General features: G+C 60.0%; 217 protein-coding genes, 4 tRNA genes and 4 pseudogenes (2 of these 225 only partly in view). 126 read left to right on the top strand and 99 right to left on the bottom strand.

The features are described from left to right. Positions 1–1,954: the 5' portion of a MacB family efflux pump subunit gene (locus ABWL43_RS18680; RefSeq protein WP_404483531.1), read on the bottom strand. It extends 38 nt beyond the left edge of the window; 1,954 of the gene's 1,992 nt are visible here — the first part of the coding sequence; its start codon is at positions 1,952–1,954; the stop codon falls past the left edge of the window. Further along, positions 1,938–3,110 carry an efflux RND transporter periplasmic adaptor subunit gene (locus ABWL43_RS18675; RefSeq protein WP_262209225.1) on the bottom strand — a complete coding sequence of 391 codons (1,173 nt, stop codon included), beginning with the start codon at positions 3,108–3,110 and terminating at the stop codon, positions 1,938–1,940. Before ABWL43_RS18675 ends, ABWL43_RS18680 begins: the two co-directional genes overlap by 17 nt. A 256-nt stretch (positions 3,111–3,366) precedes the next feature. Between ABWL43_RS18675 and ABWL43_RS18670 the strand changes: the two genes are divergently transcribed. The 5 genes from ABWL43_RS18670 (at position 3,367) to ABWL43_RS18650 (ending at position 8,568) form a co-directional block, all read left to right on the top strand. Then, positions 3,367–3,849 (top strand): sigma-70 family RNA polymerase sigma factor, encoded by a 483-nt coding sequence (locus tag ABWL43_RS18670; RefSeq protein WP_145163719.1) that lies wholly within the window; start codon positions 3,367–3,369, stop codon positions 3,847–3,849. Positions 3,850–3,968: 119 nt separating this feature from the next. Beyond that, on the top strand, positions 3,969–5,306 hold the full coding sequence (locus tag ABWL43_RS18665; protein ID WP_106578884.1) for a lysine N(6)-hydroxylase/L-ornithine N(5)-oxygenase family protein: 1,338 nt from the start codon (positions 3,969–3,971) through the stop codon (positions 5,304–5,306). Positions 5,307–5,387: 81 nt separating this feature from the next. Continuing rightward, the gene (locus ABWL43_RS18660) at positions 5,388–6,608 is read left to right on the top strand and encodes a putative DNA modification/repair radical SAM protein (protein ID WP_106578883.1); all 1,221 of its coding nucleotides are present in this window, start codon (positions 5,388–5,390) and stop codon (positions 6,606–6,608) included. After that, complete coding sequence (locus ABWL43_RS18655; protein WP_145163721.1) at positions 6,605–7,438, top strand: TIGR03915 family putative DNA repair protein; 834 nt, start codon at positions 6,605–6,607, stop codon at positions 7,436–7,438. Before ABWL43_RS18660 ends, ABWL43_RS18655 begins: the two co-directional genes overlap by 4 nt. Before the next feature lie 236 nt (positions 7,439–7,674). Beyond that, entirely contained in the window at positions 7,675–8,568 is an 894-nt protein-coding gene (locus tag ABWL43_RS18650) for a GNAT family acetyltransferase (RefSeq protein ID WP_145163723.1), read from the top strand. Positions 8,569–8,705: 137 nt separating this feature from the next. On the opposite strand, the gene ABWL43_RS18645 is transcribed toward ABWL43_RS18650, so the two are convergent. The 5 genes from ABWL43_RS18645 to ABWL43_RS18625 form a co-directional block, all read right to left on the bottom strand. Next, positions 8,706–9,725, bottom strand: coding sequence for a branched-chain amino acid aminotransferase (locus tag ABWL43_RS18645; protein ID WP_404483528.1), 1,020 nt, complete (start codon positions 9,723–9,725; stop codon positions 8,706–8,708). A gap of 225 nt (positions 9,726–9,950) precedes the next feature. Next, positions 9,951–11,330 (bottom strand): dihydrolipoyl dehydrogenase, encoded by a 1,380-nt coding sequence (gene lpdA, locus ABWL43_RS18640; RefSeq protein ID WP_145163727.1) that lies wholly within the window; start codon positions 11,328–11,330, stop codon positions 9,951–9,953. A gap of 3 nt (positions 11,331–11,333) precedes the next feature. Next, on the bottom strand, positions 11,334–12,605 hold the full coding sequence (locus ABWL43_RS18635) for a dihydrolipoamide acetyltransferase family protein (RefSeq protein ID WP_262209233.1): 1,272 nt from the start codon (positions 12,603–12,605) through the stop codon (positions 11,334–11,336). Next, complete coding sequence (locus ABWL43_RS18630; RefSeq protein WP_016974130.1) at positions 12,606–13,664, bottom strand: alpha-ketoacid dehydrogenase subunit beta; 1,059 nt, start codon at positions 13,662–13,664, stop codon at positions 12,606–12,608. Positions 13,665–13,666: 2 nt separating this feature from the next. Then, positions 13,667–14,902 (bottom strand): 3-methyl-2-oxobutanoate dehydrogenase (2-methylpropanoyl-transferring) subunit alpha, encoded by a 1,236-nt coding sequence (locus tag ABWL43_RS18625; RefSeq protein ID WP_404483525.1) that lies wholly within the window; start codon positions 14,900–14,902, stop codon positions 13,667–13,669. 195 nt (positions 14,903–15,097) lie between these two features. Between ABWL43_RS18625 and bkdR the strand changes: the two genes are divergently transcribed. Then, a complete protein-coding gene (gene bkdR / locus ABWL43_RS18620) occupies positions 15,098–15,586 on the top strand; it encodes a Bkd operon transcriptional regulator BkdR (protein ID WP_078743488.1) in 489 nt (162 codons plus the stop codon). Positions 15,587–15,713: 127 nt separating this feature from the next. Here the strand turns inward: bkdR and ABWL43_RS18615 are convergent, their stop codons facing one another. Next, positions 15,714–16,577, bottom strand: coding sequence for an MBL fold metallo-hydrolase (locus ABWL43_RS18615; RefSeq protein ID WP_404483523.1), 864 nt, complete (start codon positions 16,575–16,577; stop codon positions 15,714–15,716). Between the two features lie 97 nt (positions 16,578–16,674). Here ABWL43_RS18615 and ABWL43_RS18610 point away from each other — a divergent pair, with 97 nt between their 5' ends. The 5 genes from ABWL43_RS18610 to ABWL43_RS18590 all read left to right on the top strand — a co-directional run bounded on the left by ABWL43_RS18610 (position 16,675) and on the right by ABWL43_RS18590 (position 22,215). Beyond that, the gene (locus ABWL43_RS18610; RefSeq protein ID WP_016974127.1) at positions 16,675–17,010 is read left to right on the top strand and encodes a helix-turn-helix transcriptional regulator; all 336 of its coding nucleotides are present in this window, start codon (positions 16,675–16,677) and stop codon (positions 17,008–17,010) included. Positions 17,011–17,060: 50 nt separating this feature from the next. Then, positions 17,061–18,305: an FAD-dependent oxidoreductase gene (locus ABWL43_RS18605; protein WP_404483521.1), complete on the top strand. Its 1,245-nt coding sequence runs from the start codon at positions 17,061–17,063 to the stop codon at positions 18,303–18,305. Continuing rightward, positions 18,306–19,112 carry a sulfite exporter TauE/SafE family protein gene (locus ABWL43_RS18600; protein ID WP_404483519.1) on the top strand — a complete coding sequence of 269 codons (807 nt, stop codon included), beginning with the start codon at positions 18,306–18,308 and terminating at the stop codon, positions 19,110–19,112. Between the two features lie 314 nt (positions 19,113–19,426). Continuing rightward, positions 19,427–21,073 carry an MFS transporter gene (locus tag ABWL43_RS18595; RefSeq protein WP_404483517.1) on the top strand — a complete coding sequence of 549 codons (1,647 nt, stop codon included), beginning with the start codon at positions 19,427–19,429 and terminating at the stop codon, positions 21,071–21,073. Continuing rightward, positions 21,070–22,215: an HlyD family secretion protein gene (locus tag ABWL43_RS18590; protein ID WP_242199297.1), complete on the top strand. Its 1,146-nt coding sequence runs from the start codon at positions 21,070–21,072 to the stop codon at positions 22,213–22,215. Before ABWL43_RS18595 ends, ABWL43_RS18590 begins: the two co-directional genes overlap by 4 nt. 66 nt (positions 22,216–22,281) lie before the next feature. On the opposite strand, the gene ABWL43_RS18585 is transcribed toward ABWL43_RS18590, so the two are convergent. From ABWL43_RS18585 to ABWL43_RS18540, 10 genes are all read right to left on the bottom strand, one after another. After that, positions 22,282–23,187: an aldose 1-epimerase gene (locus ABWL43_RS18585; protein WP_404483515.1), complete on the bottom strand. Its 906-nt coding sequence runs from the start codon at positions 23,185–23,187 to the stop codon at positions 22,282–22,284. A gap of 95 nt (positions 23,188–23,282) precedes the next feature. Further along, positions 23,283–24,563 carry a TRAP transporter large permease gene (locus ABWL43_RS18580; protein ID WP_145163744.1) on the bottom strand — a complete coding sequence of 427 codons (1,281 nt, stop codon included), beginning with the start codon at positions 24,561–24,563 and terminating at the stop codon, positions 23,283–23,285. Between the two features lies 1 nt (position 24,564). Then, a complete protein-coding gene (locus ABWL43_RS18575; protein WP_262206073.1) occupies positions 24,565–25,092 on the bottom strand; it encodes a TRAP transporter small permease in 528 nt (175 codons plus the stop codon). 66 nt (positions 25,093–25,158) lie between these two features. Continuing rightward, the gene (locus ABWL43_RS18570) at positions 25,159–26,121 is read right to left on the bottom strand and encodes a TRAP transporter substrate-binding protein (protein WP_242199301.1); all 963 of its coding nucleotides are present in this window, start codon (positions 26,119–26,121) and stop codon (positions 25,159–25,161) included. A gap of 51 nt (positions 26,122–26,172) precedes the next feature. Continuing rightward, positions 26,173–27,048, bottom strand: coding sequence for an SMP-30/gluconolactonase/LRE family protein (locus tag ABWL43_RS18565; protein ID WP_145163750.1), 876 nt, complete (start codon positions 27,046–27,048; stop codon positions 26,173–26,175). 26 nt (positions 27,049–27,074) lie between these two features. Beyond that, positions 27,075–27,899: an NAD(P)-dependent oxidoreductase gene (locus tag ABWL43_RS18560; protein WP_145163752.1), complete on the bottom strand. Its 825-nt coding sequence runs from the start codon at positions 27,897–27,899 to the stop codon at positions 27,075–27,077. A gap of 197 nt (positions 27,900–28,096) precedes the next feature. Beyond that, complete coding sequence (locus ABWL43_RS18555; RefSeq protein WP_404483512.1) at positions 28,097–29,359, bottom strand: OprD family porin; 1,263 nt, start codon at positions 29,357–29,359, stop codon at positions 28,097–28,099. 261 nt (positions 29,360–29,620) lie between these two features. Then, positions 29,621–30,478 (bottom strand): copper homeostasis membrane protein CopD, encoded by an 858-nt coding sequence (copD, locus tag ABWL43_RS18550; protein ID WP_404483510.1) that lies wholly within the window; start codon positions 30,476–30,478, stop codon positions 29,621–29,623. A gap of 3 nt (positions 30,479–30,481) precedes the next feature. Continuing rightward, on the bottom strand, positions 30,482–30,847 hold the full coding sequence (copC, locus tag ABWL43_RS18545) for a copper homeostasis periplasmic binding protein CopC (protein ID WP_404483508.1): 366 nt from the start codon (positions 30,845–30,847) through the stop codon (positions 30,482–30,484). An 18-nt stretch (positions 30,848–30,865) separates the two neighbouring features. Next, positions 30,866–31,309, bottom strand: coding sequence for a GNAT family N-acetyltransferase (locus tag ABWL43_RS18540; protein WP_404483506.1), 444 nt, complete (start codon positions 31,307–31,309; stop codon positions 30,866–30,868). 143 nt (positions 31,310–31,452) lie between these two features. On the opposite strand from ABWL43_RS18540, the gene ABWL43_RS18535 reads away from it, so the two are divergent. After that, a complete protein-coding gene (locus ABWL43_RS18535) occupies positions 31,453–32,073 on the top strand; it encodes a TetR/AcrR family transcriptional regulator (protein ID WP_145163765.1) in 621 nt (206 codons plus the stop codon). A 110-nt stretch (positions 32,074–32,183) separates the two neighbouring features. Here ABWL43_RS18535 and preA read toward each other — a convergent pair whose 3' ends face one another. From preA to hydA, 3 genes are all read right to left on the bottom strand, one after another. After that, the gene (gene preA / locus ABWL43_RS18530) at positions 32,184–33,458 is read right to left on the bottom strand and encodes an NAD-dependent dihydropyrimidine dehydrogenase subunit PreA (RefSeq protein WP_145163767.1); all 1,275 of its coding nucleotides are present in this window, start codon (positions 33,456–33,458) and stop codon (positions 32,184–32,186) included. Then, positions 33,458–34,825 (bottom strand): NAD(P)-dependent oxidoreductase, encoded by a 1,368-nt coding sequence (locus ABWL43_RS18525; RefSeq protein ID WP_242199307.1) that lies wholly within the window; start codon positions 34,823–34,825, stop codon positions 33,458–33,460. Before ABWL43_RS18525 ends, preA begins: the two co-directional genes overlap by 1 nt. 146 nt (positions 34,826–34,971) lie before the next feature. Then, complete coding sequence (gene hydA, locus ABWL43_RS18520; RefSeq protein ID WP_404483504.1) at positions 34,972–36,411, bottom strand: dihydropyrimidinase; 1,440 nt, start codon at positions 36,409–36,411, stop codon at positions 34,972–34,974. A 589-nt stretch (positions 36,412–37,000) separates the two neighbouring features. Here hydA and ABWL43_RS18515 point away from each other — a divergent pair. Further along, entirely contained in the window at positions 37,001–38,488 is a 1,488-nt protein-coding gene (locus ABWL43_RS18515) for an NCS1 family nucleobase:cation symporter-1 (protein WP_404483502.1), read from the top strand. 178 nt (positions 38,489–38,666) lie between these two features. Then, on the top strand, positions 38,667–39,950 hold the full coding sequence (locus ABWL43_RS18510; RefSeq protein ID WP_404483500.1) for a Zn-dependent hydrolase: 1,284 nt from the start codon (positions 38,667–38,669) through the stop codon (positions 39,948–39,950). Positions 39,951–40,074: 124 nt separating this feature from the next. On the opposite strand, the gene ABWL43_RS18505 is transcribed toward ABWL43_RS18510, so the two are convergent. The 6 genes from ABWL43_RS18505 to ABWL43_RS18480 form a co-directional block, all read right to left on the bottom strand. After that, positions 40,075–40,533: an REP-associated tyrosine transposase gene (locus ABWL43_RS18505; protein WP_404483498.1), complete on the bottom strand. Its 459-nt coding sequence runs from the start codon at positions 40,531–40,533 to the stop codon at positions 40,075–40,077. A 349-nt stretch (positions 40,534–40,882) separates the two neighbouring features. After that, complete coding sequence (locus tag ABWL43_RS18500) at positions 40,883–41,707, bottom strand: IS3 family transposase (protein ID WP_404488431.1); 825 nt, start codon at positions 41,705–41,707, stop codon at positions 40,883–40,885. An 8-nt stretch (positions 41,708–41,715) separates the two neighbouring features. Continuing rightward, the gene (locus ABWL43_RS18495; RefSeq protein ID WP_014717988.1) at positions 41,716–42,018 is read right to left on the bottom strand and encodes a transposase; all 303 of its coding nucleotides are present in this window, start codon (positions 42,016–42,018) and stop codon (positions 41,716–41,718) included. A gap of 175 nt (positions 42,019–42,193) precedes the next feature. After that, on the bottom strand, positions 42,194–43,624 hold the full coding sequence (locus ABWL43_RS18490) for an efflux transporter outer membrane subunit (protein WP_404483497.1): 1,431 nt from the start codon (positions 43,622–43,624) through the stop codon (positions 42,194–42,196). Continuing rightward, positions 43,608–44,774: an efflux RND transporter periplasmic adaptor subunit gene (locus tag ABWL43_RS18485; RefSeq protein WP_404483495.1), complete on the bottom strand. Its 1,167-nt coding sequence runs from the start codon at positions 44,772–44,774 to the stop codon at positions 43,608–43,610. Before ABWL43_RS18485 ends, ABWL43_RS18490 begins: the two co-directional genes overlap by 17 nt. Beyond that, the gene (locus tag ABWL43_RS18480) at positions 44,764–47,985 is read right to left on the bottom strand and encodes an efflux RND transporter permease subunit (protein WP_404483493.1); all 3,222 of its coding nucleotides are present in this window, start codon (positions 47,983–47,985) and stop codon (positions 44,764–44,766) included. Before ABWL43_RS18480 ends, ABWL43_RS18485 begins: the two co-directional genes overlap by 11 nt. 226 nt (positions 47,986–48,211) lie before the next feature. Here ABWL43_RS18480 and ABWL43_RS18475 point away from each other — a divergent pair, with 226 nt between their 5' ends. After that, positions 48,212–48,622, top strand: a complete 411-nt coding sequence (locus tag ABWL43_RS18475; protein ID WP_106578850.1) for a hypothetical protein — start codon at positions 48,212–48,214, stop codon at positions 48,620–48,622. Here ABWL43_RS18475 and ABWL43_RS18470 read toward each other — a convergent pair. After that, positions 48,619–48,780 (bottom strand): hypothetical protein, encoded by a 162-nt coding sequence (locus ABWL43_RS18470; protein ID WP_178119724.1) that lies wholly within the window; start codon positions 48,778–48,780, stop codon positions 48,619–48,621. The genes ABWL43_RS18475 and ABWL43_RS18470 overlap by 4 nt on opposite strands. 211 nt (positions 48,781–48,991) lie before the next feature. Between ABWL43_RS18470 and ABWL43_RS18465 the strand changes: the two genes are divergently transcribed. Next, on the top strand, positions 48,992–49,654 hold the full coding sequence (locus ABWL43_RS18465; protein ID WP_145163786.1) for a peptidase C39 family protein: 663 nt from the start codon (positions 48,992–48,994) through the stop codon (positions 49,652–49,654). Between the two features lie 121 nt (positions 49,655–49,775). Here ABWL43_RS18465 and pbpG read toward each other — a convergent pair whose 3' ends face one another. The 7 genes from pbpG to ABWL43_RS18430 all read right to left on the bottom strand — a co-directional run bounded on the left by pbpG (position 49,776) and on the right by ABWL43_RS18430 (position 54,234). After that, entirely contained in the window at positions 49,776–50,699 is a 924-nt protein-coding gene (gene pbpG, locus ABWL43_RS18460) for a D-alanyl-D-alanine endopeptidase (RefSeq protein WP_145163788.1), read from the bottom strand. 133 nt (positions 50,700–50,832) lie between these two features. After that, entirely contained in the window at positions 50,833–51,969 is a 1,137-nt protein-coding gene (locus ABWL43_RS18455; protein ID WP_256676501.1) for a tyrosine-type recombinase/integrase, read from the bottom strand. Continuing rightward, the gene (locus ABWL43_RS18450) at positions 51,870–52,214 is read right to left on the bottom strand and encodes a hypothetical protein (RefSeq protein WP_256676495.1); all 345 of its coding nucleotides are present in this window, start codon (positions 52,212–52,214) and stop codon (positions 51,870–51,872) included. Before ABWL43_RS18450 ends, ABWL43_RS18455 begins: the two co-directional genes overlap by 100 nt. Before the next feature lie 2 nt (positions 52,215–52,216). Next, entirely contained in the window at positions 52,217–52,438 is a 222-nt protein-coding gene (locus ABWL43_RS18445; RefSeq protein WP_404483490.1) for a hypothetical protein, read from the bottom strand. 36 nt (positions 52,439–52,474) lie between these two features. After that, the gene (locus ABWL43_RS18440) at positions 52,475–53,017 is read right to left on the bottom strand and encodes a hypothetical protein (RefSeq protein WP_404483488.1); all 543 of its coding nucleotides are present in this window, start codon (positions 53,015–53,017) and stop codon (positions 52,475–52,477) included. A 49-nt stretch (positions 53,018–53,066) separates the two neighbouring features. Further along, positions 53,067–53,936 (bottom strand): hypothetical protein, encoded by an 870-nt coding sequence (locus ABWL43_RS18435; RefSeq protein ID WP_404483486.1) that lies wholly within the window; start codon positions 53,934–53,936, stop codon positions 53,067–53,069. A gap of 49 nt (positions 53,937–53,985) precedes the next feature. Next, on the bottom strand, positions 53,986–54,234 hold the full coding sequence (locus ABWL43_RS18430) for a hypothetical protein (RefSeq protein WP_242199511.1): 249 nt from the start codon (positions 54,232–54,234) through the stop codon (positions 53,986–53,988). Between the two features lie 151 nt (positions 54,235–54,385). On the opposite strand from ABWL43_RS18430, the gene ABWL43_RS18425 reads away from it, so the two are divergent. Both ABWL43_RS18425 and ABWL43_RS18420 read left to right on the top strand, forming a co-directional pair. Continuing rightward, on the top strand, positions 54,386–54,700 hold the full coding sequence (locus ABWL43_RS18425) for a hypothetical protein (protein ID WP_242199513.1): 315 nt from the start codon (positions 54,386–54,388) through the stop codon (positions 54,698–54,700). A 125-nt stretch (positions 54,701–54,825) separates the two neighbouring features. Continuing rightward, entirely contained in the window at positions 54,826–55,023 is a 198-nt protein-coding gene (locus tag ABWL43_RS18420) for a hypothetical protein (protein ID WP_404483484.1), read from the top strand. 56 nt (positions 55,024–55,079) lie between these two features. Here ABWL43_RS18420 and ABWL43_RS18415 read toward each other — a convergent pair whose 3' ends face one another. Next, entirely contained in the window at positions 55,080–56,615 is a 1,536-nt protein-coding gene (locus ABWL43_RS18415; protein WP_404488450.1) for a DNA cytosine methyltransferase, read from the bottom strand. Positions 56,616–56,703: 88 nt separating this feature from the next. After that, positions 56,704–57,219 carry a DNA cytosine methyltransferase gene (locus ABWL43_RS18410; protein ID WP_404483482.1) on the bottom strand — a complete coding sequence of 172 codons (516 nt, stop codon included), beginning with the start codon at positions 57,217–57,219 and terminating at the stop codon, positions 56,704–56,706. 47 nt (positions 57,220–57,266) lie between these two features. Between ABWL43_RS18410 and ABWL43_RS18405 the strand changes: the two genes are divergently transcribed. Next, a complete protein-coding gene (locus tag ABWL43_RS18405) occupies positions 57,267–57,749 on the top strand; it encodes a hypothetical protein (protein ID WP_404483480.1) in 483 nt (160 codons plus the stop codon). A gap of 78 nt (positions 57,750–57,827) precedes the next feature. Here ABWL43_RS18405 and ABWL43_RS18400 read toward each other — a convergent pair whose 3' ends face one another. From ABWL43_RS18400 to ABWL43_RS18330, 15 genes and pseudogenes are all read right to left on the bottom strand, one after another. Further along, positions 57,828–58,430 carry a hypothetical protein gene (locus ABWL43_RS18400; RefSeq protein ID WP_404483478.1) on the bottom strand — a complete coding sequence of 201 codons (603 nt, stop codon included), beginning with the start codon at positions 58,428–58,430 and terminating at the stop codon, positions 57,828–57,830. Between the two features lie 93 nt (positions 58,431–58,523). Next, positions 58,524–58,874 carry a hypothetical protein gene (locus ABWL43_RS18395; RefSeq protein ID WP_404483476.1) on the bottom strand — a complete coding sequence of 117 codons (351 nt, stop codon included), beginning with the start codon at positions 58,872–58,874 and terminating at the stop codon, positions 58,524–58,526. 57 nt (positions 58,875–58,931) lie between these two features. Then, the gene (gene yejK / locus ABWL43_RS18390) at positions 58,932–59,939 is read right to left on the bottom strand and encodes a nucleoid-associated protein YejK (protein ID WP_404488448.1); all 1,008 of its coding nucleotides are present in this window, start codon (positions 59,937–59,939) and stop codon (positions 58,932–58,934) included. A gap of 60 nt (positions 59,940–59,999) precedes the next feature. Continuing rightward, complete coding sequence (locus ABWL43_RS18385) at positions 60,000–60,491, bottom strand: hypothetical protein (RefSeq protein ID WP_404483474.1); 492 nt, start codon at positions 60,489–60,491, stop codon at positions 60,000–60,002. After that, a complete protein-coding gene (locus ABWL43_RS18380; protein WP_404483472.1) occupies positions 60,479–60,949 on the bottom strand; it encodes a hypothetical protein in 471 nt (156 codons plus the stop codon). Before ABWL43_RS18380 ends, ABWL43_RS18385 begins: the two co-directional genes overlap by 13 nt. Continuing rightward, on the bottom strand, positions 60,946–61,191 hold the full coding sequence (locus tag ABWL43_RS18375; RefSeq protein WP_404483470.1) for a hypothetical protein: 246 nt from the start codon (positions 61,189–61,191) through the stop codon (positions 60,946–60,948). Before ABWL43_RS18375 ends, ABWL43_RS18380 begins: the two co-directional genes overlap by 4 nt. Before the next feature lie 7 nt (positions 61,192–61,198). Beyond that, entirely contained in the window at positions 61,199–61,762 is a 564-nt protein-coding gene (locus ABWL43_RS18370; RefSeq protein ID WP_145163819.1) for a siphovirus Gp157 family protein, read from the bottom strand. Next, positions 61,759–62,496 carry a hypothetical protein gene (locus ABWL43_RS18365; protein ID WP_404483468.1) on the bottom strand — a complete coding sequence of 246 codons (738 nt, stop codon included), beginning with the start codon at positions 62,494–62,496 and terminating at the stop codon, positions 61,759–61,761. Before ABWL43_RS18365 ends, ABWL43_RS18370 begins: the two co-directional genes overlap by 4 nt. A 153-nt stretch (positions 62,497–62,649) precedes the next feature. Then, positions 62,650–62,844 (bottom strand): hypothetical protein, encoded by a 195-nt coding sequence (locus tag ABWL43_RS18360; protein WP_145163822.1) that lies wholly within the window; start codon positions 62,842–62,844, stop codon positions 62,650–62,652. Next, on the bottom strand, positions 62,841–63,032 hold the full coding sequence (locus ABWL43_RS18355) for a hypothetical protein (RefSeq protein WP_145163824.1): 192 nt from the start codon (positions 63,030–63,032) through the stop codon (positions 62,841–62,843). The genes ABWL43_RS18360 and ABWL43_RS18355 overlap by 4 nt, the downstream gene beginning before the upstream one ends. Beyond that, positions 63,029–63,466: a hypothetical protein gene (locus ABWL43_RS18350; protein WP_369301065.1), complete on the bottom strand. Its 438-nt coding sequence runs from the start codon at positions 63,464–63,466 to the stop codon at positions 63,029–63,031. Before ABWL43_RS18350 ends, ABWL43_RS18355 begins: the two co-directional genes overlap by 4 nt. A 762-nt stretch (positions 63,467–64,228) precedes the next feature. After that, the gene (locus tag ABWL43_RS18345) at positions 64,229–64,465 is read right to left on the bottom strand and encodes a DUF1654 domain-containing protein (RefSeq protein ID WP_369301063.1); all 237 of its coding nucleotides are present in this window, start codon (positions 64,463–64,465) and stop codon (positions 64,229–64,231) included. 1,050 nt (positions 64,466–65,515) lie between these two features. Then, entirely contained in the window at positions 65,516–66,433 is a 918-nt protein-coding gene (locus ABWL43_RS18340; protein WP_056861762.1) for a hypothetical protein, read from the bottom strand. Positions 66,434–66,546: 113 nt separating this feature from the next. Continuing rightward, positions 66,547–66,764: pseudogene (locus tag ABWL43_RS18335) on the bottom strand (hypothetical protein). Then, positions 66,761–67,573 (bottom strand): helix-turn-helix transcriptional regulator, encoded by an 813-nt coding sequence (locus tag ABWL43_RS18330; RefSeq protein ID WP_404483465.1) that lies wholly within the window; start codon positions 67,571–67,573, stop codon positions 66,761–66,763. Before ABWL43_RS18330 ends, ABWL43_RS18335 begins: the two are co-directional and overlap by 4 nt. A gap of 115 nt (positions 67,574–67,688) precedes the next feature. On the opposite strand from ABWL43_RS18330, the gene ABWL43_RS18325 reads away from it, so the two are divergent. The 11 genes from ABWL43_RS18325 to ABWL43_RS18275 all read left to right on the top strand — a co-directional run bounded on the left by ABWL43_RS18325 (position 67,689) and on the right by ABWL43_RS18275 (position 74,076). Next, positions 67,689–67,886 (top strand): Cro/CI family transcriptional regulator, encoded by a 198-nt coding sequence (locus ABWL43_RS18325; protein ID WP_369301440.1) that lies wholly within the window; start codon positions 67,689–67,691, stop codon positions 67,884–67,886. 50 nt (positions 67,887–67,936) lie between these two features. Then, entirely contained in the window at positions 67,937–68,551 is a 615-nt protein-coding gene (locus ABWL43_RS18320; protein WP_369301059.1) for a hypothetical protein, read from the top strand. 69 nt (positions 68,552–68,620) lie between these two features. Beyond that, the gene (locus ABWL43_RS18315) at positions 68,621–69,481 is read left to right on the top strand and encodes a Bro-N domain-containing protein (RefSeq protein WP_404488446.1); all 861 of its coding nucleotides are present in this window, start codon (positions 68,621–68,623) and stop codon (positions 69,479–69,481) included. 1 nt (position 69,482) lies between these two features. After that, positions 69,483–70,070 (top strand): HNH endonuclease, encoded by a 588-nt coding sequence (locus ABWL43_RS18310; protein ID WP_404483463.1) that lies wholly within the window; start codon positions 69,483–69,485, stop codon positions 70,068–70,070. Next, positions 70,067–70,996 carry a helix-turn-helix domain-containing protein gene (locus ABWL43_RS18305; protein ID WP_404483461.1) on the top strand — a complete coding sequence of 310 codons (930 nt, stop codon included), beginning with the start codon at positions 70,067–70,069 and terminating at the stop codon, positions 70,994–70,996. Before ABWL43_RS18310 ends, ABWL43_RS18305 begins: the two co-directional genes overlap by 4 nt. Further along, positions 70,983–71,771 (top strand): hypothetical protein, encoded by a 789-nt coding sequence (locus tag ABWL43_RS18300; protein ID WP_145163849.1) that lies wholly within the window; start codon positions 70,983–70,985, stop codon positions 71,769–71,771. The genes ABWL43_RS18305 and ABWL43_RS18300 overlap by 14 nt, the downstream gene beginning before the upstream one ends. Beyond that, a complete protein-coding gene (locus ABWL43_RS18295) occupies positions 71,768–72,217 on the top strand; it encodes a hypothetical protein (RefSeq protein WP_404483459.1) in 450 nt (149 codons plus the stop codon). The genes ABWL43_RS18300 and ABWL43_RS18295 overlap by 4 nt, the downstream gene beginning before the upstream one ends. Continuing rightward, positions 72,214–72,381 carry a hypothetical protein gene (locus tag ABWL43_RS18290; RefSeq protein WP_404483457.1) on the top strand — a complete coding sequence of 56 codons (168 nt, stop codon included), beginning with the start codon at positions 72,214–72,216 and terminating at the stop codon, positions 72,379–72,381. Before ABWL43_RS18295 ends, ABWL43_RS18290 begins: the two co-directional genes overlap by 4 nt. Beyond that, on the top strand, positions 72,378–72,893 hold the full coding sequence (locus tag ABWL43_RS18285; protein ID WP_021491154.1) for a hypothetical protein: 516 nt from the start codon (positions 72,378–72,380) through the stop codon (positions 72,891–72,893). The genes ABWL43_RS18290 and ABWL43_RS18285 overlap by 4 nt, the downstream gene beginning before the upstream one ends. Next, complete coding sequence (locus ABWL43_RS18280; RefSeq protein WP_369301049.1) at positions 72,890–73,534, top strand: recombination protein NinG; 645 nt, start codon at positions 72,890–72,892, stop codon at positions 73,532–73,534. The genes ABWL43_RS18285 and ABWL43_RS18280 overlap by 4 nt, the downstream gene beginning before the upstream one ends. Then, positions 73,531–74,076 carry a hypothetical protein gene (locus ABWL43_RS18275; protein ID WP_145163857.1) on the top strand — a complete coding sequence of 182 codons (546 nt, stop codon included), beginning with the start codon at positions 73,531–73,533 and terminating at the stop codon, positions 74,074–74,076. The genes ABWL43_RS18280 and ABWL43_RS18275 overlap by 4 nt, the downstream gene beginning before the upstream one ends. Positions 74,077–74,143: 67 nt before the next feature. Here ABWL43_RS18275 and ABWL43_RS18270 read toward each other — a convergent pair whose 3' ends face one another. The 3 genes from ABWL43_RS18270 to ABWL43_RS18260 form a co-directional block, all read right to left on the bottom strand. Beyond that, positions 74,144–74,380, bottom strand: a complete 237-nt coding sequence (locus ABWL43_RS18270) for a hypothetical protein (RefSeq protein WP_369301047.1) — start codon at positions 74,378–74,380, stop codon at positions 74,144–74,146. 173 nt (positions 74,381–74,553) lie between these two features. Continuing rightward, on the bottom strand, positions 74,554–76,332 hold the full coding sequence (locus tag ABWL43_RS18265) for an EAL domain-containing protein (RefSeq protein WP_404483454.1): 1,779 nt from the start codon (positions 76,330–76,332) through the stop codon (positions 74,554–74,556). A gap of 1,164 nt (positions 76,333–77,496) precedes the next feature. Continuing rightward, positions 77,497–77,691, bottom strand: a complete 195-nt coding sequence (locus tag ABWL43_RS18260; RefSeq protein ID WP_178119726.1) for a carbon storage regulator — start codon at positions 77,689–77,691, stop codon at positions 77,497–77,499. Between the two features lie 180 nt (positions 77,692–77,871). Between ABWL43_RS18260 and ABWL43_RS18255 the strand changes: the two genes are divergently transcribed. Further along, complete coding sequence (locus ABWL43_RS18255) at positions 77,872–78,243, top strand: chemotaxis protein (RefSeq protein ID WP_404483451.1); 372 nt, start codon at positions 77,872–77,874, stop codon at positions 78,241–78,243. After that, entirely contained in the window at positions 78,243–78,560 is a 318-nt protein-coding gene (locus ABWL43_RS18250; protein ID WP_145163864.1) for a hypothetical protein, read from the top strand. Before ABWL43_RS18255 ends, ABWL43_RS18250 begins: the two co-directional genes overlap by 1 nt. Before the next feature lie 125 nt (positions 78,561–78,685). Here ABWL43_RS18250 and ABWL43_RS18245 read toward each other — a convergent pair whose 3' ends face one another. Then, positions 78,686–78,934 (bottom strand): hypothetical protein, encoded by a 249-nt coding sequence (locus ABWL43_RS18245; RefSeq protein WP_145163866.1) that lies wholly within the window; start codon positions 78,932–78,934, stop codon positions 78,686–78,688. A 710-nt stretch (positions 78,935–79,644) separates the two neighbouring features. On the opposite strand from ABWL43_RS18245, the gene ABWL43_RS18240 reads away from it, so the two are divergent. Genes ABWL43_RS18240 through ABWL43_RS18220 form a run of 5 tightly spaced genes read left to right on the top strand, consistent with a single transcriptional unit; the run spans position 79,645 to position 84,532 of the window. After that, on the top strand, positions 79,645–80,268 hold the full coding sequence (locus ABWL43_RS18240) for a putative metallopeptidase (protein WP_242201979.1): 624 nt from the start codon (positions 79,645–79,647) through the stop codon (positions 80,266–80,268). Between the two features lie 30 nt (positions 80,269–80,298). After that, complete coding sequence (locus tag ABWL43_RS18235; RefSeq protein WP_242201978.1) at positions 80,299–80,760, top strand: DUF2280 domain-containing protein; 462 nt, start codon at positions 80,299–80,301, stop codon at positions 80,758–80,760. Further along, positions 80,747–82,048 (top strand): terminase large subunit domain-containing protein, encoded by a 1,302-nt coding sequence (locus tag ABWL43_RS18230; protein ID WP_145163871.1) that lies wholly within the window; start codon positions 80,747–80,749, stop codon positions 82,046–82,048. The genes ABWL43_RS18235 and ABWL43_RS18230 overlap by 14 nt, the downstream gene beginning before the upstream one ends. Further along, the gene (locus ABWL43_RS18225) at positions 82,045–83,463 is read left to right on the top strand and encodes a DUF4055 domain-containing protein (protein ID WP_404483448.1); all 1,419 of its coding nucleotides are present in this window, start codon (positions 82,045–82,047) and stop codon (positions 83,461–83,463) included. Before ABWL43_RS18230 ends, ABWL43_RS18225 begins: the two co-directional genes overlap by 4 nt. Continuing rightward, on the top strand, positions 83,438–84,532 hold the full coding sequence (locus ABWL43_RS18220) for a minor capsid protein (RefSeq protein ID WP_145163875.1): 1,095 nt from the start codon (positions 83,438–83,440) through the stop codon (positions 84,530–84,532). The genes ABWL43_RS18225 and ABWL43_RS18220 overlap by 26 nt, the downstream gene beginning before the upstream one ends. On the opposite strand, the gene ABWL43_RS18215 is transcribed toward ABWL43_RS18220, so the two are convergent. Beyond that, the gene (locus ABWL43_RS18215) at positions 84,497–84,964 is read right to left on the bottom strand and encodes a hypothetical protein (RefSeq protein WP_242201983.1); all 468 of its coding nucleotides are present in this window, start codon (positions 84,962–84,964) and stop codon (positions 84,497–84,499) included. The two genes, ABWL43_RS18220 and ABWL43_RS18215, sit on opposite strands and share 36 nt — an antisense overlap. A 78-nt stretch (positions 84,965–85,042) precedes the next feature. Between ABWL43_RS18215 and ABWL43_RS18210 the strand changes: the two genes are divergently transcribed. The 23 genes and pseudogenes from ABWL43_RS18210 to ABWL43_RS18100 all read left to right on the top strand — a co-directional run bounded on the left by ABWL43_RS18210 (position 85,043) and on the right by ABWL43_RS18100 (position 105,134). Further along, positions 85,043–85,771, top strand: coding sequence for a hypothetical protein (locus tag ABWL43_RS18210; RefSeq protein ID WP_145163877.1), 729 nt, complete (start codon positions 85,043–85,045; stop codon positions 85,769–85,771). A 13-nt stretch (positions 85,772–85,784) separates the two neighbouring features. Next, positions 85,785–86,750, top strand: a complete 966-nt coding sequence (locus ABWL43_RS18205; protein ID WP_145163879.1) for a major capsid protein — start codon at positions 85,785–85,787, stop codon at positions 86,748–86,750. A 47-nt stretch (positions 86,751–86,797) separates the two neighbouring features. Continuing rightward, the gene (locus ABWL43_RS18200; protein ID WP_404483445.1) at positions 86,798–87,382 is read left to right on the top strand and encodes a hypothetical protein; all 585 of its coding nucleotides are present in this window, start codon (positions 86,798–86,800) and stop codon (positions 87,380–87,382) included. 59 nt (positions 87,383–87,441) lie between these two features. Then, positions 87,442–87,945: a DnaT-like ssDNA-binding protein gene (locus ABWL43_RS18195; protein WP_145163883.1), complete on the top strand. Its 504-nt coding sequence runs from the start codon at positions 87,442–87,444 to the stop codon at positions 87,943–87,945. A gap of 17 nt (positions 87,946–87,962) precedes the next feature. Next, positions 87,963–88,334, top strand: coding sequence for a hypothetical protein (locus tag ABWL43_RS18190; RefSeq protein ID WP_145163885.1), 372 nt, complete (start codon positions 87,963–87,965; stop codon positions 88,332–88,334). Further along, entirely contained in the window at positions 88,331–88,987 is a 657-nt protein-coding gene (locus ABWL43_RS18185; RefSeq protein WP_404483443.1) for a hypothetical protein, read from the top strand. Before ABWL43_RS18190 ends, ABWL43_RS18185 begins: the two co-directional genes overlap by 4 nt. Beyond that, on the top strand, positions 88,984–89,178 hold the full coding sequence (locus tag ABWL43_RS18180; protein WP_404483441.1) for a hypothetical protein: 195 nt from the start codon (positions 88,984–88,986) through the stop codon (positions 89,176–89,178). The genes ABWL43_RS18185 and ABWL43_RS18180 overlap by 4 nt, the downstream gene beginning before the upstream one ends. Continuing rightward, positions 89,178–89,594, top strand: a complete 417-nt coding sequence (locus ABWL43_RS18175; RefSeq protein ID WP_404483439.1) for a phage tail terminator-like protein — start codon at positions 89,178–89,180, stop codon at positions 89,592–89,594. Before ABWL43_RS18180 ends, ABWL43_RS18175 begins: the two co-directional genes overlap by 1 nt. A gap of 72 nt (positions 89,595–89,666) precedes the next feature. Continuing rightward, positions 89,667–90,323 carry a phage tail protein gene (locus tag ABWL43_RS18170; RefSeq protein ID WP_161547981.1) on the top strand — a complete coding sequence of 219 codons (657 nt, stop codon included), beginning with the start codon at positions 89,667–89,669 and terminating at the stop codon, positions 90,321–90,323. A gap of 3 nt (positions 90,324–90,326) precedes the next feature. After that, positions 90,327–90,707, top strand: coding sequence for a phage tail assembly chaperone (locus tag ABWL43_RS18165; protein WP_404483437.1), 381 nt, complete (start codon positions 90,327–90,329; stop codon positions 90,705–90,707). A gap of 47 nt (positions 90,708–90,754) precedes the next feature. Beyond that, complete coding sequence (locus tag ABWL43_RS18160) at positions 90,755–91,027, top strand: DUF1799 domain-containing protein (protein ID WP_367241995.1); 273 nt, start codon at positions 90,755–90,757, stop codon at positions 91,025–91,027. A 27-nt stretch (positions 91,028–91,054) separates the two neighbouring features. Beyond that, entirely contained in the window at positions 91,055–94,117 is a 3,063-nt protein-coding gene (locus ABWL43_RS18155) for a phage tail tape measure protein (protein ID WP_404483435.1), read from the top strand. Further along, on the top strand, positions 94,117–94,455 hold the full coding sequence (locus ABWL43_RS18150) for a phage tail protein (RefSeq protein ID WP_145163896.1): 339 nt from the start codon (positions 94,117–94,119) through the stop codon (positions 94,453–94,455). The genes ABWL43_RS18155 and ABWL43_RS18150 overlap by 1 nt, the downstream gene beginning before the upstream one ends. An 11-nt stretch (positions 94,456–94,466) precedes the next feature. Beyond that, positions 94,467–95,219 carry a phage minor tail protein L gene (locus tag ABWL43_RS18145; protein ID WP_145163898.1) on the top strand — a complete coding sequence of 251 codons (753 nt, stop codon included), beginning with the start codon at positions 94,467–94,469 and terminating at the stop codon, positions 95,217–95,219. 2 nt (positions 95,220–95,221) lie between these two features. Next, a complete protein-coding gene (locus tag ABWL43_RS18140; protein ID WP_404483432.1) occupies positions 95,222–95,989 on the top strand; it encodes a C40 family peptidase in 768 nt (255 codons plus the stop codon). A gap of 160 nt (positions 95,990–96,149) precedes the next feature. After that, positions 96,150–96,926 (top strand): annotated as a pseudogene (locus tag ABWL43_RS18135) (PAS domain-containing protein); the annotation flags it as partial. A 99-nt stretch (positions 96,927–97,025) separates the two neighbouring features. Continuing rightward, a complete protein-coding gene (locus tag ABWL43_RS18130) occupies positions 97,026–97,463 on the top strand; it encodes a methyl-accepting chemotaxis protein (protein ID WP_250212154.1) in 438 nt (145 codons plus the stop codon). Between the two features lie 229 nt (positions 97,464–97,692). Next, positions 97,693–98,304, top strand: a complete 612-nt coding sequence (locus ABWL43_RS18125) for a tail assembly protein (protein ID WP_145164116.1) — start codon at positions 97,693–97,695, stop codon at positions 98,302–98,304. Between the two features lie 59 nt (positions 98,305–98,363). After that, positions 98,364–102,059 carry a phage tail protein gene (locus ABWL43_RS18120; RefSeq protein WP_404483431.1) on the top strand — a complete coding sequence of 1,232 codons (3,696 nt, stop codon included), beginning with the start codon at positions 98,364–98,366 and terminating at the stop codon, positions 102,057–102,059. 332 nt (positions 102,060–102,391) lie between these two features. Then, complete coding sequence (locus ABWL43_RS18115) at positions 102,392–103,081, top strand: hypothetical protein (RefSeq protein ID WP_214247846.1); 690 nt, start codon at positions 102,392–102,394, stop codon at positions 103,079–103,081. Between the two features lie 180 nt (positions 103,082–103,261). After that, positions 103,262–104,020 carry a tail fiber domain-containing protein gene (locus ABWL43_RS18110; protein WP_370003278.1) on the top strand — a complete coding sequence of 253 codons (759 nt, stop codon included), beginning with the start codon at positions 103,262–103,264 and terminating at the stop codon, positions 104,018–104,020. A 68-nt stretch (positions 104,021–104,088) separates the two neighbouring features. Continuing rightward, positions 104,089–104,622, top strand: coding sequence for a glycoside hydrolase family 19 protein (locus ABWL43_RS18105; RefSeq protein WP_404483428.1), 534 nt, complete (start codon positions 104,089–104,091; stop codon positions 104,620–104,622). Next, a complete protein-coding gene (locus ABWL43_RS18100) occupies positions 104,619–105,134 on the top strand; it encodes a lysis system i-spanin subunit Rz (RefSeq protein ID WP_404483426.1) in 516 nt (171 codons plus the stop codon). The genes ABWL43_RS18105 and ABWL43_RS18100 overlap by 4 nt, the downstream gene beginning before the upstream one ends. A 33-nt stretch (positions 105,135–105,167) precedes the next feature. Here ABWL43_RS18100 and ABWL43_RS18095 read toward each other — a convergent pair whose 3' ends face one another. Further along, complete coding sequence (locus ABWL43_RS18095) at positions 105,168–106,793, bottom strand: methyl-accepting chemotaxis protein (protein ID WP_404483424.1); 1,626 nt, start codon at positions 106,791–106,793, stop codon at positions 105,168–105,170. A gap of 745 nt (positions 106,794–107,538) precedes the next feature. Here ABWL43_RS18095 and ABWL43_RS18090 point away from each other — a divergent pair. Then, entirely contained in the window at positions 107,539–108,078 is a 540-nt protein-coding gene (locus ABWL43_RS18090; RefSeq protein WP_404483422.1) for a hypothetical protein, read from the top strand. Positions 108,079–108,779: 701 nt separating this feature from the next. Further along, the gene (locus ABWL43_RS18085; protein WP_242198600.1) at positions 108,780–109,025 is read left to right on the top strand and encodes a hypothetical protein; all 246 of its coding nucleotides are present in this window, start codon (positions 108,780–108,782) and stop codon (positions 109,023–109,025) included. 481 nt (positions 109,026–109,506) lie between these two features. On the opposite strand, the pseudogene ABWL43_RS18080 reads toward ABWL43_RS18085, so the two are convergent. Beyond that, positions 109,507–109,812, bottom strand: a pseudogene (locus ABWL43_RS18080) (SOS response-associated peptidase family protein); the annotation flags it as partial. Between the two features lie 83 nt (positions 109,813–109,895). On the opposite strand from ABWL43_RS18080, the gene ABWL43_RS18075 reads away from it, so the two are divergent. From ABWL43_RS18075 to umuC, 3 genes are all read left to right on the top strand, one after another. Continuing rightward, positions 109,896–110,105: a hypothetical protein gene (locus ABWL43_RS18075; protein ID WP_242198598.1), complete on the top strand. Its 210-nt coding sequence runs from the start codon at positions 109,896–109,898 to the stop codon at positions 110,103–110,105. A gap of 95 nt (positions 110,106–110,200) precedes the next feature. Continuing rightward, on the top strand, positions 110,201–110,626 hold the full coding sequence (locus ABWL43_RS18070) for a LexA family protein (protein ID WP_369301025.1): 426 nt from the start codon (positions 110,201–110,203) through the stop codon (positions 110,624–110,626). Continuing rightward, positions 110,619–111,896: a translesion error-prone DNA polymerase V subunit UmuC gene (gene umuC, locus ABWL43_RS18065; RefSeq protein ID WP_404483419.1), complete on the top strand. Its 1,278-nt coding sequence runs from the start codon at positions 110,619–110,621 to the stop codon at positions 111,894–111,896. Before ABWL43_RS18070 ends, umuC begins: the two co-directional genes overlap by 8 nt. Before the next feature lie 25 nt (positions 111,897–111,921). Here umuC and ABWL43_RS18060 read toward each other — a convergent pair whose 3' ends face one another. Further along, complete coding sequence (locus ABWL43_RS18060) at positions 111,922–112,131, bottom strand: hypothetical protein (RefSeq protein ID WP_404483417.1); 210 nt, start codon at positions 112,129–112,131, stop codon at positions 111,922–111,924. A 1,150-nt stretch (positions 112,132–113,281) separates the two neighbouring features. Here ABWL43_RS18060 and ABWL43_RS18055 point away from each other — a divergent pair. Next, on the top strand, positions 113,282–113,788 hold the full coding sequence (locus ABWL43_RS18055) for a hypothetical protein (RefSeq protein WP_256680491.1): 507 nt from the start codon (positions 113,282–113,284) through the stop codon (positions 113,786–113,788). A gap of 1,040 nt (positions 113,789–114,828) precedes the next feature. Here ABWL43_RS18055 and folD read toward each other — a convergent pair. Continuing rightward, the gene (gene folD / locus ABWL43_RS18050; protein WP_106578848.1) at positions 114,829–115,683 is read right to left on the bottom strand and encodes a bifunctional methylenetetrahydrofolate dehydrogenase/methenyltetrahydrofolate cyclohydrolase FolD; all 855 of its coding nucleotides are present in this window, start codon (positions 115,681–115,683) and stop codon (positions 114,829–114,831) included. 275 nt (positions 115,684–115,958) lie between these two features. On the opposite strand from folD, the gene ABWL43_RS18045 reads away from it, so the two are divergent. The 10 genes from ABWL43_RS18045 (at position 115,959) to ABWL43_RS18000 (ending at position 125,552) form a co-directional block, all read left to right on the top strand. Beyond that, positions 115,959–116,035 (top strand) — tRNA-Arg (locus ABWL43_RS18045). Positions 116,036–116,067: 32 nt separating this feature from the next. Further along, positions 116,068–116,143 (top strand) — tRNA-His (locus ABWL43_RS18040). Between the two features lie 56 nt (positions 116,144–116,199). Beyond that, positions 116,200–116,284, top strand: a tRNA-Leu gene (locus ABWL43_RS18035). A 77-nt stretch (positions 116,285–116,361) separates the two neighbouring features. Beyond that, positions 116,362–116,437, top strand: a tRNA-His gene (locus ABWL43_RS18030). 567 nt (positions 116,438–117,004) lie between these two features. Continuing rightward, the gene (gene tig / locus ABWL43_RS18025; RefSeq protein ID WP_404483415.1) at positions 117,005–118,315 is read left to right on the top strand and encodes a trigger factor; all 1,311 of its coding nucleotides are present in this window, start codon (positions 117,005–117,007) and stop codon (positions 118,313–118,315) included. Positions 118,316–118,406: 91 nt separating this feature from the next. Then, on the top strand, positions 118,407–119,042 hold the full coding sequence (gene clpP, locus ABWL43_RS18020; protein WP_083357884.1) for an ATP-dependent Clp endopeptidase proteolytic subunit ClpP: 636 nt from the start codon (positions 118,407–118,409) through the stop codon (positions 119,040–119,042). Between the two features lie 112 nt (positions 119,043–119,154). After that, positions 119,155–120,438: an ATP-dependent Clp protease ATP-binding subunit ClpX gene (gene clpX / locus ABWL43_RS18015; RefSeq protein WP_017136464.1), complete on the top strand. Its 1,284-nt coding sequence runs from the start codon at positions 119,155–119,157 to the stop codon at positions 120,436–120,438. A 189-nt stretch (positions 120,439–120,627) separates the two neighbouring features. Beyond that, complete coding sequence (gene lon / locus ABWL43_RS18010; protein WP_119739770.1) at positions 120,628–123,024, top strand: endopeptidase La; 2,397 nt, start codon at positions 120,628–120,630, stop codon at positions 123,022–123,024. A gap of 148 nt (positions 123,025–123,172) precedes the next feature. Further along, positions 123,173–123,445, top strand: a complete 273-nt coding sequence (locus ABWL43_RS18005) for an HU family DNA-binding protein (RefSeq protein WP_003174819.1) — start codon at positions 123,173–123,175, stop codon at positions 123,443–123,445. Between the two features lie 232 nt (positions 123,446–123,677). Continuing rightward, positions 123,678–125,552 (top strand): SurA N-terminal domain-containing protein, encoded by a 1,875-nt coding sequence (locus ABWL43_RS18000; protein WP_145163929.1) that lies wholly within the window; start codon positions 123,678–123,680, stop codon positions 125,550–125,552. A 48-nt stretch (positions 125,553–125,600) separates the two neighbouring features. Here the strand turns inward: ABWL43_RS18000 and ABWL43_RS17995 are convergent, their stop codons facing one another. After that, positions 125,601–126,779, bottom strand: a complete 1,179-nt coding sequence (locus ABWL43_RS17995; protein WP_404483411.1) for an MFS transporter — start codon at positions 126,777–126,779, stop codon at positions 125,601–125,603. A 117-nt stretch (positions 126,780–126,896) separates the two neighbouring features. Between ABWL43_RS17995 and ABWL43_RS17990 the strand changes: the two genes are divergently transcribed. Both ABWL43_RS17990 and ABWL43_RS17985 read left to right on the top strand, forming a co-directional pair. Then, on the top strand, positions 126,897–127,796 hold the full coding sequence (locus ABWL43_RS17990) for a LysR family transcriptional regulator (protein WP_404483409.1): 900 nt from the start codon (positions 126,897–126,899) through the stop codon (positions 127,794–127,796). 89 nt (positions 127,797–127,885) lie between these two features. Next, positions 127,886–128,692 (top strand): DUF2242 domain-containing protein, encoded by an 807-nt coding sequence (locus ABWL43_RS17985; RefSeq protein ID WP_404483407.1) that lies wholly within the window; start codon positions 127,886–127,888, stop codon positions 128,690–128,692. A gap of 1 nt (position 128,693) precedes the next feature. On the opposite strand, the gene aceE is transcribed toward ABWL43_RS17985, so the two are convergent. Further along, entirely contained in the window at positions 128,694–131,354 is a 2,661-nt protein-coding gene (aceE, locus tag ABWL43_RS17980; RefSeq protein WP_404483405.1) for a pyruvate dehydrogenase (acetyl-transferring), homodimeric type, read from the bottom strand. A 145-nt stretch (positions 131,355–131,499) separates the two neighbouring features. Here aceE and ABWL43_RS17975 point away from each other — a divergent pair, with 145 nt between their 5' ends. Continuing rightward, the gene (locus tag ABWL43_RS17975; RefSeq protein ID WP_404483403.1) at positions 131,500–131,970 is read left to right on the top strand and encodes a MarR family winged helix-turn-helix transcriptional regulator; all 471 of its coding nucleotides are present in this window, start codon (positions 131,500–131,502) and stop codon (positions 131,968–131,970) included. Positions 131,971–132,036: 66 nt separating this feature from the next. Here the strand turns inward: ABWL43_RS17975 and ABWL43_RS17970 are convergent, their stop codons facing one another. The 3 genes from ABWL43_RS17970 to ABWL43_RS17960 all read right to left on the bottom strand — a co-directional run bounded on the left by ABWL43_RS17970 (position 132,037) and on the right by ABWL43_RS17960 (position 135,534). Then, entirely contained in the window at positions 132,037–133,038 is a 1,002-nt protein-coding gene (locus tag ABWL43_RS17970; protein WP_404483401.1) for a transketolase-like TK C-terminal-containing protein, read from the bottom strand. Positions 133,039–133,364: 326 nt separating this feature from the next. Then, positions 133,365–134,399, bottom strand: a complete 1,035-nt coding sequence (locus ABWL43_RS17965) for an AraC family transcriptional regulator (RefSeq protein WP_404483400.1) — start codon at positions 134,397–134,399, stop codon at positions 133,365–133,367. Positions 134,400–134,403: 4 nt separating this feature from the next. Next, positions 134,404–135,534: a carbon-nitrogen hydrolase family protein gene (locus tag ABWL43_RS17960; RefSeq protein ID WP_242199333.1), complete on the bottom strand. Its 1,131-nt coding sequence runs from the start codon at positions 135,532–135,534 to the stop codon at positions 134,404–134,406. 212 nt (positions 135,535–135,746) lie between these two features. On the opposite strand from ABWL43_RS17960, the gene ABWL43_RS17955 reads away from it, so the two are divergent. Together ABWL43_RS17955 and ABWL43_RS17950 are read left to right on the top strand one after the other, a co-directional pair. Beyond that, positions 135,747–137,786: an FAD-dependent oxidoreductase gene (locus ABWL43_RS17955; RefSeq protein ID WP_404483398.1), complete on the top strand. Its 2,040-nt coding sequence runs from the start codon at positions 135,747–135,749 to the stop codon at positions 137,784–137,786. 57 nt (positions 137,787–137,843) lie between these two features. Further along, positions 137,844–138,731: a 1-aminocyclopropane-1-carboxylate deaminase/D-cysteine desulfhydrase gene (locus ABWL43_RS17950; protein WP_404483396.1), complete on the top strand. Its 888-nt coding sequence runs from the start codon at positions 137,844–137,846 to the stop codon at positions 138,729–138,731. A 4-nt stretch (positions 138,732–138,735) separates the two neighbouring features. Here ABWL43_RS17950 and ABWL43_RS17945 read toward each other — a convergent pair whose 3' ends face one another. From ABWL43_RS17945 to ABWL43_RS17935, 3 genes are all read right to left on the bottom strand, one after another. Further along, on the bottom strand, positions 138,736–139,296 hold the full coding sequence (locus ABWL43_RS17945) for a cytochrome b (protein ID WP_242199336.1): 561 nt from the start codon (positions 139,294–139,296) through the stop codon (positions 138,736–138,738). A 113-nt stretch (positions 139,297–139,409) separates the two neighbouring features. Beyond that, positions 139,410–140,237: a phosphonoacetaldehyde hydrolase gene (gene phnX / locus ABWL43_RS17940; RefSeq protein ID WP_404483394.1), complete on the bottom strand. Its 828-nt coding sequence runs from the start codon at positions 140,235–140,237 to the stop codon at positions 139,410–139,412. Between the two features lie 28 nt (positions 140,238–140,265). Continuing rightward, entirely contained in the window at positions 140,266–141,375 is a 1,110-nt protein-coding gene (locus ABWL43_RS17935) for a 2-aminoethylphosphonate--pyruvate transaminase (RefSeq protein ID WP_404483392.1), read from the bottom strand. 112 nt (positions 141,376–141,487) lie between these two features. Between ABWL43_RS17935 and ABWL43_RS17930 the strand changes: the two genes are divergently transcribed. Both ABWL43_RS17930 and ABWL43_RS17925 read left to right on the top strand, forming a co-directional pair. After that, positions 141,488–142,345, top strand: a complete 858-nt coding sequence (locus ABWL43_RS17930) for a LysR substrate-binding domain-containing protein (protein WP_404483390.1) — start codon at positions 141,488–141,490, stop codon at positions 142,343–142,345. 99 nt (positions 142,346–142,444) lie between these two features. After that, complete coding sequence (locus ABWL43_RS17925) at positions 142,445–143,152, top strand: YebC/PmpR family DNA-binding transcriptional regulator (protein ID WP_090402660.1); 708 nt, start codon at positions 142,445–142,447, stop codon at positions 143,150–143,152. Between the two features lie 123 nt (positions 143,153–143,275). On the opposite strand, the gene ABWL43_RS17920 is transcribed toward ABWL43_RS17925, so the two are convergent. Further along, positions 143,276–144,580: a protein kinase gene (locus ABWL43_RS17920; RefSeq protein WP_404483388.1), complete on the bottom strand. Its 1,305-nt coding sequence runs from the start codon at positions 144,578–144,580 to the stop codon at positions 143,276–143,278. A gap of 40 nt (positions 144,581–144,620) precedes the next feature. Beyond that, on the bottom strand, positions 144,621–145,715 hold the full coding sequence (gene zapE, locus ABWL43_RS17915; protein ID WP_262207548.1) for a cell division protein ZapE: 1,095 nt from the start codon (positions 145,713–145,715) through the stop codon (positions 144,621–144,623). Between the two features lie 215 nt (positions 145,716–145,930). On the opposite strand from zapE, the gene ABWL43_RS17910 reads away from it, so the two are divergent. From ABWL43_RS17910 to ABWL43_RS17880, 7 genes are read left to right on the top strand one after another with little or no spacing between them, the layout of a single operon-like run. Further along, positions 145,931–146,431, top strand: coding sequence for a spore coat U domain-containing protein (locus ABWL43_RS17910; RefSeq protein WP_164487989.1), 501 nt, complete (start codon positions 145,931–145,933; stop codon positions 146,429–146,431). Continuing rightward, positions 146,425–146,979 (top strand): spore coat protein U domain-containing protein, encoded by a 555-nt coding sequence (locus tag ABWL43_RS17905; protein WP_404483386.1) that lies wholly within the window; start codon positions 146,425–146,427, stop codon positions 146,977–146,979. The genes ABWL43_RS17910 and ABWL43_RS17905 overlap by 7 nt, the downstream gene beginning before the upstream one ends. An 18-nt stretch (positions 146,980–146,997) precedes the next feature. Further along, on the top strand, positions 146,998–147,531 hold the full coding sequence (locus ABWL43_RS17900) for a spore coat U domain-containing protein (protein ID WP_404483384.1): 534 nt from the start codon (positions 146,998–147,000) through the stop codon (positions 147,529–147,531). A 5-nt stretch (positions 147,532–147,536) separates the two neighbouring features. Continuing rightward, positions 147,537–148,037, top strand: a complete 501-nt coding sequence (locus tag ABWL43_RS17895) for a spore coat U domain-containing protein (RefSeq protein ID WP_404483382.1) — start codon at positions 147,537–147,539, stop codon at positions 148,035–148,037. Between the two features lie 27 nt (positions 148,038–148,064). Further along, entirely contained in the window at positions 148,065–148,850 is a 786-nt protein-coding gene (locus tag ABWL43_RS17890) for a molecular chaperone (RefSeq protein ID WP_242199352.1), read from the top strand. Positions 148,851–148,891: 41 nt separating this feature from the next. Next, a complete protein-coding gene (locus ABWL43_RS17885; RefSeq protein WP_404483380.1) occupies positions 148,892–151,285 on the top strand; it encodes a fimbria/pilus outer membrane usher protein in 2,394 nt (797 codons plus the stop codon). Between the two features lie 16 nt (positions 151,286–151,301). After that, entirely contained in the window at positions 151,302–152,291 is a 990-nt protein-coding gene (locus tag ABWL43_RS17880) for a spore coat protein U domain-containing protein (protein WP_404483379.1), read from the top strand. Here the strand turns inward: ABWL43_RS17880 and ABWL43_RS17875 are convergent. Next, positions 152,288–153,025 carry an anti-sigma factor family protein gene (locus tag ABWL43_RS17875; protein ID WP_404483377.1) on the bottom strand — a complete coding sequence of 246 codons (738 nt, stop codon included), beginning with the start codon at positions 153,023–153,025 and terminating at the stop codon, positions 152,288–152,290. The two genes, ABWL43_RS17880 and ABWL43_RS17875, sit on opposite strands and share 4 nt — an antisense overlap. Next, complete coding sequence (locus ABWL43_RS17870; protein WP_106578821.1) at positions 153,022–153,528, bottom strand: sigma-70 family RNA polymerase sigma factor; 507 nt, start codon at positions 153,526–153,528, stop codon at positions 153,022–153,024. The genes ABWL43_RS17875 and ABWL43_RS17870 overlap by 4 nt, the downstream gene beginning before the upstream one ends. 168 nt (positions 153,529–153,696) lie before the next feature. On the opposite strand from ABWL43_RS17870, the gene ABWL43_RS17865 reads away from it, so the two are divergent. Together ABWL43_RS17865 and ABWL43_RS17860 are read left to right on the top strand one after the other, a co-directional pair. After that, positions 153,697–154,779, top strand: coding sequence for a catalase family peroxidase (locus ABWL43_RS17865; protein WP_404483375.1), 1,083 nt, complete (start codon positions 153,697–153,699; stop codon positions 154,777–154,779). Next, a complete protein-coding gene (locus ABWL43_RS17860; protein ID WP_106578819.1) occupies positions 154,776–155,315 on the top strand; it encodes a cytochrome b in 540 nt (179 codons plus the stop codon). The genes ABWL43_RS17865 and ABWL43_RS17860 overlap by 4 nt, the downstream gene beginning before the upstream one ends. A gap of 18 nt (positions 155,316–155,333) precedes the next feature. On the opposite strand, the gene ABWL43_RS17855 is transcribed toward ABWL43_RS17860, so the two are convergent. Together ABWL43_RS17855 and ABWL43_RS17850 are read right to left on the bottom strand one after the other, a co-directional pair. Next, entirely contained in the window at positions 155,334–156,485 is a 1,152-nt protein-coding gene (locus tag ABWL43_RS17855) for a M14-type cytosolic carboxypeptidase (protein ID WP_404483373.1), read from the bottom strand. Positions 156,486–156,951: 466 nt separating this feature from the next. Beyond that, the gene (locus tag ABWL43_RS17850; protein ID WP_145163974.1) at positions 156,952–157,302 is read right to left on the bottom strand and encodes a DUF6124 family protein; all 351 of its coding nucleotides are present in this window, start codon (positions 157,300–157,302) and stop codon (positions 156,952–156,954) included. Positions 157,303–157,432: 130 nt separating this feature from the next. Between ABWL43_RS17850 and ABWL43_RS17845 the strand changes: the two genes are divergently transcribed. Then, a complete protein-coding gene (locus ABWL43_RS17845; RefSeq protein WP_262207533.1) occupies positions 157,433–158,068 on the top strand; it encodes a LexA family transcriptional regulator in 636 nt (211 codons plus the stop codon). Here the strand turns inward: ABWL43_RS17845 and ABWL43_RS17840 are convergent. The 4 genes from ABWL43_RS17840 to ABWL43_RS17825 are packed head-to-tail and all read right to left on the bottom strand — an operon-like array spanning position 158,065 to position 163,589. Beyond that, positions 158,065–159,990 (bottom strand): acetyl/propionyl/methylcrotonyl-CoA carboxylase subunit alpha, encoded by a 1,926-nt coding sequence (locus ABWL43_RS17840; RefSeq protein WP_404483370.1) that lies wholly within the window; start codon positions 159,988–159,990, stop codon positions 158,065–158,067. The genes ABWL43_RS17845 and ABWL43_RS17840 overlap by 4 nt on opposite strands. Next, positions 159,987–160,793 carry a gamma-carboxygeranoyl-CoA hydratase gene (locus ABWL43_RS17835; protein WP_242199373.1) on the bottom strand — a complete coding sequence of 269 codons (807 nt, stop codon included), beginning with the start codon at positions 160,791–160,793 and terminating at the stop codon, positions 159,987–159,989. Before ABWL43_RS17835 ends, ABWL43_RS17840 begins: the two co-directional genes overlap by 4 nt. A gap of 14 nt (positions 160,794–160,807) precedes the next feature. After that, on the bottom strand, positions 160,808–162,415 hold the full coding sequence (locus ABWL43_RS17830) for a carboxyl transferase domain-containing protein (RefSeq protein WP_404483368.1): 1,608 nt from the start codon (positions 162,413–162,415) through the stop codon (positions 160,808–160,810). 10 nt (positions 162,416–162,425) lie between these two features. Continuing rightward, entirely contained in the window at positions 162,426–163,589 is a 1,164-nt protein-coding gene (locus ABWL43_RS17825; RefSeq protein WP_404483366.1) for an isovaleryl-CoA dehydrogenase, read from the bottom strand. A gap of 163 nt (positions 163,590–163,752) precedes the next feature. Here ABWL43_RS17825 and ABWL43_RS17820 point away from each other — a divergent pair, with 163 nt between their 5' ends. Further along, positions 163,753–165,390, top strand: a complete 1,638-nt coding sequence (locus ABWL43_RS17820) for an AMP-binding protein (protein WP_404483364.1) — start codon at positions 163,753–163,755, stop codon at positions 165,388–165,390. 663 nt (positions 165,391–166,053) lie between these two features. Here the strand turns inward: ABWL43_RS17820 and ABWL43_RS17815 are convergent. The 3 genes from ABWL43_RS17815 to ABWL43_RS17805 all read right to left on the bottom strand — a co-directional run bounded on the left by ABWL43_RS17815 (position 166,054) and on the right by ABWL43_RS17805 (position 168,594). Further along, entirely contained in the window at positions 166,054–166,953 is a 900-nt protein-coding gene (locus ABWL43_RS17815; RefSeq protein ID WP_369303199.1) for a hydroxymethylglutaryl-CoA lyase, read from the bottom strand. Positions 166,954–166,969: 16 nt separating this feature from the next. Beyond that, positions 166,970–167,362, bottom strand: a complete 393-nt coding sequence (locus ABWL43_RS17810) for a MerR family DNA-binding transcriptional regulator (RefSeq protein ID WP_106578810.1) — start codon at positions 167,360–167,362, stop codon at positions 166,970–166,972. A gap of 296 nt (positions 167,363–167,658) precedes the next feature. Then, on the bottom strand, positions 167,659–168,594 hold the full coding sequence (locus ABWL43_RS17805; protein WP_404483361.1) for a LysR family transcriptional regulator: 936 nt from the start codon (positions 168,592–168,594) through the stop codon (positions 167,659–167,661). 166 nt (positions 168,595–168,760) lie between these two features. Between ABWL43_RS17805 and ABWL43_RS17800 the strand changes: the two genes are divergently transcribed. Further along, the gene (locus ABWL43_RS17800; RefSeq protein ID WP_145163992.1) at positions 168,761–169,990 is read left to right on the top strand and encodes an acyl-CoA dehydrogenase; all 1,230 of its coding nucleotides are present in this window, start codon (positions 168,761–168,763) and stop codon (positions 169,988–169,990) included. Positions 169,991–170,143: 153 nt separating this feature from the next. On the opposite strand, the gene ABWL43_RS17795 is transcribed toward ABWL43_RS17800, so the two are convergent. Together ABWL43_RS17795 and xthA are read right to left on the bottom strand one after the other, a co-directional pair. Further along, positions 170,144–171,469: a substrate-binding domain-containing protein gene (locus tag ABWL43_RS17795; protein WP_404483359.1), complete on the bottom strand. Its 1,326-nt coding sequence runs from the start codon at positions 171,467–171,469 to the stop codon at positions 170,144–170,146. Positions 171,470–171,585: 116 nt separating this feature from the next. Beyond that, the gene (gene xthA, locus ABWL43_RS17790; RefSeq protein ID WP_106578806.1) at positions 171,586–172,398 is read right to left on the bottom strand and encodes an exodeoxyribonuclease III; all 813 of its coding nucleotides are present in this window, start codon (positions 172,396–172,398) and stop codon (positions 171,586–171,588) included. 168 nt (positions 172,399–172,566) lie between these two features. On the opposite strand from xthA, the gene ABWL43_RS17785 reads away from it, so the two are divergent. From ABWL43_RS17785 to ABWL43_RS17755, 7 genes are all read left to right on the top strand, one after another. Further along, positions 172,567–173,217 (top strand): N-acetyltransferase, encoded by a 651-nt coding sequence (locus ABWL43_RS17785; protein WP_145163998.1) that lies wholly within the window; start codon positions 172,567–172,569, stop codon positions 173,215–173,217. 64 nt (positions 173,218–173,281) lie between these two features. Next, positions 173,282–175,009 (top strand): autotransporter assembly complex family protein, encoded by a 1,728-nt coding sequence (locus ABWL43_RS17780; RefSeq protein ID WP_242199384.1) that lies wholly within the window; start codon positions 173,282–173,284, stop codon positions 175,007–175,009. Then, on the top strand, positions 175,009–178,695 hold the full coding sequence (locus ABWL43_RS17775) for a translocation/assembly module TamB domain-containing protein (protein WP_404483356.1): 3,687 nt from the start codon (positions 175,009–175,011) through the stop codon (positions 178,693–178,695). Before ABWL43_RS17780 ends, ABWL43_RS17775 begins: the two co-directional genes overlap by 1 nt. Before the next feature lie 236 nt (positions 178,696–178,931). Further along, positions 178,932–179,405 (top strand): MarR family winged helix-turn-helix transcriptional regulator, encoded by a 474-nt coding sequence (locus ABWL43_RS17770; RefSeq protein WP_145164004.1) that lies wholly within the window; start codon positions 178,932–178,934, stop codon positions 179,403–179,405. Next, the gene (locus ABWL43_RS17765; RefSeq protein WP_404483354.1) at positions 179,402–180,853 is read left to right on the top strand and encodes an efflux transporter outer membrane subunit; all 1,452 of its coding nucleotides are present in this window, start codon (positions 179,402–179,404) and stop codon (positions 180,851–180,853) included. Before ABWL43_RS17770 ends, ABWL43_RS17765 begins: the two co-directional genes overlap by 4 nt. 15 nt (positions 180,854–180,868) lie before the next feature. Continuing rightward, positions 180,869–182,128 carry an efflux RND transporter periplasmic adaptor subunit gene (locus ABWL43_RS17760; protein ID WP_404483352.1) on the top strand — a complete coding sequence of 420 codons (1,260 nt, stop codon included), beginning with the start codon at positions 180,869–180,871 and terminating at the stop codon, positions 182,126–182,128. After that, the gene (locus ABWL43_RS17755; RefSeq protein ID WP_145164010.1) at positions 182,128–183,657 is read left to right on the top strand and encodes a DHA2 family efflux MFS transporter permease subunit; all 1,530 of its coding nucleotides are present in this window, start codon (positions 182,128–182,130) and stop codon (positions 183,655–183,657) included. The genes ABWL43_RS17760 and ABWL43_RS17755 overlap by 1 nt, the downstream gene beginning before the upstream one ends. Before the next feature lie 133 nt (positions 183,658–183,790). On the opposite strand, the gene lpxH is transcribed toward ABWL43_RS17755, so the two are convergent. Beyond that, positions 183,791–184,540, bottom strand: a complete 750-nt coding sequence (lpxH, locus tag ABWL43_RS17750) for a UDP-2,3-diacylglucosamine diphosphatase (protein ID WP_369303195.1) — start codon at positions 184,538–184,540, stop codon at positions 183,791–183,793. Next, a complete protein-coding gene (locus ABWL43_RS17745) occupies positions 184,537–185,040 on the bottom strand; it encodes a peptidylprolyl isomerase (RefSeq protein ID WP_404483350.1) in 504 nt (167 codons plus the stop codon). Before ABWL43_RS17745 ends, lpxH begins: the two co-directional genes overlap by 4 nt. A 251-nt stretch (positions 185,041–185,291) precedes the next feature. Here ABWL43_RS17745 and ABWL43_RS17740 point away from each other — a divergent pair, with 251 nt between their 5' ends. The 4 genes from ABWL43_RS17740 to ABWL43_RS17725 all read left to right on the top strand — a co-directional run bounded on the left by ABWL43_RS17740 (position 185,292) and on the right by ABWL43_RS17725 (position 190,715). Further along, positions 185,292–186,992 (top strand): glutamine--tRNA ligase/YqeY domain fusion protein, encoded by a 1,701-nt coding sequence (locus tag ABWL43_RS17740; protein WP_404483348.1) that lies wholly within the window; start codon positions 185,292–185,294, stop codon positions 186,990–186,992. 15 nt (positions 186,993–187,007) lie between these two features. After that, positions 187,008–188,396, top strand: a complete 1,389-nt coding sequence (cysS, locus tag ABWL43_RS17735; RefSeq protein WP_145164016.1) for a cysteine--tRNA ligase — start codon at positions 187,008–187,010, stop codon at positions 188,394–188,396. Positions 188,397–188,880: 484 nt separating this feature from the next. Beyond that, positions 188,881–189,939 (top strand): hypothetical protein, encoded by a 1,059-nt coding sequence (locus tag ABWL43_RS17730; protein ID WP_404483346.1) that lies wholly within the window; start codon positions 188,881–188,883, stop codon positions 189,937–189,939. Positions 189,940–190,256: 317 nt separating this feature from the next. After that, entirely contained in the window at positions 190,257–190,715 is a 459-nt protein-coding gene (locus ABWL43_RS17725) for an HIT family protein (RefSeq protein WP_404483345.1), read from the top strand. 126 nt (positions 190,716–190,841) lie between these two features. On the opposite strand, the gene ABWL43_RS17720 is transcribed toward ABWL43_RS17725, so the two are convergent. The 7 genes from ABWL43_RS17720 to ABWL43_RS17690 form a co-directional block, all read right to left on the bottom strand. Next, positions 190,842–191,180 (bottom strand): Na+/H+ antiporter subunit G, encoded by a 339-nt coding sequence (locus ABWL43_RS17720; RefSeq protein ID WP_145164022.1) that lies wholly within the window; start codon positions 191,178–191,180, stop codon positions 190,842–190,844. Beyond that, complete coding sequence (locus tag ABWL43_RS17715) at positions 191,177–191,455, bottom strand: K+/H+ antiporter subunit F (protein ID WP_106578792.1); 279 nt, start codon at positions 191,453–191,455, stop codon at positions 191,177–191,179. Before ABWL43_RS17715 ends, ABWL43_RS17720 begins: the two co-directional genes overlap by 4 nt. Next, positions 191,452–191,940, bottom strand: a complete 489-nt coding sequence (locus ABWL43_RS17710) for a Na+/H+ antiporter subunit E (protein ID WP_262209150.1) — start codon at positions 191,938–191,940, stop codon at positions 191,452–191,454. The genes ABWL43_RS17715 and ABWL43_RS17710 overlap by 4 nt, the downstream gene beginning before the upstream one ends. After that, on the bottom strand, positions 191,937–193,619 hold the full coding sequence (locus tag ABWL43_RS17705) for a monovalent cation/H+ antiporter subunit D (RefSeq protein WP_404483342.1): 1,683 nt from the start codon (positions 193,617–193,619) through the stop codon (positions 191,937–191,939). The genes ABWL43_RS17710 and ABWL43_RS17705 overlap by 4 nt, the downstream gene beginning before the upstream one ends. Continuing rightward, a complete protein-coding gene (locus ABWL43_RS17700; RefSeq protein WP_007986256.1) occupies positions 193,616–193,960 on the bottom strand; it encodes a Na+/H+ antiporter subunit C in 345 nt (114 codons plus the stop codon). The genes ABWL43_RS17705 and ABWL43_RS17700 overlap by 4 nt, the downstream gene beginning before the upstream one ends. Further along, a complete protein-coding gene (locus tag ABWL43_RS17695; protein WP_145164028.1) occupies positions 193,960–196,884 on the bottom strand; it encodes a monovalent cation/H+ antiporter subunit A in 2,925 nt (974 codons plus the stop codon). Before ABWL43_RS17695 ends, ABWL43_RS17700 begins: the two co-directional genes overlap by 1 nt. A 211-nt stretch (positions 196,885–197,095) precedes the next feature. Then, a complete protein-coding gene (locus tag ABWL43_RS17690; RefSeq protein WP_179608732.1) occupies positions 197,096–198,025 on the bottom strand; it encodes a DMT family transporter in 930 nt (309 codons plus the stop codon). A 92-nt stretch (positions 198,026–198,117) separates the two neighbouring features. Between ABWL43_RS17690 and ABWL43_RS17685 the strand changes: the two genes are divergently transcribed. The 11 genes and pseudogenes from ABWL43_RS17685 (at position 198,118) to ABWL43_RS17635 (ending at position 209,079) form a co-directional block, all read left to right on the top strand. Next, positions 198,118–198,681: a helix-turn-helix domain-containing protein gene (locus ABWL43_RS17685; RefSeq protein ID WP_404483339.1), complete on the top strand. Its 564-nt coding sequence runs from the start codon at positions 198,118–198,120 to the stop codon at positions 198,679–198,681. Between the two features lie 155 nt (positions 198,682–198,836). After that, positions 198,837–200,033: an SfnB family sulfur acquisition oxidoreductase gene (locus ABWL43_RS17680; RefSeq protein ID WP_242199399.1), complete on the top strand. Its 1,197-nt coding sequence runs from the start codon at positions 198,837–198,839 to the stop codon at positions 200,031–200,033. A gap of 12 nt (positions 200,034–200,045) precedes the next feature. Next, positions 200,046–200,372: an acyl-CoA dehydrogenase gene (locus tag ABWL43_RS17675; protein ID WP_404483337.1), complete on the top strand. Its 327-nt coding sequence runs from the start codon at positions 200,046–200,048 to the stop codon at positions 200,370–200,372. After that, entirely contained in the window at positions 200,372–201,751 is a 1,380-nt protein-coding gene (locus ABWL43_RS17670; protein WP_145164036.1) for an LLM class flavin-dependent oxidoreductase, read from the top strand. The genes ABWL43_RS17675 and ABWL43_RS17670 overlap by 1 nt, the downstream gene beginning before the upstream one ends. A 183-nt stretch (positions 201,752–201,934) precedes the next feature. Next, positions 201,935–202,837 (top strand): AMP-binding protein, encoded by a 903-nt coding sequence (locus ABWL43_RS17665; protein ID WP_404483335.1) that lies wholly within the window; start codon positions 201,935–201,937, stop codon positions 202,835–202,837. Beyond that, a complete protein-coding gene (locus tag ABWL43_RS17660; protein WP_242199404.1) occupies positions 202,834–203,604 on the top strand; it encodes an ABC transporter ATP-binding protein in 771 nt (256 codons plus the stop codon). The genes ABWL43_RS17665 and ABWL43_RS17660 overlap by 4 nt, the downstream gene beginning before the upstream one ends. Then, positions 203,604–204,485, top strand: a complete 882-nt coding sequence (locus ABWL43_RS17655; RefSeq protein ID WP_145164041.1) for a branched-chain amino acid ABC transporter permease — start codon at positions 203,604–203,606, stop codon at positions 204,483–204,485. Before ABWL43_RS17660 ends, ABWL43_RS17655 begins: the two co-directional genes overlap by 1 nt. Before the next feature lie 4 nt (positions 204,486–204,489). Then, positions 204,490–205,539 (top strand): annotated as a pseudogene (locus ABWL43_RS17650) (branched-chain amino acid ABC transporter permease). A gap of 22 nt (positions 205,540–205,561) precedes the next feature. After that, positions 205,562–206,902 (top strand): ABC transporter substrate-binding protein, encoded by a 1,341-nt coding sequence (locus ABWL43_RS17645; RefSeq protein WP_404483333.1) that lies wholly within the window; start codon positions 205,562–205,564, stop codon positions 206,900–206,902. Between the two features lie 3 nt (positions 206,903–206,905). Next, positions 206,906–207,673, top strand: coding sequence for an ABC transporter ATP-binding protein (locus ABWL43_RS17640; protein ID WP_262209163.1), 768 nt, complete (start codon positions 206,906–206,908; stop codon positions 207,671–207,673). A gap of 11 nt (positions 207,674–207,684) precedes the next feature. Further along, positions 207,685–209,079 carry an FAD/NAD(P)-binding protein gene (locus ABWL43_RS17635; RefSeq protein WP_404483331.1) on the top strand — a complete coding sequence of 465 codons (1,395 nt, stop codon included), beginning with the start codon at positions 207,685–207,687 and terminating at the stop codon, positions 209,077–209,079. Between the two features lie 159 nt (positions 209,080–209,238). Here ABWL43_RS17635 and ABWL43_RS17630 read toward each other — a convergent pair whose 3' ends face one another. From ABWL43_RS17630 to ABWL43_RS17615, 4 genes are read right to left on the bottom strand one after another with little or no spacing between them, the layout of a single operon-like run. Next, entirely contained in the window at positions 209,239–210,495 is a 1,257-nt protein-coding gene (locus tag ABWL43_RS17630) for an efflux RND transporter periplasmic adaptor subunit (protein WP_404483329.1), read from the bottom strand. After that, positions 210,485–211,978, bottom strand: coding sequence for a TolC family protein (locus tag ABWL43_RS17625; protein WP_404483327.1), 1,494 nt, complete (start codon positions 211,976–211,978; stop codon positions 210,485–210,487). Before ABWL43_RS17625 ends, ABWL43_RS17630 begins: the two co-directional genes overlap by 11 nt. After that, positions 211,971–213,170, bottom strand: coding sequence for an ABC transporter permease (locus ABWL43_RS17620; RefSeq protein ID WP_145164055.1), 1,200 nt, complete (start codon positions 213,168–213,170; stop codon positions 211,971–211,973). Before ABWL43_RS17620 ends, ABWL43_RS17625 begins: the two co-directional genes overlap by 8 nt. Next, positions 213,167–213,874, bottom strand: a complete 708-nt coding sequence (locus tag ABWL43_RS17615; protein WP_262209178.1) for an ABC transporter ATP-binding protein — start codon at positions 213,872–213,874, stop codon at positions 213,167–213,169. The genes ABWL43_RS17620 and ABWL43_RS17615 overlap by 4 nt, the downstream gene beginning before the upstream one ends. 357 nt (positions 213,875–214,231) lie before the next feature. Here ABWL43_RS17615 and ABWL43_RS17610 point away from each other — a divergent pair, with 357 nt between their 5' ends. The 3 genes from ABWL43_RS17610 (at position 214,232) to ABWL43_RS17600 (ending at position 220,154) form a co-directional block, all read left to right on the top strand. Then, the gene (locus ABWL43_RS17610; RefSeq protein WP_145164059.1) at positions 214,232–214,984 is read left to right on the top strand and encodes a TetR/AcrR family transcriptional regulator; all 753 of its coding nucleotides are present in this window, start codon (positions 214,232–214,234) and stop codon (positions 214,982–214,984) included. A 295-nt stretch (positions 214,985–215,279) separates the two neighbouring features. Next, entirely contained in the window at positions 215,280–217,640 is a 2,361-nt protein-coding gene (locus tag ABWL43_RS17605) for a YncE family protein (protein ID WP_404483324.1), read from the top strand. 249 nt (positions 217,641–217,889) lie between these two features. Continuing rightward, positions 217,890–220,154, top strand: coding sequence for a hypothetical protein (locus tag ABWL43_RS17600; RefSeq protein ID WP_404483322.1), 2,265 nt, complete (start codon positions 217,890–217,892; stop codon positions 220,152–220,154). Positions 220,155–220,224: 70 nt separating this feature from the next. Here ABWL43_RS17600 and ABWL43_RS17595 read toward each other — a convergent pair whose 3' ends face one another. Further along, the gene (locus tag ABWL43_RS17595; protein WP_404488444.1) at positions 220,225–221,286 is read right to left on the bottom strand and encodes an FUSC family protein; all 1,062 of its coding nucleotides are present in this window, start codon (positions 221,284–221,286) and stop codon (positions 220,225–220,227) included. Between the two features lie 158 nt (positions 221,287–221,444). Beyond that, a complete protein-coding gene (locus ABWL43_RS17590) occupies positions 221,445–223,061 on the bottom strand; it encodes an NADP-dependent glyceraldehyde-3-phosphate dehydrogenase (RefSeq protein ID WP_404483320.1) in 1,617 nt (538 codons plus the stop codon). A 239-nt stretch (positions 223,062–223,300) separates the two neighbouring features. Between ABWL43_RS17590 and ABWL43_RS17585 the strand changes: the two genes are divergently transcribed. The 6 genes from ABWL43_RS17585 to ABWL43_RS17560 form a co-directional block, all read left to right on the top strand. Next, on the top strand, positions 223,301–223,459 hold the full coding sequence (locus ABWL43_RS17585) for a hypothetical protein (protein ID WP_404483318.1): 159 nt from the start codon (positions 223,301–223,303) through the stop codon (positions 223,457–223,459). A gap of 68 nt (positions 223,460–223,527) precedes the next feature. After that, on the top strand, positions 223,528–224,403 hold the full coding sequence (locus ABWL43_RS17580; protein ID WP_145164068.1) for a Dyp-type peroxidase: 876 nt from the start codon (positions 223,528–223,530) through the stop codon (positions 224,401–224,403). 951 nt (positions 224,404–225,354) lie between these two features. Beyond that, positions 225,355–225,516: a hypothetical protein gene (locus tag ABWL43_RS17575; protein WP_016969018.1), complete on the top strand. Its 162-nt coding sequence runs from the start codon at positions 225,355–225,357 to the stop codon at positions 225,514–225,516. 103 nt (positions 225,517–225,619) lie between these two features. Continuing rightward, a complete protein-coding gene (locus tag ABWL43_RS17570) occupies positions 225,620–226,504 on the top strand; it encodes an FHA domain-containing protein (RefSeq protein WP_404483315.1) in 885 nt (294 codons plus the stop codon). A 127-nt stretch (positions 226,505–226,631) separates the two neighbouring features. Continuing rightward, positions 226,632–226,988, top strand: coding sequence for a hypothetical protein (locus tag ABWL43_RS17565; protein WP_404483313.1), 357 nt, complete (start codon positions 226,632–226,634; stop codon positions 226,986–226,988). After that, a protein-coding gene (locus ABWL43_RS17560) for a tetratricopeptide repeat protein (RefSeq protein ID WP_404483311.1) crosses the window boundary here: on the top strand, positions 226,988–227,030 show its 5' portion. It continues 293 nt past the right edge of the window; 43 of the gene's 336 nt are visible here — the first part of the coding sequence; the start codon lies at positions 226,988–226,990; the stop codon falls past the right edge of the window. Before ABWL43_RS17565 ends, ABWL43_RS17560 begins: the two co-directional genes overlap by 1 nt.

The following is a 227,030-nucleotide window of genomic DNA, read 5'->3' as shown; positions in this document are numbered from 1 at the left end:
CAGCTTTACGGGCCGGCATAAAGCCGAATACGACACCGGTGACCAACGCACAGCCAAACGCGCCAAACACCGCCAACAAGGAAAATTGCACCGCCACCTCGGCCAGCACCAGCACGCCGCCGACCAGCAGCGCCAGGGCGATGCCGAACAGCCCGCCGACCACCGAGAGCATCACCGCCTCGGTGAGGAACTGGCGCAGGATGTCGCGCTGGCGCGCACCGGTGGCCATGCGGATACCAATTTCGCGCGTCCGCTCGCGCACGGTCATCAGCATGATGTTCATCACGCCGATACCGCCCACCAGCAGGGAAATCGCGGCAATCGAGCCGAGCATCAACGACAAGGTATTCTGCGTGCGCGCCTCGGCCTGGATCATTGCCGCGTTGTTGGTCAACTGGTAGTCGCGCTTGCCGTTGTGCAGCTTGAGCATCAACTGGTCGATGGCCAGTTCGGCCTCATGCACCTTGCGCGCATCGGCGGCGGCAATCGCCACGTATTCGGGGTTGTAGGTGCCGAACAGGCGCACGCTGGCGGCGGTGTAGGGAATGGCGACACGGTCATCGCTGTCTTTGTTGCCGGAACTGGAGCCTTTTTCAGCCAGCACACCGATGACCTGGAAAGGCACGTTCTCGATCAGGATGTATTGGCCGATCGGGGTGGCGACGTTCTTGAACAGTTTCTCGCGGATACGGTGGCCGATCACTGCGACGGTGGCCCCGGCGCGCTCGTCAGCCTCGGTGAAGTAGCTGCCCTCGACCACCGGCCAGTTGAAGATCTCCGGGAAGTTGACGTCGTTGCCGCCCACGTAGGCCAGGTAATCCAGATTGCCGAAGCGTACACCCGCGTCGCTGCCATTGACCGGCATGATGCGCTTGACCTGGGGCAGCGCCGCCAGGGCCGCGACATCGTTGAGGGTGACGATGCCCAGCGGCGTGCGCGGGTTGGGCGAGGAACCACTCAGGTAAATGATGTTGGAGCCGAACGCGCCCATCTGCGCCATGACCTGTCGCTTGCTGCCTTCGCCCACCGCCAGCATCACCACCACCGACGCCACGCCGATGATGATGCCCAGCAGTGTCAGCGCGGTGCGGAAGCGGTTGATCCACATCACCCGCCAGGCCGCTTGCACGGCGTCCACCAGTTCGGCTTTCCAGGCACCGTTGTGTTCGGCACCGTCGGCCAGGCGCTGGCGCAGGTCCACGGCGTGCAGCGCGCCGCTGTGGGCGGTGGCGGGCACGTGGGTATCGCGGGTTGCCGAGTCACTGATGATCAGGCCATCACGGATCTCGATGATGCGGTTGGCACGCGCCGCCACTTCGCGGTCGTGGGTAATCAGAATGACCACGTGGCCCTGGCCCGCCAGTTCATCCAGCAGCGCCATCACCTCGGCGCCGCTGTGGCTGTCGAGGGCGCCGGTGGGTTCGTCGGCGAGGATGATATGCCCGCCGTTCATCAGGGCGCGGGCAATGGACACGCGTTGTTGCTGGCCACCGGAGAGCTGGTGCGGGCGGTTGCCGGTGCGGTCGGCCAGGCCCAGGCGGGTCAGCAGCGCCTTGGCGCGGGCGTGCCGTTCGGCGGCGCTGATGCCGGCATAGATCGCCGGCATTTCGACGTTTTCCTGAGCCGAGCCCGACGGGATCAAGTGGTAGCCCTGGAACACGAAACCAAAGGCTTCGCGGCGCAGCCAGGCCAGTTCGTCGCTGTCCAGGTGCGCGACGTTTTCGCCGGCGAACAGATAGTCGCCCTCGGTGGGGCGATCAAGGCAGCCGAGAATGTTCATCAACGTGGATTTGCCGGAGCCCGACGCGCCGACGATGGCGACGAATTCCCCGGCATGGATCGACAGGTCGATCCCGCGCAACACGTCGACCTGCGGGCTGTCGCCGCCGCCGTAGGATTTGCGGATGTTCTTGAGTTCGATCAGCGGCGTGGTCAAGTCAACCCCCGTTGCCATCGACCGGGCCGATCAGCAGGTGATCGCCTTCGTTCAAGCCCTCAAGCACTTCGACCCGCAGGCGGTCGCTGATACCCAGGCGCACCGGGCGCTCCTCGATGTCGCCGTTTTTGGCCACCACCCGCGCGAACGGCCGGTCGGGGCCGTGGCTGCCCAGCAAGGCCGCCACGGGGGCGGTGAGTACGTCCTTGACCTGACTGGCAACGAAAAAGACCTGGGTGGTCATTTCGGCCATCAGTGCATTGTCGGCGTTGTCCACATCCAGCAGCACGGTGTAGAGCACCACGCGGCCACTGCCGCTTTTGCTGGCGCTGCTGGGGCTGCCACTGCCCTGGCTGGTTTCATTCAGCGGCTTGGGCGGTATCGGCAAGATCTGGCGCACGGTGCTGGTCCAGCGTCGGCTGCCACCGGCGAGGGTGGTGAAATAGGCGGTCATGCCCGGTTTGACGTGACCTATGTCGGCTTCGGAGACTTCGGCCCACACGGTCATCGGCGATAACTTGGCGATGCGCAGGATCAGCGGCGTCTGTTGCTGGGCGTTGAGGGTCTGGCCGACCCGTGCGTCCACCGCCACCACGGTGCCGCTCATGGGCGCGTAGATGCGGGTATAGCCCAATTCCGCCTCGTCGCTGCGCAGGCTGGCCTGGGCCTGGCGGATCTGTGCCTGGAACATCTCGACCCGGGCCTGGGTGGCGCTCAGTTCGGCCTTGGCGGTTTGCACGTCTTCCTCGCGGGTGGCGTTGCCGGCGGCCAGGCGCTGTTGACGCTGATATTTCTGGCGCGCGAGTTCGTGCTGGGCCTTCTGTTCCTGCAGCTGGGCCTTGAGGTTTTCGATGGAATAGCGACTGGCGTCGAGTTTGGCTTGTTGCGTGGAAGGGTCGATTTCCACCAGCAACTGGCCTTCCTTGACCTGATCCCCGGCCTCCACATGAATCTCGCGGATCTGCCCGGATGCCTGGGCGCCGACGTCGACATACCGGCGCGGTTGCAGCGTACCCAGCGCCGTGACGCTGTTTTCAATATTGCCGCGGGTGACGGTGACAGTGGACAGCGTATCGCGGCCGGGCGGCAGCACCTGCCAGGCGGCCACCGCAAGGAGGGGGATCAGGCACGCGACAGCGAGCAGGGCGCGTCGAGCGGGGCGAGGGCGTTTCATGCGTTGGTTCCAGCCAGGAAGTGAGGGCCGCAGTTGCGGGGGGCTGAGTGTTATACGAGAAAATTGCTCGCAGATTTAGGCGTTTACATACACGGAAACAGCTCTATGGAATAAAAAACTCGCGCATTGATGCAAGACTTCTTTAAAAGTAGATGAGAATTACTATAAATTGCACGCACTCAAACTGCCATCATCCATGGCCTGTCTTCTTTAGTACTCAAGGATTTGATGCCGTCGCCCCTGACGGCCGGGAGTCATGGTGGAAAACTACTATCGCGAGCTGGTGTGTTTCCTCAACGCCAAGCTGGGCAACCGTCAGGTGGCCGAGGATGTGGTGCATGACGCTTATGTCCGAGTACTGGAGCGCTCCAGTGACACGCCGATCGAACAACCGCGTGCGTTTTTGTACCGCACCGCGCTGAACCTGGTAATCGACGGTCATCGGCGTAACGCCTTGCGCCAGTCCGAACCCCTGGACGTGCTGGACACCGAAGAGCGTTTCGCCACCAGTTCGCCGCATGCCTGCCACGATCAGGACCAGCGCCTGGAAATGCTTGAGCGTGCCCTGGCCGAGCTGCCGGCCACGTGCCGCGACAGCTTCCTGCTGCGCAAACTTGACGGCCTGTCCCACCCGCAAATCGCCGAACGCCTGAGTATTTCCCGCAGCCTGGTGGAAAAACACATCGTCAACGCCATGAAGCATTGCCGGGTGCGCATGCGCGAGTGGGACGCGCACTGATCAATGATCAGTTAAATTTTATTTCACTGTCCTCGTTTCCTATCAACACATGACCTGTTGTGCAGGTCTTGAAGGTATTCCCGCCCCACCGCCAAGGGGCTTATCCAGAGGACACTGGAATGACACAGGCAATTGCTTCGCCCGCGGTTCACGACCTGATCGGTATCGGTTTCGGCCCTTCGAACCTGGCGTTGGCCATCGCCCTGCAGGAGCGCGAAAAAGCCCAGGGCAAACTGGACGTGCTGTTTCTCGACAAACAGGCCGATTACCGTTGGCACGGCAATACCCTGGTGACCCAGAGCGAACTGCAGATTTCGTTCCTCAAGGACCTGGTGACCTTGCGCAACCCCACCAGCCCCTATTCCTTCGTCAACTACCTCAAGGCCCACGACCGCCTGGTGGACTTCATCAACCTGGGCACTTTTTACCCGTGCCGCATGGAGTACAACGACTACCTGCGCTGGGTCGCGGGGCAGTTTCAGGCCCAGGCGCGCTACGGCGAGGAAGTGCTGGCCATCGAGCCGATCCTGCAACAGCAACACGTTGAAGCACTGCGCGTGATCTCCCGTGACGCGCTGGGCGAACAGCATGTGCGCACCACCCGTTCGGTGGTGGTCAGTGCCGGTGGCACGCCGCGTGTGCCTGAGGCGTTCAAGGCTCTCAAGGATGATGGCCGCGTGTTCCACCACTCCCAATACCTGGCACGCATGGCCCAGCAGCCGTGTGTTGAAGGCAAGGCGATGCGCATTGCGATCATCGGCGGTGGGCAAAGCGCGGCTGAAGCCTTTATCGACTTGAACGACAGTTTCCCGTCGGTGCAGGTCGACATGATCCTGCGCGGTTCGGCGCTCAAGCCCGCCGACGACAGCCCGTTCGTCAACGAAGTGTTCTCACCGGCGTTTACCGACCTGGTGTTCCAGCAGGTCGGCGCCGAGCGCGAACGCCTGGTGGCCGAGTACCAGAACACCAACTATTCGGTGGTTGACCTGGACCTGATCGAGCGCATCTACGGCATTTTCTATCGCCAGAAAGTCTCCGGTGTCGCCCGTCAGGCGTTCCGCACCATGACTGTGGTCGAGAAAGCCAGCGCCAGCCCGCTGGGCATCGAACTGTCCTTGCGCAACAACGCTAGCGGCGAAACCAGCGTCAGCCATTACGACGCGGTGATCCTGGCCACCGGTTACGAGCGCCAGATGCACCGCGAACTGCTCGCGCCGCTGGAAGCCTATATGGGCGACTTCGAGGTAGCGCGCGACTACCGCATCGTCACCGACGAGCGCTGCAAGGCCGGCATTTATATCCAGGGCTTCAGCCAGGCCAGCCATGGCTTGAGCGATACCTTGCTGTCGGTACTGCCGATTCGGGCGGATGAGATCGCGGCGTCGTTGTATGAAAACGATCGCCATCGGGGCAAAGCACGCTCGGTGCAGGACCTGCTTCTTGCAACTGCGAGCTGATCGAGCACAGTCCTACAGACGGCACTGGCGCCAAGGTTGAGCTACTGGTACTGTACAAAAAACCAGTATCGGTAGCTCTCCATGCAGTTGATCGAAAAACTCAGTATCCTCGCCGACGCCGCCAAGTACGATGCTTCCTGCGCCAGCAGTGGCGCGCCCAAGCGCAGTTCCGAGGGCAAGGCCGGGCTGGGTTCCACCGACGGTATGGGCATCTGCCACAGTTACACCCCGGACGGCCGTTGCGTGTCGTTGCTCAAGGTGTTGCTGACCAATTTCTGTCTTTACGACTGCCAATACTGCGTCAACCGCCGCTCCAGCGACGTGCCGCGTGCGCGTTTCAGCCCGGAGGAGGTGGTCACCCTGACCCTGGATTTCTACCGGCGCAATTGCGTCAGCGGGCTGTTTCTCAGTTCCGGCATCATTCGCTCGGCCGACTACACCATGGAGCAACTGGTCAGGGTCGCCAAGCTGTTGCGCGAAGAGCATGACTTTCGCGGCTATATCCACCTCAAGACCATTCCCGAAGCCGATCCTGCGCTGATCGCCGAGGCCGGGCGCTATGCCGATCGGCTCAGCGTGAACATCGAGTTGCCCACCGATGCCAGCCTGCAAACCCTGGCGCCGGAGAAGCAGATCGTTTCGATCAAACAGGCGATGCAAACCATCTACACCGGTGAACAAACCGTGCTTAACGAGCCGCGCGCGCCGCGTTTCGCGCCGGCCGGGCAGAGCACGCAGATGATCGTCGGCGCCGATGACACCGACGACAGCACCATCCTGCACGGCGCCGAGGCGCTGTACGGCAACTTCAAGTTGCGCCGCGTCTATTATTCAGCGTTCAGCCCCATCCCCAACAGCCCGAAAAGCGTGCCCCTGGCCGCGCCGCCGCTGATGCGCGAGCACCGTTTGTATCAGGCAGATTTTCTGTTGCGCAGTTACGGTTTCAGCGCCAACGAGCTGTTTGAAGGCCCCGGTCACCTGGCGCTGGACATCGACCCCAAGCTGGCCTGGGCGCTGGAGCATCGCGAGGTGTTTCCGCTGGACTTGAATCGCGCCGAACCCACGTTGATTGCGCGCATCCCCGGCATCGGCCTGCGCACTACTCAACGCCTGGTGGACCTGCGCCGCGAACGCAAGATCCGTTTCGAAGACCTGGCGCGCATGCGCTGCGTGCTGGCCAAGGCCAAGCCATTTTTCATCACCAGCGACTACCACCCACAACAGGCCGACACCACCAGCGTGTTGTTGCGCGAGCAACTGCGCGACCGCCCGCAGCCTCAGCAAATGGGGTTGTGGGGATGATCAGCCTGGAATGCGACAACCTGTTCAGCACCTGGCGCGAACAGGCGCGCTGGCTGCTCAGCCATCAGGTTGACCCCAGTCAGGTGAGCTGGGGCGAGGCCGAGGTGGCGGACCTGTTTGCCACTGACGAGCCGATTCCTGAGCAGCTTGGGCCGTTCCAGGCGCGAATTCCCAAGGCGCTGTTGGCGCTGTTGGAATCGGCCGCCTGCTATCACGGCGATCAGCGTTGGAGCTTGCTCTACGAAGTGCTGTGGCGTGTCAGCCATGGCGACCGTACCGCCATGCTGGCCGGGGACAAGCTGGGCAGTGAGTTGCAACGGCGGATCAAGCAGGTCAGTCGCGAAGCTCATCACCTGCACGCATTTGTGCGGTTTATCGCGCTGCCCCCGGAGGCCGGGCCGCAGTTACCGGAGTACGTGGCCTGGCATGAGCCGGCCCATGACATATTGAAATCAGCCAGTCAGCACTTCATCGGGCGCATGGGCCGCCATCGCTGGATGATCGCCACGCCGCTGGATGGGGTGTATTACGACGGTCAGCAGTTGATTCATCAACGTGAATGCCCTGAAGCCTGGCAGCAACTGGCGCAAAAGGTCGAAGACCCTCACAGCGCCATGTGGCTGACTTACTACAGCCATATCTTCAACCCGGCGCGCTTGAACCCCAAGGTGATGGAAGGGCATTTGCCCAGTCGATTCTGGAAGAACCTGCCGGAGGGCAAGTTGATTCCGGGGTTGATCAGCGAGGCGCGGACGGGCAAGCAGCGCGATGGGCAGGCAAAGCTGATTGGGACCAAGCCGGGCAAGCGTATCTCCAGCGGGCACGGTTAAAAAGGCGAGAGAGGGCTGGTTCCCGATAGCGGTGTGTCAGTCACCGAATGCATCGCCAGACACGCCCTTATCGGGAGCAAGCTCCCTCCCACTGTTGATTTCGTGGGCGCTGGCTTGCCGGCGATAGCCGTGTATCAGTGCCAACTGTACTAACAGATAGATCGCTATCGCAGGCAAGCCAGCTCCCACATTAGTATGGCGGTGCTAATGAAATCTGTTTTCAGCCAGGAGCAATCATGTCTACCGCCGTTCGTCTCGCCCAGGCAGCCGATGCCGAGGGGATCAGCCAGGTCATCCTGGCGGCCTTACACAGCAGCAATGCGCGGGATTACCCGGCGGATGTGATCGCTCGCGTGGCGAGCAATTTTACCCCTGACGCCGTGCTGGCCTTGCTCCAGCGTCGGGTTGTGCTGGTGGCGGTGCAGGGTCAGGTGATCGTCGCCACCGCGGCGCTGGATGCCAATGTGGTGCGCTCGGTATTCGTCAACCCGGCGTTGCAGGGGCAGGGTATTGGCCGGTTGCTGATGATTGAGATCGAACTGCGTGCGCGAGAGGCCGGGGTGACGGTCTTGAGCGTACCGTCTTCGCTGACCGCCGAGCCGTTCTACACCAAGATGGGTTTCCACACCGTGCGCGACGTCTACCACGGTAACGAGCGCACGCTGGTGATGGAGAAAGCACTGTTATCCCGCCACCCCATCGGGCCGTATCGCGACCGTCAGCACCGTGCGCAAGTGGTGGCTTTGTGGCAGCAGGCGTTCGGGTACGACACCGCGCACAACCTGCCGACGTTGGCGATTGATAAGAAGCTGGCGGTCAACGATGGGTTGTTTTTTGTGGCCACGGATAAAAAGGCTGTGATCGGCAGCATTCTCGCCGGTTACGACGGGCATCGTGGTTGGCTGTATTCGGTGGCGGTACACAGCGATTATCGCCGGCAGGGCCTGGGGGCTTCGTTGGTGCGGTATGCCGAACAGGCGCTGACTGCACTGGGGTGCATGAAGATCAATTTGCAGATTACGGGCGGCAATGATGCGGTGGTGGGGTTTTATGAGGCGCTGGGGTATGGGGTGGAGCCGAGGATCAGTATGGGCAAGAAGGTCGCCGTGAATATCCCGCCGCAATCCTGAAAACACCGTAACGCCAATGTGGGAGCGGGCTTGCCCGCGATGGCGGTGAGTCAGTCAACTTATTCAGTCACTGATAGACCGCCATCGCAGGCAAGCCAGTTCCCACATGGGTTTTGTGGTGTTGCTGGCTTTTGGGCTTAGACCTTGACGATCCAGCCTTCTGGCGCCTCGACGTCGCCGGTTTGCACGCCGGTCAGCTCTTTGTAGAGCTGCTGGGTGATCGGGCCGACTTCGGTTTCGCTGTGGAACACGTGCAGCTTGCCGTTGTACTGGATGCCGCCGATCGGCGAGATCACGGCGGCTGTGCCGCAGGCACCGGCTTCCTTGAACTGATCCAGTTTGTCGATGAACACTTCGCCCTCAACCACTTTCAGGCCCAGGCGCGACTGGGCCAGCTCGATCAGCGACAGGCGGGTGATGCCTGGCAGCACCGAAGGCGATTTCGGCGTGATGAACTGGTTGTCGTGGGTGATGCCGAAGAAGTTGGCCGAGCCGACTTCTTCGATCTTCGAGTGGGTCATCGGGTCCAGGTAGATCGCATCGGCGAAACCGGATTTTTTCGCTTCGGCACCCGGCATCAGGCTGGCAGCGTAGTTGCCACCTACTTTGGCGGCGCCGGTGCCTTGTGGCGCGGCGCGGTCGAAAGTGGAGATCTGGAAGTTGTGCGGCACCAGGCCGCCTTTGAAGTAGGCGCCGACCGGGATCGCGAAGACCGAGAAGATGAACTCCGGCGCGGTACGCACGCCGATGTTGTCACCGGTGCCGATCACGAACGGGCGCAGGTACAGCGCGCCGCCGCTGCCGTACGGCGGGATGAACCGTTCGTTGGCCTTGACCACTTGTTTGCACGCTTCGATGAAGTCTTCGGTCGACACGTGCGGCATCAGCAGGCGTGCACAGCTGCGCTGCATGCGCGCGGCGTTCTGGTCAGGGCGGAACAGGTTGATCGAACCGTCCTTGCAACGATAGGCCTTGAGGCCTTCAAAGCATTGCTGGCCATAGTGCAGGGCGGTGGAGCCCTCGCTGATGTGCAGCACGTTGTCGTCGGTCAGGCTGCCTTCTTGCCATTCGCCGTTTTTCCAGACCTGGAGAAACCGCTTGTCGGTCTTGATGTAGTCAAAACCCAGCTTGTCCCAATTGATGCTTTCGTTACCCATGACACCCTCTATCTCTGGTCAACCGCCTGGTCGAAGGCAGGCTTGTCGGTTTTTTTCTGGATGGGCGCAACAATACTGCATTATTGGCCGGTGTGGGAGCAGGTGGGTGGGCCGTTCAGCATGTGTGTGGGCTGATCCACCGTTATCGCAGGCAAGCCAGCTCCCACATTTGGAATGCATTCTCCTGTGGGAGCCGGGCTTGCCCGCGATAGCCTCACCGCGGATTTACAGGTGCAGCGCGTGGCCCAAGGCTCTTAAAGCCGCCTCTTGTACAGCTTCGCCGAGCGTCGGGTGGGCGTGGATGGTGCCGGCCACATCTTCCAGACGCGCGCCCATTTCCAGGCTCAGGCCGAAGGCGGTGGACAGCTCGGAGACGCCCACGCCTACCGCTTGCCAGCCCACAATCAGGTGGTTGTCACGCCGCGCGACCACACGCACAAAGCCGGTTTTCGACTCCAGCGTCATCGCCCGGCCATTAGCCGCAAACGGGAAGCTCGAAACGATGCAGTCCAGGCCCGCGGCCTTGGCTTCGTCCGGGGTCTTGCCGACCACCACCAGTTCCGGGTCGGTAAAGCACACGGCCGGGATCGCAGCCGGGTTGAACTCGCGGGATTTACCGCTGATCAGTTCGGCCACCATCTCGCCCTGAGCCATGGCGCGATGGGCCAGCATCGGCTCGCCGCTCAGGTCGCCGATCGCCCAGACATTGCGCATGCTGGTCTGGCAACGGCTGTCGATCCTGATTGCCGAACCGTTCATGTCCAGGTTCAGCGCTTCCAGGTTCCAGCCCTGGGTATTGGGTTTGCGACCCACAGCCACCAGCACCTGATCGGTCTCCAGCGACAAGGTGTCGCCATTTGGATCGCGCACTTGCAGGCACTGGTTCTCAAAACCGGTGACGCTGTGCTTGAGGTACAGCTTCACGCCCAGTTGCTTGAGGGATTCGGCCACCGGCAATGTCAGCTCGGCGTCATAGGCGGGCAGGATATGTTCCTGCGCCTCGACCACACTGACCTCGGCGCCAAGCTTGCGGTAGGCAATGCCCAGCTCCAGACCGATATAGCCGCCACCCACCACAATCAGGCGCTTGGGCACATGCGTGGGCGCCAGGGCTTCGGTGGAGGAGATGATCGGCCCGCCAATCGGCAGCATCGGCAGGTTGACGCTTTTCGAGCCGGTGGCCAGCAGCAGGTGTTCGCAGTGGATACGCTGGTCACCGACGTCGATGGTCTTGCCGTCGACCACCTTGGCCCAGCCGTGAATCACCTGCACTTTGTGCTTTTTCAGCAGCGCGGCGACGCCCGTGGTCAGGCGATCGACAATGCCGTCTTTCCATTCCACGCTCTTGCGGATATCCAGCGTCGGCACGTCGACTTCGATGCCCAACTGCGAACCCTGGCTGTGGTGCACGGTTTGCTGAAATTGCTCAGCCACGTGAATCAAGGCTTTGGACGGAATGCAGCCGATGTTCAGGCAAGTACCGCCCAACGCCTGGCCTTCGACCAGGATGGTCGGGATGCCCAACTGGCCAGCGCGAATCGCCGCCACGTAACCGCCAGGGCCGCCACCGATGATCAGCAGCGTGGTGTGTAATGTCTGGGACATGCCTTACTCCAAAAACAGGCTGGCGGGTTGTTCGAGCAGGCCGCGAATGGCCTGGATGAATTGCGCCGCGTCCATGCCGTCGACCACGCGGTGATCAAAGGAGCTGGAGAGGTTCATCATCTTGCGGATCACGATCTGGCCCTTGATCACCATCGGCCGCTCAACGATGCGGTTGACGCCGACGATGGCCACTTCCGGCAGGTTCAGCACCGGCGTGCTGACGATGCCGCCCAGCGCGCCCAGGCTGGTCAGGGTGATCGTCGAACCCGACAGCTCGTCACGACTGGCCTTGCCATTGCGTGCGGCGATGGCCAAACGCGCGATTTCCTCGGCGTTGCCCCACAGGCTGCGCGCTTCGGCGTGACGCACCACTGGCACCATCAGGCCGACGTCGCTCTGGGTGGCGACGCCCACATGCACCGCGCCAAGGCGGGTGATGACTTGGGCTTCGTCGTCATACCGCGCGTTGATCTGCGGAAAATCGCGCAACGCCACGACCATGGCGCGCACGATAAACGGCAGCAGGGTCAGCTTGCCGCGCGTGGCACCGTGCTTCTCGTTGAGGTGCACGCGCAACTCGTCGAGGGCGGTGACGTCGATTTCTTCCACATAGCTGAAATGCGCGGCGCGCCGGGTGGCGTCCTGCATGCGCTGGGCAATCTTGCGGCGCATGCCGATCACCGGGATTTGTTCTTCGTCGGTGCGTTCGGCGTAGGGGTTGGCAACGGCTTTATTTTGCGCCGGACGCTGGAGCAAGAAAGCCTCCAAATCTTCGTGCAGAATCCGGCCGGCCGGACCAGAGCCCTGCACCAGGCGTAGCTGGATGCCAGCATCCAAGGCATGTTTACGCACGGCAGGCGAGGCCAATGGGCGTTCGTCAGCTTCCCGGGCCACAGGTGCTTGAGCCGCAACCACGGGCGCAGGCTTGCTTGGCGCTGGCGCGGGTTTGGCTTCAGCAACCGGCGCAGGTGCGGGTGCAGGTGCAGCGTCAGCCGGTGCAGCCACCGCCGGTACATCCTTGGCGTTACCCGCGCCTTCCACTTCAATGCTGATCAAAATACTGCCCACGGCCATGACTTCACCCGGCTCGCCGCCGAGGGAAATCACTTTGCCGTGCACCGGCGAGGGAATGTCCACCATCGCCTTATCGGTCATCACATCCGCCAGCACCTGGTCTTCAACCACCAGGTCGCCGACTTTCACGTGCCATACCGACAGTTCAACTTCTGCGATGCCTTCGCCAATGTCCGGCATCTTGATAACGTGCGTGCCCATTCAGACCTCCATGACCCGTTTCAACGCCGCGCCCACGCGGGACGGCCCTGGGAAATACGCCCACTCCTGCGCGTGCGGGTAGGGGGTGTCCCAGCCGGTGACGCGTTCGATCGGCGCTTCCAGGTGATGGAAGCAATGCTCTTGCACCAGCGACACCAGCTCGGCACCAAAACCGCAGGTGCGGGTGGCTTCGTGCACCACCACGCAACGGCCGGTCTTTTTCACCGACTTGACGATGGTTTCCAAATCCAGCGGCCACAGGCTGCGCAGGTCGATAACTTCAGCATCGATGCCGGTTTCTTCGGCAGCCACTTGCGACACATACACGGTGGTGCCGTAGGTCAGCACGGTGACGGCCGAGCCAGGACGCACGATGGCGGCCACGTCCAGTGGCACGGTGTAGTACCCGTCCGGGACTTGCGCTTGCGGGTGTTTCGACCACGGCGTTACCGGGCGGTCGTGGTGGCCGTCGAACGGGCCGTTGTACAGGCGTTTGGGCTCGAGGAAGATCACCGGGTCGTCGTTTTCGATCGAGGCAATCAGCAGGCCTTTGGCGTCATACGGGTTGGACGGCATCACCGTGCGCAGGCCGCAGACCTGGGTGAACACCGCTTCGATGCTCTGGCTGTGGGTCTGGCCGCCGTAGATGCCGCCGCCGCAGGGCATGCGCATGGTCAGCGGCGCAGTGAACTGGCCGGCCGAGCGATAACGCAGGCGTGCAGCTTCGGAGATGATCTGGTCGGTCGCGGGGTAGACGTAGTCGGCGAACTGGATTTCTGCCACCGGGCGCAGCCCGTAGGCCCCCATGCCCACCGCCACACCTACGATGCCGCTTTCGGAGATCGGCGCGTCGAATACCCGCGAGCTGCCGTACTTGTTCTGCAAGCCTTCGGTGCAACGGAACACACCGCCGAAGTAACCGACGTCCTGGCCGAACACCACCACGTTATCGTCACGCTCAAGCATCACATCCATGGCCGAGCGCAAGGCCTGGATCATGGTCATGGTGGTGGTGGTCATGGCGGTTTCTACTTCGATACTGTTGTTGTGATCGTTCATGGTCAGATCCCCAACTCTTGACGCTGGCGCTTCAAGTGCTCCGGCATCTCTTTATAAACGTCTTCGAACATGGTCGCGGCGCTTGGAATCTGGCCACCGGCCAGGGTGCCGTACTGTTCGGCTTCTTTTTGCGCCTTGACCACTTCGGCCTCAAGTTCGGCACTGACCGCCGCGTGTTCCTCTTCGGACCACTGGCCAATCTTGATCAAGTGCTGTTTGAGGCGGGCAATCGGGTCGCCCAGCGGGAAGTGGCTCCAGTCGTCGGCGGGACGGTATTTGGACGGATCATCGGAAGTCGAGTGCGGGCCGGCGCGGTAGGTAACCCACTCGATCAGCGTTGGCCCGAGGTTGCGGCGCGCACGCTCGGCCGCCCAGGCGGAGGCGGCGTACACCGCGATAAAGTCGTTGCCGTCCACGCGCAGGGAGGCGATACCGCAACCGACGCCGCGTCCGGCGAAGGTGGTGGCTTCACCGCCGGCGATGGCCTGGAAGGTGGAGATGGCCCACTGGTTGTTGACCACGTTGAGAATCACTGGCGCACGGTAGACGTGGGCGAAGGTGAGGGCGGTGTGGAAGTCGGATTCGGCGGTGGCGCCGTCGCCGATCCAGGCCGAGGCAATTTTGGTGTCGCCCTTGATCGCCGAGGCCATGCCCCAGCCCACACCTTGTACGAATTGGGTGGCGAGGTTGCCGGAAATAGTGAAGAAACCGGCGTCCTTGACCGAGTACATGATGGGCAATTGGCGGCCCTTGAGCGGGTCGCGCTCGTTGGACAGCAGTTGGCAGATCAGGTCCACCAGCGGCACTTCGCGCGCCATCAGGATGCTTTGCTGGCGATAGGTGGGGAAGCACATGTCGTCGATGTTCAAGGCCAGGGCCTGAGCGCTGCCGATGGCTTCTTCGCCAAGGCTTTGCATGTAGAACGACATTTTTTTCTGGCGCTGGGCGACCACCATGCGGTTGTCGAAGATCCGCGTCTTGAGCATGGCGCGCATGCCTCTGCGCAGGATCTCGACGGGAATGCCTTCGGCCCACGGGCCAAGGGCCTGGCCCTGGTCGTCGAGTACGCGAATCAGGCCCTTGGCCAGGTCGGCGGTGTCGGCGGGTTCTACGTCGATGGCGGGTTTGCGCACCAGGCCGGCGTCGGTCAGACGCAGGTAGGTAAAGTCGGTCTTGCAGCCTGGGCGGCCCGAGGGTTCGGGCACGTGCAGACGCAGTGGTTCGTACTGCTGGGTCATGGCTTTCTACGCTCTATCTTGTGAATTTCTTGTAGTGGGCGCGCTAGCTGACAGTCCGTCTCCGGGTAGGAGAAATCTTGTCCTACAACAATCATAGGCGTGGCGTAGAAGAATATTTATCTCTGTTTCGTTGCGCTCGTGATCATTTGCGGATAAAAAAACTGCATAAACATAATAAACAGGTGATTTTGTCTCATGCGCAAACTGGACCGTACCGATATCGGCATTCTCAACGCCCTGCAGGAGAACGCGCGCATCACGAACGCCGACCTGGCCCGCTCGGTCAACCTGTCACCCACACCGTGTTTCAACCGGGTGAAGGCGATGGAGGAGCTGGGGTTGATCCGTGACCAGGTCACGCTGCTCGATGCCGATTTGCTTGGGCTGCACGTCAACGTGTTTATTCATGTGAGCCTGGAAAAGCAGAACGAGCTGGCGTTGCAGCAGTTCGAAGGCGCGATCTCGGACCGCCCGGAAGTGATGGAGTGTTACCTGATGGCCGGCGACCCGGACTACCTGATCCGCGTGCTGGTGCCGACGATCCAGTCGCTGGAGCGCTTCATGATGGACTTTCTGACCAAAGTGCCCGGCGTCGCCAACATTCGCTCCAGCTTTGCGCTTAAGCAAGTGCGCTACAAGACCGCGCTGCCTTTACCCGCCAATGGCATCAACCTCGGCACATGACCTCAGCCGCGCCGCTGTAAAAAAGTGGGAGCTGGCTTGCCTGCGATAGCGGTGGGTCAGCTGACAAATGGGTGTCAGCAATACCGCCATCGCAGGCAAGCCAGCTCCCACAGTGGGTTCGGTGTCCTTACAGTTGGTTGAGTGGGATCTTCAGATAAACCACCCCATTCTCTTCGGCCGGCGGCATATGCCCCGCCCGCACATTCACCTGGATCGCCGGCAGCAACAACGTCGGCATGCCCAGCCCGGCATCACGCTGGGTGCGCATCGCTACAAACGCCGCCTCATCCACGCCGTCATGCACATGAATATTCCCCGCGCGCTGCTCGGCCACCGTAGTCAGGCATTTCGCCTGCCGCCCCTCAGGCGGGTAGTCATGACAGACGTACAACTGGGTTTCAGGTGCAAATGCCAAGAGCTTGCGCATCGACGCATACAACTGCCGCGCATCGCCACCCGGGAAGTCGCAGCGCGCCGTACCCACGTCCGGCATGAACAGCGTGTCACCCACCAGAATCAAGCGGTCGTCGATCAGGTAGGCCATGTCCGCCGGGGTATGCCCGGGTACATGCAGCGCCTGGGCCTTCAGGTTGCCGATATGAAAGACCTCATCCGGCGCAAACAAATGGTCGAACTGCGAGCCATCGACGCGAAATTCCGGCTCCAGGTTGAACAAGTTCTTGAACACATCCTGGACCTTGCTGATCGACTGACCAATGGCGATCTTGCCGCCCAGCGTGCGGCGCAGGTACGGCGCGGCAGACAGGTGATCGGCATGCGCATGGGTTTCCAGCAGCCATTGCACCTGCAGGCCGTGCTCACGCACAAACGCGATGACTTTGTCGGCCTGGGCCGTGTCGGTACGCCCGGAGGCCGGGTCGTAATTGAGCACCGAGTCGACGATGGCACATGGGCCGCCGTCCGTCTCATGGATGACGTAGGTGAAGGTCGACGATGCCTCGTCCAGAAAAGCGTGAATCAACGCTGGCATGGCGGCTGTCCCTGTTGAGGAAGAAAAAAGTCGTTACAATCAGTTTACGTTTACACATAATGTTTTGAGCTTAAGTGACGTGAAGGACCCGAAGCAAATGGAATCTACTCTGAGTGAGGGCGAAGTCGCCCAGTTGCGCGCATCGGCGTCCAAGGCCTGCTCCTTGCTCAAGGCGTTGGCCAACGAGGACCGTTTGTTGATCCTGTGCCAGTTGACCCAGGGCGAGCGCAACGTGGGTGAACTGGAAGCGCTGACCGGCGTGCGCCAGCCCACGCTGTCTCAACAGTTGGGCATCCTGCGTGACGAAGGGTTGGTCGCCACCCGTCGGGAAGGCAAATACATTTTCTACGGGCTGGCCAGCCATGAAGTGATTCAAGTGATGAAAACCCTGTCCGGGCTGTACTGCGGCGCGGTCATGAAAAGCTGGGCGTGACGCCATCCGGCAGCGACCCTTGTGTGCATGTAAAAGAAAGGCGATTGACCATGAATGACCAACACTGTGGCCCTACCATCAGTGGCGATATCGTAGTCATCGGCGGCGGTTCAGCGGGCATCGGCCTGCTGGCCAGCCTGCTCAAACGTGACCCGCACCTGAACATCACCCTGATCGAACCGAGCGAATATCACTGCTACCAGCCGGCCTGGACCCTGGTCGGCGGCGGCGCCTACGACGTCAAAAAGACCCGGCGCCCACTCGCCGACGTACTGCCCAATGGCGTCACCTGGGTGCAGGCCGCGGTCACCGAACTGCTGCCCGAGGCGCAGACCCTGGTGCTCGACAGCGGCCAGCGCGTCACCTGGAACAACCTGATCGTGTGCCCCGGCCTGCGCCTGGCCTGGGAAAAGGTCGAAGGCCTGCAAGACACCTTGGGCCAAAACGGCGTGACCTCCAATTACAGCTACGAGCACGCCGCCTACACCTGGCAACTGGTGCAACAGCTCAAGGGCGGCAAGGCGATCTTTACCCAGCCGGCCATGCCGATCAAATGCGCGGGGGCGCCGCAAAAGGCGATGTACCTGTCCTGCGATCACTGGCTTAAACAAGGCCACCTGAAAAACATCGACGTCGAATTCGATCTCGCGGGCGCCGCGCTGTTTGGCGTCGCGACCTTTGTGCCGCCGTTGATGAAATACGTCGAAAAATACCACGCGCGCCTGGCGTTCAACTCCAACCTGGTCAAGGTTGATGGTCCGGCACGCAAGGCCTGGTTCGAGGTAAAAGACGCGGCGGGCACGGTCACGGTTGAAGAGAAATCCTTCGACCTGCTGCACGTGGTCCCGCCGCAAGTCTCCCCGGACTTTATCCGCCAAAGCCCGCTGGCTGACGCTGCCGGCTGGTGCGAAGTGAACCCCCACAGCCTGCAACACCTGCGTTACCCGCACGTCTTTGGCCTGGGCGATGTGTGCGGCACCACCAATGCCAAGACCGCCGCCGCTGTGCGCAAGCAGATCGTGGTGGTCGCTGAAAACCTGCTGGCCCTGCGCAAACAGGCGCCGCTGCCGCTCAAGTACGACGGCTATGGTTCCTGCCCACTGACGGTGGAGAAGGGCAAGGTGGTGCTGGCCGAGTTCGGCTACGGCGGCAAGCTGCTGCCGACCTTCCCACTGGACCCGACCCGGGCGCGCCGTTCGATGTGGTTTCTCAAGGCCACGCTGCTGCCGTGGTTCTACTGGAACGGCATGCTCAAGGGCCGCGAGTGGCTGACCCGTCTGAGCAAGGTGGATTAAATGCTGCTGGCAAGCGTGTTGGGCGTGTTGATGGGCCTGGTCATGGGCCTCACGGGCGCGGGCGGCGGCATCCTTGGGGTGCCGGCGCTGGTATTGGGGTTGGGCTTGACGATGACCCAGGCGGCGCCGGTGTCATTGCTCGCGGTGGGCGCGGCGGCGGCGGTCGGCGCAATCGACGGCTTGCGCCATGGTCTGGTGCGTTACCGCGCGGCCTTATTGATCGCGTTGCTCGGCGCAGTGTTTTCGCCCCTGGGTGTATTTTTCGCCCATCAACTGCCGGAGCCCGTGCTGATGGGGCTGTTCAGCGCATTGATGGTGCTGGTCGCCTGGCGCATGTTGCAGCGCGAAAAGGTCGAGGCCGGGCCAAGTGACCATGGCGCCGCGTCGTGGGGCCAGAAGAACTGCATGCTTGATCAGCAGACCGGGCGCTTGGCCTGGACGGCCAAGTGCAGCGCCACGTTGGCCGCCCTCGGCGCGGTGACCGGTGCCGTGTCGGGTTTGCTTGGCGTGGGTGGCGGCTTTCTGATCGTGCCGGCGTTCAAGCAACTGACGGATGTGCAAATGCGCGGCATCGTCGCCACCTCGTTGATGGTGATCAGCCTGATCTCGCTGATTGGCGTCGCGGGTGCGTTTCATGCCGGGGTGAGCATCGAGCCTGTGGGCTGGGTGTTTATCGGCGCGAGCATCGTGGGCATGCTGATTGGGCGGCGCCTGTGTTCGGTGATCAAGGCGCGCACCCTGCAAGTCGGCTTTGCCAGCCTGTGTGTGGTAGTGGCCGCCGGCATGCTGCTCAAGGCCGCGCTCTGACCTGAAGTTGAAACCGTCCAGAGACGCCACAATCCTGCGTGGCGAGCGGGCTTGCCCCGCGTTGGGCTGCGCAGCAGCCCCAGAAAGTCACCCCAGTTCTCAAAAAAATCGCGTCGTCAGCATCAAGGGCCGCTTCGCGCCCCTACGCGGGGCAAGCCCGCTCGCCACGACAAGCCTGCTTCCCACCGTTTTGAGCGTGCCCGTTCAAGCGTTCAATTGCTGCCCTGACATGGCAAGATGCACGTCTCTCAGGTTTACTACTCCCTGAGTAATGGATTCACCGACCTTGCACGTCGGCTTATCAAGGCCACCGAATGGACAAATACACCCCCCACGCCTGGCAGCCCCACGAGCGCCCGAGCCTGCCCGGCTCGCCGTCGACGCCGCTGCACTCCACGCCCAAGCGTTGGCTGTTTGCAATGGTCGGCGTGCTGGTGGCAATCACTGGTGGGCTGGGCAACGCGCTGGTGATCGCCAACCTGCAATACCTGCAAGGCGCCTTGGGCGCGACCACCGCGGAGATGGCCTGGCTGCCCGCCGCCTATGTGATGACCAACGTGTGCATGAACCTGCTGCTGGTGAAGTTTCGCCAGCAGTTCGGCCTGCGCGCGTTTACCGAGGTGTTTCTGGTGCTATATGCGCTGGTCACCTTCGGCCACTTGTTCGTCAACGACCTCAGCTCCGCCATCGCGGTGCGGGCGGCTCACGGTATGGTGGGCGCGGCGCTGAGTTCGCTGGGTTTGTACTACATGATCCAGGCGTTCCCTGCCAAGTGGCGCATGAAAGCCCTGGTGCTCGGCCTGGGCACCGCGCAGCTGGCACTGCCGCTGGCACGGTTGTTCTCTGAAGACCTGCTGCAAATTGCCGAGTGGCGCGGGCTGTACCTGTTCGAACTGGGCATGGCGCTGATCTGCCTGGGTTGCGTCTTCCTGCTCAAACTGCCGCCGGGCGATCGCTTCAAGACCTTTGAAAAACTCGACTTCCTCACCTTCGGCATCCTCGCCACCGGCGTGGCGCTGCTGTGCGCGGTGCTGTCGCTGGGGCGTATCGACTGGTGGCTGGAAGCCCCGTGGATCGGCGTGGCGTCGGCCTGTTCCCTGGTGCTGATCATGGCCGGCCTGGCCATCGAGCATAACCGCACCAATCCGTTGCTGATGACCCGTTGGCTCGGCAGTGGGGTGATGATTCGCCTGGCCCTGGCCGTGGTATTGATTCGCATGGTGTTGTCGGAGCAATCCACTGGCGCCGTGGGCTTCATGCAAATGTTGAACATGAGCTACCAGCAGATGCACACGCTGTACGTGGTGATGCTGGCCGGGGCGATTGCCGGGCTGGTGGTCAGTGCGCTGACGATCAACCCGGCGCACCTGTTGATGCCCCTGATCATCTCCCTGGCGCTGATGGCCACCGGCTCGGTGATGGACAGCTTCTCAAGCAACCTGACCCGTCCACAGAACCTGTATATCAGCCAGTTCCTGCTAGGCTTTGGCGGCACCTTCTTTCTGGGGCCGACCATGGTACTGGGCACGCGCAACGTGCTGACCAACCCGCGCAACCTGGTGAGTTTTTCGGTGATGTTCGGCATCTGCCAGAACCTTGGCGGCCTGATAGGCGCAGCGTTGCTGGGCACTTTCCAGATCGTGCGCGAGAAGTATCACTCCAGCATGATCGTCGAACACCTGACCTTACTGGACCCGCGTGTGGCTGCGCGGGTGCAGAGCGGCGGTTCGGCGTATGGCGGTGTCATCGCCGACCCGCAATTGCGCAACCTGATGGGCATTCGCAGCCTGGCCACGGCGGCCACGCGTGAGGCGAATGTGATGGCCTACAACGATGTGTTCATGTTGATTGCGATCATCGCGATTCTCACCATGCTCTGGATCTTCATCCGCAGTCTGTGGCTGATGAGCACCACCAAGGCAGCAGCCCCTCCCGTTCAACCCAGCGGCGTTACTTCATGACCGAAACAACCACGACCACCACCAACGCCATCGCCTCCACCCCGGAAGGCACCGCTCCACCGGGAGCAACCGCAACTGAGCCACGCTCACTGCGGGTGCGCATCATCTCATCGTTGGGCTTTGCCGCGATTGCCATCGTCGGCGTGCTGATCGTGCTGTATGCCTGGCAATTGCCGCCCTTCAGCAGCGCCGTAGAGAGCACTGAAAACGCACTGGTGCGCGGCCAGGTGACGATTATCGGCCCGCAACTGAGCGGCTATGTGTATGAAGTGCCGGTGCAGGACTTCCAGTTCGTCAAGGCCGGCGACCTGCTGGTGCGCCTGGATGATCGCATTTACAAGCAGCGCCTCGACCAGGCGCTGGCGCAACTGGCGGTGCAGAAAGCCTCGTTGGCCAACGTGGTGCAGCAACGCAACAGCGCCGAAGCCACCATCAAGCTGCGCCAGGCCGCGCTGGTCGACAGCCAGGCCCAGGCGCGTAAAAGCACCGCTGACTTGCGCCGTAACGAAGAGCTGATCAGCGATGGCTCGGTGTCCAAGCGTGAACTGGACGTGACGCGCGCCGCCAATGCCCAGACCATCGCCGCCGTGGCCCAGGCCCAGGCCAGCCTGGAAATCGCCCGGCAGGACCTGCAAACCGTGATCGTCAACCGCGGTTCACTGGAAGCCGCCGTGGCCAGCGCCGACGCCGCAGTGGAGCTGGCGCGCATCGACCTGTCCAACACCCGCATCCTCGCGCCGCGTGACGGCCAGCTCGGGCAGATCGGCGTGCGCCTGGGCGCCTTCGTCAACTCCGGTGCGCAGTTGATGGCATTGGTGCCGCCCCAGCTGTGGGTGATCGCCAACATGAAAGAAACCCAAATGGACAATGTGCAGGTGGGCCAGCCGGTAACCTTCACGGTGGACGCGCTGAACCACCGCAAATTTCATGGCACGGTGCAGCACATTTCCCCGGCGACCGGCTCGGAATTCAGCCTGTTGCAGGCGGACAACGCCACCGGCAACTTTGTGAAGATCGCCCAGCGCGTGCCGGTGCGGATCACCGTTGACCCGGGTCAGGCCGAGAGCGAGCGCCTGCGGCCGGGGTTATCGGTGGTGGTGAGTATCGACACGGCGGGGCGCCTGAAAAACACCCCGCCCTGACACAGCACAGGTCACCCTGTGGACGCGGGCGCGCTCGCAAAAGCGCAGTGCCAGAAAAGCGCGCGGTTACCGACCCACCGTTTTCGCGAGCAAGCCCGCGTCCCCATGGGCACTGTATGTGAGGGTGAAATCGAGTTGGGTCGACTGGCCTTGCTCCAATAACCTCAGCCCCGGCCTGCCGGGCAGGTGATGCGCATTCACCGGATGGCTCACCGGCTCAATGCAAAAGAATGCCAACCCCGGCGGGCAATACAGCAGGAAGTAATCCGCCCCGGTCGCCCGGCATTCCAGGGTATAGCCCAAGGCCGGCTGCTCGATCCGGCAATGCCCGTCCCACTGGCAGAACCCATTGTCCACCAGGCCTTCGGGCAGGGTGTTCAATGCGCTGAAATCCCAGTCCTGCGGCACCGGCGCCAATCCTGTGGGCAGCTTTGAGGCATCGCTCATCCACACCTGCCCAGCCTTGGCCTGCAACCGCGTGCCCGGCGTGCGCGGCAAGTAAGGGTGCAACCCCAAGCCATGCCACGCCGCCTGTTCGGCCAGATGCGTCACGCGCAACCCAATGCTCAGCTCACCGTCGCGCAAGGCAAAGCGCTGTTCGGCGCGATAAGCGAATGGTGTGTCGCACCGCAGCGCCAGCACCACTTCATCCGCCGCCTGACTGACCACGTGCCACGCCTGTTGCCAGGCCGAGCCGTGAATCGGCAACGGATCGGTCAGGCTGTTGGCTGTCAGCGCCAGCCAGCCGTCGGGGTTATCGAAACCGCCTTGGGCGATCCGGTTGGACCAGGGCGCCAACGGGTAGCACCCCAACTTGCCGGGTAAACCGGTATTTATCGCGTGCTCGTCACTGTGTCGCAACAACGGCTGCCCGGTGGCGCGCACCGTCCAATTTACGATGCTGCCACCCAGGGCCGGGGCCAGGGTGAGGTGGGTGAGTGGGTCGCTGAGCTCGATCAAGTCTGAGGGCATGGGGTGTCTCGCCGCATGAATGAACCAACACAGAGGTGATTTGTGGACGCTGGCAAGCCTGCGCCCACAGTTGAACCTCGGCCTCGGAGAAAGGGTTACAGCACCAGGCCCGGCAGCCACAGCGACAGCGCCGGGATGTAGGTGACGGCCATCAGCACCAGAAACAGCACGCCATAAAACGGCAGCAGGGCCTTCACGGTTTTCTCGATACTGACCTTGCCCACCGCCGCGCCGACAAACAGCACCGCGCCCACTGGCGGGGTAATCAGGCCGATGCCCAGGTTCACCAGCATGATCATGCCGAAGTGCACCGGGTCGACGCCGATGCCGAGAATCACCGGCAGCAGGATGGGCGTGAGGATGAGGATCAGCGGCGCCATGTCCATCACGGTGCCGAGCAACAGCAGCATCATGTTGATGCACATCAGGATCACGTAGCGGTTGTCCGACAGGGTCAGGAACATCGTGGTGATCTTCGCCGGGATCTGCATCAGGGTCATGATGTAGCCGAAGCTGGCGGCGAAGGCGATCAGGATCATCACGATGGAGATGGTGCGCACCGTGCGGTGCATCAGCTTGGGCAGCTCGCGCCATTTGTAGTCGCGGTAAATGAACATGGTCACGAAGAACGCCCACAGCACGGCAATCGCGGCGGACTCGGTGGCGGTGAAAATGCCCGAGAGGATGCCGCCAAGAATGATCACCATCGCCATCAGGCCCCACAGCGCGTCGGCGCAGATTTTCAGCGCCTGCTTCAGCGGGATGACTTCACCTTTGGGGTAGTCGCGTTTCTTCGCGAAGATCAGGCACAGCACCATCAGGCACGCGCTCATCAGCAGGCCCGGGACCACGCCGGCCATGAACAGCGAAGCGATCGACACCGTGCCGCCGGCTGCCAGGGAATAGAGCACCGAATTGTGGCTGGGCGGGGTCAGCAGCGCCTGCACCGAGCCGCTGATGGTCACCGCCGTGGCGAACTCCCTGGGGTAGCCGCGCCGTTCCATTTCCGGAATCAGCACCGAGCCGACCGAGGCGGTGTCTGCCACTGACGAGCCGGAAATGGCGCCGAAAAACGTCGAGGCCATAATGTTGACCAACGACAGGCCGCCGCGCACAAAGCCCACCAGCACGCCGGCAAACGCCACCAGCCGGCGCGACATGCCGCCTTCGGCCATGATCGCCCCGGCGAGCACGAAGAACGGAATCGCCATCAGCGAAAACTTGTTCACTCCGCCTGCCACCTGAATCATCAAGGCCTGGAACGGAATGTCGATCCACCACGCGCCGATCAGCGCCGACAGCCCCAGGGCATAAGCGACCGGCATGCCGATCAGGATCAACGCGATAAAGCTGCCCAACAGAATCAATGCGTCCATGTCAGGCAGCCCCTTCGCTTTCTTCAACCAGGTCAAAGCGCACCACGCGCCGGTGGCTCTGGTCGCCGAGCAGGAGTTTCTCCAGCACAAACACCAGGGTCAGCAAGCCGCCAATCGGGATCGGCATATAGGTGATGCCCACGCGCAGGGTAGGGATGGCGCTCATGAACTGGTTCCAGGTGGACAGGCACAGCTTGCTGCCCCAAATCGTCATGAACAGGCAAATGGTCGCCATCAACAGTTGCGAGAGGATGCCGACGAGTTGGCGTTGGCGCGGTGGCAGGCGGTCGGTGATCATGGCCACCGACATATGCGCCCCGGCGCGGTAGCTGGCGGCGGCGCCGATAAAGGTAAACACCAGCATCAGCAGGATGGCGCTGGGCTCTGGCCAGCTTGCGCCTGTGCCGAGAATGTAGCGGGCGAAAATGCCCCAGGGGATGATCAGCGCGACGCCTAATACCGAGAGGCCGGCGACCCAGATGCAGGTCATGTAGAGGCGGTCGTTGAAGCGCAGCAGTCGATTCTTCATGGCGTTCACCGTAACCGGGCACGTCAGTGCGGACCGCGCCGGGCCTAGCTAAGAGGAGGAGGGGGCTTACTCGACGGCGTCGATGCGCTCGATGATGTCGGCGTAAGCTGCGCCGTACTTCGCGCGAACGGGCGCGGTGGCCTCATAGAAGGGTTTTTTGTCGACAGTGATGAACTCGACGCCGGCGGCCTTGAGCTTGGTTTCGCTGCTGGCGGACTTGGCGTCCCACAGCACGCGCTCATCGGCCTGGGCAACCTTGGCGGCGTTTTTCACCATGTCCTGTTGCGCGGGGGTGAGTTTGTTCCAGGTGATTTTCGACATCACGATGGGTTCGGGCAGGATCAGGTGTTCGGTGAGGGTGTAGAACTTGGCGTTCTGGAAGTGGTTGTGCTCCAGCAGGGTTGGCGGGTTGTTTTCCGCGCCGTCAATCACGCCGGTCTGCAATGCGCTGAAGATCTCGCCGGTGTCCATGGCAATGCCGTTGGCGCCCATTTCATTGAAAGCGTCGATAAACAGCGGGTTGCCTTGCACGCGAATCTTCATGCCCTTGAGGTCTGCGATCGAACGTACCGGTTTCTTGGTGTAGATATTGCGCGTGCCGCCGTCCATCCAGGCCAAGGCTACCAGGCCGAATTCGGAGTCGGTGATCTTGGCGAGGATCTCGTCGCCGATCGGGCCATCGATGACCTTGCGCATGTGCGCCTGGTCGCGGAACACGAACGGCAGGTTGAACACGTTCACGTCCGGCACCACCGGGCCGACGATGCCGAGGCTGACCCGGGTCATCTGGATTGCGCCGACCTGGGCCTGTTCGACGACTTCTTTTTCAGAGCCCAGAACACCGCCTGGGAAGTACTTGAAGGTCAGTTCGCCGTTGCTTTGCTGGGTCAGGGCTTTGCCCATGTTCTCTTCAGCGACGACGGTGGGGTAGCCGGCGGGATGGATGTCGGCGAACTTGATTTCCAGCGCGTGGGCGGCGCTGCTGAGGGCAACGAGTGTGGCGGCGAGCAAGGTGCGTTTGAAGTCCATGGAATGTCACTCCTGTGTTGTTATTTTTGTATTCAAGGCACAGCAATGCAGCTAGAGGGTGAAGCGCGGTTCGGGCAGTCCTTGGACGCCGGGGTTGAGGGCGAATACGCCGCCGGACAGCGACTGTTCACTCTGGTCATCACGGATCGAGGTGACAAACAAGGTGTCCAGGCGGCTGCCGCCAAAGGCGCACATGGTGGGTTTTTTCACCGGCACGGTGAGGGAACGGTCCAGGCGACCGTCGGGGGTAAAGCGATGAATCAGCCCCGCGTCGTTGGCGCAGATCCAGTAGCAGCCGTCGGCGTCGACGGCCGCGCCGTCGGGGCGACCGAGAAACTGCTGCATGTCGACAAACACGCGACGATTGGAGGGCGTGCCGGTCTCGGTGTCGTAATCGAAGGCCCAGATCTGCTGCACCAGCGGGTGTGAGTCCGAGGCATACATTGTGCGGCCGTCCGGGCTGAATGCCAGGCCGTTGAGGGTGATAAAGCCGTCCAACTGGGCATGCGGCGCGGCACCGCAGGCGTAGCGGTAGAGTGTGCCCTGGGGCGCATTCAGGCCCATGTTCAACACCATGCTGCCGGCCCAGAAGCGACCCTGGCGGTCACAGCGGCCGTCGTTGAGGCGCATGTCGGGGCGCGGGTGCTCGACGCTCGCCAGCGCGGTGGTGTCCAGGCTACCGTCATTGTGTGGCGTGAGTTGGAAAAACCCGGTTTCCATGCCGGCGACCCAGTTGCCCGCCGTGGTGCGCGCAATGCAGGCGAGCATCTGCGGGGCTTTCCAGGCGGCACTGTGGCCGCTGGCAGCGCTCCAGCGTTGCAGGCCGCCGTTGGGGATGTCCACCCAGTACAGCGCGTTTTCCTCAGGCACCCACACCGGGCATTCGCCCACGGCATTGCGGGCGTCAACAATCAGTTCAGCAGTCATGGCAACTCAATCCCTTGGGTGTGCAGTCAGTCACCGAACGGCCCCGCCGCGCAGAAGGCGCCGCCCTGATAGACCTTGGCCGGGTCATCGGCGGCGACCGGTGGCTGGGTTTCGACTTGCGCGCGGAACACTTCGGAGCTGTCCTTGGGGGTGAAACCCAAGTGTGCGGCGTAGCGGTTGTCCCACCAGGTATCGAGGTTATCCGACATGCCGTAGACCACCGTGTGACCGACGTTCGGCGTGTACAGCGCGCGTTCGAGCAACTGAGTGAGGTCGTCGAAGCTCAGCCAGGTGTGCATCATCCGGCGGTTTTGCGGTTCGGGGAACGAGGAGCCGATGCGGATGCTCACGGTCTCGATGCCGTAGCGGTCGAAGTAGAAACTCGCCATGTCTTCGCCATAGGACTTGGACAAACCGTAGTAACTGTCCGGGCGGCGAGGCGAGCGGGCGTCGAGGGTTTCGCCTTGCTTGTAGAAGCCGATCACGTGGTTGGAGCTGGCGAAGATCACACGCTTCACACCGTGGCGGCGAGCGGCTTCGTAGATGTGGAACACGCCGCTGATATTGGCGCCGAGGACTTCTTCGAACGAGCGCTCCACTGAAACGCCCCCGAAGTGCAGGATGGCGTCGACGCCTTCCACAAGGTGGTGCACGGCTTGTTTATCGGCAAGGTCGCAGGGTTGTACTTCTTCGGATGCATCGGCCGCCGGCGCCATGTTGGCGATGTCCGACAGGCGCAGGACTTGGGCGTAAGGGCGCAGGCGTTCGCGCAAGACTTTGCCCAGGCCGCCGGCAGCACCGGTGAGCAACAGGCGGTTGAATGGAACAGGCGTGGTGGTAGAGGTGGTCATGAGGGTTCCATTGTTGTTGTAGGTTGTCGTATGACTTGCCGAAAGTATCGTTAGGTCGTCCCTGGCTTGTCAACGCCCTTGCTGACGAGTGCGATCAAACATGGGAGCTGGCTTGCCTGCGATAGCAGTCTGTCAGTTGACAGATGTTTTGCTGATACACCGCTATCGCAGGCAAGCCAGCTCCCACATTCATCGCCTTACAGCAGCGAAATCGGATAGCTGATAAAAATCCGATTCTCATCAAATTCATTGTTGCTGAAGTCCCGACGCAGGGTCGAGTTCCTCCACCGCACGTTCAAGTCCCTCAGCGCGCCGCTCTGCACGGTGTAGGCCAGTTCCGATTCGCGCCCCCATTCCTTGCCGTCGGTGATCGCCCCGGTGTGCACATTACTGCCGCTGATATAGCGGTTCATCATGGTCAGCCCCGGAATGCCGAGCACCACAAAGTTGAAGTCATGGCGCACCTGCCAGGATTTTTCCTTGGCGTTATCGTAGCTGGCGTTGTAACTGTCGTTGGCGAGCGTGCCGCCGCTGGTGCCGTTGACCCGCATCCACAGGCTGTCACCGGTGAGCTTTTGCAGGCCGACATAAAACGTGTTGCCGTTGTAGCGCGCCGAGAGCAGGGCGGACACGGTCTTGTTGTCGAGGTCGCCGGCCAGGGCGCTGCCGTCTTCCTTGCCGGTGAAATAACCGAGGTTGGCGCCCAGGGTCCAGTTGCCTACCGGCTGGCTGTGGGTCAGGTTGAAATACTGCTGCTGGTAGATATCCGTCAGCTCGGCATACCAGACGCCCACCTGGGTGCGCTTGTCGTTGAAGCTGTACTCGCCGCCGCCAAAGTTGAAACGGTCGGAGGTGAACGCGGCTTTACCGTTCATGAACATGTCTTCCATGCTTGCGTCATTACGGGGGCTGTTACCGCGAAACTGCCCGCCGTAGAGCGTCAAGCCGGCAATTTCATTGGACGTGACCTGACCGCCGCGAAAGGTCTGGGGCAGCGAGCGGCCGTCGTCCGAGCGCAGGATCGGCAGCACCGGCATCCATTCGCCGACTTTCAGTTCGGTCTTCGACAGTTTGGTTTTCAGGGCCACGCCCAGACGGCCGAAATTGTCAGCCGGCCGGCCGTCGCTGTGGATCGGCAGCAACTGAGTGCCCCCTGTGCCTTTGCCGCCATCGAGCTTTTGCGAATACAGGCCCAGCACGTCGAGCCCAAAGCCCACGGTGCCCTGGGTGAATCCGGATTTGGCATCGAGGATGAAGTTTTGCGTCCATTCCTCGGCCTTGGCTTGCGGGTAAGTGGGGTTGGTGAAGTTGCGGTTGAAGTAGGCGTTGCGCAGGTTCAGCGAGGCTTTGGCGTCTTCGAGAAAACCATCGGCATGTGCGCTGAGGGGCAGGGTGAACGCCAGGCTGCCGAGACCGATAAGGCCGATACGTGAGGAGGAATTGCGGGCGAATTGACTCACAGAGAAGCTCCATTTTTCTTTTGTTGTTTTTATTATTTGTTATACGTCGTCGTACAACATTTGGCGGGATATTTACGGGGTTTTTGTGGGGTGTCAAGCGGAAGTTGTACGATGACGTCGCGTGTGCCGATCAAAAGCGGGCACGGTCAATGTGGGCGCTGGCTTGCCTTCGATGCAAACGCCTCGGTGTATCAGGTACACCGAGTGGATGCCATCGCAGCCAAGCCAGCTCCCACAGGGATTGCATTTCAAAAGCGATGTTCAGTTGGCCATGACCATCGGCGGCAGTGTGCCCAGCAGCGAAACGGCGGCTACAGCTGAAACACCCAGTAACCATTCCAACATGACGCTGGCCTTCAAACTGCCTTGGCGTTCTTCGCAGCGTTCAATGCGCAACCTGTTCAGCAACGCCAGCGCCAACATGCCCAGCACCAGCAACACTTTGATCAACAGAATCAGCGCGAACCCGTTGAACAGCGGCGTGGGCCACAGTTGCCCGGTCAGTACGCGCACGTTGATCAAGCCCGTCACCAGCAACCCGGCGACCAGGCCGTAACCCACGCCGCTGAAGCGTTTGAGAATCGGCTCCAGCGCATAGCCCTGCGGCTGCCTGAAGATCAGCACCAGCACGAGCAGCCCACCGAGCCAGGCGCCGACGCACACCAGGTGCACCACCTGGTTGAGGATCAGCAATTGCCCGCTCAAGCCATTAAGCATGGCGCCATGGCCCACAGGTGCCAGCGTTGCCAACAGCAGCGCAGTCAATGGCAGGCGCAGGGCCGGCCAGGGTTTGATCAGCGCGATCACCAGTAGCAGGTTCAGCAACAGATGCCAGACCCACACCTGGCCGAAAAAGGTTTTGCCCAGCACCAACTGCACGGTGGCCGGTTGCAAGGCCGCGTCCCAGCTGCCGGCCATGCTGGCGGTGATCAGCAGCAGCCAGGCCACGCCAGAGCCCAGCCCCAGCCAGGCCAGCGCGCGGGTGATGCGCAGCAGTTGCCGGTCCAGCGCCGGCTGCGGTTCAGCGCCCAATAGCCAGGGCCTGAACGCACAGGCCCCGAACATCAACAGCACGACGATGAAATGCAGGAAGCGGCACAGCACCAGCAGGGTCGCCATGGGTTATTGGCCGACCTTGAAGCTGTAACTGCCTTCACTCTTGTGGGTGTCCACGGACACGGCGTGCCATTCCACTTTGTAGGTACCGGCGGCCAGCGGTGCCGCCGGCGTGACCACCAGGACTTTCTTGTCGGCGTCCGGGGTTTCCAGGCCTTTGATCGCGACTTCGGTGCCGTCCTTGCTCAGGGACACTTTGGTGAACGTCGCTTCGACGCCTTCGGTGAAGGTCAGGTGCAGGTCAGCGGGCGCGGCGACGGAGCTGTCAGCCGCCGGTGTCGAACTTTTGAGGTGGGCATGGGCAAAGGCCGCCGAGGCGCCCAGCAAGGAGGCGAGCAGGGCGACGGTGGTCAGGGTTTTCTTGATCAACATTGTTCAATACCTTCAGGTTTAGAGAGTCGGTAAGGCCATGTGCAGCAAGGGAAAGGGTTTGCCTTCGCCATCCAGCGGCGAGCGCGCGACCTGGATAAAACCATAGTGCAGGTAGAAGCCCACGGCCTGCGGGTTTTGTTCGTTTACATCCACCGTCAGCGTGTCGTGGCGCGCGCGGGCGTGGTCGAGCAATTGGCGGCCGATGCCCTGGCCACGGCGATCGGGGTCGATAAACAGCATTTCTACATTGTGCCCGCCGGTGCCGATAAAACCGGCGATGCCGTTCTGGTCTTCATAGACCCAAACGTCGAGGGCCGGCATCGGCAGGTAAGTGTCGCGTACCAGCGGCAGCAAACGCTGGATGTCATCCTCGGGGAGGAAGTCATGGGTGGCCCGCACCGAGCGTTCCCAAAGTGCTCCCAGCACAGGGTCGTCGGCGGCCACGCGAGGTCGGATAGTCATGGCAATGATCCTTCATGGGGATCGCGATCCTAACCAATCCGTTTTGCAGGGGAAAGGTTCGCGTAAGAAGTTTCATTATGCCTTGTCGCCGCGATCTAGAGCCGATGGTAGTCTTGAGGCCATGTTGTTGTCGGGGAGCCCTTATGGGCAATCACAAGATCGGAATTCGGCGGGTCAACGTCGAAAAAATCCTGCTGGCGGCGGAGAAAATCTTCGCTGAAAAAGGCTACGGCAGCACCGCCATGGCTGACATCGCTGAAGAAGTGCAACTGCCACGCTCCAACCTGCATTACTACTTCACCACCAAAAGCGAACTGTACAGCGCGGTGCTGTTCGACCTGCTGGAGGTGTGGAAGCAGGATGCCTTGAGCTTTGAAACCTTCGATGACCCGCGGGTGGTGCTCAGCAGCTACATCCGCGCCAAGATGCAGCGCTCGCGTACGCGGCCGTATGGCTCGAAAGTCTGGGCCAACGAAATTATCCACGGCGCGCCGACGCTCGGTGAGGCGCTGGACGAAAGCCTGTACGACTGGGCCAAGATGAAAGAAGCGAAAATTCGCCAGTGGGTGGAGGACAAACGCATCCTGCCGGTGGAGCCGTCGAGCCTGCTGTACATGATCTGGGCATCGACCCAGCACTATGCCGACTTTGATCACCAGGTGAAGATTCTGAATGATCACCAGCCGTTGTCGGACATGCAGTTCGAAAAGGCGATTCAGACGGTGACCGCGGTGATTTTGCGCGGCATTGGGTTGGAGCCTTAAGCCTTGTGTGAAGGCTGAAGGCCCTATCGCAGGCAAGCCAGCTCCCACACTTGAATGTGTTCACCGATCAAATGTGGGAGCTGGCTTGCCTGCGATAGCGGTCTACAGGACTACACAGCCTCCCGATACGGATTACGTGGGTCCTGCGTCCAATTCAAAAACGGCTTGCCCGTGTCCATCGGCACCATCTCGATGCAATCGGCCACCGGGCAGGTGATCTGGCACAGATTGCAGCCCACGCACTCATCATCGATCACCTCGTATTTATGCGTGCCATCCACTTGCTTCAAGCTCGCGATAGCCTGGTGCGACGTGTCCTCACAGGCAATGTGGCAACGCCCACAGCCAATGCAGGCCTCCTGGTCAATCTTGGCAATCACCTGATAATTGATATCCAGGTACTTCCAATCGGTGGTATTACCCACCGCGCGCCCGGAAAATTCCTGCAGGCTTTTGTAGCCTTGGCTGTCCATCCACCGCGACAGCCCGTCCTTCATCTCTTCCACAATCCGAAACCCATGCAACATGGCCGCCGTGCACACCTGCACCGCGCCGCAACCCAGCGCGACGAATTCCGCCGCGTCGCGCCAGTTGCCGATGCCGCCAATCCCGCAGATCGGCAGGCCTTGGGTCTGCGGGTCGCGGGCGATTTCCGCGACCATGTTCAACGCGATCGGCTTGACGGCCGAGCCGCAATACCCGCCATGGGTACTTTGGGTGCCGACCACCGGCAGGGCGACCATGCGCTCAAGGTCGACACTGGTGATGGAGTTGATGGTGTTGATCAGCGACACCGCGTCCGCACCGCCGCGATACGCCGCACGCGCCGCCACGCGGATGTCGGTGATATTTGGCGTGAGCTTGACGATCACCGGCAGCGAGCAATACGTCTTGCACCAGCGCGTCACCTGTTCCACGTACTCCGGCACCTGGCCGACCGCTGCGCCCATGCCCCGTTCGGGCATGCCGTGGGGGCAACCGAAGTTCAGCTCGATGCCGTCGCAGCCGGTGGCTTCCACCAGCGGCAGGATGTTTTTCCAGGATTCTTCAACACAGGGCACCATCAGCGACACAATCAGCGCGCGGTCCGGCCAGTCCTTTTTCACCTGGGTGATTTCGCGCAGGTTGATCTCCAGCGAGCGGTCGGTGATCAACTCGATATTGTTGATGCCCAATACTTCACGGTTGGCGCCGTAGTGCGCGGAATAGCGTGAGGACACGTTGACCGCCGCCGGGTCTTCACCGAGGGTTTTCCAGACCACGCCGCCCCAGCCGGCTTCAAAGGCGCGGACCACGTTGTAGGCCTTGTCGGTGGGCGGTGCGGAGGCCAGCCAGAACGGGTTGGGGGCTTTGATACCGGCGAACACAATCGAGAGATCGGCCATTACGCAGCCTCCACATTCAGCATGAGTTGGGCGTGCATGGCTTCAGCCGCCAGCTTGCCGTGTTGTACCGCCTGCACGGTGAGGTCCTGGCCCAGGCTGACGCAATCGCCGCCGGCGTACACCCCGGGAATGCTGGTGCGCAGGTGTTCGTCAACAAAGATGCGTTCGCCCACGCGGTGCAGTTGCTGGGCCAGCGGATCGTGCAATGCCTCATTGTCGAAGCCCTGACCGATGGCTTTGAAAATCGCATCGGCTGCCAGTTCGAAGGTCTCGCCGGTAGGGTGCAGGCGGCCGTTGTCCATGCGTGTGCGAGCGAAGCGCATGCCGCGCACGTGGCCTTGATCATCCAGCAACACTTCTTCGGGTTGGGCCCAGGTCAGCAGGCGCACCTGATTGGCCTTGGCGATGTCCTGCTCATGGTGGGTGGCGCCCATGTCCGCCAAGCCACGGCGGTACACCAGGTTCACATCGCGGGCGCCGAGGCGGGCCATTTGCACGGCCATGTCGATGGCGGTGTTGCCCGCGCCAAGCACGATGCAGCGGTCGGCCAGCGGCAGTTGGCTAAGGTCATCGGCCTGGCGCAGTTCGCGGATGTAGTCGGTGGCGGCAAGCAGGCCCGGAGCGTCCTCGTGTGGCAGGCCGAGCTGTTTGCTGGCGGCGAGGCCGAGGCCAAGAAACACGGAGTCGAATTGCTGGTGCAGTTCGCTCAAGGTCAGGTTGTCACCCAGGCGCTGGCCGTGGCGGATTTCGATGCCGCCAATCTCGAGCAGGAAATCCAGCTCCTTCTGGGCAAAGTCATCCACCAGTTTGTACTTGGCGATCCCGTATTCATTCAGGCCACCGGCCTTTTCCCGCGCTTCGAAAATCACCACATCATGGCCGTGCAGGGCGGCGCGATGGGCACAGGCCAACCCCGCAGGCCCGGCGCCGACCACGGCGATGCGCTTGCCGGTCGGGGCGGCGCGCTGGAAGGGGTGTTCGCTGAAGTGCGCGTTGTCGATGGCGTAGCGTTGCAATAGCCCGATCAGCACCGGCGCGCATTCTTCGGCGTTGTTACGCACGCAGGCTTGCTGGCACAGAATTTCGGTGGGGCAAACCCGTGCGCAGCTGCCGCCGAGGATGTTGGCCGAAAGAATCTTCTGCGCGGCGCCCTGGACGTTTTCAGTGTGGATATTGCGGATGAACGACGGGATGTCGATCTCGCTGGGGCATGCATTTACGCACGGCGCGTCGTAGCAATACAGGCAGCGCGAGGCTTCAAGTGCAGCCTGGCGGGCATTGAGGGGCGGCGCCAGGTCGGTGAAATGGCTGGCGAGTGTCGGCCCATCTTCATGGGGATGGGGGAGGTGGGTCAGGGTCTGGATCACGGTTTTGGCCTCACGGTTTTTTGCCTCTGGCGGGCATTGATTTTTTTGTCGCTTGGACTGGCCTCATCGCAGGCAAGCCAGCTCCCACAGTTGGGTTGTGTGAACCCGATCAAATGTGGGAGCGGGCTTGCCCGCGATTGGCAGTATCAGCGTTTCACAGCTACAGGCCTGGAATGCTCCGCCCGCTTGCTCAACTGCTCAAACACCGACGGATACGCCGGGCGTTCTACATACCGCCCGGCGCCGCGTTCGGCGCGCAGGTCGCCGTCGGTCCAGACCAGCTTGCCCTGGCTGATGGTGTGGCTCGGCACGCCGCGTACGGTCTTGCCTTCGAAGATGTTGAAATCGACTTTCTGATGGTGGGTCTTGGCCGAAATCGTCCGTGTGCCCTCGGGGTCCCACAGCACCAAGTCAGCATCGGCACCCACGCGAATCGCACCTTTGCGTGGGTAAAGATTGAAGATCTTCGCGGTGTTGGTGGAGGTCAGCGCAACAAACTCCTGCATCGACAGACGCCCGGTGTTGACGCCTTCGTGCCACAGCAACGCCATGCGGTCTTCGATACCGGCAGTGCCGTTGGGGATTTTGCTGAAATCGTCACGGCCGGCGGCTTTTTGCTCGGCGCAGAAGCAGCAATGGTCGGTGGCGGTGGTGTGCAGGTTGCCCGATTGCAGGCCGTGCCACAGCGCCTCTTGATGCCCGCGCGGGCGGAAGGGCGGGCTCATCACGTAGCCGGCGGCGGTTTGCCAGTCAGGGTGTTGGTAAACGCTGTCGTCGAGCAGCAGGTGGCCGGCGAGCACTTCGCCGTACACCGCCTGGCCCTTGCCACGGGCGTAGGTGATTTCATCCAGCGCCTCCTTGGTCGATACGTGCACCAGGTACAGCGGCGTGCCGATGGTTTCGGCGATACGAATCGCACGGCTGGCGGCCTCGCCTTCGACCTGGGACGGGCGCGACAGCGGGTGCGCTTCCGGCCCGGTGATGCCCTGGGCCATCAGCTTGCGTTGCAGGTGATACACCAGCTCACCGTTTTCTGCGTGCACCGTCGGCACTGCGCCGAGTTCCAGGCAGCGCTCAAAGCTGGCGACCAGGGTGTCATCGGCCGCCATGATCGCATTCTTGTAGGCCATGAAATGCTTGAAGCTGTTGATGCCGTGGTGGCTGACCAGCTCGGCCATTTCCTCGCGCACCTGCTCGCTCCACCAAGTGATCGCCACGTGAAAGCCGTAGTCGCAGGCAGACTTTTGCGCCCAGCCGCGCCACTGGTGGAAAGCTTCCATCAAGGATTGCTGCGGGTTGGGAATCACAAAGTCGATGATCGAGGTGGTGCCGCCCGCCAGACCTGCCGCGGTGCCACTGAAAAAGTCTTCACTGGCCACGGTGCCCATGAAGGGCAATTGCATGTGCGTATGCGGATCGATGCCGCCGGGCATCAAGTATTGGCCACTGCCATCGAGTATTTCAGTGCCGGCGGGAGTATCCAGATCCGTGCCAATAGCGCGAATTAGACCGCCTGCGCAAAACACATCGGCGCGGTAACTTTCATCATGGGTAATAACGGTGGCGCCACGGATCAACAGCGACATGTCGAGTTCCTCACAGGCTTGACCGGCTTGTGCCAGTTCTAAGTGTTGTAATGCTGCTTGCCGATGATCAATTAAATCCTGTCATCGGTGACAGGAATAGAAACTAGCCCGAGTTTTTCGAATGAGCAAGAAGATTTTTTATAAGCTTATATCGCGTTTAACTAATTGATTTATAAAGATAAAAATATAAATTCACCAAAATGTGGCGGCCGTTCACCATTTTGACGCACTTGACAGGTTCTTAATGTGAGCAAAATTTCTTATTGCAAATCAGACGCTTGAGACATGCCCCTTGACGGCAGTAGGAAATAAAAATAATTGTGTTGCACCAGATTGAGTCCTGACAGTTCGGCAACTTCGCATTATTTAGCCTGAGTGATGCGGCAAGTTCCGAAGGCGCAATCGGAAAGGTGATTAACATCAGCATGTTATATAAGCGGTGCGGGTTCACGGTGGCAGGTCGGCACGGTTATTGAGTGCAGTGGCGGCTGGCCGGGCCCGTGATGTCATGTTGTTTACGAGGTACTCCGGCCACCCTGCGCTCAGCGTTGGGTGAGCAACAATAATTCGAAAAAACCGTGGAGCGGCCATGCAACAGAACAGATCGCAAGTCATTGAACGCAACGGCCTGTACGAACTCGACGCCGGCGCCGACGTCCTCGACAGCCCCCGCTACAACCACGACATGGCACCGACCAAGGTGCACGAACGCACCTGGAACAAGTGGCACATCACCGCGCTGTGGGTCGGCATGTCGATCTGCGTGCCTACTTACACGCTCGGCGGGGTGCTCACCGCCTACTTTGGCTTGTCGGTGGGCGAGGCGCTGATGGCGATTTTGCTGGCCAATATCGTGGTGCTGATCCCGCTGACCCTTAACGCGTTTCCCGGCACCAAGTACGGCATTCCGTTTCCCGTCTTGTTGCGTTCGTCGTTTGGCATCCTGGGCTCCAACGTGCCGTGCCTGATTCGCGCGCTGGTGGCGTGTGGCTGGTTTGGTATCCAGACGATGTTCGGCGGGCTGGCGATTCACCTGTTTCTGGGCTCGATTTTCGAGGGCTGGAAATCCCTTGGCGGTACGGGTGAGGTCATCGGCTTCATGATTTTCTGGTGCCTGAACCTGTGGGTGGTGCTGCGCGGCGCCGAGTCGATCAAACGCCTCGAAACCCTGTCTGCGCCGTTGCTGGTGGCGGTGGGGATCGGCCTGCTGGTGTGGGCGATGCCGAATGTGTCACTCAGCGAGCTGATGGCGATTCCACCCAAGCGCCCCGAAGGCGCGAGCCTCACCGGTTACTTCATGGCGGGGCTCACGGCGATGGTGGGTTTCTGGGCGACGTTGTCGCTGAATATTCCTGACTTCAGCCGCTACGCCAAAAGTCAGAAGGACCAGATTCTCGGGCAGATTTTCGGCCTGCCGCTGACCATGTTCCTGTTCGCGGCCCTTGGCGTGATCATGACCGCCGCGTCGGTGAAACTGGTGGGCGTCAGCGTCTCCGACCCGGTGACCTTGATCGGGCACATCCAGAGCCCGGTGTGGGTGGCCATCGCGATGCTGCTGATCATCATCGCCACCTTGTCCACCAACACTGCGGCGAACATCGTCTCACCGACCAACGACTTCCAGAACATCGCGCCCAAGCTGATCAACCGCACCACTGCGGTGATCCTCACTGGCCTGGTGGGGCTTGCGTTGATGGGCCACGAACTGTTGAAAAAACTCGGGCTGATCGTCTCGGACGTGAGCCTGGAAACCGTGTATTCGAACTGGTTGCTGGGCTATTCAAGCCTGCTGGGGCCGATTGCCGGGATCATGGTGGTGGACTACTTCATCACCCGCAAACAGCAGCTCGACCTGGCCGGTTTGTACCGTGACGACGTGTACCCGGCGTGGAACTGGAGCGGTTTTATCGCCTTCGGCGTGCCGGTGGTGCTGACCTTGCTGTCGCTGGGCAGTGACGCGTTCAGCTGGTTCTACAGCTATGGCTGGTTTACCGGATCGGCGTTGGGCGGGTTGTTGTATTACGGGTTGAATGCCAAGCGCAGAGCCTTGCCGCTCGCAGTAAAAACACCCCTGTAAAAGGTTGAAATGCAATCCAAATGTGGGAGCGGGCTTGCCCGCGAATGCGGTCTTCCAGCCGACATTTGCAGCGACTGACACGACCCTTCGCGAGCAAGCCCGCTCCCACATTTCAGACCCCATTTCCAACCGTTGGAATCGCGTCAATTCATAAGAAATGTAGCCTGAGGAGACCCCCATGAACGCTGCCATCGACGTTCTGCAATCCACCCATCAGCACATCAACCGCGATCGCTTGTGGCAGTCGCTGATGGACCTGGCCAAATTCGGCGCCACACCCAAAGGCGGCGTGTGCCGACTGGCCCTCACCGACCTCGATCGCAAAGCCCGTGACCTGTTTGTGCAGTGGTGCGAGGAAGCCGGTTGCACCGTGACCATCGACGGCATCGGCAACATCTTCGCCCGTCGCCCGGGTCGCAATCCCGACTTGCCGCCAGTGATGACGGGCAGCCATATCGACACCCAGCCCACGGGTGGCAAGTTCGACGGTTGCTTCGGCGTGTTGGCGGGCGTGGAAGTGCTGCGCACCCTCAATGACCTCAAGATCGAAACCGAAGCACCGCTGGAAGTGGTGGTGTGGACCAACGAAGAAGGCTCACGCTTTCCGCCGTGCATGATGGGCTCTGGCGTGTTTGCCGAGAAATTTACCCTGGCCGACACCTTGGCCAAGGTGGATGTGGAGGGCGTGAGCGTGGGTGATGCGCTTAATGCAATTGGCTATGCGGGCACGCGGCCGATCAGTGGGCATAAGGTCGGGGCTTACTTCGAGGCGCATATTGAACAAGGGCCGATTCTTGAGGATGAAAAGAAAACCATCGGCGTGGTGTTGGGGGCTCTGGGGCAAAAGTGGTTCGACCTGAAACTGCGCGGTGTTGAGGCGCATGCAGGGCCAACGCCGATGCACTTGCGCAAAGATGCGTTAGTGGGCGCGGCGGCCGTGGTGGCGGCGGTGAATGCGGCGGCGCTGGGGCATCAGCCGCATGCGTGTGGCACTGTCGGTTGCCTGCAGGCGTATCCCGGCTCGCGCAACGTGATTCCGGGTGAGGTGCGCATGACCCTGGACTTCCGTCACCTGGAACCGGCACGCCTGGATTCGATGATTGCCCAGGTGCGCAAGGTGATTGACGAAACCTGTGCCAAGCATGGGCTGACGTTTGAGCTGGAACCCACCGCCGATTTCCCGCCGCTGTATTTCGATAAAGGCTGCGTGGACGCTGTGCGGGATGCGGCGAATGGGCTGGGGCTGTCGAACATGGACATTGTCAGCGGGGCAGGGCACGACGCGATCTTCGTCGCCGAACTCGGCCCGGCCGGGATGATCTTTGTGCCGTGCGAAGGCGGCATCAGCCACAACGAAATCGAGAACGCCGCACCGGATGACCTGGCGGCGGGGTGTGCGGTGTTGTTGAGGGCGATGGTGGCCGCTTCGGCGGCGATCGCCAGCGGCAAACTCGCTGCCTGACAGGCGGTTGAAAAATGTGGGAGGGGCTTGCCCCCGATGGCAGTGGGTCATTTAGCTGAGCTGGCTCTGATACACCGCGATCGAGGGCAAGCCCCCTCCCACATTTGAACGGGTTTGCTGGATGCTAGACCCAAATTGCGTCCCATAACGGGTAGTCGCCAATCCGTTGCACCAACCCGGCCCGCAGTGGATTGGCCACCACATACCTGGCCATCTTCACCACGTCATCCTCCCTGCGCAGCGCGCGGTCATGGAAACTTTCCTGCCAGAGCCTTCCCTTGCGCCCACTTGCGCCATTGACCGACCGCGTGCTCTTGGATTTCACATGCCGCATCAAATCTGCCAGCGAGCCTTTTTGCAGTTCGATAATCCAGTGGAAATGGTCCGGCATGATCACCCACGCCAGGGAGTTGGCGAGCCCTTGGTATTGGGCCAGCCGAAATTGCCAGACCACCAGGCGACCCAGGTGGAAGTTGCTAAAGATGGGAAGACGTTCGTGAGTGTTGGTGGTGATGAGGTAGATGCGGTTGGGTTCGCTGAAGCGTCCAATACGCAGGCGGTGTGAAGCGGGTAAGTCAGGCATCCCTTGGCCTCTCTCTGGGTGGGTGTTGAGAGGCTAGATCGGGTAATCCAGGAGTGATCGACAGGCTTTTGGCAGGATGTGTCTGGAGGGCCGCCATCGGGGGCAAGCCCCCTCCCACATTGGATCTGAGGTGTTCATACATTGTGTGTCTGGCGCAGACCCCCTGTGAGAGGGCAAGCCCCCTCCCAAATTGGATCTGAGGTGTTAATACATTGTGTATCTGACGCAGAACCCCTGTGGGAGGGGGCTTGCCCCCGATAGCGGTGTATCAGATACAAATAAGCCTTATGGCACACCGCCATCGGGGGCAAGCTGAACTGGTCAAGTAATCTTGGACACCGATTAAGGTTTACGCCGTCAATCGCTCTTGCGCGACCGGCGACCGGTAGTCGTTGTAGCTGTGAGGTCTGCTGATGTTGTAGCGCGAGACATAGCGCTGCACGTCTGCCCGGGCCTCATGCTCCAGTTTGTAGCCCTTTTCAGGCACCCACTCTGATTTCAAGCTACCAAAGAAACGCTCCATCGGGGCGTTGTCCCAACACTCGCCTTTACGGCTCATACTCTGCCTAAACCCCTGTTTCAGCAGCTCATTTCGGAATTTATGACTGGTGTACTGACAACCTTGGTCAGAATGAAACAACACATCCTGAGGATGGCCGCGTAGCTCCACCGCCATACGTAGCGCTTCGCAGGTCAGGTTGGCATCAGAAATCATCGAGAACGACCAGCCAACGATCCTACGAGCGTACAAATCCAGAACGACGGCGAAGTACAACCATCGCTTGCCGACCTTGATGTAAGTCACGTCGCCACACCACACCTGATTAACCGCCGTCACATCAAATTTCCGCTTGAGCACATGCGGTGCCACCAAGGCCTCTACACCCGGCGACTTGTATTTATGACGCCTGCGCTGACGACTGGCGATGCCTGCTTCGCGCATCAGACTGCGAACCATGTACCGACCGACACGATGCCCTCTAGCTTGCAGCTCTTTGGCCAAAGTACGTGCGCCCGCCGATTCTCTCGACGCCTTGTGATGCCTGACCAGCGCGGCTTTGAGTTTCTCTCGCTCAGGATTTTCTTTTCCTTGGCGCTGGCGCCAGGCGTAAAAGCTACTGCGGTTGACCCCGAACGCGCGGCAACACCTTCTAACGCCGTACTGCTCGTCCAGCTCCTCGATCAGCGTGAATGATCTTTGGCGTCCAAAAGCAGGAGAGCACTGGCCTTTTTTAGGATTTCAATGTCCAGGTCTTTCTCCCTGAGCAGAGCTTTGAGCCTCTGGATTTCTCGTTGATCAGCGGTAATCGCCTTGGCCCCCACCGGAGTAGAACCCAAGCGTTCTTTTTGCACTTGATCGACCCAGCGACGCAGGGCCGTAGGGCCAATATCCAGGCTGGCACAGACCTCGGTAACAGGCTGACCTTCATCCAGCACCATGCTGGCGGCCTTGAGCTTGAACTCACTCGAATAAGATTTACGCATAGCCAAACACCTCAGATTTGAGCGCCATCATAGCGCCCGATTGAAGTGTCCAAAATCATTAGGCCAGTTCAAGCCCCCTCCCACATTGGATCTGAGGTGTTCATACATTGTGTGTCTGGCGCAGAACCCCTGTGAGAGGGGCAAGCCCCCTCTCACATCTGGAACCGAGCTGAACCTACGAGCGATCTGCGGCGCCCGGTTGCCATCCACCGCCGAGCGCCGTCACCAGCCCCACACTCGCCTGCAACTGCCGCGTCTGCACCGCCTGCAACGTCCTCTGCGCCTGCAACGCCGCTGTCTGCGCCGTCACCACATCCAGGTAACTCACGGCTCCCGCCTGATAGCTGTTCATCGCCAGTGACTGCGTATGCTCTGCCGCATCCGCCGCCGCTTGTTCGTCCTGCGCTTCCTGCTGCAAATCCCTTAGCTGCGCTAGGTTGTCTTCCACCTCGCGCACGGCTTTGAGCACATGGCTGCGGTATTGCGCCGACGCCTCTTCAAACTCGGCTTTGGCCTCACGTTCATTGGCACTCAAGCGTCCGCCATCAAAGATCGGCAAGTTCACCAACGGCCCCAGCGCCCAATAGCGGTTACCGGCGGACAGCAGGTTGCCAACCCCCTGAGTTTGCCCGCCAATCAACCCGGTCAAGCTGAAGTCCGGGTACCACGCGGCCTTCGCCACGCCGATGTTGGCATTGGCAGCAAACACTCGGCGTTCCGCCGCCGCGATGTCTGGGCGCCGTTGCAACAGGTGGCTGGGCAGCTGCGATGGAATCCCTGGCAGCGCAATCAATTGCTGGCTGGGCGGCAAGCTGAAGGTACTGGCCGCCACACCCACCAATTCGCCAATCGCGTGTTCGGTCAGGTTGCGTTGCCCGCGCACTTCGTCCAGTTGCGCCTTGGCTTCGGCCAGTTGGTTTTGCGCACGGGTGAGGTCCAGCTCCGAGGCAATCTGGCCTTCGTAACGGCTGCGCGTGAGTTGCAACGCCTGGCTGAAATCGTCCAGTGAGCTGTTCAGAATCCGGCTCTGCGCATCCAGCCCGTTGAGCTGCACATACAGCGTCGCCAACTGGTGCTGCAGGCTCAGGCGCGCCACCGCCAAATCATCGCCGGATGCTTGCGCCTGGGCATCGCCAGCCGCGACCTGGTTGCGAATCTTGCCCCACAGGTCCAGGTCGTAGCTCAGCGAGAAACCCGCCGTATTGCTGTTGTACACCGACGGCTGCGTATCCCCGCGCAGTGGTCGTGTGTCCGATTGCCGCTGACGCAGCGGCTGCGCACTGGCGGTAATTTGCGGGAACAACCCGGCGTGCAACTGGCTGGCATACGCCTGGGACGCATCGAAATGCGCCAATGCCGCCGCCAGATCCGGGTTGGCCTTGAGCAGTTGCTGTTGCAGGTCAGTCAGGCGCGGGTCGTTGTAGAGCTTCCACCACTCGGGCGCCAGTTGGTCGGAAGGCTGCGCGCTGTGCCACGGGCCATCGCTGGTCTGTTCGCGATAGCTGGCCGGCAGGTCCACCGACGGCACCTTGTAGGTGGGCGCCATCGAGCAGCCCTGCAACAGCAGCAGCATCAACGCCGCCAGGGGTTTAAGCCTTGGGCGCATGCGCACCTCCGGCGTCGGCCAGTTGCACGGGGTCGCCTTCGCGCAGGGCATCGGGCGGGTTGTCGACCACGCGGTCGGCGGGTTTCAAACCTTGGTCGATCACCAGCCGTTCGCCGAGGTCGAGGCCGATGTGGATGCCTTGCAGGTGCACGTGATTTTGCGCGTCCAGCACCGCAACCTGGGTACCTTGGGCGCGGAAGATCAGTGCGCTGGCCGGGATGCTCACGCCGTGGGTATCCGCTGGAATGGGCAGCGTGGCTTCGGCGTAATCACCGGGCAGCAATTCGCCGTTGGGGTTGTCGGCGACGAACTGCGCAAGCAGGGTGCCGGAGCGGCGGTCGATGGCGGTGGAGTCGCCGATCAGGCGCGCCTTGAAGTGCTCGCCGGGGTGCTCGGGCACCGTCAGCTCGGCTTCTAACCCTGGATGGATCACGGCTGCATAGTTCTGCGGCACGGGCACGTAAAGTCTGAGTTGATGGGTATCGGCAATGTTGAACAGCTCCGGGTCGCTGTCGGTATCAGCCTTGATCAACTGGCCAATATCGGTATTGCGCGCGGTGATGGTGCCGGCGAACGGCGCGCGGATGGTCTTGTAGCTTTCCAGTGCCGACAGGCGTGCGTAGTCGGCGGCGGCCGCCTCGGCATTGGCTTTGGCGGCGGCAGCGTTGGAGGTTTTTTCATCGGCCTCCTGACGCGACACCGAATGGCTGGCCAACAGGTTCTGCCAGCGCGTGGCGGTGGTTTCGGCCAGGCGCGCGTTGGCTTGCTCCTGCACCAGCCGCGCGTGGGTCTGCGCCATTTGCTGGTCGAGGTCGGGGCTGTCGATTTCGGCGAGCACTTGCCCGGCTTTGACCTGGGTGCCGATGTCGGCTTTCCAGTCCTTCAAGTAGCCGCTGACGCGTGCATGGATCGGCGCCTTGCTCCAGGCCTCAAGGTGCGCGGGCAGGCGCAAGGTGTCGCCGGCCACGTTTTGTTTGGGCTGGAACACCATCACTTGCGGGATGGCGGCGGTTTCGGTCCAGGCACTCACCGATTGTTCGTGCATCGTGCGGGCGTGCAGGCCGTTGGCGACCAACAGGGCGGCCAGTGTCAGGCCGCCGACACCCATGAGCATCAGACGCTTGCGCGAGGGGTTGTGATCAGACGACATGTGAAGTTTCTCCAGCAGCAGCGCGAGTAGGGTGACGACCGTGGACCAGGCTGAAGACCACGGGTACAAACAACAGGGTGGCGACGGTGGCGAAGATCAAGCCGCCAATCACCGCCCGGCCAAGGGGCGAGTTCTGCTCTTCGGACAACGCCAGCGGCAACATGCCGATGATCATCGCCAGAGCCGTCATGCACACTGGCCGAAAGCGCGTGTAACCGGCCTCCATCGCGGCCTTCAACGCATCGCCATGTTCGGCCAGGCGTTCACGGCAGAAGCTCACCACCAGGATCGAGTTGGCGGTGGCCACGCCCATGCACAGGATGGCCCCGGTCAACGCCGGCACCGACAGCGAGGTGCCGCTGAGGAACAGCATCCACACGATGCCCGCCAGCGCGGCCGGCAAGGCGGTAATGATCACGAACGGGTCGGCCCACGACTGAAAGTTGACCACGATCAGCAAGTAGATCAGCACCACGGCGCCAAGCAGGCCGAAGCTCAAACCACTGAAGGCCTCGTGCAGCGCATCGATCTGCCCATGCAAGCTGATCACTGCGCCTTTGGGGCGCATGGAGGCAGTGTCATCCAGCACTTTTTGCACATCGCGCGCCACGCCGCCGAGGTCGCGGCCTTGCACGTTGGCATACAGGTCCAGGGTGGGTTCGATGTTGTAGTGGGTCACCACTGCCGGGCTTTGCACGCGTTCGATGGTGGCTACGCCGCCGAGAATTTGTGACTGGCCATCGGCCCCGGTGACCGGCAAGGCTTCCAGTGACGGCAGGCTGTCGAGGCGGTATTGCGGCGTTGCCGCCACGATGGAGTACGACACGCCGTTGGCCGGGTTGAGCCAGAAGGTCGGCGCGGTTTGCGAGCTGCCGGCGAGGGAGGCGACCATGCTGTTGGTCACGTCACGCTCGGTGATGCCCAGGCCATTGGCGCGCATGCGATCAACGTTAACTTGCAGCGATGGGTAGCCGGTGGACTGCTGGATGCGCAGGTCGGCGATGCCCGGAATGTGCGAAAGGCGACGTTCGAGTTCGAGCGCGTAGGTGCGGTTTTCTTCATCGCTGCGCCCGGAGATTTTCACGTCCAGCGGGGCCGGTGCGCCGAAGTTGAGGATTTGGCTGCTGATGTCCGCCGGCAGGAACGCGAAGTGGCTGCCGGGGAAGCTTTCCGGCAAGGCTTCACGCAGTTTTTTCACGTAGTCGGCGGTGGGCGCGTGGTCTTTTTTCAGCGTGACCTGGATGTCGCCATCCTGCGGGCCGATGGTGCCGCTGCTGCTGTAGGCCATGTCGATGCCGCTGAGCGGAATGCCGATGTTGTCGACGATGGTGTCGAGTTCTTCGGCGGGTATCACTTCGCGAATCCGCGCTTCAATCCGGTCGAAGGCGGCGGCGCTTTCTTCAATCCGCGTGCCCAGCGGCAAACGCACGTGAAGGGCGAGGGCGCCGGCGTCGGTGGCCGGGAAGAAGTCCTGGCCCAGGCTGGGCAGCAGCAGGAAAGAGGCAAGCACGCAGGCCAGGAAGCCGACGATAAAGCGCTTGCGGTTGCCCAACGCGAGAATCAGCAAGCCGTGGTAAGTGTCGCGAATATTCGAGAAGTGGCGCTCGAAGCCTTGCTGAAAATTGAGCACCGATTGCAGCACGGCGTTACGCGGTTTCTTGTGCTGATCGCCTTCGTGGTGGTTGATGAATGCATCTTCGGGGTGATGCCCAGCGCCTTGTTCCGGTGTGTGCGGCTTGAGCAGGAACATCGCCAGGGTCGGCACCAGGGTGCGCGAAAGGATGAACGAGCTGGCCATGGCGAAAATCACCGCCAGCGCCATCGGCCGGAACAGATAGCCGGCGATGCCTTGCAGCAGGAACATCGGCACGAACACGATGCAGATACACAGCAGCGAGACGAACGCCGGGCCGACGATTTGTGCGGCGCCGTCGAGGATCGCGGTCTTCACCGCCTTGCCTTGTTCCAGGTGCCAGTTGATGTTTTCGATGGTGACCGTGGCGTCGTCCACCAGAATCCCCACCGCCAGCGCCAGCCCGCCCAGGGTCATGACGTTGAGGGTTTGCCCGGTGACCGCCAGCAGCGCGATCGCCGACAGCACGGCCAAGGGAATCGACGCGGCGATGATCAGCGTCGAACGCCAGCTGCCGAGGAACAGCAGGATCATCGCACTGGTCAGCAGCGCGGCGATAATGCCTTCCTGAGCCACGCTGCCCACCGATTGCTTGACGAACACCGAGGCGTCGCCCAGCAGCGAGGTCTTCAGCGACGGCGGCAGGGTTTCGTTGATGCGCGGCAACATCTGGCGGATGCCGTCGATGATCGACAAGGTCGAGATGCTGCCGTTTTTCAACGCCGGCATCAGCACCGCGCGGTGGCCGTCGACGCGCACGATGTTGGTCTGCGGCGGCGAGCCGTCACGCACGTGAGCCACTTGGCCGATGGTGATCAGCGCGCCATCGACCGTCTTGATCGGCAGGTCGTTGAGTTCATCAATCGCCTTGGGGCTGTTGTTGAGCAGGATCGTGTATTCGTTGGGGCCGAGCTTGGCGGTGCCCACCGGGATGATCTGGTTCTGCAGCGCCAGGGCGTTGCCCACGTCCTGCGCCGACAAGCCTTTGGCCGCCAGGGCTTGCGGGTCGAGGTCGAGGGTGATCTGGCGCTGCTTGCCGCCCATTGGCGTGGGCATGGCCAGGCCGGGCAGGGCGCTCAGCGGCAGGCGAATGTTGTTCTGCACCAGGTCACGGATCTTGGCTTCCGAAAGGCTGGGGCTGGAGAACGCCATTTGCAGGATCGGCACCGTCGAGGCGCTGTAGTTGAGGATCAGCGGTGGCGTGATGCCCGGTGGCATCTGCTTGAGCACGGTTTGTGACACCGCGGTCACTTGCGCGTTGGCGGTGCGGATGTCCACCCCAGGCTGGAAGAAGATTTTGACGATGCCCATGCCGGGCAGCGATTGCGATTCGATGTGTTCGATGTCGTTGACGGTGGTGCTCAGGGAGCGTTCGTAGGTGTAGATCACCCGACCGGCCATGGCGTCCGGCGACAGGCCGTTGTACTGCCAGACCACCGCGACGACGGGGATGCCGATATCGGGGAAAACATCCGTAGGGGTTTTCAGGGCCGCCATCGGCCCGACGATACAGATGAATATGGCCAACACGATAAACGTGTACGGCTTTTGCAGTGCGGTCTTTACCAGCCCGAGCATGCGTGAACCTCCGAGGGAGCAGAATTGCAAACCCCGGCAGTCTTGCCCGACCCACCTAACACGCACCTTTCAGCCAGGTGAAGGAACATTTAGTTAACGGCTGAAGATCGTTTCATATGTATTCATTTGTTCTACAAAGGGCAGCTCTCCAAGCTTGTCTCCCATCGGACGCGACACATTTTGACGCCGTCCAACGTTTTTTTCTGATGTCCTTTGGAGCCCTGCCATGTCACTTAAACCATTGTTGTTGATCCCAGCCCTTGGTGCTGTTTTGTTGTTGTCGGCCTGCGCCGGCCCGATTCCCAAGGCTGACCCGAGTGAAGCCTGGATTGGTTTGAAAGAAGAGGCGCCGAATGACCTGATGGCCGAGCGTGTCGACGGCAAGCGCGTGGACGACGGGCGCTTTTTTGAGGTGACACCGGGTGACCATCGCCTGGATGTGACCTTATTCGAGGAGGAGGCAGGCGATGACAACCAGCAGGATTGCCAGGGCCGGGTCGAGTACAAGCATTTCCAGGCGGGTGAGCACTACACCCTGACTGAATCGAGCCTGGGCACCACCGTGCGTGCCGTCCTCAAGGACGGGCACGGCAAGGAAGTGGCAGCGACTCAAGACTTCAATTGCATGCCCGGCTAGGCGTGATGCACCGCGGCCTTGGGGTGTTTGGCCGGTGCAGCGGGTTTGACGTGGGGGTGATGATGCCGGCGAGTCACGCGCATGACCCCCCACAACATGGCGCTGGCTACCGCCAGCCAACCGCAGATCAACAGGAAAATCGTTGTTGCAAGGCTCATTCGGGCCTCCTTTCGCCCCGCAGGGGGCACACACAGTCTTCTCAATGGACAGTCTAGCTACCTGACGGTTGCCTGCTATTGACCAATGGTCGAGTCCATCCAACTTGTTTGCTCTATCCAGCGCATTTTACTGACGCCTCGGGCTATACCCGCCGTGCGGAGCATCCTATGATCAGGGCCCTTACCGGCAGTTGATCAAGAGAGTAAAAAATTGCGGTTACGGTCGAACGTTAAAACATCCTTGCTGCTGGCCTGCGCCCTGGGGCTCGCGGCCTGTTCCGGGCATCCGTCGAGGTTGGCGGGCCTGCCGGAGCGTGTCGAACTCAACGGCGTGCCGACCTTTCGCAGCGAGGCCTACCTGAGTGGCCCCTCGGCTTTAGCCAGCATGCTGTCGCAACAAGGCATTGTCATGACACCCGGCTTGCTGGATAAGCCCCTGCACTTGCCAGGCGGCGAGGCGGACCTGGAACGCAACATGCAGGTGCTGGCGCGTGAATACGGGCTGATGGTGTATCCGCTGGACAACCAGCTGACGGCCGTGCTGGCGCAGGTGGCGGCGGGTTACCCGGTGATGGCGCGGATCAACCCGAGCTTTTGGTCCGGCACACGTTATGTCGTGGTGGTGGGGTTCAATCAACAGAAGAGCACGGTGCTGTTGCGCTCGGGTATGGACCGGCGTTTGGTGATGAGCTTCAGCGACTTTGAGTCAGCGTGGAAGAGCGCAGGCAACTGGGCCATCCTGACTCAGCGTCCGAGCCAGCTGCCGGCGAATGTGGATGAGCAGCGCTGGCGGGCGGCGGCGAACGCGACCGCCCAAGCCGGCCAGGAGCAGGCGGCGGCGCAGGCGCTCAAGGTGTTGGCGCAAAGGAAGTAAAAATACGCTGAACCCCACGTGGGAGCGGGCTTGCTCGCGAAAGCCGAGTGTCAGTCGATACATTCATGACTGACCCACCGCCTTCGCGAGCAAGCCCGCTCCCACATTGGAACTGTGGTGCTTAGCGACGCACTTCTGCGGCGTTAGGACGGTTCTTCAGGTTCTTGTCGGCCTTGTAGCGCAGCGCTACGTCCGGCACCGAACCGCTCTTGCCAGTCTCGACCCAGTTGCGAATGCGCCCGGCATCGGCAAAGTGGGTGAATTTGCCAAACGCATCCAGAATCACCAGCGACACTGGGCGGTTACTCATGCTGGTGACCAGCACCAGGCAGTGGCCAGCCTGATTGGTGAAACCGGTCTTGGTCAACTTGATGTCCCAGTTGGCGCGGTTGATCAGGTGGTCAGTGTTGGAGAAACCCAGGGTGTAGTTGGGTTTGCGAAACGACACGGTCTTTTCCTTGGTGGTGCTCAACTGACTCAGCATCGGAAACTTGCGCGCATAGGCCAGCAGCTTGCTCAAGTCGCGCGCGGTGGAGACGTTGTGAATCGACAGCCCGGTGGGCTCGACATAGTGCGTGCTGGTCATGCCCAGGGCCTTGGCCTTGGCGTTCATTGCAGCAATAAAGGCTGGGTAGCCGCCTGGGTAGTGGTGGGCCAGGCTGGCGGCAGCGCGGTTTTCCGACGACATCAGGGCAATCAGCAGCATTTCCTTGCGCGGCATTTCGCTGCCGATTTTCACGCGCGAGAACACGCCTTTCATTTCTGGCGTGTCTTTGATGTTGATGTCGATGTATTCGTCCATGTTCTGCTTGGCTTCAAGCACGATCAGGCCGGTCATCAGTTTGCTGACGGAGGCGATGGGCACGACCACGTCGGGGTTGCTGGAATAGATGACTTTGTTGGTCTGTAGGTCAACCAGCATGGCGCTGCCGGAAGCGATCTGCAGTTTGGAGGTGTCGCGCGGGGCCAAGGTGGTTTCGGCTGCGTGCGCGAAGGTGCCTGTAAATGCAAAAAATAGGCTGACAATAGAGAGACGAATTTTCACGCGGGTGAACTCGCTAAAAAGTAAGGAAATACCGTTCAGGAACGGGTTATATGACAAATGCCGTTACATTTTAGGAGTATGGATCAGAAAGCGATAGAGAGCCTTTAAATAAAGGCTGTAAGCCGATGATTGGTTAGGGTTGTACCGATTTTGTACCAATCATTGCCTGCTCAAGCTTTCCGACTTCTGACCAGTCCGTGGTTGACGAAAGCCACTTTGCATAGGTCGTCAACAGCACTTGGATGCTGTGCCCAAGCTGTCCCGCGATGAAGGCAGAGTTCATTCCAGCCATCAAACACATAGTGGCATAGGTATGGCGGCAGTTGTACTGGGGCCGAGGCCGTATTTCCAGAGCAGCCAGTGCCTTGGCGAACTGCTCTCCGGTCTGGGAGGGTCGACCGATAAAATCCGAACTGCCCGAAGGCGGGAAAACATACGGCGACTCTGTTTTGATCCTCCTCCGCTGTAGCAAGCGGTCGTCGGCGATTTGCCTGGCCTGCCGCAAGGCATTCAGAGCACGACTGTTGAGCATTACCGTTCTAGCGTACTTCGTCTTGGTACGCTCTTCTACTTCCCCGTCCACAACGATGCGGCATACGTGCGCGGTGCGCGTATCCATGTCGACCTCGCCCCAGCGCAAAGCCGCTATCTCTCCTGTCCTCATCCCGCTGAAAAAAGCGAACTCAAAGTAGGCCGCGAATATCCGCGCGCCAGGCTTACTGAAGTTCGCATACATCCAGTCAATGATTGCAGTCGCCTCAACGCCAGAAAACGGGTCCACCTGCTTTTTTGCCTTCTTCGGCAGCTTGATCGGTGTCGCCGGGTTGCGGTCGATTAACTCATCTTGCACCGCGGCCTTGAGCAGCGAGGTGACCCGGGCTATGGATTCACGTTTAATCGATTGGGTTTCCCATACGGTTTCGCTGATGATCCTGCGCAGCACCATGGTGGTGATTGCCGTGATCGGGAGCTGACCGAGCCACGGCATCCAGTAGGTGTTGATCGTTGCACGATAGTTTCTGCGCGTGCCGGGCACGATCTCTAGGCTGTTGATCCAAGCCTGGGCGTACTCGCCGAACGTCATTGTCAGTGAAATTGGCATGTAACTAGAGTTCGGGAAAAGTTCAGCGTAGCGCTGATCATCCAGAACCCCATGCTTTGCCAGGCTTATTACTTGATCGCGTAGATCGGCTGCCGCTTTAATCCCTTTTGGTGTTTGTGGGTGTGCGAGAGTCTCGCAGCGTCGCTCGCCGCGCCAGGTGAACCGAATGCGAACGGACTGGCCAGCGAATTCAACTCCTGTGGGCAGGCCCATTGGCTTTCTAGCCATGCTTCATATCTCCTTAAGCTATAAAAAATCCGACCATCTATCTTGTTCCACACACCCTCAGGGATGACGCCGCGATCCCGCTTGCCTTCCAGGGCGCGCTTAGTGGTGCCAATGATTTCGGCCATACGCGCCTCGGGCACTTTGTCGAGCTGAAACGCCTCTGGTCTTTCTTGTGGCTCAGGCATAGCTACCTCCCGCCGGCCGCCGTGGGCCGAGCTGTCTTTATGATGTGGATGAAAATGCCGAAAGTGATCAGCAGCCAGATGCACGTGCCTGCAAAGGCACCGAGGATGTCTGCCGTCTCGCCATCCATGAGTAGGCAGGGGCCGATCCAAAAGAACCAGCAGGCCGTGGCTGACACGTAGAGCAGAACGCCCAGCATCAGCAGGGTGAGTGTTGTTGCGTACATGTGTTGTCCTTGCCGCGCTGGGCGGCAGAAGGTGGGTTAGGCGGTGGCTTTCTTGATTGCGGCCCGCGCGTCGAACAAGGCGTAGTAGAGGCGGTGGAAGATCGCGCAGCTCGGGTCTTCGTGGTCATCGCCGCCGTGTTCGAAGATTCCATCGATGGTGCCGCTGTAGTTGCTTGCGATCTGCTCGCAATCGCCGGCTATCTGGGTCAGCGCCGTCAGCGCTCTCAGTAGTTGTTCGCTGCTGGCGCGCTCCTCGCGGCCGATCTCCCAGAACTGCTGCGCCCAGTGATCTGCCGGCGGCGGGTTGGAGTTCTGTGCGCCCAGAGCCAGGGCCCCGACAATCGTGTCGCACAGATCGCGCTTGTAGGCGTTGTCGCCGTCGATGCTCAGGCCGTTGCGGCGCATTGCGTCCAAGGCGTTGTTCAAGTTCGACTCGGGCGAAGGCAGCACCAGGTCAAAGTCTTCCTTGCCAGGACGGCAGGCCACCACCAGCAGTTCGCAGTCGAGCGGCAGGTGCTGAGCCATATCTGAGATCGCTTCGATAGCGGCCTCACGGAATGCGTTCTTTTCTTCGGACATGCGAATACCTCGCCCGCCGCTCACCGGCAGGCATGTAGGGGGATTGGGGTTAGTCGCCGCAGAAGCAGTCGATGTCTTCGGCGAGATAGTCAAAATCGAAGTCGGTTTGCCTGGCGCGCTGCTCGGCTGACCAGCCCATCGTTTTGTAATCTGCTCGGTCTTGGCGGAATACCTGGCCGAAGCGTTCTTCGGTGCCCGACCACCAGATCACCCGGGACGGGTCTTCGATGATGGTCTTGATCAGCTTTCCCTCGTTCTTCTTCCAGCACAGGTCGCAGTTTCCGAAGTCTGAATCCATGCCCAGATCGAACGGCTGGGCATTCCAGAACTCCGCGACGTCCTCCTTCGTGATGCCTGTGGTGTAAGAGGGGCAAAGGTTGTCCCATCGTGTGCCGCCGCGGTCGTTGGCGGCCATCATGCGGTGATAGCGCTTAGGCTCGTCGTAGCGGATGCCAACAACGCAGTCCCACTCGTCGTAGCCCAGGGCACGCATGTGCTTCTCGCCGATTTTCACCTTCAGGTACGCCGTGCACATGTTGTTCGAGAAGTTCGGCAACACCGGCGGAAGGTTCTTGACGTCTTTTCGGTATGCCGCGTAGTACTCGAGCATCATCGTGAAGGGCTCACCATCGCGGCTGGCCGTCTCGAAATTAACTAGCTTGTACCACGGCGCATCGTCAGGCTGGCCGTACACTCGGCACCACTCCATCCAAACGATTTTGACGTTCCAGCGCCTTGCTATTTGGTCGATGAAAACCAGTGTTTCCTCGCGCTCCTTGCCGGTGTTCTGGAAGAAAAGGTGTACATCTGGCGGTAGCGCACCGCCGTGGGCCTCGAGGATCTTGTAGACCATGTGCCCGCTGGTTCGACCGCCGCTGATGCCGATCTGGGCAGGGCCCGTGATCAAATAAGGATTCATGGCCGCAGCCCCTTGTAGATGAAGACGTAGGCGAACCAGAGGGTGGCGATCATGGCGTCACCTCGTCAGGTTTGTATTTGGTGAGCCGCCATTTGGTGTTGTTGCTCTGGCCGTGGTCCGACTCGACCAAGCCTTCGCGCTTCATCAGCTCCAGTTCGCGGCGGACCTGCTTGGTGGTGAATGGCTCGATGTGGAACCGAAACCACCAGGTGCAGAACCAGCTATCGCGGGATCCGCCGGCGCCGCTCATGTACGTGGTGATGCGCTGGCGCAGGCTTGATTCACTTTCTTCAGGCATGACTTTGTCCTTGCCGCTATAGCGGCTGACTGTGAAGGGGAGGGGTTAATTAATGACCATTGGTCGGATGTGCGGAACCTTCGGCGCCACACGTATCTATCCACCGGCATTGGTGTAATCTTGAGCGACACACATCTAATGAGGCCGGACCATGCGTACCCGCGGTCAGATCTACTGGAATTGGGCCGATCCTGAATTGCATTGCCGCAATCACGATGAGCGACTTCCATCTGGCATCTTGCTGAACATCCAAGTCCGACTGTCAAAGACCAATCAGACCCAGTTATTCGTTGGTATTTACGGACAGACTGGAATGATGATTTTTGAAGATAGTTTTCTTGATCGCCCTGGGCAGACGATGTCCCAGGCTCTGGTCTGGGGCTTGGATTTTGCTCGCGAGAGAGTTTCGCAGTCCGTACCCAACCTTGCTTCTCCCCCAAAAGAGCGACGTCAAAGGTCGTTCTAGCTTCGAATTCAACCGCTCATCAACTGATGTGAATCTTTCGAGCGACTGACTTGTCACTCTTTTGGATCCAAAATGAATCAGATTCGTTATGAGTCCCACTTGGATGAGCCTCTGAGGAAAGCGGGATGGAAGACGTTCGATTCAAATACCACGAGTTGCTCGTAGAACTCGATGCTGCCATTAGCAAAATGATGATGTTGGTGTCGGCTGGGCAGATGACCGGGCCTGAGTGGCTGGAGTCTGCTCAGAAGCATCATTACGCCTATGAAGCGTGGAGACATTTCCTCAGGGCTGTTCCAGCAGCTTCGGACAGTCGCCATTAGTCAGCAGGTGCTCTCCTGAAATATGCAGGTTTCGCGAGAGGAGTACGGATGTACTCCTATGCTGCTTCGGATTGTCTCTCGGCGGCGCGCCATGGATCGTTGGCCAGTGCCAGCGCGGCCATCGGCGGCGGGCTGACGCTGTTGCCACACATGTGCACCTGCTGAGTTTTGGTGAACGGCTTACCATCGGCACCGTGGCTGATGATGTAGTCGGCGGGAAAGCCCTGTGCCTTGTACAGCTCGGACGGCTTCAGCATCCGCAGGCAGATGTCGACGATCACATAGGGCGTTCCCTTGACCATCACGGTGACTATGGCCAAGCGGTCCTTGGTGGTTATCGTCGGCGCCGGCGAGTCGCATGCGCTGATGTTCTCGGTACCGTAGTAGCTGATCAGGAAGGCGGCGACGCGAAGGGCACCGGCTTCGTGCTCAGGCGATAACGTGAGCGACACCAGCGAGCTCTTGCCACCGCCGCAGGCTGTAATGGTCGGCGCCGGTTCTTCCTGGCCCTGGCCAATGCTTCCGCCGAATGCCCGCTCCATGAATGCGCTGACCAACCCTTGGTGCTGGCCGCTGGCGGTGATGGTGTGCAGTGGATCATTTACGTCCCGTGCATCGCAGTTGCCGCGCATGTGCACCAGGTTTGCTGCAACCAATGCGTGGTGTTGACCGGTGGTCACCGTCGGCACTGGCCCGGCAAGATCGCTGGGAGCATGGCCCGTGGTGTTCGTGATCAAAGTCGCGCTGACCAACTGCTGCTGGCTGCCGGTGTTTGTCACCGTGGTCATCGGTTCTTCGGTGCTCTTGGCGACCGTGGTGTTGAAGCCGCCATTCATCTGGGCCATGAACACCGTGGATATGCCCATGGCGTGGGCTGCGCCGGCCGGGCGCTGATAGTTGCCACCGCTGGTGATGGTCGGCAGTGGCTCGTCCAGCGCCTTGCTCGCGTCATCGAAGCGGAACTTCACTAGGTGCGCCGCTGCGATCGCGCGGTGGTTCTGGGTCGTGACCGTACCGGTCGGCTGGTCGACGCTCACCGGCTTACCGGAATACTCGGGGCCGCCGGCCCCGATCATCAACGGGCTGATCAGCGTCAGCTCGCCGCGGTTTGCGCAGGTCACCGTCGGTAACGGGTCGAGCGGTTCGTTGATTCGGTCGCTGCCCTGGTGCGTTGCCGGTGCGATGATCGGGCTGACCACCGAGAAGGCGCCGCCCTTCGGGTAGGAAGTGACTGTGCGCAGCGGCTCATCGGCTGACTGCACTGCCTCGCCGGACCAGTTGGCAATCGGCACAATGAACGGCTCCGCGCTATCGATGACGAATTTCTTCATGCCCTTGGCAACGCGGCGCAGGGTGGCCGGGGCCAGGTCCTTCTTGCGACCGAAGATGCTTTTGCCCAGGTCGGTGAAGTCGATGCAGTCAGCGGCCGTTTTCCACTTTTGTTGGCCCCTGGCGGGGTTCTTTGCGTGAGTCGCTTCCGGCCACACAATCGGCTGGCCGTCGCACCGGGCGATCATGAACAGGCGTTCCCGGCTGGTCGGCGCGCCGAAGTCGCAGGCCTTGATGACCTTCCACTCAACGACATAGCCCATAGCTTCGAGTAGGGCCACGAAACGGCGCCACGTCTTGCCGCGCTGTTTCGGGTCAGGGATCAGGAACTGCTGGCCCACAGGGACCACCTCACCAGGTGCGGCAATCGCCGCCGAGCTTGACCACGCGGCCGGTCGCCTTGTCGCGCTTGGCGATCAACCGGCCCCATTGCAGGATCTGTTTTACGTTCTCCAGGCTGATGACCCTGGACCGCTTCATGCCTGCCCATTTGAGGCCGATCCACGACAGGTTGCGGATCTCGCGTTTGCGCGGCTGACCGCCGGCGGCCTGGCTGTGATGGGTGCAGTCCGGCGACATATGGAACCAGCCCACGGCCTTGCCGCCGCACTCGGTGTCCGGGTCACCCTCGAACACGTCGGTGGTAAAGTGCTTGGCGCCTGGGTGATTAATGGTGTGCATGCTGATCGCCTGCGGGCTGTGGTTCTTCGCCACGTTCACGGTGCGACCCAGGCCCATCTCCAAGCCGGTACCGGCGCCACCGCCACCGCAGAAGAAGTCGACAACGATCTCATCGTCCTGAGGGTTGAAGCCGAGTCCGTACTGGATTTTGAAATCGAAGGGGTGTTTCTTCTGTTGTGCGGACATAGGGGATCCTCGCCGGTATAGTTCCGGGATCTACAGGGGAGTGGGTTATGAGTTGGGAAGTCGTTTCTTGCTGGATCGAGAGTCACCCAGGACTGGCATCATGGGTGCAAGCATTCGGTTCTATTGCTGCATTAGGAATTGCAATTTGGGTGGCTTCATCACAGCGCCGAGCTCAAATGAGGGCGGATAGGGATAAATCAAAGCTTATGCTCAGCCTTGTTAAAACGCTGGCCGCTCGGTCGCGCCGCGCAGTGGAGTTCAGCAGTAAAGAAAGGATCAACCTTCTAGCAAGCCTTAACTTGATCAGAGGGCTAAGTCACAGTCTTGATAAAATTGACTTGCTCCTGCTGCCTTCGATTGAAGTAATCGGTCCCATATGCACTCTGCGAGACTCACTCAGGACCCTGGAGGCTGGCATGAGTGAGGCGGATAAGCAGCAGTATCTTGCTACATGGCTGACTTTGAACGAGGCTCCGCTATTGGTCGCTCTGGTAGTTTCTTCCTCAAAACAGATTGCGGAATTAAAATGATCCGGCGGCGCCCGTACTGATTGTCGGTGGAGATTTCGTTGAGGTTGGGTTATTACGGGTGACCGGCATGGAGCCGGATCAGGCGGTGAGGCGTTCGCCAATCACGGTGGTGGTGAACTGAATGGTGTACTCGGTGACAAGTTCGAACTCGCCGCCGCAGGTGTCGCAGGTCATGTTCTTGTCGCCGTAATCTTCAGACTCGATGTGGATGACCGTGGCGCAATGCGGGCATTTGCATTCGTCCTGGCTGCGATAATTCCACTCGTCATCGTCGGTCTCGGCGACTTTGGCCAGCGCTTCAGCCTTCGCCACTGCGTCTTCTTTGTCCTGACAAGGTTTGCAGGTGAAGCCGTCAGGATGGCCCCAGGGTGTTTCCGTAAGCTTCGAGCGGTGGGTACTGCACAGGCGGCAAACGTTGTGCTTATCGCACACTGAGTAGCTGTACTTCTCACCGGTTCCGTTGCACTTGGCACAACCAGAAACCCAATACCATGCGCCATCGATTCGCTCAGCGTACAGGCCGTTTTCCGGGGGCCGCAGGCTGACTTCAGGCAGGTCAGTAGTGGTGCGGTGAAATCTGTGATGATCCGCCCCATTCCACACGTTGAGGCTGCCGTTACGCTGGCGCTGGGTCCACTCACCCGGGATCTCCATGATCAGGATCTTGGTGTTTTTGTCCATGGATTACCTCCAGTCAGGCGCCTCCCTCCGGTGGCCGGTGGTGGCAATTTGGTTTGGGTTGGGGTATTACGGGTGGACCGGCATGGAGCCGGATCATTCGTGAAGATGTTCGCGCTTACCGGTGTACTGGTAGTGCAGATCCTGAACTGCGAGCTGCTGCTCAATGGTGAACAGCGGGTTGCAAGCGTTGCAGTGCCCGGCGATCTTGATTGCCTGGTAATCGATTGAGATCGACGGGTAATCTCGTCGGCATTGAGGGCAACTGATTCCGTCCGCATTGCAGCAGGACATCGCATCTTCCGCTTGGTCATGATTCTCAGCGCACACCGGGCAGACGTAGAGCATGTAAACGGCCGGCATGCAGCACTCGCGGGCCTCGTCCTCATCGTCATGGATCTCGCGGCACTCACCGCAGCGGTACAGCTCTTTGATCTCTAGTTTCAAGGCTGATACTCCAGTCAGGCGCCGCCCTCCGTCGAGAGCGCGGCGCTGCGGTTGGTGTCAGGCTGCCGCGCGCTTGAGCTGCTCGGTCAGTTGAGTGGGCAGCCCGCGCAGCGTCAGCGTGCCACCGGCTTCGTCAAACTTGATTTTGTCGCCCAGCAGGTGGGCCTCGAAGCTGATCGACATTCCCTCGGTCCGGCCGGTGAACCGCCTGAATTTGTTGAGCGTCTTTTTATCCGGTGGCAAGGTGTTGGAAAGCCCGTAGTCCTTCGCCTTGATGAAGTCGTAGAAGTTCTTCGGCCGGTCTTCGTCGATCAGGCCCGACAGCTCGTCGAGCGTGATCGGCTCCCCGATTTTGGCCTGGGCCATTGAATAGTTGACCAGGGTGGCCGTCTTCTCACGGGCTGCCTCATCGACCATGTCCTCGCTCTCAACAAAGTCGCTGAAAGCCTTCAGCAGAGTGCGCGTTTCGCCCGGACCGTCGACTCCTTCCTGGCAGCCGATGAAATCGCGAAAGTACTCGTTGAACTTGCGGCCCTGCTTGCCCTTGAGGTAGGAGATGTATTGCAGCGACCGCGGGTTGTTCTGCCATTCGCTGATATTGATCCGCGCGGCCAGGCGGATGTGGTCCAGGTCCAGGCGCTTAACTGTCATCAGGTGGAGTTCATCGGTCATGGTCACCGCTTCTGTTTCCTGCACCAGGGCGATGACTAGGTAATCGGTCATACCTTGCTGGTAATGGCAGAAGAGCGCGTGCCCACCGGTGGAAAGGTTCGATTCTTCCATCAGCTTGGTCAGGTGTTCGACCGCGGTGGTGCTGAACTCCAAAAAGGTGGGGCCGCCGGCCAGGTACTTGCTCAGCCAGCCGCTGAGGGGATACGCACCCGACTCGGCGTGAAAGAACCCCCAGGCCTTGCCGGCGGTGGCGTTGTAGTTTTCGTTGAACTGCTGCATCAGATCGTCGCGGGCCTGGCTTTCAACCTGCTCAGTTGAGGCCAGATGCAGCACCGCCGGGTTGCCGTCGGGCTTCTTGTCGATTTTGTGAATTGCACTGTGGCGTACGGGCATTTGATGAACCTCGGGTAGGCGCCGCCCTCCGGGAACCGGATGCAGCAAAGTGAAAGGGCATTAATCGTCGTCGTCGGCGTTCATTTGGAGCGATACAGCGAAGCCTGCCTGGCGTAATTTGCGCGCCACGTTCTCGGATATGTCGATTTTGTGGCGCTTAATTTCCAGCAACGGAGCAGACTTTATGGGGCCAAGCGAGTGGGCATGCGCTATGAGCCGTTGAATCGTGCGTGAGTGCTTTGTCTCCCCCAGCTCAGCGGTGAGGCGGTCCAGCCTGTCGCGCATGCCCTGCCTGAAGTAGTGCCGGATGATCTCCGACGGGCCGGACACTTTCGGCGGCGCCGGCGGGAGGCCTTTGGGATTTGCATTTAAAACCAGCAACTGCACGGCTTCGCTGATTTCCTCAAGCCCGTGCCAGCTCATCAGTTCGCTGAGCATGGCCCGTGCGCCGCACTGAACTGTTTGCCGCATTTCCTGTTCGCCCAGTTCCTGGCGCTTCTCCGCGAGCCTGGCCGTCCTTTCTTTCTGATCTGTGGGGGCTACGCGGCGCATGGCTCGACCTTCACCTGGTTCCAGGCGCCGACCGCTTCGAAAATCCGCGCGGCGTGCTCCTCGTCCAGCGACAGTGTGTCGGGGATAGCGATCCAGCCTGAAGCCACCATCTTGCATTGGTTGGCCTCGTCGCGCAGTTGCTTGTAGCAATGCTCGATCACGTCTTCCAGGTGGTCGGAGAGGTAGACGCCATCGGGCGCCACCTCCACCGACTTGCTGTACCGGTCGCCGCGGGCGTCGATGCAGAGGGCGCTGAGGTAGATCGTCCATCGGTGGGGGATACCGCAGACGGCCTGGCCAATCTTCCCCGGCGCGATGTTCTTCAGTGACTTGTAATTGATCATGCCCTGGCGGCCGCTGGGGTCGATGTTGACCACTGCGACGTGATTGGATGCCAGCAGCGAGCGGCACGATCGGGCTATGCGTGCATGCAGGTTATGCGGTTTGCGCTTGCTCATAGTGCCACCGCGAGTTTGCGCAGCGCCTTACGTTCTGCCGCTGTGATAGACGGCTTGAGGCGCTTGAGGATGGTTTCGGGATCGATCTTGGTGGAGCGGGGCGGTGGCAGTGGTTTGCGTGGCGGGCTTGGCAACTGCGCGACTGTCCCGCCAGCGGCCAAGAACTCCGCCGTGCGCTCCGATATTGAGTAGGCGTCCTTGCGGTGCTGCTCAAACAGGTTGAGGTGGTTGCTGACGTACATGGCGACCTCACTTGATTCGGATCGAACTGTCGCCGCGCTCCAAGTGAGCCCAGGTAGGTTCGGGTAGAAGTTCGTGTTCAGCGTCTTCACCGGCTGCCATGCGCTTGCGCACCGCTTCGTTATGTTCGCGGATCTCCTTGAGCTTGGCGGCAATGGCTTTTTTGTCCGGAGCAATGCTCGACTTCACAGTGGTCAGTTCGTCCGGCACTGCATCTTCGTTATCCACGATCACCCGTTCGCTGCCCATGGCCAGTGTGATGGTGAAGAGCGGACGCTTGATCGACTTGATGTTGGCGGCTTCCATGTTGCGCCGCAGATAGTCGCTGATCTGCGACACACTGTTGGACTTGATCCGCTTGAGTTCGGCCAGGCGCTCGATTTCGTTTTCGATGGCCGTCACGTCGCTTTCGATATTGCGGCGCAACATAACGATGTTGTCGGCCTTGTCGTTGAAGTCGCCCTGGACTTCGTCCATCGCGTGCTGCAAAGCCTCTTTAAGGCCTTCATCATCGGTGTCGGCCATGGCTTGGAGTTCGGCGAGTTTGCCGGTGAGTGCGTACAGTTGAGTCATGCTGCTGCCTCCTTGCCTTTCTCAAGGCTGGCTTTGCGTTCTTCGAATGCGCGAGTGATGCGGGCGATGAAGGCTGGTTCATTGCGGCGAGTAGCTTCGCGGATGTATTTCACGTTCAAGGTTTTCAGTTCGTACGTAGTGAGGGCCTTCCCGATGGTCTCAACTGCTGAGGCGAGCCAGTCCACGCGCTCCTGCTTCTGCCGAAGAATTTCAGCGTCCTTGTCGTCGGCATTTGCGATCGCTTCCTCTTCTTTGAGTTGAGTGACGTACGCGTCGTCATCGAACAGCCCGAGGAACACATCGGCGCTGAACCCAAGCATCGAAAGCGATTTCTTGATGGCGTCGGTGAGCGATTTTTTTGGCGCTTCGCCGTCAGTGATCATGCCGTAGGTAGTTTTGTACTGGTACCGAGTGCAGCCGTATTGCTCGATCTCGCCACGCTGGCTGTCCTGCATGAACCAGAGCGCGATTCTGACTGTGTGACCAATCTCGCGACCTATGCATGCGCGCTTGTCGCCTTCTCCGATGAAGATTTCATGACCCTCATCGAAGCGCTCTTCGACAATCCTCCAGCCCCAGCCGATGCCGACCGGACCAAACAGCTCGGTGGCCTTCATGGCCATCGCGGTACCGCTCAAGCTGGTGATGTCCTGGCCGTTGACCTTGGCTTTCTTGGTGAACCTGGTGTCGGTCTTATCGACCTTGTTCCAGATATGCATGTTCTGTTCGGACATGATTGGTCTCCGCGCCGCCGGAGAGGGGCGCTGTAAGTGTTTAGGAGGTGATCCGATCAGCGAGAGCGCTGAGCAACATCAGGAGGGTGAAGACTGCGAGGGCAGAGAAGGAGCCGCGCCAGATGAGCAGACGCCGGGTGCGCTGGCGGGTGGTCACGGCCGAACCCTCACCGCAATTCGACCGCCCTTCATGGTCGCCGCCAGGCGCTTCGGCAAGGTGGCCACAGCACGCTCACGCGGCTGGCCGATCACTTCATTGAAGGGGAGGCCGAAGCCCAGCATGATCAGCTTTGACTCAACGTCTTCAAGCTGCTCATCAATCAGCGATTTAACCGGTGCGGTGGTCATGCGGCCTCCTTGCGCTGCCTGGTGATCTTCAGCAGGCGCTGGCAGTAGTGGTTGAATTCTTCGACGGTGATCGCGTCGCCGGTAAGCATGTTGGTGATCATCCGTGCCACGACGGCTTGGGAGCCGGGCTCGCAGCTTGGGTGTTCAAGCGCCTCCAGCGCTTCGTCGATCAAGATGTGCGGGCTCATACATCGGCATCCACGTCGTCTTCGCGCTCTTCCCTTTCCGCAGCTACTGCGTCTTCGGCATACGGCCTCAGCAGCGCTACAGCGATCTTCTCGATTGCTTCAATTGGCCGTTGCTGGCCCAGCAGGTCCGCGGCGTGGGACCGTGCGTCGCTCTGGCTGCCAAGCATCGCCGACAGCAGCAGGCGGGCAAACGAATCACGCTGGTCCAAGCCGTCGATCTGGCGTTGGTTAAGGTGGCCTTGCAGGACCGTGCAGAACCGGTCGAACGTTACGACCTGCGGCTGGCCGAAGCGCCGTTTCCAGTTGATGTCGACGCCGCACACCAAGCGCTCCGCCGAATGCTCAAGCCAGTCAGCCACCTCGTTGCTCTCGCTGACCTCTGGAGGCAACTGAGCGTCGTAACGCTCCTGGCAAATATTCAATGCTGCGTTCATGGTCGCCTCCAAGGTGGCGGGTTGTTCACCTGTATTCGTCAACACTCATGCCTCCCGCTGGTTGCCGATGGGCGCGGGGGAGGAGTGCTGACGTAATAGAGGTGGGGAAGGGGGCCCAGGCCCGCTACTGGCGACGGCCTGGGTTTGTTGCGTCAGCGGTGTGGCTCGTTGTCCGCTGCTGATTGCAGGGCTGGCCGTTCATCTTCGTAGGTTGGCGGTGAGCTTCCTCCTCAGGGCGTCAATCAGCATCTATTCGCCTTGGATCACAGGTCCCTACAACAAGCACGCTGCAGCTCGTTTGCCCGGTTAGGTGGGCAGGGTGCATGAGGTCCGGCGTTCCCAGCCGAGGCTATTGGGATCGCTAATTCAAATCTTTTGGAGCTGGCCGTGACCCGCTACTGGCGTCGGTCACCGGCTTGAATCAAATGTTCTTCCAGCCGCGGGCCTTTCGGTTTGTTCTCCCGCTGGATAACTGTACTTGGCGCTTTACGCTGCACGCCCGGGTCAGTTGCCAACCCTCTGAACCGTTTAGGCCGGTTCATCGCTGCCTTTGAATCTGGGCCGGCGGTGATCCGGCGAGGGGTTTCGCTAAAGAGCGTTGGGCTGCAAGGCCCTGGCGAGTCGCTGTTGGGTGACTCGGTGAAGATAAATTAGCACTGCTGATAATTGAAGTAAACAGCACTGCTAATGTATTTTGCGCGAACATGAAAAAGCCCGCAGCAAGTGCGGGCTCTATTGAGGGCAGGCTCAGTCTTCTCCAGGTTACGTCCATAGCAGCTGAATTAATCCGTCATCCCGATGGGCGATGGTCACGTTATCGTTTTCCGCTATTTCGTCCAGCACGCGGTCCCAATCAGCCGGATCGTCATTTGTGGAGCGCTCCAAGAGCGCAGATTTGGATGCCTGCGCCTTGGTCGCATTGACCGCTCGCTGTACGCGCATGCCGAGCAATTCATAGGTCGACGGTTCTTTTGGTGCTTGAGATTTGTGCTTTGCCATAGATGACGCTCCGCTGTTTGGCTGTATGCATAAACAGTATTTCATGCCCGTAGGAAGGGCAAGCTTTAAGAGTACGGATGTACTCCTGTCGGTGCGAAGCATAAAAAAGCACGCACTTGGCAGGCTTGGATGCTTCGGCTAAAGGTCAGTTAGAAAACTTCACCTCTGTCGCGAGAGCTTCTTTCGCGGCCTGGTACGCGGATTTGGCTTGTTGGTCCGTAGTGCGATAGGCACTCATGGTGACCATGTAGGCCGACCACTTTGGGTATAGGTCCTTGCTCAGTTCGGCCTGTGTGGCCGGTACTTTGGCGGCCTTTAGGCGATTAACTGCTTCATCACCCTGTGCCCTAGCGTGCTTGAAGCATGCGCTAAGCGAGTTGTTGTATACGGCTATAGTTTGAGCGCTCGCATATCAAACCATAGCATTGCTAGTGGTCGTCTCCAGGTCGCACTGCCATGCAGGAAGATCCAGTTGCCTAGAGAAGTTGACGGCCTCAGGTGAATTTGGGTCATATTAGAAATCAATAGCCTTGAACACATGCGGCGCCTTGGCAGGACCTGCAGCGACCTATGCGACTGGAGTTCTCTGTTGCGATGCGGCGTAGCCAGCCAAGGCCATGGTCAAAGCAGCAAGCGGAGTGCAGTTTTTCAAACGCATTGAATCCCTCCCGTAATAGAGCCGACACTTTGCCAATCATGGCGTACGGCCACCATTGGTCGCCTTTAGCAGCATCACGCTATTGACGCCTGTAATCTGACGCATATCCGGAATGTCGATGGCGGGTTTCCTATGAGAGAGGAGCAGCGAAAATTAGCCCTCACAGCTTGGCGCGAGCTATGTGCGTTGGCTGCAAGTCGAATGGACGCAGAGTTTAAATATTTCGAATTGCTGAGGCGGGCTGACGCAATGGAGCGAGCGGACCTCATAACTAGCGATGAGTGGAGAAGGCTGGTGCAGCACGCGGGAGCATTGCTTTGCAGTACTGCGCAATGTATGGGCGGGCCAGGGTAGAGTAGATACAAGAAGCCCGGCGCTGGGCCGGGCTTGATTCAATCGGGGTGTTGAATTGGAAGCTTTAGCTGAGTGCCAGAGCGGCGATGGTCAAGCACTTCCAAAACTTGGTGCTCGGCCTTCAACTGATCGCCCACAAGGGTTTTAATTTCCTTTAGGCGAACCCTTAAGATATCTCCCTTGCCAAATCGCAGATCGCCACTCTCAATCATCGAAAGGAAACTTGGATCAACAATTGATGCGTAGAACGTGGACGCGCCATCGTGGAATCTCCATTTATTTTCGTCGCGAAAGGCGATGTTCACCAACTGAAGGCTGGCCACTCGCTCACTCTCATCAAGTCGCTCCTCTTCCTGCTCGGGAGCGATGAAGTTTTCGGCTTCCGTTTCTGATGCCGCTACGAAATCGCCATCAGGCTCGCGAACGGCGAAGTAATCAACTCCCGGCCGCTGGAGCGGTTTGTGCACTACGTCTTGGAAAGCCTTGCGTAGCTTCCAATTTCGGAACAGCGCTAAGACCTTTTCCTCGGTGTCGAAATGCTCCTGATCGCAGAAAACCCTGACAACGCCATCGCTAAGGATTTCAACTTTTGTGATATCTCGATTGCGAACCCACTTGATGAGCTGAAAAACACCCCTCGTTGTTAGGCTCGTAAAGCCGAGCAGGGCGATCAGATTCGCCGCTGCGGTAACCGGGCTACCGGCAAAAAGATCCTGGGCTTGCTGAATCAGACTCTGCGTTACGCCAAGATCAATTCCAAAACTGCCAGTTTTAAATGATCCTTTGACGCTGACGGAGAGCTTGGTTCGGCCATCGTTGAGCGTGGCGTTTGCCTCTTCGAAAAGCTCCCCGAGAGCCAGAAGGGCGGGCGCAAGATCACGCACCTCCATCTCGTGCGATTGAAGCGCGGGCCCGTCATAAACGACTTGTAGCGATGCTTTGCTCATGTCTTCCATTGTTGCTTCCGTGCGTGATTCTGTCTATTTAAGACTATGGCTGCCCGTCCGAAAGCGAGAGGCTACAGCATCCCTCCGCGCCAAACTATGCGCCTATTCAGGCTTGCTTCGATTTATCTGGCCGCCTTCACCTCGTCCGCATACCCGGCCAGCCGATCCTCGTCCGCAAAAAGCACCGTGCACATCTTCAGCACGGCTTGGGTACCCGCCTCATTGCCGGCAAGCGTCAGCCGCTCCACAATTCTCATTAGCTCTACGGCTGACCACTTGAGGTCGGAGGCGATGCTTGTAGGTCGTGCTTTAGGTCTTGGTTTGGCTTGGTGAGATTCACAGGTCTCCACCTCTCCAGATAACCTTGCCGATGATGCGGTGCTCATTCACTTCACTGCGGACAAGCACAATATCGGCGTAGTCATCACAGTCATCGTTATCGCTTCTGAGGATCCAGCCGCCGAGCGGTGTCTTCACGACTCGTTTAACGATCGAGCCTTTGTCCGCACTAGTGAGAACGAACACCTGACCATCGACAGGCTCGGTTTTAGAGGTATCAAGCAGCAGGACGTCATGGTCATTGATCGTTGGCCACATACTATCGCCGTCGGCATAAATCACGATCAAACTCTCTGGCTTCACACCTTTGGTTCGCAGCCAGTCGCGCTTGAACGCGAGAGTGGCTATTGACTCGACGTGCGGATTCTCATGTCCGATGCCGGCAGCCGCCTTGGCGCTGTACTGCGGTACGTGGACGTATTTTTCTTCCGCTGCTTCGATATCACTGCCGGCAGGAAAGGGGCTATTTGCGGCTAGATCCCTACCACTGTGCATGTGGACTGCCGTTTCGCCAGCGGCGCGCCTGATACCGTCTGCAAGTGATGGACTTATATCCCAAGGTTTGACGCCAAATACCTCTGCCAGCTTGATGAGGGCGTCCAAGTTGAGTGCGACCTTTCCATTAAGGTACTGGCTTACAGTGCTCTGCGGTGAGCTCCAGCCACACCTTGCGCCAACTTCAAATTGGTTGAGTGCCGGGCTTTCGCCTTTATCCTTCGACGCCTTAACCGCGTTGCGGTACGCGTCTTTTAGGCGAGCGGCATCATTTAGCTGCTCTTGGTTAAGAGGGGTTCGAATGGGCTTGGTCATGCGAGTGATTAAGTAGCAGCGCTGATATTTCTGCAAACAGCACTGCTAATCCTTTCCTTGTTTAGTTTAAAACAGCAGTGCTAATATGGTTGCAACTCAACCGGAGACTCAGATGATGAAGACTGTATCCCTCGGGGAATACCTGTCATCGCACGGAACCCAGAGCGATCTCGCCAAGGCTCTGGGTATCCAGCAAAGCGCCGTATCTCAGATGTATCACTCTAGTCGGGATATCTCGATCACGCTGATGGACGACGGGTCGATCCAGGCAAATGAGATACGCCCTATTCCCGCACGTAAGACAGCCGCCTGACGTCTCTGTCCGCCGCTCCATTGAAGCCAGGTTAGAAGAGGGCAGGCCTCATGAAAACGTCCAGTTCTAGACACACCGTACAAACCCGTGATCAGGTGCTGGTCGCCCACGCTGCAAACCAGATCGCACGCACCAGCCTGAGCCAGGACGACTTCGCCCAGGCGTTGAGTCGCGAGTTGCACCTGTCGATCCCGGAGCGCGCCCAGAAGAAAGACGTTCCTGACTTCAACTCTGCGGAACTGACCGCCGACGTAAATGAGTTTGTGAAGGCTACCGGTCGCTGGCTCAAGCGTGTTCAGCGCTGGCTGTCTGGCGATCAGGAAATGCCGTCGTGGCTGGAAGAGTCCTGGGTCAACGCCCTTGAACCCGAATTCCGCGACCACTGCGTAAACGAGCTTGCAAGCCGCCACGGCCTGACCGGCGCCCGCCAGATGACCAGCGACCAATGTGCGAACAAAAGCTTCGGTGCGCTGATCCGCGCGCTGGGCGATGTGATCGATACCGGCAGCGAAGTTTTTGATGACCAAGTGATGTGCGAACTGGACCTTCCGCACTTGCCAGCGTTCGCCAAGCAGTGCCGTCAGGTTGAAGCGAAGGCGGGGGAGTTGGGGCGTAGAGCTGAGCAACTGCTCGCGGCGGCTCGGCCACTGAAATCCATAGCCTGACTAGCAGGCACAAAAAAGCCAACGTTAGAGGTCGGCTTTTTCTACAGCGATAAACAATTGGAGCAAATCATGCACCAACACACTGAATCGATCAATACCCCCAATATTCCCGCGCCACGTTTTCCGCAATTTCAAAACGTGGCGCGGATTAAGCCTGTGACCCCTTTCGACTTCCACGGCTTCCCTGTCCGCGTAATTGACGACGGCCTCGGAGAGCCTTGGTTCATCGCCAAGGATATCGCCGAAACCCTCGGCTACTCCAACACGTCGAAAGCGATCAATGTTCACTGCAAAGCGGTTAGTACCTGCCATACCGAAATGGGAGGTCAGGTCCGCGCAGTGCAAATCATCCCTGAGCGCGATCTCTACCGTCTTGTGATGAAGTCCAAGCTTCCGGCTGCTGAGCAGTTCGAAGAGTGGGTGGTGGGCCAGGTGCTGCCGACCATTCGAAAGACCGGCTCTTACACCGCCCAAGAGACGAACAACTCCAAGGTCATTGGCGAACTCGCCATTCTGGAATGCTTCGACCGCCTGCTGAAGCCGGCCAACTCCAGCAAGATGCTGATGTTGGCCATGATCGCCGCCAACAACGGCCTGGACGCCAAGTTCCTTCCAGGCTACGCCGTTGACGCCGCCCCTGATGCCGCTGGCGGCTCTTCGATGCCCACCAAGGCAATTACCGCCCTGATCAAAGATCACGCCATCGCCAGCACCGCCCGCGCCTTCAACCTTGCACTGGAGGCCCACGGCTTCCTCAAGGTCCTGCGGCGCAAAAACTCCAAGCAGGAAATGATCGACTTCTGGTCCGTGACCGGGAAGGGCCTGGCCTACGGCAAGAACCTCACCAGCCCTCAATGCCCCCGCGAGACGCAGCCTCACTGGTACGTGGATCGCTTCATCGAATTGGCCGCAAAGGTCGGGAAGGCCTGACATGCAATACACCGTCACGATTAACCAGGTGAAGGCGCTGGAGTGGGGGCTGAATTCTCAGCAGGCCCTGCTGTTCGCCTTCGTCTACGGCTGCCCGAGCTGGACCAAGCCAATCAATACCTATGACGGGGTCTTCTTCGCGCTGAGCAAGGCCAAGATCACTGAGGAGTTGCCGCTGCTCACCCACAAGCCAGACACCGCTTACCGCATGCTGAAGGCCCTTGAAGAGGCCGGTTTGATTGAGCTTCGTCCTGAAGCATTCCGACTCACGGAAAAAGGCTGTGAGTGGAACCCGGACCGTATGGGTCACGTCACCGCGCACCAACCACGGGCCCTCCCGCCCCGGCGCAGGACGAAAAAGAAACCAATCCCTTCTGGCTTGCGTGCTCGGGTATTCGCCCGTGACGGTCACGCGTGCTTGCGCTGTGGCTGCTCGGTGCTGATGCGTTTGAGGGCTGATCACGTCGTACCTGAAAGCCAAGGTGGAGAGGCTTCTTTGGGCAACCTCCAGACCCTTTGCATGTCCTGCAATAGCTGGAAGGGCGTGCGGACGATTGATTTCCGCGCGTTCGCCGGAGGTGCAGCATGAGCATGGGCCTTATGGTCGCCGCGATGAAACTTCGCGTCGGTAATCCACTGCGCAAGCTGGTGCTGATCAAGTTGGCCGACAACGCCAGCGACGTTGGTGAGTGCTGGCCGTCCTACCAGCACATCGCCGATCAGTGCGAGATCAGCAAGCGCTCTGTCATGAACCACATCACCGCTCTGTGTGAGGCGGGACTGTTGCGCAAGGAGATCCGGAAGGGAGGCCCAAAAGGGAATTCGTCGAACGTTTACTTCCTGACCCTCGAAGGGGGTGGTGCACCTCCTGCACCAGGGGTAGTGCAGCAGATTCACCCGGGTAGTGCAGCAGGTTCACCCCCTAGTGAATCTCCTGCACCAGGGGGTAGTGCAGCAGCTGCACCCAGAATCAGTAACTCTCTTGAACCAGTCATGGAACCGGTCAATGAACCAATTGCACCCCCGGCTCCCGCCGAGGTTGTTCCGGCTCATTCCCGCGGCTTGATGCTGGTGGCTGATCGCACCGATGCCCCACGGGTTGAGATCCCCGCCGACATGCCGGGCCCCAAAGACCAGACCTGCAAAACCTTCAAGGTCTGGGCGAATTACGCCATGGCATACCGCAAGCGCTACAGCGCCTGGCCGGTGTGGAATGCCAAGGTCGGCGGCCAGCTCGGCCAACTGGTCGACCGCCTCGGCGCCGATGTCGCCCACCACGTTGCCGCCCACTTCCTGAAAACTAACGATGCGGCCGTCCTGCGCAAGTGCCACAGCCTCAACGAGCTGCTGGCCAACGCCGAGAGCTATCACACCCAGTGGGTGACCGGGCAGCGTATCAACGGGACAACCGCCCGCCAGATGGAACGGACAGAGGCGAACCACTCCGCAGCGGAGCAGGCCGCCCAGATGGTAATGGCCAAACGCCAAGCAGGTGACCGCAATGAATACCTTTGAAATGAATGACCAGCAGGTTGCCGGGCTGGCCGCCGCCATCTGCGCCACCGCCGAGGCCATGGGCCAGGAAATGAACCCGGGCACTGCCGCGATGATGGCTGAAGACCTCTGTGCGTATCCGGTGCCTGTCGTGAAAGGCGCACTGAAGGCTTGCCGCTTCGAGGTGAAGGGCAAGCTGGCGATGGCCGACATCCTGCAGCGCGTCCAGTCCTCCGACGGGCGCCCGGGCAAGGACGAGGCCTGGGCCATCGCCATGACCACCAACGACGAATTTGAAACCGTGGTGCTGACCGATGAGATCCAGCTGGCCCTGGCAGCCGCGAAACCCATCTTGGATGGCGGCGACAAAATCGGCGCGCGCATGGCGTTCATTGACGCCTACCAGAGGTTCGTGAGCCAGGCTCGCGAAGATGCGAAGCCGGTCAACTGGCACGTATCCGTGGGCTTCGACGCCAACCGGCGTGTGCAGGCTGTGACCAAGGCGATGGAGCTGAAGCGCATCCCGCGCGAACGCGCCCAGAAGTACCTGGCAGACCTGAGCGTTGAGCCGATCACCGAAGATGGCCGGGCCATTGCCGGATTGCTCACTGGCAACGTCACCCGGCCGGAGCCCGCCCTTCGCGCAAAGCTCGAGATCGTTAAGAGCTCGATGCTGGAAATGCGCAAAGCCAGCGCACAGCAGATGGACGAAATACGGATTGCAGCTGCCAACGAGTTGGCGGATCGCCGCGCGCTGCTGATCAAGCAGGCCCAGGAATTGGAGTCACGAGCATGACCATCGACAAGCAACAACTTCATAAACTGCTCTGGGCCGAAGCCGCGTCATTCCGGGCCGACTGCGCCGACTGGAAGCGCAACACCGAGGCGCTGGATGAGTTCCTGGGTGAGAAGACCGTGGAGGAGGTGGCGCTGGAGCTGGAGCTGCTGGCAGAGAACGAGTTGGCCCGCATGCGTATCAAGGAGTTGGATCTGCTGTTTGGTCGCTACCTCCTCGCCATGCGCTCGGCCCTCATCGAGGAAGAGCATGGCAAGGGCCCGGCCGCCGCAATGGCGTGGATCTACAACTCGCTGGCCGGCCCGGGCGAGCTACCTCCAGAGGGTGAGACCGACAGCCAGGCCTACTTCGACCGCGAGATCGTCGCAGTGGATAACGGAATGCAGGAGGTAATGGCGTTCCACGAAGGTCGACGCGCCGTCATGGGCAAGGGAGAGCCGTCATGAGCAACTTCCTTGCAGGGCTGTTCTTCGCCGCCGTGCCAGCGCTGGCGGTTTGCCTGGTAATAGCGTTCTTTTCTGGGCCTTTGGGTGTGGTGGTGGGACTTGGCGTATTTGGTTTTGGTCTGGATCTTTGCTTCCGCGGTAGTGGTAGGGAGGAGTGGCCATGACCAAGCCAGCCAAGCCGCGCCCTATGCCCGTATACCTGGTGTTGCGCCGTCTGGTCGATCCCGCTACTGGCAAGGAGGTGGCAGCGTTCGTGCCGTCCTCCGATGCCGACCGGTCAATCCTTCGCGAGCGGGATTTCCGTATCAACACGAAGATCCGCGCCGACCTCAAGCAGCCACGCAACCCACGGTTCAATGGCTTGGTCCATGGCCTGGGCCGGGTCCTTAGTCAGAACATCGACCGGTTCTCTGGCAAACAGTCCCACGATGCCATTAAGGCCTTGCAGCTGGAGTCGGGCGTGTACTGCGATGAGGAAGCATTCGATATCCCTGGCTTGGGCCAGCTCACTCGCAAGACGCCCCGCAGTCTTTCCTACGACTCAATGGGGGAGGAGACATTCCAAGATTTTTGGCGCCAGTGCTGCGCGTACCTGGTGCTGCATGACTGGCCGACGCTCACGGAAGAGCGCCTGACCGAAATGGCAGAGTTTGAAGCATTCAAGGAGGCGGCATGAAGCGTACCGAACTGAAGCGCACCACGCCGCTCAAGTCCGGCGGGATCCAGACCCGGGCGCGCCGCCAGAAGTGCTGCGCCGTATGCCGGGTCAAGTTCACCCCGGTTCGAGACTTCCAGGCGGTTTGTGGTGAAATTGCTTGTGCGCTGGCTCATGCGCCGGTCAATCAGGTCCGGGCACGAAAGGCGCTGGCCGACGTTGAGCGCAAGGACATCAAGGTCCGCAAGGAGAAGATGAAGAGTAGGGCGGACCACCTGCGCGAAGCCCAGGCCGCGGTGAACGAGTACGTGCGCCTGCGTGACGCGCACCTGCCATGCATCAGCTGCGACTCGACGCCCATTGACAACGATCTCATGACTGGCAGCCGCTGGGACGCTGGGCACTATAGATCCGTCGGCGCCTGCCCAGAGCTGCGCTTCGAGCCGTCGAACATCCACCGTCAGTGCGTGAAGTGCAACCGAAACCTTTCCGGCAACGCCGTGGAGTACCGCATCCGCCTTGTGCTGCGCATTGGTGCCGAGAAGGTCGTATGGATCGAAGGGCCTCATGAGGCGCGCAAGTACACCGTGGATGAGATCAAGGCCATCAAGGCCAAATACCGGGCAATGACCAGAGAGCTGAAAAAAGGGGAAGCCGCATGACCTATCGCAACGTCGTTTCAGCAGTAGTTCGAGCCCTCGCGGCTGAGACCATCACTTCCGCCGGCGGCTGCGACTTTGAGCCGAAGGTGCAGTGCGCTAAGCAGAAGGGGGAGATCGTCGGCAAGGAGGCTGCGTTTCTTCAGGACTGCTGGGTGTTCGGGCGGCTACACAAGGCGTTGAGCCCGGCGCACTGGCGGGCACTTGTGGCTAAGTACTCGACGCACCAGGAACGAAAGCATGGCGCCATTTTGGAACTGCTGAACTCGGTGAAGACGCCGGCGCCGAAACGGTTCCGTGAGTGCGCTGTACTTACCTGGGCCATCCCGCAGGTTTCCGGTGCCGAGGGTAAGCGCTCCGCCGCGGTGCTACCCGCTGCCTGGTACAACATTACTAATTGGGACAATGATGGTAAGCCGGAATCGACACGCTACCGCTGGCGTTCGTCTATCCGTAAAGCGTTAGACGACCAGGTGAATGCTGCGCTGACCGCTGCTCAAGACCTGCTCGATGCGGAAGGATTAATTGAAACTGTTGCTGCATAGGATGGGGCGCACTATTGAGATGGCGGGGAGTCGATGTTAGGACTGCCCGCCGCCATGGTCATGTTTTTTAGAGGTCTTTCTTCATCTCTTTATCTACGTGGCGATCGCCCTTGTGCCGCTCGTTTTCTAGATGCTTCGCTTCCTTATCAACATCATGCTCGGCGCGGTCAGCATCTTTGTCTGCATTACGTACATCCGTGCGCACGTCTGTGGCAATATCCCCCTCGGCGCTAGCGATGGCCGCTTGTGACATGATTCCCGCAGCTAGACACGCCACAACGAATACTCCCTTATATCCACGCATATCCTATCTCCGATTTCAGTCGTCCCTGATTGGGTCTAGTAAAACTAGACGGAGAATTGAAGGTTCTCAATGCTGGAGTCGAAGTTTTCTAAGCGCGTATAGAGGCGGGGCTCAGCGCGGAGGCTGAGAGATCAAATGCGCCTCGGCATAGCACAAAATTGGGTGCTCTCGCCTTATCGAGATTCAGGTCGAAAACCTCCCTTTTGCAACCACTCGGTCAATAGACCTGCGCTCAGAGGCTTAGTAATCAAGTACCCTTGGGCCTCGGTGCAGCCCCATTGGCTAATGAGGGACAGAATCTTTTCGGTTTCAACTCCCTCTGCTACTACCCGATATCCCAGTCCTTTAGCGAGCTCGATCAATGTCTTAACGAGTCGCCTGTCTTTTTCATTTGCATTGAGGTTGCTAATTAGTGATTGGTCAAGTTTCACCGTGTTAACTGGAAGCTGTCGTAGATATGACCAGTTGCTGTAACCAGTGCCAAAGTCGTCCACAGAGACCTCTATGCCCAATTTTCGTGCGCGCTCCAGTTGCGTTATTACCGTTACGGGGTCGGACATAAGCATGCTTTCAGTGAATTCCAGCTCTAAATCGTCTGGATCAAGGTCGCTCTCGCCTATAAGGTCTTCGATTCGATCTACGAAATTCGAATTTTCAAGGTCGCCAACAGTTACGTTCATGGCCACTCTCAATTTAATCCCTTGTTCCTTCCACTCTTTTGCTTGAGTGGCAACTGCATCAAGTACCCAGAAAGTCAGAGGTCGCATTAATGCAGTCTTTTCAGCCAAAGGAATAAATTCAGCTGGACCTATAGGGCCGAGTGTCGGGTGGGTCCAGCGGATTAACGCCTCAACACTTTCGCAGGAAAAATCCGACAGGTTTATTTTCGGATGGAAAACCAAATTTAATTGGCTGGCTGACCGGACGGCCTCAGATAATGAGCTTAGTAGCACAAACGCCCGTTTCTGTGCTGCATCTAACTTCGGTTGATACAGTGACCATCCCAGATTGTGAACTCTAGCGTCGTCAGCAGCTCCAACCACTAAGCGAAGCCAGTCTTTCTCCCCTGAGTCGATAAGAGGTAACACGCCAATGCCTGTCTGCATCTGTATGGGAATCCCTTTGCAATCAACCGGCCGTTCGAAATCTGATAGTATCTTCATACACAGAGTCTCTATAGGGTCTATCGCATGTAGAAGAAAGCCAAATCGTGTAGGGCTGATTTTATATAAGACGCAACCTTTTGGTAATATCGCTTGAAGGCGAGTCTTGACGTTGAGCATTAGTTCCTGTGAGAAACTGTACCCGAGAGCTTTTACAACGTCGTTTAGAAATTTAGGTGAGATAACGTCCACAGCATAAAGATAATGTTCTTGGTCAGTGGTGCTGACGAGTCTTATATCTTCTTCCAATCGGAGTCGATTAAATAGGCCAGTTGGCTGGTCAATGTAGGTGCGTGAGCGTAAGCCCGTCATTCGCATAATTACGAGTTGAGCGAAATAAACGAGCATTCCCATGTCTCGTTTGCTCATTGGTTCTCTACGAGATGTATCGATAATGCAGAGACTACCGAGAGAGAAGCCATCATCTGTAAGAAGAGGCGCGCCAGCGTAATACCTAATATAAGGTGGTCCATTTACCATAGGGTTATCTTTGAAGCGTTCGTCCATTCTAGCGTCTAAAACCTCTAAAGGGTTTTTGTCAAAAAGCGAGTGCGCGCAGAACGAAATACCGCGAGATGTTGAGTGTTCTGGGATTCCAATCCGAGCTCTAAACCATTGCTTATGCTCATCTACAATGGATATCAGTGCGATCGGTGCGTTGAAATATTCTGAAGTGATAGCGATTAACTTTTCGAAAACCTCATCACTCTCTTGGTCGCATGAGCAAAATTCTGCCACGCGCTTCAAGCGCACCTCTTCATAATCTGGGGTCGAATCGGCAGCATCCATGATCACCTCCGCTTGGAACACATATGTGTGTGAACATATCAGATGCTCATCACCAATTCGACTGCATTTATCTATGATGGTCATAGCTTTATTCGGTAGGATTGGTGCCGAAAGCGAGCTCATATGTTTAGGGTCGCCTAAAGCCGCTAACAATTCCCCTAAAATACTTGATGCTTAGCAACTGTAGCTATAAAAAATCTCCTTTTATCACAAAATGGAGTTGCGTCGAGTGAGAAAGTGAGAGATTATCCGCCCATACTGTCGATCTTACGCGTTTTGAGTTTGTGTAAAAAAAATGGCCGCGACGCTTCATTTTTCGCATCCATGGCTGGCTTTCTTTTCCGAGCGCTGCGCAAACGGGGCAGCTAAGGTGTCCTTATCGACCCGATCCCGAGCAAAGTGCGCACGTATCTAGATCTCTCCGGCCAATGCCAATGGAGAGGAGTGCTGCTTCGAACCTCTCGCCGTCCCTCATATTCGACAACCAAAGTTTTTGGAATATTTGGCGCTAGGCCTTCCGCATGATCTGCACACTGAGTTGGGCGTCGATTAAATATCGACCTCACTTTAATTTCATTGATTGTGACGTCCCTATTCGGGCACCCAGCATTCGCTGGATTTTTCCCGATAAGAGGCACAGAAAAGATCTGTACCCTCAATTCAGCCCAGTGAGCGGCTAGGTACCCGCGGTCAGGGCTCAGACTCAGATCGAGCAAATTGCGCGGGTGGTTATGAATGATGCGCAGTCTTCTCGCATTACTGCTCTCGTAACAGAAATTTCTGCGATGAAACTGCAAATACTTGGTGAGTCTGGAGAAGGATAGGAGGATAAGTTTTTTTGGAACGCCGCTTGACCGAGGTCGAGTAGCGCCTTTCAGGTTGATCAGTCGTCAACTTTGCTAAATTTGCTTAAAACGTAGTTCCGTAACTGACGGACGGTCATTGACTTTTCAATCGATATACAATTAGCGCCAGAACTATGGTTGACAAGTTTGATACCAATTAGTATGTATCCAATGCTCATAATTTTCCCTTTTTAGAGCTGTTTCTTTAGTGGGATTTCGATACTAGCTGTAATAACTGGCCCGCCATTATGCGGGCTTTTTCGTTTTCTGCCCCGCCACCCCTCGCTCTGAGCAGGGAGTGCAGCCTGCTAACCCCGTTTCAAGCAAGTTCTACTGCGCCGTTCGGACGCTTGGGTATTTCATCGTCGTGAATACCACTCACCGCTTTGATTGATATGCGTTCGGGTGCGCTGAGGGCTAAATACACCGTATCTTCAACGACCTTAGCCACGTTGATTTGGATTTCGTCGCCTATACGCAAGCGCTTATTGGGAGTTCTAGTAATGACTAACAAAAGGCGATCCTCTCTGCTCAATTACTCATTTCGACGTCAATATTCCCTATCCGAAGCAAAATTGATGTAGGAATTATCTGATTTTTTGTGTGGAAATATCTTTTTGTCTCCGCTTCTGAATGATGCGGAACATGCAATTATTGAATCCCAGAATGGGAATAAATGCGGTTTGGAGTGAAGATGGACCCTACTGACCTAGGCCCAGGCACAGCTACCTGGCTGTGCGGTAGTGCCACCGTGGTACTGGGCGGCCTGCTATGGCTGCGCCGGTTCCTTTCTAAGGATGCAACTGACCGAGCAATGGACAGCGCCGATATCGGCACACTGAAGCGACTAAACGAGTTGCTGAACCAGGAGCGCGCCGCTCGCAAAGAAGCCGAGGCCCGCGCCGATCAATTTGCGAAGGAGCGGAATGACCTGGCAGCTGCCGTTGGGCGCATGGAAGGTAAGATCGAAGCGCTCACCAGCCAGGTAGCTCAACTCACTGACCGCGTGACGCAGCAGAGCGATGAGATCACCCGCCTTCGCACCAAGCTGGGAGGAATCGCCTAATGGACAGATGCGCATTGGAATTTATCGCACGCCGCTGGTGGCGCCGGGCCGAAGTTTGGACCATTGCTGTAGTGCTGGTGGGTGGTGGGGCAGTACTGGGTTACCAAGCCGCATACTGGTCGCTCGCTGATAAGCAGAGCAGCCAAGTGACCGACATGCGAAAAGCCTACGACACCGCCATGACTGAGCGCGACAAGCGCCTAGAAGAGCTGAGCCGCCGAACCGGTACCGCCGCCGACCAAGCCACGAAGGCTGCGACGACTGCTGCCAAAGCTGCCGACAAAGCGGATGAAGTCCTAAACCGAGCACCCCAGTGATGGCGTACTGCGGGTGCGCTGCCTACTTAGTTAAGTAGATTAGGTTGCTGGCCTCCTGAGCAGGCTAGATGAACGCTCAGATCGTCATAAGCAAGAGTAAGTGAGTGCGACATCGCTCTATACGTTTATCGCTTGACGAGGTGCAGCGCGTGCTTCCCTCTTCGAGCAGGACTATGCATTGCTCCATCGAGGACGCTCAGCCGGCGAACTTGCGCTTGAAGAGCAATCATTGCACCTTTGAGGTGCTCAATTTGGTCTATGAAAGATGGATCTTGAGCAAGTGGAGTGCCTTTGATCATTGCGAGGGTACTTGCCAGCTGCCTGTAATTATTTGCGGCATGGGCAAGCTCTCGTTCAATTTCTTCTTTATTCACTAGCGCTCCAAATTTTTTATTTGCACCTAAATATAGGTCGGCACTGGCGCTCAGAAAGTTTAATTGGTGTGACGAGCGGCTAACGGTACGCCGTACCCAACGCGCCATATTTTTCGAATGCGCCCAAACGTGGCGCGAGGCTTTGCAACTGAGCAACCTCGTCCGACTGCTTCACAGTACGCCAGTGATCCCGGATATCAATACTGCGGTAAGCGCTATCGACAAGGCTATTGCCGATGCCACGGCAGCGTTGTCTACCAGCGTTCCTAAAGGCTTGATCATTGGATTGCTCCATGGTCACCATGCAGGCCTATGAGATGGTATCTCAATGAATACCATTGCCCACTAAAACGGCCTGATCGATTGTGACTTTGAGGTAGCCAGCGGTGAATCAACACCGATACTGCTCGCTATCGTCTGTTAATAAATGAGATTTGAGCTTCCACTCTCGCCCGAATGGCGCTGGATTTCCCTTGGAAGTGAATGGTTCCCTTTGGATAGATGTTGATTACCATGCCATCAGGAAATACAAACTGTAGGGCTCCGACCGCATTGACCGCAGACCGACTGGCATCAGGGTATGCATTTTCAATATGCTTAACGAGTCTTCGGGGGTCATGGCATGACATCACCATTTGCTGCTCCTTAGCTATGCGAGTCACATATTTGCAGGTATTAGCTACTTATTTCAAGTTTGGAAAGGTGTGATTTTGAGTTGGCCGAGACCCCCTCCCTCAGCGCTTCATCTGGCCGATCTGCCAGACTTCCTAATTCGCCTAACACCAGCGCCGGAGGTATGGGACTGGCTACAAGCCGAGATACTTGCCGACACCGGCAGCCTTTACAACCAAGACCATGCCCATTTGCTGGATGCAGGTATCCGTTTCATGTGGGCGTCGTCGAGCTTCGAGAAACAGGGACTCACAGTTCTTGGCCAGGCCGAACAGGTAGCGTTCCGCGCCGGCGGTTGGCAGAAAGCCCGGATGGAGCAACAGATGCGTGATTGGTTCGGCGACGTGCCGGCCTTCATCATCACCCTGGCGGCCGACTACTGCGCCCAGTGCAGCGACCTTGAGTTCTGCGCCCTGATCGAACACGAGCTGTATCACCTGGCTCATGCGACCGACAAGTACGCTCAACCAGCATTCACCCAAGACGGCGCACCGAAGATCAAGCTGCAGGGCCACGACGTTGAAGAGTTCGTCGGTGTCGTCCGCCGTTATGGTGCAAGCCCTGACGTTCAAGCGTTGGTGGACGCTGCAAACAGTCCTGCTGAGGTGGGGAAATTGAACATATCGAGGGCCTGCGGAACCTGTCTGCTCAAGTCGGCCTGATTTTAGACAGGTTAAGACGGATGATCGCCAATGGCAGCTCTTCGAAGTGAGGTGAAAGCCTTTATTGTTCAGGCTCTCGCGTGCTTTGACACACCTTCTCAGGTGGTTGAGGCGGTCTTAAAAGAATTCAACGTTGTTGTCACTCGTCAGCAGTGCGAATCACACGACCCAACAAAGGCAGCCGGTAAGGCGCTGGGCGAGAAGTGGGCAACGATGTTCCGAGAGAGCCGCAAGCGGTTCCGCGAAGAGACTGAAGACATCCCGATCGCCAATCGAGCCTTCCGACTGCGCGCCCTGAGCCGCATGGCTGAGAAAGCCGAAGGCATGAAGAACATGGCGCTCACTGCCCAGCTACTGGAGCAGGCTGCCAAAGAGTGCGGCGACATCTACGTCAACCGGGCACGGAAGGAAGAGGCCGGTGATGAACCGGTGATCCCGACCCGCATCCAGGTCGACGTGGTGGATGCGAGGAAGCCGAATGCCGAGCCTTAACGTTCCGCAGGCTCAGTTCCTCACGCTGCCTCACAAATTCCGTGCGTTCGTTGCCGGGTTCGGCTCAGGCAAGACCTGGGTGGGCTGTTCGGCACTGAGTAAGCACTTCATGGAGTGGCCCGGCGTCAACGCTGGCTACTTCGCACCGACTTACCCGCAGATCCGGGACATCTTCTATCCGACCATGGATGAGGTGGCCTACGACTGGGGGCTCAAGACCAAGATCAACCAGGCGAACCACGAGGTTCACATCTACAGCGGTCGGCAGTACCGCGGCACTGTGATTTGCCGGTCGATGGAGAAACCGCAGACGATTGTCGGTTTCAAGATTGGTCACGCCCTGGTGGATGAGCTGGACGTACTGACTGCCATCAAGGCTCAGCAGGCCTGGCGCAAGATCATTGCCCGTATGCGCTACAACCTTCCGGGGCTGAAGAACGGCGTGGACGTCACCACGACGCCGGAAGGCTTTAAGTTTGTCTTCCTGCAATTCGTGAAGCAGTTGCGCGACAAGCCGTCACTGAAAGAGATGTACGGCCTGGTGCAGGCCAGCACGTTCGACAACGAGCTGAACCTGCCGGATGACTACATCGCCTCTCTGATGGAGTCATATCCGCCCCAGTTGATCATGGCGTACCTCAAGGGCCAGTTCGTCAACCTTACGTCGGGAACGATTTACACGGCTTACGACCGCAAGCTCAACGGGTGCTTCGACACCGTGCAGCCCGGCGAGCCGCTGTTCATCGGTATGGACTTCAACGTCGGGAAGATGGCGGCGATCACCCACGTCAAGCGCGACCAGGGGTTGCCCAGGGCCGTGGATGAGCTTATCGACGGTTACGACACGCCCGACATGATCCGCCGGATCAAAGAGCGCTACTGGCAGCACGACGGCAACGACTTCAAGAAGACGTGCGAGATCAGGATTTACCCGGATGCCTCGGGTGATTCACGCAAGTCCCTGAACGCCAGCATCACCGACCTTGCCATGCTCAAGCAGGCCGGGTTCGCGGTCATCGCTCCAGCGGCAAACCCGCCCGTGAAGGACCGAATCAACGCAATGAACGCCGTCTTCTGCAATGCGCAGGGCGAGCGCCGCTACCTGGTCAACCCGTTCACCTGCCCAACTTATGCCGATGGCCTGGAGCAGCAGGTGTGGGGCGCGAACGGGGAGCCAGACAAAACCGCCGGCATCGATCACGCGAACGACGCCGGCGGCTACTTCATCCACCGCGAGTACCCGATCATCAAACCGGTCACCGCTATCAAAATGGGATACGCCCGATGAGCAACGACGTCTCCTTCAAACGGGCGGAATACACGGCAGTCCTGGACCGCTGGGCGACCGTTCGCGACGTCTGCGCGGGCCAGCACCGGGTAGTCGATCGGCTGCCGTACATAAACGCGCACGACAAGTCGCCGGAGAACGAAGACCGGAATCGGGCTTACCGCGAGCGGGCGGTGTTCAAGAACGCAACCGGGCACACCCGTAACGGGCTGCTGGGTCTGGCCTTCCATAAAGACCCGACACTCACGGTGCCGAAGAAACTGGAATACCTGCAGGACAACGCCAACGGCTCCGGAGTGAGCATTTATCAACACTCCCAGGGAACGCTTGAAAAGGTGCTTGAAGCTGGTCGCCACGGTCTGTACGTCGACTATCATCAGGACGACGGCATCGGCGGGCACTCGGTGATCCTGTCCTACTGCGCTGAAGACATCATCAACTGGCGCACAGGCATGGTGAACGGTCACAGCGTGCTGACGCTGGTGGTCCTGCGCGAGTCGCCGGAGATTCCTGACGGCTTCGGCTACAAGACGGCTGAGCAGTACCGGGAGCTGGCGCTTGAGGATGACGGCTTTGTTTGCCGCGTCTGGCGCCGGTCCGGTCCGAAAGGTGGCGGGCCGCTTGCGGTCATCGACGAGTTCAAGCCCGAAGGCGTAACCGGTCGCCTCAAGGAGATCCCATTCACCTTCGTCGGCGCGCAGAACAACGACCCAAGCATCGACGAGTCGCCGCTGTACGACATCGCCATGATCAACCTGGGCCATTACCGGAACAGTGCCGATTACGAAGACAGCGTCTTCTGGTGTGGTCAGGCTCAGCCGTGGATCAGCGGCCTTGATGAGCAGTGGCGCGACTGGATGGAGAAGAACGGCGTCTATGTCGGCTCCAGGGCGCCGATGATGCTGCCGGCGGGTGGTGCATTCGGCTACGCACAACCGGCGCCGAACACGCTGGTCAAGGAGGCAATGGCCGATAAGAACCAGATGATGATCGAACTCGGCGCACGGATGGTGGTGGCTTCACTTGCCACCAAGACAGCTACCGAGTCGCGCGGCGATCAGTCGGCATCCACATCGGTGCTCGCTGGCTGTGTGGCAAACGTCAGCGAGGCATACACGCGAGCCATCATGTGGTGCTGCGCTTACATGGGGATTGCCGACAAAAAGGTTGCCTACCAGGTCAATCAAGAGTTCGTAGAGCTGACGGCTGATCCGCAGATGATCGCTGCGTTGGTTTCGCTCTGGCAGCAACGCGGTTTCGCTAAGGCCGACTTGCGGACCTACCTGCGCAAACTTGGCCTGATTGCGCCAGAGCGTACAGACCTGCAGATCGACGGCGAATTGCAGGAGCAGGGCGACGGTCTAGGCCTGGACGATGAGGACAAACCAAATGGCGGCAAACCAAGCAATCCTTGACGCCACGATCCGGCACGCGGTCTTCCTCGAAAAGCTCAAGGCGGGGGAGGTGGGCAAGTTTGCACCCTTCCTCAAGGAGATTGACCGATGTATACGGGATCGGCTGATCCAGTCGGACCTGACTGAGTACAACGTCAAGCGCCTGGAAGCGCTGCTGAAAGAGGTGGATAGCCTGCTGCTGGGCATCTTCGACCGCTACAGCGCGCAACTGAACCTCGACCTGGTGGACATCGCCAACTACGAGGCCGAATTTGAGGCGACCAGCCTTGCCAGGTCGGCGCCGGTTGGCGTTTCGCTGGATGTGGTCGCGCCGACGGCCGCTGCAATTCGCACCGCAGTGCTGACGAACCCGCTCAGTGTACGTGGCACCGGCGGCGGGAAGCTGCTTAAGGCCTTCATCAAGGGCTGGACCAGTGCAGAGCGTGAGCGCGTCACCGGCACGATCCGGCAGGGCTTCTTCGAAGGGCAGACGAACTTCCAGATCATTCGCAACATTCGCGGCACCAAGGCGGCAGGGTACAAAGACGGCATCCTGGCCACCACCAACCGCAATGCCAGCACGGTCGTGCATACCGCGATTCAGCATGTGGCCTCCCAGGCGCGGATGGAGGTCGCAAAGGCCAACACGGATATCGTGCAAGAGATCCAGATGGTGGCCACGCTGGATAGCAAGACCAGCCAGTTGTGCCGCTCGATGGACAAACGCAAGTTTCCGGTGGATTCCGGCCCAAGACCGCCTTTCCACCCTAACTGCCGCACCACCTTCATTCTGTTGACCAAGCTCAGCGCGATGTTCGCCAAGGGCGCAACGCGTGCCTCGGTAGGTGCTGACGGCGGAAAGCAGGTCAGTGCTGACATCGATTACTACCACTGGCTCCAGCAGCAGCCAGCCTCGTTCCAGGACGAGGCAATCGGTCCTATGCGGGCCAAGCTGTTTCGCGAGGGTGGTCTAAGCGTTGAACGCTTCGCAGAGCTGCAGCTTGATCGCAACTTTGCGCCATTGACTCTCGCGCAGATGAAAACACTGGAACCACTAGCGTTCCAAAGGGCAGGCGTCGGCCCGAATTGATCCTAAGGCGTCTGATATCAAGCCCCACGCCTCTCTGTACTGCTCAAGATCGGGCAAGTGCTTCAGGTCCACCTTGCTCCAGCCCTCAGATCTAGGAAGGGCCTGGATCGTTGCTACTGGCAAAACATAGTAATGCGGTGGGATAGGCTGCTTTTTTCCGTCTGGAGATCCGCGATTGAGGAATACCGCGACCACAAATTCGCAATCGAAGTTTTTGATGGGGAATCCAGTCGCACCTGTTCTCCAACGGCTTTTTACCTGAACTCGAACGGAAGAGTTTTGCGCAGCGTCGGTAGCCACGATGTCGTATCCAGACATGTTGGTATAAGTCTTGTAAGCGGCGATTTTGTGAATCAGCAATTGCCCTAGCACGAGAAATTCAGCTCCTTCGCTTTCCAGCCTTGTGTCCATCCGCGCCATAACTTTCACCATTTTTATCGCCCCTGAAATAGGGACGCGATTTCATTTGCCTGCGAGGCAGGCTAATCCAAACCCAAGGGGTGCATCAACGTGGCAGAAGAAAACGAAATCGACCTGGAAAACCCGGCAATCAAGGCCGCTATCGCGACTGCCGTTGAAGCATCTGTGTCTGGTCTCAAAACCAAGAACTCGGAACTGCTGGGCAAGCTGAAGGAAACCTCCGGCAAGCTGACCCAGTTCGAAACACAGTTTGAAGGCATCGACATTGAAGCCGTCAAAGGACTGCTCAACCGTGCCGGGCAGGACGAAGAAACCAAGCTGCTGACCGAGGGCAAGGTGGACGAAGTCTTCAACCGCCGGACCGAGCGTCTGCGTGGTGACTACGACAAGCAGCTGAAGACCATCAGCGAGCGCGCCGAGAAGGCTGAATCGTTCGCTGCTAAGTTCCAGGGCAAGGTTCTGGGTGACTCGGTACGCGGTGCGGCACTGAAGGCCGGCGCTCTGCCAGAAGCAACCGACGACATCATCCTGCGCGCCAAAGGCGTGTTCACCCTTAACGAAGATGGCGATGCAGTCGCCGTTGATGAATCCGGCCAGGTCATCCTCGGTAAAGACGGCAAAACCCCTTTGACTCCGCTCGAATGGGCGGAATCTCTGCGCGAAAGCGCACCTCATCTGTGGCCAAGGGCTTCAGGGACATTTGCCCCGGGCGGGGGTGGCGGCAAGGCTGCATTCAAGCGCTCCGAAATGACCTCCGAGCAGAAGCGCGACTTCCAGCGCAAGCACGGCCAAACCGCATATCTCGCATTGCCCAAGTAAGGAGATTGACCCCATGGCTACAACCGTTAACAGCGACCTGATCATCTACAACGATGAGGCGCAAACCGCATACCTGGAGCGTGTCCAGGACAACCTGGATGTGTTCAACGCATCGTCCAACGGCGCGATGGTGCTGGACAACGAGCTGATCGAAGGCGACTTCCGCAAGCGCGCGCTCTACAAGCTGAGCGGCTCTCTGGAGCATCGCGACGTCAACTCCGACGGCAAGGTAACTGCCAAGAAGATCAGCGCCGGCGAAGCTGTCGGCGTCAAAGCTCCCTGGAAGTACGGCCCGTATCAGACCACCGAAGAGGCATTCAAGCGCCGCGGTCGTCCGGTCGAGGAGTTCTCCCAGATCGTCGGCGCCGACGTTGCTGATGCGACCTTGGAAGGCTTCATCCAGTACGCAACTGCTGGCCTCCGTGCCGCCATCGGCTCCAACGCTGACATGGTGGTTTCGGCCAACATCGAAACCGACGGCAAGAAGACGCTGACTCGCGGTATGCGAAAGTTCGGCGACAAGTTCGGCCGTATTGCTCTGTGGGTCATGCACTCCAGCGCCTACTTCGACATCGTCGACGAAGCCATCACCAACAAGATCTACGAAGAAGCTGGCGTTGTGATCTACGGCGGCCTGCCGGGCACTTTGGGCAAGCCTGTACTGGTGACCGACACCGCGCCGGCGGATGTGATCTTCGGCCTGCTGCCAAACGCCGTAACCATCACCGAGTCGCAGGCGCCGGGCTTCCGTTCCTACGAAGTGAACGACGAAGAAAACCTGAGCATCGGCTACCGCGCGGAAGGCACCGTGAATATCGATGTGCTGGGTTACAGCTGGAAAGCCACCACTGGCGGTTCCAACCCAACCCTGGCTGCAGTCGGTTCAGCTGCCAACTGGATTAAGCATGCGGGCAGCAACAAAGTCACCGCCGGCGTGATGATCACGCTGACCGCAACGCCTCCTGTTACTGGCGGTTAAGCCTCAAACTCAACGCGCGGTCAGCAATGGCCGCCTTGGAGAAACACATGGAACTGACTTACAGCAACCAGCTGAGCGGCTTCGACCCGGAGAAGCGTTACCGCAATCCGGAACACTTCGATAAGCCCGAGGCCGGTGTGACCAGTGTGCTGGTGATTGGCGATTGGCCTGGCGTGGTAGAAGCGTATCAAGCGGCCGGCATCGACGTGTCAGTGAGGGAAGCCAAACGGGTGCAGATTATTGGTGCGGGCAGCCAGTCCGAACTGGAAAAGGTGATCTTGTCTTTGCGTGCTGAGCATGGATCGATTCAGATACTTGTTGACGGCCTGGAGGCTGGCGAGATTAACCGCCCCGAATCCGGCGAGCTGGCGCTGCGCTTGTTTGAAGTGCTGAGCACCATCCATGCCTCGGTTGGTGAGCTGACGACTGAGCGTGACGGCCTGGCCTTGAATGTCGACGCACTTCGCGGAGAGGTTGAAGCGCTGAAGAAGTCTGCCCTCACGCCGCCGGCTGACGAGGCCGGTGAAATCGCGGCGCTGAAAGCAAAGCTCGATGAGGCCAAGGTCCAGTATCGGGCAAACGTCTCCAAAGAATCCCTGGAAAAGCTCGTCGCTGAGCTGCCCAAGGAGTAATACTGCTGGCTGTCGGTGTTCCGGCGGCCATTTTTCAAAACATGCCAGCGAGTTGACGTATGACACTCATCATCGAGGACGGTACCGGCAAGCCTGACGCCGAAAGCTACGCGAGCGCCGAGGACCTGGCCATGTATGCCGTGAAGTTCGGCACGGTCATCCCCGCAGGCGTTCCCGAGCAGGAAGCGTTGCTGCGCCGGGCCGCCTTGGCGATGGATGGCATGACCTGGAAGGGAAGCAAGACGAATAGCGAGCAGGGACTGTCCTGGCCGCGCCGGGAAGTGCTGCTGGATCACGAGATCAAGCCGAACAACTACCTGCCGGCGCGTATTCAGTACGGCCAAATGGCGCTGGCCGCCGAGATCCATCAGGACGATATTGACCCGGTGGAGAAGCGGAAAGGAGCGGTGACGCTGGAGCGTGTTGAAGGTGCGGTCACCCGCGAATACGCGACGATTTCCAACACCAGTGGCCGACTGTTGCCGGCGGCGCCTGATCGACCGAGCGCTACGCAGTTTGCCGACTACTTACAAAAGCGCGGGTTGTTCGCGATCCGCGCATAGCTGTAACGGAGACCACCATGGCCACCTTCTACGACGAAATGGCCGTGATGGCTCTGGATATGATCACAGAGTTCGGCCAGCCCGTGACCATCAGCAAGACGGAGCCGGGCGAGTACGACCCGGACATCGGCGGCGAAGCGCCTGGCGCAACTGTTGACCAAATCGCCCAAGGCATCCTGCTCGACTTCACCGGCCTAGAATTCCAGAACAACAGCCTCATCCGGCAAGGCGACAAGAAGCTCAAGATCGCTGCGCAGGGTTTGGCCTGGGTGCCAGGCCTACTCGACAAAGTGGTCGTCCAGGGGCGTACCTGGTCAATTATTCCTCCGCTGAAAGAGGTCAACCCAGCCGGGACGCCAATCCTGTATGAGCTGCAGGTGCGCTCGTGAGCCGGGCAGGCGCTGGCCAGTCAGGCAGCTTCGCCCTGAGCTTGGCCGAGTTCGCCGCCCAGGCCAGTGAAGCAATCGACGCGAGCCTGCGTGAAATCATCATCGAGATTGGCAGCAGCATCATCCGCATGTCGCCGGTGGGCAACCCTGAGATATGGGCCGCGAACGTCGCTCACCGGGAATCCAATGCCCGCGTTGCCGATGACTACGACTTCAAAGTCGCCGTCCGCAACACGCTCATCAACCTGAACGAGTCGAACTTCACGAAGGCAGGCAACCTCAAGCGCGGCGTGAAATATGCCAAGCCTCTAACGAAGGCCGAGCGCCACCAGAACTTCAACGTGAATGGCCTGGTCGCCGGTCAGGACTATGTCGGCGGCCGATTTCGGGCGAACTGGAATTTCTCTATTGGCTCTGTCGACAACAGCTTCCGCATTCACCCGGACCCGACAGGAGCTGAGGCGACTGCGCGGCTTGTGGCGGGCGCCATTGAGTTTAAGGCCGGCGAAACGGCTTTCATCGTAAACAACTTGCCCTACGCGATTCCGCTGGAGTTCGGCCATTCCACCCAGGCCCCCGGCGGCATGGTCCGGGTAACCGTGGCTCGCTTTCAGCAGATCGTGCTGGAGGCCATCAGGAACAACCAGGTATGAAGTTCGAAGACGTGCTGGTTCGCCCGGTGATGCGCTACACGCTTTGCGATTGCGGCGGAAGGCTGGTGCAAGTCGAAAACGCCCCGGTAATGCTGTCGCTTCCTGCGCGGTACCTGCACCAGTGTGCCCTCTGCGGTCGAGAGCAAAGCTTGCGTGGCGTATCGCCTTCGCTTGTCTACGAGGTGACCTGATGTCACACGCAATCATCGCCTCAATCTACGAGGCCAAGCTCATCGCCTGGAACGCTGCCAGGTCGGAGAAGCTGAAAATTGTTTTCGAGAACACGGCCTACACGCCGGCAGCAGGCGAGACCTACCTGCGAGCCTTCACTATCCCGGGCGACACCGTGAGCAACACGCTCGGCGGTGATCACCGGCTGTTCACCGGCGTGTTCCAAATGAGCATCATCGCACCGGCGGGCACGGGTAAGACCAAGACGAACCCTGTAGTGGCTGACCTGACCGATCTGTTCCCGCTATACGCTAGGGACACGAAGGGCCCGGTCACCGTGGTGACCATGTCCCCGGTCGACCCAGGCCCCGGCATCACCGGCGATTCCACCTACACCGTACCGGTCTCGTTCTTGTACCGAGCCGACACGAACTGATCCCGCCCATTGGGCAAAACCACGAACCCGCCATTGAGCGGGTTTTTTCATATCTGCTAAGAGGAAATACCCATGGGCTACAAGATTCCGGACGGCGGCACCTTCCAGCACGGTGCCACCTATGGCCCGGACATCCCGTTTACGGCGCTGAGCAACGCGGCTGAGGCCGTGGCCACTGTAACTGGCGGCACACTGTCCGCTGGCGACATCGTGATTGTTACTTCCGGCTGGACTCGCCTGGGCAACCGGGTTGTGCGCGTGAAGGCGGCCACTGCGACCGCCATCACCCTCGAAGGCATCGACACCACTGACCTACAGATTTACCCAGCCGGCTCCGGCATCGGCTCGCTGAAGAAGGTGCTGACCTGGGTACAGATTCCGCAAATCACCGATGTCGCTTTCGCCGGCGGCACCCAGAACTATCTGGACGTGGTGTTCCTGGAAGATAAGCAAGGCCGCCAGATGCCAACCGACAAAGCGGCGGCCAGTTTGGCGCTGACCATTGCGGATGACCCGGGCCAGGCGTTCAACGCCATCCTTCGCGCCGCTGATGCCAGCCAGACCATTCAGGCTGCGCGCCTGAACCTGCCGGGCAACGACACGCTGTTCTACGGCGCCTTCACCTCCTTCTCCAATCAGCCGACTGTATCCCGCAGCAACTTGCTGACCCGCACCGTGAACCTGGCGCTGCAGGGTGAACCGACCCGTTACCTGACAGCGGTGGCGTAACCCATGGCAAAGATCAGAATCGCCCAGAACCCGACGTTCAAGGCCTTCGTGTTGATCCCTATCGTTGGGGGCGAGCCCGAGAAGATCGAGTTCACCTTCAAGTATCGGGATCGTCCAGGGCTTGCCGCCTTGTTCGATGAATGGACCCTGAAGCGCGACGAGGCACAGGCCGCCCTCGGCGATAAGCCTACGCTTTCCGAAATCGTAGTCGCTGACACTGAGCAGCAAGCGCAGCAGATCAAGGACCTGGTGGTCGGCTGGGGCTTCGATGACAAGTTCGACGATAAGAGCATCCTGGCATTGGTGAAGTCCTGCCAGGGCGCTGCTGAGGCAGTTGTGAATGCCTACCAGAACGCATTCAGCCAGGCCCGCCTGGGAAACTGACAGACGCCGCCCGCGCACTCTACGCGCCGGCGGCACCTGCTGAACTGATGGGTCTGTTTGGGCTTTCCCCGGGTGACCTTGAAGAGGTGACCGAGGTATGGCCCTGCAACTGGCCGGCGTTCTTCCTGTTCAACCGGATGTCGACTCAGTGGCGGGCGGGCGCCGGCGGCGCGATCGGTCTCGACTACAACTGCATCTGCGACGTAGCCGGGTTCCTCGGCATCAAGAAAAAGAAACTCGCTGAAATCTTCCCTGACATTCAGGTGCTGGAAGGCGAAGCCCTGCGCGTCATGGCGGAGGAAAGGGAAAACAGCCCGTAACCACGGGCACTTATTCAAGGTGAGTCGATGAACATTGCAGAACTCGGCGTCAAGATCGACTCGGCCGATGCAGTCCAGGCGAAAACGGACCTGGATGAAATGGCGAAGGCCGGCGGCCGGGCCGAGCAGTCCGCCGTTTCGCTGATGAACGAAATGCAGGCGCTGGAGAAGTCGCTTTCCACCATCGCAAAGACTACGCAGGACCTGGCAAAGCAGCGTGACGCGCTCACCAAGTTGACCAAGACCGGCGCCTACGGCGAGGCCGAGGCGGCGAAGATCTCGGCGCAGCTCGATAAGCAGCAAATCGCCTTGGCCAAGTCTGCGATGGACGAACAGAAGGCCCTGAACAGCCTGCTGGGTGCCATTGACCCGGCCCGCGCCGCATTGGCAAAGCTGGATACCCAGGTCGAGCAACTGGGCAAGCACCTGGATGCGGGCCGTATCAACCAAGAGCAATACAACCAAGCCCTAAAGAAGATCGATGGCAAGTATGCCGAGATCGACAAGACAAGTTCGGCGTTTGCCGGCCTCGGACTGAACACCAAGGCCGCCCGGCAGAACGTGGTTCAGCTGGGAAACGCTCTGGCTGAAGGCAACATCCGCATTGCAGCGCACAACATTCTGGAGCTGGGGACCAATGCCGGTTCATCGGCAATTCGGATCGCAGCAATGGCCGCGCCTATTGGGCTGGCTGTCGCAGCAGTCGGCGCACTCGCTTATGGATTTGTTCAGGGTAGAGCCGAAACCGACAATTACAACAAGTCGCTGATCCTCACCGGCAACTACGCAGGCGTCAGTGCCGGACAGCTCGGCGATATGGCGCGCCAGGTCAGCGCTACTGTCGGATCTACGGGGCAAGCAGCCTCTGTCCTGGCCCTGCTGGCTGACAACGGAAAGATCGCAGGTGCGAGCTTTACCGAGATCACTCAGGCCGCCGTGTCGATGCAGGAAGCCACTGGCAAAGCTGTGAGTGAGACAGTAGGGGAGTTCTCCAAGCTGGCGGACGACCCTGTCAAGGCGTCCGCCGCGCTAAACGAGCAGTACCACTACCTGACTGCCTCGGTTTACTCGCAAATCGTGGCCCTGGAAAAGCAAGGCGATCACGCCGGCGCCGTGAAGCTCGCGACCGATGCCTACGCTGATGCGATCAATGAGCGCACTCCAAAGATTCTGGCAAACCTCAGTCTTTGGGAGAAGGCGTACAACGCCGTGGCGCGCGCCGCCGACGGGATCAAGAATATTGGTCGTCGCGACATCAACGCGGATATTGAAAGCGCGAAGGCGGACCTGCTTGAAGCGCATAACATGGACGGTTTGTTCCAAAACAAAAAGTCCAAAGACGCGCTGATTGAGTTTCGGCAAGATCGCCTGAATATGCTGGAAGATGAGAAGGCGGCCCAAGCCGATATCGCGAAGTGGGAGGGTGACCAAGCCAAGGCCCAAGGCGAAGCCGTATCATCGATGGCTAAAATCGATGCTTTGACTAAATCGTCATGGACGAATGAGCAGAAACGCGCCGACGCCCTCAAGGACTACAAGAAACAGCTCGACGATATCCGCAAGGTAGCGCCGAACGATCCTCGCCTGGCTCAGGCAACGGTCGACAAAAACATCGCCAATATCAACGACAAGTTCAAAGACCCGAAGGCCGCCGGTTCCCAGGTGGACTTAACCAGTTTCAACAACGCTAAGAACGACCTGTCGGCGATCACCGACACCTACAAAAATTACCAGAAGGAACTGGAAGCGGCTCAAAAGGCTGGCTTGCTGTCCGAAGAAGACTATCTGCTGCGGCGCCAGGCGCTTATCGGCAATCAGCTCGACCAGACAACGGCGGCCTACGAGGCCGAGATCGCCGCCCTTGAAGCCGCAAAGGGGAAGAAGACCACGTCGGCCGCGCAGACCATCCAGCTCGACCAGAAGATCGCTGACGCGCGAGCGGGAATGGTCAAGGCACAGAAGGACGCTGATAGCCAGCTTGAAGTGCTGGCGACCAACGAGACCGGGCGCCTGGCGAAGCAAGAGCGCGCGATCAGCACCTACGTGCAGGCACTGGGGCAGCAACAACGAGCCCTGGAGCTTGCCGGGCAGCGCGCCGTGATTGGCGTAGGCCAGGGTGACCGTCAGAACGCACTCAGCGGCGAACTGAACAACCAACAGGACCGATTTGCTCAGCAGTCGCTGGAGCTTGCCAACCAGAAGTCTGACCCGTCGCGGAACATGTCGGAGGAAGAGTTCAAGCGTAAGTCGCAAGCGCTCGCCGACGCGAATAAAGCTGCCACTGACCAGATTCGGCAGAACTACGCGGATGTGGAGGCTGCCCAGGGTGATTGGACCAAGGGCGCAACAGCGGCATGGGACAACTACCTGGATTCGGCAGCCAACATTGCCGGTCAGACCAAGAGCTTGTTCGGCAACGCCTTCAGCTCCATGGAGGACTCAATCGTCAACTTTGCCATGACCGGGAAGCTTTCCTTTGCCGACTTTACCAAGTCGATCTTGGCGGACATGGCTCGTATTGCTACCCGGCAGGCGAGTTCTGCTTTGTTGGGTAGCCTGGTAGGGGCGGCGGCGAGTTACTTCGGTGGTGGCGCGGCTGGCGGCGGCAATGGTCTCGCGGCAGGTTCCGTTGGCGCAGCGTCGTCGAACCTCGGCGCCTCGGCGGCTGGTTACTCCAACACCTACTTCCCACAAGCCAACGGCGGCGCCTGGTCGGGCGGCGTGCAGCTGTTTGCCGATGGCGGCGCCTTCACGAACTCCATCGTCAGCAAGCCCACAGCGTTCGGCATGGCCAATGGCAAGACCGGTGTCATGGGCGAGGCTGGGGAGGAGGCAATTATGCCCCTGACCCGGACGTCGAGCGGCAAGTTAGGGGTCATGGCCATGGGCGGCGGTGGGGCTGGCGGAACGCAGATCAATGTCGAGGTGCACATCGATGGCGATGGCAACGCATCATCCTCCGCCGACGCGCCTGGCTACGACCTGTTCGGCAAGGAGCTGGCGGCTTTTGTGGAGCAGAAGTACCAGCAGATGCGCAACAAGGACATGGGCCAGGGCGGCGTTATCAACAAAGCAATCAAGGGGCGCTGATGGCAATCGAACGATTTACATGGGCAACGGAGAAGGGCGCGGAAGGGGAGATTACCCAGCGCGTCCGGACCAAAAAGTTCGGCGATGGCTATGAGCAGTCGGTCGAGGATGGACTGAACAATCAGTCGGAATCCTGGCCGGTGACGTTTACCGGTATGGGTACGCGAATCCTGGAGATCAGGAAGTTCCTCGACAGGCATAAGGGGGCAAAAGGCTTTCTCTGGACGCCGCCCCTCGGCGAGCTTGGCCTCTACAAGTGCAACGGCTACAAGCCAGTGCACCGCGGCGGCCAGGTCTACGCCATCACCGCTACCTTCCAGCAAACCTTTCATCCCTGAGATAACCACCCATGGCACTGATCACGGACATCCAGAAACTGGAGCCCGGCGGCGAGATTCGCCTGTTCGAAATTGACGGTACCGAATACGGCGCCGATTACCTGCGCTTCCACGGTCATGCTATCCCGCACACGCCGGACGAACTATTGGCATACGAGGGATCAGAAGCCGATCTGCCGGCTAAGTCGATTTGGTGGCAGGGTGCCGAGTACGCGGCCTGGCCGGTGCAAATTGAAGGTATCGGTTCCAGCAGCGACGGAACAGCCACTCGCCCGACATTTGCCGCCGGCAACATCAATGGGCGTGTCACAGCGCTGTGCCTGGCGTTCGAGGACCTGCTGAAGTTCAAGCTCACTGTCCGCGAGACGTTGGCGCAGTATCTGGATGCAGCGAACTACCCGGAGGGCAATCCGACTGCAGACTCGACCCAGGAGGCGCTGGAGATCTGGTACATCGACCAGAAGACCAGCGAGGACGGCGAGGCGGTGGTCTGGGAGCTGTCGTCTCCTGGTGAGATCGACAACCATGGACTTCCCGGGCGCCAGATGACGACGTTCTGCCACTGGGCCATGACCAATGGTTACCGAGGGCCGGACTGCGGCTACACCGGCGCGGCCATGTTCGACGACGAAGACAACCCCACGGATGATCCGGCCAAGGATCAGTGCAAGGGCTGCCTGTCGTCCTGCAAGTTGCGATTCGGCGAGAACAACGAACTGTCCTTTGGCGGATTCCCCGCCGTGTCTCTCATTGCCCGGAGCTGACCATGCGCAAGCACATCATTGCGGCCATCCAGGCGCATGCGGCGACGGAGTATCCGCGAGAGTGCTGCGGCCTGCTGTTGGCCGTGGGCCGCGCGCAGAAGTACTTCCCGTGCCGGAACATAGCCAAGGAGCCGAACGAAGAGTTCCGGCTTGACCCCGAGGACTACGCCGCGGCGGAAGACTTGGGCGAGGTGACCGGCATCGTCCACTCGCACCCGGACGCCACCAGCAGGCCCTCACCGCATGACTTGGCCATGTGTGAGGCCACGGCTTTGCCATGGCACATCCTGTCTTGGCCCGAGGGTGACTTGCGCACGATTACGCCGGCGGGTAGCACGCCGCTGCTCAAGCGCCCGTTCGTGCACGGCGCTTGGGACTGTTGGCAGGTTTGCGCCGATTGGTATCAGCGGGAATGGGGGCTGAAGTTTGAAGCCTTCCAGCGCGTCGATGGCTGGTGGGAGAGTGCAGAGAACGTAAGCCTGTACGAGCAGCATTACGAGGCAGCCGGCTTTGTGCGAGTCGACCGGCCACAGCGCGGCGACCTAATCGTCATGCATGTCGGGCGGACTGTTCACCCGAACCACGCTGGGATTTACCTGGGCACAGACCCGGCACTGCCCGATGAAGAGTCGGGTACGTTCGGCATCGGTCCATTCCTACTACACCATCTTTACGGAAGGCCATCTGAGATCATTGTCTTTGGCGGATCTTGGTATGACCGAACCAGCTTGATTCTCCGGCACAAAGACGCCATGAGCCAATTGAAATAATTTTATTTAGCGCCAGAGTCGCTGAATTCTGCAGCCTCTGGATGTTGCAGCATCGTCGCTCAACTATACTGTGCACAGCAAAACTGTTTTCCCCTCGGATGTCCTCAATTTTCGCCAGAAGATGCCGATAGGACTGGTGTGATCACAGAGGCGATTTCCTATGTTCAACGCTAACCTTAAGAAACAGCTTCAATTTCAAAATAATGAGCTGTTGGAGCTGCGCCAGCTGCGCGATGGCCTTAACCGTGAAATGTTAACTTTGAGTATCGACTCAACGTTTAGAATTACGGCATGTAACGACAATTTTGGAAAAGCACTGGGCTATGCTCCGGATAGTCTTTTAGGTCGCGCAATGGCAGAGATTGTGCCGCAGTACGTATCCAAACTAGAGTGCTTTCATAACTTCCGATCCGCGGTTGCCGCAGGCAGATCGATCACCGACGATTATAGGTACCTTCATGCTGATGGCTCATTAGTCTGGATTCATGCACATTGGCAGCCAATCAAAGATGAGAGTGGCCAGTTGAGTCATGTTACTTGCTACGCTACTAACATTACTTCTCGAGTAGAAAAAGCTTCGGAAAATGCGTCATTTATTGAGGCGCTACTACGTTCTACAGCGGTGATCGAGTTCGATCTCTCTGGAAATGTACTGATGGCAAATGATCAGTTTTTACAAGCTATGGGCTACAGCCTAAAACAAGCAAAAGGGAGCCATCACCGAGTTTTCTGTAAACCAGAGCAAGTTTCATCCCAGGAATACAAGGATTTCTGGTCAGCGTTGAATAGAGGTGAGTTTATTGCCGGCCGATTCGAGCGCTTAGACAGCCGCGGCCAAACGGTGTGGCTGGAAGCAACCTACAACCCTGTTTACGACACCGAAGGTAAACTTTGTAAAGTAGTAAAGTTCGCGACTGTGGTGACGGATCAGGTGGCCCGTGAGCAAGAAGTCAGCGGGGCAGCCCAAACAGCGTTTGAGATATCCCAGCAAACTGATATCAGCGCACAGCGAGGAGCTGTTGTCGTAAACGACACTATGCACACAATGCGTAAAATCGCCGCTGACATGCAGGCAGCCTCTGGGGGAGTAGAAGCGCTGGGCAAACAGTCATTGTTGATCAGCTCGATTATTCAGACGATTAGCAGCATCGCTCAGCAAACCAATCTTCTGGCTTTAAACGCTGCGATTGAAGCCGCTCGCGCAGGTGAGCAGGGTCGAGGCTTTGCCGTTGTGGCCGACGAGGTTCGACAATTGGCTGGGCGAACCAGCACGGCGACAGAAGAAATCGCATCGGTAGTTTTACAGAATCAGAAGCTGGTAGATGAGACCGTCACTGAAATGGCGAATAGCAAATCACAAGCTGAACAGGGCCTTGAGCTCGCCACCCAGGCAGGTCAGGTCATTGTCGAAATTCAGGATGGTGCGAAGCGAGTGGTCGACGCGGTGGGCAGGTTTGCGACCCAGGTTGCTTAGCGAACGAGGTGGTCCGGTAAGGCTGCCATTTTGAGGGCTAGGTTCATTCGTTGGAGAGTAACTTTAAATCGGCCCAGAGGCGTAGCTTCTGAGACAACGCACTATTTGTTGGTGAGTTACTGGATCGCCAGTAAGAGACTGGCGGTACTTAAACTAGCGCGTATTGCAGCGCATCAAAATTGATCAAGGCTCGTTTCTGCGGGCCTTTTTATTGCCTGGAGAAAAGCAAATGGCGGCACTTGCCGTTAATTATCAGCCTATGACCACGATCCTGCTCTACGGACAGCTTCGTCAGTTTGGTAAGTCCTTTCGGATGGCCGTAAGGACGCCGGCAGAAGCAGTTAAGGCCCTGTGCGTGCAAATTCCAGGGTTCGAGCGATTCTTGTCCAACGCGAAGTCCCGTGGGATCGAGTTCGCCGTATTTCGCGGCAAGACAAACCTAGCTGAGAAGGAACTTGAGTTCTCGGGGGAGGGTGATATTCGCATTGCCCCGGTGATAACCGGCAGTAAGCGCGGAGGAGCGCTGCAAACCATTGTCGGCGCAGTACTGATCGTTGTCGGGCTGGTCATCACCGGCGGAACCTTTGGCGCGGGGGCACCGTTTGGCTCAGCCTTGATCATGATGGGCGGTTCGATGGTGCTGGGCGGCGTTATCCAAATGCTCAGCCCCCAGGCCGGCGGCCTCAAGACCAGTGCGGCGCCGGAGAATACTCCCGGCTACGCCTTCGGTAGCGCGAAGAACACCACGGCATCCGGCAACCCGGCAGCACTGTGTGCCGGCCGCCGACGCTGGGGCGGCGCGATCATCAGTGCCGAAATCTACGCGGAAGACCAAATGTAGCCCGCACCTGCTGAACAGCGCCGCCCCTTGAGGCGGTTTTTTATTGCCTGGAGGAAAGCATGGGCGCAGCAAAGAAGCTCGACATCTACGGCGCCAAGGGTGGTTCCGAGAAACCGAAAATACCAACCGAAGCGCCGGACAGTCTGCGCTCTGTTGCCATCGCGAAAATGCTGATCGCGGTGGGCGAGGGTGAGTTCGAAGGCATACCGACGGCGCGCGACATCTATCTCGACAACACCCCCCTGCAAGACCCTCAGGGAAACATCAATTTCCCGAATGTGAAGTGGGAGTGGCGAGCAGGAGCGGTAGACCAAACCTACATCCAGGGCATTCCATCTGTCGCGAACGAAACCACTATTGGCACCGAGTTGCGTAGCGGTACTCCATGGGTCCGTTCCATCAGCAACACACAGCTCTCGGCTGTGCGCGTGCGCTTTGCATGGCCAGCGCTTCAATCTGTGGATGCTGGCAGCAACATCAAGGGTTACGCGATCGGCTACAAGATCGAGTTGGCCACTGACGGCGGCGCCTACCAGGAAGTGCTGAGCGAGGGGGTTTCCGGAAAGACCACCAGCCTGTACGAGCGCAGCCGGCGAATCGATCTGCCGCGCGCAACGACTGGATGGTTGCTGAAGATCACCCGGCTGACGCCCAACCAGAACAACAACAAAATCTCCGACACGATGCAGATCGCCGGTTTCACCGAGGTGATCGACGCAAAGATTCGTTACCCAAATACGGCCCTACTTTTCATCGAGTTTTCGGCCGAGCTGTTCCGCAATATTCCAGCGGTAACGCTCGAGTGTGATGGCCGAAAATGGCAGGTGCCGAGTAACTATGATCCCCGATCGCGTAGCTACACAGGTGTCTGGGATGGGACGTTCAAGGAGGCCTGGACGGACAACCCTGTCTGGCACACCTACGGCATCACAACGAACGACCGTTTCGGCCTGGGCCGCCGCATCAAGCCGTGGATGGTCGACAAGTGGGAGCTGTACCGCATCTCGCAGTATTGCGACCATCTGGTGCCGGACGGGAAGGGTGGCCAGGAGCCGCGCTTTATCTGCAACTTGAACCTGCAGAGCAAGGCTGATGCCTGGTCGCTGCTGCGCGATATCTCGGCGATTTATCGGGGGATGACCTACTGGGCCCAGGGCCAGGTTTTCACCCTGTCGGATATGCCGCGAGCCACGGACTTCGACTTCGCTTATACCCGCGCAAACGTGCTCGATGGCAAGTTCACCTATTCCAGCGCGTCGGAGCGCACCCGCTATACCCGCGCGCTGGTCAGTTACGACAACCCGCTGAACAACTACGACACCGATGTCACAGCCGTGACTGACCAGAAGCTGCAGCGGCGCTATGGCGACAATCCGTTGGAGATCAGCGCGATTGGCTGCACTCGCGAATCCGAGGCCCAGCGCCGTGGTAAGTGGGCGCTGCTCACAAACTCCAAGGATCGGGCAGTCACCTTCAAGGTCGGCCTCGACGGGCGCATTCCGCTGCCTGGCTACGTGATCCCGATCGCGGACGAACTGCTGGCCGGTCGGCCGGTGGGCGGCCGCATCTCGGCTGTGAACGGAAAGGTCATCACCCTGGACCGCGACACCCAGGCCAAGCCTGGCGACCGGCTCATCCTAAACCTACCTGATGGCAAGTGTGAGGGGCGGACCGTGCAGTTGGTGAGCGGCCGGAAAGTCACGGTTACCGTGGCTTATTCCGTGACGCCCGAAGCTGAACTGGTATGGGCGCTGGATGCCGACGACTTGGCGATCCCGCTGTATCGGGTCGTGAGCGTGGCCCGGCCAGAGCCTGGCGTGTTCGAAATCTCGGCCGTGCAGTACGACCCGAGCAAGTTTGCGCACATCGACACCGGCGCGCGTCTGGAAGAGCGCCCGATCAGCGTTATCCCGATCACCGTGGTACCGGCGCCTGCCAGCGTCACCCTGACATCAAGCTACGCCGTGAATCAGGGCATCGCGATCAGCACCATGAACATCTCGTGGCCAGCCGTCACCGGCGCCGTCGCGTACGACGTGGAGTGGCGTAAGGACAGCGGCAACTGGATCAAGGTGCAGCGCACAGGTTCGACCAGCGTCGACGTCACCGGCATCTACTCGGGCGCCTACCTGGCTCGCGTGCGCTCGGTGAGCGCCTTTGAAATCTCCTCAGTCTGGAAGAGTTCGAACCTCACCAACCTCCAAGGCAAAACCGGCCTGCCGCCGGCGGTGTCGTTCCTGACCACCACCAGCCTGGTCTACGGCATCGGCATTCAGTGGGGATTCCCGCCGGGCGCCGAAGACACTCAGCGGTCTGAGCTTTGGTATAGCCAAGCGCCTGACCTGGGCACCGCGACCAAGCTGAGCGACTTCAGCTACCCGCAGGCCAAACATGAGATGCACAGCTTGCTGGCCGGTGCGAGCTTGTTCTTTTGGGCGCGCCTGGTGGACCGCACCGGCAACGTTGGGCCGTTCTGGCCGATCCCGGGCGCAGTGAATGGCCGTGCTAGCTCTGATCAGACCGAGTACGACAAGTACTTCGCCGAGAAGATCGGCAAGGGGGCGCTGTACCAGAGCCTGCGTGAGGAGATCGATCTGATCACTGGCGACGGCCCTGGCTCGGTCAATGACCGATTGGATAAGGCCAGGCAGGAGTTGGAAGAACTTATATCTGAAGTGGTCGACGCTCTGGAATACGTGCCGAGCAAAACCTACGTCAAGGGCGATATGGTTCGCGTGGGTCAGCAGCTATTCCAGGCGACAACCGCAGTCCCTGTCAATACGACGCCGCCGAACGCCAACTACTGGTTCAACTTGGGCACCATCGCCAAAACCAATGCAGCTATGGCCCTGGAGATCAGCAAGAACAAGGCAGCTATCGAGGACGTGGACGGGAAGGTCACGGCCACCGCCGAGCGCCTGGACGGGGTGTACGCGCTTGTGAAGTCCGACTCAGCAGGCTCAGAGGAGGGGAGCGCTGGCGACAGCACTTCCTCCGCGGGAGCATGGTCTTTGATGTCTGTGATCGCAGAGCGTGATCTTGCGCAATCTGTACGCACAGACATTGTTGAGGCCAATGTCGCGAATAACGCGGCGAGCATTCTGGATGTGTCTAGGGCAGCGGCTACGGCTACGACCGCAGTCGCAGAGCGAGTAACGACGCTAGGAGCAAAGGTCGACAGCAATGAAGCTGCGTTCAAATCCACAACAACCACGCTTGCCGCCACGGATCAGGCGCTTAGCGAGAGGATCGACACCGTGCAGGCTAGCTCGGGGCGAAATACAGCGGCCATTCAGGAGACGAATCAGGTTGTCGCCACCACCAATGGAAAAGTGTCGGCAATGGTCACTCTCAAGGCTCAGACAATAGTTGGCGGTAAGACGGTAACTTCCGGGTTTGCGTTTGGATCGGATGGAGAGCAGTCGGAGTTCCTCATATTCGCGCAGCGATTCGCGGTGGTCGATGAGGTAAGCGGTCAGTTGGTGCCGATGTTCGTGGTACAGAACAATCAGGTCGTCCTCAACCAAGCAATTATCAGCAAGGCTTTCATCCAGGAAATCATTCTGGGTATGACACTGAGGTCTGAAGCTGTCGACCCCAAGGGGCGGCCACTGTTGGAGATCAACGTCAAGGCCGGGACCTTCACGCTGCGTAGTGCTGGCGCTGGTGCGTCAACGGTGCTCAACAATGACGGCATCACGGTGTACGACCCTAATGATGTTGATCGAGTCACGGTAGGGAGGCTTATGCCATGAATAATGGCATGCGTGTAAAGGGGGGCGATGGACAGGTCCAGCTCGACGATAGCGCGTTCACTTGTCGAATTGTCTACGCCGAAACTGTAAGCCCTAATACCTGGGCTCCGGGCACTTCATATATCGACGTGCCCATTGCTGACATTACGCCCCAGAACTCTATTGCCTTCTGCGTCCCCCTTGGACCAATAAACTACAACAGTGATCGTCAGCTTGAGCCTGAAGTGATAAATGGCGCTGCTCGGGTATGGAGGCGCATGAAAGGATATACGACAACAGCAAGCTGGATTTCATTGACGGCAATGACCTTAGTGGTAGTGAGGTTCAAATAAATGGCAGATTCCTACGGATTAATGTTTAAGGGGTCAGTCGATAACAGGGTGATTATCGATTCTGAGCGAACAAGGCTTTCTGTTATATGCAAGGGGAGATACAACAATAACTCTGGACTATTTGCAATAACCTCGTTTCCATTCACCATCACGTCGATCTTGCCGCCCTTTGTTTTCATTCGGCCAGATCCTGTATCGGGCCAAATAGGCATGTCTCGCGCCGAAGTTCTCGGAAGCGCTGGCGCATGGACGGGGTTTCAGATTAGGGCTTACGACAACTCAAGTGTACGGCCCAATGGTCAATATTTCGCGGCTGGGTTTGGTGCTGAAATCCTGAGCGATTACGGAATAAGGCTTCGAGATGGTTCCAGAAAGATTATTTTCGACACAGGCACGCCCACAGCGCTTTTCTCAAACTCAAATTCTACTTGGACTTTCACGGGGAGCGGCTCAACGGCTCAGGGTCAGAGTATTAACTTCTTCTCATCTCCTTTTGTCCTTTCAGATAATGAATACGTGCTTATAAATACAATGAGCATGCCTGTAACTAGGTCGCTTCAACAACAAAGCGACCTTCAGTTTATTTGGGATTACCCGAATAAGCGCATGATTGCGGCCGTTATTTACATTCCAGGATACAACACGACCTCTTTAGGTATATCGACGATGACCGCCAAGATGGTGGTATAGGGAGAACTTATGGCTAGGCAAGAAATTATCCTCGGTACTCCGCCACAAGGTCTAGGTGGTGATCCACCTCGGACTGCGAGCACGAAGATCAACGCTATGTCGACGGAGCTTTATGCGGCCCTCGGCGGAACGGGTGGAACTCTCCCTTCCGCCTTACCAGTTGCTAAGGGTGGCACTGGCGTGACTGACGGCCGCGCTATATTCGCGGAGGTAGGCGTTCGGGAAGCATCAGGCCGGTACAACATCCAAGGTTTGTATATGGGCTGGAATGCTGGCGGGCTGGGGGAGGGGCACTTCATCGTAAACAAGGGTAATGGTGACGGTGGGTTCACTTGGCGATCTGTTAATGCAGATAACACAGCTGGTGGACCTTCTATGAGTTATTCATATGGAGGGACACTTAATGTCCCTACAAGTGTAGTAACCCCATATGCCAATGTCAGTATTTTAACAGTGTCGAACGAGGTTAATACACCAATCGCTGCTCGTGGATACCGTACGCGTACAGGTGTTGGTGGTGTATATGGTGCAACATCTTACAACTTCAACTGGACCGGCTCCAACGTTGACGTGTACATCGGCGCAACGTACGTGGGCACCATGACACTGTTCGGCTCTGACTACCGCTTCAAGAAATACATCAAGGACGCGCCGAAGACATCTTACCTGGACCGTGTCGACGCTTACCGGATCGTCACCTACCAGCGCAAAAATTTCGGCGATGTGTTCAAAGGTGACAACGTCGTTTACCAAGGGCTGATCGCGCACGAGGCGCAGGAAGTCAATCCGCTTGCCGTCACCGGCGAAAAAGATGGGATTGGCGACGACGGCCAACCCCGCGTTCAGCAACTCGAACCGATGGCGTTGATCACGGACTTGATGGGGGCTGTCAAAGAATTGCGCGCAGAACTCGCTGCGTTGAAGGCTGCACAGGCTTAAGCAGAGCCCCCCACAAAGAAGCCCACCGATACCGCCTTGAGCGGTTTTTTTTCGCCTGGAGAAAAGCTATGCCGATCACCGAGCAGCAGTTGCTGCAAATCCTCCCGAACGCCGGCCGCCAAACCGGCGTTTTCGTTCCTGTGCTGAACACGGCCATGGGCCGCTATGGCATCGTCGGCAAGCTGCGCCTGGCCGCGTTTATCGCCCAGGTCGGGCATGAATCGGGGCAACTGCGTTACGTGCGCGAGGTCTGGGGGCCCACGGCGCAGCAGGCAGGCTATGAAGGTCGCGCCGATCTGGGCAATACCGTAAAGGGGGACGGTTCGAAGTACCGTGGCCGCGGCCTGATCCAGATAACCGGCCGGGCCAACTATGCTGCGTGCGGTGAAGCGATGGGTCTGGATCTGATCTACGAGCCCGAACTGCTCGAGCTGCCCCAGCACGCGGCGATGTCTGCGGCCTGGTTCTGGTCCACCAAGGGGCTCAACACGTTGGCGGATCAGGGTGAGTTCACGAAGATCACCCGCCGCATTAACGGTGGGCTCAACGGCCTGGAAGATCGCCTGCAGTTGTGGGAGCGGGCTAAGAAGGTGCTGGCGTGACGCCGGTGCAGAAGCTGGCGAGCCTGGTGCTGCTGATCCTGGCGCTGATGGCCGGCGCCGCGGGCGTGACCTGGCAGGTGCAGGACTGGCGCATTGGAGAGAAGCTCGCCGAGCAGGCCGGCCTGCACAAGGATGATTTGGCAACGATCAGCAATGCCGCAGCGGCCCAGGCCCGCGCCGAACAGGACAAACGCTTGGCCATCGAGCAGGATCTCGCGGCCCAGGATCAACAACACACTCGAGAACTATCCGATGCTCAACGCAACCAGGCTCTTTTGCGCGACCGCCTTGCCACTGCTGATGTGCGGCTGTCGGTCCTCCTTGCCGATGATCCAGCCAGTGGCTGTAACGTGCCTACCGCCGCCGGCGCCGTCGGCGTGGTTCATGCAGCCCGTCGAGCCCAACTTGACCCAGCGCATGCGCAACGAATTATCGCCATCACCGACGATGGGGACAACGGACTGATCGCGCTGCGCGCGTGCCAGGCATATCTCAGGGCGATAGCCGATTAAATTAAATGGCAGGGCTGACGGTGGGTTTGGTATTTAAATTCTGAAACGACCGACCATCTGATTGAGTGATATTGCAAGTCTCGAAAGCTCGTTACTTGCTAGAAGAGTCTGATGGGTTCCTTCGCTACTTTGAACGCTGAGTTCTCTAATGCTTATGAGGGCTCTATCTACCTCTCTTGCTACATGAGCCTGCTCTTCCGATGCAGTCGCGATCTGCTGATTCCGATCATCGATCAGCTGAACAGCTGATGTGATAGCTTTGAGCGACTGGCCAGCCTCATCAGCCGTTTGCCTAGTGCTATGCGCCTCATGGGTGCTACTAATCATCGATTCTACAGCTTGCGCACTACCTGCCTGAATGCTTGAAATCATTTGTTCGATTTCCTGAGTTGCAGTTTGGGTTCGATGAGCAAGAGCTCTAACTTCATCCGCAACCACTGCGAATCCTCTTCCTTGTTCACCTGCTCTAGCAGCTTCAATAGCAGCGTTTAGCGCTAGGAGGTTGGTTTGCTCCGCGATTGCTCGAATTACACTTAAAACTGTACTTATTTCTTGCGTTTGTCCAGCTAGCAGTTGTACTTGTTCCGACGTGATCTCAATCCTGTCCGTTAAGCTGCGCATTGCTTTGAGTGTTTCACCAACTTTATTGTTTCCTGCCGCTGCAGCTTTGTTGGATTCACGAGCTGATTCTGATGTGGAAATAGCGTTGCGAGCAACCTCATCAACCGCGGCGCTCATCTCGGTCACCGCAGTTGCAGCCTGTTCGATTTCACTATTTTGCTGCTGAAGGGTAAAGCTTGCGCCTTCTGTTATCGAGCTCATCTCAACTGCGGCAGTGCTAAGCTGCGTGGCAGCCTCAGATATCTCGCTGATGGTATCACGCAAGGTTCCTTGCATTGTATTGAGCGCTCGCATTAACCTTGCGGACTCATCATTTCCGGTTACCTCAAGAACAAGCCTAAGGTCGCCTGCTGCTATCTCTTCTGCCATCTTTACAGAAGAGTTCATAGGGCGAACTATACTTCGAGTAAGTGCAATTGCAAGAAATATGGTAAGAACTAATGAAGCACCAATCACTGAGTCGACAATTGTAATGCTGTTTGAGTATACAGCCGTCGCTGTAGTCCCTGCTGTAGCTGCTCCTTTGACGTTGTGATCTCTCAATGCTGTAAGCTTAGCCTGGTAATCGTTGGCGCGATCACGCTGTTCAGTATTTGCAAATTGAACGGCTTTCTCATGCTGCGTGCCATCTAATTCGAGTATGGTTTTGAGCCCGTCTATATATTTCTCCATCGTCGTAGCGGCTTCATTAAATTTCGCTCGTTCGTCTTCATCGGATATTAAATTGTTTCGATAGTATTCGGTTTGCTTATTAAGTACATTCTGCGCGTCCTGGAGATGCTCTGAAGCTGTCGCTTTTTCTTCTAGGCTCGAAGTGGCTAGTAAGCGAATGCTCTCTAAACGGGCGCCCAAAAGTGCAATCTGTATATCGTCAGCAGTCTGTATGCTTGCGAGCCAATTATTTTCAATGTCCTGCTCTGTTCCTCTCAATTTTCCGAGCTGTACGTACGAAAAGGCTCCAAGTGCAATTACAAGCATAGTGATAAGGCCGAAGCAGAGAGCGGATCTGGGAGCGATATTAATGGAACGTAGATTCATGGTGACTCCATAGGGAAAAAACCAGCGACGCTGCCAGTATTATTTATCTATCGGCCTTAACCTCTGACAGATCAATCAAAAATTTCTATCGAATGACCCGTTATGTCTGCAGCTGAGCGTGCTTGGAGTCTATGGAGCTCTCAAAACGCCAATTTTACGGCAGATGGATTGCGAAAAGTGAATCGGGAAAATCTGCGAGGGCATCAAGTGACGCTGCGTGGAACCTTTCAGTGTAGTACAGGGGGCTATTTCAGAATATTGGTGAGTGCTTACGACACCTTCACCCACTAATACTAGTCAACCTTAGTCTCCGGTATCCAAGTTATATTGCATGGATTGGTAGTTGTGGAGATTATTCACTTCACCTGTCGACGAGTGTGCATATTCTGTCAGGGCCCATCAGTGCATGCGTCAATCGCGAGCAGCAGCGGTTGGCGCCCCTCAGCGTCGGCTTTGGCCCACACAGTCCACGCCACCGGTACTATCACCAGTCACGCTCCGGTGTTACAAGTCGGTGTTTATGGTGTGGCCATCAGCGAGTTAACCTGTGCTACCTTCTGGCGGACAAGCCGAAGCGGCGTGGGCTCTGTGCATCGCTGAGGCGTATCGCGTTAGTCGCTGCAATCATCTATGTCAAAGGTAGAGCTTTGATAGCTGAATGGAAAGTCGGCCTCAGGCAGGGTATACCCTACCCCCGCAGTAGCTCTTCGTAAGTCCATCGATCACGTAAAAAGGAAATTACGCCGTGTCACTTACTTTCGATTCCGAAACTCAACAAGCACTTGAGCAACTCCTGTTAACCGCTCAGAAGGACACCAGGCAGGGCCGTACGGTAGCCAGTTTTCTGTTCACCTTGTGGAACGCGGGAAGACATGTTCGCTCCGCCGTTACCGAGGTGTGGGGACTTGATCCAGAGATCGTCCGAGCATGTGCCCAGGTCTTTACGTGGCTGAACGATAACAAAGTCTTCCCCGAGGAATTTGGTTGCCCGAATACGAATGGCGACGCTGACCAGCGCATGGCGAGGTGGAATATGACCCTAAATCCAGATCTACCGCCGGCAGTGGCCGACACAACGACGGCCGATTTTGCACTCGGACTGTGGAATGATAAGTGGCTTATGAGTGACGAAGCCGTGCGCTGCAGCTACTGCCTTGCCACACAATTGCCCAGCAATGCTCAAATTCCGATGGTCCATTCCGATGGCTGTGAAATTGGCAACATGCAATATCCGTTGCGGGATTTGGCAAACATTCTGAGGGCTGTGTCGGAGGATTCTCCATGAGTGGCATTCTCCCAGTCAGGCGTTAACAATAATCCACTTATAAAAAGGGGCTGCACGCATTGACTTGACGGGGACGTTTTATTGGTACAGGCAGCCAGGCAGCCCTAGACTGCGTTACCAGTTTCGCATAACCGCTTCAACGTGCAGTCCATCTACAAAGGCAACAATAATTATGTACGCGCCCCTCACTCATCCACTAGCCATCGATAACGCCCAGCAATTTTTCAACGACCTCATGACCCTGGCAGACCCCGAGTACATCTTATTTAGAGTGCGTCACCACGTAGAGGCGTTCCGGATCCAGTCCTTGACTGAGCGGGCGCCGCCCAGTCTGTATAACCAGTTGATTGGTTTTTTGGACGGTTTGATCGCCGGCGAGGTCTTATCCCCAGAGCACGGGCGGGAATTCCATTACCGTCTTATTAAAGGGTTCGAATCCGCATGGATGAATACATAAAGGTTCAGTGTCCTGTTTCTAGCCCACTGTCGCCCGACTTGTGTGCTGATTTCGCTTTAGGCCTGTTGAATGAGCGATGGATCATGAGCGAGGAAGCGGTACGCTGCCGTTTATGCCTGGCCACGCAATGGCCGAGTAATGCTCATGACCCGGTGCGACACTGCGCAGGCTGCGAGCTGATTCAAGCTCAGTACCCGTTGCGCGAATTGGCCACAATATTAGCCGAAGTGCAGGGAGTTGCGAGATGAACGTCAGCCAGCAGTTGGACGCGATAAGCCTACCGGCTGGGCTTCGCACCAAGATGCAAAACCACCTGTCACGCCAGGCGCGTGCTGAGGATTTGCAAGCCCTGAAGCTGGCCCTGGCGCGCGCTAAAGGTTTTGTCGAAGGGGTAGATGCAGCCCATGCGCTGACCCCGGCGACCATCGAGGCGCTGTTTATTGCGGTCGAGGACGCAGCTGCCGCGCGGTACCGGGAACTGACCGCTTGATCGAGGAGGCTTCACCCGACACGCTAAAGCTCTTGTCAGTGAACACGTGATGCGTGAGGTGGTGGTTGGCAGCATTGCCGGCAAAGATAGTAAGGGACGCTTTCGATTCGTCTGGGCGATACCTCGGCGCGGCTTGTACCGATGCGCTCTGTACGAGAACCATTGCGTACCTGATCAAGCCCCACTGCAGTGGTCCGTTGCGCCAGTCATGGGGCTTTAAGGCGTCAAGTGTAAAACTGGCGTCGGCGGAAGCTTTAGTGCCAGCTGTAGCACGCCCACCGCGTCCGGCCCATCCTCGTTAATCCATTCCCCATGGTGCTAGAGGATCATGTTGCCGGTTGCTTTCCCATCCGTTCGGCGATCCATTCAGGGTGCCTGTGGCGTGGCCGAACTGGGCCGCCAGCGCTGTCCCTGATCAGACGGAAAGCGCCGGGGGCGTGGTGGTAGCGTCTTTACAGTCGCCATCGCGACAAGCGCAGCCGCTGTCGATGGGTGCGATTGCCCGGTGCGGACAGATCGCACGAAAGAACCGTCCATGGGCTACTTTCTCGACGCGCGCATTGATCGGTGCGGCCCTGACCTTGGCCCAGTGTGGCCGCCGACCCCAGCGCACCATGTCGGCGTGCAGCAGATCACCCTGTAGGTGGAGCAGGGCGACTTGGGTTGTGGGGGCTACGTTGTAACGCTCCACTGGCAATTCACCGACAGAGTTAGCCAGAGCGTTAGGCATGCTCAACGCTGCCACGAAGTCGTGAATTCCCCGGTACTGGGTAAGTCTTCCGCACATGATGCTCTCCGCTTGTCGGACCTGCTGAACAGTTGGGCGCTGGCCAATCTCTACACTGTAGACACTGGCCTCGAGTATTCGTCATGACGATCCACAGCGAGCAAATCAACGCAATGCAGGCGTGGTTCGCCTTGCGCAATGAACCCGACTTCATATCGGCGACAGCTGAAGATCGTTACGAGAGGCGCCTGTCCCTGGCTGACGATATGAAAGAGCGCGGCGTAATCGACAGCGGTGAGTGGCGGGAACTCACAGAAGAGGCTGTCGCCGCTTACGCAGATGAGTTTGTCTGACGGGCCGCTTGTCAGATATCTCTTACGCCAAATTGACCGCAAGCCATCTGCGTTATTAACTGTACATTCGTACAGTGTATGTAAAAGGCTGCATCATGAGCTTCGCAATTTTAGGTCCTATCGCCGAGGGCGGCACGAAGCTGCCCTTTTGCTCTTTTCGGGTACCAGCTGGCTTTCCATCGCCGGCGGCCGACCATATTGAGCAGAACATCTCATTGGATGAGGTCTTAAATATCAGGGCGCCGCACGTCTATCTGATCGCCATCACTGGCGAGAGCATGCAGGGCGCGGGAATTTTTGAGGGTGACCTGGCGGTTGTGGACCGGTCTATTGAGCCGGCACACGGGCATGTAGTGGTGGCGCTGCTGAATAATGACCCCATCTGCAAACGTCTGTGTAAGCGCGGGAGAGAGGTGATCCTTCTGTCGGAGAACCCGAAATACCCGGCGCGGTACATTCTGGAGGGCGACGAGCTGTCGATTTGGGGCGTGATCACCAGCACCGTACGCAGCCATGTTTGAACAGACACCTGTCTTTGCGCTGATTGACTGCAACAGCTTTTATGCAAGCTGCGAGCGTGTGTTCCGCCCTGACTTGGCAAAGGTGCCAATCGTGGTGCTAAGCAACAACGACGGCTGTGTCATCGCCCGAAGCTACGACGCGAAGCCTTTCATCAAGATGGGCGAGCCGTATTTCCAGATCAAGCACAAGCTCAAGCAGCACGGCATTGTCTCGTTTTCATCAAATTATGCCCTGTACGGGGACATGAGTGAGCGGGTCATGACGCTGATCGAGAGCATGGTGCCCGCCGTCGAGATCTACAGCATTGATGAGGCCTTCGCCGACCTGAGCGGTATTGCCAGCCTGGATGTCCTCGGACGCCAGATCCGCGCACGGGTCTTTCAGTGTACCGGAATCCCGGTGGGCGTCGGAATCGCCCACACAAAGACCCTGGCCAAGCTGGCCAACCACACAGCGAAGCGCCTGCAGGCCCAGACCGGCGGTGTAGTGAATATCACTGACCCGGTAAAGCGTGACTGGGTATTGCGCAACACCGACGTCTCAGAGGTGTGGGGTGTCGGCCGGAAGATGAAGCTTCACCTGGACACGATGGGCATCAAGACAGCGATGGATCTGGCCAAGGCCGACCCCTGGACGCTTCGCAAAAAATTCAGCGTGGTCATCGAGAAGACCGCCCGCGAACTGGCCGGCACCTCATGCCTGGAACTGGACGAGCCCGACCCACCCAAGCAGGAAATCTGTTGTAGCCGGATGTTCGGAAAGCGCCTTACCGAGTTGCCGCCGATCAAGGAGGCGGTGGCCACCTACATGATGCGCGCCTCTGAAAAGCTGCGAGCTCAAAACTCGCTGTGCAAAAAGGTCCGTGTCTGCATCCGCACAGGCATGTTCAACCCCGAAGAAGCCAAGTATGCCAATGGGGTAGTGGTGGATATGCCGTATCCAACTGACGACGTGCGCCTGCTGACAAAGGCTGCAGTTGACGCCCTTGACCGGATTTTTCGACCTGGCTTCAAGTACAGTAAAGCCGAGGTGATGTTGCTCAACCTTTGCCAGCCAGGTGAATACACGGACGATCTATTCGCGGTGTCTCAGCCAGTCGAGGCCACCAGAGTGATGACCGTGCTGGACCAGATCAATGACAGGTGGGGAAGGGGGACGCTGCGATCGGCCAGTGTACCGACAAACCCCGACTGGGGGATGCGCCGGGACATGATGAGCCAGAGCTACACTACGAAGCTCGATCAGCTGTGGTCAGTTGCTTGCAAGTAGTGAAGCGCTCAGCGTCAGATCAACTTCACTCGGGCGACATAAGGACCGCCAGGGTCAGCTTGATGAACTTCTCGTTGTCATCAATGGTGTCCAGAGCTCCGCGCACGTTCTCGGCTACCTCGGCGGAGCCACGCTGCTCGATCCAGTTCGATATCTCAATGATGGAAGCCTCAAGGGCCAGCTGGTTTTCGTAGAGCTTGGACAGAAGAGAGGGGAGCAGGTCTGAGTTGGGCATGTCTGGTTCTCCTAAGAAGGAATAAGAGTACCAGTCAGAAGGTATTTGAGAAGTGAGGCCGAAGCATCTAATTAAAGGTGCGCAGGAATCAGCGAAGAGAAATAATGTTCTTAGCTAGTGACAGGATACCCTGTACACCGCTCGTGCTGGCCGCCATTACCGATACCATTGCTGCCCATACTGTCTCAAAAAAACATGCAACATAAGTGATGACATTGCTTTTTGTACGACGTTGAGATTTATTATTCATAAGTGCCCCCTTTTTTGTTGATTTAAAGCTCTGTTCTGATTTTTTTTGCACTAAAACGCTGATGAAACGCAAAAAACTAAGAAACAGTAGGGGGAACAGCAAGGCACTGAGATTCGAACTCAGAAACACACTAGCTAAAAACACTAATCTATAAAATCATCTCATAAAAAAAACGGCCTGTCAAGTTTTTGTTGACCTGGGTGGTCTGGAGTGCTAGCTGGGTTTTTTATGGGGCAATTTGCTTAGAAAAGCAGTTCCTAAACTAAAAAAGTACCCCACGTGGAATGCGCCTTCAAGCCTTATCAATTGCTTCGAGAAAAGGAACTATGCTGGCCCTCAAGGCGTCAGCCCGTCTTTATATGCGTAGCGGTCTTGAAAACTGGCGAACGTTAATAGCGTTCCCAGGGTTCGAATCCCTAGTTTCCCGCCAAGATTTACACAAAAGCCTCGCGAAAGCGGGGCTTTTGCGTTTCTGGGGGTTGATGGCGTAAGACGGTTTCTCATGGGGGCCGAAACCTTGACTATTCGAAGGGCTTGGCTTCCTCACCAATCCTTCGGTAAATCCATTTGGTGACCGCCCCTATAATGGCGTCAATTGGTTCGGGGCGCTTGCCCTTGGCCCACAATGGCAGCCATCCCCATCGGCGCTGCGATTTACACGGGCCACCACCAGGCGCATGCGCAGCGTGGCCCCACACTAATTTAACCGATTAAATTTGTAGCCTTTCTGGCGAGCTTTTACTCGTCATGTTTTTGTTTTTTTACTATTATCGTTTATCTGCGTACTCAAGGAAGAGGGGCTGAGCGCCTTGAGGCTGGTAGAAAATTTCACTCGATCATTGAGTGAGTTAATACTTTTACCCAGAACCTAACGACTCAGCCAACCGTAATGGACTATTGGTGGAACCGATGGATAAAATGTGTGGCATCGTTGTAGTGGTAGGACTGGCCCTCTCGGGATGCGCTACGAAAACGCCAGAAAAACCTGACGTGGCTCCACCTCCTGCCGTCGTCCAGGAAGCCCCCCCTGAAGTCGCACACACCACTCCAGAAAACTGGACAGTCCGCTACGAGGCTGCGCCTGCGAACGCCCGTGCTGATTCACATGTCCCTGCCGCTCCGGAATCCGCGCAGGCAGAATCAGAAACAGACCTGAACCAAAATCGCGCTGAGCAATGCCGTAAAGAGCTGGATGTCTTAAAGGTCTACAACAAAGTGTCTTACAACAAATACGAGGCGGAATACCAGGCCATTGCTGCCAAGACGGCCAAGTACATGGAAATCAAAGACTCATTAGGTCCCGATTTAAACCACATGGTCATGCCCGCTTATCAATTTCAAATTCGCGAGTTCTGCTTCCGGGTTAAGACCCGTCTCTCGGAGCTCGTGCTTCGCCAAGCCAAGTAATGATTCCGCGTGAGGGTGAGTCTTTTGCCAGTGAGGGAAATACTGAAAAAGACGTCCATCTCTGGTGCAATACTCGCCTCACGCGAATCAATGAACATTAAAAGGCCACGGCCTGCGGGCAGTTGCATAGCGGTCTTGAAAGCCGTCGGACGTTGATAGCATCTCCAGGGTTCGACTCCCCGGTCTACCGTTAAGATTCAAACGAAAGCCCTGCATTAGCGGGGCTTTTGCGTTTCTGCGGTTTGGTTCAGCCATCACGCTAACCTTTGGTAAGCGTTTGGCCAACACACATTCGATGTGGTTGCGTAAGACGTAGATTTTCACGGCTTAGAGCCGACCTCCTCGAACGCAGGTAGATACTGCTCGCAGATCATCTTTTGCAGCTCACCGAGGTAGAGCTGCAGGCTTTTTATGGGCGCTGCCCACCGTAACAATGGCTGGAACCACATCTTCCAACAGTGAAGGGAGTAGGTTTGAGTTTGGCATTTGCGTTTCTCTGGTGGAGTGAACAGCTTAGCAACCGGTGTTATTTGGGAGGGTCGTGTTCGGTCGGCAGGACGCCGGGGTGGGGATGGATCTCGTACCAATTCTTGTACCACTGACTGCGTTCCGCTATCGAATGGTGGGTATCCCAAAGTGGCCAAACCCCTTAATTTGCTGGGTTTGGCCACTTTGGAAAACTTACGAATACACGAAATTAATATTAGGAGTATGGATCAGAAAGCGATAGAGAGCCTTTAAAGAAAGGCTGTAAGCCGGTGATTGGTCAGGGTTGTACCGATTTTTAGAAAAACCTGGTCATCGCGCCAGGTTTTTTTCAAGGCGGCTTAGGCCGACGGTTTTACCCGCGTGCGCCGGGTGAAGTTGCCCACATAGTCAGGGCAGGGTGCTTACAGGCAAATGGCCCACTTTCAGTGTTGTAAACGAGGCAGGCCAGGCGGGTAGCGTTGCCACCGGCAGGTACGACGCATCGTCGTCGGTTAATTGCGCCCAATAAAAAAGCCCCGCTGTCAGGCGGGGCTTTTCATGGCAGTCACTTATCAGTCGTGCAGTGTTTCTGCCGCGTACAAGGTGTTTTCCAGCAGGCATGCTCGAGTCATCGGGCCAACCCCGCCTGGCACTGGTGTAATCCAGCCGGCGCGGGGCAGGGCGGTTTCGTACACCACGTCGCCGACGAGCTTGCCGTCTTCCTGGCGGTTGATGCCCACGTCGATGACGATGGCGCCTTCTTTGATCCACTCACCTTTGACCAGGCCGGGTTTGCCGGCAGCCACCACTACCAGGTCGGCGCGGCCGACATGGCCAGCGAGGTCTTTGGTGAAACGGTGAGTGACGGTCACGGTGCAGCCAGCCAGCAGCAACTCCATGGCCATCGGGCGACCGACAATGTTGGACGCGCCGACGACGACGGCATCGAGGCCGTACAGATCGACGCCGGTGCTTTCCAGCAGGGTCATGATGCCTTTCGGGGTGCACGGGCGCAGCAGCGGGATACGCTGGGCCAGGCGGCCGACGTTATACGGGTGGAAACCGTCGACGTCTTTGTCGGGACGGATGCGCTCCAGCAGTTTGGAAGCATCCAGGTGCTCGGGCAGTGGCAGCTGCAGCAGGATGCCGTCGATGCCCGGGTCGTCATTGAGGCTGTCGATCAGGTCGGTCAGGGCCTGCTGGGTGGTGTCTTCCGGCAGGTCGTAGGCCTTGGAAATAAAGCCGACCTCTTCACAGTCTTTACGCTTGTGCGAGACATAAACCTGAGAGGCAGGATCGCTGCCGACCAGGATCACCGCGAGGCCAGGCGTGCGCAGGCCTTGCTGGCTACGCTCGGTGACTCGTTTGGCGATCTGCTGGCGCAGGCTGGCGGCGATTGATTTGCCGTCGATAAGTTGTGCAGTCATTACGCGTGATTAACCATCGAGAGGGGGAAGAAAAGTGCGCGCATTCTCGCATGCCAAGACGTGAGGGCAAAGGCGCTTGGTCTGCAAATTGCCCTAACCCCTTAAATAAAATGAATTTTTTTCAAAAAAGATTTGACGGGTTTCCGAGGCGTCTATACTATTCGTCGCACTTGTCGGGCACAGCCTAGCACTGGTTAAGAAGGTCGAGCACAATTGTTGTCGTGCAAGGCTGGAAGCACTTAGTTTGTAATCCTCCAAGAATACAGATTAATCAGGCGCCCGTAGCTCAGCTGGATAGAGCATCCGCCTTCTAAGCGGATGGTCGCAGGTTCGAGTCCTGCCGGGTGCGCCATTAGGCAGCTTTGGCACAAGTAGCGCTATATGGTGGGCGTAGCTCAGTTGGTAGAGCACGGGATTGTGACTCCCGTTGTCGAGGGTTCGATCCCCTTCGTCCACCCCATATTTTAAAAGGCGCCAGATTAATCATCTGGCGCCTTTGCTTTAAGAGCTTCAAGCGCGGATGTGGTGGAATTGGTAGACACACTGGATTTAGGTTCCAGCGCCGCGAGGCGTAAGAGTTCGAGTCTCTTCATCCGCACCAATTAAAGCTTTGCACCGCCATCAGGGGATGCGAGGTTCGACAAAGAAGATGTTTGGGTTCTTTGTTAATGCAATATGGTGGGCGTAGCTCAGTTGGTAGAGCACGGGATTGTGACTCCCGTTGTCGAGGGTTCGATCCCCTTCGTCCACCCCATATTCAGAAAAAGCGCCAGATCAATGATCTGGCGCTTTTTTTTGCGCCGAAAATTTCCGATCTGTCGTGTGCGGTGTCTTGACGCCAAGAAAAAGCAAGCATTCTCAATGCCTTGGCGTTAGAATCGTTGCCGGTTTTGAGCGTGTAGAACTGATTCTCGGCTATATCAGGGTCAGTGCAGCTATTTAATAGCGAATAACGGCGCAGTACCTGAAAAGGGCTGTGCCGTTTTTGTTTAAGTGTCTTGAGTTTCCAGGGTGGGGCGTTTCGTCGTATTTGTGTGTCTCGATGCTGCTGCCGCGCCCTTCGGCCTTGCACGCAAGGTCGGTCGCCAAGGGGGCGCATCTACGCTCTTCTATATATAGAAGGCTGATGCAGAGCCCTGGCGTGATGAGCTGTATTTGCTAACGGGATAAAGTGCATGCGTGCACTTGAACCTATAAATGGCCTGCTGTTTTTCTACCCGTTTTCAGTAGGGTGACTTCTTGAGTTTGACCCACTAGAATGCATGCCCTTGATTCTGGGGTCGGAAACGGCCGGCTAACGTCTGTGCAACGAGGAATATCCATGCAAGTTTCTGTTGAAAATACTACTGCTATCGAGCGCCGCCTGAGCATCACCGTGCCGGCAGAGCGTATTGAGACTGCGGTCAACAAGCGTCTGCAGCAGACTGCCCAAAAGGCCAAGATCGCTGGTTTCCGTCCAGGCAAAGTGCCAATGAGCGAAATCAAGCGTCGTTTTGGCGCCGATGCGCGTCAGGAAGCTGTAGGTGACGTGATCCAGGCTTCGTTCTACGAAGCTGTTGTCGAGCACAAGCTGAACCCGGCTGGCTCGCCTTCGATCGAACCTAAATCCCTGGAAGCCGGCAAAGACCTGGAATACGTTGCCGTATTCGAAGTGTTCCCGGAGTTCACTGTTGCCGGTTTCGAAGACATCGCCGTAGAGCGCCTGAGCGCTGAAGTGGCCGATGCCGACCTGGACAACATGCTGGAAATCCTGCGCAAGCAGAACACCCGTTTCGAAGCGGTCGATCGCGCTGCTCAGAACGAAGACCAGTTGAACATCGATTTCGTTGGCAAGGTTGACGGCGAAGTATTCGCTGGCGGCTCCGCCAAGGGCACTCAGCTGGTGCTGGGTTCCAACCGCATGATCCCTGGCTTCGAAGACGGCCTGGTTGGCGCCAAAGCTGGCGAAGAGCGCGTTCTGAGCCTGACGTTCCCTGCTGACTACCAGAACCTGGACCTGGCCGGCAAAGCCGCCGAGTTCACCGTGACCGTCAACAGTGTTTCCGAGCCTAAGCTGCCAGAGCTGAACGAAGAGTTCTTCGCTCAATTCGGTATCAAGGAAACCGGTATCGACGGCTTCCGCACCGAAGTTCGCAAGAACATGGAGCGCGAACTGCGTCAGGCCATCAAGTCCAAGGTCAAGAACCAGGTCATGGACGGTCTGCTGGCCGCCAACCCGATCGAAGTGCCTAAGGCTCTGCTGTCCAACGAAGTGGATCGCCTGCGCGTTCAAGCGGTTCAGCAGTTCGGTGGCAACATCAAGCCTGACCAACTGCCGGCCGAGCTGTTCGAAGAGCAAGCCAAGCGCCGCGTTGTGCTGGGTCTGGTCGTGGCTGAAGTGGTCAAGCAATTCGACCTCAAGCCTGACGAAGATCGCGTTCGCGAAATGATCCAGGAAATGGCTTCCGCCTACCAGGAGCCAGAGCAGGTCGTGGCTTGGTACTACAAGAACGACCAGCAGCTGAACGAAGTACGTTCGGTTGTGCTGGAAGAACAAGTTGTGGATACTGTTCTGCAGAAGGCTAAGGTGACCGACAAAGCGGTCTCTTACGAAGAAGCAGTCAAACCGGCGGAAGCAGCACAAGCCGACTGATTGTCCAACTCGTTCGAAATACAACCATAAGCCAGCCTCGCGCTGGCTTATGCGTTTTCAAGACATGACTATTTGGGAGTAACTGCAGAGCATGTTCCGTAATTCCTATATTCAGCAGAACTCTGATATCCAGGCCGCAGGCGGCCTGGTCCCGATGGTTGTCGAGCAATCTGCTCGTGGCGAACGCGCCTATGACATCTACTCGCGCCTGCTCAAGGAACGAGTGATCTTTCTGGTCGGCCCTGTAGAGGACTACATGGCCAACCTGATCTGCGCGCAACTGCTGTTCCTTGAAGCGGAAAACCCGGACAAGGACATCCATCTTTACATCAACTCCCCGGGCGGTTCGGTGACGGCGGGTATGTCGATCTACGACACCATGCAGTTCATCAAGCCAAACGTGTCGACGACCTGCATCGGTCAGGCCTGCAGCATGGGCGCGTTCCTGCTCACCGCGGGTGCCGAGGGCAAGCGTTACTGCTTGCCTAACTCGCGCGTGATGATTCACCAGCCGCTGGGCGGCTTCCAGGGCCAGGCGTCGGACATCGAAATTCACGCCAAGGAAATCCTGTTTATTCGTGAGCGCCTCAACACGTTGATGGCCAAGCACAGCGGGCACACCCTGGAAGAAATCGAGCGTGACACCAATCGCGACAACTTCATGAGCGCGGAAGCTGCACGCGCCTATGGGTTGATCGACGCAGTGATCGAAAAGCGCCCCGCTTAATATAAGCACCTCAAAATAGGGCTGGTCGGCATGTCCGACCACCGGCGGGCTTGAAAAAGCCCGCATAAGCCTTCATCTTGTGTTGCAAGCCTATCGGATTTGGATCGAACGAATGACTGACACCCGCAACGGCGAGGACAACGGCAAGCTGCTCTATTGCTCCTTCTGCGGCAAAAGCCAGCATGAAGTACGCAAATTGATTGCCGGCCCCTCGGTGTTTATCTGCGACGAGTGCGTCGACCTGTGCAATGACATCATCCGCGAGGAGGTGCAGGAAGCTCAGGCCGAAAGCAGCGCGCATAAATTGCCTTCGCCTAAAGAAATCAGCGGCATCCTTGATCAGTATGTGATTGGTCAAGAGCGTGCAAAGAAGGTTCTGGCCGTAGCGGTGTACAACCACTACAAGCGCTTGAACCAGCGTGACAAGAAAGGTGACGAAGTCGAACTCGGCAAGAGCAACATCTTGCTGATCGGCCCTACAGGCTCGGGTAAAACCTTGCTTGCAGAAACCCTCGCTCGCCTGTTGAACGTTCCGTTCACCATCGCCGACGCCACCACCCTCACCGAGGCTGGCTACGTGGGTGAGGACGTCGAGAACATCATTCAGAAACTGCTACAGAAGTGCGACTACGACGTAGAGAAGGCCCAGATGGGTATTGTCTACATCGACGAAATCGACAAGATTTCGCGCAAGTCCGACAACCCGTCGATCACCCGCGATGTATCTGGTGAAGGCGTGCAGCAGGCCCTGTTGAAACTGATCGAAGGCACGGTTGCTTCCGTTCCGCCTCAAGGTGGTCGCAAGCACCCGCAACAGGAATTCCTTCAGGTTGATACGCGCAACATCCTGTTCATCTGTGGCGGTGCGTTTTCCGGTCTGGAAAAGGTTATTCAGCAACGTTCCACGCGTGGCGGCATCGGTTTCGGTGCGGAAGTGCGCAGCAAGGAAGAAGGCAAGAAGGTGGGCGAGTCCCTGCGTGAAGTCGAGCCTGACGATCTGGTCAAGTTCGGTCTGATCCCGGAATTCGTTGGCCGTCTGCCGGTCCTGGCCACGTTGGACGAGCTGGATGAGGCTGCTTTGATTCAGATCCTCACCGAGCCGAAAAACGCCCTGACCAAGCAATACGCCAAGCTGTTCGAAATGGAAGGTGTAGACCTCGAGTTTCGTACCGACGCACTCAAATCAGTGGCCAAGCGGGCACTGGAGCGCAAGACCGGTGCACGTGGTTTACGCTCGATTCTCGAAGGCGTTTTGCTCGACACCATGTACGAAATCCCCTCGCAGTCCGAGGTGAGTAAAGTGGTGATCGACGAAAGCGTTATCGAAGGCAAATCCAAGCCACTGTATATCTACGAAAACAGTGAGCCGGCTGCCAAGGCTGCGCCAGACGCTTAAGCGTTTTGCAGTTGCAGTACAAGCAAGGGGCCTTTCGGGGCCCCTTCTTTTTTGGGGCTGTTTTTTGCAGCAGTTTTTTTAATTCGCGTTTATTCATGCGTTTAACTGCTGGCATTGAGCTTGTTTTTTTTGCATGCAGCCCCCATCTTGTTTTCAAGCTTACTTTTCAACTGTCATAGAGGCGAAATCATGAAGACAACCATCGAATTGCCTCTCCTGCCGTTGCGTGATGTCGTCGTCTATCCGCACATGGTTATCCCGCTGTTCGTGGGGCGCGAGAAGTCTATCGAAGCCCTCGAGGCCGCGATGACGGGCGACAAGCAGATCCTGCTGTTGGCCCAGAAAAATCCTGCTGATGATGATCCAGGCGAAGACGCCCTGTATCGCGTCGGTACCGTTGCTACCGTCCTGCAATTGCTCAAGCTGCCCGATGGCACCGTCAAGGTGCTGGTGGAAGGTGAGCAACGTGGCGCGGTCGAGCGTTTCATGGAGGTGGACGGCCACCTGCGCGCCGAAGTGGCGCTGATCGACGAAGTCGAAGCCCCTGAGCGTGAATCTGAAGTGTTTGTGCGCAGCCTGCTCTCGCAGTTCGAGCAGTATGTGCAGTTGGGCAAAAAAGTCCCGGCTGAAGTCCTGTCCTCTCTCAACAGCATTGATGAGCCAAGCCGCCTGGTCGATACCATGGCCGCGCACATGGCGCTGAAAATCGAGCAGAAGCAAGACATCCTCGAAATTATCGACTTGCCGGCTCGTGTCGAGCACGTACTGGCGCTGCTGGATGGCGAGATCGACCTGCTGCAGGTTGAAAAACGCATCCGCGGTCGCGTGAAAAAACAGATGGAGCGCAGCCAGCGCGAGTACTACCTGAATGAGCAGATGAAGGCCATTCAGAAAGAACTCGGTGACAGCGAGGACGGCCACAATGAAATCGAAGAGCTGAAAAAGCGCATCGATGCTGCCGGCCTGCCAAAAGACGCGCTGACCAAGGCCACTGCTGAGCTGAACAAGCTCAAGCAAATGTCGCCAATGTCCGCCGAAGCCACCGTGGTGCGTTCCTACATCGACTGGCTGGTACAGGTGCCGTGGAAGGCTCAGACCAAAGTGCGTCTGGACTTGGCGCGCGCTGAAGACATCCTCGACGCCGACCACTACGGCCTCGAAGAGGTCAAAGAACGCATCCTCGAATACCTCGCCGTGCAAAAGCGCGTGAAGAAAATTCGTGGTCCGGTGTTGTGCCTGGTGGGGCCTCCGGGGGTCGGTAAAACGTCCCTGGCTGAGTCCATCGCCAACGCTACCAACCGCAAATTCGTGCGCATGGCCCTCGGTGGTGTGCGTGATGAAGCGGAAATTCGTGGCCATCGCCGTACTTACATCGGTTCGATGCCAGGAAGATTGATTCAAAAGATGACAAAGGTGGGCGTGCGCAACCCGCTGTTCCTGCTCGATGAAATCGACAAAATGGGCAGCGACATGCGCGGCGATCCAGCCTCTGCATTGCTCGAAGTGCTCGACCCCGAGCAGAACCACAATTTCAACGACCATTACTTGGAAGTCGACTACGACCTGTCCGATGTAATGTTCCTGTGCACCTCCAACTCCATGAATATTCCGCCAGCGCTGCTGGACCGGATGGAGGTGATTCGTCTGCCGGGTTACACCGAAGACGAGAAGATCAATATCGCCGTCAAATACCTCGCGCCTAAACAGATTTCAGCCAACGGCTTGAAAAAAGGCGAGATCGAGTTTGAGGTCGAAGCGATTCGCGACATCGTGCGTTATTACACGCGCGAGGCGGGTGTACGGGGCCTTGAGCGCCAGATTGCGAAGATTTGCCGCAAGGCGGTCAAAGAACACGCGCTGGAAAAACGCTTCTCTGTGAAGGTTGTCGCCGACTCCCTTGAACACTTCCTGGGTGTGAAGAAATTCCGTTACGGCCTGGCCGAGCAGCAAGACCAGGTAGGGCAGGTGACCGGCCTGGCGTGGACTCAGGTGGGTGGCGAATTGCTGACCATCGAAGCCGCTGTGATTCCGGGCAAAGGCCAGTTGATCAAGACCGGTTCGCTGGGTGATGTGATGGTCGAATCCATCACTGCCGCACAGACCGTGGTGCGCAGCCGCGCCAAGAGCCTGGGGATTCCCCTGGACTTCCACGAGAAGCACGACACCCACATCCATATGCCGGAAGGGGCGACGCCCAAAGACGGTCCTAGCGCTGGCGTAGGCATGTGCACGGCACTGGTATCGGCGTTGACCGGCATACCTGTGCGAGCCGATGTGGCAATGACAGGGGAAATTACCCTGCGTGGTCAGGTATTGGCCATTGGTGGTCTGAAAGAGAAATTGCTCGCTGCACACCGCGGTGGTATCAAGACGGTGATCATTCCTGAAGAGAATGTTCGCGACTTGAAGGAAATTCCGGACAACATCAAGCAGGATCTTCAGATTAAACCGGTTAAATGGATTGACGAGGTCCTGCAAATTGCGCTGCAATACGCGCCGGAGCCCTTGCCGGATGTGGCTCCGGAGATAGTCTCGAAGGATGAAAAACGCGAGTCTGATTCCAAGGAAAGAATTAGCACGCATTAATGCGATTAAGCCGGGTGGCTTCCTTGACAGCTTTTTAGAGCCCTTGTTATAAAGCGGCTCTTAAGTGTCTGTAGGCCATTCAGCACTGGTTTTTGCTTTCACCAAAAAACTTAGAATCATACTCAATAGATATATAAGGGGACTTAGAGTGAACAAGTCGGAACTGATTGATGCTATCGCCGCATCCGCTGATATCCCGAAAGCTGCTGCTGGCCGTGCGCTGGACGCAGTAATCGAATCCGTCACTGGCGCTCTGAAGGCCGGCGACTCTGTAGTACTGGTAGGCTTCGGTACTTTTTCTGTGACCGACCGCCCAGCTCGCACTGGCCGTAACCCACAGACTGGCAAAGCACTGCAAATCGCTGCTGCCAAGAAACCAGGTTTCAAAGCCGGTAAAGCCCTGAAAGAAGCCGTTAACTAAGCTTCGCTCAAGCCTTACCTACCCGGGTCAGACGCAGGTCTGGCCTGGCAGCGGAGCGGCAGCTGACCCAAGTATCCATCGGGTCGCCAGGGCTTGGGGTGTTGGTTCAAACCCCCGTCCGCTCCGCCAGTTACGAGAAGGCGCATCCTCGGATGCGCCTTTCTTCTATCCGGACTCTACCCACGCTCCACGGTTGCCTAATTTTTGAAGATCAACCGTTTCTGGGGGACGCATGCTGCAAAATATCAGGGACAATTCACAAGGCTGGATTGCCAAGACCATTATCGGGATCATCGTCGCATTGATGGCGTTCACCGGTATCGAGGCCATTTTCCAGGCTTCGACCAACAACAAGCAGGACGTGGCCAAGGTCAACGGTGAAGAGATCACCCAAACCGAATTGAGCCAGGCCGTCGACATGCAACGTCGCCAGCTGATGCAACAGCTGGGCAAGGATTTCGATGCTTCCCTGCTGGACGAAAAACTGCTGCGCGATGCGGCCCTCAAGGGTCTGATCGATCGCAAACTGCTGCTGCAAGGTGCTGCCGATTCCAAGTTCGGCTTCTCTGAAGCGGCGCTTGACCAAGTGATCCTGCAGACGCCGGAATTCCAGGTGGACGGCCAGTTCAACGCCGAACGCTTTGACCAGGTGATCCGTCAACTGGGCTACAGCCGTCTGCAATTCCGTCAGATGCTGACCCAGGAAATGCTGATCGGCCAGGTTCGCGCAGGTCTCGCCGGCAGCGGCTTTGTCACCGACGCCGAAGTGCTGGCATTCGCCCGTCTGGAAAAACAGACCCGCGACTTCGCCACCGTCAACATCAAGGCCGATCCTACGGCGGTGAAGCTCACCGACGATGAGGTCAAGGCTTACTACGACCAGCACGCCAAAGAGTTCATGACCCCGGACCAGGTGGTTATCGACTACCTGGAATTGAAGAAGTCTTCGTTCTTCGACCAGGTCACTGTCAAGGACGATGAGCTGCAGGCTGCCTATCAGAAAGAAACCGCCAACCTCGCTGAACAGCGTCGTGCCGCGCACATCCTGATTGAAGTCAACGACAAGACAACCGACGCGCAAGCCAAGGCCAAGATCGAAGAAATCCAGGCACGCCTGGCCAAGGGTGAGAAGTTCGACGCCCTGGCCAAGGAGTTCTCCCAGGACCCAGGTTCGGCCGCCAATGGCGGTGACCTCGGCTTCGCGGGCCCTGGCGTCTACGATCCGGACTTCGAAACTGCCCTGTACGCCTTGAACAAGGACCAGGTGTCAGCGCCGGTACGCACCACCTTCGGTTGGCACCTGATCAAGCTGTTGGGCGTTGAAGCACCGCAAGTGCCATCGTTCGCCAGCCTGAAAGACAAGCTGACGCGCGAGCTCAAAACTCAGCAGGTTGAGCAGCGTTTTGTCGAGGCTACCAAGCAATTGGAAGATGCGGCATTCGAGGCCTCCGACCTGGCTCAGCCGGCGTCTGACCTGAAGCTGACCGTGCACACCTCGGCGCCGTTTGGCCGTGAAGGTGGCGAAGGTGTTGCCGCCAACCGTGCGGTGGTCACTGCTGCATTCAGCCCGGAAGTGCTGGATGAAGGTGCCAACAGCACCGCCATTGAGCTGGACCCGGAAACCATCATTGTGCTGCGGGCCAAAGAGCATCTGAAGCCTACGCAATTGCCACTGGAAAGCGTCTCTGCCGCTATCCGTGCGCAGATGACCAAGGAGCGCGCCAGCGCGGCTGCCAAGGCTCATGCTGACGAGTTGATCGCCAGCCTGCGTGATGGCAAAACTGCGCTGAACCAGCCGATCGACGGCCAGGCCTGGAAAGTCACTGAAGCGGCTACCCGTAGCCAGGAAGCGATCGACCCGGCCGTGCTGCAAGCCCTGTTCCGCATGCCCAAGCCTGCAAGCAAGGACAAGCCGACCTTCACTACCGTGACCCTGGCGGACGGTAGCCTGGTGATCGTGCGCTTGAACGGCGTCAACGAAGCCGCTGCGCCTACGGACGAAGAAAAGGCGCAATACCGCCGCTTCCTCGCTTCCCGTATTGGCCAGCAAGACTTTGCTGCCTACCGCAAGCAGTTGGAAACCAAGGCTGACATCAAGAAATTCTGATGTCGGTTTGAAGTAAAAAGCCCCCGCTCTGAAAGGACCGGGGGCTTTTTATTGGCTGCTCTTCAGACTGGCGATCACAGCCAATAGCATCAGCAGCACAACCGCCCACGCGAAGGTGCCGACGCCCCAGCCTTGAAGTAATACGCCACCGACCAACCCACCGCCGGCAATCCCAAGGTTCCATACAGTGACCAGCATCGACTGCGCTGCATCCGCCGATGCACCGGCCGCCTTGGCCAGTGCGGTTTGCAGCAACGCTGGCAGGCCGCCGAACGCCAGGCCCCATAACGCCACGGCACCGTAGACAACCACTGGCGACTCGATCCAGAACGCCAGCGCCAGGGCGATCAAGCCAAACAGCGTACAGCTGGCCACGAGCAACACCCGCAACCATCGATCAATCAGTACGCCCGCCAGCCAAATGCTCAGCAGCGCGGCAAGGCCAAATACCAGCAGCACACGATCAATCTCGGCGGCGATTCCGGCGGGCCCCAGCAGGGGCGCCACGTAGGTATAGAGCATGTTGTGGGCCAGCACGTAGGTAAAGGTCACCCACAGCACCGGACGGATGCCTGGCAAATTCAGGACCTGGCGCAGCCCCAGACGTTTTCCCGCAGGTTCGCCTGCAAAATCCGGCAGCTGCCAGCGCGCCCAAATCAGCAGCAACAGCGTCAGCCCGGTCATGATTGCGAAACTCAAACGCCAGCCAACGGTGGTGCCCAGGAACGTGCCCGCCGGCACACCCAGAGACAATGCGAGGGGAGCGCCGAGCATCGCCACGGCAATCGCCCGCCCTTGCAGGTGCGGCGCAACCATGCGGCTGGCATATCCCGCCAGCAGCGCCCAGAGCAGCCCGGCGAAAACACCGGCGAAGAAACGTGCCACCAGGGTCACCCCGTAATGGCTGGAAAACGCTGTCACGCTGTTGACCAAGGCAAAGCCTCCGATCGCAATCAGCAGCAATGGCCGTCGACGCCAGCCTCGGGTCAGCAGCGTGAGAGGAATGGCTGCGAGCAATGAGCCGAGGGCATACAGGGTGACCAACTGGCCCACCAGTGCCGGCGAGACGCCCAGGCCGTCGCTCATCTGCGGCAGGAGCCCGGCGGGCATTGCCTCGGTGAGGATGGTGATAAACCCGGCCGAAGCCAACGCCAGCAAGCCACCCAGTGGCAGGGCCTGACGTTGGTTGGCGGGGGCCGAATCGGTTATTGCAGGGCTGTTGCTCATCGCACGCTATCCATGAAAAAAGGCCAGGAAGCAGGGTAGGGGGCTGTGAGCTGCGGAAAAACAGGCTAAGGTTCCGAACTTATCGGACACCTACGTCCGCAATTGGTAGGTAAGCCCATGGACAGCTTGAGCAGTCTTTCGGTATTCGTGCACGTCGCGGAAACCCGCAGCTTCACCGCCGCGGGCCGCGTGCTTGGCGTGTCTTCCTCGGCGGTGGGCAAAAGCATCGCACGCACCGAGGAGCGCCTGGGTGTGCGCCTGTTTCACCGCAGTACGCGCAGCATCACCTTGACCAGCGAGGGGGCGTTGTTTCTCGAGCGTTCGCGACGGATTCTCGCCGAAGTCGAGGCCGCGGAGCAGGAACTGACCGAGGCCACCCTCACGCCGCGCGGCAAGTTGCGGATCAGCGTGCCGCAGGTGCGTGGGCTGTTGATGCCGGTGCTCAGCGATTTCATGCGTGCGTACCCGGACATCGAACTGGATGTGGATTTTTCAGACCGCATGGTGGATGTGATCGAAGAAGGCTTCGATGCGGTGATTCGTACAGGCCGGCCGGAAGATTCGCGCTTGATGGCGCGTCATCTGGGGCACTACCGTCTGGTGCTGGTGGGGACGCCAGCCTATTTCGAGCAACATGGCACCCCGCAGCAGCCCCGGGACTTGAGCGGCCACGCTTGCCTGCGCCACAAATTCTGCGCCACCGGCAAATTGGAGCCATGGCCATTACGTCCTGTGCCAGGCGCTGCAGAACCTGTTTTGCGCACACCGTTGGTCAGCACGACCATTGAATCGCTCAACCATGTGGTGCACGAAGGCTTGGGCATCGCTTGCCTGCCGGATTACATGGTCAGGGAGGCGGTGCAGCAAGGGCATTTGCAGCGGGTGCTGGATGACTTTCTCGAGCACCGCGGCAGCTTCTGGATGTTATGGCCAGCAAGTCGCCATGCTTCAGCCAAACTGCGTGTGTTTATCGACCATATGGGCGCCGGGCTTTTTCCTGCAGGCACCGTCCTGTAGGCCTGTGACGTTTTACCGACAGGAATGCGCGCGCCAGGACCCCGTTCTGTTGCACAATACCGCCCGGACTGTTTTCCTCAGGATTTTCGATGTCGACATCATTTCACTTGCGTAGCCTCGGGTTGGCGCTGGTGCTGGCGGGCGCCGCGGGCTGCTCGTCACCCAAGACCGCTATTTATGAACATGAGAATTTCGACGACTCCGGTACATTCTCCCGTGATTACCCGGTCAGCGATGTGGCGGCCTGCGAAGCGGCGCGTCGTGCCCTGCTGAGCCAGGGCTACATCATCACCAGCAGCGATCCGAAGCTGGTCGTGGGTAACAAGAGCTTTCAGCAGACCGGCGAGACGCACCTGCAGATCAGCTTCAACGTGGTGTGTGCCGATGACGGCAAAGGCAATAACCACTCGACGATGTTTGCCAACGCCTTGCAGGATCGCTATGCGCTGAAGAAGGTCAACAACTCCGCAAGCCTCGGTGTGGGTGTGTTGGGCTCGGTGTCGATGCCGATCGGCTCCACCGATGACTCGATGGTCAAGGTGGCAAGCGAGACGGTCTCGGCGCCCAAGTTCTACGACCGTTATTTCGCGCTGGTGGATGTATTCCTGCCGCAGGAAGTGAAGAAGGCCGAGCATATTCCCGAGAAGCCCAAGGCTGACCTCGGTGTGCCGGAACCCAAGGCGGCGCCGGTAGCCGAGAAGGTCGAGGCACCGAAGGAAGAACCGGCAGCGCCAGCTGCTTCGCAAACGGTGACGCCGCCTGCCGAGACGGCACCGATTGCACCCAAGGAAGAGCCAGCCTCAACCCCGGCAAGCGAGCCGGCGCCGGCGCCGACCAATCCGAGCCTGCCGGCGCCAACAGAGGCGATTCCGCCGCTGCCCACGCCCGCGCAGTAACTCAGACTGCTACGGGATCCGCCTTGTCGACGTTGATCCCGTAGCGGCTGATGGCCTGAGTGATGGTGTCCCGGCCGATCACGCCGTCATCGGCCAGTGCCTTCAAGGCCGCCAGCACGATAAAGTGCCGGTCGACTTCGAAAAACTCACGCAAGGTTTCGCGGGTGTCCGATTGCCCGAACCCATCGGTGCCCAGCGCTACAAAGCGACGGCCGTGGACGAAGGGGCGAACCTGATCGGCGAATAATTTCATGTAGTCCGTGGCCACTACCACCGGCCCGGTTTGCCCGGCGAGGCATTCCTCAACGTAACTCGCGTGTGGCTCGCTTTCCGGGTGCAACAGGTTCCAGCGCTGCGCCGCGTGCCCGTCACGGCGCAGCTCGGTCAGGCTGGTGACGCTCCACACGTTGCTGTGCACGGCGAAGTCCTTTTCGAGCAAGTCGGCCGCGGCGATCACTTCACGCAAAATTGACCCGCTGCCCATCAATTGCACCTGCGCTTGCGGGTGGCTGCTCAGTGGATACATGCCCTTGAGAATCCCGTGCTCCACGCCATCGGGCATGGCCGGGTGTGGGTAGTTCTCGTTGAGCAGGGTGATGTAGTAGTAAATGTCCTCTTGCTCGACGTACATGCGCCGCATACCTTCGCGAATGATCACCGCCAGCTCGTAGGCAAACGTCGGGTCATACGACACGCAGCACGGGATCACCGACGACAGGATATGGCTGTGGCCGTCGTCATGCTGCAAGCCTTCGCCCATCAACGTGGTGCGCCCCGCCGTGGCCCCCAGCAGGAACCCGCGCGCCCGCGCATCGCCCGCCGCCCAGGCCAGGTCGCCGACGCGCTGGAAGCCGAACATCGAATAGAAAATGTAGAACGGCACGGTCATCAGGCCGTGGTTGCTGTAGGACGTACTGGCCGCGATCCACGAGGAAATGGCGCCGGATTCGTTCAGGCCTTCCTGCATGATCTGTCCGTCCTTGCTCTCCTTGTAGTAGCTCAGTTGCCCGGCATCCTGTGGGGTGTAAAGCTGACCCACCGCTGAATGGATGCCGATCTGACGGAACAGGCTTTCCATGCCGAAGGTGCGCGATTCATCCGGCACGATTGGCACGATCAGCTTGCCCAGGTGCGGGTCCTTGAGCAGCGTGCCAAGGATGCGCACAAAGGCCATGGTGGTGGAAATGGCGCGCTCGCCCGTGTCTTTGAGTTGGGTCGCAAATGCGCTCAGTTCGGGGATTTGCAATGACTCGATGGCACTGTGGCGCGCGGGCACATAGCCGCCCAAGGCCTGGCGACGCGCGGCGAAGTAGCGGGCTTCTTCGCTGTCGGCAGCGGGCTTGAGGTAGGGGATGTCGTCAAGCTGGTCATCCGCCACTTCCAGGCCGAAGCGGTCGCGGAAGGCTTTTACCGCCTCGGCGCCCATTTTCTTCAGCTGGTGGTTGATGTTCTGGCCTTCGCCGGCTTCACCCATGCCGAAGCCCTTGACGGTTTTGGCCAGGATCACCGTCGGTTGACCCTGGTGGCGTACGGCAGCCGCATACGCGTTGTAGACCTTGTCCGGGTCGTGGCCACCGCGTGAGAGTTTCCAGATTTCGTCGTCGGACATGTCCGCAACCAGTGCCAGCAACTCGGGGTATTTACCGAAGAAATGCTCGCGCACATAGGCACCGTTCTGCGATTTGTAATTCTGATAATCGCCGTCCACGCATTCCATCATGCGCTGGCGCAGCAGGCCGCTCTGATCCTTTTCCAGCAGCGCGTCCCAGCCACCGCCCCAGATTACCTTGATCACATTCCAACCGGCGGCGCGGTACAGGCTTTCGAATTCCTGAATCACTTTGGCATTGCCGCGCACCGGGCCATCCAGGCGTTGCAGGTTGCAGTTGACCACGAAGATCAGGTTGTCGAGTTTCTCGCGGCCGGCGAGGGAGATGGCGGCGAGGGATTCCGGCTGGTCCATTTCGCCATCACCGAGGAAGGCCCAGACCTTGCGGCCCTGGTGTTGCTTGAGGTTGCGAAATTCCAGGTAACGCATGAATCGCGCCTGGTAGGCCGCAGTGATCGGCCCGAGCCCCATGGACACGGTGGGGAATTGCCAGAAGTCCGGCATCAAGCGCGGGTGGGGGTAGGACGATAAACCTTCGCCACCGGCCTCGCGGCGGAAGTTATCCAACTGCGCTTCGCTGATGCGCCCCTCCAGATATGCGCGGCCATAGATGCCAGGAGAGGAGTGGCCCTGGATGTACACCAAATCGCCATCGAACGTGTCGGTACGCCCACGGAAGAAGTGGTCAAAGCCTACGTCGTACAGCACAGCAGCTGACGCATAAGTCGCGATATGCCCACCCACACCGGAATGTTTGCCGGCGCGCAAGACCATGGCCATGGCGTTCCAGCGGATAAACGCGTTGGTGCGACGCTCGATGGCCAGGTTGCCGGGGTAGGGCAACTGGCGGTCGACGGGAATGGTGTTGACGTAGGGGGTGGTCACCCGCCCGTAGAAGTCACCATGGCGCGCTACGTCGAAATCCAGCAACTGATCTATCAGGTAATGGGCGCGCGGGCGGCCTTCGGTGGAGAGCACCGATTCGATGGACTCCAGCCACTCGCGGGTTTCCTGTGGATCGTCGTCCAGTCTTATAGCGTTATTGGGGGTCATGTGAAACTCCAGGGTAGGCGGATTTGAAGCAGCGAGCTCCTTGTAGGAGTGGCGCCAATGTAGTTGCAATTGCAACGACATGCCTGAATCTAGCGCGGGATGAGCTACTATTGCAACCTTCTTGAAATTCCCCGGATGGTGTTGCATGTCGTCGAATGAGCCTGATGTATGGTTCCGTTTTGTCAGGGCCCACAGGACGGTCATCCGTGAAATCGAGCGTCGGCTGGCTGAGGCGGGCCTGCCGCCGTACGCCTGGTATGACGCGCTGTGGGGCCTGGAAAGCGGCCCCGAGGGCACTCGCCGTATGCACGAACTGGCCGATGTGCTGGCGATCGAGCGCTACAACCTGACGCGCCTGGTGGACCGTCTGGAAAAGGACGGCCTGGTGGTGCGTTCGCGTTCAGACGGCGACGGCCGAGCGGCGTTTGCCTCGATCACCGACGCGGGTCGGGTGTTGCGCAAAAAAATGTGGACGATCTACGAAAGCACCGTCGACGAGTTGTTCCTGTCGCAAATCGAGCCGGAGCAGCGCCAGTTGTTTGCCGATACGCTGGAGCGTACGGCGGAGTTGGCAGTGGAGGCGGGTGTGCAAACCCGTAACCGACGCAAGATCTGAGACGCGGTGCAGATCCAATGTGGGAGCGGGCTTGCCCGCTCCCACATTTTTTATCGCGTTTCCCATTCATTTAAGTGGATAGCGTTTCATCGCTATTTCCACCTGTTGTGCGTCAATACGCCCTTCATCCGCCAACGCCCTCAACGCACACACCACGATCCAGAAACGACTCGGCGCAGCGGCCTGCACCGAGCCTGCGCCCAACGCCACAAAACGCGCGTCAACATACGGCGCCAACTGATCGACAATCGGCTGCGGATAACCGGTGACGGCGATGACCGGCGTTGTATCCCCGGCCAGGCAATCACGCAAATGGCAGCTCTGCTGGGGCGCCATGGGGTGCAGCCGATTCCAGCGCGCAGCGGCCGCAGCCTCGCGGGCCAGTCGCGTGTAGCTGGGGCAGCTCCACAGCTGCGCCGTGATGCTCCAGTCCTGTTCAAGCAACTGTGCAGCATGAGCGACTTCCACCAGCGCCCGACCTGCGCCGAGCAATCGCACATCCCCTTGGCGACGTCGGATCGGGTACATGCCCTTGAGCGCATCCTCACGGTCTTGCGCATCCAACGTCACGGCGGTCTCTTGATCATGCAGCGCCAGGTAATAAAAGCCCGGCTTGCCGTCCACATACAGCGCGCGTAACCCCGCCAGCACAATCGCGCGGGCTTCCTCACCCGAGGCCGGATCATACGGTGTGCAACGCGGGTGGTTTGCCAGCCACAGCGGCAGGGAGGGTTGCGCGCCCTTGGGCCAGGGCGAAGGCTGGTTCTCGATGTCGTTGCACAGGATGCCGTGCTGCGCGGTCTCACCCGACAACGCACACAGCTGCGCCGACGACGCCGCACTGTGCAGGTACAGCAGTGGTTTTTCGCCGGTATTACGCGCGAACCAGCTGGGCCAGCTACCCACACGCCGGCTGCGTGACTGGCCGCGAATCACCCAGGCGTGCCGGCTGAATTCCAGGGTATTGGCCATGGTCATCACCGTGTACAGCGGCGAACTGCGCGATGGTTCGGCGGCGTTCAGTGCGTCAATACACAGCTGCGCGGCGTTAGCGGTAGAGGCGGGCATGGGTTGAAGCTCCAGGCAACAGAGGTTCGTACCCTAATGGAAATCTGGTTGCATTTGCAATGATTGCAATCGCACGTCAAATGTCGAGCGCTAAATCAACCCAGCGCTGCTACGTTTAATCAGGATGTGCAGGAACGTCATGGCGCAGACATTTTTTCGTCATCACGGCACTTTAGGCTGGCTGTGCGGGTCATTTATTGGCAGCCGCTTTAAACCCACAAGGAGTCCACCATGGACGATTACCAAGAAGAACTGCTGGAGTACCACGCGTTTGAATTGGATCCGCTGGATCCGGTCGATGACGCCACCGAGCTGTAATACCGACTTCAGGCGGAATGCCGCTGACTGCGGCGAAATTCCCCTGGAGTCTGGTTGTTCCACCGCCTGAACGCCCGTTGAAAGGCTTGGGCCGAAGCAAAACCGAGCAAGTAGGCGATTTCGCCGAACGCCAGTTCCGTGTCACGAATGTAGGTCATGGCCAGATCGCGACGGGTGTCGTTGAGAATCGCGCGAAACTGTGTGCCTTCTTCGGCCAGTTTGCGGCGCAGGGTCCAGGTGGGCAGCTTCAAGCGTGCCGCCACTTCTTCCAGGTCGGGTTCCCGGCCGCCATTGAGCATCGGCCCCAGCAAACGGGTAATGCGCTCGCGCAGGCTGCGGGTGCGCGTCAACTGCTCCAGCTCTGCTTCACACAACTTCAACAACAACTGCCAGGTACTCGGGCAATGCTGCGGGTTGCGCATCGCCAGGGTTTGCTGGCTCAGGCGCAGTTGATTGGCGTCGGCGCCAAATTGCACCGGGCCGTCACCCAGCATGGCGTACTGGTCACAATACGGGGGCGCTTCAAATTCGATGTCGATGCGCTGCGCCTGCACCGGTTGTTGGGCCAGGCTGGACAATTGCTGCAGCCAGCCGGCGATGATCGAATCCACCACAAAGCGGTTGTAGGCGTTGTAGGGGCTGATGGAATAGAACCTCAGCCACGCCCCTTCGGCATCTTCGTGAAAACTCGACTGCCCGCGATAGTTGGAGCCGTACAGCGCCTCGAACCGGGTCAATGTGCGCGCGGCTTCACGCACGTTGGGCGCTTGCGCGGCGGTGACGCCTGCCAGGCCCGCCTGACTCAGGCGGCTGAGCTGGCCCATGCGCAAGCCCAGGCCCGGGTCGCCGGTCAGTTGGATGGCCGCATGGCCCAGGCGCATGTAACGCGGGATCGACAGACGCGCACCGGCTTCGGCGAGGCGCGCGGCGTCCAGGCCGTATTGCAGCAGCAGCGGTTGCGGGTCCAGGCCGTGGCTTTGAATGGCGTCCGCCAGGGTGTGCACGAAGCCCACCGACAGATCCCCGAGGCGCACCGGCTTCAAGGCGCTACAACCAGATGTTCAGCAGACGTGCGCCACGGGCGCCGCTGTCGGCGTTGACTCGCCCGTTGCTGCTGAGAAAGCTGTGCCCGGCAGTGCCCAAGTCCCAGAACTGTCCACGCAAGAACACGCTCATGCCGGCGCTTGCCTGGCTGATCGGCTGTTGGCTGATCAGGGTCAAACGGTGCCAGGCTTCGCCTTCGCTGAGTTCCTCGGGCTTGAGGCTGATTTCGGGTGGTGTCGACACACTTTTAAACCCGCGCCATGGGCGATCCCATGTGTCGCGGCCAGTCACAAATGCCGGCACGGCGACCAACTGCGCGCCTTGCTCGTTGAGTTTGCGGTAGTTGTCCGGGTACCAGCTGTCGCTGCCGATCAGGATGCCCAGGCGCCCGGCCGGGGTGTCGACCACGTTGACGATATTTTCATCGCCCGGTTGGATAAAACCGCGCTCATCGTAGATGGGGTAGAACTGGCGCTGTGGCTGGCCCACTGGCAAACCGTCGGCACCGAACACCAGGCTGGCGTTGTACAGCGGACCATGGCCGACATGCAGTTGGCCTTGTTCGACACTCGGGTTGGGCAGGGTGATGGAGCCGGCCACCAGCGTGACGCCAAACTCTTTGGCCAGGCCGCCGAACAACAGCTGATAGTCGCGCGCCATGGCGGAGGCTTTCATACGCAGGTAGGCGTCATCCATGCGGTTATCGCCGGTGGCGCTGATCCATGCGCGCGCAAACTGCAGAGGGTTGCTGGCCGACAGCCAGTTCATCGCGTCTTTTAAATGGACCGCCTGGTACAACTCGTTTTTTTCGCCGCTGAGCATCAGCCAGGTGCCGATATGTTCGGGCAGGACCACGATGGTCTTTTGATTGATCAGCCCCTGATCACGGGCCTTTTGCAGGTACGCCGCGAGCTTCAGGTGCAGGCGTTCCAGGCTCTGGTAATCGGCGGGGAACAACTCCGGCTGAATGCCCAGCAAGTTGCCACGATCGGCAGGCTCGCCTTCATTGACGGCCAGGGAAATGCGCAGGTCCGACAGGTAATGCGCCACAGGGCGCTCCTGGGTCCAGACCAGATACGCGGCGACGGCGGCAACCAGGGCCATGACGAGGGTGAACGCTAGAAGTTTACGCATGGGGCAACAGACAACAGACCGTGTGCAGGGTTCGCCGACTAGGGTAGGGCTCAGGCACCTGCTTGCCAAGGGGCGCTGTGCATTTGGATCAATAACTTGTCAGTTTCAGTCATTGAGCGGCAGTCCATCGCCTCTTAGTCTGTGGGGCATAAACCGATGGCAGGCCATTCGAGCCTGCCACGTCCCGTGATGATCCGTTGTGGAGCTGTACCATGACCGCTGCTGCCTACCCGCACCTGCTGGCCCCGTTGGACCTGGGTTTTACCACCTTGCGCAATCGCACCCTGATGGGCTCGATGCACACAGGCCTTGAAGAAAAGCCAGGTGGTTTCGAGCGCATGGCCGCCTACTTTGCCGAGCGCGCCCGTGGCGGTGTCGGCCTGATGGTCACTGGCGGGATTGGCCCGAACGACGAGGGCGGCGTGTATGCCGGTGCGGCCAAGCTGACCACTGACGAGGAGGCCCAGAAGCACAAAATCGTGACCCAGGCCGTGCACGAAGCGGGCGGCAAGATCTGCATGCAGATCCTTCACGCCGGGCGGTATGCCTACAGCCCCAAGCAAGTCGCACCGAGCGCGATCCAGGCGCCGATCAACCCGTTCAAGCCCAGGGAACTGGACGAAGAAGGCATCGAAAAGCAGATCCAGGATTTCGTCACCTGCTCGCTGCTGGCCCAGGTCGCCGAATACGACGGTGTGGAAATCATGGGGTCCGAAGGCTACTTCATTAACCAGTTCCTGGCCGCCCACACCAACCACCGCACCGACCGTTGGGGTGGCAGCTACGAAAACCGCATGCGCCTGGCGGTGGACATCGTTCGCCGCGTGCGTGAAGCCGTGGGCCCGAACTTCATTATTATCTTCCGCCTGTCGATGCTCGACCTGGTCGAAGGCGGCAGCAGCTGGGAAGAAATCGTGCAGCTGGCCAAGGCCATCGAGCAGGCGGGTGCGACCCTTATCAACACCGGTATCGGCTGGCACGAAGCGCGTATCCCGACCATCGCCACCAAAGTGCCGCGTGGCGCGTTCAGCAAAGTCACCGCCAAGCTGCGCGGTGCGGTGCAGATTCCGCTGATCACCACCAACCGTATCAATACGCCGGACATTGCCGAGCAGATCCTCGCCGAAGGTGATGCCGACATGGTCTCGATGGCGCGGCCATTTTTGGCTGACCCGGAGTTCGTCAACAAGGCGGCGGCCGGCCGCGCCGATGAAATCAACACCTGCATCGGCTGCAACCAGGCCTGCCTGGACCACACCTTTGGCGGCAAGCTGACCACCTGCCTGGTCAACCCGCGCGCCTGCTACGAAACCGAGCTCAACTACCTGCCGGTCAAGCAGATCAAGAAAATCGCCGTGGTCGGCGCCGGTCCTGCAGGCCTGGCAGCGGCTACCGTGGCGGCGGAGCGCGGCCATCAAGTGACCTTGTTCGATTCCGCCAGCGAAATCGGCGGCCAGTTCAATATTGCCAAGCGCGTGCCGGGCAAAGAGGAGTTCTTTGAAACCCTGCGCTACTTCAAGCGCAAATTGCAGACCACCCACGTCGAGGTGTGCCTCAACACCCGTGTGGATGTCGCGCAACTGGCGGCGGGCGGGTATGACGAGATCATCCTCGCCACCGGCATTGCGCCGCGCACCCCGGCCATCCCGGGTATCGACAACGCCAAGGTGCTGAGTTACCTGGACGTGATTCTTGAGCGCAAGCCGGTGGGCAAGCGCGTGGCGGTGATCGGCGCTGGCGGGATCGGCTTTGACGTCTCTGAATTTCTGGTGCACGCCGGCGTGTCCACCAGCCTGGACCGCGAAGCGTTCTGGAAGGAGTGGGGCATCGACACGCAGCTGCAAGCCCGTGGCGGCGTGGCCGGCATCAAGCCGGCGCCGCATGCGCCGGCGCGTGAAGTGTTCCTGCTGCAACGCAAAACCTCCAAGGTCGGCGACGGCCTGGGCAAGACTACCGGCTGGATCCACCGCACAGGCCTGAAGAACAAGCGGGTGCAGATGCTCAACAGCGTCGAATACCTGAGCATCGATGACCAGGGTCTGCATATCCGCATCGGCGCCGAAGGCGAGCCGCAGCTGCTGGCGGTGGACAACATCGTCATCTGCGCCGGGCAAGACCCGCTGCGCGAGCTGCAGGACGGCCTGGTCGCCGCAGGCCAGAACGTGCACCTGATCGGCGGCGCCGACGTGGCGGCCGAGCTGGATGCCAAGCGCGCCATCAATCAGGGCTCGCGCCTCGCTGCCGAGCTGTAAGACGAAAAAAGGGGCGGTGTTAGACTACCGCCCCTTTTTCTATTCAGATGCCTCCCGATGGGCCCTTTCGACTGGCTTCCCCACGCGCCCCTTGAACTGTTGCAGCTGGACTGGCTGAACGGCGTCGAGGTAGCCGTGCTGCGCCTGGACCGCATCGACCCGCTGATCAGCGGCAACAAATGGTTCAAGCTCACCCAGCACCTGGCCGATGCCCAGGCGGCCGGAGCCCGCGGAGTCATCAGCCTCGGCGGCGCGCACTCCAACCACCTGCACGCACTGGCGGCGGCCGGCAAACGCTTCGGTTTCCCGACCGTAGGCCTGTTGCGCGGCCATCCTCAAGACACACCCACTGTGCTCGACCTGAAAGCCTTCGGCATGCAGCTGCATTGGCTCGGTTACGGCGGCTATCGCGCGCGGCACGCGGCGGATTTCTGGTTGCCGTGGCACGCACAATACCCGCAACTTTACCCCGTGCCGGAAGGCGGCGGTGGAATCGCCGGTGCCTTGGGCTGCGCGGTATTGGTCGATCAAGTGCGCGCGCAATTGAACACCCTGGGCTGGGCCGACTACGACGCGTGGTGGTTGGCGGCGGGTACCGGTACGACGCTGGCCGGGTTGACGTTGGCCGAGGCGGGCGCGCGCACGGTCTATGGCGCAATGGCGGTGCCGGACGACCACGGCGTCGCTCAAAACGTGCAGGCTATCGTGCAGCAAGGGTATGAATTAGTGGACGCAAGCCGAGGCGGTTTCGCCAAGGTCGATCCGTTGTTGCTTGAATTCATGCACGCCACGGAACAGGCCAGTGGTGTGCCGCTGGAGCCGCTTTACACCGCCAAGGCCTTGTTGGCGCTCAAGCAGCAGATCGAGGCCGGGCGTTTTCCTCCCGGCACTCGTCTGATCTTCGTGCATACCGGCGGCCTGCAAGGCCGACGAGGGTTTGCGTAGAGGCTTAGCCGCCGGTTTTGACTCGACCGGGCATCATCCGCAGCGCCGTGTTGTCGCGCAGGATGTAGTGGTGAATGATCCCCGCCAATGCATGCAGCCCGATCAGCCAGTAGCCGACCTTGCCGAACAGCACATGCCAGTGCTCAATCTCTTTGGCCAGAGCCTTGTTTTCAGCGATCAACGGCGGCAGCTCAATGCCATAGAACATCACCGAATGCCCCTCGGCACTGACAATCAGCCAGCCGGCGATCGGCATGCCGATCATCAACGCATACAGCGCAACGTGCATCAGCGTGGCCAACAGGCTTTGCCATTGCGGGGGGGCCGGCACGATTTTCGGCGCAACGCCCAGGCTGCGCGCGAACAGGCGCAGCCACACCAGCACGAACACGGTGAGGCCAAACATAAAGTGCATTTCGACGATCAACGTACGCGCGCCACTGCCTTTGGGAAACTGGCCGCGTAACTCTATGCAGGCGTAAACCACCGCCAGTAGCACCACCATCAACCAGTGCAGCGCAATCGACATGGTGCTGTAGCGTGTATCGGAGTTTTTCCACGGCATCGCTGTGTTCCTCACTCATCAGGGCAAACCTCCGTTCTTGGTGACGGAGTCCTTTAACTGTATGCCGGTTTTGAGCGCTTTGCCTGGCGTAAATGCCGTTGTTTTGACCTCAATCAGTGGCTTTGCGGCATTTCACCGCGCGCCAGGCGCTGATTGATATCGGTGATCACTGCAGGCAGGTCGTTGATAGTGTCGATCAGGTAGTGCGGGCGCGAGCCTTCAAAGAGTTTCTCGATGCGTTTGCGCTCGCTGTTCAGGGTGGCGGCGTCCAGGTTTCGAAATTGCTCATATGTCAGGCCCAGGGCGTTGCCGGAGCAGGTCAGCGCCACTGTCCACATGCCGGCGCGGCGGCCTTCGAGGATGCCCGGCACGGTGTCATCGACCTTTACGCAAGCCGCCACATCATCGATGCCCAGCGCGATCACGTTGGCCAGTGCCTGGGCCGGCCATGGGCGGCCGTTGGGCACTTCGTCGGTGGCGACCACGTGATCGGCGAAGTAGCCATTGGTGGCGGCCAGGGCGACGACTTTGTCCATGACTTGCTTGGGGTAGCCGGAGCAGGAACCGATCTTGATGCCTTGCACACGCAGCCGCGCAATGGTGTCGAGGGCGCCGGGAATCAGCGCCGAGTGTTCGGCTATCTTCTCGATCTGCAATGGCATGAAGCGCTGGTAGATGGCGGTCACGTCATCATCCGTCGGCGTACGGCCGAACGCCTTGCGGTAACGCTCGGCCACCTGCGGCTGGTCGCAAAGGGTGCGGATATGGTCCCACTTGCCCATGCCCATCGGGCCACGGGCCTCTTCGATGGAGACTTGCACATCGAATTCGGCGAAGGCTTCGACAAAGATCTGGGTGGGGGCGAACGAGCCGAAGTCGACCACGGTGCCGGCCCAGTCGAGGACAACGGCCTGGAGGGTGTTGGGGTTTTGATAGTTCATGGTTCAAATCCTGTGGGTAATGGGGCAATCAGACGTCCAGCACTTCCATTTCTTGCAGCACCTGCGCGATCGCCTTGACCGCTGCGCGCATGCCGGCCGCATCGACGTGGCCGATACAGCCCACGCGGAAGGTTTCCACTTGGGTCAGTTTGCCGGGGTAAAGGATGAAACCCTTGGCCTTGACCCGTTCGTAGAAGTCCTTGAACTGGTAACGCGGGTCTTTTGGCGCATGAAAGGTGACGATGATCGGCGCCTGGATCGCTGCCGGCAGGAAGCTGCGCAGGCCCACTTCGGCCATGCCGTCCAGCAGCGCCTGACAGTTGCGTGCGTAGCGTTGGTGACGCGCCGGCAGGCCACCCTCTTCGTGGTATTGCAGCAGCGCTTCGTGCAGGGCGGCGACCACGTGCGTTGGCGGGGTGAAGCGCCATTGCCCGGTCTTGGCCATGTAGCGGTGCTGGTCGAACAGGTCCATCGCCAGGGAGTGGCAGTTGCCTTGGGCGGCGGCCAGCGACTGTTTGTCGGCAAACACGAAACCCATGCCCGGCACACCTTCCAGGCATTTGCCCGAGGCGGCGATCAGCGCGTCGAACGGCACTTCGCGAGCGTCAATTGGCAACGCACCGAAGGAACTCATGGCGTCGATGATCAAGCGCTTGCCGTGGCTTTTCACCACCTCGGCGATCTGCCGCAGCGGGTTGAGAATGCCGGTGCTGGTCTCGCAGTGGATCAGCGCCACGTGGGTAATGGCCGGGTCGGCGAGCAGCAGACGGCTCACATCGGCTGCAGTGGTCGGTTCATCCTCAGCGGTTTCAAAGGTGCTGAAATCGCGGCCGAGCACTTCGCAGATCTTCGCCAGGCGCTTGCCGTAGGCGCCGTTGATCAACACCAGCACCTTGCCATTGCGCGGCACCAGGGTGCCGATGGCGGCTTCGACGGCAAAGGTGCCGCTGCCTTGCAGGGGCACGCAGTGATGACTGTCGGCAGCGTTGAGAATCGCCAGCAACTGCTCGCAGACGCTGGCGGTGAGTTGGTTGAATCGCTGGTCCCATGAACCCCAATCCACCAGCATGGCCTGACGCGTACGCACGGACGTGGTCAGCGGGCCGGGTGTGAGCAGAATGGGCGTGGCGGTGGTCATCTCAAGTCCTCGCAAGTCTCGGGGGTTGAATCTACGGCGCCTAAATTGCAGTTTGGCTTGTTATCAATCAAATTGTTTGTTGTTATGCGAGCTATCAGTGAGGCCGATAGCTATGAACTTGTTCCAACTGCGTGCATTCGATGCCGTAGCCCGCGAGGGCAGTTTCACCCGGGCCGCGGCGCGGCTGTTCATCAGCCAGCCGGCGGTGACCGGGCACATCAAGGCTCTGGAGGAGCACTATCAGATCCCGTTGTTACGGCGTACGGCGCGGCGGGTGGAGTTGACCGAGGAGGGCACGCGCCTGGCGGCGATCACCCGCGCGATCTTCGGCCTGGTGGACGAGGCCCAGACCCTGCTGGAAGCCAACCGTCAGTTGCTCACCGGGCGCCTGGAGGTGGCGGCCGACGGCCCGCATCTGGTGATGCCGATGATCGCCAGGTTACGTGCGCGCTACCCGGGCATCACCGTCAACCTGCGCTTGGGCAATGCTCAGGAAACCCTGGCGGCGCTGTTGTCCGAACATGCGGATGTGGCGGTGCTCACCGAGGTGGAACCGCGCAATGGCCTGCACCTGCAAGCCCTGAACGAATCGCGCATCTGCGCCTTGGTGCCGGCAGGGCATCCGTGGCTGGCCGACCCGGCGGGCATTCGCCTGGAGCAATTGCACGAAGTGATCATGGTGCTTCGCGAGCCCGGCTCGATTACCCGGCGCACCTTCGACAGCGCGTGCGCCGGCGCCGCTGTGCAGCCCAAAGTCTTGCTCGAACTGGACAGCCGTGAGGCGGTGACCGAAGCCGTCGCCGCTGAACTGGGCGTGGGGGTCGTGTCGTCAATGGAGGTCAGCCGCGATCCGCGCGTGCATGCCATTCCTTTGCAGGGCGACGGGCTGGTCAACCGGCACATGCTCGGTTGCATGCAGCGACGCCGCTCACTGCGCCTGATCCAGGCGTTTTTCGAGTTGGCGTGTTGACGGTTTTTTGCTGGAACGAATTTTTTTTGCCCTATAAACTCTGCCCCCAAAGCGCCGGCCAGTAGACGTCTCGGCGCGATGGACAGAAGAGAGTGAGTCATGGGCGCACAGTGGAAAGTCAAACATAAAGAAGCGGCATCCAATGCCAAGGGCAAGATCTTCGGCAAGCTGGTGAAAGAAATCACCATCGCCGCCCGCAACGGAGCCGACACCGCGACCAACGCCCACCTGCGTCTGGTGGTTGAGCAAGCCAAAAAGGCTTCGATGCCCAAGGAAACCTTGGAGCGTGCGATCAAGAAAGGCGCCGGCCTGCTGGGTGAAACCGTGCAGTACCACCGTGTGACCTACGAAGGGTTCGCCCCGCACCAGGTGCCGCTGATCGTCGAGTGCGTGACCGATAACATCAACCGCACCGTGGCGGAAATCCGCGTGGCGTTCCGCAAAGGTCAGTTGGGTGCTTCGGGCTCTGTGGCCTGGGACTTCAACCACGTCGGCCTGATCGAAGCGTCGCCGGACACGCCGGACGCTGATCCGGAAATGGCGGCTATCGAAGCCGGCGCCCAGGACTTTGAAGACGGCGAAGAAGAGGGCACGACCCTGTTCATCACCGAAACCACCGACCTGGATGCCGTGCAGAAAGCCCTGCCAGAGCAGGGTTTCACGGTGTTGTCGGCCAAGCTGGGCTACATCTCGAAGAACCCGGTGAGTGGTTTGACCGATGAGCAGATGGCCGAAGTCGAAGCCTTCCTGGAAGGCCTGGACAACCATGACGACGTGCAGGATATGTTCGTCGGCCTGGCTGGCTGATTTATAGCTGAATAGAACGCGGTAAAAAATGTGGGAGCGGGCTTGCTCGCGAATGCGTAGTGTCAGTCACTGATTGGGTGACTGACACACTGCATTCGCGAGCAAGCCCGCTCCCACATTTGATCAGTGGCGTGGCAGAGATTGCAGCAAGGTCTCGATCTCTTCAAAGCTCGGCCGCGCCAACACATCAGGCTGGCAGCAGCGTTTTTGCAGCGCGACCAACGCCTGGTCGTTGAACGGCGTGTCAACCCGCTCCAGCAACTCCCCCAGCAGTACCCCAAACGCGCGCACTTCAATACGCTGCAACGCCTGGGTTTCCAAGGTGTCCGCCGTGGCATGGAACGACGCCGCGCCAAAGTCCCCGAGCAAGCAATCACCCTCGGTATTCCACAGAATGTTGTGGCCATACAGGTCGCCATGGGTAATGCCGTGCCGGTGCAAATGGGCCGCCACCGACGCTATGCCGCGCGCCATGCGCAAGGCCACTTCGGGGCTGAAGCGCGTGTCGGGCGCGTAGATATCGCGCGTGCAGGACGCCAGGCTCGGCAGCGCAGCAAGGTTGCGATAGCTCGGGTCGATCAGGTCCATCACCAGCGCGGCCTGGTCATCGGGATGGCCCACCACGCGGCCTTCCACCTTGATCAGGTTGGGGTGCAGCCCGGCGGCGATGCAGGCCTGCATTTCGTGCAGCGGAGAGCCGTCGCTGGTGATCGTGCCTTTGTACAGTTTGACTGCGACAGACAACCCCCGCGGTCGCCACGCCGCCTTGCGAATGATCCCCGAGGCGCCCTCGCCCAGTACTTCGCCCAGTTCGAGTTCCGACCACGGGATGTTCGGAGTCGCGTCATCGCCCGCCACAGCCACGGCCATTTCCACCGGGTTACCGGCATAGGCCAGCCAGGTCAGGCTCGGCATCGTCAGCAGCCACTGCGGCAGTTGCGTCAGGCGGTTGGCGGCGATGCGGATCAATTCCAGGTTGTGGCAGTTGGCCAGGCTTTGCGGCAGGTGCGCCAGTTGGTTGCCGGCCAGCATCAGTTTCTGCAGCAACGGCCGCTCGCCCAATTCGCTGGGCAATTGGCTGATGCAGTTATCGGTGAGGATCAGCCAGCGCAACTGCGGCGGCAGGGCGGCGGCGGGCACGTGGCTGATCTGGTTGGCCTTGAAGCCGATCATGCTCAGCTGTGCGCACTGGCCCAGGCACGCCGGCAGCTCGGTGAAGGCGTTGTCCGAGCAGAACAGCACGCGCAGGTGCGACAAGCGATGCAGGTCGTCGGGCAGGCTGCTCAGGGCGTTGCCCGTGAGGTTGAGGATTTCCAGGGAGTCGGCCAGTTCGAAGATTTCCCGCGGGAATTCGGTCAGCCCGCAGGACAGGTCCAGGCGCGTGATGCCAGCCAGTTGGCCGGTCTTGAGTTGGGCGAGGGTATTCATGAACGGCGCAGTCACTCGGCAAGAGGGCGTAAAAAGGCGCTCATGATACCGGGTGAGGCGCCGGTTGCGGGCAGACGGTTTGCAATTGGTTCAGGCGGCTCGCGGTGCGAGCGAGGTCGATGGCCTGCCCTTCAAGGGCATGCGCCAAGGGGTGTTGGCCGATCAGCGTCAGGCGTTTGTCCTGGTCGTACAGCACGTCCACCAAGTTGATGAACCGCTGTTGCACGGCAATCGGGCAGTCTGCCAACTGGGGCAGCCCGTCGACGATCCAGTGGTCGAAGTCCTCGCAGAGCAGCAAGTAATCCATCACGGCGGTGAGTTGTTCGCACAGGTCGTTGAAGGTGAACGCGAGGGTTGGCGCCTGATGGTGGCGACATATCAGCTGGCGGTTGCCGACCGTCAGGCGTTGCGCGGGGCAATCGGTGGTGGGCAGCCCGAGCATTTCACGCTGGGCGGGCGTGCCCGGCCAAACATACTGGCCGGCGCTGAAGTGCTGCTCGGCATGCGCTTGGGGCAAGCTGCGAAAATCCTGGGGTGAGCTGACCTCCAGCACGTCCATCCGCGCGGCAATCAGGTCGATCACCGGTTTGAAGCGTTCGTGGTACAACGGGTTGGGCAGCAGCCCCTCGGGTGCATAGTTTGAGGTCACCAGCACCAGCACGCCGCGTTCGAACAAGGCTTTGAACAACCGGCTGATAAGCATGGCATCGCCGATATCGTGAACATGGAATTCGTCGAAACACAGCACCCGGCATCCCGCCAGCAGCTCATCGAGGGTCACGCCCAGGGCGTCGTCGTGCTCACGGTGCGCAAACATGCCCCGATGCAGGCGGGCAAAAAACGCATGGAAGTGCACGCGCTGCTTGTCGGCAATCGGCAGCGCCTGGAAGAACCCATCAAGCAGCCAGCTCTTGCCGCGCCCCACCGGGCCGTGCAGGTACAGGCTGCGCGTTGCACGGTTGGCGAGCAGGTGCTGGGTCTCGCGGGCGAGGGCGGCAATCGCCCGGTTTTGGCCTGCGCTCAGGGTATAGCCCTGTTGCCTGGCTTTGTTCTCAAAGAACACCGGGATAGGCGAGGGGGCCAGGACGGCGGTTTTTTTGCCCAGCAAACGCTGAATCAGGGGAAGCACAGCCAATGCAAGTCACTCTGTCGTGCGGTGGTCGCTCACTTTAGGGCGCCCGAGGCGATTTGACCAATAGAGAAGCGCGCCGCCAGCTATCTCGAAAAAGCATGGCGTGGGGGTAATCCTGGGCAAACTGGCGGTTTCTCCTTAAATGGCTAACCTCATACACAGTTGTTACCCCTGTATAAGGAATTGGGGCTGTGAAGGGACGAGCAGTATTGGCAGTGATGGGCGCCATACTCTGTAACACGGTTTACGCTGCGCAACTTCAGGTAGAAGTGCGCATCGACGTGCAACGGGGCTGCCAGCTGGTGGGCATCACCCGCGATGCGGGTATCGAGCAGCTGGGCGTGTTGGACTTTGGCAGCGGCCCGCGTCTGGATGACCCGGCCGGCCCGTTGAGTGCGGCCTTGATCAGCCAGCGCCAGCCGCGCTTGGAATGCAACCCGGACACACCCTATCAAATGCGCGTTGACGGTGGCCTGCATGGCGGCGTCGGCGAAGTGCGCTACCTCAGCGCCGCGACCCCCTCGAGCAAACCTATTCCCTATCGCCTTTACGCCGACGCCGCGCGACGTATTGCCTTGCCCGTGAATGAACCGCTCAGTGGCCGCGTGCCGGACTCGGGCAGCGTCGACTTGCCCTTATATGGCCGCATCGAACCGCTCAAGGACATCCCCGCCGTCGGCCGCTACACCGACCTGCTCAAGGTCACGGTCACATGGTAAGCCGGGGCTGGGCCCTCGTGGCCATGGGCGGCCTGTTGCTGCTGGCGGAGGACGCCCAGGCGGCCGTGGCCGGGCAGATTCATGCGCGGCTGGTGATAACCGCCAGTTGTGAGGTGAGCAAGGGCGCCGCAAGCGCGCCCGTGAGCGCGCCCGTGAGCCCTGTGGGCGGCACGGCAATGCTCGACTTTGGCAGCCAGGGTCCGACTTGGAGCAACCCACTGGGCGCAGCCGTTTCCGATGGCGACAAGGCGCCGCTGTCGGTGTCCTGCAACCCGTCGGTGGTCAGCAGTTTCACCGTGACTATCGACGGCGGCGCGCATGGCGATGGCACCACGCGACGCTTGAGCAACGGGCGTCAGACCATTCCGTATCGGCTGTCGGCTGATCCGCTGGGCCACAGCACTTACAGCGTTGGCCAACAACGCAATTTCGTCGTGACCAAGGGCACGCAAGTACCGATCCCGGTATTCGGCTCGGTGGTGGCGAATACCAGGGCCCTACCGGCCGGCATCTACACAGACACCCTGACGGTGACTCTGGATTGGTAAATCATGAGGATGAACATCATGCATGCACTTGTATCAAAAGCAGTTTTTCCATTGATGGCACTGGTGTGGGTGTCGGGTGCGCAGGCGGCCACGGTCGCCGGCACCGTCACCGCAACGCTGGTGCTGACCAGCAGTTGCCAGGTCAATGGCGCGGCGGCCACCGGCGGGATGAGCTTCGGTAACTTGAACTTCGGTACGGCCAACAGCCTGTTCACTGAAGCCGACGGCCAGGTGCTGGGCGGCGGCGGTGGCGCGTTGTCGATTCTGTGTTCGGCGGGCACTTCACCGACGCTGACCGTGTCTGCCGGCGCCAACGACGGCAAGTCCGTGGGCGGTGGCCGCGCGCTGTACGACGGTGTGGCCAATTACGTGCCGTATGACCTGTTCACCGACAGTGGTCACTCCAATTTGCTCGCCATCGGTGGGGTGATCAACCTGGCACCCAGCACGGGCGTGGCCCAGGCCGTGAATATTTACGGTAAGGCCAACGGCAAGGCCGGGCTGCCGGCCGGGACTTACACCGACACGGTCAACGTGACGCTGACGTTCTAAGCGCCATGAGCCGGGCAGGGTGGGCGGCGTGTGTGGTGTGCATCGGCTGGGGCATGCCGGTATCGCTGCTGGCGGTGACCAGTCAGTCGTTCCAGGTCAGCGCGACCATCACCCCTGGATGCCTGGTGGTGGGTGGCGGCACGAACTACGGCAGCCTGGCCTTCGGCACTTATTCGGCCCTGGCGACCAGCACCGCGTCTGTCGCACTCACGGCGGGCGTGACCCTGCAATGTACACCGGGCGTCGCGCTGAGCATGAGTGTCGATGGCGGTTTGCACAACAACAGCGGTCGGCGGATGCAGCTCAATAGCGGCACTGCCCAAGTGGCTTATCAACTGTTTCGGGACGCGGCGTTCAGCCAGAGCCTGGGCATCAGCCAAAGCGTGAGCGTGGCCTACACCAACGCAGCCAGCATCACCTTGCCGATTTATGGGCGAGTGCAGTTACCGGGTAATACGCCTGGGGGGACGTACAGCGACACGTTGCAGGTGCAGCTGTCGTGGTAAGGCGATTGGCAATGAGGAGTAAGACTTATGGATGCAGCTTCCCGGCACTTTTGGGCAGCAGGTTTGAGCGCGTTGTTGGCGTTGACGGCAGGGCAGGCGCAGGCGGCAAGCTCCGTGCTGATCTGGCCGATTGACCCGGTGCTGGAGGCCGACCAACAGGCCAGCGCCCTGTGGCTGGAAAACCGCGGCACGGAGACCGCCAACCTGCAAATCCGCGTGTTTGCCTGGACCCAGAGCGGTTTTGACGAGCAGTACCAGAACCAGCGCGACGTGATCGGCAGCCCGCCGGTGGCGAAGATCGAGCCGGGGCAGAAACAGCTGGTGCGCCTGACCCGGACCAAAGAGGTGCCGCCGGGCCGGGAACTGGCCTACCGGATCATCATCGATGAAATCCCCCCGGCCACGCCGCCTGCGGCCCCGGCTGATGGCAAGACGGCCGCGGCGATTCGCTTCCAGATGCGCTATTCGGTGCCGCTGTTCGCCTATGGTCCGGGCCTTTGGAGCAAGGTTGATGGCACACGCGAGCGCGACCCCAAAAGCGCCGGCAAGCCGGACCTGAGCTGGAAAAAGGTCACGGTGGGCGGGCGCAACTACGTCGAAATGCGCAACCAGGGCGCCGTGCACGCGCGCTTGACCGACGCCACGTTCAAACAGGGCGGCCAGCCGCGGCCGCTGGTGGAAGGCCTGATGGGCTATGTGCTGCCGGGCGCAACCATGCGCTGGCCGGTGCCGGAGGGGCTGCCGGCTGATCAGCCGCTGCAGGTGCGAGTCAATGGTGCGACGCAATTGGAGAACCTTGCACCCGGGCGATAAATCAGTGCGGTAGGGCATGGAGCAGCCCTTGGTGTTAACGGATGGAGATGTCCATTGATGGACGCAAAGCCTTGGTGAGCCATGAACGGGCGAGAGGTTTATGGCGATCGGTGTGGGTGGTGAGTGGCCTGTCTGGCCTGGTGTTTGCGGCGCCGAGTGTGGCCGCGCCATTGCCGCCCCCTCCCAGCAGTATGGAGGCTGTTGCCGATGCGCAGTTGTTTCTGGAACTGGTGGTCAACCAGAGGGATACCGGGCGCGTGGTCGCCGTCAATCAGCGTGCCGGGCAGTTGTTTTTGCCGGCGTCGGTGTTGCAGGACATCGGTATGAAGCTGCCGGGTGAGGTGCCCGCCGAGGTTGCGCTGGAAAACCTGCCAGGCATGCACACCGATTACGACAGCCAGGGCCAGCGCCTGATGCTCAGCGTGCCGCCGGCCTGGTTGCCGGAGCAATTTATCGGCAGTCGCGACAATTACCCGCGCACCCAGGCGCTGACCAGCTTTGGCGCGCTGCTCAACTATGATGCCTACCTCAACGACACCGATGACGCCGGCACCTACCTCGGCATCTTCAACGAAGTCAGGTTGTTCGACACCTGGGGCACCTTGTCCAACACCGGCCAGTACCGCACCACCCTTGGCCGGGAGACAGCCGGCAGCAGCCTGTACAACGGCTATCGGCGTTATGACACCACGTGGCGGTTTTCCGACGACGAGCGCCTGCTGACCTATGAGGCCGGCGACGTGATCAGTGGCGCCTTGCCGTGGAGCACCTCGGTGCGTCTTGGCGGGGTACAGGTGTCGCGCGATTTTGGCGTGCGTCCGGATTTGGTCACCTACCCGCTGCCACAGTTTGCCGGTGAGGCCGCCGTGCCGTCGTCGGTGGACCTGTTTATCAACGGCTACAAAACCAGCAGCGCCGACCTGCAGCCTGGGCCGTACACCCTGACCAACGTGCCGTTCATCAACGGCGCGGGTGAGGCGGTGGTGGTGACCACCGACGCCCTGGGCCGGCAGGTCTCGACCACGGTGCCGTTCTACGTCACGAGTACGCTGTTGCAAAAGGGCTTGTCGGACTTTTCGGTGGCGGCGGGGAACCTGCGCCGCGACTACACCGTGCGCGATTTTGGCTACGGCGCTGGCGTGGCGAGCGGTACCTTTCGGTACGGGCTGTCGGATGCGTTTACCCTGGAAAGCCACGCCGAAGCCGCGGGTGACCTGGCCCTGGGCGGTGTCGGCGGCAACCTGCGCATGGGCAACTTCGGCGTGCTCAATACCGCCGTCAGCCAAAGCCAGTTCGACGGGCGCACAGGCCAGCAACTGAGCCTGGGCTACCAATACAGCAATCAGCGTTACAGCGTGTCTTATCAACGGGTAGAGCGCCGCGATGAATACGCCGACCTGAGCCTGGTCGACACGCCCTATGCCAGCCTCAGCAAGCGCAGCCAGCAAGCGACCTTGAGCCTGAACCTAAACGACTTCGGCAGCCTGGGCGTGGGCTATTTCGATGTGCAGGCGGCGGATGATTCTCGTACCCGCCTGGTGAACATGACCTGGAGCAAAGCGCTGTGGCGCAACAGCAGTTTTTACCTGTCGGCCAACCACGAAGTCGGTGATAGCAGCTGGGCAGTGCAGGCCCAAGTGGTGGTGCCCTTCGACATCTACGGCAGCCTCAGCGTGGGCAGCGAACGCAGCAAAACCGGAGAAAGCCAGCAACGCGTCAACTACAGCCGGGCAGTGCCGGCCGAGGGCGGCGTGGGCTTTAACCTGGGTTACGCCAGCGGTGACGGGCCGGCTTATCGACAGGCTGACCTGACCTGGCGCCTGCAGTCGGTGCAATTGCAGGCCGGCGTGTATGGCAACCGCGACGCGCAAACCCGTTGGGCGGATGCCAGTGGCTCGCTGGTGTGGATGGACCACCACGTGTTCGCCGCCAACCGTGTCGACGATGCGTTTGTGGTGGTGAGCACCGGTGGCGTCGGCGGCGTACCGGTGCGCTACGAGAACCAAGTGGTGGGTGAAACCGACCGCAACGGGCACTTGCTGGTGCCGTGGACCAGCGCCTACTACCGGGCCAAATACGAGATCGACCCGCTGAACCTGCCGGCCAACATGCAAGTGCCCAACGTCGAGCAACGTGTGGCCGTGCGCCGGGGCAGTGGCTACTTGCTGGAGTTTCCGGTGCGCCAGGTGCTCGCGGCGAGCATCACCCTGGTCGACGCCCAGCATCAGGAATTGCCCCTGGGCAGCCAGGTGCGGCACGAGCAAAGCGGCGCGCTGGCGGTGGTGGGGTGGGACGGCCTGGTCTACCTGGAAAACCTGGCGGCGCACAACACCTTGCAGGTCACCGTCGGCGATGGCCAGGCCTGCCAGGCGACGTTCGAACTGGATACCACGCAGGAGCAGGTACCGCTGATTGGGCCACTGGTGTGCCAATGACATAAGGAGTGTGCGTGTGCGGGTCAAGGATTGGCTGTTGCGGTTACTGCTGTTGGCAAGCCTGGGAGTGTCGGTGCAGGTGCAGGCGGTGTGCACGGTGGGCGCCACCGTGCCGGCCAGTTTCGGCACCACGGTGAGTTCAATGACCGTGCGCACCACCTCCCAGCCGAGTTCGACCACCAACGCTGGCTTGAGCTGCACGTCAGCGCTGCTGTCAGTCTTGACCTCGAGTGACCATTTCTATGCGACCGTCACCGGCTCCGCGCAAGGCGGCCTGGTCGGGCCGACCGGGGATGTCATCAGCTATACGATCTACGCCAACAACACCACCGCGTTCCCAATGACGCGCGGCACCGCGTTCGATTTTGGCGGCAGTGGCGGCATTGCCGCCTCCCTTGGCCTGGTGTTCGGGCCGGGCACCAAAGTTGTGCCGCTGTATTTCGCCACCACCATCGGCAGTAACGTGGCTGCAGGTGTGTACAGCGAAACCCTGAATATCGCCTGGAACTGGAACTACTGTTCGGGCATTGGCATTGGTGGGATTTGCGCGGGCCGCGAGATCAACAACGGCACCACCACGCTGAATGTGAGCATGACCGTGGTCAATGACTGCCAGATCACTACGCCCGCCATCGCCTTTGGCAGCGCGCCGGTGGTCAGTGCATTTTCCACCGTCAACGGGCAGGCCAGCGTGGCCTGCACCAAGGGCAGCGCCTACACCGTGGGCCTCAGTGACGGGCAGAACCCGGTGAGTGTGGGTGGCCGCCGGCAGATGGTGTCCGCCGGTAACTTCCTTGCTTACGACATCTTCAAGAGTGCCAGCACGACCCGCTGGGGCAGCGTGGGCACGGCACGTCGGGCCAGTTCAACGGCCGAGGTCAACCCTGGCAACGGCCTGGGCACGGGCAGCCAGGTGTTCAACTACAACGCCAAGGTCTATACCGACCAGACCACGCCGCCGAGCGGCATCTATCTGGACAACGTGGTGCTGGACGTGGGCTTTTAGAACTTCATCATCTGCGTGGTTGGCTGGTCCACCGGGCTGACCATCGCGTAGTTGTAGCCGCTGCCGGACCAGTACTCGGCCTGCAAGCCATCGGCGCTGCGGCTGCCGCGGGGCAGAAAGCCGTTTTCCGGGCCGGGCGGGCGGATGTAGAAGCTGATGCGCCGGCCTTGCGGGTCTTCGTACAGCACCATGGCGGCAGCGCCCTGCTCAGTGGTGAGCAAGCGCCCGCTGACAGGCTTGAAACCTGCCTGGCTCAAGTCCGGCAGGCGGTGCGCCTGGTTGAAGTAGCGATCCAGCCAGGCCTGCATCGAGCCGCCGTCCTGGGCGTTGTAGTCGGCGGGCATGATGCCGTCCTGGGCAAACAGGCGGAACGCCTGCATGGCGTCGGCCATCGGCAACAGGGCAGGCTGGGTCGCTTCGCGGGCGTGCCAGCCGCCAACACCGCCCAGGCTGACGGCGATCAACAGCACGGCAGCCGTGGCGAAGTGGCGGCGCGATTGGTGTTTGATGCGTTGGCGAATCAGCGCCGGGTCCAGCTCGGGGTTGGCCGGTTGTTGCAAGGCCCCGCTCAATGACGCGCGCAGTGCTTGCGCATCCTGTTGCCAGGCATGCACCTGGGCGGCGACGTCGGGGTGGGCCGCCAAGTAGGTTTCAAGCACGCGGCGATCGCTCTCCAGCAGTTGGTGATCGACGTAGGCATGCAAATCGCGTTCGCTGGGGGGCAGGCTGATCATTTGAGTATCCGCAGGGAAGGGCTGGCAATTTCGCCATCGCTGAGTTGGCGCAGGGCCTGGCGCGCCCGGGACAAGCGCGACATGACGGTGCCGACGGGCACCTCGAGGATGACGGCAACCTCCTTGTAGCTTAACCCTTCGACCGACACCCAGAGCAACAGGGCGCGCTGTTCGGTGTTGAGTTGGTCGAAAGCCTGCAAGGCCGATTGGGCCATCACCGTGCGCTCCACCGAAGGTTGCGCGTCGTCACGGCCGGTAAAGAAGTCGAGCATGCGCGCGTAACGCCGGCTGCGGCGGTGGGCGTCGAGGAATTGCCGGTAAAGAATCGAGAACAGCCACGCGCGCAGGTCGCCTTCGATGCGTTTATCGGCCCAGCGGGTGATTGCGCGTTCCAGGGTCGACTGCACCAGGTCGTCGGCGCTGCTGGTGTTACGGGTCAGGGACACGGCAAAGCGCCGCATCCTGGGGATCAGTTCACGCAACTGTTCGTCGAGTTCGTGCATGGGAATCTGGCTGGTCGCTACGCTGGGACTAGGGAGACGTCTGACGTTGAAGGTTATTCCCAAGCCTGAAAAATAAACACAGGGCGTGGGAATAGAGCGGATCGGCGTTCGTCTTAATGCTCCGACCTTATGTTTCACCGCTTAGGCCTCTGGCCCTGGAGTCACTTCATGGTAGATCACTCATCACCGCCCCGTCCTGCGTTGAGTACCGCGAGCCTGATCGCACGGCTCGCCGGTATCGGTGCCGTGGTTGCCGTTGTTGCCGGGGCGTTTGCCTACGTCAACGGCACCCTCGACCCACAGCGCCTGCGCCCCAAAACCCTGGTTAATGCCCTGGAAACCAATAACGGCCTGCACCCTGGCTTTCGCCGCAACCATGCCAAGGGCGTGTGCGTGGCGGGTTACTTCGAGAGCAGCCCCGAGGCGCGGGCGTATTCGAGTGCCCAAGTGTTCAGCGAAGCGAAAACGCCGGTGATTGGTCGATTTGCCTTGCCCAGCGGCAACCCTTACGCGCCGGACAGCAGTGTGCCGATCCGCAGCTTTGCCTTGCAGTTCAGCCAAGCCAACGGCCAGCAATGGCGCACGGGGATGAACAGCATGCCGGTGTTCCCGGTGGGCACGCCTGAAGCCTTTTACCAGATGCTCAAGGCGGGCGCGCCAGACCCGGCCACCGGCAAGCCGAACCCGGCGGGCATGCCGGCGTTTTTTGCCGCGCACCCGGAGACCGCGCCGTTCCTGGCGTGGGTCAAGACGGCCAAGCCGTCGGCCAGCTATGCGACAGAGACCTACAACGGCATCAATGCGTTTTATCTGGTCAGCGCTGACGGCAAGCGCCAGGCAGTGCGTTGGGGCGTCGTGCCGCAGAGCCAGGATGCAGCGGGCGATACCGCGCCTTCAGGCAGCGACTTTCTTGAAAAAGACCTGGTGCAGCGCCTAGCATTGGGCCCGCTGCGTTGGCAGTTGAACATGACCCTGGCCAACCCCGGCGACCCGCTGGACGATGCGAGCAAAACCTGGACCGGCGAACACAAGGTGCTCAACGCCGGCACCCTGGTACTGCAGAGCAGCCAGCCGCAAGCGGACGGCGATTGCCGTGATATCAACTTTGATCCGCTGATTTTGCCCAGTGGTATCCAGGCCTCCGACGACCCGCTGCTGGCGGCGCGTTCGGCAGCCTACGCCAGCTCGTACGTGCGTCGTGCCGGTGAAGTCAGCCCGCTGCACAGCGCCCCTCAGGAGTCGAAGCCATGAATGTTCAACCACGCTATTTCGCGCCGCTGGCGCGTGTGCTGCATTGGCTGATGGCGCTGATGGTCATCGCTATGTTGTTTATCGGTGCGGGCATGGCGGCGTCGGTGTCGGAGCGCCATGAGTGGCTGATTCACCTGCATAAGCCGCTGGGAATTGCGATTCTGGCGCTGGTGATCGTGCGGCTGGTGGTGCGTTTTTCCACTCGGCAACCGCCGCTGCCGGATGATTTGCCGCTGTGGCAAAGGTTGGCAGCCAAGGCCTCTCATGTGCTGTTGTACGCGTTGATGCTGGTGTTGCCGCTGCTGGGCTGGGCGATGATTTCGGCGGCCGGTGACCCGGTGATGCTCAGCAGTTCAGTGCAGTTGCCGGCGCTGGTGGGTGCGAATGCGCCGTTGTTTGCGGTGTTGCGCAAGGCCCATGGGTATCTGGCGTATCTGCTGTTTCTGACGGTGCTGTTGCACCTGGCGGCGGCGCTGTTTCACGGCTTGATTCGCCGTGACGGCGTGCTGCAAAGCATGACCGGCACCAAGGACTGATGCCGGGGGCGGGGCGGCTTAGCGCAGTGCCGTGACGATATCGGCAACCGTGCTCAATACGTCCTTGCCCAGCTGTTTGGAGCGCTCACCTGACCAACCGGTTTTCGGGTTGGGCGCATCGTCGTTGTCCTTGAAGGGCATCTCCAGGGTCAGCGACAGACAGTCGAATTTCTCTCCGACGGCATTGCAGGCCAGCGTCATGTTGGCCTCGCCCGGCAGGTCGCGGGTGTAACCGTGGGTGGTCTGGAAATCGCGAGTCAATGCGCTCAAGTGGCTGCGAAAGTGTTTTTCCAGCGCTTCGATGCGCGGCGTGTAGCCTGGGTTGCCTTCGCAGCCGGCGGTGAACACGTAGGGGATTTCTTCGTCACCGTGGATATCGAGAAACAGGTCGACGCCGTATTTTTCCATCTGCTGCTGGGCGAACAGCACTTCAGGGCTGATTTCCTGGCTGGCGCTCTGCCAGGCACGATTGAGGTCCTGGCCCATGGCATTGGTGCGCAAGTGGCCGTGGAAGGCGCCGTCGGGGTTCATGTTGGGGATCAGGTACAGGTCAGCGACGGACAGCAGTTTTTTCAGCTCGGCGTCACCGTCCTGTTGCAGGCGTTCGATGACGCCTTCCATGAACCATTCGGCCATGTGCTCGCCGGGGTGTTGCTGGGCGATGATCCAGACCTTGCGCTGGCCCTCGCCACCCTTGCCACGGCGCAGCAGTTGGATATCACGGCCTTCAGCACTTTTGCCGGTGGCGAGTAACTGGGTACCGGCGCGGTTCAAGGCCTGCTCGATCAAGGCGTCGTGACGCTCGCGGCTGTAGGGTTCGAAGTAGGCGATCCAGGCCTGTTTTTCGCGGGTTTCCAGGCTGATGTGCAATGTTTCGCCATCAAAGCGCGTGGGGACGCGAAACCAGTTGATATGGTCGTAGGACGCCACGGCGTTGTAGCCGCTCCAGGCATTTTTGTAAGAGGACTGACTCGCATTACTCAGGCGAAAGGTGTGGGTGTGGCCCACGTGCATGCCTTCGGCCTTGAAGTGGAACCACTGGAAGTGTGCGCTGCGGGTGTCGGGTTTGATCGCCAGCAATAACTGATAGGCATCACTCGCATCCAGAACCTGGATGTTGCCACTGTCGAAGTCGGTGCTGATCTTGATGGAGGTCAAGGCCACGGTCATAGTCTGATTGCCTGAATATGAGTGTTGTGGCGGATATCTTACACAGGAGTCAGGCAAAATCTTGATGCAATATTTTTGCACGGGGGAGGGGGGCATCATCCCTGACGCAGCAGCAGCTTAGAGTCTATGAGATTGATTCTCAAGCGCTATTTCGGAAAGATCGGGCCTGGAGCGCTCGTTCGGCTTTCTTTTGAAGATGGTCTTTTGCTACCATGCGCGCCATCAAGCAACACACAGTCTTCATTAGCCTGAAGCCATGCCAGGGAAACTGGCAAAAAAAAGACCCGGCCAAAGAGCCGGGTCAAAAACCGTGATTAGCCTGATGAGGAGATATTCCAAGAGTCCGACCTAAGGTCTCTTGGTCTATCGACTGATCTCGCGATCAGCTGAGCCCAATAATAATCATTATCATTTGCAAGTCAAATGTTTTTATCCGTGGGATAGAAATATTTTTGCTTCGTGTCTGTTATGCGTTTGCCTGAGCCGCTGGCGACTGCAACGTCCGCTCCACCATCACCTTCGCCATATCAATCAAATACACCACTGAAAATGCCAGGTCCCGTTGGTTGCCCTGCCGGCTGCTTGCCAGTTCGTAGGCCGCCGCTGCCGCGCTGCGTAACAGCTCCGAAGCATGCACCAGGGCATCCTCGTGGCTGACGTTGGGCTTGATGTCGAAGAAGCTCTCGTCCGGGAGCGGTGCCGACACATCCTCTTTCAAGTAATGATCCAATGCGCGCTGGGCCGCGCCGCTGGTGCGCAGCCCCGACAGTTGTTCGGTTTCAGCGGTGCCGGGCAGATGATACGGGCGGGTCGTCATGAGGGTGGCTACTCTGAGTGAATGTCGAAAACCTGCGCCTGATAGTAATACGAATCGTATTTATGTCATTTGATGGATTACTACAAACTGTTTATTGTCGTGGCATCTGCACAACGTATTGTCACGCCCCATGGATAACTGGATAGCGTTGGTCAAAGCCAACATGAAAGACCGCAAGGTCACGCAGGATGAACTGGCTGAACGCCTGGGCATGTCCCAGGGCGGCGTGGGCCATTGGCTCAACAAGCGCCGCGTGCCAAGCCTGGCGGACATGAATCGGGTGCTCGCCGAGTTAGGGTTGGAGTATCTGGAGGTTGCGCTGGAAATTCGGCAGAAAGCCGATCAGGCCCCGCCCCTGGAAAAACACTACAACCCGTATTTTCGCTACCCGGTCAGCGACTGGAAGGGCGTCTGCGAAATACGTGAAGAGCGCCCGGCCTACGGCGCCGCACGTTTTGAACTGACCGATTACCACGCCCGTGGCGAAGCCTACTGGCTGCCCGTGACGGGAGACGCGATGACTGCCCCCAGTGGTTTGAGCATTGGCGCTGGCATGTTGATTCTGGTGGACCCGGCCATTGACGCCGAACCCGGCAAACTGGTGGTCGCCCAATGGGCCGACAGCCCCCAGGCAACCTTTCGCCAGTTAATGGAAGAAAGCGGCCAGCGTTACCTGGTGCCGCTCAATCCCACCTACCCCAAGCAGCTGTTCACCGACGACTGCCGAATCCTCGGCGTCGTCGTGCAGGCCACGGCGAAGTTTTAGTCCGCTGTTTCAAGCGCCACCAGGGCACTGCCTTCGGCAACCATTTCACCCTCCTGGCAAAACAGTGCCTTGACCACGCCAGCGTGCGGCGCGCGAATGCTGTGCTCCATCTTCATCGCCTCCAGTACCACCAATTGTGTACCGGCTTCGACGGCCTGGCCGACGTCCACCAACACCCGCACGATGCTGCCGTTCATCGGCGCCGTGAGCCCACCCTGATGAGATTGGCTGGCCTCGACCGCTGCAATCGGGTCGAACAGGCTCACTGCATGCATCTCGCCCTCCCAGCGCAGGTACACGCAGCCTTCGCCGCGCACCGCCAGATGGGCACGGCGCACGCCGTTGTGCTCGAGCCACAACTGCTCGCCGCGTAACTGCGCAGCGCCTCCACCCAACGTCACCCGACGATCCTGCGCGCCGCTGCTCAAATGCAGCGAAACCTCGGCAGGCAGCCCCGGGCGAAACCCCCGCGTATCCGCCCACGGCCCATCACCTGCCGGCAGACTCTGCATAAGCGCTGAGCCTGCGGCCTGCCAGAACTCGTCGCTGAACTCGCCCGGCACCGGCAACAACTCAGCCTGATAGCGCGGAATAAACCCGGTATCCAATTCAGCCGCCGCAAACGCCGGATGGCCGATGATGCGCCGCAAAAAGGCCAGGTTGGTCTTGAGCCCACCCACCGCGAACTCATCGAGCATGCTCAACAAGCGCAGGCGCGCCTGTTCACGGTCTTCGCCCCAGGCAATCAGCTTGCCCAGCATCGGGTCGTAGAACGGCGAAACGCTGTCGCCTTGTTGTACCCCGCTGTCCACGCGACGGCCCGGGCCGGGTGCAGACTCGCGGTACAGCGCGAGGTGCCCGGTGGCCGGCAGAAAATCATTGGCCGGGTCTTCGGCATACAAGCGCACTTCAATCGCGTGCCCGATCAAGGGCACCTGGTCCTGGGTGATCGGCAGCGGCTCACCCTGGGCGACACGGATCTGCCAGGCCACCAGGTCGAGGCCGGTGATCGCCTCGGTCACCGGATGTTCCACCTGCAGCCGCGTGTTCATTTCCATGAAGAAAAACTCGCCACGCGCGTCGAGCAAAAACTCCACCGTGCCCGCGCCCACATAGCCGATGGCCTGGGCCGCGCGCACGGCGGCTTCGCCCATGGCTTTGCGCTGTGCAACGCTCAGGCCCGGCGCCGGCGCTTCTTCCACGACCTTTTGATGGCGACGCTGAATCGAGCAGTCGCGCTCATTGAGGTACAAACAGTGGCCGTGCTGGTCGGCAAAGACCTGGATTTCCACATGACGCGGCTTGATCAGGTATTTCTCAACCAGCATCTGCCCGTTGCCAAACGACGACAGTGCCTCACGCTGGGCGGAAGCCAGGGCCTCGGCCAGTTGGCTGACGTCCTCGACCACCTTCATGCCCTTGCCGCCACCGCCCGCGGTGGCCTTGAGCAGCACCGGGTAGCCGATGCGCTCGCAGGCCGCGCGGAAGGTGTCCAGGTCCTGAGCTTCGCCGTGGTAACCCGGCACCAGCGGCACGCCGGCTTTTTCCATCAGCGCCTTGGCGGCCGACTTGCTGCCCATTGCGTCAATGGCCGAGGCGGGCGGGCCGAGGAAGATCAACCCGGCGGCTTCAATCGCTCGAGCAAAACCGGCGTTTTCCGATAGAAACCCATACCCGGGATGGATCGCCTGGGCGCCGCTGGCTTGGGCGGCGGCAATCAGCTTGTCGATTTGCAAGTAGCTGTCGGTGGCCTTGCTGCCACCCAGGTCGACACGGATGTCTGCCTCGCGGCTGTGGCGCGCATCACGGTCGATGGCGCTGTGTACCGCCACGGTGGTCAGGCCCATGGCCTTGGCGGTGCGCATCACTCGGCAGGCAATTTCGCCGCGGTTGGCCACCAGCACAGTCGTCAGTGGGCTCATGAACGCGGCTCCTGTGCTTGCCAGCTGGGCGGACGTTTTTGCAGGAAGGCGCGCAAGCCTTCCTGGCCCTCGGCGCTGACGCGAATCCGTGCGATGGCGTTTTCGCAATAGCGGCGCAACGCCGGGGTGAGGGCGCCGTTGCCCACTTCGCGCAACAAGTCCTTGCTGGCGCGCATCGCCGCAGGGCTGTTGAGCAGCAGGTTGGCGATCCAGTGTTCGACGTGCTGATCCAGCTCACCGGCGGGGTAACTTTCTGCCAGCAGGCCAATGTCGCGTGCCCGCTGGCCGCCAAAACGCTCAGCGGTCAGGGCATAACGCCGCGCCGCACGTTCGCCGATGGCCTGCACCACGAACGGACTGATCACCGCCGGAGCCAGGCCGATGCGCGCCTCCGACAGGCAGAACTGCGCGTCATCGGCGCCGATCGCCATGTCGCAGCAACTGATCAAACCCAGCGCGCCGCCATAGGCCGCGCCCTGCACAACGGCCAGGGTCGGGATTTTCAGCTTGGCCAGGTTGTACATCAACTCCGCCAGCTCGCGGGCGTCATCCAGGTTGGTGTGGTAGTCCAGCTCGGCCGATTGCTGCATCCACGCCAGGTCGGCACCGGCACTGAAGTGCTTGCCGCGCCCGCGCAGCACTAGAAAGCGCAGCGACGAATCGCCCTGCACCTGGTCGAGCGCGATGATCAGTTCGCGGATCATTTCGGCGTTGAACGCGTTGTTCTTGGCTTCGCGGCTGAGCCACAGCGTGGCAAAACCACGGCGGTCGGTGATCAGTTCGAGGGTGTTGAAATCGCTCATGGGTACAGCTCCATTTACATGCGGAACACGCCGAAGCGGCTCGGCTCGATGGGGGCGTTCAGCGAAGCGGACAAGGCCAGGGCCAGCACGTCGCGGGTCTGCAGCGGGTCGATGACGCCGTCATCCCACAAGCGCGCGCTGGAGTAATAGGGGTGGCCCTGGGTTTCATACTGGTCGAGGATCGGCTGCTTGATCGCGGCTTCCTCTTCGGCGCTGAAGCTTGCGCCAGCGCGCTCGGCTTGTTCACGCTTGACCTGCACCAGCACGCCGGCCGCTTGTTCGGCACCCATCACGCCGATGCGTGCATTGGGCCACATCCACAAAAAGCGCGGGTCGTAAGCCCGGCCGCACATGCCGTAGTTACCGGCACCAAAGCTGCCGCCGATGATCACCGTGAATTTCGGCACCTTGGCACAGGCCACCGCGGTCACCAGCTTGGCGCCGTGCTTGGCGATGCCGCCGGCTTCGTACTTCTGGCCGACCATGAAGCCAGTAATGTTCTGCAAAAACAGCAGCGGAATCCCGCGCTGACAGGCCAGTTCGATAAAGTGCGCGCCTTTTTGCGCGGCTTCGGCGAACAGAATCCCGTTATTGGCCAAAATCGCCATCGGGTAGCCGTGCAAGTGCGCAAAACCACACACCAGCGTGGTGCCAAACAGTGCCTTGAACTCATCGAACACCGAGCCGTCGACCAGCCGCGCGATCACTTCGCGCACATCGAACGGCTGCTTGGCATCGGCCGGGATCACGCCGTAAAGCTCTTCGCTGCTGTACAGCGGCGCCACCGGCGGGCGTTGCTGCAACTGCCCCTGTTTGCGCCAGTTGAGGTTGGCCACGCTGCGCCGCGCCAGGGCCAGCGCGTGTTCATCGCTGTCGGCATAGTGGTCGGCCACACCGGAGATCTTGCAGTGCACGTCGGCGCCGCCCAAGTCTTCAGCGCTGACCACTTCGCCGGTCGCCGCTTTCACCAGCGGCGGGCCGGCGAGGAAGATGGTCGCCTGCTGACGCACCATGATCGCTTCGTCGGCCATGGCCGGCACGTAGGCACCGCCCGCCGTGCACGAGCCCATCACCACCGCAATCTGCGGGATGCCCTGGGCGCTCATATTCGCTTGGTTGAAGAAGATCCGCCCGAAGTGCTCGCGATCCGGGAAGACTTCATCCTGACGCGGCAGGTTGGCGCCACCGGAGTCCACCAGGTAGATGCACGGCAGGCGGTTCTGCTCGGCGATGGTCTGCGCGCGCAGGTGTTTTTTTACCGTGAGCGGGTAGTAGGAGCCGCCTTTTACCGTGGCGTCGTTGGCGACAATCATGCATTCGACGCCTTCCACGCGGCCGATCCCGGCAATCACCCCAGCCGCCGGCACGTCTTCGCCGTACACCTGATGGGCCGCCAGTTGGCTCAGTTCAAGGAACGGCGAGCCCGGGTCGAGCAAACGATTGATCCGCTCACGGGGCAGCAGTTTGCCGCGCGACGTATGCCGCTCCTGAGCCTTGGCGCCACCGCCTTGCTGCACGTGGGCGAGCAGAGTGTGCAGGGCGTCGACCTGTAGGCGCATGGCTGCGCTGTTGTCGGCAAATTCTGCCGAGCGCGGGTTGAGTTGGGTGTGCAAGGTGGCCATGGGCGCTCCTTCAGCGGGTTTCGTTGAAGAGTTCGCGGCCGATCAGCATCCGGCGAATCTCACTGGTGCCGGCGCCGATTTCGTACAGCTTGGCGTCACGCAGCAGGCGCCCGGCGGGGAATTCGTTGATGTAACCGTTACCGCCCAGAATCTGAATGGCGTCCAGGGCCATGTGTGTGGCGCGCTCGGAGCTGAACAGGATGACCCCGGCGGCGTCCTTGCGCGTGGTCTCACCGCGCTCGCACGCCTGCGCCACCGCGTAGAGGTAGGCGCGGCTGGCATTGAGCTGGGTGTACATGTCGGCGACCTTGCCTTGGATCAGCTGGAATTCGCCGATGCTCTGGCCAAACTGCTTGCGGTCGTGGATGTACGGCACGATCAGGTCCATGCACGCTTGCATGATGCCGATCGGGCCGCCCGCCAGCACCACGCGCTCGTAGTCCAGGCCGCTCATCAGCACTTTCACGCCGCCATTGAGTGCGCCGAGGATGTTTTCTTCGGGCACTTGCACGTCATCGAAAAACAGCTCGCAGGTGTTTGAGCCGCGCATGCCGAGCTTGTCGAACTTGTTGCTGCGGCTGAAGCCTTTCCAGTCGCGCTCGACGATAAACGCGGTGATGCCGTGAGGGCCTTTTTCCACGTCGGTCTTGGCGTAGATCACGAAGGTGTTGGCATCGGGGCCGTTTGTGATCCAGGTCTTGCTGCCGTTGAGCACATAGTGGTCGCCGCGTTTTTCGGCGCGCAGTTTCATCGAGACCACGTCGGAGCCGGCATTCGGCTCGCTCATGGCGAGGGCGCCGATATGCTCGCCGCTGATCAGCTTCGGCAGGTATTTGAGCTTCTGTTCGTGGCTGCCGTTACGGTTGATCTGGTTGACGCACAGGTTTGAGTGAGCGCCATAGGACAAGCCGACTGACGCCGAACCTCGGCTGATTTCTTCAAGGGCCACCACGTGGGCCAGGTAGCCCAGGCCGGCGCCGCCGTACTCTTCCGGCACCGTAATGCCGAGCAGGCCCATGTCACCGAACTTGCGCCACATATGGGCGGGGAACAGGTTGTCACTGTCGATTTGAGCCGCGCGGGGCGCGATTTCCTTGGCCACGAAGGACTGCACCTGGTCGCGCAGCATGTCGATGGTTTCGCCGAGGGCGAAGTTCAGGGACGGGTAACTCATGGACAGGCACCTTAATGTGAGCTTTGTTGTTGTGTGGTTGAGCGTCGGGGAGGGCGCTCACCTTTACGTTAACGTAAGCTTGCGTTGCGAGGCTGTCAATCGTAGTTTACGTTTACGTCAAGCAGCCGCCGTCCACCTTACAAAAAAGACAAAAGGGGTCGTTATGGATCAACCGAATCAGAGCTACAGCCGTGGCTCTCAGGACAAGACCTTGCTGGCCATGACCATTGGCCAGGCCTTCGATAACACGGTCTCGCGCTATCCCGAGGGTGAAGCGTTGGTGGTGCGCCATCAGCAACGCCGCTACACCTGGCGGCAACTGGCTCACACGGTTGATTTGCACGCCCGTGCGTTCCTGGCCCTGGGCATGCAAGCCGGCGACCGCCTGGGCATCTGGGCGCCCAATTGTGCAGAGTGGTGCATCACCCAGATTGCCAGTGCCAAGCTTGGTGTGATCCTGGTCAACATCAACCCGGCCTACCGCAGCAGTGAGCTGGAGTACGTGCTCAAGCAGTCCGGTTGCCAATGGCTGGTGTGCGCCGGGTCATTCAAAAGCTCCGATTACCACGCCATGCTGCAAGCACTGAGCCCCAACCTGAGCGCGATGATCAGCCTCGACCCCAACCCACCCCAGGGCTTTTTGCCCTGGTCGCAGCTGGCGGCCCTGGGGGCTGGCGTCCCGCCCGAACAGCTGCACAGGCGCCAGGCCAGCCTGCACTTCGACCAGGCCGTGAACATTCAATACACCTCCGGCACCACCGGGTTTCCCAAGGGCGCCACCCTCAGTCATCACAACATTCTCAATAACGGTTACATGGTTGGCAAAAGCCTGGGCCTCACGGCGCAGGACCGGCTGGTGATTCCGGTGCCGTTGTATCACTGCTTTGGCATGGTCATGGGCAACCTTGGCTGCATCACTCACGGCACCACGATGATCTACCCGAATGACGGCTTTGATCCGCTGCTGACCCTCAGCGCCGTCGCCGAAGAGCGCGCCACCGGCCTCTACGGCGTGCCGACCATGTTCATCGCCATCCTCGATCACCCTCGCCGCGGCGAATTCGAGCTGACAAGCTTGCGCACCGGGATCATGGCCGGTGCCACATGCCCTATCGAGGTGATGCGCCGCGTCATCAGCGAGCTGCACATGGGTGAAGTGCAGATTGCCTACGGCATGACCGAAACCAGCCCGGTGTCACTGCAAACCGGTGCCAACGATGACCTGGAGCGCCGCGTCACCACCGTGGGCCGTACCCAGCCGCAGCTGGAAAACAAGATTATCGACACTGCTGGCAATACCGTCGCGCGCGGTGAAATCGGCGAGCTGTGCACGCGCGGCTACAGCGTCATGCTCGGCTACTGGAACAACCCCGACGGCACCCGTGACGCCATCGATGACGCGGGCTGGATGCACACCGGCGACCTGGCGACCATGGACGAACACGGTTACGTGTGTATCGCCGGGCGCAACAAGGACATGATCATTCGCGGTGGCGAAAACGTGTACCCGCGCGAGCTCGAAGAGTTTTTCTTCACCCACCCGGCGGTGGCAGATGTGCAAGTTATTGGCATACCGGATGAGCGTTACGGTGAAGAGATCGTCGCCTGGGTCAAGTTCCATCCGGGCCATATGGCCAACGAACTGGAGCTGCAAACCTGGTGCAAGGGCCGCATCGCGCACTTCAAGACGCCCAAGCATTTCAAATTCGTGGAAGAGTTTCCGATGACGGTGACGGGCAAGATCCAGAAATTTCGCATGCGCGAAATCTCGATCGAGGAGCTGAAAACCCAGTCCAACTAACAACCCAAACCCATGTGGGAGCGGGCTTGCTCGCGCATGCGCAGGGTCAGCCAGCTCATCTGTCACTGACGCACCGCCTTCGCGAACACGCTTTTTGATCGATGCCAGACGAGCGTTTGTCGAATCCCGGAAAGCACAAAGGGGACCCGAAGGTCCCCTTTAATTTGTCGTTGCGTGCTCTTTTTTATTATTGAGGGGCGGCCTGTTGTTGTTTTTGGCAGCCGTTACCCTTTACCGCTGTTTTGGGCGACCCCCATTCGGGGTCAAGAGCAAACGTATTTTTTTGAGCGCTGATCTGCTTCTTCGTTACCGATCCAACCAGTGGCAGCTACCTGAGGTAGTTTTATTTTTCTCTAACCGGTTGCGGGTTTCGGCATGCCGTACCCTGCGAAGCACATCTTCTCCAAAAAAATCTGTTAGCTGCGTCTCTGCCGTGTTGTTTTTGTTATGTCAGAGTCGTTTCGTCTTATTTTTATTAGGTTTGGCGCTTTTTATTCTTGTTATGCAATAGAGATAGCAGAAGCCGTGCCAACTTTTAAAAAGCCTTTAAAATCAGCAGGTTGAATTTTTTATAAGAAATCGCCTGCAGCGAATGCGACAAAATATGTTCCCGTGTTACTCGATATGTAGCGGTGCGGTAACACATTGTCACAGCCGCTCTACTCAACTGGCGTTACGCGCCTTGGCAACCCGCGACCCGGTGGGCCGGCCGAGCACGCTGCTGATTTGCTGGCCCGCGAGAATCAATGCCTGCAGGTCGATGCCCGTGTCGATACCCAGACCGTTGAGCAGGTACACCACGTCTTCAGTCGCCACGTTACCGCTGGCGCCCTTGGCGTAGGGGCAGCCGCCGAGGCCCGCGATGGAGCTGTCGAACACCGTGATCCCTTCCAGCACACTGGCGTAGATATTCGCAATCGCCTGCCCGTAGGTGTCATGAAAATGCCCGGCCAACTTGTCCCGTGGCACCTGCGCGCCGACCACTTCAAACAGCCGCCGCGTAGCGCCCGCCGTGCCAGTGCCGATGGTGTCGCCCAGGGAAACTTCATAGCAGCCCATGGCGTACAACTCGCGCGCGACCGCCGCGACCTGTTCCGGCGCGATGTCACCTTCGTAAGGGCAACCCAACACACACGACACATACCCGCGCACGCTGACGCCATGCTGCTTGGCCGCCGCCATGATGGGCGCAAAGCGCTCCAGGCTTTCGCTGATGGAGCAATTGATGTTGCGCTGGGAAAACGCCTCGGACGCGGCCGCAAACACGGCGACTTCCTTTACGCCCGCGGCCACGGCATCTTCAAAACCGCGCAGGTTCGGCGCGAGTGCGCCGTAGGTCACGCCGGGTTTGCGTTGTATTTGCGCAAACACTTGCGCCGACCCGGCCATCTGCGGCACCCACTTGGGCGAGACAAAGCTGCCCACTTCGATATAGCTCAAGCCCGCGTCGGTCAGGGCATCCACCAGTTGGACCTTGTCGGCCACGCTGATGGGCTGGGCTTCGTTCTGCAGGCCGTCGCGCGGGCCGACTTCCACCAGGCGTACGTGTGAGGGGAGGGGCATGATGGCTACCTTATCGTTATTGGCCAACCTGGCTCATGGTCTGCGCCAGGGCCTGGGTGCAGCGCTCTTCGGCGGTGTCCAGTTCCAGCTTCATCTGTTCGATATCCAGCAGTTGTTGCTCAAGCTGCTCACGGCGTTCGGCGATTTTGGCGAGCATGCTGTTGAGTTGGATGTGGTTGCCGCTGCTGGGGTCGTAGAGTTCGATCAGCTCGCGGCACTCGGCCAGGGAGAAACCGATGCGCTTGCCGCGCAGGATCAGTTTGAGGCTGACCTTGTCGCGCGCCGAGTAGATGCGCTCCTGGCCCCGGCGTTCCGGGGCCAGCAGGCCTTGTTCTTCATAGAAGCGAATGGCGCGGGTAGTGATGTCGAGCTCGCGGGCGAGGTCGGAGATGCTGTAAGTCGTGCTCATGGGGGCGCTCAAGAAGGTCTTGACGCTAAGCTAATGTCAGGTTGACGTGAACGTCAAGCTGCCTCTCCAACCTTATGAGCGGGCGTGTTGTGGCGAGCAGGCTTGCCCTGCGTTGGGTGTGACGCGCCTGCAATAAACATTGACTCAATTTTTCAGGGAAAACGCGGCGCCTGGGTTTGGGGCTGCTACGCAGCCCAACGCAGGGCAAGCCTGCTCGCCACACAGGGCCTGCTTGCCACACTGGGACTGCTTGTCACACAGGGCCTGCTCACCACAAAAGGTCTGCTTGCCACAGGTCAGGCTTGCTTGCCATCGAGCTTTTTCTCATGCGCCGTCACCTGTTGGCACAACTCGATCATTTGCTCGCGCATCCAGCGGTTGGCCGGGTCCTGGTCGGTGCTTTCGTGCCAGTACAAGTGGGTTTCAACAGGCGGCACATCGTTGACCGGCAGGTTGAACCAGTGCAATTCATGGCGCCGGGCAAAGCGCTCGGGCACGGTCATCACCATGTCGGTCTGCTGCAACACTTGCGAGGCCATCAGGTAATGCTGGGAGCGCAGGGCGATCTTGCGCTGGATGCCCATCTTGCCCAGGGCCAGGTCCACATGGCCCAGGCCGTTGCGGCGGCTGGAGATATGGATATGCGTCAGCGACAGGTAGTCATCCAGCGTGAATTTGTCCTTGCCCGCCATCGGATGGCCCTTGCGCATGGCGCACACGTAGCGGTCTTCCATCAGCTTGACGTGGCGCACTTGCGGGTCGGTGTTGAGCGGCGCATCCACGGCAAAATCCAGGCGTCCGGCGGCGAGCTCCTTGGTGGTTTCGCGACGTTTGGACAGGAAACTCTCGATCGCCACCGTCGGCGCCAGGCGGCGCAGGCGCTGGAACAACAGCGGCAGAATCACCGCTTCGGTGAGGTCGGTCATGCTGATGCGGTAGGTTTTGGCCGCCTGCTGCGGGTTGAAAATCCGGCTTTCCTGCACCGACACCCGCAGCAACGACAACGCATTGCGCACCGGGCCGATGATGTTCTGCGCCATCGGCGTGGGCACCATGCCCTGGGCCGTGCGCACGAACAGCGGGTCATTGAAGGTTTCGCGCAAGCGCGCCAGCGCGTTGGACACCGCCGGCTGGGTGATGCCGACGATCTGCCCGGCACGGGTCAAGTTGGCTTCGGTGTAGATCGCATCGAAGACAATAAAGAGGTTGAGGTCGACCTTGCTCAGATTCATTTCGTTGCGCTCTTATTGTTAGGTGGCGATTTGTCAGGTGCTCAGGCGCCGATCATATATCGGTGATGAATGTTAATACACGCCGAGAATAGGCTAGGTAAATTATCAGCGCTGTTCTAGCATCGATTGCATGACCTAAACAACCTCTCAGAGAAGGGAGCTGCTCATGGATTTCGCCTATTCGCCCAAGGTTCAGGAACTGCGTGAACGCGTCACTGCATTCATGGACGCTTACGTTTACCCGGCCGAGCCGGTGTTCGAACGCCAGGTCAGCGAAGGCGACCGCTGGCAGCCCACCGCCATCATGGAAGAGTTGAAAGCCAAGGCAAAAGCCGAAGGCCTGTGGAACCTGTTCCTGCCCGAATCCGAACTGGGCGCCGGCCTGACCAACCTCGAATACGCACCACTGGCCGAGATCATGGGCCGCTCGCTGCTGGGCCCGGAGCCGTTCAACTGCTCAGCCCCCGACACCGGCAACATGGAAGTGCTGGTGCGCTACGCCAACGCAGAGCAAAAACAACGCTGGCTCGAGCCGTTGCTGCGCGGCGAGATTCGCTCGGCCTTTGCCATGACCGAACCGGACGTGGCGTCCTCAGACGCCACCAACATGGCCGCCCGTGCCGAGCGCCAGGGCGACGAGTGGGTGATCAACGGCAAAAAATGGTGGACCTCCGGCGCCTGCGATCCGCGCTGCAAGATCTTGATCTTCATGGGCCTGAGCAACCCGGATGCACCGCGTCATCAGCAGCACTCGATGATCCTGGTGCCGGTGGATGCCCCCGGTGTAAAAATCGTGCGCCCATTGCCGGTCTTCGGCTACGACGACGCCCCGCACGGCCACGCCGAAGTGCTGTTCGACAACGTGCGCGTGCCGTACGAAAACGTACTGCTCGGCGAAGGTCGCGGCTTCGAAATTGCCCAGGGCCGCCTTGGCCCAGGCCGTATCCACCATTGCATGCGCTCCATCGGCATGGCCGAGCGCGCGCTGGAACTGATGTGCAAACGCTCCGTCAGCCGCACCGCGTTCGGTAAACCATTGGCCCGCCTGGGCGGCAATATCGACAAGATCGCCGACTCACGGATGGAAATCGACATGGCCCGCCTGCTGACCTTGAAAGCGGCGTACATGATGGACACCGTGGGCAACAAAGTTGCGAAAAGCGAAATCGCGCAGATCAAGGTGGTGGCGCCGAACGTGGCGTTGAAAGTGATCGACCGCGCCATCCAGATTCACGGCGGCGCCGGGGTTTCCAACGACTTCCCGCTGGCCTACATGTACGCCATGCAACGCACCTTGCGCCTGGCCGACGGCCCGGATGAAGTGCACCGTGCGGCGATCGGCAAGTTCGAGATCGGCAAGTACGTGCCCAAAGAGCTGATGCGCAGCGGGCAGTAAATGTAGCCAGCGGGCTTGCCCCGCGTTGGGCTGCGCAGCAGCCCTGAAACCATGCGACCGGTTCTGCCTGGAAGAGTGCGTGTGATTATGCGGCTGCTGCGCGGCCCAACGTGGGGCAAGTCCGCTCGCCACAGCGGGCTTGCTCGCCAGGCGTCAGTGCACCCAAACCTCCACTCGCCGGTTTTTGATCCGCCCCTCGTCCGCCGTGTTCGCCGCCACCGGCATCTGCGCGCCGAAGCCGAGAATATCGCGCAGCACCACACCGTTCTTCACCAGTTCCCGGCGCACCGCCATTGCCCGCAACTTCGACAGTAGCGCGGCGCGCTGTGGGTCATTCTTGGCGTCGCCAAACCCTACGAGCGTCACCTGCTTGTGGAGTTTGTCGTGGCTTTTCAGGTACGCCACCACCCGCTGCAAATCCTGGCGCGCCTTGTTGTCGAGGCTGGCGCTGCCCTCTTCGAAGCGAAAGTTCACGCTCAGTCGCTGGGCCTCACGCGCGATGGCTTGATAGTCCGCAGGCATCGACGGGCGCGGCTCCACGCTGATCGCCTGCACCTGCTGCGCGATAAAACCGTTGGCTGCGACAATCGCCTGGCCTTTGCTGCTCTGGGTAAAGTCCACGAGCGCCTTGGCCCACGGGTTGCGGCTCGAGGGCGGCAGGTAAAAGAACAGTCGGCGTGACAGCGGGTAGTCCTCGGTGGCAATCAGGCTGTTCAACGGCAACATCGGTTGTGAGTCGCCATCGACGATTGCCACGGCCTTGGCCTGGCGCACATACGGCAGGCCGATAAAGCCGATGCCCTGAGGGTCCTGGCTTACGGCGTCGGACAGTTGCTCACTGGATTCGAAGCGCTTGGCAGGTGCCAGGGGTTTACCGCGCAGGCGTAGCACCAGTTCCTTAAAGGTGTCGTAGGTGCCGGACTGATCATCCCGGGCATACAAATGAATCGGCCCGCCGATGCCGCCCAGTGCCTCCCACGTGTCGACTTCGCCGTTGAAAATCTGCGCCAGTTGCTCGGTGTTCAGGGTATTCAACGGGTTTTGCGGGTTGAGGATAATCGCCAGGCCATCAATGGCGATCACTTGCTCAGCCTCGGGGCTTTTCAGGTCGCCCAAGGGTTCAAGGTCCACCAGTTCGCTGTCCTTGATCGGGCGCGACGACGCGGCGAGGTCGGCGCTGAGGTTTTTCAACGCGGCGAACCCGGTACTGGAACCGTGGGCCGCCACCTCGATGGTGACCGTCCTGCCTTGGCGGGTCTTGCCGATCACGCGCTGTTCATTGGCGCCTTCGCCCGGTTCACTGTGCACCGCCTGCAAGCCCTGGTATTGCATCATGCCCATGACCAGCGCGGGCCCGAGCGCGGCGCCAATGGTGTTGGAACCCTGGATGCGCAACGCGGGGCCTTGGTCGGGAACGGGCAGGGCAGCCGCAACTGCATAGAGGGGCAGGATCAACAGGAGCAGAACGCGCAGCATCATGCCGGCACCTTCTTAAGCCAAAGGGAGTGCCGGGAGATTAAGTCAGTAAGGTTTCAACGGTGTGACGGGCACACGACCAACCCAAAGGTGGGAGCTGGCTCCCACATTGAGTCGCGTCAGCTCAATTCCAGCCAGATCGGCGCGTGGTCCGACGGCTTTTCCAGCGCCCGGAGCTCGTAGTCCACGCCGGCATCCTTGACCCGCGGCACCAGGCCGTTGGACGCCATGATCACGTCAATGCGCAGGCCACGCTTGGGCTCATCTTCGAACCCACGGCTGCGGTAATCAAACCAACTGAAGCGGTCGGCCACGTCCGGGTTGAGGTGGCGGAAGCTGTCCACCAGGCCCCAGTTTTTCAGGCGGGCCATCCACTCGCGTTCTTCCGGCAAGAAGCTGCACTTGCCGGTTTTCAGCCAGCGTTTGGCGTTGTCGGCGCCGATACCGATGTCGCAGTCTTGCGGGGAGATGTTGATGTCGCCCATCACCACCAAGGCCTGGTCATTGCTGAACTGGCTTTCCAGCAGGTGCTGCAAATCTTCGTAGAAGCGTTTTTTGGCCGGAAACTTGGTCGGGTGGTCGCGGCTTTCGCCCTGGGGGAAGTAGCCGTTCATGATGGTCACGGGGTTGCCGTTCTCATCGGCGAAGGTGCCCCAGATGAAGCGGCGCTGGGCGTCTTCTTCATCGCTGGCAAAACCTTTGTGCACGCTCAGCGCTTCTTTGCGCGAGAGCAGGGCCACGCCGTAATGGCCTTTTTGGCCGTGGTAATAAACGTGGTAGCCCAAGGCCTGCACTTCGGCCAGCGGGAACTGGTCATCATGAACCTTCGTTTCCTGCAGGCCGATCACGTCGGGTTGATGCTTTTCAATCAGCGCCGCCAGCTGATGAGGGCGGGCGCGCAGCCCGTTGATATTGAAGGAGACGATTTTCATGGTCGGCAGTCCAGTCTGGCAAAAGGGCGATGCTAGCCGACAAGTCCGACGGGGGCCAGCGTGGCGGTCGAGCAGATGCCCTGCTAATGTCTGGGAACGACTGGTGCTGCGTAGGTTCGTACCCATAAGAACGCCATCTTCTGAATGGCGCCCAGGGAGATTGACTGTATGCCTGACACTTCGACGGCCCTTGCCGAGATCCGCCTGCTCAACAGCGGCTATTCGCGCGAAGCGCGCTCCATGCTCTACCAGGCTTATCGGCATGAGCCGACGTTCGCCTACATCTTCGAAGCTGAACGCCCAGGCTATGAACAGCGGGTACGCGCCACGGTGCGTGAGCTGGTCAAGCAGCATTTCTTTCAGAAACTGCCCGCCATCGGCCTGTTCGTCAACGACCGGCTGATCGGCATCGCCCTGATTGCGCCACCGCAACGGCGCCTGGGCATTACCGAAAGCTGGGCGTGGCAATTGCGCATGTGGTTGAGCACTGGCGTGCGCGGCACTCGCCGTTACCTGGAATACCATCACGCGGTGCTGGCGTGCCTGCCGACCGAGTCGGTGCACGTACTGCCGTTGTTGGGCATCCACCCGCAATTTCAGGGCAAGCACTATGGCGAGCAGTTGCTTGAGGCCGTGCACAACTGGTGCGCCGACGACCCGCATTCCTCAGGCGTAGTGCTCGATACCGGCAACTCACGCTACCTGGATTTTTATAAGCGCCAGGGCTATGAGGAAATCGGCGAAGTGGCGATAGGGCCTATCCTGGAGCACGTGTTTTTCCACCCCAATCCGCAGTCGTTACATGTTGCAACGGCTTAATGCAGAATTATTCAGATAATTCCGGGTTCAAAGTCTCTCCCCAGCTCGTGTAGCATCCGCGCCTATGAAGTTTCCAGGAAGATTTACCAGCGGCTTGATTCTGCTGTTCACAAGCTGCGGCGCCTTGGCGCAAAGCGAATTGGACGTGCGGATCAAGCCTACAAACGACGCGTTGAAAGCCAACATCGAAGGCTATATCGGCGGGGTAGGCGATCGTGATGAAGAAGCCCTGCTGCGGTTCAGCCGCGGCGCCGAAGAGCAGGCCCGCAAGGCGGCCCAGGCGCTGGGCTACTATCAGCCGCAAATCGTCAGTGATGTAAAAGGCGGCAAGAATCCACGCCTGATCCTCACCATCGACCCCGGCGAGCCGGTGCATTTGCGCAACGTGACCATTCGGGTTGACGGCCAGGCCGCGAGCCTCAAGGCTTTTCGCGTGCCCGACAGCAGCGACCTCACATCCGGCGCCGTGCTCAACCACGGCCACTACGAAGACGCCAAGCGTCTGATCCAGAACCAGGCCTCGCGCTACGGCTTTTTCAGCGGGCGCTTTACCAGCCAGAAACTCTCGGTTGACCCCAAAGCCGGCGTCGCCGATATCGAACTCATTTACGACAGCGGCCCGCGCTACAGCATGGGCAAGGTCAGCTTCGCCGGCGACACGCCGTTTGATGAAGACCTGCTGCAACGCATGGTGCCGTTCAAAAGCGGCGACCCTTACGACTCCGAGCTGATCGCCGAACTCAACCAGAACCTGCAGGCGAGTGGCTTTTTCGAAGCCGTGCGCGTAGACGCAAGCCCCGCAGCCTCGGCCAACGATGTGATCCCGGTGGCGGTGCAACTGGACACCCGCAAGCCGCGCACCATGGGCCTGGGCCTGGGTTACTCGACCGACGTCGGCCCGCGCGGCAAAGCCAACTGGACGCGTCACTGGGTCAACCCACAAGGTCACAGCTATGGCTGGGAAGCCGAGCTGTCGGCGCCGCGCCAGAACGTCGGCCTGTGGTACGACATCCCGCTGGACCCACCGCTCACCGACAAACTGCGTTTTGCCGGCGGCTACCAGAATGAAGAAATCGCCAATACCGACACCCTGAGTAAATTGCTCACCCTCGGCCCTGAATGGCACAGCAAATTGCCCAGCGGCTGGACGCGGGTCATCTCGCTCAAATACCAGCGCGAAGAATACCGCCTGGGCAATGACTCGGGCCTGAGTAACCTGGTGATGCCGGGGATCAATTATTCCTACCTGCGCAGCGACAACCGCATCGATCCGCACAATGGCTATCGCCTGATGTTCGACGCCAAGGTCGCCAAGGAAGGCCTGGGTTCCGACACCAACCTGCTTTACGGCACCGCCACGATCAAGGGCTTGACCACCTTGTGGGACAACCACCGTTTCCTCGGCCGTGCGCAGTTTGGCGGCAGTGCCACCAATGGCTACAAATCGGTGCCGCCATCGCTGCGCTTTTTTGCCGGTGGTGACCAGAGCGTGCGTGGCTACGAGTACCAGACGTTGTCACCCGAAAACGATCGCGGTGACCGCATCGGCGGTCGCTACATGGTGGCGCTGAGTGCCGAATATCAATATTCCATCGCCGAAAAATGGCGGATCGCGACCTTTGTCGACCAAGGCAACTCCTTCAACAGCCTGGACATGCCGAGCCTGAAAACCGGTGTGGGCGTGGGCGTGCGCTGGGTGTCGCCGGTGGGCCCGATCCGCCTCGACCTGGCCCATGCCCTGGAAGATCCGGGCGGCATTCGTTTGCACTTTTCCATGGGGCCTGAGCTGTGATGCGCGGTTTGAAAATAGCGGGGCTGGCCATCGTGGCAGTCTTCGCCGTGGTGTTACTGGCACTGTGGGCGGTACTCGGCAGCCAAGCGGGCAGCCGCTGGGCCTTGCGCCAGGTGCCCGGATTGACGGTTGAGAATTTCCAGGGGCATTTGGGTGGCCAGTGGCGTGTCGACCACCTGCTGTGGCAGCAAGACACCAGCCGGGTCGAGCTGAATGCGGCGAAGTTCGACTGGTCGCCGGCCTGCCTGCTGCGCATGACCCTGTGCATCAACCAGCTGGACGTGGAACAGATCAGCCTGCAATTCCCACCCAGTACCGATGACAGCAGCAGCGGGCCGATCCAGCTGCCGGAGTTGAAACTGCCGGTGGCGATCCAGTTGGGCGACGTTCGCGTCGGTAGCCTGCTGTTCAATGGCAGCGAAGAGCTCAAGGGCTTGCAGCTCGCGGCGCACTGGACCGCCGCGGGCCTGCAGATCGACTCGGTGCACCTGCAACGCGACGACCTGGTGCTGGACCTGGCCGGTCTGCTGCAACCGACCGGCAACTGGCCGCTGAGCGCCACGGGCAACCTGAGCCTGCCGTACGCGCCCGGCGGCGCGCCGTGGAAGGTTGCCCTCAAGGTTGACGGAGACTTGCTCAAGACCCTCAAGCTCGACGCCGACAGCAGTGGCTACCTGCCCGCCAAACTCAGCGGAGAGCTGCAACCGCTGGTGGAAAACTTGCCCGCGCAATTGCACATCAGCGCCGACGGCTTCAAACCCAGCGCCGACTTGCCCGACACCCTGCAACTCAATCAGCTGGACCTCACCGCCAAGGGTGACCTGAGCAGCGGTTATCAACTGCTGGGCAAGGCCGTGCTGCCTGCGGAAAAAGGCCCGGTAGACCTGCTGCTGCAGGGCAAGGTTGACGCCAAGGGCGCGCAGATCGCCGGCCTGGATTTGAATGCCGGCGACCAGCAAAGCCTCAAGCTCAGCGCCAATCTGGACTGGCAACAAGGCTTCAGCGCCGACGCCAAGATCGATTGGCTGGATTTTCCCTGGCACCGCCTCTATCCATTGATTGATGAGCCGCAGTTCGCGCTGCATACGCTCAACGGCGAGATTTCCTACAAAGACGGCAATTACCTCGGCAACCTCAAGGCCGACCTCGACGGCCCGGCCGGCAAATTCAATGTGGTCACGCCGTTCAGTGGCGACCTCAAGCAACTCTTCCTGCCCGAACTGAAATTGACGGCCGGCCAAGGCAAGGCTGAAGGCCACCTGAGCCTGCAGTTTGCCGACGGCATTGCCTGGGACACCGCGCTGGACCTGTCGGCGCTGAACCCGGCATACTGGGTCGCGGAGTTACCCGGCACGTTGGCTGGGCCGCTGCGCAGCAAGGGCGAGTTCAAACAGGAACAACTCAAGCTCAACGCCGACCTCGACCTCAAGGGCCGCTTGCGCGGTCAGACTGCCGTGCTGGCGGCCAAGGCAGACGGCGCAGGCGAGCAATGGACCCTGGCCAACCTGGACATCCGCCTGGGTGATAACCGCATCAATGGCAGCGGCAGCCTGCAGCAACGTGTGGCCGGGCAGATCGACATCAAGCTGACGCGCCTGGCCCAGTTGTGGCCGCAACTGCGTGGGCAGATCAACGGGCGCGTCGATGTGGCCGGTACGTTGAAGGCGCCGCAAGGCAAACTCGACCTTAAAGGCCAGCAACTGGCGTTCGCCGACAATCAACTGCAAAACCTCACCCTCAACGCCACACTCGACAACGCCCAGCGCGCGAAGATCGACCTCAAGGGCAGTGGCATTCAGGCCGGCGACACCCAGGTCGGCACCCTGACCGCCAGCGCTCAAGGGGATATCAAAAGCCAGAAAGTCCAGCTGGACCTGGCCGGGCCGCTGGTCAAGCTGGGCCTGGCGCTCGATGGCAACCTCGACAAAGGTAACTGGCGCGGGCGCCTGGCCAGCGGTGACGTTCAAGCCGGTGGCCAGGACTGGAAGCTGCAAGCCCCGGCCAGGATCGAACGCCTGGCGGACGGCAAGCTGACCTTTGCGGCGCATTGCTGGGTGTCTGGCCCTTCCAGCCTGTGCGGTGAAGATCAGCGCCTGATGCCTGAGCCGAAGTTGCGTTACCACCTCAAGCAATTCCCTATCGACAGCCTGGCTGCCTTTATGCCCAAGGACTTCGCCTGGCAAGGCAAGCTCAACGCCGACGTGCAGCTCGACCTGCCCGCCAGCGGGCCTAAAGGCGTGATCGCGGTGGATGCCAGCGGTGGCACGCTGCGCGTCAAGGACAAGGCTCAGTGGGTGGATTTCCCCTACGACACCCTGAAGCTGGAAACCACCCTCAACCCTAAACGCATTGACACTCAGCTGACCTTCCGTGGCGGCAAGCTCGGCGAGTTGCTGGTGCAGGCGCAGATCAACCCGCTGCCGAAGAACAAGCCGATCACCGGTAATTTCAGCCTCAACGGCCTGGACCTCGCCGTGGCCCGACCGTTTGTGCCGATGGTGGACAAACTCACCGGCAAGCTCAACGGCAACGGGCGTATCTCCGGTGGTTTGCTGGCACCGCAGGTCAACGGCAACGTGAATCTGGTGGGCGGTGAAGTCTCCGGGCCGGAGTTGCCGATCAGCCTTGAAGGCTTGAACGTGCAGGCCTTGATTGCCGGCGAAAGCGTGCAGTTGAATGGCGCGTGGCACAGCGGCAAGGCCGGGCAGGGCAGCCTCAAGGGGCAGATCGACTGGGGCCAGGCTCTGGTGGTGGACCTCAGCCTGCAAGGCGCGCAATTGCCGGTCACGGTTGAGCCTTACGCCAAGCTGGAAGTGGCGCCGGACCTGAAAATCAGCCTGAAAAACGACAAACTGGCGATTGCCGGCAAGGTGCACATCCCGCGTGGCGACATCACCGTGCGTGAATTGCCGCCGTCCACCGTCAAGGTCTCCGATGACACCGTGATCGTCGGCAGCCAGACCGAGGAGGGCAAGGCGCCGATGGCGATGGCCATGGACATCGACGTGGTGGTGGGCGAAGACCAGCTCAACTTCGCGGGCTTCGGGCTCACCGCCAAAGTGCAGGGCCATGTGCACATCGGCGACAACATGGACACCCGTGGCGAGCTGTGGCTCAACGATGGCCGCTACCGTGCCTACGGGCAGCGGCTGGACGTGCGCCGCGCGCGGCTGTTGTTTGCAGGGCCACTGGACCAACCGTTCCTGGATGTCGAAGCGGTGCGCGTCGTTACCGAACCGTCCAGAACGGTGACGGCCGGTATTCGCTTGAGCGGCAGCGCCGAACAACCGACCACGCAGATCTTCTCCGAGCCGACCATGCCTCAGGAGGATGCACTCTCGTATCTGGTACTGGGGCGTTCGCGCAACAACACCGGCGAAGACAACAACATGCTGGCCGAAGCCGCCTTGGGGCTGGGGTTGATGGGCAGCGCCGGGGTCACCTCGGATATCGCCAACAAGCTGGGTATCCAGGACTTCGACCTCGACACCCAGGGCACCGGCAATAACACCGCCGTGGTGGCCAGCGGCAAGATCACCGAAAAACTCAGCCTGCGGTATGGGGTTGGGGTGTTCGAACCGGCCAGTACGATTGCCCTGCGCTACCTGCTGAGCAAAAAGGTGTACCTGGAAGTGGCCAGTGGCGTGGCCAGTTCACTGGATATCTTCTACAAGCGCGATTTCTAAACCCTCACGCACAAACACTGTGGGAGCTGGTTTGCCGGCGATGACGGTCCATCAGTCGATGATTCATTGACTGACAGACCGTCATCGCAGGTACGCCAGCTCCCACGTTCGTTTGTGGTGCAGCCCACCTGTCGGTCAATTAGCAAGCAAGCTAATAATTCCATTTGACATTCGCTGCCTAAGCAGTAACATCTTGTCATACATTCACTGCCTAGGCAGTAATAAGGTGACTTTCGATGACCCACTTCACCCCTGACAGCTTTCGCAACTGCCACCTCGGCCTGTTGCTGGGCCGCGCCGCGCTGCTCAAGGACCGCATTATCGACACGCATATGGAACCGCATGGCGTCACCGCCGCGCAGTTCAAAGTGTTGATCATCATTGCCCAGTACGAGGTCGACACGCCCGCCGAGCTGTGTCGCAACCTGTCGCTGGACAGCGGTTCCATGACCCGCATGCTCGACCGCCTGGAGCAAAAGGGCCTGCTGGCGCGCAAGCGTTCCGAGCAGGACCGGCGCCAGGTGCAGCTGGTGCTGACCGAAGACGGCCAGCGCCTGGCAGACATGCTGCCGCACATCGGCGCGCAGGCGATGAATGAGCTGGCCGGCGCCCTGCAGCCCGGCGAGTTGCAAACCCTGGAAAAAATCCTCACGAAAATTCTGATAGCTGCCGGTGACGCCATCGTCATCCAGCGGGTAGGTAATCAATGAACACACGCGCACTTAGCCTGGTGCTGGTGGCGATGAGCATGGCCGGTTGTGCCAACTTCAGCGGCCTCGACACCCAGGGCCAACGCCTCGACGCCAACACGTTGCAAACCGGCAAGTCCCTCAGTGGCGTGACCTTGTCGAGCGCCGCCTGGCCGACGGCCGATTGGTGGAAGAGCCTCGGCGACCCGCAGCTGGACGGCTTGATCCATGAAGCCCTGCAAAACAGCCCTGACATGCAAGTCGCCAGCGCCCGTGCCCACCAGGCGCAAGCCGCTGCCTACGCCGCCGATGCCGCCCGCATGCCGACCCTGGATGCCAGCGCCGGCGTGAGCCGTTCGCGCCTGGCCAAGGATCAGGACCCGCTGGGGCAGGGCGATGCCTACGCCACCGTGCGTAACATCGGCGCCAGCTTCAACTACAACTTTGACCTGTGGGGTGGCCAGCGCGCCGCCTGGGAAGCTGCGTTGGGCCAGGCGCGTGCCGCCGAAGTCGATCAGCAGGCCGCGCGCCTGACCCTGGCCGCCAACGTGGCCAAGGCCTACAGCGACCTGGGCCAGGCGCATATCGTGCGTGACCTGGCCGCCGACGACCTCAAGCGCACCCGCCAGATGCTCGACCTGAGCAAGCGCCGCCTGAGTTCCGGCATCGACAGCCAGTACCAGTACCAGCAGACCGAAAGCCTGGAAGCCAGCTCTGAGTCGCAATTGATCGATGCAGAAAAACAGCTGCAAAGCGCCAAGATCGCCCTGGCCGTATTGCTCGGTAAAGGCCCCGACCGTGGCAGCGAGCTGACCCGCCCGAACGTGCTCAAACCCAGCGCCGTTGCCGTGCCTTCTGTGCTGCAGGCCGAGTTGCTGGGCCGTCGCCCGGACTTGATCGCCGCACGTTGGCGCGTCGAGGCAGCAAGCAAGAATGTCGCCGCGAGCAAGACCCGTTTCTACCCCAACCTCAACCTGAGCGCGAGCGCCGGGGCCGAGTCGTTGTTGGGCGACGCGATGTTTGGCTCGGCCAGCCGTTTCTTCAGCATTGCGCCGACCGTCTCGTTGCCGATCTTCGACGGCGGCCGCCTGCGCGCCGACCTAGATGCCCGCGACGCCGATTACGACCTGGCGGTGGCCCAGTACAACAAAACCCTGGTGCAAGCCTTGGGCGATATTGGCAACACCCTTTCGCAATTGCGCGATACCGGTCGGCAGATCCAGGCCCAGCAACACGCCGCGGACATTGCCCAGCAGTCTTACGACACCGGGGTTCAGCGCTATAGCTCGGGGATCGGGAATTACCTGGATGTACTCAGCATCGAGCAGCAATTGCTGCAGGCCCAGCGTCAGTTGGCGGCCTTGAATGCTGCGCAGATCGATCTGTCGATTCAATTGATGCAAGCCCTGGGTGGCGGGTACAACGCCGATAACGTGGCCGTAACCACCCCAGCTACACGCACGGAATAATTTGAGGTATTTGTCATGGCCACTGCCGAAAGCAACAACGCAACAGAGCAACCTAAAGAGCAGCAGAAAGAGCAGCAGAAAGAGCAGCAGAAAGAGCAGCAGAAAGAGCAGCAGAAAGACAGCAACCCACGCAAACGCAAAATCATGCTGATCGGCCTGGCGCTGATCGTGATTCTTGGCGTGATCGGCGTGTGGGCCTGGTATGAGCTTTACGGGCGCTTCAACGAAAGCACCGACGATGCCTATGTGAACGGCAACGTGGTGGAAATCACCCCGCTGGTCACCGGCACCGTGGTCAGCATCGGCGCCGACGACGGCGACCTGGTCCACGAAGGCCAGGTGCTGATCAACTTCGACCCCAATGACGCCGCTGTCGGCCTGCAAAGTGCCCAGGCCAACCTCGCGCGCACCGTGCGCCAAGTGCGGGGCTTGTACAGCAACGTTGATGGCATGAAAGCCCAGGTGCTGGCGCAGCAAGCCAACGTGCAGAAGGCCCAGGACAATTACAACCGTCGTAAGAACCTCGCCGCCGGCGGCGCGATCTCCCAGGAAGAACTGTCCCACGCCCGTGACGACCTGACCTCGGCGCAAAGCGCCCTGGCCAACGTGCAGCAACAATTCAAGACCTCCAGCGCGCTGGTGGACGACACGGTGATTTCGTCCCACCCGGACGTGCAGTCCGCCGCCGCGCAACTGCGCCAGGCGTACTTGACCAACGCCCGCAGCACCTTGATTGCACCGGTAACCGGCTATGTGGCCAAGCGCACGGTGCAATTGGGTCAGCGCGTGCAGCCGGGTACCGCGTTGATGGCGGTGATCCCGCTGAACCAGTTGTGGATCGACGCCAACTTCAAGGAAACCCAGCTGCGCGATATGCGTATCGGCCAGCCGGTGGACATCGAGTCGGATATCTACGGCAGTGACGTGAAGTACAGCGGCACCGTGGACAGCCTGGGCGCCGGTACCGGCAGCGCGTTTGCCTTGCTGCCGGCGCAGAACGCCACCGGTAACTGGATCAAGATCGTGCAACGGGTGCCCGTGCGTATTCACATCAACGCCGACGAGCTGGCCAAGCACCCGCTGCGTGTGGGCTTGAGCACCGTGGTCAACGTGGACCTGCACGACAAGAGCGGCCCGGTGCTGGCGCAACAGGCGCCGCAAAAGGCCTCGTTCACCACCAACGTGTATGACCGCCAATTGGCCGAAGCCGATGCCATGATCACTCAGCTGATCCATGACAACAGCCTCGCCGCGCCCAAGGCTGTGCAACGCTGATGAGCAATAACGCCTCGTTCACGCCACCCAGCCTGTTGATGGCCACTATTGGCCTGTCGCTGGCGACCTTTATGCAGGTGCTCGACACCACGATCGCCAACGTGGCCTTGCCGACCATTTCCGGCAACCTCGGCGTGAGTTCGGAGCAGGGCACCTGGGTGATCACCTCGTTTGCGGTGAGCAACGCGATTGCCTTGCCGCTGACCGGCTGGTTGAGCCGGCGCTTTGGCGAGGTGAAGCTGTTTTTGTGGGCGACCATCCTGTTTGTGCTGGCCTCGTTCCTCTGCGGTATTTCCACCTCGATGCCTGAGCTGATCGGCTTTCGGGTGCTGCAGGGCCTGGTGGCCGGGCCGCTGTACCCGATGACTCAAACGTTGCTGATCGCGGTCTACCCGCCGGCGAGGCGCGGCATGGCCCTGGCGCTGCTGGCGATGGTTACGGTGGTGGCGCCGATTGCCGGCCCGATCCTCGGCGGCTGGATTACCGACAGCTACAGCTGGCCGTGGATCTTCTTTATCAACGTGCCCATCGGCATCTTTGCGGTGCTGGTGGTGCGTTCGCAGTTGAAGAAACGTCCGGTGGTCACCAGTTACCAGCCGATGGATTACGTCGGGCTGCTGAGCCTGATCGTCGGTGTTGGCGCGCTGCAGATCATCCTCGACAAGGGCAATGACCTGGACTGGTTCGAATCCAACTTCATCATCGTTGGTGCCGTGATTTCGGCGATAGCCCTGGCGGTGTTCGTCATCTGGGAAATGACCGACAAGCACCCGGTGGTCAACCTGCGGTTGTTTGCCTACCGCAACTTCCGCATCGGCACCATTGTGCTGGTGCTCGGTTATGCGGGGTTCTTCGGCATCAACCTGATCCTGCCGCAATGGCTGCAAACCCAGATGGGCTACACCGCCACCTGGGCGGGCCTGGCGGTGGCGCCGATCGGCATTCTGCCGGTGCTGATGTCGCCGTTTGTGGGCAAGTACGCGCACAAGTTCGACCTGCGCTTGCTGGCGGGCCTGGCATTTTTGGCAATTGGCCTGAGCTGCTTCATGCGTGCCGGTTTCACCAATGAAGTGGACTTCACCCACATCGCCCTGGTGCAGCTGTTCATGGGCATTGGCGTGGCGCTGTTCTTCATGCCGACCTTGAGCATCCTGATGTCCGACCTGCCGCCGGCGCAAATCGCCGACGGCGCGGGCCTGGCGACCTTCCTGCGGACCCTGGGCGGCAGTTTTGCGGCCTCGCTGACCACCTGGATATGGATTCGCCGCGCCGACCAGCACCATGCGTACATGAGCGAGAACATGACCACCTACGACTCGGCAACCCGTGATGCCTTGCAGGCACTCGGCGGGGCAGGGCACAAGGCTTATGCGCAGCTGGACCAGATTCTCACCAGCCAGGCGTACATGATGTCCACCGTGGATTACTTCACGCTGCTGGGGTGGATGTTCATGGGCTTGATCGTGATTGTGTGGCTGGCGAAACCGCCGTTTGCGGCGAAGGCCGGGCCGGAGGCTTCGGGGCACTGATCGAAAGACCGAACTCGGTCAATGTGGGAGCTGGCTTGCCTGCGATGCAGGCACCTCGGTACGTCAGATACATCGAGGTGATGCTATCGCAGGCAAGCCAGCTCCCACATTTGATGGGTGTTGTGTCTGAGAATCAGGCGCCAGGCAGCGCCAGCTGTGGGTTGACGAAGTCAAACGCCGCCAACGCAAACCCTTGCTCGTCTACCTGCAACGCCCAGCCCTGCTTGTCCCAATCCCCCAGCACAATGCGCTTGGCCGCCTGATCACCAATCTGCAACTTATGGATCGCTGGGCGGTGCGTATGGCCGTGGACCAGGGTGCGCACGCCAAATTGCTGCATCACCCGCGGCACTTCCTCGGGCGTCACATCGACAATGTCGTTGGCTTTCATGCGTGTCTGCGCGCGGCTTTCACTGCGCAGCTTGCGCGCCAGCTTGTGGCGGGTGCGCAATGGCAGGTGCCGCAGGATAAACAGCACAATCGGGTTACGCAGGATGCGCCGCAGCTTCATGTAGCCAAGGTCGCGGGTGCAGAGGCTGTCGCCGTGCATCAACAGCACAGGCTCGCCGTAGAACTGCACGACACTCGGGTCCTTGAGCAAGGTGGCGCCTGCAGCTTTGCAGAACGCCTTGCCGATCAGGAAGTCACGGTTGCCGTGCATGATGAAAATCGGGGTGCCGCTGTCGCTCAGCTCACGCAGGGCCGCGCAAATCGAACGCTGGAATGGTGTCATGCCATCGTCGCCAATCCAGGCTTCAAAGAAGTCGCCCAGAATGTACAACGCCTGGGCGCCACGGGCGCGCCCGTGGAGCAAATCCAGAAACGCCCGGGTGATGTCCGGGCGGTCCTCTTCCAGATGCAAATCTGAAATCAGCAATATCACCCAACGATCTCGGCTTTCTCGACGATAACGTCTTCTACCGGAACGTCCTGGTGACCGGCTTTACCGGTGGTCTGCACGGCTTTGATCTTGTCGACGACGTCCTGGCCTTCGGTCACTTTACCGAATACCGCGTAGCCCCAACCCTGCACGTTCTTGCCGCTGTGGTTCAGGAAGGCGTTGTCGGCGACGTTGATGAAGAACTGTGCGGAGGCCGAATGCGGCTCCATGGTACGGGCCATGGCGACGGTGTACTTGTCGTTGGAAAGGCCGTTGTCCGCTTCGTTCTGGATGCTTGGGCGCTTGTCTTTCTTTTCTTTCATGCCAGGCTCGAAACCGCCGCCCTGGACCATGAAGTTGCCGATGACACGGTGGAAAACGGTGTTTTCGTAGTGGCCGGCTTTAACGTATTCGATGAAGTTGGCGACGGTGATCGGCGCTTTCTCGGCGTTCAGCTCGATGACGATGTCACCGAGGTTGGTGGTCAGTTTGACTTGAGTCATGTTCACTACTCTTTTCAGGGAATTCGTGGGTTTGGACGCCTGAGCGCCTTACCTGATTGGCTAAACAGAGGCCAAGGCGCGCAGTTTAGCGTGACCTGCAGGAATTTCGAGGTGGTTTTTTACCGCCGATGCATTAAATGCAGCAGTTTTCGACCACGCTCTGTCAGCGGCTTGACAGCTTCGGCTATCATAAGCCCTTTGTTTTATCGGCCCCTACTTCTGGCCAAGCACTTCGTCTGTTCAAGGATCCTATGAGCAAGCCCACTGTCGACCCTACCTCGAATTCCAAGGCCGGACCTGCCGTCCCGGTCAATTTCCTGCGCCCGATCATCCAGGCGGACCTGGATTCGGGCAAGCACACGCAGATCGTCACCCGTTTCCCGCCTGAGCCCAACGGTTACCTGCACATCGGCCACGCCAAGTCGATCTGTGTGAACTTCGGCCTGGCCCAGGAGTTCGGTGGCGTCACGCACCTGCGTTTCGACGACACCAACCCGGCCAAGGAAGACCAGGAATACATCGACGCCATCGAAAGCGACATCAAGTGGCTGGGTTTCGAGTGGTCCGGTGAAGTGCGCTACGCCTCCAAGTATTTCGACCAGTTGTTCGACTGGGCCGTCGAGTTGATCAAGGCCGGCAAGGCTTACGTCGACGACCTGACCCCGGAGCAAGCCAAGGAATACCGTGGCAGCCTGACCGAGCCGGGCAAAAACAGCCCGTTCCGCGACCGTTCGGTCGAAGAGAACCTGGACTGGTTCAACCGCATGCGCGCCGGTGAGTTCCCGGACGGCGCTCGCGTGCTGCGCGCCAAGATCGACATGGCCTCGCCGAACATGAACCTGCGCGACCCGATCATGTACCGCATCCGCCATGCCCACCACCACCAGACCGGTGACAAGTGGTGCATCTACCCGAACTACGACTTCACCCACGGTCAGTCGGACGCCATCGAAGGCATCACCCACTCGATCTGCACCCTGGAGTTCGAAAGCCATCGCCCGCTGTACGAGTGGTTCCTCGACAGCCTGCCGGTGCCGGCGCACCCGCGTCAGTACGAATTCAGCCGCCTGAACCTGAACTACACCATCACCAGCAAGCGCAAGCTCAAGCAGCTGGTTGATGAAAAGCACGTGCATGGCTGGGACGACCCACGCATGTCGACGCTGTCGGGCTTCCGTCGTCGCGGTTACACCCCGGCGTCGATCCGTAATTTCTGCGAGATGGTTGGCACCAACCGCTCCGACGGCGTGGTCGACTACGGCATGCTCGAATTCAGCATCCGTCAGGACCTCGACGCCAACGCACCGCGCGCCATGTGCGTGTTGCGTCCGTTGAAAGTGGTGATCACCAATTACCCGGAAGACCAGGTCGAGAACCTCGAACTGCCGCGTCATCCGCAAAAAGAAGAACTCGGCGTGCGCAAGCTGCCGTTCGCGCGTGAGATCTACATCGACCGTGATGACTTCATGGAAGAGCCGCCAAAGGGCTACAAGCGCCTGGAGCCGAATGGCGAAGTGCGTCTGCGCGGCAGCTACGTGATCCGCGCCGATGAAGCGATCAAGGACGCCGATGGCAACATCGTCGAACTGCGTTGCTCCTACGACCCCGAAACCCTGGGCAAGAACCCTGAGGGCCGCAAGGTCAAAGGCGTGGTCCACTGGGTGCCGGCCGCTGCCAGCATCGAGTGCGAAGTGCGTTTGTACGATCGTCTGTTCCGTTCGCCGAACCCTGAAAAGGCTGAAGACAGCGCGAGCTTCCTGGACAACATCAACCCTGATTCCCTGCAAGTGCTCACCGGTTGTCGTGCCGAGCCATCGCTTGGCGACGCACAGCCGGAAGACCGTTTCCAGTTCGAGCGCGAAGGTTACTTCTGCGCAGATATCAAGGACTCGAAACCTGGTCAGCCGGTATTCAACCGTACCGTGACCTTGCGAGATTCGTGGGGCCAGTGATTTAAGGGAGTTGTCGTGTTAACGATCTACAACACACTCAGCAAGACCAAAGAAGTCTTCAAGCCGCTGGATGGCAACAAGGTGCGCATGTACGTGTGCGGCATGACCGTGTACGACTACTGCCACATCGGCCACGGCCGCAGCATGGTTGCCTTCGACCTGGTGACCCGCTGGTTGCGTTTCAGCGGCTATGACTTGACCTATGTGCGCAACATCACCGACATCGACGACAAGATCATCAACCGTGCCAACGAAAACGGCGAGTCGTTCGACGCGCTGACCGAACGCATGATTGCTGCCATGCACGAGGACGAGGCGCGCCTCAACATCCTCAAGCCGGACATGGAGCCGCGCGCCACGGATCACATCCCGGGCATGCACGCGATGATCCAGACCCTGATCGACAAGGGTTATGCCTACGCGCCCGGCAATGGCGACGTGTACTACCGCGTCGCCAAGTTCATGGGCTACGGCAAGCTGTCGCGCAAGAAAATCGAAGACCTGCGCATCGGCGCGCGCATCGAAGTCGACGAAGCCAAGCAAGACCCGCTCGACTTCGTGCTGTGGAAAGGCACCAAGCCCGGCGAGCCGAGCTGGGAGTCGCCATGGGGCGCCGGGCGTCCGGGCTGGCACATCGAGTGCTCGGTGATGTCCACCTGCTGCCTGGGCGAGACTTTCGACATTCATGGCGGCGGCAGCGATCTTGAGTTCCCGCACCACGAAAACGAAATCGCCCAAAGCGAAGCCGCCACCGGCAAGACGTACGCCAATGCCTGGATGCACTGCGGCATGATCCGCATCAATGGCGAGAAGATGTCCAAGTCCTTGAACAACTTCTTCACCATTCGCGACGTGCTGGAAAAGTACCACCCGGAAGTGGTGCGTTACCTGCTGGTGTCCAGCCACTACCGCAGCGCCATCAACTACTCGGAAGACAACCTCAAGGACGCCAAGGGCGCCCTGGAGCGTTTCTACCACGCGTTGAAAGGCCTGCCAGCCGTGGCGCCTGCCGGCGGCGAAGCGTTCGTGGCACGGTTTACCGAAGTGATGAACGACGACTTCGGCACGCCGGAAGCCTGTGCGGTGCTGTTCGAGATGGTGCGTGAGATCAACCGCTTGCGCGAGACCGATCTGGATGCAGCGGCCGGGCTGGCTGCACGCTTGAAAGAGTTGGCCAGCGTGCTCGGTGTGTTGCAGATGGAAGCCGATGACTTCCTGCAAGCCGGCGCTGAAGGGCGTGTGGATGCGGCGCAAGTTGATGCGCTGATTCAGGCGCGTCTGGCTGCGCGGGCTAACAAAGACTGGGCCGAGTCCGACCGTATCCGTGACCAACTGACCGCGATGGGTGTGGTGTTGGAAGACGGCAAAGGCGGGACGACGTGGCGGTTGGCTGATCAAGCTTGATTGGTAAACGCTGAATGAAAACGCCCCGACTGGTTCGGGGCTTTTTTTTGCAGATCGTTTTAATGGCTCACTCGATCCAGTGTGGGAGCGGGCTTGCTCGCGAATGCGGTGGGTCAGTCAACAGATTCATTGGCTGATGCACCGCCTTCGCGAGCAAGCCCGCTCCCACAATTCGACCGAGTTAAGCTTCCACAATTTGGTTGGCTGCAATGCCGCCTGGGTTTTGCTTTTCTGTGGGAGCTGGCTTGCCTGCGATGCAGACGCCTCGGTGCATCAGCGTTACCCAGGCAATGCTATCGAAGGGCACGCCAGCGCTTCTTCGAATTGTCGTTGAAAGTTCTGCGATGGACAGGGCAGCGTGCCTACATAGGGTATGGAACTGTCCGCATCCGACTTACCACTGAGCGGGTCAGAGCCCTGCGGGCTTTTCACTTAATCGGGAGCGTTGCAGATGTGGAATTCAGGGGCGGCAGGGACGGGAGGTGTGGGCGCCGGGTATGCGCCAAATGGGTTGCGACCCAGGGCGGTTTCCGTTGCGCCTGCGGCCGAAGTGGTTGCGGTCAAACAGCAGCTCAATGAGTTATTTGATGCGACAGGTTCCAAGGCACAAATGGCTCAACGGTTATCTTTCAGTTTGAAGGCGCTTCTGGAAAAGGTGGACAGCGGTACGTTCAAGAACGATCTCCACAAGCTGATTCAAACCTTGGACGTCTACATAGCCTCCCAAGCGGCAGTTTTTCAGTCTATACAGCACCTGTTCCCGGATGCGGGGCGAGAGTCTCTGTCCAGCCGGTCGCATGACACTGGCCACCCCCGTGCACATAACGGACCTGGGCTTCGTCATCCGCGGCAGGTAAGTCATAACACTCCCACTCAGAGGATGAGTCTTGATGACCTCTACACCGACAGGAGTAATCCGGGCAGAAGACCTGGCGTGGGTAATGAACCCGGCAATATCTGGAGTGGTTTCAAGCAGGGGCCAAATAAAAGCAATTGCACGACGGTGGCAGCCATAAAGGTCGCAATGATGAAGTTTGGCCAGAAGCCGACCGATATTTACAAGCAGGTAATCGCAGCGGGTGATGGCTGGAACATACAGATGCGGGATGACCGCTGGTACCACCTGTCCAAAGATGAGCTGGCGCAGGCAACCTATAGATCTGAGTTCAGTGGCGATAATCCGGCGATGGTGGCAGATGCTAATTTTCTGTATGCCGTGAGTGCTAAACGGGCGCAAATGGAGAATAACGACGGTTATGCCGCGCGAGGTTTCGAGAGCGCGTTATACAGCATCAATGACGGTGAGCCCTTTGGTCACAATTACAATGGGTTCGTGCGCCTGGGCCTGAGTGCCCACATCCAAAAAACCACTGTTGAAAACTTGGCGCGTGGGCAACTGGGTCTTGTGACTCATGGCGTTCCGGTTAACGGTCAAATGGTGGGCCATTCGCTTGCAGTGATCAATGGGCGAGAGGAAGTGTGGGGTAGGCAAGGCGGGAGTCCACCGACTGACATCTACGCCAACGCGGTGACCTTGGTTTGACGTGTGATTGGGGCTGTTGATTGGCCCCTTTACCGTCCCAGAGCACCTTGCCAAACCCATTCTGCGACGCATACGTGCCGACATGGCGCAGTTCACGCTCACTACCAATCAGGCTGAACAAGGGAATCCCTTGTCCCAACAGCACCGGGATACGGATGATGATCAGCTCATCGATCAGGGCGGCCCATCACCGTTGCGTTTCTGATCTCAATTTCGTAAGAGCTTTCGGAAAATTGTCTTTTGTTTTGACGCTCGCCCATTCATGGCTTTAGATGATCGCCACGACCAAACCCATGGTGAAACTGGCGGTGATTTGAATGGATTGTATTTTTTGCAGCATTGTCCGAAAGACCTCTCCAGCCCACATTCTGTGGGAGGACGAACACCATATGGCGTTCCTGTCGATCTTCCCCAACACGCCGGGTTTCAGCGTGGTAATCCCCAAGCAGCACTACGGCAGCTATGCGTTTGCGCAGTCGGATAAGGTGCTGGCCGACCTTGTTGTCGCCACCAAAAAAACCGCACTGCAGATCGACCGGGCGTTTCCGGATGTGGCGCGCACCGGGATGATGCTGGAAGGGTATGGGGTGGATCACCTGCATGCGAAGCTGTTTCCCATGCATGGCACGGGCTCGGACAGTGCGTTCAAGCCGTTGAGTTCGAAGGTGGACAAGTTCTTCGAGGCCTACGAGGGCTATATTTCATCCCATGACCACGTGCGGGCGGATGATGCCGGGTTGACGCAACTGGCGGAGCACATCCGGTCCTTCGCCTAGCGCAAACCAACTGTGGGAGCTGGCTTGCCTGCGATAGCGGTGTATCAGTCTATGAAGTTGTAACTGATAGACCGCCATCGCAGGCAAGCCAGCTCCCACATTTTTAGATCGTGTGCGCCTGGTCGATCAGCGGCGGCTGCTGACCTCGGCGGGCACATCGTCCCCGGCCATGCGTTTGCGGAACAGTGCAGTGCGAGCCAGCAGCAGCGTGGTTACCGGCACCGTGATCGACAGCAGAATCGGAATCAACCAGCCGTGCAGCACCGGCGCGGACTTGAGCACCGAAAAGTAGATGATCGACGCCAACGCCACACACCACGCACCCAATGTAGAGGCCAGCGCCGGCGGGTGCATGCGCTGGAAAAAGTCCTTCATGCGCAGCAGACCGATCGCGCCGATCAGTGCGAATACGCTGCTCAGCACCAGCAATACCGCCACGCTGGCTTCAACCCATAACGGCATCATTCAATCACCTCGCCACGCAGCAGGAATTTCGCCAAAGCGAACGACCCGACAAAGCCAAACAGCGCAATCAGCAGCGCCGCTTCAAAGTAGGTGTCACTGGCGTAGCGGATGCCGAGCACCAGCATCATCAGCATCGCCAGGATGTACAGATAATCCAGTGCCAGAACCCGGTCCTGTGCCGACGGGCCTTTGAACAGGCGCGCCAGTGTCAGCACCATGGCCAGCGAGAACAGGAACAGGCTGATCAGGATCGCGTTGGAGAGCAGGGCGCTCATTCGAAGATCTCCATCAGGGGCCGCTCGTAGGTGGTTTTGAAGTGCTCGATAAAGGGCGCTTCATCCTCAAGGTCGAACACGTGCAACAGCAGAATGCTGCGGTCCAGCGCCAGTTCCGACCAGACCGTGCCGGGTGTGACGCTGGTGATCATCGACAGTACGGCCAGGCCGTTGGCGTCGCGCAGGTTCAGCGGGATTTTGATAAAGCGCGAACGCGGCGCACGCGAGCCGCAGATCAGCACGCCCCATGCCACTTGCAGATTAGAGATGATCACGTCGCGGCCCACCACCAGAAACAGGCGCAGGATCACCCCGGGGCGGCGGATGCGGATCGGCGACGGGCGCAGCGGCGCCATCAGCAGCGGGGCAAGAAAGCCCAGCAGCGCGCCGAGCAGCAGGTTGCCGGGGCTGACGGACAGGTTCAGCACCAACCACAACAGCCACAACGCCAGCGATAACCAGGGGGCAGGGAACAGACGCTTCATGGCTGCACCTCCAGGGCGGCGGTCTTGGCTTCAGGGCTCGGCACCGGACGCGTCGCCAAAACGGCCATCACGTAGTGTTCCGGGTTGTTCAGGCTTTCGGCGGTGGCCTGGGTGTAGCGCATCAACGGCTCGGCCTTGAACGTCAGGAGGATGCTCAGGCCGAGCAGGAAGAAGATCGGCAGGCACTCATAGCGGCGCAGCAGCGGCGAGGGGCGCTCTTCCGGCGTCCAGAAGCGCTGGATGCCCAGGCGGGCGAAGGCAATCAGCGACGCCAGGCCCGACAGGATCAGCAATGTCACCAAGCCCCAGGCGGCGGGGCGTATGGGTGCATCCACCGCATTCCCCAGCCCCAGCGGGTTGACCAGCGCGCTTAACAGGCTGAGCTTGCCGATGAAGCCAGACAGCGGCGGCATGCCGATAATCAGCAATGCGCAGGCAACAAAGCTCAAACCGAGAAAGGCCATGGTCCATGGAATCACCTGGCCGACCACGGCTTTCTGTTCATCGTCGAGGTTCACGCCGGGCCGTGGATGCAACGACTCCATGGCCTTGGGCAACGCATCGATTTCCTCGTCCAGCGGCAGGTCATTGGCCGAGCGCGAACGCTCGATCAGTTCGGCCAGCAGGAACAGCGCGCTCAATGCCAGCGTCGAGCTGACCAGATAGAACAGCGCTCCGGCCGTCAGGCTTGGCTGAGCAAAGCCCACGGCCGACAGCAGAATCCCGGCCGACACCAGAATGCTCAAGCTGGCCATGCGTTCCAGCCGCTGCGCCGCTACCATCGCCAATGCTGCGCAAATGATCGTCGCCATGCCGCCGTACACCAGCCAGTCGCCGCCAAACAGCGCCGAAGCACCGGCTTGCCCCGAAAACAGCAAGGTCCACAGGCGCAGCACGGTGTACACGCCCACTTTGGTCATAATCGCAAACATCGCCGCCACCGGCGCGCTGGCCGAGGAGTAGGCGGGCGCCAGCCAGAAGTTCAGCGGCCACATGCCGGCTTTGGCCAGGAACGCTGTTGCCAGAATTGCCGCGCCTGCGTGCAACAGGCCGCGATCGGCCTCTGGCACCAAGGGGATTTTCAGTGCCAGGTCAGCAAAATTCAGCGTGCCGGTGACGCCGTAGATCATCGCCGCGCCAATCAGGAACAGCGACGAGGCCAGCAGGTTGATCGCGATGTAATGCAGCCCCGACGACACCCGCGCACGGCCCGAGCCGTGCAGCATCAAACCATAGGACGCCGCCAGCAGCACTTCGAAGAACACGAACAGGTTGAACAGGTCCGCTGTCAGGAAGGCGCCGTACAGGCCCATCATCTGGATCTGGAACAGCGCGTGGAAGCTGGTACCGGCGCGGTCCCAACGGGCCATGGCGAACAGCAGCGCGCTCACGCCGATGATCCCGGTGAGCACCAGCATCATCGCCGACAGTTGGTCCACCACCAGCACGATGCCGAACGGTACCTGCCAGTTGCCCGGCTGGTACACGCCGATGGAGCCGGGGCCGCCTTGTTGTGTCCAGTACAGCAGCAGGACGGCGATGCCCAGGCCGATGACGCTGGAAAACAGGTTGATTTTTGCCTTCAGCGGACGGCGTTTTTCGCCGAGCATCAGCATCAGCGCGGCGGTCAGCAACGGCAGCAGGATCGGCGCGACGATCAGTTGATTGATCCACGTCATTCCTTGGGCTCCCGACCGTCTACATGGTCAGTGCCGGTCAGACCGCGGGAGGCCAGCAGCACCACCAGAAACAGCGCGGTCATGGCGAAGCTGATCACGATCGCCGTCAGTACCAGCGCCTGGGGCAGGGGATCGGTGTAGTGCAGAAGGTCTTGCGGCACGCCGTCCTTGATGATCGGCTCCTTGCCGATAAACAGGCTGCCCATGCTGAAAATGAACAGGTTGACCCCGTACGACAGCAGGCACAGGCCCATCACCACCTGGAACGTCCGTGGCCGCAGGATCAGCCAGACGCCGGAGGCCGCCAGGACCCCAATGGCAATTGCGATGACTTCTTCCATCAGGCGGCTCCTTGCGTTGCGGCAACCACTTTTTTCGCCTGGTTGCTCGGTTTGTGGGCCCGCACGGACTGGTGACCGAGGGCGGTGAGCATCAGCAGCGTGGAACCGACGACCATGGCGTACACGCCGACGTCGAAGAACAGGGCGCTGGCGATATGGATATCGCCGAGCACCGGCACGCTGAAATGCCAGGTGTGGGTGGTGAGGAACGGGTAACCGGCAAACAGCGCGCCGAGCCCGGTCAGGGTGGCCGAAAGCAGGCCAAAACCCATCCAGCGCATTGGCCGCAGGCTCATCTGCGCCTCAACCCACTGCGTACCCGCAACCATGTATTGCAGGATGAACGCTACCGACATCACCAGGCCTGCGACAAAGCCGCCGCCCGGCTGGTTATGACCGCGCATGAACAGGTAGAACGACACCACCAGCGCAATTGGCAGCAGCAGGCGCACCAGCACCGCCGGCACCATCATGAAGCCCAGCGCGGTGTCGCTGGCCTGGCGCGGGTTGACCAGGTCGGTGGCCACGTCCGGCGCCAACTGGCGCTGTTGCGCGGGCAGTTGCATGCTTTCTTTGGACGGACGGAAGCGCCGCAGCAGGGCATACACCGTCAGCGCCACGGCGCCGAGCACGGTGATTTCGCCGAGGGTATCGAAGCCACGGAAGTCGACGAGCATCACGTTCACGACGTTGCTGCCGCCGCCTTCGGGCAGGGCGCGGCTGAGGTAGAACGAGGAGATATCGTTGGGGGTCTGGCGGGTCAGCATCGCGTAGGACAGCAGCGCCATGCCGCCGCCCACCACGGTGGACAGCAGGAAGTCACGCAGGCGGCGAATGCGCGCCTTGCGCAGCGAGCTGGGCAATGGCGACACTTCTTCGATCCGCCGTGGCAGCCAGCGCAGGCCGAGCAGAATCAACACGGTGGTCACCACTTCGACGACCAGCTGCGTCAACGCCAGGTCCGGCGCCGAGAACCACACGAAGGTGATGCAGGTCATCAAGCCGCACACGCTGACCATGGTCAGGGCTGCCAGCCGGTGATACTTGGCTTGCCACGCGGCGCCGAGGGCGCAGGCAATCGCCAGCAGCCACAGGGTCACAAACACAATGGAGCCCGGGATCTTCGGCCGGTCGCCCCAGCTGAGGCCGCTGTTGAGCATCGGGATCAAACCTGCAATCACCGCTGCCGTCACCAGCAGGAACAGCTGGGTCTGCAGGCGTTTGGTGCTGATGCGTTTTTCGATCCGGCGCACGCCGCGCATCATCACCACCAGGCTGCGTTCGAACATGCGCTTGCCGTTGAAGTAGCTGATGACCGGCGGGTACTTGAAGCGGCCACGTTTGAGCTGTTTGCGCAGCAGCAGGTAGAGCACCACGCCGCCGGACATCGCCACCAGGCTCATGATCATCGGCGCGTTCCAGCCGTGCCAGATCGCCAGGCTGTACTCGGGCAGCACACCACCGACCACCGGCAGCGCAGCGGCAGCGAGAATCGAGCCGACCACCTGGGCCGGGAAGATGCCCACCAGCAGACAAGTGAACACCAGCAGTTCCACCGGGGCGCGCATCCAGCGCGGCGGTTCGTGGGGCGTGTGCGGCAAATCGGTGGCGGGCGGGCCGAAGAACACATCGACGGTAAAGCGCAGCGCATAGGCGACGCTGAAAGTGCCGGCGATGGTTGCAATCATCGGCAGGGCAATTTCCACCCAGGCGGTCGCCGAGATAAATACCGTTTCAGCGAAGAACATCTCTTTGGACAGGAAGCCATTGAGCAACGGCACCCCGGCCATCGACGCACTGGCCACCATCGCCAGGGTCGCGGTAAACGGGATCAGGCGCACCAGACCGCTGAGCTTGCGAATATCACGGGTGCCGCTTTCGTGGTCGATGATGCCCGCCGCCATGAACAGCGAGGCCTTGAAGGTGGCGTGGTTGAGGATGTGGAACACCGCAGCGACGGCGGCCAGCGGGCTGTTGAGGCCCAGCAGCAGGGTGATCAGCCCGAGGTGGCTGATGGTGGAGTAGGCCAGCAGGCCCTTGAGATCGTTTTGAAACATGGCGCAGTAAGCGCCGAGGAGGAGGGTGATGGCGCCGGCACCGCCGACGATCCAGAACCATTCTTCGCTGCCGGACAGCGACGGCCACAGGCGGGCCAGCAGGAACACGCCGGCTTTCACCATCGTCGCCGAGTGCAGGTACGCCGAAACCGGCGTCGGTGCCGCCATCGCGTGGGGCAGCCAGAAGTGGAAGGGGAACTGTGCGCTTTTGCTCAGGGCGCCGATCAGCACCAGGGCGAGCATGACCGGGTACAGCGAGTGCGCGCGAATCTGATCGCCCGCCGCCAGCACCTGGTCCAGGTCATAGCTGCCGACGATATGCCCCAGCAGCATCACGCCGGCCAACAGGCACAGGCCGCCCGCACCGGTGACCATCAGCGCCATATAGGCGCCGCGCCTGGCATCGGCGCGGTGGTGCCAATAGCCGATCAACAGGAACGAGAACAGGCTGGTCAGTTCCCAGAAGAACACGATCTGGATCAGGTTGCCGGAAATCACCAGCCCGAGCATGGCGCCCATGAAGGCCAGGAAAAACGCGAAGAAACGCGGCACCGGGTCGTCCGGCGACATGTAGTAGCGCGCATACAGCGACACCAGCGAGCCGATGCCCAGCACCAGCATCGAGAACAGCCAGGCGAACCCATCCATGCGCAGCACGAAGTTCAACCCAAGGCTGGGCAACCACATGAATTCTTCGCGGATCACGCCACCGTGGGCGATCTGAGGGTAGAGCAGGGCGACTTGAATGGTGCCGACCAGGGCCACGAGGCCAGCCAACAGGGATTCGGTGTTACGTGCATTGTGCGGCAGCAAGGCCGCCAGACAGCTGCCAATAAAAGGCAGAAGCAGTAGAACTATCAGGGACATAGGCTTCTAATCTGCGGGAGTTTGGGATGCATCATACGTGCCGCTTTGTCGATCACCAAACGCCAAGATGTGGCAGGATCCTACAAGGTAGGCTGAAAACCCCCGTTTGGCATTGTTTCAGCTGGCGCCATTGCAGCCGTCACCACCGCTCGCTGTGGGAGCCGGGTTCGCCCGCGATGGCGATCTGACAGCCATTACCAGCAGTCAGACCTTACCCCTGCTGCTCCTGTTCCCTTTCATCCTGCAGTTCGATGGCCTTCTGCCCTTTAGTCTTCAGCTCACTCACAATCACTGCCGCCACAATCAACGCCGCCCCCACCATCGCGATCGGCGGGAAGCGCTCACCGGCCATCCGTCCGATCACGCCGGCCCACACCGGTTCACCGGCGTAGATCAAGGTGGCGCGTGTCGGCGAGACACTCTGCTGCGCCCAGTTCATCGCGACCTGGATCACCGCGCTGGTCAAGCCCAGGCCCACCGCGCTGAATACCAGCAACCACGAGAAACCTGGCAAGGGTTCCCCCATCGGCACCACCATCAGAAACGACAATAACGACGCCGTGGCCAGTTGCACCACGGTCACCCGGCGTACATCCACCTGCCCGGCAAACGCGCTGATCAGAATGATTTCGGCGGCCACCGCCACGGCACAGATCAGCGTGGCGATTTCGCCGGGGCTGAAGTTCAGCGACGCGCCGGCCGGGCCGGTGAGCAACATCAAGCCGGTAAACGCCAGCATGATGCCGATGGCCGGCATCAGCCCTGGGCGACGCCCCAGCACCAGCCATTGCAGCAGCGGCACGAACGGCACATACAGCGCGGTGATGAACGCCGACTGACTGCTCGGAATAGTCTGCAGCCCGATGGTCTGCATGCCGTAGCCGAACATGATCGAGGTGCCGATGAAGGCGCCGGCTTTCAACTCAAACAAGGTCAGGCCGCGCAGGGTGCGCAACGAAAAGAACCCAACCACGATGGCCGCTGCGGCAAACCGCAGACCCACGAAAAACATCGGTCCGCTGACCGTCATCGCATGTTGCACCAACAAAAAGGTGCCGCCCCAGATCATGGTGATCACCACGAGAATGCATTCGGCTTTGCTGAAACGGTTGAAGCGTGAGGAGGGGTTCGGGGCAGTCATGGCGGCTCGGTCTTGCAAGGGAAAGGCACGGACCGCACAATGCGCCGCACGCTGGGCAGTATACTGCGCACACCTACCTATTGAGCAATATAGTGCACAAAGAAAATCCACATCGGGCGTCGGTCCTGCAACACGTCAGCCAGAACGTCCGTCGTTTGCGGCATGCTGCCGACATGAGCCAGACCGCGCTATCGGAAAAGTCCGGCGTCAGCCGGCGCATGCTGGTGGCCATCGAGGCGGGCGAGAAGAATGTCAGCCTGTCCACCCTGGACCGCGTCGCCGAAGCCCTGGATGTGGCTTTCAGCGACCTGATCCAGGCGCCGGATGCCGGCGATCACAGCCGCATCAACGAGCTGGCGTGGGCCGGCGACATTCCCGGCAGTAAAGCCGTATTGCTGGCCAAGGCTACTGCCCGGCGCGAAGTGGAATTGTGGGAGATGCGCCTGGAACCGGGCGACCGTTACAGCCCGGAACCTGACCCGGAAGGCTGGAGCGTGCAGCTGTTTGTGTTCGAAGGCCGCCTGACCCTGATCCTCGATGACGAAGAAAAACACGTGGCCACCGGTGAGTTCTTCATGTTCGCCAGCCGCCAGGCCCACGGCTATCGCAATGATGGTGAGGTGGCGGTGTGCTTCGTGCGTAACGTGGTGATCTAACTGTCTGCCAGGCAACAGTGGATGGACACTTTGCTCGCCTGCACACGCAGGCCTTTCAAGGTTTTAGCCGCAACACCCTGATTTTATTGGCGATTAAATTCAGGCACGACTCCTGCAATCACCCAGGTCATCTCACCGGAGCCTGGAGTCGGCCCATGTCAGCCCACCCTCAACAACCTGCCCATATCATTCGCTCGGACGCCGAGGCCATCGAGGTCGCCACGCGCCTGGCCGCACGCTTTGCCGTCGACGCCAGTGCACGCGACCGCGAGCGGCGCTTGCCGGTGGCCGAACTTGACGAGTTTTCTGCCAGCGGTTTGTGGGGCATCACCATTCCTAAAGCCTATGGCGGCGCCGAGGTGTCCTATGTGACGGTGGCCGAGGTGATCAAGTTGATTTCCGCCGCCGACCCATCGCTGGGGCAAATCCCGCAGAACCATTTGGGCGTGGTGGACATCCTGCTGCAAACCGCCACAGAGGAACAAAAGCGCCACTACTTCGGCAAGGTCCTGGCCGGTTATCGGTTCGGCAATGCCTTCTCTGAAGCCAAGAGCAAAAACGCCGGCACGTTTGATACCCAGATCCGTTTTGAGCACGACACCGCGCAAATCAACGGCGAGAAGTTCTACTGCACCGGCGCGCTGTTCGCGCATATCGTGCCCACCGTCGGCAACAATGAAAACGGCCAGGCCTTTATTGCGTTCGTTGAACGCGATGCGCCGGGGCTCACGGTGGTTGATAGCTGGGACGGCTTTGGCCAACGCACCACCGCCAGCGGCGGGGTGACACTCGACGGCGTGAGCGTGCCGCGCACCGCAGTGATCCCGGCTCACCTGGCCTTCGACCAACCCACCGCCAACGGCCCGATCTCGCAGATCATCCAGGCCGCCGTCGACACCGGCATCGCCCTTGGCGCGCTTGAACACGCCAAAATCCACGCCCGCCAGGCGCGGCCCTGGATCGACAGCCAACAGGAACACGGCTGGCAAGACCCATTCACCATCGCCGCGATTGGCGACCTGCAATGGCGCGTGCACGGCACCGAAGCCATTCTTGCCAAAGCCGGCAAGGCGGTCGACCTGGCCCTGGCCGAGCCGAACGAAGACACCGTGGCCCACGCCTCGCTGGTCGTCGCCCAGGCCAAAGTGCTGTCGGCCGAAACCGCCTTGCTCGCCAGCAGCAAACTCTTCGAACTCGCCGGCACTCGCTCGGTGACCGCCAAGCACAACCTCGACCGCTTCTGGCGCAATGCGCGCACCCACACCCTGCACGACCCGGCCCGCTGGAAATACCACCTGATCGGCAACTTCGTGCTCAACGGCGTGAAGCCCGCCCGCCACGCCTGGAACTGAGGAACCTGACCCATGACCGCACTGAATCACGCGCGCCTACTGCTGGAAAGCACCCGCCGCACGGTTGAGCGAAGCGATGACCCCTACGTGATCAGCCGCTTCGGCGATTGGCAGATCCGCGTCGATGTGGCCGCCGCCTTGCTTGAGCGCGCCGCCACCGACCCAAGCCCGGTGGCCCTCACCGAAGCGCAGATCGCCGCCGCCGAAGCGCTGATTTTTGCCAGCAATGCCGAGTTCGAACTCACCGGCCAGCGCACCGCGCTGCCGCCCAGCCTTGATGATCCGTTGCGCAGCAAATACCAGGTTGTTGGCAACTACCACCTCAACGGAGCGCTTTGATGTCCCGTGAAATCCGCTTGAATGCCTTCGACATGAACTGCGTCGGCCACCAATCGCCCGGGCTGTGGGCGCACCCGCGTGACCGTTCGTGGCAGTACAAAGACCTGGAGTATTGGACCGACCTGGCCAAAATCCTCGAACGCGGCAAATTCGACGGGCTGTTTATCGCCGACGTGCTGGGTATTTACGACGTGTACAACGGCAACGGTGACGCGGCGATTCGCCAGGCGGCGCAGGTGCCCGTCAATGACCCGTTGTCGTTGATCGCGCCGATGGCACTGGTCACCGAACACCTGGGTTTCGGCCTGACCGCCTCGTTGTCGTTCGAGCACCCGTACCCGTTTGCCCGCAGGCTTTCCACCCTCGATCACCTGACCAAGGGCCGTGTGGGCTGGAACATCGTCACCTCGTACCTGGAAAGCGGCGCCAAGAACCTCGGCCAGAAAGCCCAGACCGAACACGACGCGCGCTATGACTACGCCGAGGAATACCTGGAGGTTTGCTACAAGCTTTGGGAAGGCAGCTGGGAAGAGGGCGCGGTATTGCGTGATCGCGAGCGCCGAATTTTCAGCGACCCGAGCAAAATTCACGAAATCCGTCACGTCGGCAAACACTTCCAGGTGCCCGGTATTCATCTGTGCGAGCCGTCGCCGCAGCGCACGCCGGTGCTGTACCAGGCTGGTGCGTCCAGCCGTGGCAAGCAGTTCGCCGCCGAGCAGGCCGAGTGCGTGTTTGTCGCGGCGCCGTCCAAGGTGTTGCTGAAAAAGACCGTGGCCGATATCCGCCGCCGTGCCGCAGAAGCCGGGCGCGACCCGAAGAAAATCCTGATTTTCAACTTGCAGACGGTGATCGTCGGCGAGACCGACGCCAGGGCCAAGGCCAAGTTCGACGAGTACAAATCCTACGTCAGCTACGAAGGCGCGATGGCACTGATCTCTGGCTGGACCGGTATCGACTTCAGCCAGTTCAAACCCGATGAACCGCTCAAGCACGTGCACACCAACGCCATTCAGTCGGCGGTGGAGGCCTTCTCCACGGCGGACCCGAACAAAGTCTGGACGCCCAACGAACTGGCCGACTGGGTTGGCATTGGCGGCTTTGGCCCGTTGTTTGTCGGTGGCCCTGAAACCGTGGCCGACCTGCTGCAGGAATGGGTCGAGGAGACTGACGTGGACGGTTTCAATCTGGCCTATGCGCTGACCCACGAAACCTTTATCGACGCCGTGGACCTGTTGGTGCCGGAGCTGCAAAAGCGCGGCGTGTACAAGACCGAATACGCCCAGGGCACCTTGCGCGAGAAGTTGTTCGGCGATGGCGCACGGCTGGCGCCGAATCATCCGGGTGCCGGTTACAGGGATCTTAAGGCCAGCGCTCTATAACTGAACAAACCCAATCCATGTGGGAGCTGGCTTGCCTGCGATAGCGTCGGGTCAGCTGGAAATGTGCCGACTGACACACCGTTATCGCAGGCAAGCCAGCTCCCACAGTAAAACTGTATTGATCCAAATAACTCAGCCAGCGGACCACCGCACGCACATCACTTTAATAGGAGCATCACCCCTATGAGCGTGCACGAACTCAAACGTCCGCTGGGCCTGGAATGGCCCGCCGAACTGCTCGGCAACCTGTCCGAACCTTTGGAACACCTGCGCCACTGGGCGCAAATCACGCCCTTGCAGACGGCCCTGCGCCACAAGCGCCAGGGCCAGTGGTATGCCTGGCGGTGGATTGATGCCTTGCGCGACGTCGAGCGCCTGGCCGATGGGTTGCGCCAGCATGGCTTTGGCGAGCAGTCGCGGCTGGCCCTCAGCGGCGCGTTCGAGCCGAACCTGCTGTTGTTGGCGTTGGCTGCGCAATCGGTCGGCGGGCAGGTGGTGACCCTGGCCGATGACCTCGAGCCCGAAGTCCTTTACCAACAGCTGTGGCGTATGCGCCCGACCCATTCGTATGTGCAAGACCGCCGGCAAGTGCGGCACTGGGCGTCTGCCAATCGACTGGATTTCGCCCAGTTGCTCGGCCCGCTGGACCCGGCGCAGCACTTGCAGCGCTGGTGGCAACCCACCGGCGAAAGCGCGTTGTGGAGCGAGGAGGGCACTCACTGGCAGGGCGGGTTGGCCGTGGTGCTGGAGCAGTGGCTCAACAGCGGCCATGGCCTGGCGTTTCCGGAAAACCTCGCCTCGGCCCGACGCGATCGCAGTGAAGTTGCTCCGACCGGCCTGCTGTTATCACCTGAGCGTTTGCACCACCTGGCCGACGACATCGAAAGCCGCCTGGCGCCCCACGGTACCTGGCGCCGACGCCTGTGCGACTGGGCCATCGCCCACCCGCAAAGTGGCCTGCGCCGCTTGCTGAAAAACCGAGTGCGCAGGCTGCTGGGCTTTCAGCGTCTGTCCTACATCTGGCAACCGCTTAAATCCAAGGCCGAGCCGACATGGCTGGCCGAATTCAAACGGGACATCGCATGAGCCAGGCCATTCTCCAGGTGCGCGACATTTCGTTGTCATTCAAGGGCGTCAAGGCGATCAATGCCCTGTCGTTTGACGTGCAGCGCGGCGAGATTTGCGCGCTGATCGGGCCAAATGGCGCCGGCAAGAGTTCGTTGCTCAATGTGCTCAACGGCGTGTACCGCTTTGACGCCGGCGAGATCGTCTTCGAGCAACAACACTTCCACCGCATCGACCCATTGGGCGCGGCGCGGCGCGGCATCGGCCGCACCTTCCAGAACAACGCGCTGTTCAAAAAAATGAGCGTGCTCGACAACATCCTCACCGGCCTGTCGCGGCATATGCGCAGCACCTTTATCGAACAGGCCCTGGGCTTGCCGCGCGCCCGGCGTGAGGCCGAGGCCTTCCGCCTGCGTGCCCAGGGCATCCTCGAATTCCTGGAGCTACAAGCCCACCGCGACGTGCTGGTGGGCAACCTGTCCTACGGCCTGCAAAAACGTGTGGAGTTGGGCCGCGCGTTGATCGCAGGCCCCAGCCTGCTGCTGCTCGACGAACCCATGGCCGGGATGAACGCCGAAGAAAAACACGAAATGGCGCGCTTCGTCGCCGACGTGAACCGCGACCTGGGCACCACCGTGGTCTTGATCGAGCACGACATGGGCGTGGTCATGGGCCTGTCCGACCATGTGGTGGTGCTCGACTACGGGCGCAAGGTCGGCGACGGCACGCCCGCCGAGGTTCAGGCCAACCCCGAAGTGATCAGCGCCTACCTGGGAGTCGCACACTGATGACGTTCTTTTTCGAAACCCTGCTCGGCGGCTTGCTCGCCGGCACCCTGTACTCGCTGGTCGCCATCGGCTTCGTGCTGATCTACAAGGCCAGCGGCGTGTTCAATTTCGCCCAGGGCTCGATGCTGCTGTTCGCCGCGCTGACCTTCGTCAGCCTGCATGACCAAGGGGTGCCGTTCGCCCTGGCGCTGCTGCTGACGGTGATCGTGATGATCGTCGGCGCCTTGCTGATCGAGCGGCTGGTGTTGCGCCCGTTGGTGAACCGTTCGCAGATCACTCTGTTCATGGCCACGTTGGGCCTGTCGTTCATTATCGAAGGCCTGGCCCAGGGCTTGATGGGCTCGCAGGTGCGCGCGCTGGATTTGGGCATTGACGACGTGCCGCTGTTTGTCGGGCCACTGATGCTCAGCCAGTTCGACCTCATCGCCGCCGCGGCGGCGGTGGTGCTGGTCACGGTGTTGGCGTTGCTGTTCAACAAGACACGCATCGGCGTGTCGTTGCGCGCGGTGGCGGATGACACCACGGCGGCGCTGTCCATCGGCATCAACCTCAACCGCATCTGGCAGATCGTCTGGGCCGTGGCCGGTGTGGTCGGGCTGGTGGCGGGGCTGCTGTGGGGCGCGCGCCAAGGGGTGCAGTTTTCGCTGTCGCTGGTGGTGCTCAAGGCCTTGCCGGTGCTGATCATCGGCGGCTTTACCTCGATTGGCGGAGCGATTGTCGGCGGTCTGATTGTCGGCGCGGCGGAAAACCTCGCCGAGGTGTATATCGGCCCGCTGATCGGCGGCGGCATCACGCCGTGGTTCGCCTACGTACTGGCCCTGGCCTTCCTGTATATCCGTCCCGCCGGCCTGTTCGGCGAGCGCGCCATCGAGCGAGTCTGAACCCATGTCGATTCCTGTCGTTCAACAAACCGCACCGTTGGTGTTGATCCAGCGACGCGTGCCCTGGGGCCTGATCGGCCTGTTGGCGCTGGCCTTTGTTGTCGTGCCGCTGTGGGGCAATGACTATTGGCTCAATGCAATCCTCGTCCCGTTTCTGGTGCTGTCACTGGCCGGGCTGGGCTTGAACCTGCTGACCGGCTACACCGGGCAAACCTCGGTGGGCGCGGCCGGTTTCATGGCCGTCGGCGCGTTCGCCACCTACGGGTTTTTGCTGCGTCTGCCGGCGCTCGGTTTGCCGGTGGCGCTGCTCGGCGGTGGGGTGATCAGCGCGTTGGTGGGGCTGTTGTTCGGCCTGCCCAGTTCGCGGATCAAGGGTTTTTACCTGATGGTCACCACGTTGGCCGCGCAGTTTTTCCTGGAGTGGCTGTTCGTCAAATTTCCCTGATTCTACAACTACGGCTCCTCCGGCACCATTTCTGCGCCGCAACTGGCGCTGTTCGGCCATGACCTCAACACGCCGCTGGGGCGTTACCTATTGACGCTGGTCACGGTGTTGCTGCTGACCTGGACCGCCGTCAACCTGGTGCGCAGCCAGGTCGGCCGCAACTGGATGGCGATCCGTGACATGGACACCGCCGCCGCCGTGGTCGGTATCCCGGTGGTGCGTTACAAGCGCCTGGCGTTCGCCGTCAGTTCGTTCTACTTAGGCATTGCCGGTGCGCTGTGGGCCTTCGCTTACTTGGGCACGGCCAGCGCCAGCAGCTTTGATATCAACCGCTCGTTCCAGATCCTGTTCATCATCATTATCGGCGGCATGGGCAGCATCGCCGGCAACTTTGTCGGCGCGGCGTTTATCAGCCTGCTGCCGATTTTGCTCAGCCATGCCGGGCAGGCTTTGTTCGGCGGCTCGGTGGATGCGGGGCAATTGCAGAACCTGCAAAAAATCATCTTTGGCGTGTTGATCATCGTGTTCCTGATCAAGGAACCCGAGGGGTTGATTCGTCTGTTGCACAACCTGCGTGACCGTCTGCGGCAGTGGCCGCTGCGCTTCTAACATTCCCTCAAGAGAATCCAACATGCGTGCAACCCTGAAACGTTCCCTGGTCGGCGCCGCCTTTGCGCTGGCCGCCTTGGCGGGCACTGTGCCCCAGGCGACGGCCTCGCCCGACCAGCAATTCATTCCCCTGGCCACCTACCGTGTGGGCGCGTACGCCTCCAGCGGCGTGCAGGTGTGGGCCGGGATGATCGACTACCTGCGTTATATCAACGAGGTCGAAGGCGGCATCAATGGCGTGAAACTGGTGTGGCAGGAATGCGAAACCGAGTGGACGGCGGAGAAGGGCATCGAGTGCTACGAGCGCTTCAAGAATGGCCTGGATGGCGCGCCGGTCGCGGTCTATCAACCCAATGGCGCCCCGGCGGCGTACGCGCTGAGTGAGCGTGCCGAGGTGGACAAGATCCCGCTGATCACCCTCGGTTACGGCCGCACCGAAGCCACCGACGGCACGGTGTTCCCGTACAACTTCCCGGTGATGCTGACCTTTTACAGCGAAGCCTCAACCCTGGTGAACTACATCGCCCAGCGCGAAGGCGGTTTCGACAAACTCAAGGGCAAGAAGATCGCCACGGTCTACCACGACTCGGCCTATGGGCGCGAAACCCTTGGCCCGCTGAAGTTGCTGGCAGAGAAATACGGCTTTGAAAATATCCAGATTCCGGTGGCCGATCCGGGTAATGAACAGTCGGCGCAATGGCGGCAGGTCCGCCAGGCGAACCCGGACTGGGTGTTCCTGCGCACCTGGGGCGTCTCCACGCCGGTGGCGGTGAAAACCGCCGCGCGTTTTGGCTTCCCGGTCGACCATATCATCGGCGATATCTGGGCCAGCTCCAGCGAAGACGTGCTGCCTGCCGGCGCGTCCGCCAAAGGCTATCTGGCGCTGACGCCATACCCGGCCGGTGCCGACTTCGAGATCCACAAACGCCTCAAGCAGTCCATCCTCGACAAGGGCCACAGTGACCTCAAGGACCTGAAAAACTTCGGCAGCGTCTACTACAACTCCGGCCTGGTGAACGCCGCCGTGGCCGTGGAAGCGATCCGCACCGGCCAGGCAAAATTCGGCAAGCGCCCGCTCAACGGCGAAGAAGGCCGTTGGGGCCTGGAACACTTGAACATCGACGACGCGCGCTTGAAGGACATGGGCTACCTGGGCCTGATGCAGAACCTCAAACTGTCGTGCCGCGACCATGAAGGCGGCGGTTCGGCGCGGGTGCAGCAATGGGACGGCGCCAACTGGACGCTGATCAGCGACTGGATCGCTGCCGACCGCGCGTTGCTGCGCCCATTGATTGACGAAAAATCCGCCGCGTTCGCCAAGGAAAAAGGCCTGACGCCGCGCACCTGCACCGGGGATGAATAACTCATGAGCCAACCCGCCGCCGAGTCCGCCAGCCAAGCGCTGTTGACGGTCGATGACATCGAAGTGATCTATGACGGCGCAATCCTGGCGGTGGCCGGGGTGTCCTTGAGTGTGCCCAAGGGCGCCATCGTTGCCTTGCTCGGTGCCAATGGCGCGGGCAAAAGCACCACGCTCAAGGCGATCTCGGGGCTGGTGCGTGCCGAACGGGCCGAGGTCAGCCGGGGCGTGATCGAATACGCCGGCCGCGACCTTGCCGGCATCGACCCCAGCCAGCGCGTGCGTGAGGGCATGGTCCATGTGTTGGAGGGCCGGCATGTGTTCGGCCAGCTGACGGTCGAAGACAATCTGCGCAGTGGCGGCTTTGTGCGGCGCCTGAGCCGCAAGGCCATGGAGCATGACCTGGAACGCATCTACGCCTGGTTTCCACGCCTCAAGACCAAGCGCCACACGCGTGCCGGGCTGACCTCCGGCGGCGAACAGCAGATGGTCGCCATCGGCCGCGCATTGATGACGCGGCCCACCCTGGTGTTGCTCGATGAGCCGTCGATGGGCCTGGCGCCGATGATCGTGCAGGAAATTTTCGCGATCATCGCCCAGCTCAACCGTGAGCAGCAGGTGAGCTTTTTGATCGCCGAGCAGAACATCAACGTCGCGCTCACCTATGCGTCCCAGGGCTACGTGCTGGATACTGGGCGGGTGGTCTTGGGTGGCAGCGCCGCTGAACTGCGGGCGCGCGGCGATTTGCACGATATTTATCTGGGTAAACAGTAAGGGCGATGTGCATGACTGAATCCACCCGCAACGCTGATGTCTTGATCATCGGCGGCGGCCTGAGCGGCACGATGTTGGCCGTACAATTGCTGCGCCTGCCTGGGGAGCGTCGCATCCTGGTGATTGAGCCCCGCGCCGAACTGGGCCGTGGCGAGGCCTACAGCGCGGTCGAGCTGGGCCACACTTTGAACGGCAACGCCGCGCGCATGAGCGTCGACCCGGATAACGCCGACGACCTGACCCAATGGCTCACCGACTACATCGGCGCCGGTGAGTGGCCGCAGGCGCACCAGCAAGCGGTGCCGATCAGTGAGCTGTTCCCGCCGCGCGGGATCTTTGGGCTGTACGCGCAGCAGCGGCTGGCCGAAGCCAAGGCGTTGTCGGCTTCGACGGTGGAGCATGTGCGTGGCGAGGTCATCGACCTGCACGTGGATGAGAGCGCCACAGTGCTGACACTTGATAACGGCCAGCAACTGCGCGGCGCCTTCGCGGTATTGGCCACCGGCATGTTTCCCGCAGCGCGTACGCCGCAGACCGACTCCAGCGGCTTGAACGCGGCAGCCGTGGACCCGTGGGACGTGCAGGCGATGACCCTGATCGACCCGCAATCGACGGTACTGATCATCGGCTCCGGGCTGACCATGGTGGACGCCGTGGTCTCGCTGGAGCAGGCCGGCCATCGTGGTCCGATCGAGATTTTTTCGCGCCACGGGCTGCTGCCGCATGTACGGCGCCAGCCCCCGGGCTGGGTGGATTTTCTCGCCGAGGACCATCGCCTGCGCAGCCCGAGGCAATTGCTGCGCGAGGTGCGCCGCCAATGCCGCAGTGCGCTGCAGCAAGGCATCGATTGGCAGGCGCCGCTGGACACCGTGCGCGCGCATGTTGCCCGTTTGTGGAGCCAGGCCAGCGACGTCGAAAAACGCCAGTTCGTGCGCCATGTACGGCCGTGGTGGGAAAGTCATCATCACCGTTCGCCGCCGTTGAGCGCGCAATTGGTGGCTCGGTTGCAGGACGAAGGGCGGTTGCGCATTCATGCAGCATCGTTCAAGGGCCTGGTGGCCTCGGACGGCGGTGTGACTGTCCGCGTGCGTCGTCGCGGCGAGCAGGGGGTGACGCAGGTGTCGGGGGCGGCGTTGATCAATTCCAGTGGCATTGAGTACGACTGGCGTCGCGTGGCCCGGCCGTTGCCCCAGCAGTTGCTCAAGCGTGGGTTGATCCAGCCCGGGCCATTGGCGTTGGGGATTGCGGCGGACGTGTCGGGCGCTGTGCTGGATGCCAAGGGCAATGTCAGCCGCCGCCTGTTCGCCATGGGCCCGCCGTTGCGCGGGATGTGGTGGGAAAGCACAGCGGTGACCGACGTGGCGATTCAGGCCAAGGCGTTGGCGTTGAAGCTGACAAATATCTAATGTGGGACCGAGTTCAGCCGGCAGACTTCTGTGCTCTGCTTTTCTGTGGGAGCTGGCTTGCCTGCGATGCAGGCAACTCGGTACATCAGGCATAAGCAGTTGATGCCATCGCAGCGGTACGGTGATCCGACAAGCCCGCTCTCACAGTTGATCGGCGTTTCAACTTCCAATCTTCACGAAACCAGGCTTGAGGCCAAACACTTCCACCCCCTGCGCGGTCGACTGCCCGGTGGTGACCTTCACCCGTTCCACCGGTTGATCCATCGTCGCGCGGTACTCCACGGTCATGTCAGCGCGGTTGATCGCCTGGCTGGGAATCACAATCGCCTGCGCGTTGTTGTAGGTGACGATGGTCAACCGCGCACTCATGCCCAGCCGCACGCGTTGCAATTGCTGCGGTGTCAGTTTGGGAATCGACAACGTCACCGGAAACTGCGCGCTGCCCTGGCTGTCGCTGGTAATCGCCAAGCCACTGACCACACTCACGGAGCCGGTCAGCCGCTCACCGTCGAAGCCATCGCCCATCACTTCCACCGCCTGGCCCTGGTGCAGCTGGTTGATGTCCAGCTCTGACACCTTGGCGACGATTTTCAGCCGCTCGATGTTCGCCAGGCCGAACAGCACCTGGCCCTGACTGACTTTGCTGCCGGCCTGCACCGGCGCGTTACTGCTGCCACCGCCTGGCGTCGACGTATTGCTGCCGGGGGCGGGCACCACGATGCCGGAGAACGGCGCCTTGACCTTCTTGCCATCGAGCAGTTTGTGCAGGGCGTCGTACTTGACCGTGGCATTGGTCAGTTCCATGTCGGCGATCTGCTTGTATTCGCCCTGGCCCTGGCTCTGTGCCTGCTGCAGTTCACTGCGGGCCGAGGCGAGGTCCAGTTGCTGCTGTTGAGTCTGTTGTTTGAGGTCGTCCAGTTCGTTGCGCGGAATGATGCCGCGCTTGAACAGGTTTTCGCTTTCGGTGAGTTTGCGCTGGGTGTTGCCGGCGGTCATTTCGGCAGTGCGCAGGCTGCGGCGCGCACGGCTGACGGCGGGGCTGCTGTCCCAGTCTTGCATCTCTTGCACGGTGCGCCGGGCCTTGAGCTGGGCGGACAACGCGTCGCGCAGCTGCACTTCGAGGGTGGCCGGGTCCATGCGCAACAGCACCTGGCCGGCGTCGACGCGCTGGCCTTGCTCGACCAGGTTGTCCAGCACGTTGCCGTCGAACGGCGCCGTCAGGGTGACGGTGGACTCGGGTTCGATCTTGCCCACCAGGCCGATCTGGTGCACGAGTGCGTCGGGTTTCACCGCCAGCCATTGCTCGGCCGTCTGGGCTTGCCCGGCGTCACTGCGATGGCTGAGCACGGCAATGCCTGCGCCGGTCAGCAGCACGACCAATACAGCGCCCAGCAGGCGTTTTTTATCAGTAGTCATTGAGGGCGATTTCCCAACTTTCCAGCGTCATGCCCAGCGTCAGGTCGAGCTGGGTCTGGGCGTTCAAATAAGCGATCAGTGCATTGAGCTGCGCGTTCTCGGCGTTGCGCAGGTCGGTCTCGAAACTCAACACCTGAAAGTTGGTGGAGCGCCCGGCACTGAGTTTTTCCCGTTCGATTTCGATCTTGCGCCGCGACAGCTCAACAGCGCGCTGGGAGATTTCATATTGGCGCCAGCGGGTGCCGAGGTCGCGCACCACGTCATTGACGTTGCGTTCCAGCTCCTGACGCGCATCGGTGATACGGATCTCCTGGTCCTCTACGTTGACCCGCGCGCGCACCTCGGCCTGTCGCGTGCTGATGTCACCGATGGGGATTTGCACCTGCACGCCAGCGTAGCTGTTCCACGTGCGGTTGTTGCCGTTGCCGATGCCATTGCCGTTGTCGTTGTTGCTGTAGGCATCGCGGATCTGGTTGGCCCCGGCTACCAGGTCGACCTGCCAGCGCCCGGAATCCTTGGCGATCACCAGGTTGAGGTCGGCCTGCTGGCTGCTCAGCAGGGCGGCGAGGTATTCCGGCTGTTGGGTCTGCGCCAGGTTGAAGGCCTGGCGCTTGTCGATGGTCATTGGCCTGGCCTCCAGCGCCTCGCTGGCGCGGATGGGCGTCGACAGGTCCAGCGCCAACAGGCGCAGCAGGGCCAGGCGGCTGGTATCGAGCTGGTTCTGCGCTTCTTCGGCGCCGAGTTGTTGGGTGGCGATGTCGGCTTCGGTCTGCACGATTTCGAACTCGGCCATGCGGCCCGCGCTGATCAATGCCTTGTTCACCTCCAGCAACGTGTTGGAGCGTTTGAGCGCATCCTGGACGATGCTCAACTGCTCCTGGGCGCGCAGCAGTTCGCGGTAGGTGGCGATGATCTGGCTGATGGTCTGCGCCACGGTAGCCTTGAGATTGAGCCGATTGGCCTGTTCCGACAGGCGCGACAGGCGCAACGGCGCGGTGGTGGCGTCCCAGCCGGCGCCGCGCGCCAGCGGCTGGATGAGCGCCAGGTCGAGGCCGTCACTACGGTAGCGGCCGGCGCGATCAGCGTTGTTCAGTTGCTGGGTCCAGGCCATGCTCAGCCGCGTGCCGTATTCGCCGAGCAAGGTGGCGTTCGGGGCCAGGTTGGCATTGCGTGAGTTATCGGCGGTGCCGCGACTTTGGCGGTAATAACTGTTGAGCGTGAGCTTGGGGTTGAACACATCTTCGGCCACGCGCAGGTCGAACTTCTGCGCCACCCGTTGCAGGTACGCGCTGCGGATCGCCGGGTTGTTGCGCAAGCCCAGGTACACCGCATCACCCAGGGTCAGGGTGGTGACCTGGGCATTCAACGACACACCGCGCTCGTAACCGCTGCGGGTGCTGCTGGGGGCGGACGGGTTGATCACCACGTCGCCAGCCATGGCCGGCAGGCTTGCGATCAGCAGTAACAGCGGCCATTTATTCATCACGCAAGGCCTCCACCGGCTGCAGCCGCGAGGCGGACACCGCCGGGTAGATGCCAAAGAACAAGCCCACCAGCAACGTACTGCCCACCCCGAGGGGCAGGGCGGCGGCGGCCAGGGCAAACGCCCAGCCCGACAGCCAGGCGTAGAGCCAGGCGGCGCTCATGCCCAGCACCGCGCCGCAAAGTGCACCGACGGCCGTCAGGGTCACGGCTTCGAGCAGGAACAGGTTGCGGATATCACGCTGACGCGCACCCAGGGCCATGCGGATGCCAATCTCACGGCGGCGCTCCGAGACATTCATCAGCATCACGTTCATCACACCGACGCCGCCGCCTACCAGCGAGATCGCGCCCAGCGCCAGCAACAAATAGGCGAACGTGCGGCTCTGCCGGGTCATGCCATCGATCATTTGCTGGGGCACCTGGATGTCGACATCGTGGTCGGTGAGCTGGCGTTTCAAGGCGCTGGAGGCGTCGCGGGCGATGCGTTCCATGTCCTGGCCCGGCGTGGCGCGGATAATCACGTTGCCGATCTGCGGCGTCGGGTAGATGCGGCGCATGCCTTCGGCGGGGATGAACAGCGACTCGTTGGCCTGCACTGGCATGAGCATGGCGCGGGCCTGGTTGTGCAGGATGCCCACTACCAGAAACAGGTAGTCGTTGATGCGTATGCGGTCGCCCGGTTTCAGCGGATCGCCCGGCATACCCAGGGCCTGAGCGAGCTGGTCGCCGATCACGGCGTAGGTCTCACTGGCGTCGAAGGGCGAAAGAAATCGCCCGTCGCGCACCACCAGGCGCATGGCGTCCTTGATATCGGCTGTGGTGCCGACCAGGTTGGCGTTAGCCGTGCGGCCGTGGAACACGATGGGGCCACCGAACACACTGAGGGCACCGATATGGGCAATGCCGGGCACGGTGTCGCGCACGGCCTCAAGGTCGAGGCTGGCGCGCATCGGGGCGCTGCTGTTGCCTTTGGGCGGAAACTGGGCGACCAGGGTGTCGGTGCCCATGTCCTTGAAAATCATCGCGGCATCCACCGCCGCGTTATGGCCGATATTGATCAAGGCCACCACCGATGAACTGCCGATGACGATGCCCAGCAGCGCCAGGACCGAGCGCTTGCCCAGGGTGCGCAGGCTCACGAACGCTTCGTGCAGCAGTTGGCTCAGGCTCTGCTCGACCCGCAAGCTCATAGGCGCCCGGCCTCATGCACCACGCCATTGCGCACCAGGATCTTGCGCTCCAGACGCTCGGCGATATGCGGGTCATGGGTGACGATGATCAGCGTCACTTGCTGCTCGCGGTTGAGGCCCAGAAGCAGATCCATGATTTCCTGCGCCGTGGTGCTGTCGAGGTTGCCGGTGGGTTCGTCGGCAAGAATCACCGAGGGTTTGCCGACCAGCGCACGCGCAATTGCCACGCGTTGACGCTGGCCGCCGGAGAGGTCGGCGGGGCGATGGTGGGCGCGCTCGGCCAGGCCGACCTGTTCCAGCATGCGCAAAGCCTGTTCCACCGACTCGTGGCGCGACACGCCGCGGTAACTCAAGGGCAGGGCGACGTTGTCCAGGGCACTGAGGCGCGGCAGCAGGTTGAAGCTCTGGAACACGAAACCGATCTGCTGGTTGCGGATTGCCGCCAGCTCATCGGGGCTGGCGCTGAAAATATCGTGGCCGGCGAAGTGGTATTGGCCGCAGTTGGGCAAATCCAGCAGGCCGAGGATATTGAGCAGGGTACTTTTGCCGGAGCCGGAGGCGCCGAGAATGCCGCAACTGTCGCCGCTGGCGATGGACAGGCACACATCATTGAGGATGTTCAGTTCCTGGCCGGCAAGCTGATAGCGTTTGCCAATGCCTTGCAGGGAGATCAAGCCTGGGTGCGCGGGGGTCTCTGTCATCATGACTACGCCTGCAGTCTCGACGGTGCCGCTTGCGCCCGGTAAATCCTTGTAACAAGTTCGGGAGCTGCCTGGTACGCGTCACGGACTGGTTTTATTTCTTGTTTTTAAAATATTGTTTGAATAGTAACCGCGTTCCATGCGCTTCGCCAGCCATGGATGTAGAGCGGTTTTACCCTTTGAAACGATTTTATCGCGCGTGCGTTCGAGCGACTCGCGATCCTCCCGGCGAGTCGCAGAAGTCCCGGTTATACAGGCTTTTAGATGGATAGCGCAGTGTCAGTACTTGCTTTCGAAGGGCCGCCCCGGTATAAAAAATCAAATTATTTTTTAAAACAATATTTCCCCCGTGGAACTCCTATGGTCGCGAAGAAACTCAGCGCTCCAAACGTTACCAAGACTCGACTGCTGGATGCGACAGAGGCTCTCTTCATCAAGTACGGCTACGACGCCGTTCTGCTCCGGCAGATTACCGAGCGCGCCCAGGTGAACCTGGCCGCCGTGAACTATCACTTCGGGGACAAGGATTCCCTGATGAAAACCCTGCTGATGCAGCGCCTGGAGCCGCTTAACGAGCAGCGCCTGGAACTGCTCGCGCGCTGTGAAGCCGAATCCGATGGGCCCCTCGATTGCGATACCTTGCTTGGCGTGTTGTTCGCCCCGGCCATGGGCCTGGAGCGCAGTGACCCGGCCAGCGGGGAAGGGCGCTCATTCATTCGCTTCCTGGGTCGGGTTTACAGCGACACCTCGCCGTTTATCCAGGAATACCTCAAGGTTCATTACCAGCCGGTTTTTCAGCGTTTTTTCGAAGCGTTTGCGCTGGCCTTGCCGGACCTGCCCCGCAATGAGCTTGGCGTGCGCCTGCAATTTGCCCTCAAGGCGATTTCCGGGGTGATGGCGGGGACGGAACTGCGCCTGCTGATGAACTCCATGAGCCTGGGCCGCCCGGCCACGGACGCCGAGGTAATGGCCAAGTTGATCACCCTGGTGTCGGCCGCGATTCGTGTGCCGCAGCAAAGCGCTGAGGCTGAAACCGCGTTGGCCAAGGTGCTGGATACCCAGCGCGCCATTCGTGAACAAGCGGTTGCGCCCGCGACCAAGGCTGCGCGATAAGCCTTTATTCAGGGCAAAAAAAAGCCCGCTGGGGCGGCGGGCTTGATGTGCAACGTTTGTAACGGATGAGGCTTCACCCTACGTCTGCGGATGTGAATAAATCGTGAAAAAAATGTAAGAAAATGGGTGGGTAACAACAGATTGTCGATCCTGTTGTTGCCTGTCGGATTTTTCCTGCAAGCCTACCATTCGTCGCCACTGTCAGTTCTGACAGTAGATTCGATGAGTGCCCCAAGCGCCTCATTCACCTTGCCCGTCGCGCCGTTTCAGCGCGCTAAACCAGCAAGGTATGGCCATGACCACTCCCACTGAAGAACTGTCTCCACCCCCTTATTCGGTCTACCCTGCTGTCCGATTGGCTGAGGCGCTTTACCCGGAAACCGCGACCTGGGGCCTGGGCCAGCGCGAAACCGACCCCTACGCGCTCTTTACCTTCGAGAACTGGTACGCGGCCACCGTCAACGATCTTTACGCGATCTACTGGCGCGATTCGAGTATTGCGGTGGCCTCGGCTGTCGTCACCAAGGTGGCTGATCGCTACAACCTGGCCATCCCCAAGACCAAGATTCCGGAAGGTGAATTCCCGGTGTTCGGCCAGGTCACGCGCGCTGCCAGCGGTCAATTGGTGCGCTCCCTTCCTGAGACCTACCTGGTCAAAACCAAGCGTCCCGGAGGCCTTACGTTCTGGGCTGCGGAGCAATTCCACAGAGGCTTGATCCTGTCGGTTGAGGGGTTCCCGGCGGGTTCGATCCTCAATCCCGGCAACATTACCGGCGGGTTGTGGTGCCTGATTACCAAGTACGAAAACATCCGCAAGAACGACACCATCACCGTCGCCTACGGCGCCACGACCATCGACCATGTTGTCAGCCCCGACGAGGCTGCCGGGCCGGGGCCGATCCGGGTTTTTATCAGCCCGTCGGTTATCCAGGCGGGCAACCTGTACGGCGCGGTAGGCGTGCAGTTTATGGTGCGCGATGTGGTGAACAACACCTCCGGCGAGAAGTACGCCTATTCGCGGCCCTACATCCTCAACAGTGAACTGGACCCCAACCTGCTGGACCCGCCGATCTTCACGGTCAACGACGTCGAAGCCTCCATTGTTGATCTGGATCTGTCCAGCGCGGCACATTTCGCGGCGCTGGTCACCTTGCCGCGCAAGACGCCGACGCCGAGCCCGAGCAACCGCGTGGTGCTCATATTGGTGATCACCCAGGTTACCGAGTACGGCGAGTCAACCCGAACAATTCGCTTGCCGGCGGTGACCGACAGAAACCTGCGGGGCGAGAGCATTCCCATCGGCAACGGCGTATTCAGCTCGTTGATGGAGGCCAAGATCAGCCTGAGCTTTGAGTGGCAAACCGCTGGGGGAGTGGTGCTCAATCGCTCCGGCACCAGTGTGGTTCAAGTGGTCGGTACGCCAGCGTTGCGGCTGCTGGCGCCGGCTTTCGATAACAAAACGGGGCCCCAGATTGTCCTCGCCAGCAACTATCCGAGTGGCGCCGTTGTGGCCGTGACGTATCAGGGCATGACTGAGGCGCAGATAATCAGGCTCAAATGGACCTTTGCCGATGGCACTGTCGCCAGTATTCCTGTGCAGGCCGGGGTCAGCAGCGGCCTGGTGCTGTTTTCCATCAGCGCCCAAATCCTCGCGCAAAGCCCAGGTCAGCTCATCAAGCTGTCTTATGAGGTGACGACGGGGACCAAGACACAATCTTCGGCTATTCAGGAGCTGACGTTTCAAGCCCAGGGCGGCGGGTTGACCGAAACTGTGGATGTCGGGATGGCCCCCCACGGGATCAGTATCACCAGCGATGGGCTGCGGGCTTTTGTAACCTGTCAGTTTAGCCATTCGGTTTCAGTGATTGATATCAAGGCGCGTAAAGTCATTTACACCCTCTTCAATGTGAACTCGGCGTTTCTGTCGGTGCTCAGTCCAGACAACCGGCGTCTGTATGTGGGCAATTTTGATGGGTCAAGTTACACCGTCATTGATACCTCCACGTACAGGATCCTTTCGACAGTTCAGATCGCGGGTGGCAACGACCTTTCGGGGCTCGCCATTACGGCGGATGGCTCGCGATTGTTTGTTGCCTGCACCCGAAATTCCTTCGTGTCGGTCCATGATGCCGCCTCGGGCGCCGTTCTGGGTCGGGTCTCCGTTGGGGTGAACCCGTTCGGCGTGGCGGTCAATCCGGAACAAACACAGGTGCTCGTCGCTTCAGCCTCGGTGTTGGATATCATCAGCGCCGGTACCCGCAATGCGCTCGTGGCGAGAATCAGCGGTACCAATCGGCCCGTGCAAATAGCCTTCAGTGCGGGCACGCCGGCGCGCTACGCCTATGTCAGTGACGTTGATGGCGTCCTGGTTGTGGACCTTATGAGTAACGTCATCATCCAGAAAATCACGGGTATCAATTGGGCGTGGGGCATCACGCGAAACCCGAATGCTCCGGAACTCTGGGTGGGCGGCGTGGGCCCTGGCGGCATTGGGTCCAATCGCGATTCGGTGTACATCATCAACACCAACACAAACCAGGTTACTAAACGCCTCACCGGGTTCAGCAACGCTGCAAACATAGCCTTCTCGCCCGCCGCCGGCGTAGCACTGGTCGTCAATAATGGCTCGGACAGTGTGAGTTTCGTCCCGGTTTAAAGTCTTTGGTGCCTCACCTAACACGCACAGGACGTGCATGGGACAGCACTGCGTCAACGCAGGCTGTCCCTTTTTCGTTAACGCTTGCAACGACTTGCCGGCCTGGCGGCTCCCTGACGCCGTAAAACGGTCTCTACCATTTGTCGCTACTGTCAGTTCTGACAGTAGATTCGATGACTGTCCCAAGCGCTTCATCGACCTTGCCCGTCGCGCCATTTGCGCGCGCCCCAACCCAGCAAGGTGATGGCCATGACCACCCCCACTGAAGAACTCTCACCGCCGCCGTATTCGGTCTATCCGTCTGTTTCACTGGCTGAGGCCCTGTACCCGGAAACCGCGAAGTGGGGGCTGGGTCAGCGCGAAACCGACCCAAATGCGCTCTTTACCTTCGAGAACTGGTACGCGGCCACGGTCAACGATCTTTACGCGATCTACTGGCGGGACTCGAGCATTGCGGTGGCCTCGGCCATCGTCACCAAAGTGACTGATCGCTACAACCTGTCCATCCCCAAGACCAAAATTCCGGAAGGCGAATTCCCGGTGTTCGGCCAAGTCAAGCGCGCTGCCAGCGGGCAATTGGTGCGCTCCCTTCCTGAAACCTACCTGGTCAAAACCAAGCGTCCCGGTGGCCTCACGTTCTGGGCATCCGAACAATTCCACAGAGGCTTGATCCTGTCGGTTGAGGGGTTCCCGGCGGGTGCGATCCTTAATCCGACCAATATCACAAGCGGGCTGTGGTGCCTGATTACCAAGTACGAAAACATCCGCAAGAACGACACCATCACCGTCGCCTACGGCGCTACGACCATTGACCATGTGGTCAGCCCCGACGAGGCTGCCGGGCCGGGGCCGATCAGGGTTTTCATCAGCCCTTCGGTTATCCAGGCGGGCAACCCGTACGGCCCGGTGGGTGTGCAATTTATGGTGCGCGATGTGGTGAACAACACCTCCGGCGAGAAGTACGCCTATTCCCGACCCTACATCCTCAACAGCGAACTGGACCCCAGCCTGCTTGATCCGCCGATCTTCACGGTCAACGATGTCGAAGCCTCCGTCGTCGATCTGGACCAGTTCAGCGCGGCACGATTTGCGGCGCTGGTCGCGTTGCCGCGCAAGACGCCGACACCGAGCCCGAGCAACCGCGTTGTGCTCACAGTGGTGATCACCCAGGTGACCGAGTATGGCGAGTCAACCCGTACGCTTCGTTTGCCGGCGGTCACCGACAGAAACCTGCGAGGGGAGACCATTCCTATCGGCAACGACGTGCTCAGCTCGCTGACGGATGCCACGGTCAGCCTGAGGTTTGAGTGGCAAACCGGCACGGGCTCGCCACTGGGACGGTCGGGCACCACTGTGGTCAGGGTGGTAGGCACACCGACTCCCGATGTGTTGCCCTACCCAACACTCAACGGCGCTTCAAACACTGCGCAAGCGACGACAGTTGACCCGTTGGCCATTCAATACAACACCGGTGTGACGGTTAAATACCCTGGCATGCTCGCCACGGACAGCATCACACTGAGTTGGATTTATCAGGATGGCAGTCAATATCAAACAACCCTGAGTGGTCATGCGAGTGGCACCGTAGTGTTCGATCTGACGGCAGCTCAAGTGCTGCATAACAGTGTCAATAGCCGGGTGCAGTTGCAGTATTCGATTCAACGGGCTGGAAGAACAGCTCAGTCAACCGTTCAAACCGTCACAGTCGGTGCAATTGCGCCAGCCCTGTTGCCGACACCCACAATTAATCATCAAGCCAATGGAACGGTCATCGACTTGAACAACTTCGCGGGCAATGCTCAGTTGGCGTTGAGTCAATGGCCGTTAAGTAAAGCAGGCCAGCGTGTATGGATGACGTTGATAGGAGAGGGGCGATCGCAGGAGGTGCTGACGGATTATGTGGTCACGACTCACGATGCGATAAATGGCCTGGTGAATCAGGCAGTGCTGCGTAATGTTTTGACGGCGCTGCCGAGGAACTCCAGGTTTCAAATTGAGACTCGAGTGGCCTACGATGGCGGCACGGACAAATGGCGAGCCGTAGTGTTTCCAACAGCGAGCTACATAATTAACGATTCGTGGACTGACGCTGTATCCAACTTTCCGGGTGGAAGCTATGGACCCTGGAGTACCGGTGCAGGTGCGGCGGGTGGTTACATGTCAGGCACAGGCTTTCAAGTTGTCACCGCACTCTGGCCGGCATCGAACGCGGGTGTCTTGTTCAATGCGGTGCGTAATTTCAACAGCGCTCACCGTTATCGGGTTGATGCAACTATTTATAATCAGTCGGGTTATAACGATCCGCTCCTGGCTATATTTGTGGCTGGGCAAACCCTCAAAGGCCCAGTCTCCATACCTCGGCAGCAATGGTATGTGCTGGATGCCGAGTTTGTCGGCAGTATGGGCGGTGCGGAAGTTGTGCTTTATAACTACCAGGCCAAAGGCGGCGGCAGTGGTGCGGAGGGTGGCAATGACTTTATCGTCAATTCGGTGCGCATCACCCGTCTGACCTGATCATCCGTCATGCTTGAGCGTGCGTCGGGACAGCGCTACTTAACCGTACGCTGTCCCTTTTGCATTCTCGTCAAATCTTCCAGTGACTCGCCGTCTTGGCCAACCGCTGGCGCATGGCATCCACATTCGCCGCCAGTTGCAACGTCAATAACCGATACCCGTCCAGCGCATTCTGTACCGGCGCTTCCAGCGCCTCGTCATCCGTTGTGTGCGTGGCAGGCCGTTCCAGCCGCTCGGTAAACCCCAGCTTCAATGCCCGCGCCATGCCCACTAACTGCACCCGAATCTGCCGGTGCTCCGCCTTCAACATCACCTGCATCCGCGCCATCGCCTGTTCATCGCGCGGGTCGGGCCGGGTATTGCCGAGAATCTCCAGGGTGCTGATGCACATGCGCAGATGCCGTTGAATCGCATCCAGTTCGGTCATGGAGATGCGCACTTCTTTGGACACCGACGGCATCAACGAGCGCAACTGCAGCATTGCCGCATTCAAGCGGTTGAGCAGTTTCAAGTGTTCATCATCGGTGACCGACTGGCCGCTGATGATTCGGCTATAGATTTGCGCGCAGTCACGCAACGCGCTGGCCAGGTTGTAGCGCCACGAGTACACCGCGTACAGCGGCAGGGCGAAGGAGAACGCCAGCGCTAACACGATGCCGATCAGAATGTCGACGGTGCGCCACAAGCCGTCGGATATCGGATTATCCCCGTGCCCCGCCACGATAAATACCGTGATCGCCGACAGCAGCGCGATGTAACCGCCCTTGCCGATGGCGTGATAGGAAAAGAACCCGCACACCACCGACATCAACAGATAAGTCAGCAGCGGCAGGCCGAAATAGGCCTGTTGCACCACCAGCAACAAGCCGACGCTGGCGCCGATCAAGGTGCCGTAAGCACGATCCACAGCCTTTTTGCCGATATTGCCGTGGTGCTGCAAACCGCCGATCACGATCAGCATGGTCACCGAGGCCCACTCGCCGTGCGGCAGGTTGATGCCGGTGGTGAGCAAAATAGTGGCCAGCAAACCGATGGACACGCGCACGGCGTGAATCAGCTTGGCATGGCGATAGCGGCGGTAGGGGTCGAGCAAGGGGCGCAGCAGGCGCCGGGCGAACGCGGGCAAATGCAGGTTCATCGGTATAAACGTGGCCTCAGTAGTCAGTGCGAACGCGGTCTAAAGGGTGGGAGCGGGCTGGCTCGCGAATGCGCAGTGTCAGTCGAAACATCGTTGACTGATCCAGCGCTTTCGCGAGCAAGCCCGCTCCCACATTGTGAACTGCGCCATCGTTAGAAAATGTAGTCGGTGGTCAAGAAGCTTGAGTCACGGTTGCGCAGGATATCGCTGACCAGTGCCTTGTTGCTCTCCTGGAACTTGGTCGCCACCAGCGTGCGGATCGAGAACACGCGCAATGCGTCATGTACCGACAACGTGCCCTCGGCCGAGTTCTTGCGGCCGTTGAACGGGAACGTGTCCGGGCCACGCTGGCACTGGGCGTTGATGTTGATACGGCCCACCTGGTTGGCAAACACATCTACCAGGCGCCCGACCTCCACGGCGTTGGTGCCGAAGATACTCAGTTGTTGACCGAAGTCCGAATCCAGCACGTAGTCGATCACCGTGCCCAGGTCACGGTAAGGCACGATTGGCACCACTGGCCCGAACTGCTCCTCGTGGTACACGCGCATCTGCGGGTTCACCGGGTACAGCACCGCCGGGTAGAAGAACGAACCGCGGCTGGTTGCGCCATTGGCATTCACCACCTTGGCGCCATGCTGCGCCGCATCGGCCACCAGCGCGTTGAGGTAATCGACCTTGCCGACTTCCGGCAGCGGCGTCAGCGAGACGCCGTCTTCCCACGGCATGCCTGGCTTCAATGTCGCCAGCTTGGTGTTGAATTTCTCGATAAAGCGCTCGACGACATCTGCGTGCACAAACAGGATTTTCAGCGCAGTGCAGCGCTGACCGTTGAACGACAGCGAGCCAGTGACGGCTTCGTTGACCGCATTGTCCAGGTCCACCTCGGGCAGCACGATGCCAGGGTTTTTCGCGTCCAGGCCCAAGGCCGCGCGCAGGCGGTGTGGTTTGGGGTGCAGCTTTTTCAAGTCGCTGGCAGCCTTGTTGGTGCCGATGAACGCGAAGATATCGATCTTGCCGCTGGCCATCAGCGCACTGACGGTTTCACGGCCACTGCCGTAGATCACGTTGATCACCCCGGCCGGAAAGCTGTCACGGAACGCCTCCAGCAGCGGGCGAATCAACAGCACGCCAAGCTTGGCCGGCTTGAACACCACGGTGTTGCCCATGATCAGCGCCGGGATCAGCGTGGTGAAGGTCTCGTTCAGCGGGTAGTTGTAAGGCCCCATGCACAGCGCCACGCCCAGCGGTACGCGGCGGATTTGCCCAAGCGTGTCCTGTTCCAGCTCGAAGCGGCTGCTGCGGCGGTCGAGTTCCTTGAGGGCATTGATGGTGTCGGTGATGTAGTCGCAGGTACGGTCGAATTCTTTCTGCGAGTCCTTGAGGTTCTTGCCGATCTCCCACATCAGCAGCTTGACCACCGCATCACGCTGTTCGCGCATGCGCCGCAAAAAGGCTTCCACATGCTGGATGCGCTCGGCCACGCGCATCGTCGGCCATTCGCCCTGGCCTCGGTCGTAGGCGCGCACGGCGGCGTCGAGGGCGGTCAGTGCGGTGTCGGCGTCCAGCAGTGGCGTGCTGCCGATATGCACGCGCTCATCGCCCAATTGCACCGGGCTCAGTACCTGGGCCAAAGGGCCGTTCCACACCTGCAACTGGCCGTCGACCAAGTAATCACGCTGTTCAATGGGCGCCGCCAGGCGAAATTGCTCGGGAATATCGGCGGCGCAGGTCGGAAACAGCTGGGCGAGCAGGTTACTGGTGGTCATGTCGCTACCCCTGGAATAGTTGCAAAACATGACTAGAGAGTCACCCATCCGAGGGCTGCGTGGCAAGCGCCAGACGCATTACAGCAGCGTCCCTGCCAGCGCCACGCCCAGCGCTGAGCCGATTTGTCGCGCGGTGTTGAGGGTGCCGGCGGCGAATCCGGTCTCAGCGCGATTGCGCCTGTGTCGGCGATAGCGCTCAAACCTCAAAGTCGCGAGGCTCAGGCGCTGCGCTTTGGCCGGTGCTGCTACAACCATTTGGCCGGGCGTTGGGCGTGCAGTTGCTCAGCGCGATGTGCGAAGCCGGTTGGTTGCGCCGCTCGAAAGATTCCCGCGCGGTACGGGTTACGCCCAAGGGCTGGACGCAGCTGAAGGCGCAATTGGGTCTGGACCCCGCGTGATCTGGAAAAGCCTGAGCAAAAGCAGGCGTGCGGCGGTTAAACTACGCGGCTTTCTTGAAGGAGTTCACATGAGTCAGTACCAGCCGGGCATTCTTGCCGCACCGGTGCCTTTGCAGGCACGCCATCTGTTTTTTGCCGTGGATTGCCTGGCAGCCGTACCCACCGCATTGGACGCGCTGGTGCAGTTGACGGATTCGGCCGCGGTGGTGGGTTTGGGTGAGCCGCTGGTGACTGCACTGGGCGCAACCATTGACGGCTTGCGCGCGTTCCCTGTCGTCAGCGGCCCGGGCGCGCATAACCCCTCCACTCAGCAGGCGCTGTGGGTATGGCTGCATGGCGTGGATCGCGGTGAGCTGCTGTTGCGCAGTCGCAGTGTTGAAAAGGCCCTGGCGCCGGCCTTTCGCCTGGTGCAGATGACCGAAGGTTTCCGCTACAAGACCGGTTTCGATTTGACCGACTATGAAGACGGCACTGAAAACCCCCACGACGACGCCGCGGTCGAAGCCGCGATGACCGACAGCGGCGCCAGCTTTGCCGCGATCCAGCAGTGGCAGCACGACCTCGACGGTTTTGCCGCGTTGCCTGCGCAAGAGCGCGACCACATCATCGGCCGCCGCCATGGCGATAACGAAGAGCTGGACGACGCACCCGAATCCGCGCACACCAAACGTACTGCGCAGGAAAGTTTCACCCCGGAAGCCTTCGTGGTGCGCCGCTCGATGCCTTGGGCCGAGAACGGTCAGGCGGGGTTGATGTTTCTTGCGTTTGGGCATTCCTTTGATGCGTTTGAAGCGCAGCTGCGGCGTATGAGCGGGCTGGAAGACGGGATAGTGGATGGGCTGTATCGCATCAGTAAACCGTTGACGGGCGGGTACTACTGGTGCCCGCCGCTGAAGGACGGGCACCTGGACCTGAGCGCGATCAGCTGTACGCCGCAAACCTAAAACTGTAGGCGCGGGCTCGTCGTGGCAAGCAGGCCTGTTGCAGCGAGCGGGCCCGTTGTGGCGAGCGGGCTTGCTTGTGGCGAGCGGGCTTGCCCCGCGTTGGGCTGCGCAGCGGCCCCAAAACCGGCTACGCGGTTTGCCTGAAAGAATGCGGTGTTTGTAGGAGGGGCCGCTTCGCGCCCCAACGCGGGGCAAGCCCGCTCGCCACAACGAAGCCGCTTGCCACACTAACGCTGGTGCGGCACCTGTCGGTCAGCTGTTGTGCATACCCAACGCGGTTTCGAATTTTTTCTGCGAGCCGTCTGTGCCCGGGGTTTCAACAGGGTCACGACTACTTGGGATCGCTGGCATAAATGTTCACCTGGAAGTTCTTTCATATATCAGGGCCTGCGCACTAATGATTTCGGTTATTAGTGCAACTGTACTAATTCGGCGCAGGCAATTAGTTGCTCGCGGGGATTAAGGCCACTCGCGCCGAGCTATCAAACGCGATGATCAAGTCGCTTTTGTTACAAATGGAAGTATCCGCAAAGTTGGGCAAAAGGCTATTAGCGAAAAATGTGAAGTGGTCGCGAAAATAGCGGTGAGAACGTCCCTAATCGAACACTCAACCACGGGTTGAAAGTTCGCAAACTGTTCAATTGATGCCGTCAGAGGCCCGTAAACACTGGGTCTTTTGCGTGTATGGATTTTTTTAAAAAAGTTCAACGGCCTCAGCTGCATGAGTTTTTCTCACTGCCAGGTTGAGCCAAACCTTTCACACCCTGTAAGCGAAACGTTTCACAAGCTTTCACAGCGAAGGCGTTTTGATCGTGAGTAGTATGGGGCCCATGCAAACCAACGACGGTTCGAAGGCTCACTGTCTGACGTTTTGGGCATTCACCGGTTTGCATACTTTCAGCTTGCTGTTGCGCAACTGAATAACTTCCCTATCGATGCAAGGAGATGAACATGGCTGATGTCCCACCAGTAAAAGCCGGCGGCGCCGACGACGCTATCGCGAAGATGGAAGCGACCTTCAACATGGCTATCGAGAAGTCGGCCAAGATCACTGAAATCAGTACCGCGAAAAAAGCGGAACTCGACGCCACCAAACAGCGTCCGCAGAACTGATTCGCCAAAACGGGCGGCGCCGGCGCTGCCCGTTTACCTGCTGAGTGTTTTCACCTTCTGATTGTTGACCCCGTTGCACATGCTCAAGGGGGCAAACCCGAACATGACAGCCTTGATTTCCTTGGGTCCGGTCGCTGGTATTGGCGCACCGACCCTGACTGTGACCAGCGGTTTGCATCAGGGCAGTTCCCTGGTGCTCGACCAGCCTGTCTACACCCTCGGCGCGGACCTCGCGGCCGACCTGGTACTCAGCGATCCCGGCATCGCCGGCCTGCACCTGCGCCTGCGGTTCGAGGGCGGCCAGGTGGCAGTCGAAGCGTTGGGCGGCGATGTGGTGCTTGGCAAAAATGTCCGTATTCCCCACGGCAGCGGCCATCGCGCGCGACTGCCGTTGCAGCTGCGTATCGGCGCGGCAGGTGTCAGCCTGGCCTCGCCTGAGGGGGTGGAAAAACCTTCGGACGCCACACGCACATTTACGCCCTGGATTGTCGCGATCGTCCTGCTGTTTTTATGTGCGGGGGCGCTGGCGGTGCGCAACGACACGCCGCTCACCCAGGCCGCGGTCGCGGCGCAGGTGCCTGCGCTGAAAAAACCATCGCGTGAACACGCCAAAACCTGGCTGGAGCAGCAACTCCAGGCTGCCCACCTGGATGCAATAAAGGTCACTGACGCCAACGGCCAGCTCAGTGCCGTCGGCAGCTTCGAACAGTCGCAAAAACCTCAATGGCTGGCCCTGCAACAAGCCTTCGATGAGCGTTACGGCCAACAGATCGTCCTCAACCCTCGCGTCAGCGTACGCGCCGACGCCGCAGGCCCGCGTGTGCGCTTCCAGGCCGTGTGGTTCGGCACCAACCCCTACGTGATCAACGACAGCGGCAAACGCCTGTACCCCGGCGCGGCCCTGGCGGACAACTGGGTGCTGGAGCGCATCGAGAACAACCAAGTGATCCTCGCCCGTGGCGAAGAGCGCTTCACCTTCACCTTATGAGTGGCCCCATGGAACGCACCCAACCCACCCGTGGGAGCTGGCTTGCCCGCGAAAGCTATCTGTCAGGCGCTAGAGATCTTGGGGCAGAGTACCTATTCAGCCATGAACGCTGTTCGCAGGCCCCCGCATGAAAGTCGAACTCCGCCCGCTCATCCCCAGCGACGCACGCAGCGCCCCCGTCGAAGCCGTTCGCCCGGTCAACTCGCGCCAGGCCACTGCGTTCGAAGCAGTGCTCAACACCCGCAAGACCCAAACCCGCCGCTCGCTGCGCAGTGACCTCGAAGCACTCACCAGCGCCGCGGGCGTTGACTCCTTGCTGTTCGGCAGCGCCCGCTCCCTGGAGCTGCTGGAACACGTGATGGAACACATCCTGCCGTCCCTCGATGCCGAGACGGACATCAAGGCGCTGGCCCATGACCTGATCAGCGAAGAGATCGAGATGCGCCGCACCCTCGAACAGCAACGCTCGGAGGTACATGCCTGATGGCCCGCGATAACGACGACGCCGTGCAATTGCTCAAAGGCA

This window comes from Pseudomonas sp. HT11 (genome assembly GCF_044875395.1).
Classification (GTDB): domain Bacteria; phylum Pseudomonadota; class Gammaproteobacteria; order Pseudomonadales; family Pseudomonadaceae; genus Aquipseudomonas.
This window is presented reverse-complemented; position numbering and strand designations above follow the sequence as displayed.

Bases quoted from the DNA above. Each gene is read 5' to 3' on its own strand.
- ABWL43_RS18675 (WP_262209225.1), bottom strand. From the start codon at position 3,110: ATGAAACGCCCTCGCCCCGCTCGACGCGCCCTGCTCGCTGTCGCGTGC.
- ABWL43_RS18670 (WP_145163719.1), top strand. From the start codon at position 3,367: ATGGTGGAAAACTACTATCGCGAGCTGGTGTGTTTCCTCAACGCCAAG.
- ABWL43_RS18665 (WP_106578884.1), top strand. From the start codon at position 3,969: ATGACACAGGCAATTGCTTCGCCCGCGGTTCACGACCTGATCGGTATC.
- ABWL43_RS18660 (WP_106578883.1), top strand. From the start codon at position 5,388: ATGCAGTTGATCGAAAAACTCAGTATCCTCGCCGACGCCGCCAAGTAC.
- ABWL43_RS18655 (WP_145163721.1), top strand. From the start codon at position 6,605: ATGATCAGCCTGGAATGCGACAACCTGTTCAGCACCTGGCGCGAACAG.
- ABWL43_RS18650 (WP_145163723.1), top strand. From the start codon at position 7,675: ATGTCTACCGCCGTTCGTCTCGCCCAGGCAGCCGATGCCGAGGGGATC.
- ABWL43_RS18645 (WP_404483528.1), bottom strand. From the start codon at position 9,725: ATGGGTAACGAAAGCATCAATTGGGACAAGCTGGGTTTTGACTACATC.
- lpdA (WP_145163727.1), bottom strand. From the start codon at position 11,330: ATGTCCCAGACATTACACACCACGCTGCTGATCATCGGTGGCGGCCCT.
- ABWL43_RS18635 (WP_262209233.1), bottom strand. From the start codon at position 12,605: ATGGGCACGCACGTTATCAAGATGCCGGACATTGGCGAAGGCATCGCA.
- ABWL43_RS18630 (WP_016974130.1), bottom strand. From the start codon at position 13,664: ATGAACGATCACAACAACAGTATCGAAGTAGAAACCGCCATGACCACC.
- ABWL43_RS18625 (WP_404483525.1), bottom strand. From the start codon at position 14,902: ATGACCCAGCAGTACGAACCACTGCGTCTGCACGTGCCCGAACCCTCG.
- bkdR (WP_078743488.1), top strand. From the start codon at position 15,098: ATGCGCAAACTGGACCGTACCGATATCGGCATTCTCAACGCCCTGCAG.
- ABWL43_RS18615 (WP_404483523.1), bottom strand. From the start codon at position 16,577: ATGCCAGCGTTGATTCACGCTTTTCTGGACGAGGCATCGTCGACCTTC.
- ABWL43_RS18610 (WP_016974127.1), top strand. From the start codon at position 16,675: ATGGAATCTACTCTGAGTGAGGGCGAAGTCGCCCAGTTGCGCGCATCG.
- ABWL43_RS18605 (WP_404483521.1), top strand. From the start codon at position 17,061: ATGAATGACCAACACTGTGGCCCTACCATCAGTGGCGATATCGTAGTC.
- ABWL43_RS18600 (WP_404483519.1), top strand. From the start codon at position 18,306: ATGCTGCTGGCAAGCGTGTTGGGCGTGTTGATGGGCCTGGTCATGGGC.
- ABWL43_RS18595 (WP_404483517.1), top strand. From the start codon at position 19,427: ATGGACAAATACACCCCCCACGCCTGGCAGCCCCACGAGCGCCCGAGC.
- ABWL43_RS18590 (WP_242199297.1), top strand. From the start codon at position 21,070: ATGACCGAAACAACCACGACCACCACCAACGCCATCGCCTCCACCCCG.
- ABWL43_RS18585 (WP_404483515.1), bottom strand. From the start codon at position 23,187: ATGCCCTCAGACTTGATCGAGCTCAGCGACCCACTCACCCACCTCACC.
- ABWL43_RS18580 (WP_145163744.1), bottom strand. From the start codon at position 24,563: ATGGACGCATTGATTCTGTTGGGCAGCTTTATCGCGTTGATCCTGATC.
- ABWL43_RS18575 (WP_262206073.1), bottom strand. From the start codon at position 25,092: ATGAAGAATCGACTGCTGCGCTTCAACGACCGCCTCTACATGACCTGC.
- ABWL43_RS18570 (WP_242199301.1), bottom strand. From the start codon at position 26,121: ATGGACTTCAAACGCACCTTGCTCGCCGCCACACTCGTTGCCCTCAGC.
- ABWL43_RS18565 (WP_145163750.1), bottom strand. From the start codon at position 27,048: ATGACTGCTGAACTGATTGTTGACGCCCGCAATGCCGTGGGCGAATGC.
- ABWL43_RS18560 (WP_145163752.1), bottom strand. From the start codon at position 27,899: ATGACCACCTCTACCACCACGCCTGTTCCATTCAACCGCCTGTTGCTC.
- copD (WP_404483510.1), bottom strand. From the start codon at position 30,478: ATGGCGACCCTGCTGGTGCTGTGCCGCTTCCTGCATTTCATCGTCGTG.
- copC (WP_404483508.1), bottom strand. From the start codon at position 30,847: ATGTTGATCAAGAAAACCCTGACCACCGTCGCCCTGCTCGCCTCCTTG.
- ABWL43_RS18540 (WP_404483506.1), bottom strand. From the start codon at position 31,309: ATGACTATCCGACCTCGCGTGGCCGCCGACGACCCTGTGCTGGGAGCA.
- ABWL43_RS18535 (WP_145163765.1), top strand. From the start codon at position 31,453: ATGGGCAATCACAAGATCGGAATTCGGCGGGTCAACGTCGAAAAAATC.
- preA (WP_145163767.1), bottom strand. From the start codon at position 33,458: ATGGCCGATCTCTCGATTGTGTTCGCCGGTATCAAAGCCCCCAACCCG.
- hydA (WP_404483504.1), bottom strand. From the start codon at position 36,411: ATGTCGCTGTTGATCCGTGGCGCCACCGTTATTACCCATGATGAAAGT.
- ABWL43_RS18515 (WP_404483502.1), top strand. From the start codon at position 37,001: ATGCAACAGAACAGATCGCAAGTCATTGAACGCAACGGCCTGTACGAA.
- ABWL43_RS18510 (WP_404483500.1), top strand. From the start codon at position 38,667: ATGAACGCTGCCATCGACGTTCTGCAATCCACCCATCAGCACATCAAC.
- ABWL43_RS18505 (WP_404483498.1), bottom strand. From the start codon at position 40,533: ATGCCTGACTTACCCGCTTCACACCGCCTGCGTATTGGACGCTTCAGC.
- ABWL43_RS18495 (WP_014717988.1), bottom strand. From the start codon at position 42,018: ATGCGTAAATCTTATTCGAGTGAGTTCAAGCTCAAGGCCGCCAGCATG.
- ABWL43_RS18490 (WP_404483497.1), bottom strand. From the start codon at position 43,624: ATGCGCCCAAGGCTTAAACCCCTGGCGGCGTTGATGCTGCTGCTGTTG.
- ABWL43_RS18485 (WP_404483495.1), bottom strand. From the start codon at position 44,774: ATGTCGTCTGATCACAACCCCTCGCGCAAGCGTCTGATGCTCATGGGT.
- ABWL43_RS18480 (WP_404483493.1), bottom strand. From the start codon at position 47,985: ATGCTCGGGCTGGTAAAGACCGCACTGCAAAAGCCGTACACGTTTATC.
- ABWL43_RS18475 (WP_106578850.1), top strand. From the start codon at position 48,212: ATGTCACTTAAACCATTGTTGTTGATCCCAGCCCTTGGTGCTGTTTTG.
- ABWL43_RS18470 (WP_178119724.1), bottom strand. From the start codon at position 48,780: ATGAGCCTTGCAACAACGATTTTCCTGTTGATCTGCGGTTGGCTGGCG.
- ABWL43_RS18450 (WP_256676495.1), bottom strand. From the start codon at position 52,214: ATGCCTGAGCCACAAGAAAGACCAGAGGCGTTTCAGCTCGACAAAGTG.
- ABWL43_RS18445 (WP_404483490.1), bottom strand. From the start codon at position 52,438: ATGTACGCAACAACACTCACCCTGCTGATGCTGGGCGTTCTGCTCTAC.
- ABWL43_RS18440 (WP_404483488.1), bottom strand. From the start codon at position 53,017: ATGTCCGAAGAAAAGAACGCATTCCGTGAGGCCGCTATCGAAGCGATC.
- ABWL43_RS18435 (WP_404483486.1), bottom strand. From the start codon at position 53,936: ATGAATCCTTATTTGATCACGGGCCCTGCCCAGATCGGCATCAGCGGC.
- ABWL43_RS18430 (WP_242199511.1), bottom strand. From the start codon at position 54,234: ATGCCTGAAGAAAGTGAATCAAGCCTGCGCCAGCGCATCACCACGTAC.
- ABWL43_RS18425 (WP_242199513.1), top strand. From the start codon at position 54,386: ATGCGTACCCGCGGTCAGATCTACTGGAATTGGGCCGATCCTGAATTG.
- ABWL43_RS18420 (WP_404483484.1), top strand. From the start codon at position 54,826: ATGGAAGACGTTCGATTCAAATACCACGAGTTGCTCGTAGAACTCGAT.
- ABWL43_RS18415 (WP_404488450.1), bottom strand. From the start codon at position 56,615: ATGGGCTATGTCGTTGAGTGGAAGGTCATCAAGGCCTGCGACTTCGGC.
- ABWL43_RS18410 (WP_404483482.1), bottom strand. From the start codon at position 57,219: ATGTCCGCACAACAGAAGAAACACCCCTTCGATTTCAAAATCCAGTAC.
- ABWL43_RS18405 (WP_404483480.1), top strand. From the start codon at position 57,267: ATGAGTTGGGAAGTCGTTTCTTGCTGGATCGAGAGTCACCCAGGACTG.
- ABWL43_RS18400 (WP_404483478.1), bottom strand. From the start codon at position 58,430: ATGGACAAAAACACCAAGATCCTGATCATGGAGATCCCGGGTGAGTGG.
- yejK (WP_404488448.1), bottom strand. From the start codon at position 59,939: ATGCCCGTACGCCACAGTGCAATTCACAAAATCGACAAGAAGCCCGAC.
- ABWL43_RS18385 (WP_404483474.1), bottom strand. From the start codon at position 60,491: ATGCGCCGCGTAGCCCCCACAGATCAGAAAGAAAGGACGGCCAGGCTC.
- ABWL43_RS18380 (WP_404483472.1), bottom strand. From the start codon at position 60,949: ATGAGCAAGCGCAAACCGCATAACCTGCATGCACGCATAGCCCGATCG.
- ABWL43_RS18375 (WP_404483470.1), bottom strand. From the start codon at position 61,191: ATGTACGTCAGCAACCACCTCAACCTGTTTGAGCAGCACCGCAAGGAC.
- ABWL43_RS18370 (WP_145163819.1), bottom strand. From the start codon at position 61,762: ATGACTCAACTGTACGCACTCACCGGCAAACTCGCCGAACTCCAAGCC.
- ABWL43_RS18365 (WP_404483468.1), bottom strand. From the start codon at position 62,496: ATGTCCGAACAGAACATGCATATCTGGAACAAGGTCGATAAGACCGAC.
- ABWL43_RS18360 (WP_145163822.1), bottom strand. From the start codon at position 62,844: ATGACCACCGCACCGGTTAAATCGCTGATTGATGAGCAGCTTGAAGAC.
- ABWL43_RS18355 (WP_145163824.1), bottom strand. From the start codon at position 63,032: ATGAGCCCGCACATCTTGATCGACGAAGCGCTGGAGGCGCTTGAACAC.
- ABWL43_RS18350 (WP_369301065.1), bottom strand. From the start codon at position 63,466: ATGAACGCAGCATTGAATATTTGCCAGGAGCGTTACGACGCTCAGTTG.
- ABWL43_RS18345 (WP_369301063.1), bottom strand. From the start codon at position 64,465: ATGGCAAAGCACAAATCTCAAGCACCAAAAGAACCGTCGACCTATGAA.
- ABWL43_RS18340 (WP_056861762.1), bottom strand. From the start codon at position 66,433: ATGGAAGACATGAGCAAAGCATCGCTACAAGTCGTTTATGACGGGCCC.
- ABWL43_RS18330 (WP_404483465.1), bottom strand. From the start codon at position 67,573: ATGACCAAGCCCATTCGAACCCCTCTTAACCAAGAGCAGCTAAATGAT.
- ABWL43_RS18325 (WP_369301440.1), top strand. From the start codon at position 67,689: ATGAAGACTGTATCCCTCGGGGAATACCTGTCATCGCACGGAACCCAG.
- ABWL43_RS18320 (WP_369301059.1), top strand. From the start codon at position 67,937: ATGAAAACGTCCAGTTCTAGACACACCGTACAAACCCGTGATCAGGTG.
- ABWL43_RS18315 (WP_404488446.1), top strand. From the start codon at position 68,621: ATGCACCAACACACTGAATCGATCAATACCCCCAATATTCCCGCGCCA.
- ABWL43_RS18310 (WP_404483463.1), top strand. From the start codon at position 69,483: ATGCAATACACCGTCACGATTAACCAGGTGAAGGCGCTGGAGTGGGGG.
- ABWL43_RS18305 (WP_404483461.1), top strand. From the start codon at position 70,067: ATGAGCATGGGCCTTATGGTCGCCGCGATGAAACTTCGCGTCGGTAAT.
- ABWL43_RS18300 (WP_145163849.1), top strand. From the start codon at position 70,983: ATGAATACCTTTGAAATGAATGACCAGCAGGTTGCCGGGCTGGCCGCC.
- ABWL43_RS18295 (WP_404483459.1), top strand. From the start codon at position 71,768: ATGACCATCGACAAGCAACAACTTCATAAACTGCTCTGGGCCGAAGCC.
- ABWL43_RS18290 (WP_404483457.1), top strand. From the start codon at position 72,214: ATGAGCAACTTCCTTGCAGGGCTGTTCTTCGCCGCCGTGCCAGCGCTG.
- ABWL43_RS18285 (WP_021491154.1), top strand. From the start codon at position 72,378: ATGACCAAGCCAGCCAAGCCGCGCCCTATGCCCGTATACCTGGTGTTG.
- ABWL43_RS18280 (WP_369301049.1), top strand. From the start codon at position 72,890: ATGAAGCGTACCGAACTGAAGCGCACCACGCCGCTCAAGTCCGGCGGG.
- ABWL43_RS18275 (WP_145163857.1), top strand. From the start codon at position 73,531: ATGACCTATCGCAACGTCGTTTCAGCAGTAGTTCGAGCCCTCGCGGCT.
- ABWL43_RS18270 (WP_369301047.1), bottom strand. From the start codon at position 74,380: ATGCGTGGATATAAGGGAGTATTCGTTGTGGCGTGTCTAGCTGCGGGA.
- ABWL43_RS18265 (WP_404483454.1), bottom strand. From the start codon at position 76,332: ATGGATGCTGCCGATTCGACCCCAGATTATGAAGAGGTGCGCTTGAAG.
- ABWL43_RS18255 (WP_404483451.1), top strand. From the start codon at position 77,872: ATGGACCCTACTGACCTAGGCCCAGGCACAGCTACCTGGCTGTGCGGT.
- ABWL43_RS18250 (WP_145163864.1), top strand. From the start codon at position 78,243: ATGGACAGATGCGCATTGGAATTTATCGCACGCCGCTGGTGGCGCCGG.
- ABWL43_RS18235 (WP_242201978.1), top strand. From the start codon at position 80,299: ATGGCAGCTCTTCGAAGTGAGGTGAAAGCCTTTATTGTTCAGGCTCTC.
- ABWL43_RS18230 (WP_145163871.1), top strand. From the start codon at position 80,747: ATGCCGAGCCTTAACGTTCCGCAGGCTCAGTTCCTCACGCTGCCTCAC.
- ABWL43_RS18225 (WP_404483448.1), top strand. From the start codon at position 82,045: ATGAGCAACGACGTCTCCTTCAAACGGGCGGAATACACGGCAGTCCTG.
- ABWL43_RS18220 (WP_145163875.1), top strand. From the start codon at position 83,438: ATGGCGGCAAACCAAGCAATCCTTGACGCCACGATCCGGCACGCGGTC.
- ABWL43_RS18215 (WP_242201983.1), bottom strand. From the start codon at position 84,964: ATGGTGAAAGTTATGGCGCGGATGGACACAAGGCTGGAAAGCGAAGGA.
- ABWL43_RS18205 (WP_145163879.1), top strand. From the start codon at position 85,785: ATGGCTACAACCGTTAACAGCGACCTGATCATCTACAACGATGAGGCG.
- ABWL43_RS18200 (WP_404483445.1), top strand. From the start codon at position 86,798: ATGGAACTGACTTACAGCAACCAGCTGAGCGGCTTCGACCCGGAGAAG.
- ABWL43_RS18195 (WP_145163883.1), top strand. From the start codon at position 87,442: ATGACACTCATCATCGAGGACGGTACCGGCAAGCCTGACGCCGAAAGC.
- ABWL43_RS18190 (WP_145163885.1), top strand. From the start codon at position 87,963: ATGGCCACCTTCTACGACGAAATGGCCGTGATGGCTCTGGATATGATC.
- ABWL43_RS18180 (WP_404483441.1), top strand. From the start codon at position 88,984: ATGAAGTTCGAAGACGTGCTGGTTCGCCCGGTGATGCGCTACACGCTT.
- ABWL43_RS18175 (WP_404483439.1), top strand. From the start codon at position 89,178: ATGTCACACGCAATCATCGCCTCAATCTACGAGGCCAAGCTCATCGCC.
- ABWL43_RS18170 (WP_161547981.1), top strand. From the start codon at position 89,667: ATGGGCTACAAGATTCCGGACGGCGGCACCTTCCAGCACGGTGCCACC.
- ABWL43_RS18165 (WP_404483437.1), top strand. From the start codon at position 90,327: ATGGCAAAGATCAGAATCGCCCAGAACCCGACGTTCAAGGCCTTCGTG.
- ABWL43_RS18160 (WP_367241995.1), top strand. From the start codon at position 90,755: ATGGGTCTGTTTGGGCTTTCCCCGGGTGACCTTGAAGAGGTGACCGAG.
- ABWL43_RS18155 (WP_404483435.1), top strand. From the start codon at position 91,055: ATGAACATTGCAGAACTCGGCGTCAAGATCGACTCGGCCGATGCAGTC.
- ABWL43_RS18150 (WP_145163896.1), top strand. From the start codon at position 94,117: ATGGCAATCGAACGATTTACATGGGCAACGGAGAAGGGCGCGGAAGGG.
- ABWL43_RS18145 (WP_145163898.1), top strand. From the start codon at position 94,467: ATGGCACTGATCACGGACATCCAGAAACTGGAGCCCGGCGGCGAGATT.
- ABWL43_RS18140 (WP_404483432.1), top strand. From the start codon at position 95,222: ATGCGCAAGCACATCATTGCGGCCATCCAGGCGCATGCGGCGACGGAG.
- ABWL43_RS18130 (WP_250212154.1), top strand. From the start codon at position 97,026: ATGCACACAATGCGTAAAATCGCCGCTGACATGCAGGCAGCCTCTGGG.
- ABWL43_RS18125 (WP_145164116.1), top strand. From the start codon at position 97,693: ATGGCGGCACTTGCCGTTAATTATCAGCCTATGACCACGATCCTGCTC.
- ABWL43_RS18120 (WP_404483431.1), top strand. From the start codon at position 98,364: ATGGGCGCAGCAAAGAAGCTCGACATCTACGGCGCCAAGGGTGGTTCC.
- ABWL43_RS18115 (WP_214247846.1), top strand. From the start codon at position 102,392: ATGGCAGATTCCTACGGATTAATGTTTAAGGGGTCAGTCGATAACAGG.
- ABWL43_RS18105 (WP_404483428.1), top strand. From the start codon at position 104,089: ATGCCGATCACCGAGCAGCAGTTGCTGCAAATCCTCCCGAACGCCGGC.
- ABWL43_RS18095 (WP_404483424.1), bottom strand. From the start codon at position 106,793: ATGAATCTACGTTCCATTAATATCGCTCCCAGATCCGCTCTCTGCTTC.
- ABWL43_RS18085 (WP_242198600.1), top strand. From the start codon at position 108,780: ATGAACGTCAGCCAGCAGTTGGACGCGATAAGCCTACCGGCTGGGCTT.
- ABWL43_RS18075 (WP_242198598.1), top strand. From the start codon at position 109,896: ATGACGATCCACAGCGAGCAAATCAACGCAATGCAGGCGTGGTTCGCC.
- ABWL43_RS18070 (WP_369301025.1), top strand. From the start codon at position 110,201: ATGAGCTTCGCAATTTTAGGTCCTATCGCCGAGGGCGGCACGAAGCTG.
- umuC (WP_404483419.1), top strand. From the start codon at position 110,619: ATGTTTGAACAGACACCTGTCTTTGCGCTGATTGACTGCAACAGCTTT.
- ABWL43_RS18060 (WP_404483417.1), bottom strand. From the start codon at position 112,131: ATGCCCAACTCAGACCTGCTCCCCTCTCTTCTGTCCAAGCTCTACGAA.
- folD (WP_106578848.1), bottom strand. From the start codon at position 115,683: ATGACTGCACAACTTATCGACGGCAAATCAATCGCCGCCAGCCTGCGC.
- tig (WP_404483415.1), top strand. From the start codon at position 117,005: ATGCAAGTTTCTGTTGAAAATACTACTGCTATCGAGCGCCGCCTGAGC.
- clpP (WP_083357884.1), top strand. From the start codon at position 118,407: ATGTTCCGTAATTCCTATATTCAGCAGAACTCTGATATCCAGGCCGCA.
- clpX (WP_017136464.1), top strand. From the start codon at position 119,155: ATGACTGACACCCGCAACGGCGAGGACAACGGCAAGCTGCTCTATTGC.
- lon (WP_119739770.1), top strand. From the start codon at position 120,628: ATGAAGACAACCATCGAATTGCCTCTCCTGCCGTTGCGTGATGTCGTC.
- ABWL43_RS18000 (WP_145163929.1), top strand. From the start codon at position 123,678: ATGCTGCAAAATATCAGGGACAATTCACAAGGCTGGATTGCCAAGACC.
- ABWL43_RS17995 (WP_404483411.1), bottom strand. From the start codon at position 126,779: ATGAGCAACAGCCCTGCAATAACCGATTCGGCCCCCGCCAACCAACGT.
- ABWL43_RS17990 (WP_404483409.1), top strand. From the start codon at position 126,897: ATGGACAGCTTGAGCAGTCTTTCGGTATTCGTGCACGTCGCGGAAACC.
- ABWL43_RS17985 (WP_404483407.1), top strand. From the start codon at position 127,886: ATGTCGACATCATTTCACTTGCGTAGCCTCGGGTTGGCGCTGGTGCTG.
- aceE (WP_404483405.1), bottom strand. From the start codon at position 131,354: ATGACCCCCAATAACGCTATAAGACTGGACGACGATCCACAGGAAACC.
- ABWL43_RS17975 (WP_404483403.1), top strand. From the start codon at position 131,500: ATGTCGTCGAATGAGCCTGATGTATGGTTCCGTTTTGTCAGGGCCCAC.
- ABWL43_RS17970 (WP_404483401.1), bottom strand. From the start codon at position 133,038: ATGCCCGCCTCTACCGCTAACGCCGCGCAGCTGTGTATTGACGCACTG.
- ABWL43_RS17960 (WP_242199333.1), bottom strand. From the start codon at position 135,534: ATGCGTAAACTTCTAGCGTTCACCCTCGTCATGGCCCTGGTTGCCGCC.
- ABWL43_RS17955 (WP_404483398.1), top strand. From the start codon at position 135,747: ATGACCGCTGCTGCCTACCCGCACCTGCTGGCCCCGTTGGACCTGGGT.
- ABWL43_RS17950 (WP_404483396.1), top strand. From the start codon at position 137,844: ATGGGCCCTTTCGACTGGCTTCCCCACGCGCCCCTTGAACTGTTGCAG.
- ABWL43_RS17945 (WP_242199336.1), bottom strand. From the start codon at position 139,296: ATGCCGTGGAAAAACTCCGATACACGCTACAGCACCATGTCGATTGCG.
- phnX (WP_404483394.1), bottom strand. From the start codon at position 140,237: ATGAACTATCAAAACCCCAACACCCTCCAGGCCGTTGTCCTCGACTGG.
- ABWL43_RS17935 (WP_404483392.1), bottom strand. From the start codon at position 141,375: ATGACCACCGCCACGCCCATTCTGCTCACACCCGGCCCGCTGACCACG.
- ABWL43_RS17930 (WP_404483390.1), top strand. From the start codon at position 141,488: ATGAACTTGTTCCAACTGCGTGCATTCGATGCCGTAGCCCGCGAGGGC.
- ABWL43_RS17925 (WP_090402660.1), top strand. From the start codon at position 142,445: ATGGGCGCACAGTGGAAAGTCAAACATAAAGAAGCGGCATCCAATGCC.
- ABWL43_RS17920 (WP_404483388.1), bottom strand. From the start codon at position 144,580: ATGAATACCCTCGCCCAACTCAAGACCGGCCAACTGGCTGGCATCACG.
- ABWL43_RS17910 (WP_164487989.1), top strand. From the start codon at position 145,931: ATGGGCGCCATACTCTGTAACACGGTTTACGCTGCGCAACTTCAGGTA.
- ABWL43_RS17905 (WP_404483386.1), top strand. From the start codon at position 146,425: ATGGTAAGCCGGGGCTGGGCCCTCGTGGCCATGGGCGGCCTGTTGCTG.
- ABWL43_RS17900 (WP_404483384.1), top strand. From the start codon at position 146,998: ATGCATGCACTTGTATCAAAAGCAGTTTTTCCATTGATGGCACTGGTG.
- ABWL43_RS17895 (WP_404483382.1), top strand. From the start codon at position 147,537: ATGAGCCGGGCAGGGTGGGCGGCGTGTGTGGTGTGCATCGGCTGGGGC.
- ABWL43_RS17890 (WP_242199352.1), top strand. From the start codon at position 148,065: ATGGATGCAGCTTCCCGGCACTTTTGGGCAGCAGGTTTGAGCGCGTTG.
- ABWL43_RS17885 (WP_404483380.1), top strand. From the start codon at position 148,892: ATGGAGATGTCCATTGATGGACGCAAAGCCTTGGTGAGCCATGAACGG.
- ABWL43_RS17875 (WP_404483377.1), bottom strand. From the start codon at position 153,025: ATGATCAGCCTGCCCCCCAGCGAACGCGATTTGCATGCCTACGTCGAT.
- ABWL43_RS17870 (WP_106578821.1), bottom strand. From the start codon at position 153,528: ATGCACGAACTCGACGAACAGTTGCGTGAACTGATCCCCAGGATGCGG.
- ABWL43_RS17865 (WP_404483375.1), top strand. From the start codon at position 153,697: ATGGTAGATCACTCATCACCGCCCCGTCCTGCGTTGAGTACCGCGAGC.
- ABWL43_RS17860 (WP_106578819.1), top strand. From the start codon at position 154,776: ATGAATGTTCAACCACGCTATTTCGCGCCGCTGGCGCGTGTGCTGCAT.
- ABWL43_RS17855 (WP_404483373.1), bottom strand. From the start codon at position 156,485: ATGACCGTGGCCTTGACCTCCATCAAGATCAGCACCGACTTCGACAGT.
- ABWL43_RS17850 (WP_145163974.1), bottom strand. From the start codon at position 157,302: ATGACGACCCGCCCGTATCATCTGCCCGGCACCGCTGAAACCGAACAA.
- ABWL43_RS17845 (WP_262207533.1), top strand. From the start codon at position 157,433: ATGGATAACTGGATAGCGTTGGTCAAAGCCAACATGAAAGACCGCAAG.
- ABWL43_RS17840 (WP_404483370.1), bottom strand. From the start codon at position 159,990: ATGAGCCCACTGACGACTGTGCTGGTGGCCAACCGCGGCGAAATTGCC.
- ABWL43_RS17835 (WP_242199373.1), bottom strand. From the start codon at position 160,793: ATGAGCGATTTCAACACCCTCGAACTGATCACCGACCGCCGTGGTTTT.
- ABWL43_RS17830 (WP_404483368.1), bottom strand. From the start codon at position 162,415: ATGGCCACCTTGCACACCCAACTCAACCCGCGCTCGGCAGAATTTGCC.
- ABWL43_RS17825 (WP_404483366.1), bottom strand. From the start codon at position 163,589: ATGAGTTACCCGTCCCTGAACTTCGCCCTCGGCGAAACCATCGACATG.
- ABWL43_RS17820 (WP_404483364.1), top strand. From the start codon at position 163,753: ATGGATCAACCGAATCAGAGCTACAGCCGTGGCTCTCAGGACAAGACC.
- ABWL43_RS17815 (WP_369303199.1), bottom strand. From the start codon at position 166,953: ATGCCCCTCCCCTCACACGTACGCCTGGTGGAAGTCGGCCCGCGCGAC.
- ABWL43_RS17810 (WP_106578810.1), bottom strand. From the start codon at position 167,362: ATGAGCACGACTTACAGCATCTCCGACCTCGCCCGCGAGCTCGACATC.
- ABWL43_RS17805 (WP_404483361.1), bottom strand. From the start codon at position 168,594: ATGAATCTGAGCAAGGTCGACCTCAACCTCTTTATTGTCTTCGATGCG.
- ABWL43_RS17800 (WP_145163992.1), top strand. From the start codon at position 168,761: ATGGATTTCGCCTATTCGCCCAAGGTTCAGGAACTGCGTGAACGCGTC.
- ABWL43_RS17795 (WP_404483359.1), bottom strand. From the start codon at position 171,469: ATGATGCTGCGCGTTCTGCTCCTGTTGATCCTGCCCCTCTATGCAGTT.
- xthA (WP_106578806.1), bottom strand. From the start codon at position 172,398: ATGAAAATCGTCTCCTTCAATATCAACGGGCTGCGCGCCCGCCCTCAT.
- ABWL43_RS17785 (WP_145163998.1), top strand. From the start codon at position 172,567: ATGCCTGACACTTCGACGGCCCTTGCCGAGATCCGCCTGCTCAACAGC.
- ABWL43_RS17780 (WP_242199384.1), top strand. From the start codon at position 173,282: ATGAAGTTTCCAGGAAGATTTACCAGCGGCTTGATTCTGCTGTTCACA.
- ABWL43_RS17775 (WP_404483356.1), top strand. From the start codon at position 175,009: ATGCGCGGTTTGAAAATAGCGGGGCTGGCCATCGTGGCAGTCTTCGCC.
- ABWL43_RS17770 (WP_145164004.1), top strand. From the start codon at position 178,932: ATGACCCACTTCACCCCTGACAGCTTTCGCAACTGCCACCTCGGCCTG.
- ABWL43_RS17765 (WP_404483354.1), top strand. From the start codon at position 179,402: ATGAACACACGCGCACTTAGCCTGGTGCTGGTGGCGATGAGCATGGCC.
- ABWL43_RS17760 (WP_404483352.1), top strand. From the start codon at position 180,869: ATGGCCACTGCCGAAAGCAACAACGCAACAGAGCAACCTAAAGAGCAG.
- ABWL43_RS17755 (WP_145164010.1), top strand. From the start codon at position 182,128: ATGAGCAATAACGCCTCGTTCACGCCACCCAGCCTGTTGATGGCCACT.
- ABWL43_RS17745 (WP_404483350.1), bottom strand. From the start codon at position 185,040: ATGACTCAAGTCAAACTGACCACCAACCTCGGTGACATCGTCATCGAG.
- ABWL43_RS17740 (WP_404483348.1), top strand. From the start codon at position 185,292: ATGAGCAAGCCCACTGTCGACCCTACCTCGAATTCCAAGGCCGGACCT.
- ABWL43_RS17725 (WP_404483345.1), top strand. From the start codon at position 190,257: ATGGATTGTATTTTTTGCAGCATTGTCCGAAAGACCTCTCCAGCCCAC.
- ABWL43_RS17720 (WP_145164022.1), bottom strand. From the start codon at position 191,180: ATGATGCCGTTATGGGTTGAAGCCAGCGTGGCGGTATTGCTGGTGCTG.
- ABWL43_RS17715 (WP_106578792.1), bottom strand. From the start codon at position 191,455: ATGAGCGCCCTGCTCTCCAACGCGATCCTGATCAGCCTGTTCCTGTTC.
- ABWL43_RS17710 (WP_262209150.1), bottom strand. From the start codon at position 191,940: ATGAAGCGTCTGTTCCCTGCCCCCTGGTTATCGCTGGCGTTGTGGCTG.
- ABWL43_RS17705 (WP_404483342.1), bottom strand. From the start codon at position 193,619: ATGACGTGGATCAATCAACTGATCGTCGCGCCGATCCTGCTGCCGTTG.
- ABWL43_RS17700 (WP_007986256.1), bottom strand. From the start codon at position 193,960: ATGGAAGAAGTCATCGCAATTGCCATTGGGGTCCTGGCGGCCTCCGGC.
- ABWL43_RS17695 (WP_145164028.1), bottom strand. From the start codon at position 196,884: ATGTCCCTGATAGTTCTACTGCTTCTGCCTTTTATTGGCAGCTGTCTG.
- ABWL43_RS17690 (WP_179608732.1), bottom strand. From the start codon at position 198,025: ATGACTGCCCCGAACCCCTCCTCACGCTTCAACCGTTTCAGCAAAGCC.
- ABWL43_RS17680 (WP_242199399.1), top strand. From the start codon at position 198,837: ATGTCAGCCCACCCTCAACAACCTGCCCATATCATTCGCTCGGACGCC.
- ABWL43_RS17675 (WP_404483337.1), top strand. From the start codon at position 200,046: ATGACCGCACTGAATCACGCGCGCCTACTGCTGGAAAGCACCCGCCGC.
- ABWL43_RS17670 (WP_145164036.1), top strand. From the start codon at position 200,372: ATGTCCCGTGAAATCCGCTTGAATGCCTTCGACATGAACTGCGTCGGC.
- ABWL43_RS17665 (WP_404483335.1), top strand. From the start codon at position 201,935: ATGAGCGTGCACGAACTCAAACGTCCGCTGGGCCTGGAATGGCCCGCC.
- ABWL43_RS17660 (WP_242199404.1), top strand. From the start codon at position 202,834: ATGAGCCAGGCCATTCTCCAGGTGCGCGACATTTCGTTGTCATTCAAG.
- ABWL43_RS17655 (WP_145164041.1), top strand. From the start codon at position 203,604: ATGACGTTCTTTTTCGAAACCCTGCTCGGCGGCTTGCTCGCCGGCACC.
- ABWL43_RS17645 (WP_404483333.1), top strand. From the start codon at position 205,562: ATGCGTGCAACCCTGAAACGTTCCCTGGTCGGCGCCGCCTTTGCGCTG.
- ABWL43_RS17640 (WP_262209163.1), top strand. From the start codon at position 206,906: ATGAGCCAACCCGCCGCCGAGTCCGCCAGCCAAGCGCTGTTGACGGTC.
- ABWL43_RS17635 (WP_404483331.1), top strand. From the start codon at position 207,685: ATGACTGAATCCACCCGCAACGCTGATGTCTTGATCATCGGCGGCGGC.
- ABWL43_RS17630 (WP_404483329.1), bottom strand. From the start codon at position 210,495: ATGACTACTGATAAAAAACGCCTGCTGGGCGCTGTATTGGTCGTGCTG.
- ABWL43_RS17625 (WP_404483327.1), bottom strand. From the start codon at position 211,978: ATGAATAAATGGCCGCTGTTACTGCTGATCGCAAGCCTGCCGGCCATG.
- ABWL43_RS17620 (WP_145164055.1), bottom strand. From the start codon at position 213,170: ATGAGCTTGCGGGTCGAGCAGAGCCTGAGCCAACTGCTGCACGAAGCG.
- ABWL43_RS17615 (WP_262209178.1), bottom strand. From the start codon at position 213,874: ATGATGACAGAGACCCCCGCGCACCCAGGCTTGATCTCCCTGCAAGGC.
- ABWL43_RS17610 (WP_145164059.1), top strand. From the start codon at position 214,232: ATGGTCGCGAAGAAACTCAGCGCTCCAAACGTTACCAAGACTCGACTG.
- ABWL43_RS17605 (WP_404483324.1), top strand. From the start codon at position 215,280: ATGACCACTCCCACTGAAGAACTGTCTCCACCCCCTTATTCGGTCTAC.
- ABWL43_RS17600 (WP_404483322.1), top strand. From the start codon at position 217,890: ATGACCACCCCCACTGAAGAACTCTCACCGCCGCCGTATTCGGTCTAT.
- ABWL43_RS17590 (WP_404483320.1), bottom strand. From the start codon at position 223,061: ATGACCACCAGTAACCTGCTCGCCCAGCTGTTTCCGACCTGCGCCGCC.
- ABWL43_RS17580 (WP_145164068.1), top strand. From the start codon at position 223,528: ATGAGTCAGTACCAGCCGGGCATTCTTGCCGCACCGGTGCCTTTGCAG.
- ABWL43_RS17575 (WP_016969018.1), top strand. From the start codon at position 225,355: ATGGCTGATGTCCCACCAGTAAAAGCCGGCGGCGCCGACGACGCTATC.
- ABWL43_RS17570 (WP_404483315.1), top strand. From the start codon at position 225,620: ATGACAGCCTTGATTTCCTTGGGTCCGGTCGCTGGTATTGGCGCACCG.
- ABWL43_RS17565 (WP_404483313.1), top strand. From the start codon at position 226,632: ATGAAAGTCGAACTCCGCCCGCTCATCCCCAGCGACGCACGCAGCGCC.